A 230,686-nucleotide genomic window follows, 5' to 3' on the forward strand; every position below is an offset into this window, starting at 1 on the left:
GAAACCAGAAATCAATCACACGAAGGCCATGATTAACCTGGACAGTCTTGCCGCGGGAGATAGGAGATACGTCCATGGAAACGCTGGTAAAAAAGGATGGGTCAGAGAACTAGCGCTAGATATCAGTAATGAGTTAGACATCGATCTTCAAGTGAATCCCGGACTGAATCCGCATTATCCAAAGGGAACAACAGGAGATTGGAGCGATCATGCCGCTTTTAAAGAAGCGGGGATTCCGTTTGCTTATTTTGAATCAACGAATTGGGAAATTGGAGCCCTCGATGGATATACACAAACACGGGAACACGGCTCAATTTGGCATAATCCTTTGAAGGATAACATGTCCTTTATTCAATCAGAATTTCCAGGTCGTATGAAGGAACATTTGCAATCCTATTCTCATATTTTGACAGAACTTGTTCAGCGAATTCAGCCGAACAGTAAAGGACAGTATATGCCGCGGCCAAATGAGCATTAGTTTTCACATTAGATTAAGTTGTTTTACAAAAAGGAATTAAAAGAGCCTTTCCTCCAGTGCTTAAAGGCACGGAAAGAAAGGCTCTTTTAATTGATGTTTCCTAGCAAAAACTGATAGAAAGTCCTGGTTCCTTAATGGCTTCCTCGAAGGTCACGCTCAATGTCCTCCAGGCTTCTTCCTTTCGTTTCAGGTACGAATTTCTTTACGAATGTAAAGGCAAAAACACCAATAATCGCAAAGATTACGAATACCCATGCGGTGCCAATTGCACCTAGTAAAACAGGGAAGAAGAGAGAGACAACCAGGTTGGCCGCTGATAAAAGCAAGGTTGTAAACCCTGTTGCGGCACCTCTTGCCTTCAATGGGAAAAGCTCAGGGAGCATGACCCAAACGACCGGCCCCCACGTCGCAGAGAAAAACACGATAAACAGGCCAAGGAATAGAACGATCAGCCATGCAATGGTGGTCGTCATTTGGAACGTAAACAAAATGGCCGCCAAAATGGCTAAACTCAAGGTCATTCCCACATTTCCAATCAGCAGCAGCTTCTTTCTGCCCAATTTGTCAATCGTCGCAATCGCCACCAGCGTCATTAAAACGTTGACAATTCCAATCCCTAACGTACCAAGAATGGAAGCAGAATTTCCTAATCCTGCTTGCGTGAAAATGGTAGGGGCATAGTAGATGACTGCATTGATCCCGATCAATTGTTGAAACACCGCGATACCACTGCCAATCAGAAGCATCGGACGAACCCACTTCGACTTCAATACGTCCATGGTACTTTCCTCTACCTCTTCAATCTTTTTCATTTGCTCAATTTCATCGTCAATTTCATTTTGTTTTCTAGTTAACGCCATAATATCTCGGGCTTTTTTCTCTCGATTATGTTTAATTAAGAATCGAGGACTTTCAGGCATGAACAGGACACCAATCATAAGAATGATCGCCGGAACTGAGGCGAGGCCTAACATCCAACGCCAACCCTCCATAGAGGAGAAAGCGTAGTTAACCAGGTAGGCGAGTACAATCCCGATCGTAATCATCAATTGGTTGAGTGAGGCAAGTGCCCCTCTCGATTGAGTGGGAGCCATTTCAGATAAATACACGGGTACAATAGCTGTCGAACCCCCAACGGCAAGACCTAGAATAATTCTTCCTGTAATCAGAACCCAAGCGTTTGGGGAAAAGGCCAACACGAGGGAACCAATCAGGTAGATGAGAGCGATCACGAAGACCACACGTCTTCGGCCAAATTTATCGGCTACATAACCACTCATCCCGGCACCTACAATAGCACCACCCAGTAAGGAACTGACGACTAGTCCTTCGAGGAAATTAGAAAGAGGGATATCCTGGCCGATAAACAGCAGGGCACCAGAAATAACCCCCGTATCATATCCATAAAGGAGGCCGCCGAGAGCCCCGAAGAAAAAGATCCATCCTTTATGTAAATTTTTATTCATGATCATTCCCACCTTTGAAATTTAACGTCTGTCTAGTCATTTTCCCACTTCTTAGGGGAGCGCAAACATAAAAGTTTTCTCAGGCGAGAGGCTTTTGGATGCTTTGTTGTGGATTGGGGAGAGGATTGTTCCGTAACAGAAGGGGATTGTCGTCTAACGCTCAATGATTGTTTCCTAACTCATCGTGATTGTTCCCGTTCCAATCATGATTGTTCCCTAACGTTAAAGGATTGTTCTCTAACTAAAATCGAGCGTGTATGTTCGAATAGGGAGCTGGTCTTAGATTGTAAACCCCATGCAACTTAGCGGCATTATCAATTAATCTACAGATAAAGCCAGCAGAATCCCCACATTCTGCTGGCTTTCATGATCAATCTATTATTTTTCAATCAAACGACCATCTAAAGCATCAGCAGGAACAATCGTTTCACCATTAGCTTGCTTCTCACGCAAGTAATCAGCAAACAGCTCTCGCTGGAAAGCAGGCTGTGACGTCCATTCTACTTCACCAAAGGTTGTATATCCGTCACCTTCACCTGTAGATAGGAAGTTGTTCGTCACCACCGTAAACGTTTGATCAGAGAACTCGCCGTTTGTATAAACAGGTGTTCCATCTGTCAGCGTAATCGAAGTGACGCGTTCACCGTCTGGTTTAGCAGGATCATAGACAACGTTCATGCCGGAGAACTGAATCTTCATAAAGTTCCAATCGTCGGGTGCCGGCCCTTCTAGGATTTTCTTGATTTGCTGGCCAGTCATCTGGGCAGTTACGTTATAGTTATCAAAAGGAAGCACCTCGAATACTTCTCCATAAGTAATTTCACCAGTGTTAATGTCAGCACGAATCCCGCCGCTGTTTTGGAAAGCAATATCTGCATTCGCGCGTTCACGCATCGCGTCCGTGATCATATTTCCAAGCTGGCTGACACCAAGCTCGCCATATTTGCGATCACGAGTCAGCGGTCCTTCCGTCGTTGAAACGACCTCACTTTTTACTTCTTCAACTTGTTCCTTATAGTAATCTACAATCTCTTGAACACTCTCGTCCTTACCAGCGAGATGCTCATATGTTTCTAGCATATCGACTTCAGAATCATAGATTTCTTCTGTTTCGGGATCGACAAATAACTGAATGTGTCCCATGGCATTGGTATAACGGCTTGCTTCAACAACTGGGATATCGTTGACATGTCCTGCCACTCGCTCGTGGGAGTGCCCGCCGACAAGGGCATCAAGTCCACCTTCAGAGGATTTTGCTAACTGAGCAAGTTCACCCATAATTTTTTCTGTTTCTTCTTCATGCCATCCAGGAAGGTGGGAGGTAACCATGACCATGTCAGCGCCTTTTGCCTCAAGTTCTGCCGCCAGCTCTTCAGCAATTGGAGCAGGGGTAGGAAATTCTAAACCTTCTACATGGGTCGATAAGGTTGTTTGTGGTGTTTGCGGAGTCGCAAACCCGATAATTCCAATTTTATAACCGCCTTTTTCTACAATAGTATAAGGCTTGGCCCACTCAGGACGTTCTCCTGTAGCTTCCTCGAAAATGTTCGCGCCAAGTATAGGATAGGAGGCATCATCTAAGCGCTGCTCCAGCACATCGATTCCCCAGTCAAACTCATGGTTGCCAATTGCCCCTGCATCATATTGAATATCATTTAACGTTTCAATAGTAGATTTTCCGTCAAAAGAATTAGAGATCAGCGTTCCTTGCATTGTATCGCCGCCATCGACAACGACCGTTCCATCAGCATTAACGGAGCGGAAATCTTCAACAATACCGCCGATTATCGCCATACCGCCTTGCTGGTATTGCTGATTTTGAGTGATGTGACCATGAATGTCATTAGTAGAAAGAATATCAATCACATCAAAGACAAGTGGTTTGAATGTGTCGGCCACTTCTTCAAGGGTCATTGGTTCATTTGGATGGAATGCTTCCTCAAAAGTAATGTCGAATCCGCCAGCCAGAGTGGCATAGGCTACATATGGCTTCGCTTCTTCAGGAATGGAATCTCCATCCGTGAAATTATTTAATACTTCAAGATCTACTTCGGGAATCTCGCCATTATTCATGGCAAGCGTAAATACTTTCGCCATATCTATACGTGTAATTGGTTCCTTAGGACTAGCACCTTTAGACTTATTCGATGAATCGGAGAAAAATATATCTTTCGGATTTAATCCCTTCATCTCATCGGCACGCTTCAACATTTTCATCACTTCGAGGCGCGTCACATAAGGGTTATTATGTATTTGAGCCTGCTGTTTCTGCTTAATAATGTCTTGTTCGATCAAAAGCTCTGTGTCACTTAACTGGGTCATGTCGAAATTCGTCTCTGCTGATACCTCATCTGCCTGAAATAACGAGAACGCCATGACTGGAGCGGCTAAAACAGTTAACAACTGTCTTTTCTTCATCCGTCTTTTTCCCCCTTAAAATTGTAATAGAACCGTATACAATGTACCAAATTGGAAGAATATTTTAAATCATGCAATCTATCTATTTTTTTACTAATGATAGGAGGATTTTGATAGAAAAATGTTTAATTATGTATTTAATATGGTTTGGGAGTGAGAAAACGTGCCCGTATATCATAAACTCGTTCGTGATCGAATTCCAGAAATCATCAAAGGATCAGGGAAGTCGTTTTGCACACGTGTTCTAAGCGAAAGTGAATACATAGGTTCTTTGAAAGATAAGCTCGAAGAAGAGTTAAACGAATATTTAACCGCAGAAAGCGACCTCGAAGCGTTGGAGGAGTTAGCTGATTTACTAGAGTTAATTGTTGCTGCTTCGAAGACCCATGGATCTACGTTAAAACAAGTGGAAAGGATTCGTCGTGAAAAGCGTAAGCAGCGAGGAGGATTTGAAGGGCGAGTTTTTCTAGTCGAGGTTGAGGATTGAGATGTTGGGGAATGAGAAAGACGACAGTTTGAGTTTTAGAATCTTATAATAGGAGGAACTTTGATGAAACTTCAAGATAAAGTTGCAGTTGTAACCGGAGCAGCTTCCGGCATGGGGAAAGCCATTGCAGACTTATATGCAAAAGAAGGAGCAAAAGTTGTTGTAGCTGATCTTAATAGCGAAGGTGCTGAAACGGTTGCAAGAGATATCATTAGTCATGGTGGAGTGGCAAAGGCAGTAAAGGTGAATGTTGCAGAATTGGAAGATATCGAACATATGATTGATACGGCTGTTAAGGAGTTTGGAACGTTGGATATATTAGTTAATAACGCGGGAATTATGGATGGGATGGAGCCTGTCGGGGATATTGACGATGAAAAGTGGGACCTCATTTTTGATATTAATACAAAGGGTGTCATGCGTGCGACACGTAAAGCGTTGCCGATTTTCCTAGCGAAAGAAAATGGGATTATCGTGAATACAGCTTCTTCAGGCGGGCTAAACGGTGCTCATGCGGGGGCAACTTATACAGCATCAAAACATGCGGTCATTGGATTAACGAAAAATACCGGTTATATGTATGCCGAAAAAGGAATTCGCTGTAACGCAATTGCTCCAGGCGGCGTGGAAACAAATATTGCTTCATCGATAAAAAACTTCAATGAATTTGGAGCCAGTCGTACAGGGGCTGCCCAATCTGTCATGCCGCGCACGGGTAAACCAGAAGAGATTGCGAAGGCTGCCCTATTTTTAGCATCTGATGACTCAAGTTTTGTAAACGGCACAGTTTTAACAGCCGATGCGGGCTGGACTGCTGCCTTTTAACATTACTCATCCCTATTAGACAAAATTCGTTAGTCCCTTTGAAACCAATATGACTCATGTTCGTAGTTATATTGAGGTTTATTTGGGAGGAATGAATTTGATAGCAGAAATGTATAAACGTAGAGAAAAACTAGCCTATGTTCTTACAGGGATAGTTACTTTGGTCGTAGCAGGATATTTAGTATTGGAAAGGCCTGAAACTACTAGTGGTTGGCTGGAGGCATCCGCTTTCCTGGCCCCATTGGGATTTTTGGCAGCTATAGCCATTACGAGTCGCCAGAAGTATAACAAGGTTAAAGATGTATCGATCCCGTATTCCAATACATCTATTCTAGGGATCGATCATCTTGTCCTAAAGCAAGATGCTGCGCTAATACCACGATTGCTCAGTTTTGAGAAAAACGGACATTTTGTGGGTACATTTAAACCTGTACACATACCTTGGTATCTTTACCCTGTATTAATTTATAAAAGCTCCTTATTAACGATGCTCCCCGTAACTGTTGCATTCATTTCACATAAAGGGGAAACCATGTTTACGTTTAAGCGCCGGGGGCTCAGGAAGAGTGAAATATCCGTCTATGACGGCGAGGATCAATACTTGGGTAAATACGTCCAAGAAGAATTTAAAAACCTTTTACATATAAAAGGTGAGCTAATGAACAGCCATGATGAGGTGGTTCTACCTGTGAAGACCTCGGGGTTCTCGGGCGATTTTAGCTTGAAAGATACCAACGATCACCGTTGGGCTCACTTTTTTAACGGACGATTTCCACATGAGTATACGGGGATTTTCCGGGATATCGATAATGATATTGTAGAGCTATCTAATGATTTATCAAAAGAACACAAGATAATTTTGTTAGGAATGATTGGCTATTTGTTCATAGCTAGGAATAATAGGTGATCAATTATATGGCAGCTCAAACCTTCGATGGGCAGGGGGAGAATAATGATTCATGTGGTAAAAGCAGATCCGAATCACGTACAAGGAATAGCTGATGTGTGTATAAACGCTACGCGGGCAACATACAAAGACATATATACTCAGGAATATACCGATAGGGTCATAGTAGAGTTTTACAATTCAGAAAGAATTCAAGAGGAAGTTAACCATTCCAACAGAGAGTGGGGAGGGTATTTTGTAGCGTTGGAAAATAGTGAGGTAATTGGAGCGTGTGGAGGCGGAATGGTTAGCGAAACGGCTGGTGAGGTTTTTGTGCTGTATTTAGAACCCAACAGGCGTAATGAAGGAATTGGCTCAAAGCTACTAGAAGCGGTCACCACTCAGCAAAAAGAAAGCTTCCACGCCACTGAACAATGGGTTTCTGTTCAAAAAGGGAACTTAAAAGGTATTCCTTTTTATGAAGCTAAGGGATTTGTCTATAAACACGAACAAACAGGGTATGCAAATAAAGAGTCTGACGACTATAGATCATTAAGATATTATCGGAAATTATAAAACGTATCCTTCTCAATGTATAACTGATTCTAGTTGGTGAGGAAAAATATTCTTATAAGGCAGGCTTTCGATACATACCTTAATATGGAATATCAAAAAGGAGATGAACGGATGTATAACAGATATGTTCCTCACCCTTATGTTATTCCGACTGGAGTCCCTTATTCACCTGGAGTGGGATATCCTCATCTGCCCCAAGCACCCAATCCAAATTATAGACATACAAATCAAAATTCCATGAGTCCAAATGAAAGAAGTGGTCATACCCACGGACATGGCGGGGCAACTACATGTCGGGATGAACATGTACATTTGCACCCAGGAGTGACTGGTACGCCGATTGAGACAGAAGGGGGCCATGTCCATAAAATGTGGGGGAACACCACCTTTGATGACGGTCACATTCATTATTACGAAACTTATACCAGTACGCCAATCGCTTTACCTAATGGGTATCACACCCATTATGCAGAAGTGAAAACAACAGAGGATGATGGTCATATTCATATTATCAAAGGATTTGTGGATCCTTCTATGAGTTAAATATCCTTTCATATTTGTCGTACAATAATAACCACCATGGGGTGACATACGTACAGGTGGTTATTTTATGTAGGCTAGATTTTATATTGTGTCTAGGATGAGCTTAAAGAAGGGATGTGGAGTGTTGACATCTCGATTAGAACGCATTATTCCGTAACAGATCTTGCCTTTTTAATCTAGATAGTTGAAACTTGAATTAGCAACTACTCAGACAATATAAAAAAGGCTCACCTGCTATCCAATATATCTTCAATAATAGCAATGTGAAAAGAAGCCCACGCTTTTTCACGAAAATGAAGAATGACACTTAAAGTAAGGACAATGATATAAGCAACTGCGAACACAATACCCCATGTCATACCTTTAGTGAAAATGAATTCTTGCAGCTGATCCGAAAACAAGAATAGCAGCCACGGCCCCGTGGAGACAAAAATGGGAATCATTCCTGAGCCGTTCTTTTCTTTTATCATGCGGTATGAGATTTTTTCCAATGTATTTGAATCAAGATCTGAATAAAAGGACTGAACTTCTGTAACTTCACTAATTTCCTCCAATTCACCAAAAGGAATATCGGCTTCATGCGTCTTTTTTAATTTTAGGTATAATTTATGTGCATCACCACGAAACAAATTCATTGCCCCCTCCATTGGATTTCTTCTTCCCTGGAAATTTAAAATCTTTAAGGTGTACGGGTACGAAGCAGCTGCAATAGAACTCGTATAAAGATCATAAAAATAAGGACACTAAAAAATGTATGGATCCCTGTCCATGTACTATACTCAACTAGGCTAGTGTATCTCTCAATTGTTAATTCCATAGCGGTTAAAGCAGCTGTATATAAAGCAGCTTGTAACAAAATTCCGATACGAGAAGAGTGATAGGATGTTCGGTAAAAGAATAAGCACACGACTGGAAACAGCAGATACTCAAATAGCAGGCTAGAGTCAAAGTGATTTTGCAAAAACTTATCAGGGTAGTCAATCATTTTTTCTTCTACTACAAGTACTCCAATGACAATGGCAAAATAGGATGTTAGTAAATACCCGAAAAGAAACTCCATAAAGGGTAATTTTGTCATAATGAAAATCAATAAGATTACTCCAATGATTAATAAAAGCCATAATATAATGGATTCCATAGTCATGCCCCTTCACTAGCCTAATCTACTCCATACGTTTTCATTTGTGCAGCGTTTTTGCGTTATAAGCAGTACTCATATTTTTTGCAAGCTTGTCACATTTATTCAATGGATTAGTATTTAGTCATCGTTCGATTCGGCAGATGTTAAAGATAGCCGAAAAGTAACGGCCCGTTTAAACTAGTATCTGCTCGTGAGAAAACATACGGCGCGAGGTATTTATTGTGCTAAGCCAGACGTCTTTCTATTTAGAAGGGCGTCTTTTTCATTATGCTTTAGGGCTGTTTTCCATTTAGCATCCTGATTTTCCTCATAAATCTATGAATTTTAGCAAAAACTCAGCGGATTTCCTCTCCAAAGTTCGACCTTCCTGCATAGGATATCTTAATGGATATACAGGGAGGTGGGTTTTAATGGGATATGGACATAGAAACAATTTTGCATTGATCGTGGTGCTGTTTATTTTGCTCATTATTGTGGGAGCAAGCAGCTTCGGAAGACGCTACTAAGATTAGTTTATGGAGAGTACAAAATGAGTCAGGACAGCAGCTTTCGTCCTGGCTTGTTTAAGAGTCGCGCTTCTAAGAGGAGGAACTTTATGAGACAGACGTCCAAGGGGAATATACATTCTATTTTAACCGAAAAGGAATGGCGATCGATTGAGCAGTGGTTAGCCATAATGGAGAAATACGGACATTATAATGATGACAGAATTGCGAGAAAGGCAAAGAAGAAAATGGGGCTCAGCTATGACGTGCTTGGTTATGGAACCTTTCGAATTGTTTTTGATCTTAACAATGGATATGTGTTAAAAGTGGTCACGCGTAGAATGGGTTTCCTTTCCAATGAACTTGAAATTAATTTGTTTCGAGACTGTCCTAACCATTTACGGAACTACTTATGCCCTGTGAAAGAATTTGGACATGGCTGGTTAATCATGAGAAAAATGACTCGAAAAGTATCGATAGAGGAGCGAGACCATAGGAAAAAGTTAGTTAAGTTGGAGGATGACTTCTTGAAAGAAGGCATACATCCGGGGGATTTAAATGAAGAGAACCTGGCTTTATCGCGTGAAGGTGATCTCGTTGTCCTTGATTACGGTCATTTTAGCAGAGCTGATTTCTGGTGGTAGACTCATTAGTACTTCAATGTCATAACTTCAGCGTGAGGTAAAATGAGTTGCCAACAGCTTCATTAAATATGTACATACTTATTATTTGATTTAAGCGACTAAAAAAGATGACCGGCTCCATACTGCGGTCATCTTTCTCCTTTCCGTAGCACGCCTTACCCTAACGTTGCCTTTAGATTGCCGGCGGACCAAATTTCCCGTCATGGAAATCCTGGAAAGCCTGTTTGATTTCTTCCATTGTATTCATCACAAACGGACCATAAGGGACAATGTTTTCTTTTATTGGAGCACCTGAGTAAACGAGGATCTTGGTTCGGCGTTTGTTAGATTTTATGTTTAGCTCGCTGGAGTTTGCCTCCTCACCATCGTCATTAAACGACAATGTGGCCACCCCATGTTTCTTTAGATTGATATTATTTTTCCCGACGTCAAGATCTCCAGCTAATACATATAAAAATGCATTATGGTTTTCCGGTAACGAAAGCACGTACTCGGCTCCATCAGATAAGGTGATCTCAGTAAGGGTGATCGGGACGATGGATTCCAACGGACCCTGGACACCAGCAATTTTTCCGGAAAACACTTTAACAGATCCTCCTTCAATAGGAACGACTGGGGCTTCTTCTGAGTACACATTCTGATATATCGTTTCTGTGTTTCGTTTGTCTTTAGGAAGGTTCAGCCACAATTGGAGCGTGTGTGCAATATCATCCTCGACACCATCTTCTGCATGGCGAGCCGCCCATCCAGCATTCATATATTGGACATCTCCGGGCTCAAGGATATCGCGCCCGCCTCCATTATCGATATGTTCTAATCTTCCGTCCACCACATACGTCACGGTCTGAAACCCACGATGAGGATGGTCTGGAAAGGTTCCCTTCTTGAACCAATCTTCTGCCATTAATATGAAGGGATCAAATTCAGTCCAGCGATCAACTGGTAAAACCCATCCCTTCTGTATCGAAGGAAATCCCATTTCATTGTACGTTACATACCAGTGGTCTTTGACTTCTCTTTGTAAGGGTTGGTATTGATCTTCTTTTGCCATATGAACTCCTTGATTGACCATTATTTTTATGATGCAGCTTGCTTTTCACCAGTCTGTTACACATACGATTTTACACGCCTTAAGTATAGACAGTTGGCGAAATGAGTGTCAACAAAACTGCACTTATACTAAGCTTCGAACCTTTTCTGGAAACCGTCTTCAGTCAGGATGATTTTATTGTATGATGGAAATATTAACTAACTTATAAGTGGAGGTGGAAGTGTGACGATTAAGGGAATTAATCATTTCTTATTTTCGGCGTCTAATTTGGAGGATTCGATCGCTTTTTACCAGGAGGTGTTCGATGCGAATCTTTTAGTAAAAGGGAGGAGCACAGCCTATTTTGATGTAAATGGAATGTGGTTTGCTTTGAATGAAGAAAAAGAGATTCCGCGAAATGACATCTCGCAATCTTATACACATATCGCTTTTTCAATTGAGGAAAACGACTTTGATAAGATGTATGAAAAACTTAATAAGTTGAACGTAAATATCTTGTCTGGACGGCCAAGGGATAGGAAGGACAAACAATCGATTTATTTTACGGATCCAGATGGTCATAAATTTGAATTTCATACAGGCACACTGCAAGACAGGTTAAACTATTATAAAGAGGATAAGCCGCATATGACATTTTTTGACTGAAAGGACCGCGAAACTCCGATATTTAAGAATCCTAACTAGTTATTTAAGAATCCAGGCTGGTTATTTTAGAATCATAGGCCGTTATTTTAGAAAAATCCTTGTTATTTCAGAATCACTTAGGAAGCACGAGTAAATAGTCATCACGGACGCTGTCTTGAAAAAGGCAGCGTCCGTTTTTTTATGGATGCGCTCATTACAAGATGTAGGTGTGAATAGGAATAGAGTTGGTCTCATATATATGAGGTGATGCATTTATCAATGGGAAGGAGGGTGTTTATGTACACACAGTATAAATATTGGAGGCCCTATTACAGTCCGTTTGATCCGTGTCCGCCCATGAAAATAAAGAGTTACTCCACCCCGCCTCAGTTGTACATGGGATTTCAGCCATATGGATTAGCCCAGTACCAAACGCCTAAAGAGGCTCTGTTCAGTGGAACTTTATGGCCGCAGCTTTTTAGTCCGTATCCAAATCCACACAAGAGGGGGAGTGAAGAGAATGAGTAAGAAGATGCCTCCTGAATACTATCAGCAGCTTGAGGAAATTCAGGCCATTGACTTCGTCTTAGTCGAATTGAACCTTTACTTAGATACACACCCCAATGATTATGATGCCATTCATCAATTTAATGAATTTACCAGGAAATCGATGGAACTTAAGGCTCGCTTTGAGAGCAAGTTTGGCCCACTAATGCATTTTGGTAGAAGCTTCGTAAGCTATCCTTGGAACTGGGATGATACCCCCTGGCCGTGGCAGGTTTAAACAGAACGAACTGATGGGAGGAATAGTGAATGTGGTATTACGAGAAGAAACTTCAATATCCCGTAAAGGTGCGGGATTGCAATCCAATGTTAGCAAAATTCCTGATTGAACAATATGGCGGGGCCGACGGGGAATTAGCTGCGGCACTACGGTATTTGAATCAACGGTACACGATCCCTGACAAGGTTGTAGGTCTGCTAAATGACATTGGAACAGAGGAGTTCGCCCACCTCGAAATGATTGCGACGATGGTCTATAAACATACAATAACCATTATGCAACCTTTAGAAAAGCCTCTACATTCATGATACTTTCCTTATTATAAACCCTCAGTAAAGCATAAAAAAAGGACTACCTCCAAAAAGAAGGTAATCCCATAGCGACCTCTATAAATTTTTCAACATCTAATTCCCCTACATCTGTAGCTTTTCCTATTCCTTCTATAATAACAGTTTTATCATCTACAATAACAACATTATCCTCATTATGTTTAGTCATGCTGTTCACCGTCCTTAATCCAGCGTATGAATGTTAAGGGTTGTCCAATAACCCTTACAAACAGTTACTTGCAGTTTCACTGAGAAAAAGGACAAACTTTTTTTATTTATTTTCAAAACTACCTGTACCGCCCTATGTTTTTATGAACTATAAAGCAGACAGGTTAATAAGCCTGTTACGGTAAATAAAGACATATGGAAATTTCCTTTGATTAAGACGAGGCTTTAGACAGCCTTGTCTTTTTTATATCCTGTTAATGCAATTTTATTTCATATGGGTAGGTGAACAGAATGGAAAATAGGCGTGGTGCTTATAATCATGACTACAATTTAGATGAACGCTATCTAAGACAAGTACGGTTATTAAGAAACCTGACACTAAAGGACATGGCTAAGTATATGGAAATGAATGATACAATCATTTCTCGTTTAGAAAATGGACAGATAGATTTCACACCTTATTACCATGACCGATTAAAGCAGGCGTGTAAAAAATTGAAAGTAACCAATGACGAGTTACTAGCATGTAGAAATATAATCCAGCAACGTGAGAAACGAGGCTATAAGTAATGGCTACAATAGTTCTGTTGTTAGTCATTAAAGGGGTTATGGTGTTAAGGGAAGCTAACGAACTAAAACAAATTTAAAAAGGTGGTTATTTATAATGGCAGAATTTAACAAGGAACTGGTGAGAAAACTTGCCCACGGAGATAAAGAGGCACAAGAACAGATTAAGGATTTACCTTTAACAGTTCGTATGAGTTTAGGGGCTACTGTAGATCAGCTTAGACGTGATGAAAACATTGTTCCTATGTCCAGTGGATTTAGCCTCTACGAACAAAAGAAAGTATCACAGGCAGATCATGACGCACTAGGTCAGGCTTTAGCAGAACGCAATAAGCGTTTACGTGAGGCTGAGGAATTGAAAGAGAAGATCAGACAGGAACATGCAGAAAAGATTGCTAAGGAACAAGTAGAACGGGCTAGGCTAGGACTTGCTAGAAATGATCGTTAGATAATGTGATAAGGACGTGATTAAGTGACGTTTGGTAAGGCTTTTATGGAACTGGTTAAACAGTTAACGCCTGAACAGGCTTTACAGCTAGGTTTACTAGTTAAACAGTTAGAAGAACAAATGAAATAATTCCCCTATATGTCCACTGGCTTTATTTAGCTGGTGGATTTTTTATTTTACTTTGAAAGGTTGTTAAGAAGATGGAAAAGGAACTAAAGAAATTGATCACTAATAGCTGTGCTAACTATATAGACCGTAGCTGTATCTTATTTGATAGGGAATGTCCGTTAATTAGTGGTGGGGAATATCGAGGTAAGAAGATTCCTGCTAGTGACTGTTCATGTGCTTACTTTGAAAAAGCTGTACTACCAGCAGATAAGACACTAGAGGCTATGTATTATTGCAAAGAGACGGTTTTAAACAAGACATGTAAAGGTTGTGGCAAGGGATTTAATTCTGTTTCAAACAGGGCTGTTTATTGTTCTGATAGTTGCAGGAAATCAGCAAGGAAAAGCACCCATGTTAAATACAATCGTAAACGAGGCTAAATAACGACAATTAGGACTAAACAAAGCTAGTCACAGCAAGGTTTTCAAGCGTTAAGAATTAGGGGGCAAGGTGTTTATACCTGACCTGTTTCTAACTGTCGTTAAACACTATTAGAATAGGTGGTTATGTAATGGCTAATAAAAGGCAACGTAAGAAACAAATGAAAAAACAAATGGAGAAAATGAAGGCACTTGAGGCAAAGCAAAAGTTACAGGAAGAAGTTAAAGAAGCTGAACCAGTGGAATTAAATGACGAGGTTTTAAGTGACAATGAAAAGCCCTGGCTAAATCCTGTCCTTATTGAAACAGAACGTAATATAGAAAAGGCAGAACTATATCTAGGGAAGTATGAAGCGGAAAACAAAGAGTATCAAGCATTATTAGATAAACGCTATCCTGAGGGCAGAATAAAACCTGTTGAACGGTATGTAACTCAGGACGCTATTATCCTTCATCATTGTAGTAAATGTAATCAGGAATTTTACGGAAAACCTAAATGGATGTTAGGTGCTGATCATCAGAAACATATCTGTACTATGCCTTATGGCAATAGTTACGGTGAAAGGTTGGCTAGTGTCAGCACCATTAAGAATCGAAAAAAGAAGGGTACTCTAAACATAAATCAGTTCTATGAGATGGTATGGAATGATTACACCTATAAGGAGATAGCCCAAACATTAAAGATTAACCCTGACATAGTTGAGGATTACTTTAAATCAAATGGATTGATATAGGCTATGGCTGTAAAAGCTGTAGCCATTTTTTTATGTCCTGCGATAGTTCCCCGAATGGTTTCTGAAACTGGCAAAAAAAATTTTTATTAGCTGCTAAACCATTTCAAAGAGTGGAAAATCCCTAAGGACGGGTAGTGTTTTTAAGTATATTTCCTAGTAGCTGAGTAATTTCCCTGTTGTCGTGTTCCTTCTTTTCCGCAATTCTTTCCAGACGTGCATTAAGGTTACTTAATTCAGTATTTATGCCATTGAATCTTGTATTAACAGTGTCAAAGTGTTTATGAATCTCATTGAAACCTAACCTTGTTTCTGAACGGAACTCATTAAGGTTGGTATGAATAGACTTTACTTTGTTTAGTATCTCGTCAGTAATTGGATTATCATTATTCGTCTTATCAGTCATATATAGCCCTCCTATATTGCAATTATAAGGTAACTACCCATTGAAGGGAATTTAATTGCACTGTATGGATTACAAAATATGGTAACTACATTCCTGAGACAGTGTGTCTGTTTAGAACGACCCTGACAGACGGTATATACATAGCCCTGTCCCCTGTATATGGGGGTATTTACCAGTTGACAAAATAATTTTAATATGAAGTTAATAGCTGTCTTGCTTTACAATTACTTATTATTTCTTTTCTTGATTCGTTTCAGTTCCTTGTCATTGTCCTGCTGTTGTCCTAGTGTGCTTGCCTTGTCGATTGTTGTTTTTGTACCTTTTCCTTTTCTCTATGCCTTACCTGTTGTTGCCGTTATTGCTGTTGCTGTCCTTGCCCTGTGGCGTTGCCTTAGCCCTTCTATGGCTGTCACAGTGGCTATGTAGTCCTTATATTACATGTATATCTAACAGCGTGCATAGGGCTTATATGGTGCGGTGCGTTAGCCTTATTTGAGGTGTTCACAGTGACATATATACCTACACCCATACACGCTATTTAATGTTCTATAAATCCTTGCCTTTAGACCTATAGCCCTTTCTTTTTGCGTACTTCTCCAATTATTGATTGTTTTATCCATAACGATTGAATAAAAGAAATAATAGCACCAGCCGTAACAATGATAAGAATTTCTTTTAGCCTTTTTTTATCCGTATCCATTTATAATCCACCTTTAAAGTATAATTAGCTTAACTTAATATGCCTCACTTTAAATAAAGCTATTCCCAAAAAGCTAAGTCTACAAAGGTACACCATAATAGACGGTTAAGAAACTGTCCTATTAGCGTCTATTAAATAGATAAAATAAACCTTTATAAACGTATAAAAACTAATTGACCTTTATAGACGTTTGGTGTATATTAAGATTATCAACTAATAGAAACGGTGGTCATAATCATGTCAGGAATCAATTTTGGTTATATTCGTGTATCAACTAAAGACCAGAACTTAAATAGACAGTATGAGGCTTTAAAGGGCTATGTCAGTGACGAGAAATACATATACAGTGATAAAGCTAGTGGCAAGGATATGGAACGTGAAGGCTTTCAGAATATGCTTAAAGCCATGAGAAAGGGCGACACTCTCTATATCAAGTCTATTGATCGTTTAGGACGTAATAAGGCACAGATAAAGGATTATTTAGAACAGTTTAAGAAAGAGGGCATAAGGGTTAAGATCATAGACCTTCCTACTACAATGCAGGACGTCCCTGAGGGGCAAGAGTGGGTTATAGATATGATTAACAACATTATCATAGAGGTTTATACTTCTATAGCACAGCAGGAAAGAGAAACGATTCTACAGCGTCAAAGAGAGGGAATAGACGTTGCTAAGACTAAAGGTAAGCATTTAGGGCGACCAGTTTTAGAACTTCCTAAGGAATGGGCTAAATTATATAAACAGTGGAGGGCTGGAAAGATTAAAGCTGTAGAGTTTATGAATGAAGTGGAAATGAAAAAGGCAACATTCTATAAGAAGGTTAAAGAATATGAGGCTACACTTTAATAGTGCTAGTCTCTTTTTTATACAAAATTATTTCACTGATAGTGCTGTTTGAAAGATTATTGACCTTGTGCTTGGTGCATAATTATATCAAGATGAACACTTTATATAACCATTTACGATATGTCGTAAAAGTTGAGGCTGTAGGGTTGTGCGTAAAAAAAGTTTTGACACCCCTTGTCTATTCGAGGCAACCAAGCGTTTTCATTGCATAATCCTGCCTAAATCTAATAACTTCCATTTAATACAATTTTACATAGCTTAATCACAAAAACAATGATCTGTTAATCACAAATTCAGAAAAACAAAGTCACTACCGTAAGTGCTGTAATAATAATCACTTAATAATAATCAACTAATAATAATACAATAGCATGTCCTAAAACCCTTCTCTATTGCAAGTATATCTTTGTAGGTAACTTATTATAGAAAGGAGGGTAGAACAATGTATATTGATGAACTAGCTGTAACGGTGCAAGAACTAACAGGAAAGACTATAAACTTTATAGGTGAACCAGTGCCAAAAAATAATGAAAGAAAATCCGTACTACTTTTTAGTAAATGTTTTCCGTCTCAGGGTGTTTATTTCTTCTTTGACAGTGATCTAAACCTTATTTATATCGGTGCGTCTTGTCATTTAAAACATAGAATACGGGAACATTTTCAAAATAAGCATAACAACACTAGATGGATTAAAGATCAGTTCGCCTATGCTGGTTTTATCGAGTGTTACAGTAATGAGGTATTCAAGTATGAGAATAGCTTAATAAATGAATTTAACCCTAATGGGAACAGATCAGCCCTAAAATCTTTATAATCACAGTTGACAGTGATTAACCTACTAGTAATATCAAGGGTTCACAGCCTTTAATAATCCCAAATCCTTTATAATCACAGTTGATAGTGATTAACACTTATCAATTCAGTTTAAAATAAGTGGTTAACAAAAAGCCAACGCACAAAATCAGGCTTGTAACAAAAATGTAACAATCCTGTATCCCTTGGGGCTGTAGGGTTATAGCGTTTGGTGAAAATTTCTATTAAAAACTGCCTGTAATGCGTGAGAGTTGGCACACTATAGTATATAAATAACAAAAGATAACTAACAAGAAACAAAGATCAAAAGATAAAAACCAGTGGAAGAAAACCACTTCCACCATAACTAAAAACAACTACTAAGATATAACTAATGATAGCTATGATAATAATAAATTATAGATGGTTAAGAATTGGCGAAGTCCTGAAAGGACAAGCAAGGCATAAGCCTTAGATAACTTAATTAAAAGTAATGCCACTAATTATAGTGGTATAGTGGATATTCATAGATAAATGTTCTTTTCTTTAACAGCATAACCTAACAACCTTTTTAATCCCCTTAATGGCTTTTATAGCTGTTGGAGGGGTTTCTTTTTTTTGTCCAAAAGAAAAAGAGGAACTAGCTTACCTGTTCCCCTGACTGTCCTTTGTAATGGATTTTCATTTCAATCTCTGCTTTATGGTTTCCTACTCGTTTATACTCTATATGATCAATCATAGAAGTTAATAGGTGGTTTATTTCCTTTGTTTCTAATTCAGACGTTCCTTCCAACAGACTTTTCAACTTGTCTAATGTACTCTGTAATTCGTCAATTTTCTCATCTTTAGATTTAGTATCCAATTTGTTAATTTGTTGCTTTAAATAATCCTTATGTGCGTTTAGTTGTTTAATCTCTTTCTGTGCCTCGTCCTCTGTATAAATTTCAGCTACATAACCTTTCTGTACTTTCTTAATATTAGCCTCAATCTTTTTAATATTTGCTGTTAGGGTAGCTTTTTCATCAGCAGGGTTAGGCGTATTATCTTCTTTAATGTTTTGTTTTATTACTTCTAAATATGATTCCAATTTCTTTACAAACTGACTGAACTTTGCAAAGAAAACCTGTTCAAATAAGTCTAACCTAACGCCTTTATTTTTACAGACAGTATAATTTTCCCCATCCTTATCATAATACCTAGTTTGACAGGATGTAATCCTTAGTTCTTTTCCCTTTCTTCTTTGAAAGCTGTGAGTTCTTCCACATGAACTACATTTAATTAAGCCTGTAAAGATCACTTTTCCAATTCTTGCACTAGGAGGCTTAGTTAGTCTGCCTTCTCTAATATCTTTTACCATTTCCCATTTCTCAGGAGGGATAATAGGTTCATGTGCGTTTTCATATATGATCTGATCATTTTCCTCAGCCTTTAACTGTTTTGGAGAACCTGAGGGTTTTTTCTCAATTTTAGAAACCTTCGTCTTACCATAGATAGCAGTACCCTTATAAACAGGGTTCGACAATACCACGGATATTCTCGCCTTATTCCATTTTGAACCTGTAGGGGTTAATGTTCCTTCTAAGTCAAAAATTCTTTCAATATCTGTTGATGAGTTACCTGACAAATATAAATTATAAATTCTTTCGATTATTGGTGCATTTTCATTACGTACTAGCTTTTTAGTTTTATGGTCATAGTTGTAACCTATAGGGGTTTTTCCACCTACCCAATTACCTTTTTTGGCTGAGGTTCTTTTCCCCCTTATCAGCCTTCTTTTAGTATTCAAATACTCTTGTTTATCTATAACAGTCTGAAAGTCACTTTGTAATGAACCCTCAGGAGACGACAGGTCAAGTCCTTTAGTGTTGCTAGGTGTAACAAGTTTTACCCCATAATTGGTCAGTATTTCTTTAACTTGTTCAATAACTAGCCCATTTCTCCCAAGTCTGCTTTGTTCAGCCACTACTACAGCGTCATAGTGGAATGACTGTACCTTATCTAACATCTTGGTTAATTCAGTGTTAATGCCTTGAGAAGAACCATATTCTTTAAAAATTTCATATTCCCAACCATTCTTTATACATATATCTATAAGGACAGCTAACTGATTCTTTAAAGCCTCATCTGTCTCATCAGGTCTTGACTTCCTGATATAAATAGCTACTTTTTTGATTTTATTTATTAACACGGTACTATTCAATTTTTATCCACCTCTGAATATAATAAATGTAAGTATATCAATATCTTAACATGGTTGCATTTTAGTTTCAATCTATAAGCTCACGAAAGATGCCACAGCTGAGCAAATGAAAGAAGCGGGCCTTGGAGCTCATTACGCTGATCATGATAAAGCACTCTTCTACCATAATGCAGCGGGTGCACCATTTACAGCGACGTACATTCAAGCAAAAGGTGATCCAATCGCCGATCTCTATGAAGATATCGCAGCGGAAGAAAAGGCGCGGGCAACCTACCAATGGATCATTAATTTGTCGGATGACCCTGAATTGAATGACAGTTTGAAGTTCTTGCGGGAAAGGGAAGTCGTCCATTCGCAACGCTTCAGGGAAGCAGTAGAGATACTGAAAGACGACCGTGATCAGAAGAGGGTTTTTTAGTAAAGGTTTATAAAAAATGCTTTAAAGGCGCTGGTCCGAATTACCCCGGAAGGCGCCTTTTTGTATTCAATAAAAAGGGTTATAGAATAAGTTGGAGAAGTATTACAGTATAGAGATTGTAAAGGTAGGAGGAGAGACGCAATGCTGAAGACGATTTGTTTTTTCTGTAAAAAGAACTATACAATTGATCGCTCAGATACTCAGTATCAAAAGATTCTTAAAAGCCCTGAAACGCGTTATGTGTGTAAAAGCTGCAACCAATCCATGCAAAAAGAAGCCCAGGCAAGCAGCGGGTTAAATCCGGATGATATTGACAAATATGATAAGTATTTGCGCTAGAATATGAGAAATAGGTGATTAGGATGTTCAGTAGTAACAGAATAAACTTAAGGAAAGCAACTGAGAACGATGCGCCCATTTATCATAAATGGAGAAATAATCCGGTGGTAATGGAGAACACGAGTCCAAATTTAGATGTTTACACTCAAGAAGAGACGGAAGGTTTCATAAGGGAGATTACTAATTCCATCGATTCAAAATGTTACATGATTGAACTAAAGGATCAAGATCAATCAATAGGCATTGTCTCTTTAATTAATATCGATTATAAGAATCGAAACGCAGAGTGCATAATTGATATTGGAGAGAAAGATTATTGGAGTAAAGGATATGGCCGGGAAGCTATGGAGCTAGTGTTAAACTATAGCTTTACAGAAATGAATTTACATAAAGTGTATTTGAGATTCTTTTCGTTCAATCATAGAGCGATGAAGTTGTACGAGAAGTTAGGATTCGTGAAGGAAGGGGAGCAAAAAGAACATATATTCAGGAACGGACAGTGGCATGGGGTTACCTTGATGGCTATTTTCCAAGGAGATTATTTGAAAAGCTGAGGGTCAAAACAGAAAAGACATAGGAAGTATAACAGTCCTAACCTTTCTAAACATATATATCCCTATATCAGCTGCCTGCTTTAGCGAACCATAAACAAATAGAGTACTCTTAATAGGAATTGTTCTCTATTTTTGCAAGTGAGGGGGATTTTTATTAAAAAGAAATGGGTTGTAGCTGGGATGATTTTAACAGCCCTCCTATTTTCCCTGTATGGGACTTATAAGCTGATGAATTCAAGGACAGTTCAGTTATTTGGAGGGTTAACAAACAGAGTAGTAACAGATGAGAAAGTGGTGGCTCTAACGTTTGATGATGGCCCCACAAAGAATGTAGAAGACATTCTGCCCCTACTCGACAAATATCAGGTTAAAGCTACCTTTTTTGTAGTAGGAAAAGAATTGGAGAACAACCTTGATATAGGAAAACAACTAGTGGAAGCGGGTCACCAAATTGGAAATCATACCCATTCTCACGAACCCATGATCTTCAAAAGGTACTCCACGATAAAAGAGGAGGTTGAAAGGACTAACCAAGCCATACGGGCAACGGGTTTTAAAGGCGAGATTGATTTTCGTCCCCCGTATGGTAAAAAGCTTGTCACCCTGCCATATTATTTAAATCAACATCAGGTAGAAACGATTATGTGGGATCTTGAGCCGGATACTTATTTCTCTTCAGTGGAGGATAAAGTGAATTACGTAAATAAAAATGTCCAGCCAGGTTCAATTATTCTGCTGCATCCTATGTATGACCAGACCAGGAATGAATGGAGAACGATTGAAGGGATACTGCGTTTTTTGACTCAAAAAGGATATAAATTTGTTACGGTTAATGAATTGCAAGCTATGGGTGACGAATAAAAACCATAGATTTCCTGTTTCAAAAAGATTAAGGAAGAATCTATGGTTTTAACTGAATGGTAACGCCAACGAACTAATACTTATTTGGTTGTAACTTCCATTCGTTGCAGGACAGAAGGTCTGTGCTCACTTACTATAATTTATTAGCCTGTTTCAGCTCAAAAATCCGAAATTCATATCGTTGAAGTTCTATTTGTGATAAGTTAGCCTTCATTTTTTTATTAAGTGTCGATCCATCGGCTATCGTCCACTCTGTTATTTGCTCATAATTGGTAGAGAATACTTGTTTACTGGACAGTAGTTTAGTACTTTCACTATTGTTTATTATAAAAATAAGACTGTGTTCCGAATTGAATTTTTCATAAGCGATACAGTTCTGCTCATCATCTGAAAAGATAAACCGGAACTTACCGCCATTTCCAAACACGGGGTTATTTTTACGGAGATCGATAAGCATTTGTACATACTGAAACATTTCCCTGTCCTGATTCTGTTCATCCCATTCCATGCACCCTCTGCAGCCGGGATCATGTCCGCCAGCCATTCCAATTTCATCACCATAATAAATACAAGGTGTGCCGACAAAGGACATCTGGAACAAATAGAGAAGCTTCACCCGTTTTCGTTCCGCATTTGCGAGTGTCAAAATTCTTGGTGTGTCGTGACTATCAAGTAGATTAAATGAAACCTCATTCACATTGGCTGGATACATGTGGAGAACCTTAGTAATGGAACTCATAAACTCTGAAGCCTTAATTTCTTCTTTCGCAAAAAAATCAATAGCCCCATTTGTGAATGGGTAGTTCATAACGGCATCAAATTGATCTCCTTGAAGCCAAGGCATAGAGTCATGCCAAATTTCCCCGAGAATATAAGCTTCAGGCTTTACACTTTTTACCGCTTGTCTGAATTCCCGCCAAAACGCGTGATCCACCTCATTTGCAACATCTAAACGCCAACCATCTATATCAAATTCTTCGACCCAATACTTTGCCACCTTCAGCAAATAATCCTTTACCTGGGGGTTTTCTGTATTAAGTTTCGGCATTGAAGGGACAAATCCGAATGTGTCATAATTCGGTTGGCTCCCTTCAGGTGATATCGGGAAATCCCATAAATGGAACCAATTCTTGTATTCGGACTGCTCCTGTTTTTTCAATACATCTTGAAATGGTGGGAAATAATAGCCGCTATGGTTAAATACTGCATCCAGCATAATGCGAATCCCGCGTTTATGGCATTCTTGAACTAAACGCCGGAAAGTCTCCTTATCCCCAAACTGAGGATCGATTTCCATGTAATCAATCGTATCGTATTTGTGATTGGAATACGCTTTAAAAATAGGAGTAAAATAGATTCCGTTAATGCCAAGCTCCACTAAATAATCCAAGTGATCGATCACACCTTGGAAATCTCCTCCAAAAAAGTTTGTCGGGGTTGGTTGATGGCGTCCCCAAGGTAAAGTACCTTCAGGGTTCAGGGTGGCATCCCCGTTCTCAAAGCGTTCGGGAAATATTTGATACCATATTGTGTCTTTCACCCAGGAAGGGGCATGAAATACATCGATAGAGTTTACATACGGGAAACAGAAATAGTTTGCAATCTCCTTAGGCAGGGAGGAGAATATGCCGCCCTCTGTATAAAAACACGTTTCAGAACCATTGGTACACTTAAATCCATATCGAAGCCGGTGAAATTCTGGTGTAACGTCGATAAACCAATAGTCATGAAGACTGGTCGACCCGGATTTTATCATGTTTCTGCTCGCTGTCTGCCATTGTTCATTTTTCCAGTCATATGGATCTCCGAACACAAGTGACACAGCGTCCATATCATTTTTCTTTGTCTGTAGCGTAATGTGAAGGGTATTGGAGTCATACGCATAGGCGAAGTTATCTTTTGGACGATGGTAAATGGCTTCTTTTATCATGTGAAACTCTCCTTTCATAAGTACAAAAGCTTCTGAATGTTATAGTTGAATGTTGCTTCATCATATAGAAGATAGAAAAACACCCCGTTTTCCAGACAGGAAAACGGGGTTGTTGTTACAACAAAGCATTGCCCTCATATTAGATACTATTAACTTACTGAAAGCACTCTATCTTGTCAATGAACTTTATTGCCAATTTACGATGACTGTATCCGTTCCTGTTGCAGGTGTTGTATAGGTATGGTTTGAGCCGCTCTCCCAAACTACATTCCCAGAGCTATCTTTTTTAATAAATTTGTATTCTATTTCTTTACCGGCTGGGACACTAATATCGTAGTACCAAGTAGGATAGTTATAAGCTACTTGATTAAACATTGGTCCGATTGCGTTATCAGGATCCCAATTGCCTAGCTCGTTAACATTACCAACTATATAAACATTTTCTCCAGGCTCTGTAAAAGCATTATTTACACCAAATCTTACGGCTATTTGTTTACCTGTTAATACTTCAAATTCATCGTACTTGTTGCTGCGAATATCATTAGCACTTGTCACAGTAATAGGATACTTTCCTGCGGTTACATCTGGAACACTAACTTTAATTTCTGTATCCGACCAGGATAGGATGTCTGCATTTGTAGAACCAAATTGAACACTGCCTTCTGATGAGCCATAACCTTCTCCACTAACTGTAATTGTGTTTCCTGCTTTTCCTGTCATCGGCCCAACATGTCCAATGATTGGAGTGGCAGAGGGATCTTTAAATTGCCAAACGGCTACACTTTTTGGACTTAACTGAAACGAATCAACAGCACCATGTTGATTTATTGAAATAGCATTGCCGTCTAATATCTGGTCAAGTTCATCATTATAAGTACCCTCGGGTAAAGAGGTCTTTAAATTAATGATGTTTTGAGGGGAATTTCCACTGTTTACAGCCGTTAGTACAATGTTATTGCCAAACTGTCTTTCATAAATATAAACATTAGAATTGATCCAACGTTCTTCGGTATCCCCATAGCCAAGTGCAGGGTTTGATTGTCTCACCTGTGCTAATTGGCTGATGATTTCATAGGAACTTGTGGATCTTTCGAAATTCTTCATAGGCTTTCGATTATTAGGATCATGACTGCCTGTCAAGTACTGTTCAGTTCCATAATAAATGGTAGGTACGCCGCGGGATGTCAATAAGACTGCTAAAGCTATATCCGTGGATCGGTTTGAGGAATCTTCGTCAGAAAAACGACTCATGTCATGGTTATCAATAAACGTTACTTGGTCAATAACCTCATCATAATTTTCTGCTGTATTCTGAATCATTGAATTAAAATCATACCAATTGGCTGAACCATCTTTTAATACCTCTCTAATGGTTTGCCCATATCGAAAGTCAAGCAGGCTCATTCCGCTTTCATTAGCGAAATAATGATTTTTTTGAGAGACTTCTCCTTTACCTAAAAACCATTCACCGAAAGTGAATACAGGACGGTGGCTGTAGATTTCGCTCATCAACGATTCTTGCCAACCTTGTGACATGTGTTTAACTGCATCTACTCTAATGCCATCAATACCTCTGTCCAGCCACAGCTTAATAGATTCTTTTAAATATTGATCGACTTCTTCATTATTTAAATTATAATCTGCTAAGTCGTATAAGTTTCGATAAATACTGTCTTCATAAGAGGAAAAATCAGTTCCGCCATTATGATGAAAAAAATTCTCATTGTCGTTTGAATAGGCAGCCAATAAATTTCCGTTATCATAGACAGCACCATTTTCTGCATAAGCAGGGTCTGTCTCAAGAGCTGGAGAAGAGTGGTTCGGGGTGAAATCCATAATCACCTTAATTCCATTTGCGTGCGCTGTATCAACTAATCGATCAAAATCGGAAAGGCTTCCAAAATACGGGTTTGTTTTTTTGTAGTCCCTTGCCCAGTAGCCATGATAAGATGTATAGCCACTTGGGTGTAAGGCATAGACGTTTTCTACCGGCTGGGAGATCCAAATAGCTGTAATTCCCATATCTGTTAAATAACCATCGTTTATTTTTTCAATGATCCCTTGCCAGTCACCACCGCAATATTTATGAAGATTACTGCAATCTTCACTGTAAATATCCCCCGTAGGATTATTCTCTGGATTACCATCATAAAATCGATCCGTTACAATTTGATAGATTACATCATTAGAGTAGTCGACATCACTAGATGCTTCGGAAGGGATGGACGTAAACATAAGCGTGCTGAGGAATACAAAAGTCAGAGCAAGCGATTGCATAAAAATGCTGATTACTTTAGCCAACAGAATCTCCTCCTTAATTAGTGTATCCTTTTTCGCGTAACCCCCCTTTCCATAAAATAAACCCCGACTTTTAAGAAAAAGTCGGGGTTGTTTGCAGTGAACAAAAGCATGGCCCTCGGATTTTATTCATTAATGCTTCCTGCTGTGATAACTCTATTAATACGCGAGTGTAACGCTATTGTACATAGATAAATATACCTATTTATTAAATCCTCAAAAAGAAATCGCACAACACAGCGGATCTTTTCAAAAAAATCAGATATTTTACTGAAACCGCTTGCAACTAAATTGAATTAACTGTAAAATGATTTTCAAATTGGCAGGCAAGCGATTGCACAAAATTTTCGCAAGTTCTTGCTTAAGGTACAAATTTAATTTTAAAAGGAGAGATCGCATGGAAGGAAGAAGGTCATTTATTTCGTTTTTTGCATTTCTGTCATTACTGTTGTTGTTAGTGGCGTGTGCGCCAGATCGTGAAGAGGTAACAAGTGAGCAGGACACAAGTTCTGATGGGACTGCCGAAAAACCTGAGGAGCTGACAATTTGGGCAAACGATGAGGAGAAACAATTGGCAGCTATTGAAAAGATTGCGGCAGATTACGAAGAGCAGGAAGGAATTAAAGTAAATGTCGTACCAAAATCAATGCTGGATCAAGTACAGGAATTATCACTTGCTGGTCCAGAGGGAAATGGCCCTGATTTGTTCTTTCAGCCTCATGACCAAATTGGAAATATAGTAGCGCAGGGGCTTGCAGAACCTCTTGATTTATCAGAGGAAGCGTTGAGCGGATACACTGATGTGGCGGTTGAGGCTGTCAGTTATAAGTATGACGGTGAAACCGCTATTTATGGGGTTCCGGCTGTTCTTGAAACGTACGGTATTTTTTACAATAAAGACATTGTATCGGATGCACCTGAAACGATTGATGATTTAAAAACCATTCTTAAAGAGCATACCAATCCATCAAAAGACGAATATGGATTCTTAATGAAACCTAATGATTTATATTTTGCTTATCCTTTCTTTAAAAACTTTGGCGGTTATATATTTGGCGGCGAAACGGGTGAGTTTGATACGACAGACATTGGTTTAAACAATGAGGGGTCTGTAGAAGGCGGTAAACTGTTCCAGTCCTTTTTCGGTTCAGAAAAAATTCCACCAGGAACAACGACAGATGTTGTAGATGGTCTTTTCACGGCTGGAAAAGTAGGTGCAGTGATTAATGGGCCATGGAGTATCGCAGGATATAAAGAAGCTTTGGGTGACAGTCTTGGCTTTGCACCATTTCCAAAAATAAATGGGGAAACTGGTAAGACATTGGTAGGAGTGAAATCATGGATGGTTTCTTATTACTCTGAGAATAAAAATTGGGCTCAAGATCTGGCTCTATTTATGACAAACGAAGAAAATCTCCAATATTATTTTGAAACAGCTGGTGAATTGCCAACCAATACCAATGCTCTTGAATCGATTGAGGATCCAATCTATAACGTATTTGCGGAACAAGTGAAATACGGCGTACCTATGCCTAGTACACCGCAAATGTCTCAAGTGTGGGAACCGATGAATAATGCATTGCAGTTCATAGCTGAAGGAGAAGATGTACAAGCTGTTTTGGACGAAGCTGTGAATCAGATTAAAACAAAAATACAATCTAGCGGGGCAAGTCAATAAATCTATGTTGAAAAGAAGTGGCTGGGACAAAAGTGTTTTTATCAATTGAAAATCCGAACTAAGCAGAAATTACGATTGCGTATAAAACTCGCTACGAAAATATACTTCGCTTTCCACGGGGGGCCGTTGAGCCTCCTTGTGCTGGCGCACTGCGGGGTCTCACCTTGGCCTTTTCTCCCGTAGGAGTCTACGTATATTTTCTCCGCTAAACGAATACACCGTTCGTCTCTCGCTTAAAAAGTAAAGTTATGTCCCAGCTCCTTTTTTTCAATCATCATCAAAGTAGAAAGTAAATCCAGACGTATGAAAGGAGGCCTATTCATTGGCTATACCAGATCTGAAAGAGTACGAAGATAAATCAAAGAGAAAAAGTCCAAGGAAAAAACAACATAATCCCAAAGTGGCCATGATTTTGTCCATACTATTTGCAGGGCTGGGACAACTGTATAACCGCAGATTATTAAAAGGGTTTACTTTTATTATCGTTGAATTGGCTTTTATAGTAACGCTGCTAGAATCGATAAATTATGGACTATGGGGCTTACGTACCCTAGGAACCATTCCGGGGACTGATCATTCTATCCGGTTATTAGTTTTCGGTGTTCTTTCTTTAATTGGTGTTTTCTTTGCTTTATCTCTTTATATTTATAATGTGGTGGATGCAAGGAACCAGGCGCGTAAGATTCAGAATGGCTGGAAACCAATGGGCTTGAAAGAGAGTATGAGGACGTTTTATGATCATGCGTTTCCGTATTTAATGACATTCCCAGGGTTAGTTCTCATGATTTTTGTCGTGATTTTTCCGTTGCTATTTTCAGTGCTATTAGCGTTTACGAACTACAATCTATATAATTCTCCGCCTCGAAATCTAGTAGATTGGGTAGGCTTCGAAAACTTTGTAAATTTAGCCACCGTACCTATTTGGCAAGACACGTTCATCAGTGTATTTTCATGGACCGTTGTCTGGACGGTGGTAGCCACTACACTTCAAATTGGTCTTGGTCTATTTCTTGCTTTGCTTGTTAACGATCCGCGCATTAAATTTAAAAAATTAATTCGTACGATTCTAATTCTGCCATGGGCCGTACCTGCATTCGTTACGATTCTAATCTTCTCTGCTATGTTTAATGATGATTTCGGTGCCATAAACAGGGATATTATCATTCCCCTCCTTGGTGGTGACGGCCTGCCATGGTTGAGTGACCCGTTTTATGCCAGAATTGCGATCATTATGGTACAGACGTGGCTAGGATTTCCATTTATTTTTGCCTTATTTACAGGTGTGCTGCAAAGTATTTCGAAGGATTGGTATGAAGCAGCAGATGTAGATGGCGGTTCCCGTTTGCAGAAATTCAGACATATTACACTTCCGCATGTCATGTTTGCAACGGCCCCGCTACTCATTATGCAATATGCGCAGAACTTTAATAACTTCAACGTGATCTACCTGTTTAATGAAGGTGGACCTCCTGTGCGAGGGCAAAATGCCGGCGGGACAGACATTCTCATTTCCTGGGTGTATAAACTTACTTTTGACACCAATAATTACAGCATGGCAGCCGCAATTTCCATCATTATGGGCTTATTTGTCTCGGGATTTGCGTTTTATCAGTTTAGACGGACGAGATCATTTAAAGAGGAGGGGGAAATTTAATGAATCAAAAAAAGAAATCAGTTTGGGAAGTTACAGCCATTTATATCATACTCGCGATTGTGGCTATTATTATATTTTACCCTCTGGCATGGACAGTTGGGATGTCCTTTAACCAAGGAAGCAGTTTATATTCTTCCTCGATCATCCCGGAATCCTTCTCTTTAGACCATTATAAGTGGCTGTTTAGTGAAGAAAGTGATTATTTATTATGGTACAAAAACTCTCTGATTGTTTCTTTAGCAACTGCTATAGGCAGTGTGATTCTGACCTCACTGGTTGCTTATGCTTTTTCCCGCTATCAATTTGTGGGAAGAAAAAATGGGTTATATGTATTTTTGCTTTTACAAATGTTTCCGGTCATGATGGCGATGGTTGCTCTATACATTTTCTTAAATATGATTGGCTTGCTTGATACACTTACAGGCTTAATCCTTATCTATTTGGGCGGACAGATCCCTTTTAACGCTTGGCTTGTTAAAGGGTACTTTGATACGATTCCTCGCGAACTGGACCAAGCTGCCCGAATAGACGGTGCTGGTCATTTAAGAGTGTTCTGGAGTATTATGCTTCCGTTGGCCAAGCCAATTCTGGCGGTTGTTGCACTGTTCAATTTTATGATGCCTTTGTTTGATTTTCTGCTTCCAACCATCGTGCTTTCAAGCGCGGACAATTATACATTGGCGGTTGGACTGTATAATTTTATTAACGACCAGTTTGCTAACAACTTTACGAGATTTGCTGCAGGATCGATTCTAGTGGCGGTTCCTATCGCAGCTGTGTACCTTTACCTTCAACGATTCCTTATCTCCGGATTAACAGCCGGAGGGTCAAAGGGATAAACTTATACATGAGAAGCATGTCTAGGTTATTAGAAGGTCAGAATGGTATAATAAATCACACATATATAGAAAATTTTTAGTAGAGGGTGAGAATGTTGGTAACAATTAGTGACGTAGCAAAGGCAACGGGTGTATCATCCTCTACTGTGTCCAGAGTCATTTCAGATAATCCAAGGATTAGTTTGGCTACTAAGAAGAAGGTACGTAAGGCGATGAAGGATTTGGGGTATTATCCCAATATTAATGCGCGCAACCTAGTCGTGAAGTCAACAAAGGCCATTGGAGTAATCATGCCGGCATCGGCTGATAAAGCTCTGCAAAATCCATTTTTCCCGGAGATTCTGCGTGGAATCAGTTCTGTGACACATGACATGCAATATTCCCTTACCCTTTCAAGTGGGAAAACGGAAGATGAAATATTTACTGAAGTTCAGCGAATGGTATATGGAAGTTACGTAGATGGTGTCATTTTGTTGTACTCGCGAGTTAATGACCGGGTAATGAATTTTCTGCGGGAAAAGGACTTTCCTTTTGTTATGGTAGGAAAACCTTATGAACACAGTGCTGAAATTACACACGTTGATAATGATAATCTAACAGCAGGGAAAGAGATTACAGAACATTTGATTAAACAGGGCCATGAGCGGATTGCTTTTATTGGCGGCTCAAAGGATTTATTTGTAACGATGGATCGTGAAACAGGCTATGAGGAGGCCATGGCCAACCTCGATATTCCAAACTTAGAGGAATACAAAATTCATACTGAATTTCTGAAGTCAGGTGGACGCGAAGCTGTTGAACAATTATTGTCGCTTAAGGTGCGGCCAACTGCAGTTGTAGTTAGTGATGATTTAATCAGCCTAGGTGTTTTAAGTACACTGGAAGAATATGGTCTTCATGTTCCACGGGATATGTCGCTGGTTAGTTTTAACAATGTTTATTTATCTGAGATTACCCGGCCTGCTTTAACTACGGTTGATGTAAATATTTATGAACTCGGCGTCCAATCTGCTAAGGCATTAATCGAGAAAACAGTAAATAAACACGAGCCTGCGAAGCGGATTATAATTCCATACAAAGTTGTTTACAGAGATTCAGTAAGTAAACCTTTGTGAAAGGGAAGGTTTCGTCTGTTGTAAAAAAAGGAATGGTTGAACTAAAGAGGGGGAGAGGTCATTGCCTACTGTATATGACTATGATGTAAAACAAACGGATGGTGAGATGAAATCACTGCGAGATTTTGAAGGACGGCCGATGATTATTGTGAACACCGCGAGCAAATGCGGATTTACCCCACAATTCAAAGGACTTCAGGAACTGTATAACGCCCACAACAATGAAGGGTTGGAGGTTTTAGGGTTTCCTTCTGATCAATTTAATAATCAAGAGTTTGATACGATGGATGAAACGATGCAATTCTGTCAGAGGAACTATGGGGTCAGTTTTTGGATGTTTGATAAAATCAATGTAAAAGGGGATGAAGCTGATCCGTTATTTACATTTTTAACGAACCAGCAAAAGGGAATTATCTCTTCGGCCATCAAGTGGAATTTCACCAAATTCCTCGTTGACCGTAATGGACAGGTTGTGGAACGCTATGCTCCTACGACTGATCCGAAGAAAATTGAAAAGGATTTAAAGAAGATACTATAGATGAGTGAGAACCACACAAATGGAGTGTGGTTTTTTTATATTTTGAAGCATAGGGAAAAGGTGAACGAGGAATCTATTAGAAAAGTGACTGGCTGACTAAAAAATAGCGAAAAGGTGATGACTTTGGTCTATGAACTATTCAGCTTTTATAAGGAAAACATGTCTTTTTGGAATGTTTATTTTAAACATATGAAAAAATGGCTGGTTATTCTTTTATTTTCAGCGGTTGTCATAATCTCGTTAGGCATGCTATTCGTTTCCTATTGGATGGGGGTTGAGTGGTTCATACTGTTGAGCTTTATCCCAATTGGATTATTGATGCTTTACGTAAGGAAAGAAAAAATCAGGATTACAAAGGAAGTCTACCACCAGGAATCCCAGTTAGATGTTTTTTATAAAAAGAAAGAGCAGTTCGCAGAGTATCTTCAACAAAGCGGTATTGTGGAACCGTATCAGTTCGAGTATTTGATACAGTTAATCGATAAAAAAGCTCAAGACTTAAAGGTTCCTTTTCTAATCAATTGGGGAATTATGACAGCTATAGCAGCTCCTGTCTGGATCCAGTATATTCAGTATTTATTTTCGAATGAGATTACTAGCCTTCAGGAAGCTACGGGGACCTTGGGTGTTTTAATGTTGTTTATTATAGTGTTGCTGTATGCGGGTTCTCTCATCAGGTCTTTCGTTGTGGGTGAACTGCTCAATGGTGAATATAATCGGATGCGGCAAATGGGAAATCTGGTTAGAGATATTTATCTTGTTAAATTAAGTAGGGAGCATCAAGGCAAGTTTGGTTCAAAGCATAGGGGAGAGTAATTAAACCTATATGGTACTAAAAAAGCTGTCTCCTAAGAGCGGTGGTTATGCTATAATGGGAGAGATAGTTGTTAGAATTATACTGCTATTTAGCAGGTAGAATAGGGTGTCGGCTAGTCCCCATGTCACATCGTTGAAGGGGGTGATGCCTGTGAGCACTTATGAGTCACTCATGATTATGATCGCGTTTAGCACGCTAATCGTGTCGATCATTGCTTTAGTTGTGGCGATTATGCGCATAAAAAAATAGACCCCCTATTCTAGTCAGCGGGTGGGTCTATTTTTAAACTAGGCTGCACCTTATTCAAAAGAGCAACTATCAAGAGGGGATCACAGTCGCAAGCTGTGGTCCCTTTATTTATGTGTATCCTTTTTCTGTCTTTATCATACCACATTTTCAGAAAAAATTTAACTGTATTTACGAATTATGCGTGTGTTATTTCTTTTAATGCATCTTGAACGGGGACATAGTCATAACCGAGGTCGCGTGCAACGGCTTCATACGTAAGGTTTCCGTTTACGGTATTTAGTCCTTGTTCGATCGCTTTGTTTTCCTCAATGGCCTTGACAACACCTTTAGAGGCAATTTGTAACGCATAAGGAGCAGTTACGTTTGTTAATCCGATGGTAGCCGTGCGTGGAACAGCACCTGGAATGTTGGCAACCGCATAATGAAGGACGTCATGTTTTTCGTAAATTGGGTCATCGTGTGTTGTGATGTGATCAACCGTTTCAAAGTTACCGCCTTGGTCGATCGCAACGTCTACAATAACAGAGCCTGGTTTCATGGATTTGACCATATCTTCTGATACAAGTTTAGGTGCTTTAGCTCCTGGGATCAGGACGGCGCCTATAACAAGGTCGGAATCTTTGACTGATTCAGCAATGTTGAAAGGATTAGACATCAGTGTCTGCACGTCAGAGCCGAACAGATCATCCAATTCGCGTAAACGGTTCGGGTTTAAGTCGAGAATGGTGACATGTGCGCCCAGTCCAACAGCAATTTTGGCTGCGTTTGTGCCGACAATTCCGCCGCCGATAATCGTTACTTTTCCACGATTGACACCAGGGATGCCGCTTAAAAGAATTCCTTTTCCGCCATAAGATTTTTCAAGATATTGGGCTCCGATTTGTGAAGCCATACGGCCTGCCACTTCACTCATTGGTGTCAGCAATGGAAGGGTATTGTTAACGGTAACTGTCTCGTAAGCGATGGCAGTTACTTCGTTGTCCACTAAAGCTTTCGTTAATTCCGGCTCTGCTGCAAGGTGCAGATACGTAAATAAGATGAGGCCTTTACGGAAATAGCCATATTCAGAAGGAAGAGGTTCCTTTACCTTCATGACCATTTCTGCTTTTGTCCAAACGTCTGAAGCGCTTTCAATAATGGTGGCGCCAGATGCTTTATATTCTTCGTCTGTAAAATTACTGCCAACTCCTGCATTCTTTTCAACTAAAACTGTATGTCCAGCCTTCATGATGTTGACGACACCTGATGGGGTGATGGCTACGCGGTTTTCATTGTTCTTAATTTCCTTCGGGATGCCAATAATCATCTCTATTCCCTGCCTTTCTTAGTACGTGTTACAGCCAGTATATCTCGCGTTTCCGTTTTTTGATTTAGGAAGATTACACAAAATAAAAGAGATGGTTTGTGTAAAATCACAAATCATCTCCTTCCATTTCGTGAATAAGTAAATCTAAATATAAGGTGGTTTTCTGATTAGGGTCTTTTAAATCGATCGCACCGATTTCCTTGATCCTTTTCAGTCGATAATTCAATGTATTGGTATGAATGTGCATGTCTTCAGCAGCCTTATGAACATTGCTGTTGCAGTCCAGAAAAACTTTCAGGGTTCCGACAAGTTCAGACTTGTGCTTGCGGTCATAGTCATACAACTTTTCAAGAAAAGCATTTCGATACTGCTCACGGCTGCGGAGGGAGGCTAACTCATTGATAAATTGATAGATCCCAAGCTCCTGATAATTGGATACTTGCTGCAGGGCCCGAGGGAATTGTTCTTTCAGTTCGAGAACTTTCAAAGCTTGCTTGTAGCTGTCACTAACGTGTTCCGGCGAATCGTATATGATCCCAAATGATCCTTTCACGTCTTCAAATTGTAAGCGTTCCTTCATCTTTTGTGTAAAATCATGAATAAAGGTATCACAGATACGGGCAGCATCTTCTGTTACGTCAGATCGTACTAATAAGATCAACTGATTTTCGTCAAAAATTCGACTGACGATTCGGGTTTGTTGAAGGGTTTCCGTTAAGTAATAGGCGTGACGCTCGACGGATTGATTCATATTCTCATCGAATTCAAATACGGCCACACAAAGCTGCCCCGATAATCTTGTTCCAAACCGTTTAGCATGACGAATAATTTCCGGTTTGTAGCGAAGAGTGCCTGTCAGAAGCTGCCAGAAAAATTCCTTCTGGTTTTCTTCTGACTTTCTTTTTTTTACTTGATGATGGAGCAGGTGGCGGCTGACCAGCTTGGCAGCGTCCTTGATCAACTGTAAATGGTGGTCGGTAATCGTCACTTCATTCGCTTGTGCCCAAATAAACCCGAGCACATCTTTATTTTTCCGAACAGAAACAGCAATCCGGTTGCCGAGGCCAATTTCATCAATCGGGTCAACTACAATCGGTTCTCCGCTTGCGAATAACTGCGACATAATCCCATGCTTCCACAATCCATTAATGACACGTTCTGGAACCTTGCGCCTCATGATGGTAGCCGTTCTCGCTTCATCCACATTATGTTCATGCTTACTATAAGAAACGATCCGATGGTTAGGGTCTTCAATGGTGACAGGACAGCCAAGAATCTCTGCGATTCGATCGGCCAGACCGTCTGGTGACTCCGGTCCATCTGAAAATCCGGTTAATTGACTTGATGAATGGCTCATACCTGTGGCTCCTTCACTACCTGATTACTCTCATCTTACCATGGTTTTCGGGTGGGCAAAACATCTGCCTAAAGAACCAGTCTTGCGAATGTCCCGCTTTTTGAATTTAACGACTTATTATCTGACCGTGCTCATAGGGCTATCAAAGTAGTTAGAAAATTAGTATAATTACTGTTGGTAGATAAATATTTTTGGGGGGTTTTTTTTCATGATAAAAACAAGGTGGTTGTGGTTAGCGATGTTCTTAATGCTGACCATGATTCTGGGAGCATGCAGTAGTGGTGAAGGAGAGACGAGTTCAGGCAGCGGCGATGGCGAAGGTACCGATGGGTCTGCTGACAGTGAACAAGTTTTAAATATCATAGAAAGTGCAGAAATACCGACGATGGATTCATCTTTAGCTGCAGATGCTGTAACGATGCAGTGGCTGGCAACAACGACGGATGGACTGTATCGCTTGGGGGAAGGCGCCGAGCCTGAACCGGGAATTGCTACAGATCACACTGTGAGTGAAGATGGCCTGACTTGGACGTTCACATTGCGTGAGAATGCAAAATGGTCCAATGGAGATCCCGTTACTGCGCATGATTTCGTGTTTGCATGGCAGCGGGCGGTTAATCCAGATACGGGGTCTGAGTATGGACCTTACATGATGGGCGGCGTGATCAAGAATGCTGCTGAGATCTCTAAAGGCGAAATGTCAGTGGAAGAACTAGGGGTTAAGGCTTTAGATGATTTTACCTTGGAGGTTACGCTTGAAAAACCGACACCGTATTTTGAATCAATGACTACATTTGGGACGTTTCTTCCTTTAAACCAGGACTTTGTTGAAAAACATGGAGATGATCATGGTCTTGAAGCAGACACAGTCCTTTCTAACGGACCATTTAAGCTTACTGAATGGAAGCATGGACAGAAATTTGTACTCAAGAAAAATGAAGATTACTGGGATGCTGATCAAGTTAGATTGAAACAAATTAACGTCAGTATTGTAAAAGAAACAGCCTCTGCAGTTAATTTATATGAAACAGGCAAAGTGGACAGGGTGAATTTAACCTCGGAATTCGTGGATGAATACCGTACTTCTGAGGAATTTCGTATCATAGAAGAACCGACCGTCTTTTATCTTAAATTAAATCAAGAGCATGAAGTTCTTTCTAACGTCCATGCACGGAAAGCTCTGCAGCTCGCTATTGACCGTAAGAGTATGGTGGATGTTATTTTGAATAATGGTTCAATTCCAGCGGGCGGAGTAGTCCCAGCAAACTTTGCCAAGCATCCGGAAACAGGTGAAGATTTCCGGGAAATAAATGGCCCTCTAGTAGAAACAAATCTAGAAAAAGCACAAGAGCTGTGGGCTAAGGCTAAAGAAGAATTAGGAGTTGAAAAGGTAGAATTAGGTTATATTGGGGGAGACACGGAAGTATCCCAGAAGCTTGACGCTTATATTAAGAATCAACTCGAACAGCTGGAAGGGCTGACGATTGACGTTGAAAGTATTCCTTTCCAAGTAAAACTAGAACGTGACAAAACGATGGATTATGACATCCAAAGTACCGGATGGGCACCTGATTACATGGACCCGAATACGTTCTTAAATATATGGATGACGGGCGGCGGAAACAACAAAACCGGCTATGCTAGTGAAGAATATGATGCGTTAATAGAAAAAGCTGGCACTGAACTGGCTCAGAAACCTGTGAAGCGCTTTGAAACATTTCTTAAAGCAGAAAAAAAGCTAATTCAGGAAGACGCAGTTCTTGTACCTCTATACCAACGTGCTATGGCTCAGCTTAAAAAACCTTATGTAAAAAATGTTACAGCGAACCCAATGAGTCCGGATTATACGTACAAATATGCGTATATAGAAGGTAAATAGGAAATTGTCCAACTAAAAGGTCCCGGTTATGCCTTCATAGCCGGGATCTTTTTGTTTTATTGGCAATGGAGTAGAAGTTGAAACGCCACAAAAGCTTTTATACGGTGTTAATAGTACTTAACTGCTTAGCTTCAGTTTCTTTAATAACGCAACTCTGTTATATGGTATATTTATAGATAGGTAGTTGTTCAAAATTGAATAGGGTGTCGGCTAGCCCCATGTCAGAGGAAAAAGGGGGTGACGCCATGAGTGTATTTGAAGCCTTGACGGTAATGATCACTTTTAGTTCTCTAATTGTGAGCATAATTGCTGTTGTTGTAGCGATTATACACCAAAAAAAATAGACTCCCTATTCTTGGCAGAAACGGGGTGAGTCTATTTTTTCTTAGCTGATCCCTATTGGACACTATCTACATGGGGGCACAGTCGCAAGCTGTGGTCCCTTTTCTTATGTGTATCCTATTTCTAATCGTATTATACCATGATTTTAACAAAAGATAAATTAGTTAGAAATTACACAGCTTGGGAAACGATTTCAAACGTTCTTAGAATAATTGCCTATACATGAAGGCGCAGTCCTCATACTAATACAACAAAAAGTTCTCGGTTATGATTCTATAGCCGAGGTCTTTTTGTTAGCAATGGAGAAGAAGTTGAAACGTAATCGGCTGACAATCGTATAATGAGTAATAGGAGATTAACTGTTCGGAAAAGGGCTGCTATAAACAGCCTTAGGGAAGAATTAGGCGGAGTTAGGGTCGAATCCGATAGAGTTAGGGGACAATCACTAGTTGTTAAGGAACAATCCCGCCGAGTTAGGGAACAATCATTCAGAAATGTAGCTGAAAGAGGGGAGAATGATCATGCCGAATTGTCAAAATTGTGGTCGTAACTGGAGCTGGAGACAAACATTCAAGAGGTCTCTTTCATTCAGAATCTCAATGGATTGTCCACATTGTAAGGAAAAGCAATACATAACGTCTAAAGTAAGAAAAAGGAGTAGTCTCATCCCATTCCTTACTGCACCAATTATTATGCTCTCCGTTTATTTGGACTTTTCTACGGTTGCTTCATTTAGTATCCTAGCTGGAATGCTAATCTTGCTGATAGTTTTTTACCCATTTATGATCGAACTATCGAATGAAGAAGAACCAATCTGGTAGAAAAATAAGTTTAGTTTTACAGGAGTTAATTAGGGATTAAAAGATTTTCAGCGGATAATATGTGAAACAGAAACGTTATTCCCTGAGCAGGCAGGAGGAACATATGAATCATTCAAGTATAGTGCATGAACAAAGGGAGAAGCGGCCAAATATATTTTGGTGGATAAATATCATTGTAGATTATATACTAGGATTTATTTTAGCTGCCCTCCTAATCATTGGACCTTTTATTTTGTTAATACAATTAAAAAATTTTTCAGCTGCGCTGCTGCTGGTTACGGTACCAATTGGCTTATGGATACTGAAATGGTTCCTAAATAAATTAGGAAAAAGAGTGTGGCATGGCCGCCATAGGTCTTATTTTAAGCTTGAAAGAAATAAACTCACCTATGAAGAATCAAACATAGAAACTCGCTCATTAAAAAAAGATACGGTCTCATTTGAGTCGATCCAATATATTGTCTCATCTTTATTTATATTAGAAGATAATCATGTTTTTGCAGCATCAGAGACAGGTAGGATATCACCTTTGAACATAGGATCAATTCTCTATATTGTTTACCTGAAAGACGGTCATTATCAAATGACAAAGGTACCATTTTACCCTGATGAACGATCGATAAATATCTGGCTAGAGACCTTCCAAGAGCGTAGTATTCCTTTATACTATACTGATCTTTTGCTGTATAACGATAGTGAAAAAGAACGATTAGCCCTTTTTGAAGATGATGATATCCTTGTCCCGTACATGTATGAACAGTCTTGGGAAGAAGAAATCTACAGCTTAAAAAGTAAATGGGAAGATAGATTTGAACATGTACAATCATAAGGTTCGATTAAAGTTGGGGTGTAGCTCCCCAAAAATTAATTATTAAGATATGAAAAATTGTGCCTCACCCCACTAACTAATAAAGGAGGGCAGGGCACAGTTTGTCTTTTTATTGAGTTTGTGTCTCCTTACACCATTGCAAAATAAACGCCGCAATCGTTTTAGTCGTCGTTTTAAGGCTGGCTAAATCAACATATTCATTAGGTCCATGCATGTTAGCGCCGGATGGTCCATAACAAGTTGCCGGAATCCCGAACTCTTCAAAGGAACGAATATCGGTGGTGGCGGTAAAGGCAATAGATTCTAACTCTTGATTGGTCGTAAGTCTATGACCTTCCGCAAGACTGTTGAATAGATCGCTGTCTGGGGAGGTAGAGAATCCTGGTGCACTAAATCCGTAAAAAGATACGTCTGGCGGGGTTTTCTGCAGCCATTCTTCCTTTTCAGCAGCCGTCAAGATCCACTCTTTGACTTCCGCCTGGATATCAGCTGGATTCTGGTCGGGGTAGAAACCGACTCTAGCTTCAATGGTACATTCTGAAGGAACATTTGAAGCCCAGTCTCCCCCTTGGATGATGCCGGTATTTACGTTTAACGGGTGGGGATGATCGATGAAATCACGATGTTTAGGTCGAGCATTAATATACTCTCTGTATTCGTCAAGCGACTGGATTAAATAAGCAGCTTTGTTAATGGCGTTATGAGCTTTCTCAGCTCGCTCTACGTGGGCGCCTGCTCCTTGAACGGTGATTCTCACCCATAGCACGCCTACTTGTCCTTTAATGGCACGATGCGCTGTCGGTTCGGGAATGAGGGCACCATCAGCCGTGAATCCGGCGTCCAGCAATGCTAAAGCGCCATTACCTGTGCATTCTTCTTCAATGACCGTTTGAATTTGAAGGTCTGCTCCCAGTTGAATTCCAGCCTGCTGAAGCGCTTTAACAGCATAGATCATCGCAGCCACACCGCCTTTCATGTCCAGCACTCCACGACCATACATGCGGTCATCAACCGTTACCGGGGAATAAGGATCATGCTCCCATAGATGTTCAGGTTCAGCACTGACGACATCAATGTGCCCCTGAAGGATTAGGCTTTTACCGGTTTTAGGCTGATCCGTTTTCCATTCTCCAACCACAGAAGGCCGTCCATCATACGACCACTCTGGATGACCATAATTTTCATAGGAAGATAGTTTCTCAAGGTCTGGTTCAATAGAGGTCGTTTCTAAGTTCATTTCCTCTAAATGCTTCAGGATAAATGATTGAATCTCTTGCTCATTCCCTAACGTGCTCTTAAAGGAGCCGAGGGTTTTTAAAAAGAGCTGTGCCTCGTTCCATAACTCATCAATCGTTTCATGAACTCTTTTCACTGATTCTGCTTGTACTTGTGCGATTTCTTGTTCTTTCATGTAAAACTCCTCCCTTTCATCGGATTTATTTTCATGAATAATATGAAATTTCACACTATTATTCTACCTTACATGCGTTGACTATTAAACTAGAATCTTGCTTGTTTATTTCAGAAAGCCACTGTTTGCAGTACTTGTTGTGCACATGTTTCATAGGCAATTCACATACGCTGATTAAAAGGGAGACCGCCAAATGAGCACACAGTACGAATCAATTTGGACGAGTTTTCCCTGAAAACCTGTTATAGTAAAAGAAATAAGTTTGAGGTGAAAATATGGATGCAAAAACGATCCTAAACAAAGTACAACAACATACTCCAGCTATACTTGGCAGCCGAAATTTTACCAAGTTTTCTATCTTACTGCCCTTAATTCAAAAAGATAACGAAACACATGTCCTGTTTGAAGTTCGTTCCAGGCAGTTACGCAGACAGCCAGGTGATATTTGTTTTCCAGGAGGAAAAATTGACCGGCAGGATACCTCAGAGGAAGCTGCTGCCCTAAGGGAGACGAGAGAAGAATTGGGAATTGAGGAAGTGGATATTTCTGATATTTTCCCATTAGACTATATGGTTTCTCCGTTTGGAATGATTGTCTATCCTTATGCCGGATGTATTGATAATCTTGAATCGATTAAGTTGAATCTGGCAGAAGTGGAAGACTACTTCACAGTTCCTCTTTCTTTTTTCATGGAGAACGAGCCGCAAATTCACAAGGTGGACTTTGAAGCGAAACCGGGGGAAGATTTTCCGTTTGACCTCATTGTCGGGGGAGAGGACTACGATTGGCGTACAAGGCAAATCGATGAGTATTTCTATCTTTATGAAGATAAGGTAATTTGGGGGCTGACTGGAAAAATTCTTGCTCATTTTGTGGAAATGGTACGGTAAAAGAATCTTCCTTGCAGAGAAGCTTAAGAGAATGCTAAGACGGTATTCAATGCTTTGAATAGGTTGCGGAACAGAGAGAAGGTGACTTCAATGCAGTGTTGAAGTCACCTTTTCTAAGTTTGGAAAATGGTTTTCATGAATGGAGGGATGATGTACCGCTGAATTATTGATGGTTTGTCTCGAGAATCAATTGGAGATGTCCAATTGTACTGAAAGTTTTGATATAATCAGAGGACAGTGTAATAAGGCTAATTCATGGGTGGTGGCTCACTTCCCTTTTTAGAAAGGGGGTGATGCCTGATGACAGTATTTGAGACTTTGTTTCTTATGATCTCGTTTGCGACGTTAGTTGTTGCCATATTGACAAAAAATAACCACCCTAGCGCCTAGCAAGCATTTAGGGTGATTATTTTAACACTCCAATGTGAGCCGCCCCCTTGAAGGGCTATTACACTTAGGCTGAATGGTGTTGGTAGCACCGTTCAGTCTTTTTTATTGTATGATTCTCTACACTTAGTATACCTTATTTTGCAAAGTAATTAAACATGTAGTTTCAAAGCCTCAATTGTATTCAACTATGGTTTAGGCGGAGGACTTTTAACCATCCCCGAGTTAATTGCTTCCCACAAATAAAGGGAAACGATGGAGTTATAGGGCGTCCATTTTTCGTAAAAATAATCTAAATTCAAGGACTCATCCTTATCTAACTCATACAGCCATCTGATCGAATTCTGAATGCTGACATCTCCATACGATAGAACATTCAATCGTCCCAGTGTAAAAATGAGAAACATTTCGGCTGTCCATTTACCAATTCCTTTTATATTGGTGAGAATCGACACCACTTCCGCATCTTCGAGGGTGTGAATATGGGAGAAGTCTACTTCCTTCGCTAGATGTTTTTGAGTTAACTCCCTGATATAGCGTATCTTCGGCCTGGAAACCCCAGCACTTCGTATTTGATCGTCATTAAGGCTGTCTAATAACTCCGGCTGCAGATTGGGCCAGACGTATTCGAGTCGTGTGTTGATCGTGTGGGCTGCTTTTAGGGATAGCTGCTGACCAACGATTTGTTTCACAATGGATTGGTAATAATCGTGCTTTAATGGGATTTTAATCGAGTTTATTTTTTTCATCAAACGGTGTAATCTTGGATCGATTTGTGATAAGTGTTTGACTCTTTCATCCTCTGATGTAAAGTACAGTACATCGATCGTAACCATCCCCGTTCTATTTGACCTGCTCGTGCTTCTATTATCCATTATACATATTTCACGAGGGGCAAACCAGGTAGGTGGCTGTCATTTATGGTCAATCTGAATTAGTAAAATGGGATTGTTCGAAAATGAATTTGGGCTGCCTTGCATACATTGAGTATTAGCAGAGATATTGAAGACCAAAATTCAATGATAGAGGTGGGGGCTGCCTATGAAGTCAGGTTATCGTTATTGGAGGGAAGAGGAACAAGTCAAGGCCATTTTCGATCGAACCATGAATTACAGGTATTTGTTGGAATGTGTGTTTGATGATAGCAAGGACAGGATCATGTTTGTGATGCTCAATCCTAGCACCGCTGATTCAGATATCTGTGATACTACACTAAACAGGTGTGTTAATTTTACGAAGAGTTGGGGCTATGGAGGTATGTATATCGTCAATTTGTTTGCATTGGTTTCTAAAAGTCCAGAAATCCTACTCACCCATAGGGACCCTGTAGGTGTCGAGAATGATCGATACATTCTCGAGGCTGCTGAGAAATCGAAGACGATTATTTTGGCGTGGGGAGAAAAATTCACGTCGATTAGAAATCGGAAAGTCGAGGTTCTGCAGATGTTACAGGGATACAATCTCCACTGTATTAAAAAAACGAAAAACGGCAAACACCCACGTCATCCTCTGTTTCTTAAAAAAGACCTCACTCCCATTCCATTTTAAAAAGCAAAAGACCAGTTCCCAAGCATGGCTCGTTTAGGAGCTGGCCTTTTCGAATGTTTTTAAGCAGGCTATAGTCCTTCACAAACCAGGCCGTCTCCTTCACCGTCTAAACGGTGGGGATCAGCATCGGGCCCTCCGGCAGCTTCGAAAAAATTCTGTGCTTGCCGCTGGGTTGTAAAATCACCGCAATCGCGGTCAGGACCATTAGGATCGTAGTTCAATTCTGGGTTCGGATCTGCTTTTTCTGTTGATTCTTCATAGTGATATCCGTGATTATGATCAACATGCGCGTATCCAGGAATTGACCATACTCCGATCCCCGCCATTCTTGCCGGCTTCTGGGCTTCGTGAAACTCGTCGAGCATCGTAAGGTCATTGTACAGATAAGCTGTTCGTGCGAGCCCTTTCCGCAAAAGCTTCTCCTGAATTGTTTCCCCGTTGATAAATACGTAGGCGAGCAGCCGGCCGTAATGATCACGTTCTTCTTTACCGACTTCGATTCTAACCTTTTCTCCGGTAAGTTTTTCTTTTACAAACTGTGAGGCCTCGGGTCCGAACGGTTGGACAGGCTTTGAGGGATGAACGGTTTCGGGTGTGTCGATCAACAGTAGTCGGACATCTTCGGTTTTTCCATTCATAGAGACTTCAAGTGTATCTCCGTCTACCACCCGGGTAACGGTAGCGTTCGTTTGAGTAGACTGATTATTGTTGTTTTCTTCAGGGGTAGGAGTTTGTTTTTCTTTTTCCTCATCACTGGTTTGGACAGCTTGTTGAGCTTTCGCATCGCTTGAGGGCTCCTCCGATGTTGGTGTGCATCCAATGAGTGAGACAGATAATACAGCCATGATTGCAACGCTTTTTTTGCATGAAAGTGGAGTCGTCAAAACGGCAGCGCTTCCTACTATAAGGATGAGCAGTGAAATAAGTGAGATAAGAGACATGCTGATCCTCCTTGTCTTCCCAAATAATAATAGATCCGCAAAAGATATTCCTTTTATGTAAAATTGATAAGGAAGGGCAATGCATGAACTAGAATATCGTAAAAAGACACTGCGGTAAATGCTCCAGCGGAGTAAAATACTTTTGACGAAGAATGAAATGAAACATATGATATAGAATCAGATGGTTTCAAGACACCAAAGAGGGTGTCTTTTTCTGTATAATTGAAATGGAAACCGAAAAAATTTGCGGATAGAAGGTATTCACATTGAACAGTAGTAAATTTAAAAGCTTTCTAATCAAAATCGCTATTCTTCTAGGGATAGCTGGCTTCTTATTGCTTATAAATAAATTTTATTTCCATATCCAACCAAAAGATGTTAAAAGCTGGGCAGACGAGCTAGGGGCGTGGGGGCCCTTTGTATTCATGCTGCTTTTTCTCATTCGTCCGTTCACTTTGATTCCGTTATCCATTATTGCTGTCACATGCGGGGTAACGTTCGGTCCTGTTTGGGGAACGGTGTATATCCTAATGGGGACTACCCTGGGTGCTTTGGCCTCTTTTTATGTGTTAAGGCGGTTCGCCACGGAAATTGATATTGAAGGGCAAGGCAGGGAGAACTTGAGGCGGTTAAAGGAAGATGTAGAGAAACAGCAATTTAAAACGGGATTGATGCTTCGCCTCCTGCCCGCTATTAACTTTTACTTGCTGACTTACATTTTTGCAAAAACACGCCTAAAGGGATCTAAACATCTAATAGCGACAGCAGTAGGGATGTTGCCTAGTTCTATTATGTTAGGAGTATTCGGCTCAGGACTCCTGGCCTTTAAACCTGTAAATTTGCTTGTCCTAGCCGGGATTATAATTCTTTTGACTATTTTGGCCCTTCTGATGAAAAGGAATATTGGCGATCGCTATGACACGGAAGAGTTAAAAGCTGAAGTGAAAGAGCTAAGGAAAAGCTTTTAATGAAGGAGGGACGGGAGTACAGCCTCTTTCTTATTTACCCGGAACGTTTCCATGCGATTGAATTGATCATTAAGACGACCGGTTTCACGTAGGAGCCGGTCTTTTTTGTAGAAATAAAATTACATATTCTTTATAAGATGTTAAAATAAGGTAAATCACGTTTCGTTTCACTTCAAGCCTGGGAAACACTTTTTATAGAAGAGGGATAATTGATTTCTCTTCAAAAATTTACACGGAGGTGGAGTAAGATGGCTAACAATCAGACGTACAAGACAGGTGAAAAAGCACCAGAAAGCGGCAAGTACAAGGTGAAAAGTCTAGTCAGTGGCGGTTCTTCTAATCAAGATGACACGGAAGTCAAGGTAGAGGAAGGAGAGCAGCTTCCCCCTTCTCCGTCTAGTAATGAAGCCGCTCATTGGGTGAAAGTTTCTTAATCGTTTAAAAATGTGTACAAGTGCCTGGGTGAAGGGAAGAATCTTCAACCAGGCATTTTTTGAAAGAATCAAATCTTCCTATCATTATTACAAGAAAGGGTGATTAACAATGGCTATATTGAAAGAATATATGACTCCCACCGTTGAATGTAGTAAGTCTTCCGATGGTTCGAACACCATAGCAAAACAGATGGAAGAAGAGAATATAGGGTTTATTCCGGTTGTAGAAAACGAAAAATATGCTGGGGTTGTAACAGATCGCGATATTGTTGTGAAAGGATTAGCTAAAGGGTCGGCTGAAAATGTGAAAGCTGAAGACATTATGACAGAGAACGTAGTAACAGGCTATCCTGATATTGAGGTAGAAGAAGCAGCTCGGTTAATGCAGGATCATCAGATCAAGCGTCTCTTAGTAGTAAAAGATGAAGCGGTCCATGGGGTGGTTACACTAGGTGATCTAGGAGTTGAGAATGCAGGACAAGTTGCCGGGGATATTGTAAGTGAAGCCTCTAAAGGTCAAAGTAATAACTAATCTTGCTTAAATAAGAAGGAGTGGACATATGTCTGCCAATAAGAAAAAACAAAGCAAGGAAGATTCAGCTGAACAAGAGTTGAAAAAGAACGATCCTGAACGAGATCTCAGCCCACAGCGTGAAGATAATTCCAAGCCAAAAAGAAAGTAATGAGGATAGGGCGGAAGCTTCTGGGATAAAACTGGAACTTCCGCCCAAAATAATCTTATCTAAATATGGACACAAGGAGAAAAACAATGGATAAGAATATCGTAATGCACACCGAACATCGAGACTCCCCTTTACCTCAAGGTCCCTGGATTATGACACAGAAATGGGAGCACTTATTGTTCATGCATTTGCCAGTTTCAAAAGAAATCATGGCACAACATATCCCGCAAGGATTGGAATTAGACACTTTTGAGGGCAAGGCGTGGATCACGATTATTCCGTTTAAAGTAAGTGATATGCACATGAGGAAAATGCCGCCCATCCCCTTTTTGAAATCTTACTTAGAACTAAATGTGCGAACTTATGTAAAGCATAACGGGCTTTCCGGTATTTATTTTTTTAGTCTCGATGCTGATAAAATTCTTGCTGTATTAGGGGCCAGGTTAACTACACTTCCCTACTATTGTGCTAACATGACACTGAACGAAGAAAGGGTAGGAAACTTTCACTTTCAAAGTGCCCGTAAAGGTGAGTCTAATGTTGCTTTTAAAGGGAGCTATCGACCCAATTCGACGTCTTATTACCCGGGAAATAAAAGTTTGTCGTTTTGGCTGTTGGAAAGATACTATTTATGGACCGTGAAAAATGGGTCGCTTTTCAGAGGTGGCATTCATCATAAGCGGTGGAAGGTACACAACGCAGAGGCAGCTGTTGAGGAGTTTTATAACTTGATCTCCTTTCTGCCCAAAGGTGTTTTGAGTGAAAAACCTCTTTTTCATTATGCGCCCTCCCAGCGCGCGCTATTTTGGCCTGTTAAAAAGACCGAGTGAAGGAGCTCCCGTAATTCAAGGGTGTGGAAGCTCTTTTTTTTATTGGGAAATAAATGTGTGTTGAGTGGGTTCCGGTAAGGTGAGATCGCTCGCCGATACAGTGGGGCGCTCATCAAAGCAGAGGAATCGCTCGGCGAAACAAGAAGATGCTCCTCAATAGAGAGAAATCGCTCCTCGATACAAAGAAGAGCCGCACCCATACTTAGCGAATAGCACGGAGGCGGATCAAGCTTCAATGTCTTTATCTTAATTGCTGCTCGGCGAACTCACGGTACAAGTTATGAGATTGAACCAGTTCATGATGGGTCCCGATCCCCGTAACTTTTCCTTTTTCGATAAAAACGATTTGATCAGCGTTAACAATCGTTGATAAGCGGTGAGCAATAATGAAAGTTGTTCGTCCTTCCATGAGTCGTGTTAAAGCGTGTTGGACCATTCTTTCTGACTGACTGTCGAGGCTGGCCGTTGCTTCATCCATCATCAGGATTTTCGGATTTCTAAGAAAAGCGCGGGCGATGGCTATTCGTTGTCGCTGGCCGCCTGAGAGCATGATCCCTCGTTCGCCAACTTCGGTATTCAGCTTTTCCGGAAATTCATTAATAAATTGTTCAGCAAACGCCATCCGAGCCACTTCCCACAATTTCTCATCGGAAATCGCATCAGGATTTTCTAATCCGTAACAGAGGTTTTCACGTATCGTCCCTGCCATCATAGGGCTGTCCTGGGAAACATAACCGATCTGTCTCCTCCATGAATTCATTGATAGTTCCTTAATGGGGGTAGTGCCGATTGTGATATCGCCTGATGTTGGTTCGTAAAAACGTTCCAGTAAACCAAAGAGCGTCGTTTTGCCGCCGCCGCTTGGTCCGGCGAAGGCCACCATCATGCCTGGCTGTACATTGAAAGAGATGTCTTCTAATATTTGATCTCTGTCGTTATAGGAAAAGGAGAGGTCCTTAACATGAATGGGAAGGTTAGTGATGTCGATTGATTTACCCGTTTGGCCGACTTCCACATCCTCCTCCAGAATCTCAATGATTCTTTCAGTAGCGCCTGTCGCTTTTTGCAGCTGAGTGAAGAACATTGTGAACGACGTGATGGGAAAAATGATCTGAAACAGGTAGAGCAGGAAGGCTACCAAAGATCCGGTTGTCATCGTTCCGTCGGCCACCCGAATGCCGCCGTAACCGATGATTACAACCATTACGGCCATGATCACGAGGTACATGAGAGGGCCGATCAAGGCAAATATTTTTCCCTCTTTTAACCCGAAGGAAAGCAGTGTGTTGATGCCAGTTATTCCTTTTGTTTCATCGAATTTTTCCGCATTAGAGGCCTTCATTAATCGAATTTCACTAAGAGTTTGCTGAATGCTGCTTGTAAAACTAGCTGTTTCATCTTGCAGGCCGCGGGATATTTTCGCCATCTTGCGGCCAAGCGGGATCATAATCAGCGTTGTAACCGGAACCGAAATCAGCATAATTAAGGTCATTTTCCAGTCCATAACAAGGAGAATAGTAATGGCACCGATAATTGTAATGATGCCTGTAATAAACTGCGGGAAGTGCTGAGAAATTAAGTCTTTCACAATCCCTGTGTCATTCACAACTCGGCTGACCGATTCACCGCTTGTTTTTCTATCAAAATAACCCACAGGCAAGCGAATCAGCTTAAACCACATCTTCTCCCTTAATTTCGCCACGATCGTTTGCCCCACATAAGCTAGGGCATATGTAGAAAACCCATCGATCACCGCCTGAATTATGAAAACGGCGCCAATGAGGAGGATAAGGGTGATACTTAACGAATCTACGGAAAAGCCATCGACCATTTCACGGGTTAGAAGGGGGATAGTGAGGCCCACCACTGTCGTAAGAAGGCTTCCGATCAACCCCATCGTCAAGGCCAGTTTTGGAATTTTAGTTGAAAGAATGAGGGATATAAAAGGTTTAAGGCTGCTCGTCTTCTCTTGTTTCATAACATAAACTCCTTTAATCAAAAAATCGAGTATGGACTCTTTCTATACAATGTCCATTGTTGATCTTCATGTATACATCACTACTATACCATTCATAGCGATAAATGAAGATATAACATACCTCACCAGATATAATAGTGGGAATAGACCTAATGACCCAAAACACGAATATTAAATGTAAATTTATAAAAAATGTTCATGTTTTCGTTGATTACAGCTTTGGTATTTGCTATAGTAATACCGTATTCATCTTAAATATCATTACTCGTATATGCTCGGTAATAAGGTCTGAGCGTCTCTACCACGTTCCCATTGAAAGAACTGGACTACGAGTTAAAGTAGTTGGCAGCGCCCTCTTGCTGCCGCTGAACATTATGGTGTAATGGCCACTATGTTTATACATGCTTTGACTCTCAAAGGTCTGGAAGGTAGAAGTTATTTACCTTCCAGACCTTTTTTATCAGGGACGAAAACGTCGAGTAGATTAAACACCAAGAGGAGGAATAGTTTATGAACAACAACATGCTGTACAAGTACGTGAAAGGGGCACTTATCGCTGCCTTCCTATTGGCGGTTCTGGCAGGCTGCTCATCTTCTTCACAATCTACAGCGGCGCAGCAAGAAGAAACGCAAACGCAGCAGCCGATTTTAATTGAAGGGCCAATGCCGATCGAAATTGAGAAACTTCGCGAGAAACTGGACAATGTAGAAAAAGAAACATCTGGGACTTTTGAATTTTACAAAGGTACAATCGATGATTATCCTGTGATCCTTGCGAAAACGGGCAAAGGAATGGAGAATACAGCGGCCGCCACTGCTGTAGCCATTGAAAGATATAACCCAATTGCTATCATCAATCAAGGAACATCTGGTGGTCATGATCCAGCCTTACATGTGTTTGATATAGTGCTAGGAAAAAGAACGGTAAACATTGGCTCATTGAAGACAGGTCAAAGAGAAGATGGGGAAGGGATCGCTCCAAAGGAATGGAAGCCGATGGATTTAATGGCATCTGAAGGAAGTGCAGGGGAAGACCCTGATGCGGAGAATATCCGTTACTATGAGGGCAATCCGGATCTTCTGGCAGCGGCTAAGGCTGTGAAAGACCAATACACGAAAGGAAAAGTGGTCGAGGGGACGATCGGTTCCGCAGATGTCTGGAATAATGAAGTGGACCGCATTCAATGGTTCCATGAGAAATACGGAACATCTGTTGAAGAAATGGAAAGTGCTTCAGCTGCCCAAATTGCGAAAGCTTATGAGGTTCCGTTCCTGGCGATCCGAATTCTTTCCAATAATAAAACGAATGGCGGGGAATACAACCCGAATACAGCTGCGGCAAATCAAGGCTATGTTTTGGAAGTAGTGAAACAATATATTTCGACACGATCAAGTGGAAAATAGTGTGACGATTGCCTTTAGCTTTGCTTGGGTGTAAAAAACGTAATCATCATTATGAAATCAATGGGCTTTCCCAATAAGTTGGGAAAGCTCTTTTTAATTTTTTGTAACTTCTTCTGTTATAACCTCTTCCTAAGCGGGTAAACGATTTGGAGGCACCATGAAGGTAGAGAAACAACAGAGGAGGATTCGATGAATAGCAAGAAATTAATAGATTACAAAATATTTGTGCCTGCATTAATAATTATAATTGGAATCAGCATACCTTTTGCCTTATATGAGGAAGAGTCATTGGCCATGCTGAATTCTATTTTTGCCTATATAGTAGAAGTATTCAGCTGGGGATATCTTTGGTATGGAATTATTCTCGTTGGTGCAGGGTTGTATTTATCTTTTTCTAAATATGGTCAGGTCGTGCTCGGGGACCCGAACGAAAAACCTGAGTTTTCATTCTTTGAATACGCGTCAATCCTGATTGCGATGGGGCTCGGTTCGACGATAATGCGAACAGGAATGCTGCAATGGACGTCGGTTGCGAACGATCCTCCCATCGGAGTAGAACCGGGTTCTGCAGAAGCACTCCTGTGGGGGAACGCCTACAGCATGTTTCTATGGGGGTTCCAGGTTTTCGCTATTTTCGTAATGGCCGCTCCGGCAATGGGATATATTCTTCATGTTAAAAAACGACCGTTGATGAGAATATCTGAAGCTTGTCGAGTCATCTTCGGTGATCGTTTTACAGATGGATGGGGAGGAAAAGCGCTCGATATCCTATTTTTAATTAGTATTCTGGCAGGTGCAGCCGTAACGTTAGGGCTGGGTACGCCGATCATTACCCATAATTTATCTAACCTGCTAGGCATAGAAGTGAACTTTGGCATGACCATCATTGTCACAGTCATTTGGGTGTTATTATTCTCAATCAGTGCCTACTTAGGCATTGATAAAGGGATCAAACGGTTAAGTACACTTAATATGTATTTAGCAGGACTTTTCGCTTTATTTATTCTAGTAGCCGGCCCTGGTGTGTTTATATTAAGCTATTTTACGGACACTGTTTCATTTCTATTATCGAACTATGTAACTATTTCTTTAAACACAGAGTCTGTGCATCAAGGTCAAACTACTCACATGCAGAGCAATACCGTGTTCTGGTTTGCCTATAGTGCCACATGGGCCATGCTTCACAGTGTATTCGCTGCGAAAATTTCAAAAGGCAGAACGATCAAAGAAATGATCCTCACTTATCTGCTGGCGCCAACACTGCTTTCCTGGGTAGCTACAGGCGTACTCGGCGGCTTAGGAGTGCACAGGTATCTCACGGAAGATGCCTCAATCTTGCAATTTGTTCAGGAAGAAGCACGAATGGCAGCCATCCCAGAGATCTTGTCGACCCTGCCATTTGGGGCGGTCTCGATTGTTATCTTTATGATTGTTGCCCTTATTTTCTTAACGACTACACTTGATTCTACTACATTCACGGTAGCGGCTTATACCAGCACGCGGGATATGAGTAAGCAGGAACCCCCGAAAACGCTGCGTGTTGTGATTTCTGCCGTGATTACAGTTGTTGCTCTCGTTCTGATGCGGATTGGCGGATTAGCACCGTTAGAAGTTGTTTCAGGACTGATGGGACTGCCGATCATCTTTATTCAATTTCTCTTGATTTACGCGGCGAAGCGGATGATGGATGAAGATCAGGCCTGGAAATATAATATTAGAAAAAAAGAATAAGAAGCATAGCCTCTCATTAGTGCTGACTGGTGAGGGGCTTTATTTTTTTGAATAATCACGAAACTTTATCACCCCTCGAACGTATTACTAAAAAAGCTGTACGATCAACCGCTGCCAATTGTATAAAAAATCTTAGTCACATTGTGGGGAGAGGGAACTATGGAACATGTAATCACCGTTGAACATGTATCGAAGTCCTTTGGCCAGGTGCAGGCTGTGCAGGATATTTCGTTTTCGGTACAAAAAGGGGAAATCTTTGGGATTATTGGTCCGAACGGGGCAGGGAAAACGACAACGCTCGAAATGCTTGAAGGGATAAGTAAGCCGACACAGGGAAACATTGATGTACTTGGGCTTAACCCCAGCAAACATCTCAGGGAGTTAAACAAACGGATTGGCGTGCAATTTCAGTCGACGGCGATCCAGAAGAAGATGCAAGTAAAAGAAGCATTAAACCTGTTCTCATCTTTCTATGAAACACCCACCCAGAAAAATTACCTGATTGAAATATTAGGATTAGATGAAAAAATGGACGCCCGCTTTGAAGATCTATCTGGCGGCTGGCAGCAGCGTGTGACGCTTGCACTGGCGACCTTGCATAAGCCAGAGCTGCTATTTCTGGATGAGCCGAGTATGGGACTTGACCCTCATGCGCGCAGGGAAATGTGGTCGTTGATCCGATTGCTGAGAGAGCAAGGATCAACCATAGTGATGACGACTCATTATATGGAGGAAGCAGAGAAACTTTGTGATCGTGTCGCTATGATTTATCACGGCCAGCTGAAAGCACTGAATACACCTGAAGCGTTATTACAGCAAATCGCAGGGCAGTCCCTCGTTGTCGAAAGCGATAAGCTAGTCTATGACGATTTGCTTGCATTGTCTGGTGTTGTGCGGGTTGAACAAGAAGGCGAGCGGTATACTCTGTTTAGCGATAACCGGCAGCAGACAGCTTATCACTTGTTTCATTACTGCCAGGATAACGAAATCCCGCTTTCAGACTTCAAGTTTGAAAAAGGATCACTAGATGATTTGTTTATTCATTACTTGGAAAAGGGGCAATAAGATGAAAGCCATTATCAGACTTTCAGCCATAGAAACCAAAATGTTTTTCAGGGATCGCCTTAACGTGTTCTGGACGTTTTTATTCCCGGTCGCCATGATTTGGCTCTTCGGTTCTATGTTTGTGGGAGGTGAATTGAGCGGCCTGGCTTTTGCAGAAATGTTTGTTCCTTCATGGATTGGTGTTAACATCGTTACCACCTCGTTCTTTACCCTTGGCACCGTATTAGCAGGGTACCGTGAAACAGGTGTGCTGAGACGCTATCAGTCTACCCCGCTCCAGCCCTGGAAAATCCTTGCCGCCCATACGTTTCAGGGCACTGTAATTTTCTTTATATCGGCCTTGCTGCTCATGGTGTTCGGCATGCTCATGTATGATCTTACCCTTCCAGACTATATTTGGAGTACGATCCTTGGGTTGGTCATTAGTATTCTGGCCTTTTTCCCATTCGCATTGTTTGTGACCTCCCTTGCTAAAAACACACAGGCTGCTGCAGCCATCAGTGCCTTATTTCTGAACTTGATGCTATTTTTATCTGGAGCGACGTTTCCACTGGAATTCATGCCCACTGTCCTTCAATATGCCGCCAAGGCTTTGCCGCTTTACTATGTCATTCAATTATTGCGCGGAACATGGAATGAAGCTCCCATTATGGAATACGGCTTGGAAGTCAGCGTTCTGATTGGGATAGGGGTTGTTTCTACCATCCTGGCCTCACGTTTTTTCCGTTGGAGCGAAAAGTAATCAGGGATTCAAGATTACTAGTTATGAATATTTCGAAATTTTGAAACCTCCTATGGTCTAACTTCGTATGAAACAGTAGACATAGAAATAGGAGGCTATTGTTTTATGGAGCACTACGGACTGCCGCCCTGGTTTTGGCTGAAATTGATTACGATCCTTGGTGGCGTTGCGATGATTATCGGGGGAATTCCAGCCATCCTGCGATGGAAAATGGGCGCCGATAAAAAGAAGTGGTTTTCCTATAATCACCTTAACGAATTTCACAAAAAATGGGATTGGACATTACGAAATGGTTTTGTAATGTCCTTGATTGGATGCTTTATCATATTTCCGGGTCAGAACCTACTCTTGTTTCTAATTTCGATGTTGTTGATCATAAGTCAGTTTGGTTTGCAGGCCTATGTGGAGTGGAGGTTTATGAAGAATCGTGTCAATTACAAGGTGTCCCTTGTAGAGATTTGTTTAAGCAGTATGGTGGTTATTGGAGTATTGCTTTGGCTTGAATAGGAAGTACTTGGATATTGATGTTTGCTTCATGCTATACTAAATGTAGAACAGAATTTTCCAAATGGGGGTCGCGGCCATGGGTGCTTTCTCAGCTTTCTTACTTATTATAGTAGCTGTTGTAGTGGATTTCTTTTGGATTGATGTTGATCGAAAACGCTGGGGCTGGATGAAGAATTGGTCTAAGTTTAACAAGGTACTATTTTTCTCGGGGTTTATAGCAGTTTCCCTCATCATTTATGTTGGGGTAAGTCTCGAATACTTGTAACGAAGGTATTATCTTTGATAATGCCTTTTGTATTGTTGAGCTCAACCAGTACACTGGTATGGGGCGGGAGGGATTTTTTTGAGTTGGTTATTGTGGTTGACGATTGCTTTTGCAGGAATTGGAATTATTGTTCACTTGGCAACGAGAAAGGTTCAAAATAAGTCAAAAAAAGGTAAAGTGCAATCTTCCATATGGGCCACGGTAGGTGTGATTTTATTTGGTGTTTGGTTTTTTACCAAATAGTCTTTATAAAATATGAATGATGAAAGAGATGCATGATCAGCATTCAATTTCTACATAATATAGTTTCTAATCATGATTATTGCCCGGTTATCTGTTAAATTGGTAGAATAGTACGTGCTGTAAGTGGAGGTGGTAGCATGAACAGTGATATTGTATTTTATTCGACAACATTCATAGGACATCTAGTTGCTTTTAGTTTAGCATTAGTGATATTTTCTACGACATTCTTTCAAAGAAAAAAAAGAAGCTACTGGATATTATCTGCTATTATAGTGTTTAATCTATACACATTGATCATTGGTTTTGAATTTTCAGCTTTGATGGGAATCGGATTCTTAATTATTGATTTTTGCATAGCGGTCGTGACATACGGGGCAATGCGAATGAAAGTAGCGAAAGCCCGTCAAAGGAAAAGAGAGCGAACGGCTAATAAAGCACGTTCGTCAAAAAGGAGCTTGTAGATCAAGCTCTTTTCTTATGAGTTTTTTCAAAAATTCCTTTACCTTTACGCCGCGTCAACCTCTATAGTAGGAGAAGGAAGAGAGGATGATAGCTTTTGAAAATTACTGAAGCGGCCAAAACACTACATACTACACCACGAACCATTCGATTTTACGAAGAACAAGGATTAGTGAAGCCGCGAAAAGGTGAAAACGATTATCGGTATTATGAGGAAACAGATTTATGGAAACTGCAAACGATTTTGGCATTACGAGAAGTAGGGATGTCTACCGGTCAAATTAAAGAAGCGTTGGAGGGCGAGGTTAATCGTGAAGCCTACTTAAACCTGCAACGCTCGGCTTTGTATGAGGAATGGCTGCAAATCAAGGATATGATTACAACTATTGATGAAATGCTGTCTAAACAAAAGGAAACGACACTTACGACTGACGATGTCTTTACGTTGGCGCATCAGCTTAAAGTGACGAAACAAATGCTAAAAAACTGGAAGGATCAATGGAACTTTGATGAGCAGGCAAAAGAGTACGACCAAAGTATCAAAACGACTGGCTATCGTTTCAATGTCCACGAGCATTACCAGGAGGCCCTAACGAAGGTGAGTGAATTAATCGAGGCTGCTCCCGAAGAATGGGGAGTAGATATTGGTACGGGAACAGGTAATTTAGCCGCTAGATTCTTAGAAAATGGAGCAAATATGATTGGGGTGGATCAGTCTGAGGAAATGTTAAAAGTCTGTTCACAAAAGCATCCTAAGATGGATTTGCGTCACGGCCATTTTCTGTCATTGCCAGTCATGGATCATCAAGTTAATTTTGTGGTTTCCAGTTATGCCTTACACCATATTCCTGATCAGGAAAAGGAATTGGCGCTGGCCGAAATGGATCGTGTATTAGCGGAGAATGGCCGCATTGCCATTGCTGACTTGATGTTTGAAAATAAGAAAGAGAAGGATCGGACGCTGGCCTTGTATGAGCAGGAAGGGAATCAAGAAGCAGTTGAGGCGATTCAAGATGAATTTTATGCGGATCGTTCCATACTTATTGATTGGTTTGAGAAACAAGGATATGCTGTTGAAACCTTGCAATTAAATGCTATTTTGCATGTTTTGTATGCGGAAAAAAGAAACATATAATATGACAAAGGAATGATACTGCAAGAAAGGGGCGCGATTCTAAAATAGTAAATCGCGCCCCTTTCTTCAAAAAATTCTATTATTGTAACAAACACTTAACAAAATGGTAGCCTATTGTTATTTACTTCATGGCAATTCCCTGTTAGATTGTATAATTATTATCCAACTTTATAGCTGCATTAGGAGGTTAATTATGTTTAATCAACAACAAGAACTATTAAAAAAGGGTTGGTTTTTCTTTACAGTAGCTGCAGTTTTATTATGGGCAAAAACTTATTTCGCCCTTCATATAGCATTTACACTAGATATTGAGAATGCAATTCAACAATTTATTATAATCATTACGCCGTTCAGCTCTATCCTATTTTTCTTAGGGCTATCGCTCTTTTTCAAACCGAAGCGTCGAAATAAAGCGTTCATGACGATTTATTTCTTAATGTCCCTGGCTCTTTATGCAAACGTAGTGTATTACAGGTTCTTTAATGACTACATTACACTTCCTGTTCTTATGCAATATAAGAACTTCGGTGACTTGGGTGGAAGTACCAAGGCGTTGATTCATCCAATGGACTTGCTTTATTGGATTGATATTGTCATTTTAATTACATGGTTGGTCGCTAAGAAGGTTCGTCCAGCTATGGAATTCCGTAGAAAAACAATAGCCATGATTTTTGCTGCATCTCTAGGATTTGCCGTTGTAAACCTAGGTTTAGCTGAATTGGAACGACCACAATTGCTTGTAAGAACGTTCGACCGTGCAAAACTTGTTAAATTGCTAGGAATCTATAATTATCATATCTATGATACGGTCATGACTGCAAAAACGTCCTCCCACCGTGTCATGGCAGACAGTAATGAACTGTCTGAAGTCTTAAACTACGTGAACTCACAGCAAGGAAAAATGGGTGCCAAAGGGAAGTACTTTGGAAAAGCGGAAGGAAAAAATGTTGTGCTTATTTCCCTTGAATCTACCCAGAATTTTGTCATCGATCGTAAATTAAATGGACAAGAAATCACACCATTTTTAAATGACTTGAAAGAGGATAGCTTTTACTTTAGTAATTTCTATCATAATACAGGCCAAGGAAAAACATCCGACTCAGAGTTTATTATTGATAACTCCATGTACGGACTAGATCGAGGAGCCGTATTTACGACGAACGCAAATAACGAGTATAATGCGACTCCTGAGATTTTGAAAAATGAAGGGTACACACCTGTAAGCTTTCACGGTAACCATGCAAGTTTCTGGAACCGTGATGTGATGTATCAAAGCCTTGGATATGACCATTACTTCTCTAAAAAAGAGTATAATGTGACCGAAGAGAACTCCGTAAACTATGGTTTGAAGGATATTCCTTTCTTCGAACAATCCATGCCGATGCTGAAAGGGTTAGAAGAGCCCTATTACGCGAAGTTCATCACGATGACGAACCATTACCCATATATATTGGACAATGAAAATATGAAAATGATTGACCCTGCCAATACAGGTGATGGGTCTGTCGATCGCTATTTCCAGACCGTACGCTATATGGATGAATCGATTAAGAAATTCTTCCAGATGATGAAGGAACAAGGCGAATATAAAGATACCATTTTTGTCCTTTACGGAGATCACTATGGGATTTCTGAAAACCATAACCGTGCCATGAGCGAGATTCTTGGAAAAGAAATCCGTCCATTCGAACACATTCAATTACAGAAAGTGCCTTTGATCATTCATGTTCCAGGAATGGAAGGAAAAGAGATGGATACTGTTGGCGGACAGATAGATGTGAAGCCGACTATCTTAAATCTTCTAGGTGTTGAACAGAAAAATGATGTCCAGTTCGGTACAGATCTGTTAAATAAAAACCGTAAGAGTGAAACAATCCTTCGTGACGGAAGTGTTGTAACGGACAAGTATGTATATGCTGCACAACAAAACGTCTGTTACGAAAAAGAAACGGGAGAAGAAATCGCTTCTAAGACTTGTGCACCGTTAAAAGAAAAAGCCGAAACAGAACTTGGCTATTCTGACAAAGTTGTTTATGGTGACTTGTTGAGGTTCAAGGATAGTGAAAAAGAGGAAAGTAAGAAAAATAAAGATAATGAGGATGCGTCTTATTAACACAGTTGTGTAAACAAGGTCAGGGTATAGCTCTGACCTTGTTTTTTTGCCTGAATGTAAAAGGATGACTAAACCGATATATGGAGTTCCGTTCAATCTTACTGCTTATAGCGATGGAATTGTTCGCTATCGATTCTTTCGTAAGACCTTTTGGATTGCTTAGAAATTTGTTCAGTCAATTTCTTATAGTTCTCCTCATTTCCCGTGGTTTCCGCGATATTAAATAATCCGTCATAAAACTTCTTTTGATCCAGATGGTGCATATATTCATATTCGAACCCACTAGCCGTGTAGACGGCAAATTCCCATACATGCTGGTGGTCTCGTTGGCTGACTGCCTGGGCAATCGCATCCAATACCCTCAAAAGCTCCACTGTGATGACTACGTTGTTTCGTGCATAATGACGTATAGAAGCGAAACTAATATAGAGGTAGTCTTCAAAATCGAGATTTTGCAAAATTAGCCGCAGATTACAGTTTTCATCAGTTAAATAGGGGGTAAACTTGGCCTTTTGTGAAATGTTGATCAGTAAATCGCCAATTTCATAGATAGTTCCTGACGCTGTTTTCGGATCATCATTCCCGAGGGCACGGATGGCAATTTCTACAAATTTATTAATACTGAATTCAATATCCTGGATTTCTGTTTGGTTCTTTCCGATATGGAACATATCTCTATATTTATACTCATCGATCGTAGTAGCTTCATTTTTCTTCCAATAGGTTAAGATTGGGGTAGCAGCAAAGACGAAATTTCCAACTTTATATTCCAAGTGGATAATGAGATCGTCCTTACACGCTTCACTAATCAATGGAACGAAATCAATCGTTTGCAAATACCCCGAATTGTCAATTCCGATATTATGACCTTGATTTTTTGGGATTTGTCCGATAATTGAATTATTATCTTTTACTCTGTAAGGCTCCAGCTCACTGAGTAAAGAATTCTCAATAATATCAATCGATTCTCGTTTCATATCACCGGTCATATTGGAAACTTGAAGCCATGTGACAATATGGTTAATAAAAAAGGTAAACGCTCCTAGTGATAGGGTTGTCAGCAGTGTGGCAGTAAGCGGGATTAAGCAATATTGTGATGTAGTTTCTCCGTTTAAAAATAGTAAACAATACAATACGTATAGGAAGCTGCCTATAAAGATTCCAATCGTTCGCTGGGTTCCTCTCGTCATCATGAAATTTTTGAGTATTCTTGGTGAGAATTGACTGGAAAAAGTAGTAAGAGCTGTTAATACACCGTAAAAAGTGAAGGAGGTTAGTGATAATAGCCCCGCTGTTAAGGTGCTTAGAATAGTACTTGTTAATTGAAAACCTGCACTAAACACAGAGGGCATCATTTCTCCAAGGTCCATTTTCAGGTCGGCCCACACCGTTAGGACAAAAAGCAGCAGGGCGATACCTGCATAGATGATTGGTGTTACCCACAGATTAGAATAGACTTGATGCCATTTTTCTCTTTTGGACATATTTTGGTATTTTTTTATTATGGATTGAAGTTTATTCCTCTCCTTCATGTTGACACCCCTATATGATATTGTGGTATTCCCTCCTATCCCCGTCTTCTCCGTCTTCTAATCTTACTTAAAGTGTAAATTTTATATTATTATAGTCTGTTAACTTTCCCTTTAAAATGTAATGAAACTGTTAGGAGATAGACATGTTAATCACCTGCTTTTCATGTTACCATTCTAGTTGAAGCTGCTTAATCTGGAGGCGATAAATAATGAGAAAATATCAAGCAGGAGACTTGATACAGAAGCGGTGCAGACAATGCTTCCATGATGAAGCGAAAATTTTGAAAGTGGATCGTAAAGATTTTCATGACAAAAAGGCGGCTTATCTCTGGTGTCAATGTCCCGAGTGTGGGATGAATGACGGAGAACTTATTCCAGAAGAATACCAACATGAATCAGATGTACTTCAAGAGAAGTAATGTCCATATAAAAGAAACCAGAACAGCTCGTGCATGGCTGTTCTGGTTTTTTATTCTAAATATGTAATAGAAAAGGAAGGTCCAGGAATGATCTGGCCCTTCCTTTATTAATGCGATAAAGTGTCCTTTTCAACGGTTTTAATAGGAGAAAATGGGATAAGCTAGAGACAAGTATCGATTCAGGTTGCTGTACAGCAAAGCCTGTGAAGGGACGGTTGGAATGGAGTATTCAAATAGTCAAAAGGCGATGGTGGGGTTTTTTATAGGCATTATGCTGGCCATAGGGTTTCAAGCGGGATTATCTCTCACGGATCATGTTGTTATGAGTATTATCACGGCATTGGCCGCAGGTTTGATTGCACGGTTCGTATCTAGAGTGTTTATTCGGGCGTTGAATCATCGATAGCTATCCGTGAATAGGCTCATCATTCAAAAAGCTCTTCGCCAGGACCTGCCGAAGAGCTTTTGTTGAGGGAAAGCGTTAAACGCTATGACTTTACATAAGTACTTCTGACCCTTTAAACTTAAATTTAGAGAAGCTGCAGGAATTGGAGGAAGGCACTTGTGTTTGTAGTAGACTCAATGGTTACGGTTCCCGATCATAAAGCTGATGATTTAATTGCTATCTACCAGAATCGTTCCCGGTTGGTGGATCAGGCCGAGGGTTTCCGTTCTTTTCAACTTTTACAAAATGAGCGAAAACCTGGGGAAATCACTGTTCATATGGAATGGGAAGATAAGCAATCCTATTTAAATTGGGCACGCAGTGAAGAATTTAAGAAAATTCATGAACTTGAGAAGAAATACCCTGACGAGGAACTGCAAGGAATTGTTCCGAAAGTCTCGAAATATAAGGTTGTGGCGACATGAGAAAACAAGTAAGGGACGAAATAGTTTCCACCTCGGTGGAAGAAATCTATCAGGCGTATCCGAACTTGTGGGAGCGCTTTGGCGAGAATGGCCATAAGCGTACGGAAGAGGATAATTACCATCATCTCAATCACTTAACAACAGCCTATGAGATGAATTCTGTTTCCTTTTTCCTTGACTATACAGAGTGGTTGAACACTATTCTCACATCACGAAATGTAGGGACGGCGCTCATTATTGATAACTTTGAGCGGTTACATCGTTTAATTAAACAGGCAGAGATGGAGAGTCGTGAGGAGCAGGATGCCTACCTTTCTTATTTGCAGAAGGCGCTTGCTAAACTTTCTTCTATAGAGAGGTGATGACAATGGAACACTACCAACAACTGGCACACTTTTTCCTCGATGGGGATGAAGAGAGGGCCCTCCAGTATATTGATCAAGTAATTGAAGCTCATCCTAAGCTTTATTTATTTGAAGATTTGCTAACACCGGCCATGTACTATATCGGTAAACTTTGGGAACAAAATAAAATAACTGTCGCCGATGAACACTTGGCTACAGCCATTTGTGATTTTGTGCTGACAAAACTTGGGAGTTCCTTGGCATCTAAAGACCTTGGTGGAATGAAGGATAAAGTCTTGTTGTTTGGTGTTGAAGAGGAACAACACTATTTAGGGTTAAAAATGGTTGCAGATACATTCAAAGAGAAGGGGTGGCAAGTCCGTTATTTAGGTCCCAATCTGCCCGCAGCCCATGCGATGAAACACATAACCCGATACAAGCCACAAGTGATCGGAATTTCAGCAGCTCTGAGTTATCGACTGCCATCGTTGAAAAAACAATTACAAGATTATCTCGCGTTGGATTGGAAACCTACCATTTTGATTGGGGGAAGAATGACACGAAAACTCGGACTTGAGGAGTTTTTGTCAGAACAAGTTATCGTGATTAAAGATTTAAGTCAGTTGAATCATTGGCTTAGTGAAGGAAGGGAAGGCATATTTAATGAATCAAGTTGATCCAGCTTTTCCTTTGCCTCAACTCATAATCAATAAGAATTATAAGATTAAATCTTTTACAGAAGAAGCGAAAGAAATATTCGGACAACCATCTGATTTACTAGAGTTAGTAGATGAGGACAGTATCCTAAAGGTAAAGCAATGGGTGACTCCGGAACACGCAAAGGCTTCCTTAGAGGTGCTTGTACGCCCTCCGAGCTATTCCTCCACTCCTCTTACAGTTGACATGCATGTAGTATGGGAAGGAGAACTGTATGCTCATGTTCTCATTATTCTCAAAGACGAAAAACTGACGAAGATTACAAACACCTTAAGTCAGCTGCGTACGAGGTTGAATGATACCAATCTTGAACTATTGGAAGAGAAAGAAAAGCTTGAAGAAGCTATGCATCAGAATAATCGCTTATCTGCTCCTTTTATAAAATTAACAGAGGAGTCAGGGTTGGTCCCGTTATTTGGAGACCTCAACAACGATAAAATACGAGCTATTGAAGATAGTCTCCTATATACCGTTCGAACGAAAGATGTCGACCGTGTGCTTATTGACTTCACAGCTGTAGGCGATATGCAGCAAGAAGGAATTGCAGGGTTAAAACAGATTATGACATCGCTTTTCTACATGGGGACTGAATTAATTATTATTGGGATTCAACCACGTCAAGCGATGCTTCTTCATAGGATGGATGCTCCTCTTCAGGTTATTTACATGAATAGCCTGGAACAAGCTTTAGACAAATACGATATTTAATCATTAATTTACGAGAGAAGTTGCAATAGGGCAGCTTCTTTTTTGTGTTAAAAAAATTTTAACCTCATAGACACCTATTCTGCGCGGCACACGATTATAGGTATAGAAGGAGTTATTCACTCAGAATGAAAAAGAGTGCTGGCTGTCTTCAATACCATCTCAAGGAGGAATTAACAAATGAACTATCTAAAGGAAATCAATGCATTTTATAACCAACTCGAGGTTAACCCGCTGTCTGGCGCGGCAAATTCGTTATGGCATGCTCTTTTGCACATTAACAATAAAGCCGGATGGAAGAATGAATTTACAGTTGCTGCATCTGTATTAAGTTCGAAAGCCGGCTTGAGTGATGGTACCTTCAAACGGGCACGAAATGAGCTGAAACAAAAAGGCTACATCATCCATAAACCGAGAGGGTCAAACTTGAGTGCGGTCTATCAGATGATCTCCGTGCAGACAATAATAGACTACAGCAATTTCCATAAGGATTCCCCATTAATTAAACAGAAAAAGAAACAGAAAGAAGTAGTACTAGTAGTCGGTCCAATTCTTCATTCTTTTTACGGAATATCGAGAGAACACCCCTTATTTCAATGAGGGGATGAATGCCGAGGGTCTGTCTTTTAAAAAAACAGAAAATTAAATCTATTAATTAGAACATACGTTTGGTATAATAGGTATGGGAGGTGAAAACATGGCTACGAAAACGATTCTCGTAAAGCTAAAGCATGTAACGAAGAAAAAACATAAACAGTTCATGGAAGAACAGGCTGCCTATGCCTCATGCGTGAATCATTGTGTGGAACGCCTCCTAAACGGTGAAAAGCTTTCGTCTAAAGATGTATCTTTCCCTTTAAAATCAGCCATTAAGAACGAAGGCATCCGCCGAGCGAAGAAAGCTGTTTCCGATTTTAAAAAAGGCTTAGCGAAAACGATCCCTGTATTCCGAAATTCCCTTAATATCAAGATTAATAACCAAAATTGGAACACTGTCGAAAAAAACGGAAGGTGGTATATCGCCTTCACAAGCAACCAAGGTAAAAAGGCTCTTCCTGTGGTTGAAACAAAAGATGTCCAAAGCTATTTTCCGTTTTTAACAACCAAAACCCGAGAGTTCCGAGGAACCATAGAATTATTTCGTAAAGGAAGACGATGGTATGTAGCCATTCCCATCCAAGTAAGTTCTGACTTGGATTTAGGAAACAACGATCAATCCAAGAAACCATTAACGGATTACACATCTATTGGTGTTGATCTAGGGTTGAGACACCTTGTAGTTCTGTCTGAACCGTCAAGTGGCAAACGGCAATTCTTTTCAGGCAAAGAAGTCGGCTATAAACGACGTCACTTTCGTTCCCTTCGTCGTTCGTTAGGAAAGAAAAAGGCACAGCGTGCTATGGAACGCGTAGGTCAAAAAGAAAGCCGTTGGATGAAAGACTATAACCGAAAACTAGCCAAGGATATTGTGACGTTTGCGCAGCAATTCGAACAACCCATGATTAAACTGGAACAACTGGATCATATCCGAAAGACTTGTCGCAGCATGAAACGAGCAGATAGAACGATTCATTCATGGGCGTTTTATCAGTTGAAGCAATGTATCAAAGAACGAGCAGCTACATTCAACATTCCTGTGGTGGATATCGACCCGCATAAAACAAGCCAAACCTGTTTCGCATGTAAGCATGCGGAGCGATCCAATCGAAAGCGTGATTTATTCACATGTAAGAAATGCGGTCATAAAGCTCATGCCGATCTCAATGCCAGTCGAAACATCGCAACAAGCACGAACTTGGCGGCGTCCTAAAGAACAGTCGAGAGATGGGTCTTTAGGATCGTCCAAGCGCCCACTAGGTATAATCCTAGTTCCAACATGCAAGCCTGTTTTCCTTGCATGGGGAGTCCCGAGTGGCACGGGATATAGCGGTCATGTTGGAAGGTGGGTCAGAAATGGAACAACACGGAGGCTGTCGTGAGATCCCCTCTCCGCCGTAGTGAGCCGTAACCGCCTCTCTAGGAGAGGTCTTCACAGGAAGCTCGGTCCTTCTGGGCCGAGAGGATGTCACTTTGTAAGGACGGTTTTAAAAACTTCTCTAAACTTCTCCTTATCCTCCGAGGAAAATGGCTTTGGCCCCTTTGTACGCTTTCCGCTTTTTCGAGCCATCGCACTCAAATAACGTGTTTGTAATAACTGGTCCATGTTCTCGTTGGTATAGATAAATCCTTTATGGTGAAGGACCGTACAACCTTTTGCTAAGGCTAGGGAAGCAAGGCCATAATCTTGAGTAACAATGATGTCACCCATTTCTGCTAACTTCATAATTCGATAATCTGCGGCTTCTGGCCCAGAATCAACATAAATGGTTTCCACTCCTGATTGTTCTTGCGCATTGGAATAATGAGAAAAACTAGTAACAAGGATGACAGGAATATCCCCATTTTTACCTTCAGAGATAATAATATCTTTTACCGGACAAGCATCTGCATCAACATAAATTTTCATTTTCATCTTTATCTCCCCGTAATGAAGTTCGAATTGATAGTGATCATACTGGGCGATCAGGGGTTTGTCAAGGGAGGAAGCGACTTCACCAAAATTTTATTTGCTAAAATAGTGGCAATTTTGACTCCCGGAATCCCTTTTTCCACGTTGCAATGTCTCTCTTCAGTTCATCATCTATGATAATATGAACAGAAATAGAGGGCTCTTTCCCCGAAAAAGTACTTATACGGAATTTATAAATTTAGGAGGATGTTGAAATCTTTGAAACTATCGCTGCAAACTAAAATACTGGTTCTAGTTTTATCACTCGCTTTTTTGATTATCATTCTGTTGACCGCATCCTTTACTTATTTGGAAGCGAAAGAGATTGAAAAGCAAAAAGCCCAGTTGGCCTTAAAAATCTCTAAGACTATTTCGTTTATGCCTGAAGTGAGCAGCGCCATTCAAACAGATGACCCTGCTGAAATTGTTCAGCCTATAGCTGAAAGGATCAGAAAGGAAATCGGAGCAGAATTTATTGTGGTTGGCAGTAAAGAAGGCATTCGCTATTCCCACCCTATACCTGAGCGAATCGGGGAAAAAATGGTTGGTAAAGATAATTATCGGGCTCTTGTTGAGGGGAAGTACTACACTTCACGAGCTGTAGGTTCATTGGGGCCTTCACTGAGAGGCAAGTCGCCGATTTTTAATAACAATGGTCAAATTATTGGGATTGTGTCTGTTGGTTTTCTAATAAAGGATATCAAAGAGCAGATTTTTCAAAATGTACTTAGGGTTTCATTTAAATCACTAATCGTGCTCCTAATAGCTGCTGGCGGAAGTGTCTTGCTGGCCAAGAATATTCGTAAGGACACGATGGGATTAGAACCTTACCAGATCGCTACTTTGTACACGGAAAAAGATGCTATTTTACAATCAATTAGAGAAGGTTTGTTGTCATATGACGAAACGGGAAGAGTCATGATGATGAATCAGACCGCGCGAAAACTATTGAATATTAAGGGAGGTTTTCGTCACTTAAACATTGAAAACCTTATGCCTGACTCTCATCCTTATCAGATTTTCGAAACAGGGGAAGCTCAAATGGACCAAGAGCTGCTGCTGGAGGATAAGACAATCATTGTAAATCGGGCGCCAATTTTTCACCAGAATCAGGTGAAAGGGGTGGTCGCTTCGTTTCGTGATAAAACGGAAATCGAAGACATGCTCAATACCATTTCTGAAGTTCAACGTTATTCGGAAGATTTACGGGCTCAAACCCACGAATTTACGAATAAATTGTACGTGTTGTCAAGTTTGCTGCAGCTCGGTGAGTATGATGAAGCGTTTGAAATGATTCAGGATGAAACGACAAATGTTGAGGTGAAAAACCGTATTCTTTTTAACCAAATAGAAGATAGCAGGATACAGGCTATTTTACTTGGGAAAATTGGGAAGGCTTCGGAAAAGAAAATTACATTTGAAGTGGATGCAAATAGTTCCCTGCAGAAACTCCCTAGTCATATTAACTTGACACACCTCATTGTGATGATTGGCAATTTGGTAGACAATGCGTTTGAGGCTGTTGCGGATCGTGATAAAAACCCGACGGTAACATTCTTTGCAACGGACATAGGCCATGATATTATCTTTGAAATCCAAGATAATGGAAATGGTATTCCTATCGAAGACCATGCCTTTCTCTTTCATAGAGGATTCACAAATAAAAGCTCTCATGAGCCGAGAGGATATGGGCTGGCTAATGTGAAGGAAACCGTCAATCAACTCGGGGGGATGGTTGAATTTCATAGTGAACCAGGAAGAGGTACAGTGTTTACAGTATACCTTCCCAAAGAACATTCATAGGAGGACAAAGATGGAAACTGTCAAAGTGGCGATCGCAGAAGATGACTTTCGTGTAGCCGATATTCATGAAAAATTTCTTATGAAAATACCTGATGTTGAAGTGGTGGGAAAAGCATTAAATGCTGAAAAAACCTTGGAACTCCTCCGCACTCAACAAACTGATCTTTTATTGCTTGATATTTACTTGCCGGACCAGCTGGGGACTGATATTCTAACGACGATACGACAGGAATTTGAAGACCTGGATGTGATTATGATCACGGCGGCCACAGATAAAGCTTTTTTAGAAAAAGCGATGAGAAACGGTGTAGAAAATTATTTAATCAAACCTATTACCATGGAACGCTTTACAGACATGATTAACAAGTATATTCAAAGAAGGCATATATTACTGAACGAGGATGAGATCAATCAAGGCGTTGTGGACAGATTATTCAAGAATTCGGAAGAGGAGAAGGAAGAGGTCATTCAGGAGCTGCCGACAGGAATAGATGGAGACACCCTCGATAAAATTTTGGAGGTGCTCAAGCACAGCCAGGGGGTCTGTCCGCAGAGGAAATCGGAAAACGGATGGGAGCCTCCCGAACGACTGCAAGAAGGTACTTAGAATATTTAATTTCCATAGACAAGTGCCGTTCAGGAGTAGAATACGGATCAGTCGGACGCCCCGAACGTAAGTACCATAGTTAAGCGAAAAATAGCACTTACTTAATTTGCACAATGGATTCTGACCATTGTGCATTTTTTGGTGGCCAAAATTAACGAAATGGAAGTCAGAAATTTTTTAAAAAACAATAAACTTAAAACGGTTACAGAATAAGAACGATGATTTATGCTGTTTCTAAGCTTTGAAAACGGTACCAGTTATTCGGAAAAACTGCAGTTATTTAACTTTTCGAAAATGAAAGCGCTTAGAATAGGAGTGGAAACGATGCTAGCTTTACTTGGATTTTTAATGATTGCTGTGTTCATGTATTTAATCATGACGAAGCGGCTCTCTGCACTTATTGCCTTGATGGTTATACCAGTCATTTTCACATTAATTGGCGGTTTTGGAGGAGAAATTGGCAAAATGATGCTGGACGGTGTGAAGAGTGTGGCACCAACAGGCATTATGATCATGTTTGCGATTTTGTTTTTTGGGGTCATGATTGATGCTGGATTATTCGATCCAGTAGTTGAAAAAATTGTTAGAATTGTAAAAGGTGACCCGTTGAAAGTAGCAATGGGAACCGCTTGTCTCATTCTTTTCGTATCCCTGGACGGTGATGGAACAACAGCTTATATGATTACGGTTTCGGCTATGCTGCCATTATATAAACGAGTTGGCATGAATCCGCTTATCCTGGCCGGTATCGCTGTACTAGGATCTGGAGTTATGAATTTACTTCCATGGGGAGGACCAACTGCCAGAGCTATGAGTGCTTTAGGTGTTGGTGTGTCAGAATTGTATGTTCCTGTGATTCCAGCCCAGATCGGCGGTATCCTGGTTGTCTTATTTGTTGCCTTTCACTATGGACGGAAAGAGAGAAAAAGATTAGGTGTCATTCACATTAGTCAAGAGGCTATTGATGAGGTAGCAGCCGGTGAAATGGCAGCGGCCTCTGCAACGGTCGAACAAGATGAAAGTATAAAACGTCCGAAGTTAATATGGGTGAACTTTGCTTTGACGATTGCTCTTCTGGTCTCGTTAGTTGTCGGAGTACTGCCTACGCCCGTCTTATTTATGGTAGCCTTTGCGGTTGCTATTATGATCAACTATCCACACATGGATCAGCAGAAAGAAAGAATTTCAACATACGCAGGCAATGTGCTGTCAGTTGTGTCATTAATATTTGCCGCAGGTATTTTTACGGGGATCCTTACAGGGACGGAGATGGTCGATGCCATGGCCAATTCGTTAATTGCAGTCATTCCTGAAGAGTTAGGGCCATATTTTGCCGTAATTACAGCGATTGCAAGTGCACCGTTTACCTTCTTCATGTCAAATGATGCCTTTTATTTCGGAGTACTCCCTGTACTTGCAGAAACCGCTGCAACTTATGGGCTGGATCCAGTAGAAATCGGACGAGCCTCTCTGCTCGGTCTGCCGGTTCACTTACTAAGTCCGCTCGTACCTTCGACTTATCTGTTAGTCGGAATGGCCGGTGTGGAATTCGGTGATCTCCAGAAAATGATGTTAAAGTGGGCGAGTCTTGCCACTATCGTTATGACGGTTGTTGCCGTGCTGACAGGAGTTATTTCCATTGGATAATCATTCATTTTTAAATCTGTGATGGAAAATGTATCAGCACCTAAAGAGGAGGATATCTTTTGAGACAGCATGTAGAAGCGGTTTATAGTCCTTGTCATGGTAAAATTGAAGAAATCTTAATTCAGAAAAATGATTATGTGTATGAATGGGAGAAATTATTTTTTGTTAGAAATCATGACGGTCTATTGGAGGAAATAAGGATAGGTACCAGTGGTCTTATTGCTTCTTTGGAAGTGCTTGAGAATCAGGAAGTAAACACAAATACGATTTTAGCCACGGTGAAAGATGATCTCAACATAACTGGAAGTGATTGATTCATACACGGTATCACAAGTAACTGGATAAAGACTTATGTGAAATACAGGAAAAGCACCTCTTGAAACGCAAGTTTGCGGTTTTCAAGAGGTGCTTTCTCTAATAAGTCAGATGATTTCAGGGAGGTTAATTTTTTGTAAATAATGGAGGTTGGAGAAGGTATACTCATTTATTAGAACGAAGAAGTTGGGCAAAGGGTAATACCCATTCACGAAGAGATTTTGAATGTTCTAAGGAGGCATATCAATTGAAAAAACTTCACGTTCACACTATTTTTCTACTTCTGGTTTTGTTTATTTCAGCTTGTTCTCAACAGACAACCACGGATGAACAAACAGAACCTGCTGAAACAAAAGAAACGGATCAACAGGATGAACAATCTGAACAGGTACCAGAACCTAAACAAGTTCAGTGGTCATATGAAGGGGACAGTGCTCCTAAACATTGGGGAGACCTTGCGGAGAAATTTGCTGCGTGTGAAAAAGGTGATGAACAATCTCCGGTAAACATAAAATTCGCTGAGGTAGAGGAAGAAAAGCAACCACCCGAAATTCAATTTCATTATGAACCAGCCAAAGTCAGTGTAATCAATAATGGTCATACCATTCAAGTTAACCTTCCTGACGAAGTGAATAACTCTATGACGATTGATGAGACAAACTATAGGCTCATCCAATTTCATTTTCATACTCCAAGCGAGCACCAATTTAATGGGGAAAATTTGCCGATGGAAATGCATTTGGTTCATAAAAATGCAAATAATGAATTAGCTGTGGCAACCTTAATGATTGAAGAAGGGGCACAAAATAAAGAATTCTCTAGTATTTGGGAGGAACTTCCTTCTGAAAAGACGGAGAAGGAAGTCATGATGAACGAAATGATTAACTTAGCAGGCTTACTACCGAAGAAAAGCAGTACTGCCTTCCACTATAGCGGATCTTTAACTACCCCTCCCTGTTCCGAGGATGTAAAGTGGATTATATTTGAGGAAACGATTGAAATGTCTAAAGAACAAATTGAAGCTTTCAAACAGATTTTCCCAAACAATAACCGCCCTATTCAATTATTGAATGAACGAGAGATAACAAACTAAATTAACGAACATAGAAAAAGCTTGTAGAGCAGCCTTAGTGCTTCTCTACAAGCTAATCATAGTTATTTATTCAAAAATAGCGTTAGAAAGCAATCTGTACAAGTAATCCGTATGGTCACGGAAACCTGCTTCTAACCCAATTAAGGTCACATCTTTTTCATTCTCCTGAATGATAACGGCTTTACCGCGTGCGTCCTCTCGGTTTTTCCAAAAGCCGGCCTTGAAGAAGTTCTGCTGCTTAAAAGATGCAGCAACTGTCTGATTCGTAATGTTCGTGTACCATACCGGACTATATACAAAACCGATATCTGTATCCTTATAGCCTGCTGTTAACGGCGTGTTCTCGTAATTGACACGAACGATACCGTTGCTGTTTGACTGTCCTAGGTTGATGGTTACATCCGTCAGACCGAGTGTTTTCGTGGCTTTAGATGCTCCTGCTCCTACAGCAATATAGCTTCCGCCGTTCGTGGCAAATGCGTTAATATGACGTTTGAAGTTCTCAAATTGCTGTTCGTTTTTTAACCCAAACGGCTGGTTGGCTGCAGACAATTCATAAGAAATTAACCGGTCTGTTCCGCTGTACACGAAAACGTCATAGTCCGATAATCCTTGTTCAGCGACTTGACGAGGGTGGACTTCGTCAACCTCAAACCCGAGCCGCTCAAGAGCGATTTTAGTCCCTGAATGGGATTGTGATTTCCACATGCCGCCATCTTTCAAAATCGCTACCTTAAGATTATCGAGTGTTTGAGCCTCATTAGGAATTTCACTCGTTGTTAAAGTGAGTCCAGACTCCGCAACAGCTTTACGAAGGTCATTTCCCGGCTGGCTTTCCACATAGAAATTACCTTGGTTGTCTTGATGTACTGGAATACCGTTTTGGAGTAATTGGTTGACTAGCGCAACGGCTTGAACCGAACTGTTCGGAATCTGATAAGGTCCTTTCCCGTCTAATTCGCCTTTATGGTTGATTTTATTTACTTTGACAGCCTGGGCATCGAGTTTTTCATCGACTGCGATCGCTTCAAAACCCCATAGTTCAGGCAAGCTCCATGCTGAAATGTCATACATCGCTGGTGTGTCATAGCTAATGTCTTCACCATCCCAGAGCATGGTGTTAGCCAAACCAGCCTTAGCCTGATCCATTGGAACAATGAAGGTGCCCGCCTCGTACTGTTCGCCATTTACCGTAAACGGTTGTTTGGCTTTCTCGACATCAATGTCGTTAGCTTTCAAGTGCTTGACGGCTTTATGAGTGCCCGTTGGGTCCTTATCATCCACCGGAAGCACGTAAGCGTGAGGGAAGAAGCCTTCCTCGTGAGTAGGGTGGTGGAAGTTGATCCCCCGTTTAAACACTTCGATCTGATCTTTGATCATTTCGTTTTTATGGTTAGTGGCGAATTTCAATGCCCCCATAACAGCATTAATTTGCCATTCCACTCCGTCCCACGTATTGTTCGGAGCTTCGATGGTAGCCCCGTAAGCACCGTGGTACATCGCATACATGGGTGCAAAAATAGGCGGGTAATCGTCCCAGCCGTATTCGGCATCACGCCGAGGAATATGGACACCCTCTAAATTTTTATAGAGATCTGAAGTATAGTCTTCTTTATGAGTTACAATTTCCTTTTCCATGGCCTCTGCTTGGTCAAGCGCCCATTTTGAATATAAATCATACTCATAATTTGGGTTATGCGGCGGTGTAGTAGGCTCAATTAAACCTGGCTTTTCGCTGGAGTACTGAACATAGCCGTGTAAATCCAGAAACACCATAGGATTCCATTCTGTAATCATCTCAACAGAAGCTTGAGTTTCCGGCTGTGATTGCGTAATATAATCGCGATTCAGATCAATGCCTTCCCCATTAAAACGAGTAGCGTTAATTCGTCCATCTGGATTAACGACGACATTAAAGATCAAAATGTTCTTTTCAAGAATGTTCTTCGTTACTTCATCATCTTCGAACGCAAAGCGCTCGATCAGCTGCATGACAGCATCAGAACCGACAAATTCATTGCCGTGGATTGAACCATTAATCATGAACGGCACTTTGAAATCCGGATGCTTGTCCACCCATTCCTGTGCCTTGCCGGGGTTCTTGAACATCTTCTTTCTTAATGCCTGGATTTTCCCGTATTTTCCTTTTGCTTGCGGATCACTAACAATGACCGAATAAATGTTTTGGCCGTTCGTTGATTGACCGACGACCTCCAGTGTTACACGATTACTGTTCTTATCGAGGCTTTGCAATTTCTCCTCGATTTCCTGATAAGTCGTGTAATCGTATTGCTCTGAATTAAACGGACTTTGTTCTTGCTGCTGCTCATCCGCCGACACTTTGTCTGTTAGGAAAGTGAAGGGGAGAATACTTATGAAAGCTAAAAGAAGCAGTTGAATGACACGTTTCTTCATGTACCTTTCTCCTTTCATTTCTTCCTTATTTTTCAATCTTCTACATTTTTAGAAGAGTTACCTTTCTAAAGGAGTAAAGACCGATACATATGACTATGCAAGTACCTGTGCAATAGGAGATTAGTCAGTTGTCTTAACGCATCGATTTGACAAGGAGTAGGATAAAGGAACCCCACCTCAGGTCATCCTTTCATTTCCATTTTCATTTAGTTTTGTTACTTCTTATGCCAGAGTATTTTTTATAACACCTTAACGTGAGGCGATAACGTCCTGTCTCATAATTATAGTGACCGTCTCAAAACTTATAACGCCCCAACTCGGGGTGATAGCGACTTAACGGAGTAACATAGCGCCCTAACGTAATAAGGGTGGAATTTTTTCCGCTCTACATCACACTGATGAACTGACGATTTTAGGAAACCCTAGGAGATATGGAGGCGATAACATGGCTAGAAATAATAAAATATTGGTGCCAGGAGCCCGCAAAGATTTGGATTTATTAAAAGCGCGGGTCATGAAGGAAAAAGGATATAATACAGATCCTACTAACGTAAAATACGAGGTGGCAAAGGAACAGGGCATTCCATTGAAAAAAGGGTATAACGGTCAAATGACTTCTGAGCAAGCTGGAAAAGTAGGCGGACCGATTGGCGGAAACATGGTCAAGGAAATGGTCAAAATGGCTCAAGAAAATATGACGAAAAAATAAATGAGCTCCGCTGGTTTAAATTTACCAGCGGAGCTCACTATTATTTCTTATTTTGATTCTTACTTTTCACGTCTTCAATGTTGGTATCACTATATGCACTCGTACCATGGCCTCTTGTTCTTTCAGCCATAAATGCTTTGGCTTCATTGTAGGACAAGCCAGACTGCTCATTTTTCCTTTTGACCTCATCGATATTTGTGCCTGCAGTAGTAAAATTATCATTTTCTTTCATAAAATACATCTCCTTAATTGTTTCTCTTACTTTCTCCTGGTTAGAGATTTTCTAAACAGTAAACCTTATACCATTAGTAATAAAACTGTAGTCTGGGCATCCTAAGCTTATCAAGTATACGCATGAGGAGGGAGAAGTATTGTCCGATTTTTGTTCCACCCCATGGCCGGAAGATCCCACCCCGGATAACCAGATAAAATGCAAAGATTGCGCTCTTTATGAACATGGGTCGAGAATGATTTGGGGCGAAGGCAACCCTGAAGCTCCTATCATGATTATTCTCGATAATCCAGGAGCACGCGAAGACCGCGACGGAAATCCATTTGTGTGCGGCACGAGACAAACCCTACAAGAAGCCGCCCATGAAGTTGGCCTCTCCGTGAACGATTTGTACGTGACATTTATTTTAAAAAGAAAACCTGTGCGCAAATATGATAAAGAGGATGCTCGCCGCATCTGCATGCGTCATCTTTACCGGCAGCTTAAGGCAAAACAACCCGATCTGATTTTCTGCTTGGGAAATGTCTCCGTCCAATCTTTTTTTCAAGACACTGAGGTTGATGTAAAATCATTGCGTGGCAAAGTCCATGAAGTGAAAGGGTATCCGACTGCGGTGGCGTACCATCCACTGGCCGTGAGACGTCGTCCTAATTTAAGGTCGTTATTTATGGAAGATTGGAAGTTGCTTGTTGATCATTACCACAAATACAATAAGGAGTAATGGATTTCATCCGTTGTTGAAGTTTTCCGTTTCAAAAGAATAAATCTGGAAGTATTTCTTTATAAGCCAAATTTCTATATACTTAATGGTAATAAACTGGAAAGAGGTTTTACTTACATGAAAGTGTTGGACGTTTCGGATCTGCAGAAGGGTGGAGAAGAAACCATACATATGTTGGCTAACTTGAGAAACTCCATCCAGCACGTGAAGACCAGTATAAAAGCCATCGTTGACTTAGAGGAATCCCTTAACGGCCAGGGAGGCGAAGCGATTCGAACGTTTTACCAGGAAGTCCATCTTCCGTTCCTGACCTATTTGGAACAATTTATTTCGCAATATGAAGCGGCCATTCAAACTATGCTCGACTCCATGAATCAATTCGAACCTTCTCCGAACGGCGTGATTCAGGAAGGTTTCCTCGAGCAAGAGGTAGAGGCAGGATTACATAAGGTAAGTACCGTCACGACTGAACTGGTTCAGGAGGTTAACCAGGTCGTTAGTGGCGTACAAGATATTGTATCCTTATCACCCGTTGACGACAGCGCATTTTTGCAACAGATTCAGCAGGCAAGGAATAAAAAGGAGCAGACCGTACAGCAACTGCATGAATTTGATCAAACCCAATCAAATCAGTTGTCAGACCTGAAGCAAAGTCTCTCCACTATGCATCAATACATTGAATCGATTGCTTCTCAGTTTGAGGCTGAGGATATCAGTATAGACCACTATCAATCAGGACAGCTTCAATCAGTGGAAGAGTGGAAATCTATCAATCAGGACAGCTTCAATCAGTGGAAGAGTGGAAATCTATCAATCAAGCAACAGCAGAATCATTAGCGGCTCCAAATGAAGTGGATCGTTTTATTTTGGAACAGAAAAGTCTATCTCCTGTGTCCTTGGAGTATGAATTCACGTCTGGAGGGGTATGTACAAGGGAAGAAGTAACGGCATCATCGGAAGAAGAGGATGTCGTTTGGTGGAAAAAGACGCTCTCCTTTGGCCTTGATTTTATCCCGATTGTCGGAAACATTAAAGCAGCAATAGAAACGAAAACCGGGGAGAATCTGATTACGGGCGTGGAGTATGAGGGCTGGGAGCGGACGCTTCTGGCTGCCTCTATTATAGGTGGGGGATATGTTAAGCTGGCGGGGAAAGGTGCTAAGGGTGTTAAGAGTTTTGTTAAGGTTGATGATACTAAACTAACGATGCCTAAGAGTACTTATGAAGAACGCTTAGCTCAAACTCCTGTAAGTAATGGAAAATGGACAGACCAAAGAGGAGAGTCAACATTTATATCTTATGATGATGGCGCTCGCGATATTTTAAACGGAATTGGAAAAGATGGAATAGATTATGCGGATGCTATACCTGATTTCTCTGTAGTTTCAAGAGGGGATGTACAAATTTCTAAAATGTCTACTGACAGAAGAATAAACTTTAGAAAAGCGGATGAATTGCTAGCTGGAAAATTAGGAGTGACAAGGAAAGAAATTGTTAAAATAAGAAAAACAGAAAAGTTAACATGGCATGAATTAAATGATATGACATCTATGCAACTGGTTCCATCTACTATCAATAGTAAATTCGGGCATTTAGGTGGAGTAGCAGAGGTCAAAAAGTTATTAGATAAAAAAGGAGAATAGGATTGTGGAAAAAGAAATTAATCATTCTGTATTTGGTACATTATACTATAACTACGGCTGGGTAAAAAAAATTGAGTTGGAAATGTTCGGAGAAAATATAAACATTCAGGTTATAATCGACGCTGAAGAAGACGCTGAGTTTGAAGATGCACAAGTAGAAGCGTATAAAAAGTTTTTTGAAGATATTAACGTGAAAGTTAGAGAGGCCGAAGAGGCTACTTTTAATTATTATCAGGAGGTTATTCCTCAATATAGAGATCAATTTAGTGATGTAGAAAAGATTAAAAACGCTCCTCTAATCTCTGAAATTCCAGAATTAAACAAATTGGTTACTCCAAAGCAAATTTTGTTTCCGATGGTTTTTGATGAAGATGAAAGAGAGGTAGGTTTTATTTGTGATTGTACTTGGGAAATTGAGCATGGATTAGGAATAAAATTTGAAAACGAGAAATTAGTCGAAGTAGGTTTTCAAGACATTTTATTGTAATAACTTGAGTAGTAGTCGTAGGAAAACATTGGTGAAATGAAAACAAACTATGGATATAAGGATATTTCACAGCTTGATCCAGTTGAAAAACAGGAAAATTGGGAAGAAGAGTATTTAAGCTAAAAGGATTTTCTTTCTTTTTAAAAAAGTAACTTTAACTGGGCTAAAAAGTAATATGCTTCAAACACCTATCACTTATAAGCACTAGCGTTGCATTAATATAGTCCAAAAATTCAGTAATCTCATATTTAGCTGTTAAAGTAAAAAAAGAGAACATCCACCTAAACAGGCGATTCTATCCATTTGGTATTTTTATACAGTTAAACTTGAGACAACAGCCATCGCGTCTGTATCAGGGGACACTCCGGAGGGCTTCTTTCCATTCCTGACAAGACTGCCATATCAGGGCTTTCAACCTTCTAGCGACTTTTAATGGGCTTAACTTCGATTGAGTTTCCTGACTATGTAGAACTAGTAAACAGAACGTAATCAATGCGATATAAATCTGGTTTTGAGCGGCTTCCTCATCAAAGCTGAAAAAACGTTTGATTGTGACGTGTTGCTTGATCCATCGAAAGAAAAGTTCAATCTGCCAACGATTTCGATACATTTCAGCTAAGGTTTCAGCCGGTGTTTCCATATCATTGGTCGTAAGCCGAAGAAGATTATGCTTCGTATCCCAAACTTCGATGACTCTCATCTCGGCATCCATCATATTTTGAAAAGATCCCAGCCGCACGACACGGTCCGATTTAATACGAGGCGAGTCTTCGACTGGGCACGCTTCAACTTCTGTCACGACAGTGTTTTTCTTGATTCGGGTTAAGAATGTATACCCTTCCCGACAAAGCTCATCGAAGCGTTCAAAGTCCATGTAGCCGCGGTCAAACACATACATGACATCTTTCTCATCCATTAAGATGTCCAGTTGATTGTTATCGTGCTCAAGTGCTGGCGTGATGACCGCTTGATCAGGGAACTGGTGGTTATCATCCATAAAAACCAATCTCAAATGAAGTTTTACTCCAGACTTTGTGGTTCGAAAAGATGCCCAGGGAAATTGGTCCTTATTCAGTGTGATTGTCGAGGAATCTATCAAATAGAGAGGCTTTCCGAATTTAGTCGGACCAGATTTCCCTTTGATTCTCATAGATAGTTCAGCGAAAATCGCTGCCAGAATGTCTGAATCGATGGCTCGATGCTTTCGTGATAACTGCGAGACACTAAGCGTTTCAAAACCCAGCTGAGCTTGAAGATTCTTATTAATCAGCGCATCTTCTAACGCCCGAAGGCTGTCTATTTCGTTTAAATGAGCGTAAATCATGAAATGGAGATAGGATTCAAACGAATATTTTTTCGTATACCGGTCCATCTCTTGGATAGGGACAGCTAAATTTTCTAGATTCATTACGTTTACGTATTTACCAAATGACGTTTTTACGGTATTCTTGTCCATGTGAGAGTCCTTTATATTGGATTTGGACAGGAACCCCTGCGCCAACCATTATAAAGGATTTTTTTATGGATCTGAATAAGTTCTGAACATTCAGATATTATTTATGCAACACTAGTGACTTATAAGCTAACAAACAAAATTCTAAACCATTCCGAAAAACCGGAAAACCATTCCGAGATATCGGAATGGTTTATTTTTTTGCAATATAAGTAAGGGTTTACATGATTGACAGGGGACGATTTAACCCGTTTTTCCAGAAATCCGTACTCTCTCCACGAACAGAAGATAAGTGAACACCCCTTCATTGTTGCCCTTTTCTGAAAACGGAAAGTTGGCACGGTACTTGCAATATAACAGGGAGAAGGACTGAGCAGATTTAACTGGACAGAAAATTGAAAGCGGTTACTTATAAGGGGAGGTGCCACTCAAACATGAGCAACTAACAGTCCAGCAAAGAAAGACTTACGATTATATACATTTTTCAAGGAGAGGTGACAAGTAATGGTAGAGAATAAAGTTGTGTTCATTACAGGAGCTGCAAGTGGAATTGGCTACGAAATCGGCGTTGAGTTTGCGGAAAATGGAGCCAAAGTCGCGCTCAGTGATATCAATGAGGGGAAAGTAAACGAAGCGGCCGAGAAATTGAAACGAGAAGGTCTTGAATGCATCGGGCTAACGTGTGATGTGACAAAAGAAGAGGAGTTGCAGCAGGCCATTGATCATACAGTTGAGAAGTATGGCAGGTTGGATGTGTTGATTAATAATGCCGGTCTTCAGCATGTGGCGGCGATCGAGGAGTTTCCAACCGAGAAATTCGAGTTGATTACGAAAGTTATGCTCGTTGCCCCGTTTATGGCGACCAAGCATGCCTTCCCGATTATGAAAAAACAAGGATCAGGGCGCATCATCAATATGGCCTCGATCAACGGTTTAATCGGGTTTGCCGGGAAAGCCGCTTACAACAGCTCAAAGCACGGTGTCATCGGCTTAACGAAGGTGACGGCATTAGAAGGAGCGGAACACGGGATCACGGTAAACGCCGTCTGCCCGGGTTACGTCGATACGCCGCTCGTTCGCAATCAATTGGAAGATTTAGCGAAGAACCGTAATGTATCACTTGAAAAGGTACTAGAAGAAGTCATTTATCCATTGGTTCCACAAAAACGGCTGTTGTCTGTCCAGGAAGTCGCCGATTACACCCTATTCCTTGCTGATGATAAGGCAAAAGGAGTCACAGGCCAAGCTGTTGTTATTGATGGCGGTTATACGGCCCAATAACTAAGTAAGCAAGTAATCTATTAAACGATTGGAGGAAACATCATGTTTGGAATTTTACTAGGTCTTGTCGTGTTAATGGTGCTGGCCTATCTCGGTTGGTCGATCATCTGGGTAGCCCCAATCGCAGCAGGAGTGGTGGCACTTACAGGCGGTCTTGATTTATTGGAAGCCTATAAAGACTCCTATATGAGCGGGTTCGTCGGGTTTGCGAAGGACTGGTTCCCTGTCTTCATGCTCGGAGCGATATTTGGAAAGCTTATGGAAGATACCGGGATGGCCAGGTCGGTGGCTGTTGCTTTTACAAAAGTTATCGGCACAAGTCGAGCGATTCTCGGCGTACTCGTCTCCGCCGCTGTCCTTACTTATGGCGGGGTCAGCTTGTTCGTTGTTGTTTTCGCTGTGTATCCACTCGCCCTGTCCCTATTCCGGGAGGCGAACATCAGTCGAAAACTTATTCCAGCCACTGTCGCCTTAGGGGCTTTCACATTTACGATGACTGCCATTCCAGGCACACCACAGATTCAGAACCTGATCCCAATGGAATATTTCCATACGGATCCAATGGCCGCACCCGTGATGGGGATCATTGCCGCGATCATTATGGCAGTTGGAGGATATTTATATTTACGCTGGCAAGAGAAGAAACTCACGGCCAAAGGTGAAGTTTTTACAGAACCGAAAGATAAGAAAATCGTTGAAAAGGTCGAAGACGAAAAAGATCCACACTTTCTCTTGTCGATCCTGCCCTTATTAACCGTACTTATTACGCTGAATGTGTTCAGCTGGGATGTGATCACCGCACTTGTTGCCGGAATTATTTTGATCATGCTGTTGAACATCGACAAATTCAAACGCTTTATCAAATCCATTAACAGCGGTGCCAACGGCTCAGTTATCGCCATTATCAATACCAGTGCAGCCGTCGGTTTCGGTACCGTTGTAAAAGAACTCCCTGGCTTCCAGCGCCTGACTGAATTACTAATGGGAATCAAAGGAAACCCGCTGATCTCAGAAGCTATCGCTGTCAACATTCTTGCAGGGGCAACAGGCTCCGCTTCCGGCGGTATGGGCATCGCCCTCGAAGCACTAGGGGAGAAATATTATCAAATCGCACAAAACACCGGCATCAGCCCGGAGCCTTCCACCGTGTCGCTTCGCTGTCATCAGGTGGGCTGGACGCCTTGCCGCATAATGGTGCCGTGCTGACGTTGTTCGCCATTACCGGTATGACTCACAAAGACAGTTACAAAGATATCTTTGTTGTAGCTGTACTGATTCCAGTTATTTCTGTTGCTGTAGTAATTCTATTATCATCGATCGGAATTTTATAAAAAATAAAAGTCTCACAAGCGTCTCATGAAAAAGATGGCTTGTGAGGCCTTTTATATACGATACATAGAACTGCTGCCTATAAGTCCAGTGTTTAATAAAAAAAGAGCATTCCCCCAATGGAAATGCCCTCTTCATCATATCAAAACTGAATCGCCTTTAGTTTTATTTCACCCATTCACTAATCAATTTCTGATTCTCTTCTACCCATTTCTTAGCACCAGCAATAGGCTCCTCGCTATTTTCTACATACTCAATAAGCTTGCCGATTTGTTGATCATTCATCTTCCAATTTTTCAGCCATTGGCTCACTTCTGGATAATCTTCTGCAAATCCTTGTCTTGTCGCATGGTGAATTTTTTCTACACCACCGTATGTTTTCTTCGGATCTTCCAAGAATTTTAAGTCATATTTGGAGAAGACCCAGTGCGGGCTCCAAAGAGGCGCTACGATAGGTTCTTTGTTTTCTATGGCCTCGCCAATTTCAGCTAACATCGCAGGTTCAGAGCTTGATAGGAGTTCAAAATCCAGATTATAGTCTTTAATTAATTGCTGCGTCACTTCCATTGTACCTGCGCCAGGGTCAAACCCAACAATTTCGCTATCGAACATTTCTTTATGTTCGTTCAAGTCTTTCACACTATCCACTTCTTCTACATAGGTTGGCACAACAAGTCCTACTTTGGCATTGTCATACCAGGTAGCCTCTGAGAAATTAACGGTATCTTTAAATTCTTTTAAATAGTTAGCATCCTGAACGGGTAACCATATTTCTAAACTAGCATCCAAATCGCCGCTTTCTAGCGCTTGCATCGTGCTGCCCATGTTCAGATTTTTTAACGTCACTTCATATCCTTTATTTTCTAAAATGACTTTCCACATATTTGTTACCGCAATGTTTTCAGCCCAGTTGATTTGACCAATGCTGATTTCTTTATCGCTTTCCCCAGAACCTGCAGCTGCTTGTTCTTCCTCATTAGAACTTCCGCAAGCTGTCAGGACAGCAACCATAAGAATTACTAAAATAAATCCAAGTTTTCCTTTCCACTTGTTCATGTTGATAAACTCCCTTTATTTTATATTTATTCCAACACATCTAAATGAAATGTATTAAGAATATAGTTAACAAAAATTGCAAAATGAAGCCCGCTCTTTTATATGTAAGATGGGGCAGAGATGGATCCAAGCAGTCTTCAATAAACTACCTGATCAACCACTTGTTAAGCTTACTCTTTTGACCACTCCTTTACTAAAAAGTAAAACCTGTTAAATTTTTATCAAACGTTCTTTCTGAACTTTATGATAACGTGTTCAGATTTAATGTCAAATGCAAATCGTTCAAGGATTACATTTGTAAATTATTTCCTTTCTTGTTCCATCTGAGTTACTTTTCAAAATTTCTGCCCTTCATGCTTGAAATGACTTTGACATCCAGAATAAGGCATGCTAGTGTTAAAAACGTTAAATAAATTCTTAATAAAATTAACATACATCGAAAATGGAGTTGATAAAATTGGATCATAAACTTCAGCTGCAACATTATATTAATGGGAATTGGGTTGGCGCGGACGCTGAGAATACGCGTGAGATTATTAATCCATTTAATCAGGAAGTGATCGCTGTCGTTCCCGAAGGTGATGAATCGGATGCGAAAGCAGCAATCGCTGCGGCGAGAGAAGCTTTTGATAACGGGGAATGGGCTGCTACCCCAGCAACCGAGCGGGGAGCAGTCGTAAGGAAGATTGCTGAATTGATTGAACGAGATAAAGAAGAACTTGCCTACTTAGAATCATTGGATACCGGCAAGACAGTAGAAGAAAGCCGCGGTGACATGGATGATATCGCGGGAGTATTTCGTTATTTCGCAGAACTTGCGGACAAAAACGGCGGGGAGCTGATCGACTCTCCGATCTCAAACTCGATCAGTAAAGTGGTGCACGAACCCGTAGGTGTCTGCGGACAAATTACGCCGTGGAATTATCCTTTACTGCAAGCGTCATGGAAATTGGCTCCTGCGCTTGCAACGGGAAATACGTTAATCATGAAGCCAAGTGAAATTACACCGCTTACTACTATAAAAGTATTTGAATTGATGGAAGAGGCGGGGGTCCCTGCCGGTGTGGCCAACTTAGTTCTTGGTTCAGGCCATACAGTAGGTGCAGAGCTTTCCAGCAACGAAGACGTAGACCTTATTTCTTTCACAGGTGGCATTGCGACTGGGAAGAAGATTATGCAATCGGCAAGCTCCAACGTGAAGAATCTAGCACTTGAGCTGGGAGGGAAAAATCCGAATATCATCTTTGCTGATGCTGACTTTGAAATAGCTGTCGATCAAGCATTAAACGGAGTTTTCTTCCACGCAGGGCAGATCTGTTCCGCTGGTACAAGACTGATTGTAGAAGAAAGCATTCACGATCAATTCGTTCAAGCGCTTGTCGAACGAGTGAAAAAATTCAAGCTGGGAAGCGGATTTGAAGAAGATACTCAAATGGGACCGCTTATTTCAGCTGAACACCTTGCAAAAGTAGAAAAATATGTAGAAAAAGGAATCGAAGAAGGGGCGACAGTAGCCGTTGGCGGCGGACGCCCAGAAGACCCTGAACTGCAAAAAGGATTTTTCTACCTGCCTACAATCTTCACAGACTGCACAACAGACATGAGCGTCGTTCAAGATGAAGGATTTGGTCCCATTATTACGGTTGAAAAATTCACTGCCGAAAAAGAGGCCATAAAGCTTGCGAATGACTCGATCTATGGACTGGCTGGCGGTGTGTTCACAAATGATATTGCAAAAGCAGAACGCTGTGCAGCGAAGATGCGCATGGGGACGGTTTGGATTAATGAATTCAACCTTTATTTCCCGCACGCCCCTTGGGGTGGATTTAAGCAGTCTGGTATTGGCCGCGAGCTAGGCAGACTAGGTATGGAAGAATATACAGAAACAAAGCATATCTACCAAAATCTTAAACCTGAGCCTATCAACTGGTTCTAATAGATTCATTTCTATTGAATCAGGCTTTATCAGCTTTAAGAAATAGTTTTATAGATACACTGACTTGAATCAATACATGAAAGAAGGGCATTGCTGCTCCTATTGTCTGAATCCCTTCTTTCCATTCTCAACATCAAGGAGGAACAATAGATGACTGAAACCTATGACATTGTAATCGTAGGCGGCGGGAGTGCGGGTTCCGTACTCGGTGATCGTCTAAGTGAAGATGGAAAAAAAAGCGTTCTTGTATTAGAGGCTGGACGCAGTGATTATTCATGGGACCTGCTGATCCAAATGCCGGCAGCTTTGCCATTTCCAGCAGGCAAAAGCCTTTACGACTGGAAATACGAATCTGATCCTGAGCCATATATGAATGGCCGACGGATCAAGCATGCCCGAGGAAAAGTACTCGGAGGTTCCAGTTCCATCAACGGTATGATTTATCAACGCGGAAACCCAATGGACTATGAACGCTGGGGAGCCGATTCAGGTATGGAAACGTGGGATTTTGCGCATTGCCTTCCCTATTTCAAACGTTTGGAAAATGCGTTAGGATCACCAGATGATGACCTTCGCGGTCACGACGGGCCGATCAAATTGGAACGCGGTCCAGCTAAAAACCCTTTATTCCAAGCCTTTTTTGACTCAGGTGTAGAGGCTGGTTACTCAAGAACCCCTGATGTGAACGGTTTTCGTCAGGAAGGATTCGGGCCGTTTGATAAGCATGTGTACAAAGGCCAGCGATTATCCGCTTCACGTGCCTATCTTCACCCGGCCTTGAAACGTGAGAACCTGACAGTGAAGACTCGTGCTTTCGTGACAAGTATCGATTTTGATGGAAAAAGAGCTAAAGGATTGACCTATCAACGCAATGGACAGACTCATCAAGTTCAAGCAGGTGAAGTAATTCTCTCAGGCGGTGCCATCAATACGCCACAGCTGCTTCAATTGTCAGGTGTGGGAGATGCTGAACACCTAAGCTCTCTTGGCATTAAACCAGTTGTGAATCTTCCAGGTGTTGGGGAAAACCTTCAAGATCACCTTGAAGTCTATGTCCAGCACGCTTGTCCAGTTCCCGTTTCCGAACAGCCGAACTTAAGTAAAGCGCGCATGCCTTGGATCGGTTTGCAGTGGATGCTCGGACGTACCGGACCGGCAGCCACGAACCATTTCGAAGGCGGAGGTTTCGTCCGTTCAAACGAGGACGTCGACTACCCGAACTTGATGTTCCACTTCCTACCGGTAGCCGTACGGTATGATGGACAAAAAGCACCAACGGATCACGGATTCCAAGTACACATCGGACCAATGTACTCTGATGCCCGCGGTTCCTTAAAGATTCGCTCAAAAGATCCGAAAGAACATCCAAACATGGTCTATAACTATCTTTCTACTGAACAAGACAAACGCGAGTGGGTAGAAGCCATCCGAATTACTCGTAACATCATGTCTCAACCAGCTATGAAAAAGTACAATGCAGGAGAAATTTCCCCCGGTCCTACCGTTCAAACAGACGAAGAGATTTTAGAATGGGTGAAAGAAGATGCTGAGACTGCCCTGCACCCATCTTGTACGGCCAAAATGGGACCAGATTCAGACCCTATGGCAGTCGTAGATCCGCAAACCATGAAGGTTCACGGACTCGAAAATGTACGAGTGGTCGATGCATCTGCCATGCCTTACGTGACGAACGGCAATATCCATGCACCTGTATTAATGTTAGCTGAGAAGGCAGCAGATCTTATCCTTGGCCGTAAACCGCTCGATCCTGATCATGCTGATTACTATCGTCATAGAGTACATTCGGCTGATGAAGCAGGCACAGTATCTAAATAAAATAATTTTATAAAAAATAAGAGCCTCACAGCTGTCTTGAAAAGGATGGCTTGTGAGGCTTTTTTTATAACTTTTTCGGAAACGACTGCGTTTTGTACTTTGAACCCTGGACAGTCCTTGTGGTAGGAATAATAACCTGGCGGCCCGTTGCATCTTCGTTTTTAATAATTTTGAACAGATGTTTTGTTGCCGTTTCTCCAAGCTCGTCTGTTGGGTTTTCGATCTGGATGATAGATGGAAATAAGAAAGATGTAATCTCTGTATTACTGTAGCCTCCGATAAGAATATCCGATGGTGTCGAAATACCATGCTCATCTAAATTCTTATACAAGCTAAGCAGTTTCAGGTCATCTGTAGCAAAAATGGCAGTCGGAAGTCCTTGCCGATCGAAAAGCTGCTGGGAATTTTGATAAGCTTCGTTCATGGTAAAACCACAGTTGATCATAAGATCATCTCGAACTGGAAGATTGTTATCTTTGAGACATTGCACATAACCCTCTAATCGATCAATCGACACATGATAATCTTGTGGAGAATACAGGCAGGCAATATCTTTATGCCCTAAATCAATCATATATTGGACAAGGTTATAACTGTCTAAAAAGTTATTGGTATCAACAGAGTAGATGTTTTTATACTCTCCAACTACCTTCCCGATCACAATCGTTGGAATGTTAAATTTATCGATTTCTTTAAAATAATCTTCATCAGAAGGAGAGCTAAGCATAATGATGCCTTTTACAATTTTGGAAGCTGTTTTGGCTATACAGCGTTTGATTTCTTCCACATCATTCTGAGAGGTTTGGAGAATGACATCATAATCTTCCTCCTCAGAAAATCTCGATATGACGTGAAGGATCTCAGAGAAGAACGGGTTGTTCTTTGTTGTTGTCGTTGAACGAGAAACGACAAGAATAGCATCGAAGCCCGAAGAAAGCCCCCGTGCAATTTTGCTTGGCTGGTAGTTCAACTCTTCAATCGCCTTTTGTACTTTCTCTTTACTTTTAGCAGATATATTAGGATTATTATTTAAGACTCTGGATACAGTAGACTTTGATACATTCGCCGCTTTTGCTATATCGTAGATCGTCGGATTCATCGTGATTCACCTCACTTTTGGTACCGGTTCCATTTTATAGTACCAAATATATTAAAATATGTCATTCGATAAATTTTTTCTGAAATTTTTTGAAAAGGAAAAACACTTCGGATCAGGCAGGGATTATGATGGTTTAAGTTTGCATAAAATAAGGGTTTTGAATGAAAGGTTATGTTGACAGCAAAACAAAAGGTATATTATGATCTTCACAAATGGTAGCGCTGTCAAACTTTTTTGAAAACATTTGGGACCGCTCCCTAAAAGTTCGTTAAATGATAAAAACGACATGGATTCCTTATGGGTAAAGGAAACAAAAACTATTCGGGAGGCTGACACATGAATCGAAAATGGTTTGGAATAATGGCTTTCATTATAATGTCTATAGCTGTAGTCGGCTGCTCTAGCGAAACCCAGTCAAAGGGTGGGGAAGTAACCATTGAATTTATGCATACTTCTGTAGAGCAGGAACGCCTAAAGGTAGTAAATGGATTAATAGAAGAATTTGAGGAGGTCAATCCTAACATCAATATTGATCCCGTGGTCGTTGAGGAAGGCAGCATGTCGACCAAAATCATTACCTTAGCTCAGGCAAGCGAGTTACCAGAGGTTATTGAGGTGGGGCAGCAGCATGCAAAGATGCTGGATAGAAATGCTCTTGTCGATACGGAAGCTTTGAAAAGCGTCATTCGTGACATTGGGAAAGACGAGTATTTTGACGGGGCATTGCGACTCGTACGTACAGAGGATGGGGAAGGTTTTAGAGGCATCCCGATCAGCGGGTGGGTACAAGGCATATGGTACAACAAAGAAATGCTAGCTTCCAAAGGTTTTGATGAACCACAGAACTGGGAGGAGCTGCTTGAGGTTGCGAAGGCATTTACGGATAAGGCTAATCAGAAGTATGGGATTGCCATGCCGACTGCAGAGGCCGGAATGTCAGAGCAAGCCTTCTCACAGTTTGCCCTTTCCAATAAAGCCAACATCTTAAATGCTAATGGTGAAATCACGCTGAACACTCCCGAGATGAAAGAAGCGTTGAAGTATTATAAGAAACTATCGCAATATACGATGCCAGGCTCAAATGGTGTCACTGAGGTAAGAGATGCGTTCATGAATGGTACAGCCCCAATGGCGATCTATTCTACGTACATTATGCCCGCTGTTTACGCTCAAGGCGATCCTAGTAATCTAGGGTTTGCGATTCCGAAAAAAGAACAAGAAGCTGTCTTTGGAACAGTTAGTTCTTTAACAATTCCAACGGGGTTAAAAGAACAGCAGAAAGAAGCGGCGCAAAAGTTCATAAAATTCCTGTCCAAAACCGAAAATGCGACCGAGTGGATTCTCATGGCTCCAGGCGGGGCGCAGCCAGTCCATAAAAGTGTCGTAGCAAGTGAAACCTATCAATCTAATAAAGTCATTAATGCCTTTGGTGATTTATCTACCGAGATTGCCGAATCCTTTAATGAAATTCAAGTATTCGGTTTAGTAGGAGATAAGAACTTCGTGAAAATGGGCCAAATTTCAAGCTCCAATGCGATCCCTATCATGGTCAACCGCGTAACCGTTGGTGATGCTAGCGTTGAAGAAGGGATAAATGCAGCCCAGGAACAGTTGGAGAAGGTTATTGAATAAATACTATTGCAATAGCTAGCTGCGGGACATTGGTTTCTGCAGCCAGAATTAAACCTTGTTTAGAAAGGTGGTCCCTATATTGTTTAAGGTCAAACGAGAAACGTCAGATGGAAAGTTAGCCTTGATTTTATTGTTGCCAAGCTCGCTTTTAATTTTATTGCTAATTGGCTACCCTATGCTCTCTAACTTCTATATCAGTTTTTTTGAGCAGCCTATTAACCCTGAGTTTCCTGCAAAGTTTGTAGGGTTTGAAAACTACATAGAAACATTGACGAATATTGATTTTTATAAATCACTTGGCATTACTCTTCTTTACACCTTTTTGGTCGTTGTGGGGAGTACAGCCCTGGGTCTTTATGTAGCCATCATGTTTAATCGCCCATTTCGATTTAGGAAGGTTGCCCGTTCCCTGATCATTTTATCTTATGTCACTCCGTCCATTTCCCTGATCTTTGTATGGAAATATATGTTCAACAGTGGATACGGCATCATTAATTATATTGGCAGAGATATTTTGCATCTTTTTGATCGGGCACCTCTCTGGTTTGATGATCCTACCAGTGCTTTCATTCTTGTTGTGTTGTTTGCGATTTGGAGGTACTTTCCTTACGCCTTTATCGCGTTCTTGGCCATTCTGCAAACGATATCACCTACGTTATATGAAGCAGCCGAAATGGATGGCGCAAATATTTGGCAAAAGTTTAAAGCCGTTACGTTACCTGCCATTATGCCGGTCATGCTTACGGTGATCACGCTAAGAACGATTTGGATGTTCTATATGTTTGAGGACGTTTATCTATTAACAAATAAAGTGAATGTACTAGGAGTCTATTTATATGAAACCGCATTTGCCTTTAATGACTTAGGGAAAGCATCAGCGATTTCTGTCATCCTATTCTTAGTGATTAGTACATTAATTATTGCTATTAGGAAGAAGGTGAACTTAAATGCCAGCAGTTAAGACAAGATCATCGAAAATGGCCAGAAGAGCTTCCTTTTATTTCGGGGTAATCGCCCTGTTATGCATTTGCTTGTTTCCTTTCTTTATCATGCTGATGACGGCATTTAAAGGTTCCGAGGAAGCCATTTCAAGAAACCCGACTTTTTTCCCGAAGGATTGGACGCTCCAGCATTTTATTGACATCTTTAATCCAGCGATCTTTCCATACCTTCATTATTTACAGAACAGTTTTATTGTTTCCGTAACTGCATCTGTCATCTCTGTCGGGATTGCGATATTCGGAGCTTATGCCCTTTCAAGACTGAACTTCAGAGGGCGCCTGGCGATCAATGCCAGCTTCTACACCGTTTATATGTTCTCAGGCATTCTGTTAGTTGTTCCATTGTTTAAAGTGATTGCCGGCCTGGGTTTATACGATACAAAAACATCACTCATTATCGTGATGATTGTTCAGACTTTGCCGACAGCCATATTGATGCTGAACAGCTATTTTGAAACGATTCCTAAAGATTTAGAGGAAGCGGCCAAAATAGATGGATTAAATCGAATTAAGGTGATTTTCTATATCATCATTCCGCTCTCTTTTACAGGGATTGTTTCAGTGTTTGTTTATTGCTTTATGGTCGCTTGGAATGATTTCCTCTTCGCTTCGATTTTCTTCTCAGGCGCAGAGAATTTCACATTACCTGTAGGGTTATATGCCTTATTTAATACCCCTGATTACGTTTGGGGTAGAATGATGGCCGCGTCGATAATTACCGCACTGCCTGTCGTCATTATGTATGCGATATCAGAGAACTTAATTAAAGGAAACGTAACAGATGGAGGGGTTAAAGGATGATTCAAAATAAAGAACAAATTAAAACACTTGTCGCTACAAAACCACGAGAAGCAGCTTTACTGGATGTGGAGGCACCGCACCTAGGGGAAGAAGAAGTGAAAATTAAAGTTGAATTTTCAGCCCCGAAACACGGCACGGAGGTCGTCGACTTTCGAGGAATTACTCCGTTCATGGATGAAGAGTTTTCAGAGGAGTGGAGAAGCTTTGTTCCAAGAGAAGATACCTCGGAAAAAGGAATTGTGTTCGGTGAGTTCAAGCTAGGAAATATGATCGTCGGGGAAATCGTAGAAACAGGCCATAAGGTGACGGATGTTTCGGTAGGAGATCGTGTCTGTACGTATGGACCAATCTCTGAGTACGTCATTGTGAATGCTAGTAACAACCATAGACTATTAAAAATGCCGGAGCACGGGAAATGGCAAAATGCGGTGTGTTATGACCCTGCCCAGTTTGCACTTGGCGCAGTGAGAGATGCTCATATTAGACCAGGGGACTGTGTCGCTATTTCGGGCTTAGGAGCGATTGGTCAAATTGCGATTCAACTCGTGAAAAAAATGGGAGCCAGCTTAGTGATAGGTGTCGATCCGATTGAACATCGAAGAGAGATTGCTAGAGAAGGAGGGGCTGATGTCTGCCTTGATCCAACGAGCTGCGACGCCGGTTTTGAAGTAAAAAAACTGACGGATAAACAGGGTGTAGATGCCTGGGTCGAGACAAGCGGGATCAGTAGTGCCCTCCAGGATGCTTTGAAAGGAACTGGTTATGCTGGGACGATCTCCTATATCGCATTTGCTAAGCCTTTTCCAGAGGGGCTCAATTTTGGACGGGAAGCCCATTTCAACAATGCCAATCTTGTGTTCTCAAGGGTGGGAAGTGAACCAAATCGTGACTATCCGCGCTGGGATCGGAAGCGGATCGAACGAACGTGCTGGCAGTTACTCATGAACGGTCATCTGGACTGTGAAAAAATAATTGATCCGGTTGTAAGCTTTGAAGATAGTGCAGAGGCTTATATGAAATATGTCGATCAATCACCGAACCTTAGTATTAAGCTTGGAGTCCAACACGGATAAAGAAAGGATGAAGACTATGAAACTCGCAACGCAAAATCAGAGCTTTTTTCCTGAAGCGATCAGCGAGAAATTTCAGTACATTAAAGAGCTCGGCTTTGACGCGTTTGAGATAGACGGAAAGCTATTAGTGGATCATAAAGAGGAAATTAAAAAGGCCATCGATGAAACAGGCGTTGTCGTCAATGCCGCTTGCGGAGGATATGACGGCTGGATTGGTGATTTCTCAGAAGAGAAACGTCAAAATGGGTTAGAGGAAATCACGGAAATCTTAAAAGCTCTTCAATATGTAGGAGGAAAAGGAATTGTCGTTCCAGCAGCCTGGGGAATGTTTACGTACCGCTTACCGCCAATGGAGTCACCGCGAAGCCAGGAAGAGGACTGGAAGACAGTTAGTGATTCCCTGCTTTATTTAGAAAAAGCAGCAGAGGAAACAGGCACAACGATTTTTCTCGAACCACTAAACCGTTATCAAGATCATATGATCAATACGATTGCCGATGCTAGAGCCTATATTGAAGAGAATGGGTTGCAGCACACAAAGATCATTGGTGACTTTTATCATATGAACATTGAAGAGGACAGTCTCATCGGATCATTGCACGCCAATCGGGACTTAATCAAACATATTCATATCGCGGATAACCACCGCTACCAGCCAGGAACCGGCTCGATTGATTTCGAGGAATGCTATGCTCAGCTTCGTGACGACAACTATGCAGGCTATGTAACGATTGAGGGCCGGATCAGAGGCGAGCATCAGGAAGAAGCGTATAAGAAATCGATCGCTTATCTAAAGTCATTACTGAATAGCTGAAGGAGGGTATCCATTGAAAACAATGAGGGTCGCGATCATTGGTGGCGGGGATGTAGCCGAGAAGAAACACCTTCCGAATTACCGGAGTTATGAAGGTGTTGAAGTCGTTGCTGTACTGAACAGAAGGGAAGAGAAGGCTCGTTCATTCGCTGAGCGCAATCAAGTTGCCCATGGCTACACTGACCTGGAAGAAATGCTAAGTACGGAAAAGCCGGATATCGTCAGTGTTTGTACGCCAAATAAATATCATTACCAACATGTGATGGAAGCTCTGAAAGCAAATTGTCATGTGCTTTGTGAGAAACCTCCGAGTATCGCTGCTTCTGAGGCTAAAGAAATGAATGACCTAGCGAAAGAGAAAAACTTGGTGCTGGCTTATAACTTTCAACATCGTTTCTCAGAGGAAACAGCTATGCTGCGTAACAAAGTTCAAGAAGGAGTGCTTGGTGACATCTATTACGCCAAGCTCTCTGCTTTAAGAAGGTCCGGCGTACCAGGCTGGGGGAATTTTATTAGCAAAGACCTCCAGGGGGGCGGCCCATTAATCGATATAGGCATACATATGCTGGATAGCGCGTTTTTCATCATGGGATTTCCAGAAGTGAAGAAGGTATCCGCGAACATGTTTCAGAAGATTGGCCCGTATAAATCGGAAGGTTCTTTTGGAAAATGGAATCCTGAAAAATATGAGGTAGAAGACTCGCTGTTTGGCACGATTGAACTGAAGAATGGCGGCTTGATTCAAATTGACACTTCCTTTGCGCTTCATATGAAGCAAACGAAAAAGATGAATATCGAGTTTGCTGGAGATCAAGCGGGTGCCACCTTGTACCCTTTAGAAATTTATACAGATGAGAAGGGTGAACTCGTAACTTTGTTTGAAAAAGGCCCTGCCGATACAGATGACCGTGAACGACTTTCGATTCATTCTTTTATTCAAAAATGCTTAGGATCACAGGAAGAATGGATTACAAACGGTGCTGAAGGGTATGAAATTCAGAAACTTGTTGAGGCGTTATACAGATCTGCTGAAATAGGAGAGAGTATTTATTTATGAGGAATTTGAAGCTTTCCGAAGATCAATTTGATCTCAAAAAAATAAACAAATATGCGACGCTCATGACGCTAGGTAATGGATACATGGGAATTCGGGGTGCGCATGAAGAAGACTACCCGATTCAAAAGCGTGGGTTATTTGTCGCAGGCATTTATAACAATTCGAGCATAGAAGAACCCGAGGAAATAGTGAACCTTCCAGATGTCATGGGGATGGACCTAGAAATTGATGGAGAAGTCTTTTCTTCATTGAAGGGAAAAACAATTTCTTATGACCGAACCCTTCACATGGACAAAGGAGAACTTACAAAGGATGTGGTCTGGGAAAGAGAAGATGGATTACGTCTGCAATTTACGTTTCGCAGACTAGCAGCTAAACATGATATCCATGTATTAGCTTCAAAAGTGGGTATTGAAAGTTTGAATAGAGACGTCACCATTACGATCAGGACAGGCATTGATGCGCAGCAAACGAACTTTGGCCGCCAGCATTTGCTGGAAGATCATGTTCAAGTCCATGACGAAACCTATATGCAAGGTACGTACACAACAACACGATCCCATCAAACCATTGGCTTATTCTCGACATGCACCTATTCAAAGAGCTGTGATGTCCATTTTTTTGCAAAAAACCGCCAGCTGCTATGTGAATCTACAGCTGCATTAAAGAGAAACGAACCGTTTCATATGGAAAAACTCAATGCGGTGTACACGAGTATTGATCAAAAAGTTGATGAGTTAAATGATATCGGCTTAGCGAAGGTAAAACAGTTATCGAAAGAAGGCTATGAACAGATCCTACAACAATCAGAAGGTGCCTGGGAGGATTTCTGGAAAGAACGGCGAATTGAGATCCATTCCAGCAAACCTATGGATCAGCAGGCGATTGATTTTGCCCGGTATCACTTGGAGATTATGGCTCCGAAGCATAACCCTAATCTCAGTGTGGCGGCTAAAGGGTTAACAGGTGAAGGCTATAAAGGGCATGTTTTCTGGGATGCGGAAATTTTTGTCTTACCTTATCATCTTTACAATGATCCAAAGGCAGCTAAACAATTGCTGGAATACCGGTATAACAGGCTGCCAGAAGCCAGAGAGCGAGCGAAGGCAAATGGACATGAGGGGGCTCAGTTCCCGTGGGAGAGCGCACGGACAGGCAAGGAAGAAACACCTGCTTATGCTGCGATCAATATAAAAACCGGCGAAAGGCAAAAAGTAGCCTCAGCCTTAGCGGAGCATCATATTGTCGCTGATATCGCCTATGCTGTGCTTCGTTATTATCAAGCAACTGATGATCAGGAGTTCATGGCAGCGAAAGGGTTAACGATGCTTGAAGAAACGAGCAAGTTTTGGCTGAGCCGCACATCAGAACGTGACGGCCAACTGCACCTGTTAAACGTCATCGGGCCAGATGAATATACAGAGTTTATTGATAACAATGCTTATACGAATTACATGGCCCATTATATTGTAAAACAAACGCTGCACGTATTGGATAAGTTCAACGAGCTGGATATAGAATTTCAAAAGTCAGCGGAAGATTTTCTGAACCGGTTGTATTTACCGAAGGAGAATGCTGACCAACTGATTCCCCAGGATGATACATTTTTAGGAAAACCTGCAATTGACTTAACTAAATATAAAGAGAACCAAGGCAGCCAGTCGATCTTGCTTGATTACTCCAGAGGCGAAGTAAACGAGATGCAAATCTTGAAGCAAGCGGATGTCGTAATGCTGTTGTATCTTTTCCCAGATTTATTCTCTAAAGAGGTCGTCGAGAAGAATTTCAGCTATTATGAAGATAAAACGATCCATGATTCTTCCTTAAGTAAAGCGATTCATTCCATTTTGGCGATGAGATGTGATCAGGAGGAACTGGCTTACCAGCTCTTCCAGGAAGCGTGCTTAATTGATCTTGGACCGAACCCTCACTCTTCAGATGAAGGGATTCATGCGGCATCATTAGGTTCCATCTGGTTGGCCGTCTTTAGTTTCTTGAATCTATCGTTTGAACAGGAAGGAATTAAACTGAATCCTACACTTCCTGCAGCATGGTCTTCCTTTAAACTGCCCTTCCATTATAAAGGCAGAGAAATTACGGTGGAGATGGATCAGAATACGTTATGTATTGAGAAAGTTGGGGGAGACCCGATTGATATCGAAATCGGGAAGCAACATTATCGTTTTATCGATCATCTTGAAATTCCCTTGCATAAGGATAATAAATTTTACAAAGAAAGGACTTAATCGATGAACTCACAACACATAGAAGCCGTCGTTTTTGATCTGGATGGGGTGATAACCGATACTGCCCATTATCATTATTTAGCTTGGAAGCAGCTGGCCGATGAATTAGGGATTCCTTTTGACGAAAGCTTTAATGAAAACCTTAAAGGTGTAAGCCGGGTTGATTCACTGAAATTGATTCTAGCGCATGGAAATCAGTCAGACGCTTATACGGATTCAGAAATAGAAGATCTAGCTAGCCAGAAAAATGAGTTCTATAAACAGTTAATCCAACAGCTTACTCCAGAGGACATTTTACCCGGCATAAAAGAACTTATTGAAGAGATTAGAAGTGAATCCATCCCTGTTGGGTTAGCTTCAGTATCAAAAAATGCCAAAACCGTCCTGCATGCCTTGGAAATCGAGCACTTATTTGATTACTGTGCGGATGCAGCTAAAATTAAGCAATCGAAACCAGATCCGGAAATTTTCCTAACTGAATGTGAAGCACTGGGAGCAGACCCTAAGCACTCCATTGGGGTTGAAGATGCAAAGGTTGGGGTTCAGTCGATCCAAGCGAGCAGCATGTTTGCGGTAGGTGTGGGATCTTATCTGGACCAAGCGGATTTGATGGTAAACGATACAACAGAGCTTTCCTGGAAACAAATAAAGCGTGCTTATTTACATCAATAGTAAAGGGGGGGGACTTCTATGAAAGACGAACTCATCGATCAAATTGCCCATCATCTTGAAGACATTTATGGCAAGAGGGATGACGAGGTGATCAATACATTTCAAGAGCTGATGGAACAGTGGTCCAAAAAAGAGTGGACGACCCCAGCTGCGCCGACAGAACAGAATATTTATCTCATTACATATGGTGATAGCATATACGAAGAGGGGAAACCAACTCTCCCGACATTGCACCAATTTTTGAAGGAAGAAGTCGACGGCATCATTACGGATGTTCATCTCTTACCAATGTTCCCTTACACTTCGGATGATGGCTTTTCCGTAAGTGACTATAGAAAGATTCATCCAGAGTTAGGGGACTGGAGTGACATTCAGAACTTTTCCAAGTATTATCGGCTGATGTTTGATTTTGTAGCCAACCATATGTCGCAATCCAGCGAATGGTTTCAAAAGTATCTTGATGATGATCCGACGTATAAAGACTTCTTTATCCCTAAAGATCCAGAGTTTAATAGTGAGCATGTAGTCAGACCTAGAACCTCGCCACTCTATCATGAGTACGGCACGGAAGGGAAAACAGCCTGGACAACCTTTAGTAAGGATCAGGTAGACGTTAACTTTGCGAATCCTGATGTGCTAATGGAAATGACAGATATCCTGCTTTCTTATGCCCATCAAGGCGCAACCAGTATCCGGTTGGATGCGATCGGCTTTATATGGAAGGAATCAGGCACATCCTGCATTCACTTGCCACAGGCTCATGCCATTATTCAATTATGGAATACGGTCATGAATGCCTTTCAGCCGAATACCCAGATCATTACAGAGACGAACGTTCCCCATGAAGAAAATATAAGCTACTTTGGAAGCGGAACGAATGAAGCGAACATGGTGTACCAGTTTACGCTGCCTCCGCTCGTTCTTTATAGTTTTATGAAGCATGATGCATCAAAGCTAACCCAATGGGCTCAAACCATTGAACCCGTATCAGAAGAAGCAACTTACTTTAACTTCCTGGCCAGTCATGATGGCATAGGCATGCGCCCTACAGAAGGATTGTTGAATGAAGACGAAAAGCAAGAGCTCGTCGATCAAGTAAAAGCAAATGGCGGAGATGTTTCGTATAAAAGTAATCCAGATGGAAGCCAATCTGTCTATGAGCTAAACATCAACTATTCGGAAGCCTTAAAGAATAAGGAAGAAGACCTTACCGTAGAAGATGAAGTACAAAAGATGCTAGCAGCCCATTCCGTTCTACTATCCGTCATCGGCGTACCCGCTATTTACTATCATTCCTTATTAGGATCAAAAAATGATGAGGGAGGTATGACAGAGTCAGGCATTCCACGACGAATCAATAGAGAAAAGCTAAGTGTTGATACGATTCGTGAAGAACTCCAAACGGATCCGCGTCGGTCTGGCATTTTTAAAGGGCTTCAAGAAATGATAGAGATTCGTAAAAAAGAAGCAGCCTTTTCACCATATGCCGACCAAGAAGTACTCGATTTAGATCTGCGCCTTTTTGCCTTAAAGAGAATGGATCCTAATTCAGGGGAGGAAGTTTTCTTTGTTGTTAACACGTCAAAAGGAGAGGTCGAAGTAGCGATACCATTTAACGGAACGGACTTATTCCATGATAAGAAAGTAGAAGGTTCCGTTGTTCTTTCAGGTTATGGATATATGTGGGTTAAGAAAGAGGGAGACCATTAACAGTAAAGACGTTGCGACCCATCGTGCGGTCTAGATTCTCTGCACATAACGTCGTCTTTCTAAATGAAAGAACCAAGCGCTTGTTCAAAAATTGAACAAGCGTTTGGTTCTATATTTGTGGAGTCAATATGGTCTCCAGATTCAACTGATTATTTATGCATACTCAAGGTTCTGCTCATAAGACTGTTTTATCAAGTCCATTACTAATTCAGGATCGATATTAGGTGTTACTTTTATCTCTAGTTCGCCATTACCCCGATGTCCAATGTTGGATACATCTTTCGTTAAATGATTAGGATCATGTAAACTATTTGCCTTCACATTTAACCACAGCTTTAAATGAGCTTTCGCAGGCTCTAAATCAACAAAGTTGTGTCCGTCTGTTTTATAAGCAATATAATACTTTTTAAATTCTTCAGTTATACTGGTGTCTAAATTTAATATTTTCATTTTTAATTTTTCATAGATTGCAAGGGTATCTGAACTGAAGGTATCCTCATGGTACCTTAATGTGTATCCCTGGTCTGCTTCACTTGGGTCATTTACTCGGTATTTGGCTAATTCTTCTTCACTTAAGTTAGCATATGGCCATATTTGCAAAGCTCTCCCAGCTAGAATATCAGCTCTTTCTTTAATTGCTGACTCGTCCCACTTTCTACAATTAGCTAAACTACGATTCAGCCATAGTGGACTATCGTTGAATCCGCCTTTAAGCTTGGACTTTTCTTCAAAAGAACGGTCGCTTAACTCTGAATTATAACCGGTTAGGGTTAAGTTACCTAGAGTATGAAGGTATTCTTCCTTGATCTGCTTCCAATCCGGGCCAAGTTCATTTTGCCATGCATCGGACACATTCTTATTCTGGGGCACAATGTGTTCAATGGTATAATTTTCTACGTTAATTGGTTCTTTTCTGTTAAAGTTCTCAAGTTTTCGTAATAGGGTGTTACGACTCCTGAAATTATAAACATCCTTCATGACTAACTTGCGTTTAAATTCCTCGTCAGAAGGAAACCGTCGATAGCCTGTTCGTAACAGCAACGCAGCTTTAATACTCTTAGTATATTCCTCGGAATTAACTTCTCTGATTAATGAAGCAAACGTCTTGTTAAGAGAATTAGTAGGGATACCACATATTGCTCTACGGAAGACATAGCTGATTACGAGTTCTAATACTTCTGAAAATCCATCCCTATTAAGAAGGTTACATGTGTAATCCTCATACACTTTGAGAAGAAATGGATATGACACATCTACTTTCAGACTGCGGATCTCTTTAAAGTACCGTTCAAGTAAAGGATCATCGTCATGGAAAGTTAAATTAATATAGTAATTGCCATATTTAAATACGTCTTCGATGACTTCCTCAATTGAATCATGAGAATTTTGCTGGACATAACTTTTGAAAGCTTCGTAGACAACCCCTAATTTTGGTATGGTACCTGTTTTAAGGGTAAGATAATCACGTATAAACCGATCAAAGTAGCGAGTATCTTCTAAATGTCCAAATCTTTTCTCAAGTTTATACCAATAATTTTTGTATAGTCTCTTCTGGTCCTTTTCTTCTAACCCCATTAAAAAGTAATTTCGAATTAAATCGGCCTGGGAAAGGTCCAGCCCCGTAGAGTTTAAGCTTTCAAATATCAATTGAGGGTTATCCTTATCTCTGTCTAAAGAAATGTCTACCATAATTAATTTACTAATTCCCTCATAGATCTCGTCTAAGGATAAGTCACTCTTTTTCATGGTTTCTTTAAAGAATCCATGATTTTCTACGACTCTATTAGAATGGCCCTTGTCCAGATCTCTTCTTTCCAATATGTCAATATAAGTGTTTCTATCTTTTTGCGTCAAAAGAAGTTTATAATGGTCTTCATCTTCTTCATCAGAGTTTAACAAATAATAGTTTCTTGCTTTTTTAGCTGTGATCAAAGAAGATTCCTTTTCATTCTCCTCCATCAATTCCGAGAAAGCAGAAAGTATTAGACTGAGGGTAGTTAAACGCTGCTGCCCATCGATAACTAATAATCTTGGAACAGAAGTAACATGGTAAAGGCCTTTCTCTACATAAACTACAGATCCCATAAAGTGCCCTGATAAACTCTCGTCCTCTGCAGCTCGCACAATATCCTGCCAAAGTTGTTCGCACTGTTTCTTCGTCCAACTATATGTACGTTGATAAATAGGAATAACAAATTGCTTGGGTCCTTTTAGAAATTGTAACAAGTTCGTTTCTGTTGCTTTCATTTGAACCACTCCATAAGATTTATTATGCAGATCATATCATAATTTTCCTATCAAGGGTGTAATAGGAAATCTAAAGACACCATATAGATAGTGTATTATCGTGATGAAATATGAACTTAAGGGGTTTTTTAAGCAGAGACTTAATAACTTATCAGGCTAATAGAGGAGTATAGAAAGTATTGGTATCTTATATTGGAGATTATTCCTCTTTAGTTATGTTACGGTGAGCCTTATCATAAATTAAAAGAAGTATGATAGCTGCTCCTTTAATAAAATATATTCTTTTAAGTTACTACTACCTTCGAACAAACATCTCATTGGGTTTTATTATCGCCTATAACGATTATATAAGGGTAAATATATAATTTTAATTTTCAAATCAATAGTGATACACTAGGAGATAGTGAGTCAAAAAAGATATGTGTGATTAGGTTGCTCCCTGGATGATTGTGAAGCCTAAGTAGGAGCGCCTATATACTTTTGCTTTTACAAATCTTAGTGAATAAGGATGGGAAAAATGAGCAACAGCCAGAGTAAAACAGACGTTATTTTAATTGGTGCAGGAATTATGAGTGCAACGCTTGGAGCATTGTTGAAAGAACTAGTGCCGGACTGGAATATTCGCGTGTTTGAAAGGCTTGATAGTGGAGGGGAAGAAAGTTCAAACGTGTGGAATAATGCGGGTACGGGACATGCTGCTCTGTGTGAGCTGAACTACACGAAGGAACAGCCGGACGGTTCGATCGACATGTCTAAAGCTACAAAAGTGAATGAACAATTCCAGGTTTCAAAGCAATTTTGGACTTATCTTGTAAACAGTAATCTGATTCGTAATCCTCAAGAGTTCATTAAACCATTGCCTCATATGAGTTTGGTGCAAGGGGAACAGAATGTTAAATTTCTAAGAAAGCGTTTCAAAACAATGGTGGACAACCCTTTATTTGATGCGATGGAATTTTCCGATGATCCGGAAACACTGAAAGAATGGATTCCACTGATCATGAAAGACCGGGCCTCAAATGAAGCGATCGCAGCTACAAAAATCGATGCGGGAACAGATGTTAACTTTGGGGTGTTAACTCGTAAAATGTTTGACACCTTGGAAAGTACGGACATTGATGTTAATTACCAGCATAGTGTGAAGGATATTAAGCGGACCAGCGACGGTGCATGGGAAGTGAAGGTGCAGGACCTCGAGCACGATAAACTTGAGACCCATACGTCTGACTTCGTCTTTATCGGCGGTGGAGGCGGAAGCCTGCACTTGCTGCAAAAGACTGGCATTCCTGAAGCTAAACATATCGGAGGCTTCCCAGTTAGCGGACAATTTATGGTGTGTAACAATCCGGAAGTGATCGAACAGCATCATGCTAAAGTGTACGGTAAAGCCAAGGTGGGAGCTCCGCCAATGTCTGTGCCGCACTTAGATACACGTTATATCGACAGCAAAACATCGCTGCTATTCGGACCGTTTGCCGGCTTTTCACCGAAGTTTTTAAAAACGGGGTCCTTGCTTGATTTGATCACATCCGTACGTAAGGATAATCTCTTTACGATGATCGCGGCAGGCGTGAAAAACGCTTCGTTGACGAAATACTTGATTGAACAAGTGATTTTATCTAAAGAAAAACGTATGGAACAGTTACGTGAATTTATTCCAACCGCCAAGAGCGAGGATTGGGATTTAGTCACAGCGGGTCAACGTGTGCAAGTGATCAAAGATACGAAAGAAGGCGGCAAAGGAACCCTTCAATTTGGTACAGAACTTGTCCATTCTGCTGACGGCTCGATCGCGGCTTTACTCGGTGCCTCTCCAGGTGCTTCTACGGCCGTTTCTGTCATGCTTGAATTAATGGAAAAATGCTTTCCTCAGCATATCAAAGAATGGGAGCCGAAAATTAAAGAAATGATCCCTTCTTATGGCAAGAAGCTAGTGGAAAACCCTGAACTAATTAAAGAAATTCATACTTCCACAGCGGAAGCGTTGAACTTAGTTGATCAAAAAAAAAATGAATCTGCGGAAAGCGATTCGCGTGTCTTACAAGAAGCATAAATAGCCGTTTTGGCTGTTTATGCTTCTTTTTTAGGAAAAAAATAACCACCCATAGGCCTGGCAAGCATGTGGGTAGTTATTTCTAAAAACTCTATGTGAGCCGCCCCTTTGAAGGGCTATTGTACCTGACCGTTGGTGTTGACTGCACCACGGTCTTCTTTAGTATTGCATCTACATTATACCCTATTGTTGTGACATTGTGATCCGTTTTTTATTGACAGATAGTGTTTCTTGCAAATATGACTAATGGGACAGTAGAGATATTAACTTCGGCACATTAAAATAATCACGTTAACGAATATCTATATTGACTGCCGGGATGATCCTCAGGCAGTACACTTTCCCCATGTGGAAACAGCTTTTCCCTTAATGTACCTTCCTGATAATCCTTCTTATACAATCCGCGATCTTGCAATTCAGGTATCACCAGCTCCACAAAATCCTCAAGGTCTCCTGGAGTCACTAAATGGTTTAAGTTAAAGCCATCCACCCCTGACTCTTCAAACTGAAATTGAATCGCGTCGGCCACTTCTTTCGGATTTCCGACAATAATGCTATTACGGTCTGGTGATTCAAAGCGGTTCAGTACTTCACCGACGGTTAGTTTTTTAGGAGCATCCTTCGTTAGCGTGGCCGCTTTATAGTGACCGCCTTCCGTAGACTTCGTGTATTCAAAAGGAAGATCGGGATCCATTTCTTCATACTCGCCAATGTCGTACCCGCTTGCTCCGTACTGGGCTTTCGCGGCGTCCGGACTCCAGTGGCGTGCATATTCTTCAAACTTTTGCTCCGCTTCCTCAGTCGTTTCGCCAACAATCACACTAAGGAAGGAGAAGATTTTAATGTTGTCTGGATTACGGCCGTGGTTTTCCGCACGCTTGCGAATATCATCGGCATAGTAGCGAATTCGCTCGGGTGTCGGACCACCGACAAAGATGCACTCGGCGTGCTTAGAGGCGAATTCGCGTCCTCGTTCGGATGTGCCGGCTTGATAGATGACAGGTGTCCGCTGTAAGGAGGGTTCACTTAGGTGCGGTCCTTCTACGGAAAAGTATTTTCCTTGGTGATTAATTTCATGAACTTTTTCTGGATCAACGAGTGTGTTGTTTTCGGCATCTTCCACAAACGCGTCATCTTCCCAGCTCGTTTCCCAGAGTTTATAAGACACATCGAGATATTCATCGGCAATATCGTAGCGTTCATCGTGCTTGATCATATTCTCTAAGCCAAAATTGCGTGCCGCATTTGGCAGGTAAGAGGTCACTACGTTCCAAGCGACTCGCCCTTTTGTCAGGTGATCGAGAGTAGAGAAACGACGGGCATTTCCAAATGGCGCTTCATAAGTCGTACTGACCGTCATCGCAAAGGACAAATGCTTCGTCACGCTGGCCATCGCCGGGATCACGAGGGCAGGATCATTTAACGGCACCTGCAGCCCATCGCGGATCGAGGGATCTTTACTTTTTTTATACACGTCATAGATTCCCAGCACATCGGCGAGGAACACGGCATCAAATTTGCCTCTTTCTAATAGTTTTGCTAAGTCCATCCAATAATCTAAGTCTTTATAACGGCGGTGGCGCTGACTTCTTGGATGTTTCCACAATCCGTGGGAATTGTGCATCGCGCTATTCATTTCAAAGGCATTTAGGATAATTTGTTTCGTCATTGTGATTCCTCCTTAAGTTCTTGCGCTATGTAAATTTGCTTCAAGTACATGAAAAAGCCTCTTCTTTTAAAAGAAAAAGAAGAGGCTGATAACCGTACATGTATGAGAGCTCTTCCTTATCTTTCAAGCGTTCCCGCTTGCTGGAATTGGCACAGTACTTGATGCAGTCTGTTGCCGAGGTTTCAAAGGGCCAGTCCCTCCACCTCTCGGGATAAGAAATATCAATAACTATTAAGTTGATACAAAATATACAGCATAACGGAAAAGGTGTCAATAACGTTTTAGAAATATTCTGTACTTTACCTTACAGGCATGGGGATTATGGAAATTTTAAAAAATAAGTGATTGACAGGGAATTCTTACCTCTGCTATGATGCTGGTTATCAGATTATTTGAACTAATTTCATAACGAATTCACTCTTATCAAGAGTTGGCTGAGGGATTTGGCCCTATGACGCCCGGCAACCACCCTATTAGGGGAACGGTGCTACTTCCAACAGACAGATGGATGTCTGGAAGATAAGAGGTTGGAGCAGTCTACATATTTCAGCCTCTTTCTTTTGAAAGGGGCTTTTTTATTTGGTCCCGGAAAAAAAGATGTTGCGTAACAGATGAATTTTATGATCAGTGAAAAGGAGAGAAGAACATGTTTACCATCTATTGGATCGCCTTAGCAGCTTTCTGGGGAATTGGATTACTAATTTGGAATCGAAGCTACCAAAAATCTACGAAAGGGGGACATCACTAATGCAGCTCATTACGGGACCACTGTTCTGGACGCTTGTTAGTCTACTAGTCTTGTATTTCATTTTTGTCACATGGATTGGGAAAAAGGGGAATAAATTTAGTAAATCGATGAACGGGTTTGCTACAGCGAGAGGAAAGGTAAACCCGTGGCTGGTCGGGGCAAGCTATGCCGCGAGCTTTGCCAGTGCCAATTTGTTTATTGGAGTGCCTGGGCTTGCTTATGAGCATGGTGTGGCCGTGTTATGGTACACACTTGGCGGCTTTGGCGCTGGCTGGATCGCGCTGTTGCTTTTTGCCAAAAAGTTCTGGAGATATGGCAAGAAGTTCGGCGGAGTGTCGACACTTCCTGAATGGCTCGGAAGGAGATACAACAGCAAAACCTTGCAAGTTCTTGTTACGTTTCTAGTACTGTTTAATGTGTACTACATTGTCGGGCAGAATGTCGGGTTAGCGACGATCTTTGAAACGGTCCTCGGCATTCCGTACTTCTGGGGGATTCTCGCCGGGGTAACAATTACGATTCTCTATATTGGCCTTGGCGGCGCTTTTGCTCAAATCGTCACGGATGGGATTCAAGGGGCTCTGATGGTGATTACATCGCTTCTAATCTTTGCCTCATTATTCTGGACGATTGGCGGGGGACTGAATTTATTTGGCGAGCTTTCCTCCCAGTTGAAAGCGATCGATCCAGAACTCGTCGCTCCGTTAAATGGACCGTACAACAGTGTGCTGGCCATATTGTCGGTACAGTTTTTACATATCAGCTTTGTGGTTATGCCGCATTTGCTGAATAAGGTATTGTCCCTGGAAACGGAGGAGCAGCTGCGGCCGTTTACACTGTCGGCTGGGCTTGGCATGTTCTTCATTACCGTTTTGATGGTCTTAGGTGGTCTGGCGGCTCGCGTGATCGCACCCTCCCTTGGCAGTGCGGACTCGGCCATTCCGGCTTATGTATTAGAAGCGTTTCCGCCGATCATTGGTGCGATTATTATCGTTGGAATCATTTCTGCGATTTTATCGAGTACTGACAGCTTGTATTTAAGCATCACTTCAAGCATCGGCAACGATCTTTACAAGGTGCTTGCACCGATTTTGTCAAAAACAAAGCTATCTCAACATGCGCTCGATTTGCGTTCTGTCAAAGTGGCAAAAGGCTCGCTCGTGTTCGTTGGATTGGTCACCTTTTACCTCTCGCTCGATCGGCCGGATTCGCTTGCGATTCTGATACAGTTCAGTTTCTCAGCGATTATTAGCGGCTTGCTGGCACCGATCGTTCTCGGCTATCTTTGGGAAAAGTCGAACGGCTACGGTGCGATCGCCTCACTGCTTTCAGGGACGGGACTGTATGTAGTGTTCACAAGTTTGAACGTATTCGAAAATATTTATATTTCCTTGTTCCTGGCTGCAGCAGCTGGATTCGTGGTGATGATCGTAACTTGTCTGCTTACGACAGCTAAAGTGACTGAGGAACAACGAGATGTTTTCTTAAAAGATGTACTATAAGGCAGTAAACCAGACAAATTAGTTGAAGGAGGATGAGAGTTTTGACACAAACAGAAGTAAAGTCCATTCAGAATTATGTAGGTGGAAAATGGATTACACCGAAATCAGAGCAAACGGAAGAGGTGCTGAATCCCGCTGCAGGGGAAGTGATCGCCCGTGTCCCGATTTCGTCAGACGAGGACGTTGACAATGCTGTAGAAGCAGCAGCTGTAGCTTTTGAAACATGGAAGGAGGTAGCTATTCCAAAGCGGGCGCGTATTTTATTTAAATACCAGCAATTGCTCGTCGACCATTGGGATGAGCTGGCCGAGCTGATTACCATTGAAAACGGAAAAAGCTTTAAAGAGGCTTATGGAGAGGTTCAGCGCGGGATTGAATGTGTGGAGTTTGCGGCCGGGGCTCCGACATTAACGATGGGCTCCCAACTGCCATCGATTGCGTCAGGGCTGGAGTCCGGGGTTTACCGTTACCCTATTGGCGTGGTAGGCGGGATTACTCCGTTCAACTTTCCGATGATGGTTCCAGCCTGGATGTTCCCACTGGCGATTGTGACAGGAAATACGTTTGTGCTGAAGCCGTCGGAACGTACACCATTACTGGCCAATCGTCTGGCGGAACTTTTTGAAGAGGCTGGGCTGCCTGAAGGGGTGCTGAACATTGTTCACGGCGCTCATGATGTCGTCAATGGCTTATTAGATCATCCAAAAGTTGCGGCGATTTCCTTTGTTGGCTCGCAGCCTGTTGCTGAGTATGTGTATAAACGAGGAACACAAAATTTAAAGCGTGTGCAGGCATTGTCTGGCGCGAAAAACCATTCGATCGTGTTGCGAGATGCTAACATTGAAAATGCGGTCGACCAAATTATCGCAGCAGCCTTCGGGTCAGCAGGGGAACGCTGTATGGCCTGTTCTGTAGTAGCTGTGGAGCATTCCATCGCTGACCAAGTAGTAGAGGGGCTTGTCCGCAGAGCCAATGAACTTAAAATCGTCAATGGACTAGACGAAGACGTCTTCTTAGGGCCTGTGATTCGTGATCAGCATAAAGAACGCACACTGCAGTACATTGAAACAGGCGAAAATGAAGGAGCCAAATTGGTACGCGATGGTCGGGAAGATCAGAACATCCCGGATGCTGGCTATTTTGTAGGGCCGACGATTTTTGATAACGTAACGAGCGAAATGAAAATTTGGCAGGATGAAATTTTCGCGCCAGTACTGTCGATCAGTCGGGTGGAAAATCTGGAAGAAGCGGTAGAGCTGACGAATCAGTCTCAGTTTGCTAACGGGGCTTGTCTGTTTACGAATGAAGGCGGTCATGTCCGGACGTTCCGGGAAACAATTGATGCTGGGATGCTTGGTGTCAATATTGGTGTACCCGCGCCGATGGCTTTCTTTCCGTTCTCGGGCTGGAAGGATTCCTTCTACGGTGATCTTCATGTGAACGGCCAGGATGGGGTAGAGTTTTATACACGTAAGAAAGTGATCACTTCTCGTTGGGTATAAAGGGAGAGACCCCTGGCGCGTTATTAACGCGCCGGGGTTTTTTTAATGTGCGGGATCATTCCAACTATAGATATCTGGCAGAATTGCTCGATCAGTCCAGGTTAGGATATTCTTGCTTTTCACCGTTACTAAGATAGAGCCGATTCTATTATTCTCCTAGTATTTACTTAACTGTGATGGGGGATTTTAGAAATCTTTACATCGGTTTATCAGAGGTTTTACATGGCTTTGTTACCTTTTCTTTGTAATGAAAATACGGAGGAGGTCGTTCAAAGTGAGGAAAGTATGGAATGTTTTAATTTTACTGCCAGTTTTATTTATGATGGTCGGCAGCTTACTATCCAGTCCACTAGAGGCTTTTGCTTCTGAAAAAAGTAGTCAAGCTGCTGAAACAGAGTTAAGAGTGATGACGTTCAATTTAAGATATTTAAATGATAGTGATCCCTCTCCCCATACGTGGGAGGAAAGACGTTCAACAGTGCGCCAGGTCATCAGAATGGAACAACCTGGTATCATTGGGACACAAGAGGCTGTCTATCAACAGGTTCAACATGTTGGTTCTGATTTAGCGAACTATAAATGGATTGGGCTAGGCAGAGAGGGAGGCAGCAAGGGAGAATTTATGGCAGTATATTATAATGAGAACCGGTTTACGCCACTGGAATACGACCATTATTGGTTATCAGATACTCCACATATTGTTGGTTCTACTTCTTGGGGAAATACGATTCCACGGATGGTTACATGGGTGAAATTTCACGATACCAAAACAGATCAATCATTTTATTTTGTTAACACACACTTTGACCACATATCTGAGGAAGCGAGAGAGAAGAGTGCAGCATTAATCAATCAAAAAGTAAAAGAGTTCGACTCTGAGCTCCCTGTTATCTTAACGGGAGATTTTAATGCCAGTCCTAGTAGTAAGCCTTACGAAATCCTTACAAATGAGGGGCCATTTGTGGATACTTGGACTGCAGCAGATACGAGAATTAACGAACATCTAGGCACATTTAATGGATTTAATGATCCTACCGGCGGAGGACCGGACAAGCGGATTGACTGGATTCTATCAACTGAGAATGTAACAACCCAATCCAGTGAAATTGTGAACTTCCGAAAGAGCGGCCAATACCCTAGTGACCATTACCCTGTTATTTCAGATTTGACTCTACAATACTAGAAAAATTTTGGGCAGCTTTTTTACATTAAAAAAAGCTGCCCTTCGTTATTTTATTTTATAAAATTACTGCCCACGATAAATGTGGATCAGTTCACGATTATCTCCTCGCGCAAATACATCAGTCCGGTTTGGCCCCCAGGATACCGCTGCTGGCTCCGAATTCAGTGATCCGCCAAGGTTTTGCCAGTTCGACCACATCGAACCGTTCCATGTGCGCATATAAAGGTTTCGGTTCGTGCCACGGACGAAAACTTGCAGTTGATTTGGGCGTGTGGAGGAAACGGCAGGGCCTGATGTCAAGGTGCCGCCAAGGCTCTCCCAGTTACTCCAGTTGGAGCCGTTCCACCATTTGTGGATTAAATTTTGATTTTGGCCTCTGGCGAAGACGTCAATTCGGTTCGGTCCCCAAGATACGGCTGCTGGTGCTGATGATAGGGAGCCGCCAAGGTCTTCCCAATCTTCCCAGCGCGACCCGTTCCACGTTTTCTTGTACAGGCGATTGTTAGTTCCTCTGACAAACACATCTAGCTGGTTTGAACGACGAGAAGAAACAGCAGGGGCACTCGTTAACGTACCGCCGAGGCTTTCCCAATCGCTCCACTGACTGCCATTCCACCATTTGTGGTAGAGAGTATCATCGGTACCTCTTGCGAACACATCGATTCGGTTCGGTCCCCAGGACACGGCTGCTGGTGCTGATGTTAACGTGCCGCCAAGATTCTCCCAGTCGCTCCACTGACGGCCGTTCCACCATTTGTGATACAAACGATCGCTCGTTCCTCTGGCGAATACATCAAGTCGATTTGGCTGCCACGAAGCTGCCGCAGGTCCTGATGTCAGTGTTCCCCCTAAGCTTTCCCAGTTGGACCAGCCTTGGCCCGGGCCTGGCTGCGGCTGGCCTCCGCCGCCTCCAATCGCATCCAGAGTGATTTGAATGACGCGGGTCAAAATTCGCTGGGCGACATTTGGAGTAATCCCAAATTGTCTGAAGAACAGGTTCAGCCATGGAATTCTTGATTGAAATTGGCTGTAGATTTGGCTGGCGGATTGGTTGGTGTCAGCCTGGTTAAGTGTGAAACTGACTGCAAGTGAAAATACATAATCAATAATACCGCGGTTCATCCCGGCTTGCTCGAGCTGGGTATATAAGTTGTTGTGCTGCGTACGAAGCAGCTGCATCATTTCCTGTAAACTCGGTTGCTGGCGCGTATAGGTTTGAGGCGGGGCGTAGTAGTAAGCTGGCATGTATGGGGGCTGCTCATATGGATGTCTAAACATGGATCTACCTCCTTTATTCATACAAAATCAGTATATGCAGAAGTGGGCGGATGTGGGAATCAGCTGCCTGGCATTGTGCTCATATTGCGAATCAGCAGCGATTGTGATAAAATAAAGCTATAACATTTTCTATAATTCACCTATGTATATAAGGGGAGTAGCATTGGAGTTGGAAAGTTCAGCTCCAAAATAAAGTCGTCATGACATGGTTTGATCACCATCGGCTTTATTGACAAGCGATTGTTCAGCGAGACCTTTGCCCATCAGCGGCAAAGGTCTCGCTTTTTTTAACTAAAAAATGACTATAATGGAGAGATGCTACAGTGAAAGTGAATCAATTATCTCTAGAAAAAATGAAGCAGTTTGCTGCGATGTTGCAAAAGCAGGGAGTAAAAGTTGAACTTTGCAAGAAACCGAAATCTTTTACTGTTTTTCAAAAGGAGCAATTGACTGTCATGATAGATCCAAAGTCATAATAACTTATAACGATAGACAGTTTTTGTATATCACTTAATAAAGGAAGGATCCTATGAAACTTATCAAAACGGATATGCCGGGTTTCATCAATAAAGAATTGGAACAACTGCAGAAAACCGTAGCGCCTTTTATGAAGAAAATGTCTAAGTACACGTTGTTCTCGCTGCCGTTCATTGCCGTTTCACTCATAAATTTAGTTTATGTACTCTTTGTTGTGCCAAGCCACACGAGCTCGCTGTTTACGATCGGATTTTATGCACTGCTTGGAGCTATCGGCCTCGCACTATCAAAAGAGGCCAGGTTTCAGAAGAAAGAAATGGCCAAACGGAGCAAAGAATACATCATCGAGCGTATTCATAAAAGTGAAGTGATGTCTGAGCACAGCAAAAAGGAATATGTGTCGCTCATTAAAGGCCAGCCTTTTCATACCATGAATTATTTTATTAAATTCTTGGAAGAGGAGAATCGGGAAAGCAGATTACAAGCCTATTAGCAGGAGAAAAGGACCCAGAGAATGCTCTGGGTCCTTTTTTTTATGGCAGGAAATCCAATGTTCTACCTAGAAAGGGCAATTTTTTCAACTTAATGTATAAATATAAATAAAATTAAATTTTTATAAACTATTTGAATTTATCGAATTTTGCGGTAGAATGTAATACATGCTTCAAAATTACCGCGGAAATTCAAAAATGAATATATGCCAGGAAATGAGTCATACAAGCAATTTCATCCTATAGACAAGTCATTCTATTCAATTATGAATAATTCTGCTCGTGTAAGATTCATGGGAGGGAAATACGTGGGGACAGATACTTGGAATGAATATCAAGCCATTCTTCATTCATTGAAAGATGACATTATCGTCACGAAGCCGGACGGAACGATCATGATTGCAAGTGAGACTGCAGGAGAAATCTACGGGATGGAGGCCGATCATTTAGCTGGGCTGTCGGTGTTTGATTTAGAAAAAGAGGGAGTGTTTACACCGCTTGCGACGCCGATGGTATTACGGATGAAAAAGCGCGTCACCTTCATTCAAACAGCTGCAAGTGGAAAGAAGTTGATGGTCACGGCGCTTCCTGTACAGGGTCCTGATGGGGAGATCACACGTGTTGTGAGTTATTCGCATGACATCACCGAGCTGAAGGAATTGAAGTCTTACATTGCCGATATGGAAGATGAAATGAAGCATGTACAGAACGAACTCGACCGTGTGAAACAAAAACAGCTTTTCAAAGAAGGCATTGTGTCAAAGAGTCACAAAATGCAGCAGATCATTCAAACCGCCGATCAGGTTGCGGATGTTGATGTGAATGTGCTGCTGCTTGGAGAGTCGGGTGTCGGAAAATCATCGCTCGCCCAATTTATCCATAATCGAAGTTCGCGTAAGGCGGGGCCATTTGTTGAGATCAATGCAGGGGCGATTTCTGAATCGTTGTTTGAGGCTGAGCTGTTCGGATATGTAGATGGAGCATTTACAGGAGCTAAAAAAGGCGGCAGTAAAGGATTTGCTGAACTGGCTGAAGGAGGAACGTTGTTTATCGATGAAATCGGTGAACTATCCCAGCACAATCAGGTCAAACTATTAAAGCTGATTCAGGAGAAGCAATTTTACCGGGTTGGCGGGCGCGAGTTAAGGACAGCTGATTTCCGTTTAATTACCGCTACCAATAAAGATCTATCGGATTCGATTGCTAAACATGAGTTTCGTGAAGATCTCTATTTCCGTATCAACGTGGTTCCGATTCATATTCCGCCACTGCGGGAGCGCCCTGACGATATTCCTGCACTGATTGATCATATGATGGAGAGCGTTTCTGATAAATATCGGAAGAAGAAAGTCCTCGACGGGGTAGTGTGGCAGGAACTGCTGCTGAATCGATGGACAGGTAACGTTCGTGAGTTGATTAATGTCATCGAACGCCTTGTAGTTACGTCTATCGGGGAAGTGATTACGTTAGAGGATTTGCCGGCCGAGTATTGTAACAACACAGCGGTACGATTTGATAAACAGCCGGAGGAAGCATTGCCAGACACATTGGCTCGTGTTGAGAAGCAAATTTTATTAGAAGCGAAGCAGCGTTATAAATCAACCGTAAAGATGGCGGAGTACCTGGGGATTAGTCAACCATCTGTATTTAGAAAATTGCGAAAACATGGAATAAACTAAAAGGTTGGCACGATAATTGCACTATTATAGGGGGAGTACTTTTTATCAGACTGCTGAAGCAGGCGGCGATGATCGCACACACTGCTGTGGCAGGGCTGATCATGGTTTATTCAAAAGTGAATAGCCGGATTACAAAAATGGGGAGGGAGTTTGTTATGGAACCAAAAAGAAATACTTTGATGCCAGAAGAACCTGCCGTAAGAAGAGCAGATATGTGGAAGTTTATCATTCCATCACTGCTCGGGGTGCTGCTTTTTCTCATTCCGATTCCGTTTGGGGGGAAGATTACGATCGGGGTCGGCGTATTTGCTGAAACGTTTCAGGGCGCGTTTGAAAATTATCTCGTTGAAACGATGACCTTCGTACTAGTCCTGTCAGCGGTTGGGGCTTTGTTCGCGAAGCTTGCCCAGCCTGCCTTTATTGTGGCCAGGCCCTTTATGAAAGGATTGTTTGACATTGGCTGGGGCTGGGTGATCACACGGATTGTTGCTGCAATTTTTGCGATCTTAACTCTATTCCAACTTGGTCCGAGTGTGATTCATTCAGACTTAACCGGTGGTACGGTGTTGTACTCTTTAATTCCCGTATTGACGACCTGGTTCTTATTTGCAGGATTTCTCATGCCTTTACTCATGGATTTTGGTTTGATGGATTTTTTCGGAACGATGTGTAGGAAAGTCATGCGTCCGTTATTCAGAGTGCCGGGACGTTCATCGATTGATGCCCTTGCTTCGTGGATGGGCGCTGGTACTGTCGGTGTCTTGATTACCACACAGCAGTATGAAAGCGGCTATTACACGAAACGGGAAGCATCGATCATCGCCACGAACTTTTCGATCAACTCGATTGCCTTCAGTTTGGTTGTGATTAGTTTTATCGGACTGGAAGATATGTTCGTGCCCTTCTATCTGACGGTTGCGTTCTCAAGTATCATAGCGGCGATTATCTGCCCGCGTATCCCGCCTCTTTCGAGAAAAGAGGATACGTATTATGAGGGAACAGGCCAGCAGATTTCTGAAGATATGCCTGAGGATACTTCACACGTGAAGTGGGGTTTTCAAAAAGCTGTTGAGCAGGCTTCTAAGGTTAAAAGTGGTAGTGATGTTGTAAAAAGCGGTGTGAAGACAGTGGCCGATATTTACTTAGGATTGCTGCCGCTCGTTATGGCTCTTGGAACACTGGCTTTAATCATCGCGGAATTTACACCGATCTTTGATTATATTTCCTATCCGCTTATTCCAGTTCTCGAGTTCATGCAAATTCCTCAAGCGGCTGAGGCGGCACCAGCGATGCTCGTTGGATTTGCTGACATGTTCCTGCCGGCCGTTATTGGTGCAGGAATTGAAGCAGAATTGACGAAATTCGTTATCGCCTGTATTTCTTTAACCCAGCTGATTTATATGTCGGAAATCGGTATGCTGCTGATTAAATCAGAAATTCCGATTACCGTCGGCGAACTGTTCATCATTTTTCTACAGAGAACCGTTATTACACTGCCAATCATCGTAGCCATTGCTCATATAATTTTTTAAAAAGGATGGATGTTCAACATGTCTACTAAACTGAAAGAATTATTCCCGCAAATGTCCAACTTGCTTGCCCCAAGCATGGCAAAAGATCATCCGAATCTGCCGGTTGTTGAAGAAGAAGGCTGCTATTATTACGGAGAAGACGGCAAGGAGTATCTTGATTTCACATCAGGGATTGCCGTAACCAACGTCGGTCACCGTCATCCTAAAGTGGTCCAGGCGATTAAGGACGGTGCTGATCAGCTGACACATGGACCGTCTGGTGTGATTATGTATGAGTCGATTCTTGAGCTGTCCAAACGGCTGGGGGAGAGGCTGCCTGGTGAACTGGATTGTTTCTTTTATGGAAATAGCGGGGCTGAAGCTATTGAAGGAGCTCTTAAGTTGGCACGTCACGTAACAGAGCGTCCTTATGCGGTCTCATTTACCGGAGGATTCCACGGTCGTTCCATGGGGGCTCTCAGTGTCAGTACATCAAAAAGCAAATATCGCAAATTTCAGCAGCCGAACGGGCTGACTTATCAAATTCCGTATGCTGAGCCTAAGGATGGTACTGAATCAGAGTGTATCAAGCAGCTTGAAGCGGATTTCGAGCGTTTGTTTGATCATCAGGTGACCCCGGAGGAAGTGGCTTGTGTCATTGTCGAACCGGTACTCGGCGAAGGTGGTTATGTTGTCCCTCCGGCTGGCTGGTTGAAAAAAGTCCGCGAAATTTGTGATACACACGGTATTCTGTTGATTTTTGATGAGGTGCAGACAGGGTTTGGTCGTACCGGAGAATGGTTCGCGGCCCAGACCTTCGGGGTCACACCTGATATCATGGCGATTGCCAAAGGGATCGCAAGTGGGATGCCGCTCAGCGCTACCGTGGCCTCAAAGGAACTTATGTCTCAGTGGCCGCTCGGCAGCCATGCGACAACGTTTGGCGGTAATCCGATCGCCTGTGCGGCTGCGCTCGCTACGCTTGATGTTATTGAGGAAGAAGACCTGCTCGACAATGCCCGCACTCAGGGAGCCTACGCCATCGGAAAACTGCGTGAACTCAAGCAGAAGTATTCATGTATTGGCGGCGTTCGCGGTGTCGGTCTGATGATCGGCTTCGATATTGTCGATCCGGAAACAGGAAAGCCTGACAGTGACGGGATGATGAATATTCTTAATCTTGCGCTGGAAAAAGGGGTCTTGTTTTACCTTGGAGGAAAGTATGCGAACGTGATTCGGATGATTCCGCCGTTGATTGTGACGAGGGATCAGATTGATCAAGGGCTGCAGGCTTTGGAGGAAGCGGTTATTGCGCATGAGAAGGAGTTAGTAATGAATAAATAACGCATAACCATTAATTTTTCTAATTGAGATTTGGGGTGTTCAGTTGGTTAATCATCTTTCGGAAAATGATACTTCTTTGCTTGAAAATTCGTTTGAGGAATGGGAAGAGAATGCAGAAAAATGCCTAAGAAATGAAGCCTTTGATTATATTGCAAGAGGATCGGGAGCGGAGGTAACGATGAAGGCCAATGTTGAGGCGTTTCAAAAATGGAGAATTCGTCCTCGTGTATTGCGGGATGTGTCTGAAAGAGATTTATCCGTATCTTTATTTGGTCATACTTTTTCCTCCCCTCTTTTGTTCGCACCCATCGGTGTTCAGGCAATCGTTTATCCGCAAGGAGAGTTGGCTTCTGCAAAGGCTGCCTCAGAAATGGGGTCGTTATTCATTACGAGCAGTGCTTCTTCTTTTTCAATGGAGGAAATCGCCGCTGAGATGGAGGACAGCCCCAGGTGGTTTCAGCTGTATTGCTCCCTTGATGATAGCGTGACAAAAAGCTTGGTTCAACGGGCGGAAGCATGCGGGTATTCTGCGATTGTAATTACTGTTGATACACCGATGCTTGGGTTTCGCGAAGCGGATCTTAGAAATGGCTACTCTCCGCTTGAGGAAGCGAAAGGGATTGGCAACTATATAACGGATCCTGCCTTTTGCAAACTGTTAACGAAATTCCCCCAAGAGGATTTATCTGAAGCAATCCAAAAACAAGTCGACATCATCGACAAACCAGGGCTTACGTGGAAGGATATTGAGAAAGTAAGAACCTACACACGTCTGCCCATCTTACTAAAAGGCATTGTCCATCCCTACGATGCCAAATTGGCTTTGGACTATAATGTTGATGGTCTCATTGTTTCCAATCACGGTGGTCGCCAGCTTGACAGCGCTATTTCTTCACTGGATGCACTCGTTGAAATACAAAAGGTGATAGACGGCAGAATTCCTGTATTAGTGGATGGAGGAGTTCGACGGGGAACTGATGTAATTAAAGCACTTGCCTTAGGGGCCAAGGCCGTACTAGTAGGACGACCTTATGTTTATGGATTAACAAAAGGAAAAACGGGGGTTAAGCGAGTCATTCAGCATATTCTTGATGAAACAGATGTTACAATGGCGCTTTCGGGTACACGATCTGTGGAAGAAATAGATTCTTCTTTACTTGTAAAAGTGAATTAGAAGATGTAGGGGAAAAACGAGGCTGGGACCTAACTAAACTTCTTGAATGAAAAGATGAACGATATGCAATTTAGCGGAGAAAATATACGTAGACTCCTGCGGGAGGAAAGGCCTAGGTGAGACCCCGCAGTGCGTCAGCACAAGGAGACTCAACAGCTGCCTGCGGAAAGCGAAGTATATTTTCGTAGCGTGTTATATGCATGAATCATAGTTCGGATTTTTACTTGATATATTGTTCCAGCCTCGTTTTTTAAAAAGCTATTATAAACTGTTATTGACTGCCTTCTAGAGATTTCATAAACCCCTCTTTTTCTGATGGACTAACTTGTGAGGATTAAGGATTTCTTTCTCATCCAAAGCTGCTTTTATTTTTTCCATGACTCGTAACGCTTCGCCATGTTCTCTTTGCTGGTATTTCATTTTGCCAATACCTACTCCATGTTCACCCGTACAAGTGCCACCCCTTTGTAAAGCATAGTCAACGATTTGCTCATTTAACTGTTCAGCTTTTTTCACTTCATTTGGGTCATCCATATCCATCATAAGCAGAATATGATAGTTTCCATCACCGACATGACCAGTAATGCCTCCGTTAAGCTCAAGTTCATTCACTTTTTCTCTGGCGTGCTCAATCGCACCGGCAAGCTCAGAGATAGGAACACAAACATCTGTCACCATTAATTTTTTACCTGGGTTTCCATGTACATAAGCGTAGGCAAGATTGTGTCTTGCTTCCCATAAGCGATTCCTCGCTGCATTATCTTTTTCAAAAAGAATCTCTTCACACTGATGGTCTGCAACGATTTCTTTCGTAAATTCTACATCGTAATTAAGTCCTGCTTCATTTCCGTGGAATTCTAAAAATAAGGCAGGCTGCTCTTTATAATTCGTTTCACTAAACAGGTTTACCTGCTTCATGGATGGCTCATCGACCAACTCCACTCTCGCAATCGGCACACCAGCCTGCAAAATAGATACAACGGCTTCCACTGCATTATTTACACTTGGAAAGGAAGCTCTCGCTGCAACAATATGCTCGGGAATTCCGTACACCTTTAACGTTAGTTCTGTAATACAGCCTAACGTACCCTCTGAACCTACAAAGAGACTGTTTAAGTTGTAGCCTGATGAGGACTTTTGTGCCAAGCTGCCTGTATGAATGATTTCCCCATCAGCAAGAACGACTTCTGCATCACGCACTTGATCCCGCATCACCCCATATTTTACCGACGTCGTGCCACTGGCGTTGGTCGCAGCCATACCGCCTAACGTAGCATCCGCCCCTGGGTCAACAGAGAAGAAAAGCCCGTATTTTTTCAGCTCTTTATTCAATTGTGAACGCGTGACACCTGGCTGCACTTTCACGAGGAAGTCTTTCTCCCGGACCTCAAGGACTTTATTCATTTGCGAAAAATCGATCGTAATTCCGCGATCATAAGGAATGACATGACCCTCTAAACTCGTTCCCAGTCCATAAGGAATGATCGGGGTCTGATAAGCATTTGCGACCTTCACAACTGCGCTTACTTCGTCAGTACTCTCTGGAAACACAACCAAATCTGGTGCACTGGGTTTATGATAGGATTCGTCGTGACTATGCTGTTCGATTTGAGTTTCATTTGTTGATACTTGATGGTCTTGTAAAAATGCTCTTAATTCCTCGTATAAGTTACTCTCTGTTAGGTTCATATGGAAGTCCCCTTCTAAAAAATATGATAATCCATTCTGCAATAAGGTCTATTAGATGCAATTATACTAAATAGTCGAAAGATTACAATGAATGGGGGAGGCGGTGTGTTTGGAATTTTGTCACGCTGAGGTCCAATCCCCTTTTTCGATGAAATTCCACGAACAGCGATTTTTTTCGTCGATCTTAGGAAGGCTAATGAATAGTATCGTAACGAATAACGCAATATTACAGTCATAAAAAAGTTCTGAATTCTGAAAGGAGTATAACCATGGCGGAGTTCCTTGGGTTATTGAAAAAAGGAAATAGATCTGCTCTAATGGCGAGCATTATGAATGCGATTATTGCTGTCATCAAAGCTATAGCCTTTTTTATAACCGGCAATGTGGCCATGTTTGCTGAGATGATGCACAGTATTGGCGATACAGCTAACCAATCTTTCGTATTTATTGGATCTGCTTTAAGTAAAAAAGCTCCAACTGATCGTTTTCCGGGTGGCTTTGCGCGACTAGTGAACTTAGTATTACTTGGGGCAGTATTGATTGTCGGCATTTTAGCGTATGAAACAGTAAAAGAAGGAATCCACCATATTATCGATCCTCCTGAATCCGATTCATGGTTTTGGTTAAATATAGCTGTCCTGGGGGTCGCGGCTATCTTAGAATCTGTCGTTTTGGTTAAAGCGATGAAAGAAATAACCGCAGACATGGCAGGTGAAAAAATAAAGGGATTTAGAGTTGTCATAGAGAGTTTCAAAAATATTGGTGATGCAAAACCAGCCACTAAGCTTGTGTTTTTAGAAGATATGGTAGCTACAGGCGGTGCGCTCATCGCCATCCTATCAATTGTTATTGGAACCTATACACCCTTTCATGAAGCAGAAGGGTATGCGTCAGTCATTATTGGATTAATGTTGTTTTACGTCGTGGGACGAGTTTTTCTTGATAACGCTGCAGGTGTGTTAGGCGTTTCTGACCAAGAAATGGAGGAAAAAATAGGTGAGCTTGTATTTGCAGAAACTCATGTAAAAGATATACAAGAGTTAATGGTTATTAAAGAAGGGGAAGAATTGCATGTTGAACTAAAGATAGAATTCGATCCAGACATGTCAATCGCAAAGGCTGCCGATATTCTTGATAACATTGAGGAAAAGATTATGAATGAGAAGGGTGTAACAGAGGTAATCATTGAGTCTGATCAGGATGATAAGGTTCAGAGTTGGAATAATCGAGAAAAAGACACGTAATATCAGAGGGGGTTATGATGGAGATGTCGTTTCGAAGTTAAATGATAACAGCCGTTTGTTAGGCAGAAATAAAAAAACTGCTTAACATGAACATATTCAAAAATCTAATAAATACTGAATTTCCTAACTTTTCACACAAAAAACCTTTAACCTCTGTGAGCTTTCTGCTAAGATTATCAGAATAGAGAAGGCAGAAGTAATACTTTCAATAGTAACCTCCCCTGGAAACTTAATGGTATATAACTTCTCCTTCTCTATTCAATTCCCTATTTTAGCACCATACAGAAAAATACCTTTAACAATTTTGGTGCCGGCACCGCCTACGCCGGACACCCTAACAACCACTTATGTTGTTCAACCTTTTATCATCATAATTGAAAACGCTTACAAAATCAACCCGAAAATTCTTTTTACTTTAAAGTGTATATAAGATAGTTGAATATCATAGGTCGTTAGAATACAATCGTGTTAACAATTAAAACGAATCTGGAGGAAGGGATATCGATGAGCATTCAAACAGCAGATATTTGTGATACTCACCGTGAAAAAGTTGAAGTAGCAGATGGATTGTTTAATCACTTTGGGAAAGTAAAATCCTTTTCTGGACCTATTCATACCGTTAAAGTTTACGAAGATAATGTTCTTGTGAAAAAAGCGCTGCAAACCATACCTGAAGGAAGCGTATTAGTTGTTGACGGAGGCGGTTCCCGCAAGTGTGCACTACTAGGGGACAACTTGGCACAGATAGCCGTTACTCGAAAGCTTGCTGGTATTATCGTTTATGGGTGCATAAGGGACAGCGCTCAGATCAATGGAATGGACATAGGGATTTTTGCGCTAGGTACGAACCCATTGAAGAGCAACAAACAAGGTAAAGGTCAGGAAAATGTTCCTGTACAATTTGCCGGCGTAAACATAGAACCTGGTTTTCATCTTTATGGGGATGAAGATGGGATATTAATTTCTGAAGATCAATTATTTTGATGTTGGAAAGTGATTACTTTTCTGGCTGAAATAACGATATAAAAAGCCGAAATTCTCTTTATAAACAAAAGAGAATTTCGGCTTTTACTATATTTTTCTCTTTTGCAATTTTATGATGCCTATTGGTAATGGGTAGCTTCAATTATTGCACGTCTTCTTTAGCCGAATAACGATCATCAATATCATCAATGCGCAGCAGAACCTGATCGCGCCCATGATAAATATGCTCATGCATCGCTACACGCGCTCTCTCCGTATCCTGCTCCTCAATCGCTTTCAAAATAACTTTATGCACATCAAGCGAATGCCTTAACTGGTATTCATCAAACCAGTAGAAAGAGCGAAAAATTAACGGCACCACGACTACCTTTGATATGTGGGAATGGATGTGTTGATTTTGCGAAGCTTTTATTACAGCGTCATGAAATCCGTGGTTGATCTCTAAGATGTATTCAATGGTTGCTTCACCAGATTCGAGATAGCTATTGATTGCCTGCTCATACCTTTTATTGGCTGATTTCATTTCAGCAATGTCGTTATCAGTGCGATGGGTGGCGGCTTGAGCTGCAGCATACCCCTCTAACAATGTCCGTAAATCGTAAATTTGCTGAATGTCTTGCTTGGTAAAATGACGGACGCGAACGCCTCGTTTCATTGACACCGTAAGTCCTTCTGATTCCAGTTGTTTTAGAGCCTCACGGATCGGCGTACGGCTGATCTGTAATTTGTTTGCTAAAAATTCTTCAGTGAGCCGCATTTTTGGCGGGAATTCTCCGTGCAGGATTGCTTTTTTAATATATTCATATGCATTCATCGTCGCAACACCTCCTCTTTATTGTATACAAATGGAAAGAATGATTCAATGTGGATTGTCTCTTTGTATACAAATCCCTTATTATCAATGGTAAAATGTGCTGTTTTTTAGCTTTTTATGATTGTGGGTTGATTTACTGTATACAGAGTGCTACTATTAACGCAAGATTCAGAAATTTAAGCATACAACAAAAAGTGCTGAGGAAAATTGGCTGTTCGCTTTAGCACAAGGTGAGAAAAAAGTGCTTTTTATTAGTGTGAAAAAAGAAAGCGTTGTCAAACTGGATTGATTTCATCCTTCAGATTAAGGAAACTAGAATGATGGAAAAGCATTGATCTGCTTAACAAACTAGTACAAGAGGTGAAGTCGTATGGGTCAAAGCTTAGAAGGAGTTAAAGTTTTGGAGTTAGGAAGCTTAATTGCTGGTCCGTTTGCGGGGAGGCTGATGGCTGAATTTGGGGCAGATGTGATCAAAGTAGAGCCGCCGAAGAAAGGCGATCCGCTCCGCGATTGGCGTCATATTTACGAAGGAACGTCGCTCTGGTGGCGTCTTCAGTCCCGGAACAAAAAGTCTATTACCGTTGATTTAAAAAGTGAGGAAGGTCAGGAGATTATTAAATCACTGGTTCAAGAATGTGATATTCTCATCGAAAACTTCCGGCCGGGAACTTTAGAGAAATGGAACCTTGGTTATGAGGAATTATCTTCGATTAATCCGGGGCTTGTCATGGTAAGGGTGTCTGGCTACGGGCAAACCGGCCCTTACCGCGATAAGGCTGGATTTGGCAGCATCGGAGAATCGATGGGCGGGCTTCGTCATATCACAGGGAATCCCGAGCTCCCGCCAACGAGGGTCGGTGTCAGCCTTGGCGATTCGCTTGCGGCGATGTATTCGGTGATCGGGGCCATGATGGCGATCTATCATCGTGATGTAAAAGGTACTGGAAAAGGACAGGTTATTGATGTTGCCCTTTATGAAGCTGTCTTTAGTTTAATGGAAGGGTCGCTTCCTGAGTTTGATAAACTTGGAGCCGTGCGAGAGCGAACGGGATCTGCGCTGCCGGGAATTGCTCCATCTAACACCTATCAATGTCGTGATGGGAAATACGTAGTCATTGGCGGCAATGGCGATGCGATTTTCAAACGATTAATGAATGCAATTGGGCATCCGGAATTGGCAGAGGACGAACGGTTTCAGACGAACAGCGGTCGTGCCAATCATGCAGATTATTTGGATGAAACGATTGAGGACTGGACGAAAACGGTGGATTTTGAAACGGCTTTACAAACGCTTGATGAGGCACGCGTGCCGGCAGGTCCGATTTACAGTATTGAAGACATCGTTAAAGATCCGCATTACTTGAGCAGGGAAATGATCCAGAATTTCAAACTCAACGAAGAAGAATCACTTAAAATCCCGGGAGTAGTGCCGAAGATGAGTGAAACGCCAGGGGAGACGAAGTGGCTTGGACCAGAACTCGGACAGCATACTGATGAAGTGATGCGCAGCTGGTTGACGTATGACGATGAAAAGATTCAGCAGTTGAAAGAAAAAGGAATCATCTAGCCAGGCTTGAAAGGGAGGGAATGGTTGTGCAGCGAATTTATATTCAAGAAGTCGCGACGAGAGACGGATTTCAAATTGAAGAACAGTTCGTTCCGACAGAAAAGAAGATTGAGTTGATTAATAAGCTGGGTGCAGCCGGAGTCGATAAAATTGAAGTAACATCATTTGTGTCGCCAAAGGCGGTGCCTAACTTAAGGGATGCCGAGGAAGTCATGAACGGCATTGATCGCAAGCCGGGTGTCACCTATACAACCTTAATTCCCAATGCAAAAGGTGCCGAACGTGCAGCAGCTTGTGAGGCAGACGAAGTCAATTTGGTCGTATCCGTCAGTGAAACACACAACATGAAAAATGTTCGCCGGACGGTGGATCAATCGTTTGCTGATTTTAACAACATTGCAAACGTGCTATCTGGGACGGATATCCAGATAAACGGAACGCTGGCGACTACGTTTGGCTGTCCATTTGAAGGAAATATCGATGAAAACCGAGTGATGACCTTGATTGAACACTATCTTGACCTTGGCGCGAACGGAATTACACTTGCGGACACGACTGGCATGGCAACGCCTAAGCAAGTCTATCAATTGTGTGAGCAGGTACTTGTTCGCTGGCCGGACTTGCCAGTGACCTTACATTTTCATAACACAAGAGGTATGGGCCTCGCTAATGTGATGGAAGGGATCCGTGCAGGGGTCACGCGCTATGATGCCTCTTTAGGTGGGCTTGGCGGTTGTCCTTTTGCGCCAGGAGCAACCGGCAATATTTGTACTGAGGATCTCGTTCACATGCTGAGCTTTATGGATTACGAGATGAACGCAGATCTAGACCAGTTAATCGCAGCCTCCAAGGATCTTGAGACGATTTTACAACGAGAAGTGCCTGGGCAAATCATCAAAGCTGGCAAAATCACCGATCTGCATGCCGTATCCTCTTCATAGAAACGTGATCGTTTATTCGGAGGATCAATCGTGGACGTTTTTTTATTATTTTTTGTCTGAATATTGGGAATAGAAGGAGGTTGTAAGTATGAGTAAACCGAAGAAAGAACCGATCAAGAATGGTAAGCTATGGATCATTTTTGGAATTCTATTTGCATTAATTAATCCGTGGTATTTCCCGGAAGGTTCCTATCAGCCGCTGTTCTGGGGGATTCCGTACTGGGCGCTTATTATCATTGGTGCCTCGCTCTTGTTGTCGGCGTTTATCTCCTACGTAATCAAGTACCAATGGCAGCTGGAAGAAGAAGAGGAAGAAAAGAAGGAGGCGAAGTAACCCATGGAATTAGCATTTGCTGGCTGGTCTGGGATCTTAATTTTATTAATGTATGGTGTCATTATGCTCGGAGTCGGGGTCGCCACCTATTGGAAGAACAGGAATGTCCACGAAAGCCTTGATGAGTATTATCTTGGCGGCCGCGGACTCGGGGTCATGGTCCTGTTCTTTACGTTCTTCGCTACCCAATATAGTGGAAATACAGTCATCGGATATCCTCCAACAGCTTACCGGATGGGTTATGAGTATCTCGTATCTGTTCCTTATTTCATTTTGATTATTATGGTGTATTTATTGTTCGCACCAAGGATGTATTTGATGGGGAAAAAGTACAAACTGCTTACACCTGTCGATTGGATTGAGAAGCGATTTAAGTCGAAACCGGTATCGATACTGGCTGCCATTCTTATGCTGTATGCGTTAGGCAATTATTTATTAGAGCAGTTTGTAGCGATTGGTCAAGGCGTGGCTGGTTTAACCGGTGGGACGATTCCTTATCAAGTCGGTGTTGTATTCTTCATTGTCATTATGTTAATTTACGGCTGGCTTGGCGGGATGCGCTCCGTTGCCTACACGGATACTATGCAGGGGATCGCCTTATTGTTCGGTGTGTTCATGCTCCTCATTGGTTCCATCATCTACTTTGGCGGATTGCCGAATGCCGCTGATTATATGCAAGCCTACTCTCCTGAGAAATTAGGTGTGCCGGACGGACCTGGTGCCGTCAACTGGTTCAGTTTGTTAGTTCTGGTCGGCATTGGTGCTGCTGTTTATCCGCATGCGATTCAGAGAATTTTTTCAGCCAAAAGTGAAAAAACGTTAAAGAAGTCTTTTACACAGATGGCATGGATGCCTTTCCTTACAGCAGGGGTTGTCTTTATTGTCGGAATTATCGGGATTGCTGCTTTTCCGGATTTATCAACAGCCGAATCAGAGAAACTGGTTGGGATGTTAGCAAGTGCCATTGCTAATCAAAACGTCATTTTCTATTGGGCGATGGTTCTGTTGTTTGGCGGGGTAATCGCAGCGATTGTCTCAACTGCTGACTCCGTATTGCTGACATTCTCATCGATTGTTTCCAATGATCTATATGGGCGATACATTAACCCAGAAGCTTCCGAGAATAAAAAGATTTTAGTTGGTAAACTTGTCGGGGTAGCGGCTGTGGTGCTGCTGGTGATTATTGCCTGGTTCCCGCCGGCAACTTTATATCAAATTTTCGTACTAAAATTCGAACTGTTAATTCAAGTGGCTCCGGCCTTGATTCTTGGATTATATTGGAACCGTCTTCATCCGAAAGCTGTGTTTACAGGGATGCTTGTCGGTACGGTCTTTGCTTCATTTATGACGTTTGCCAATATCACTCCTTTAGGCATATTTAGCGGATTATGGGGGCTGCTTGTCAATCTCTTGATTTGTGTGATTGGCAGTCTGTTTATGAGTGTATCTGTTGCAGAAAAGGAAGAAGCAGATCAAGTTGTAGGGATGTAAGCCATAGTAACCAGTCAATCAGTGGATTGGCTGGTTTGTCTATGAGTTGTGGTAACATTATTTAGTGAATCCTGAAGTGAATTAGATAGTTTAGTAGTTGCTGGAAAAAAACAGGAGTCGTTAAGGTACTCACCCTTTGACTTTATTGCGGAGATCATCCGTATAGGTCTTCATTTTTGTAGAATACTAGTTTAGAAAAGAGATGTCATAATATGAGAACAGTTGCAGTAAGTCCTACATCGGCAAATATGGCAAGTCCGTGGAAAATGCTTCTATGGCTGCTGATGGCCCAAATTATGGTCGCCTTTATTGGACGCAGTCTTGGACCACTTGGCGTGTTAATCGAAGAAGACTTATCGTTGTCGAAGGCTCAAGTGGGACTGTTGCCATCAGCGCTATTTATGGGACAGGCACTGGCCTCTATTCCGGCCGGATTCATAACGGATCGAGTTGGCTCAAGACCCTTGTTGCTCGTGTTATCCCTATGCCTTGGCACAAGCTTCCTCATTATGACACTACAATCTGCTTTTGGGCTTGTGCTTCTCTTGGTGATGATTGGCGGACTGGGGTATGGCGGCATGCACCCTACCACCAATCGAGGAATTATCTATTGGTTTTCACAGAAACAGCGTGGAACCGCGATGGGGATTAAACAAATGGGGATCACGTTTGGTTCAGCTCTCTCAGCAATTTTGTTGTTGCCGCTGGCTGCTTCCTATGGCTGGAGACCTGTTGTTTTCATCGCCTGTTTAGGTTTAGTTATAATAGGTTTGATAGCATTTTTGCTCTATCGTGATCCGTCCCAGCAAGCTGTGCAAAAAGAGAAGCCGACGTTTCGATCGGTTTATTCATCCATTCTAAGTATGGTTAAAAATAAAGCTTTATTACTCATCAGCTTCAGTGCCATGGGGGTTAACGGCTCACAGATGTGCTTAAATACTTATCTTGTGCTGTTTGCCTATGAACAGTTGGGCCTTAGCATCTTATTAGCAGGAATGCTGCTCGTTGTGTCGGAAGTCGGCGGATCGCTAGGCAGAGTAGGGTGGGGAGTGATCAGTGACCGTCTATTTGATGGAAAACGACTGATTATTCTCGTTTTCATTGCTTGCATCACCCTGGTTGCAAGTGTCGTCGTAGCATTTATTCCGGCTGGAACACCATTTTGGCTGCTGGTTCCCATTTTTCTCGTGTTTGGCTTCTCGGTTTCCGGGTTTAATGGCATCTGGATGAATCTGGCCTCAGAACTCGTTCCTAAGGAGCAGGCAGGGTTATCAAGCGGGTTCAGTATTACCCTCGGTTCAATCGGAGTGATTCTCATCCCGCCCATGTTCGGTGTACTAGTTGATCAACAACAGAGTTACACATTCGGCTGGCTGTTGATTTCTGGGATTATGGTAGTCGTGCTATTGATTTTAGCAAGTTTGTATTTTGTGAAAAAAGAAAATGCACCTTCTAATTGATTTATTTTTGCAAAAAGGAGATAGAAGATATGAGGTTTGACCCTTCAGAACATGAGACGAAAAATATTTATAAATTGTTATCAGGATCTGTAGTTCCCCGGCCGATTGCCTGGGTTTCCACGATATCCGACAGCGGGATTCGCAACTTGGCACCATTTAGCTTTTTTACTGTTGCTTCAAGACAGCCGCCGATGCTCTGCATCTCAATAGGACCAGGGGTCGGACCTAGAAAAGGAACCGTTAAAGACACCCTTGAGAATATACGTACAGGGAAAGAGTTTGTCATAAATATCTCATCCACCCCGTTAGGCAATGAGATGCAAAAAACTTCTGAGAACCTGGCACGCGAGGTAGATGAGTTTGAGGAAGCGGGGCTTACCCCGATTTCAAGTGAAAAGGTCAGACCGATGAGAGTCAAAGAAGCTCCAATTCATATGGAGTGTAAACTGAACCAGATCGTTGAGCTCGGCAGTGACCATTTAATTATCGGTGAATTGGTGCTCTATCATATTCAGGAAGAGTACTATATGGAGGAATACAAGGTGAACTTTGAAAAGCTGCGACCGTTAGGAAGGCTGGCAGCGAGCTTTAGTGAAAGCCGGGACTTTTTCTCGTTACCGAAGAAAGACCTTAAATAAACCGTGTTGACATCCGCGTTAAAAGCTTATTTAAAAGCTTTTAACGCGGATGTTTTTTTATGCAATCACCTGCTTTTGTATGTTAATTATCATTTGAAATAATAAATTGACAGTAGACAATCAAAGTGTTATATTTCATGAAAGCGCTTTTCCATTTAGCTATTTGGAGTATGAACAGTAAGGAGATTCGTTATGAGCATTTTGGAACAACTCAACAAAAGATTAATTGTTTCCTGTCAGGCTTTAGAAGATGAACCGCTCCACGGTTCCTATATTATGAGCAAGATGGCCCTGGCTGCGAAACAGGGTGGAGCGTCTGGTATCCGGGCCAATACGGTAGTTGATATTCAGGCGATCAAAAAAGAAGTCGATCTTCCGATTATCGGAATTATTAAGAAGGATTTTCCGAACAGCAAGGTATACATCACACCAACGATTTCTGAGGTGGAGGCTCTCTATCAGGAGGGAGTGGATATCATTGCGTTTGATGCAACGAATCAGCAGCGTCCTGATGGAAAAAGCCTTCCGGAATTCTTTACAGAAGTGAAGGCTAACTACCCGGATCAGCTTTTTATGGCGGATGTTTCAACTCTTGAAGAAGGGGTGGAAGCAGAAAGAGCCGGGGTCGATATCGTTGCCCCAACTCTGGCCGGTTACACTTCTTACTCTCAAGGAGCTGTACCGCTTGAGTTAGTCAGGCAGCTGGTGGCGGGGCTATCGGTTCCTGTCATTGCTGAAGGTAATTTTGACACACCGGAAAAAGCGAAACAGGCACTAGAGTTAGGCGCACATGCCGTAGTCGTTGGCAGTGCGATTACCCGCCCGCAATTGATAACAGAAAAATTTGCCGGAGCGGTAAAAGAAAAAACTTATAAATAGAAAGGTGATCAGGATGAAAGGATTATATTCAGCACTTATGTGTTCGTTTGACGAACAGGGACAGGTGAACGAACAAGGATTGAGGGAGATAATTAGATACAATATCGACGTTTCCAAGGTTGATGGGCTTTATGTTAACGGCAGTACAGGCGAAAACTTCCTCATTTCTACAGATCAGAAGAAGCAGATTTTTAACATTGTAAAAGATGAGGCAGGAAATGACGTGAAGCTGATTGCGCAAATTGGCGCATTAAATATTGATGAAGCTGTGGACCTGGGTCAATTTGCAACAAAGCTCGGGTATGATGCGATCTCTGCAGTGACGCCGTTCTATTACAAGTTTGATTTTGAAGAGGTAAAGGATTACTATACGACGATTTTAGAACATGTAGAGAATGACTTAATTATCTATTCCATTCCTGCTTTAACAGGAGTGAATATAAATTTAGAACAATTCGGCGAACTGTTCAATCATGAAAAAGTTATCGGAGTGAAGTTCACAGCACCGGATTTCTTTCTTCTTGAGAGAATCAGACATGCTTATCCTGACAAACTGATTTATTCAGGTTTCGATGAAATGCTGCTTTCTGCGAGTGTGTTGAATGTTGATGGGGCGATTGGAAGTACGTTCAATGTTAATGGCCAGCGTGCCAAGCAGATTTTTCAATTAGCACAAAGTGGTCAGATTAAGGAAGCGCGCGAGGTGCAAAAAGTGACCAATGACTTAATTGGGGAAATTCTTGATAACGGTCTTTATCAAACGATTAAAGAAATCTTGAAACATAAAGGCGTAGATGCTGGAACTTGCAGGAAACCAATGAAATCGCTTACGGATGATGGCGTCTTAAGGGCTAAGCAGATGGCCGAGAAGTATCTGTAATTAATCAATAGGGGGATTGGTTGATATGACGGGAACTTTTGCAGTAATTGATTATATTATTTTATTCGCATACTTGTTATTCATCCTGTATGTCGGGATAGCTGTAGGAAAGAAAGGAATGAAAGGGAAAGAGTTCTTTAAAGGAGATGGAACGATCCCTTGGTGGGTGACATCTGTCAGTCTATTTGCCACATTGCTGAGTCCGATTTCATTCTTATCTTTAGCTGGGAATTCATACGCTGACTCCTGGCAGCTATGGGTAGCTCAATTAGGTCTTTTTATTGCAGTGCCTGTTGCTATTTTTATCTTCCTGCCAGTTTATCGGAATTTAAATCTCGATACAGCCTATGAGTACCTTGAGAGAAGATTTGATAAAAATCTCCGTATGCTGGGAAGTGTACTGTTTATTGTGTATCAAGTCGGCAGAATGTCGATCATCATGTACCTGCCGTCAATCGCTTTATCTGCTGTAACCGGAATCAATGCAGTGGCTATTATTATTTTTATGGGAGTTATTGCCACTATCTATTCCTCATTCGGTGGTATCAAATCAGTACTTTGGACAGATTTTATTCAAGGTGTTGTCTTAATTGGCGGCGGTGTGTTTGCTCTAATTATGCTAATTATCTCTATTGATGGAGGGGTAGGAGAAATCTTCCAAACCGGGATTGAGGATAATAAATTCTTCAGTAATGAAGTGATTTTTGACCCGAATATTCTTAACGACAGCTTATTCATTATTATTTTAGGTGCTGGGTTATCAACCGCCTTTTCTTATATTTCCAGTCAAGACATGGTTCAGCGCTATTTGACAACGAATGATTTGAAGCAAATGAACAAAATGACGATTGGAAATGGAGTGCTCTCCATTGGAACAGCTACTCTGTTCTTCTTTATCGGTACAGCCATGTATGTGTTTTATATGCAAAATTCTGGAGATAGTATTCCAAGCGGAAACTCGGATTTGATTTTTGCTAACTTTATTGTCAGCGAGCTGCCGGCAGGAATTTCCGGGTTGTTAATCGCTGGTTTATTTGCAGCGGGTCAATCTACGCTTTCTACGGGATTGAACAGTGTTGCGACAAGTTGGACATTGGATATCCAAAAAATCTTGAAGCCAGGTATGAGTGATGAAAAGAGTACTAAAACCGCTAGAAATGTATCGACGTTCGTTGGTATTCTGTCGATTGCCTTTGCCATTGCTCTCGTTTATTCAGACATAAGTTCAGCATATGAGTGGTTCAATGGATTGATGGGATTAGTGCTGGGTATCATTGGAGGAACCTTTACACTTGGTGTCTTAACGAAGAAAGCGAATGCGAAAGGTGCCATGGTTGGCTTTATCGCTACTTCGGCGGTTGCCATCTATGTGTCCTACTTCACAGACACTACCTTATGGGCTTACTCTCTCATTAATCTAGTTTGTTCGCTTGTATTTGGTTATCTGTTTAGCTTAGTTTTCAGCGGAAAAAGTAAGGCAGAGGATGCCGATTTAGAACTTACCTTATATGATCAGAAAAAAGAGCTGAATAACAAAAAAATCGTGTAATTCAGGTGGGTTGTGAACGTGAACATCAATAGAAAAATCACAACAGACGTATTGGTTGTCGGCAGTGGTTTGTCCGGGATTAAAGCCAGTCAGGAACTTGCTGCTGCCAGCCATGACGTGTTAATGGTTACGAAAACGAAATTGGCTTCGGGATCAAGTTTTTATCCGTTAAAAGCTTCCCTTGGGACACAGGTGACGAAGGATGAGGATGATAAGGGAGATTTTCTTAAAGATATAGAGGACCTGAGCCGCGGCATGCATAGACAGGATCTGGCAGAAGTGTACGTGAATGATATTCCCGAGCGAGTACAAGAATACGAGGATATCGGTGTTCATGCTAAGAAGTTAGAAGGTGAAAGAAAAGCTTGCTTTGCGAGTCATTCCCGGGACATCTACTTGCTCAGTGACTGGGATCAAATTCGGGAAAATGTCCGGGAGATTTTTAACACTTATGACAATCTGCAGCTGATGCAGAAGACAGTTGTCGTTTCTCTTATGAAAAAAGGCAGCCAGATAGTTGGGGCTCTGCTTCTAGATGAGGATAATGCATTTGTTTTTGTCGAATGCAAAGCGGTCGTGCTGGCTACAGGTGGTTTTGGCAGCATCTTTAAACACAATCTTAACCCGGCAGATGTAGACGGATCTGGACACGTTTTGGCGCTTGAAGCGGGGGCCAGCCTGGTTAATATGGAGTTTATTCAATTTATTCCCGGGATTACAACCCCTCGTTATAAAACATTGTTCGGGGAGCACACATTGATGTATTGCCGGGATATTGTGGATGACAACGGTGACAGCTTGCTGGATGCTCATTTGACTGAGGGTGTGTCCAAGAAGGAATGTCTGGAAATTCGCAGCACACACGGACCGTTCACCCATTCACTTGAATCAAAGTATTTTGATATTGCGATGATGAAGAACATTATAGCTTCTAAAGATGAACGTGGTTTTACGTTGTTATATGACGAAGAACTTTACGATAATAAAGAGGAATTCTACACGGTCTATTTGGATTGGCTAAAAGGAAAAAACGTTCACCTTACTGAAGATGAAGTAAAAATTGCTCCGTTTGCTCATGCAAGCAATGGCGGGGTGTTCATAGACACTTATGGTCGAACCGGTGTTGACGGGTTATATGCAATTGGTGAACTCTCGTCTAACATAGAAGGGGCCAACAGACTCGGCGGTAACTCAACAGGGGCTTGTCTTGTGTTCGGTAAACGTGCGGCAGCGGATTGTAACAAGTATGTGAGCAGCCGGACTCCTTGTCAAATCAGTGAGGAGGAAGCAAATCAGTTTTTGCAGACATTTTCGGTGGATGCGGGAGCTGGTGAAGAAAAAGATGTTCATGTCAATCAGATGATCAATCAAATTAAGGAGATCATGTGGTATAGTGGAAATGTCGTACGGTCTGAACAACAGTTACTGAATGCATTAAATGAGATAAAGGAAATGGAAACAGCGTATTCTTTTGCCACATTAATGGAACATCAACATTCGCGGAAGCTGGCCGTCAAAGCCAGAAACTTTATTAAACTATCACAAATTCTGCTGCAGGCTATGCTTGAGAGAAAAGAAAGCCGCGGAGCACATTATCGTGAGGATTATCCCGATGAAAATCAGAACTATAACGACCGGTTATTTGTTTCACAACGTAACGATCAATCGATAATCTTTGAATTTTATAATAAGTAATGTTGAGAGAAAAACCTTGAACAGGGGTTTTTCTCTTTTTTAAGAGAAAGGGGTTAACTAGGATGCAAATTGGTGCAATCGATATTGGGGGAACGTCAATTAAGTTTGGCGTAGTTAATGAGAAAGGTGAACTGTCTTTCCACAATGCTGTTCCCACCGACGCTCATTTAGGTGGACCCGAAGTGATAAGGAAGGTCAATCAACTGTGTGATCAACTTATGAATGCTTTTCAAATTGACGGAATTTCCATTAGTTCTGCTGGTCAAATTGACAGTGGGAATGGCAAAGTAGTGTTTGCCACCGATAACATTCCTAACTTTACGGGAGTACAGATTGAAGATATGGTAAGGAATCATACAGGTATGCCTGTTAAGGTAGAAAATGACGTGAACTGTACCGCACTCGGTGAATACTGGCAAGGAGCGGCTGTCGAGGTAGATGACTTTCTATGTGTTACGATTGGTACAGGTATTGGTGGTGCTTTGTTTTTAGATGGTAAACTATATACGGGTGCACGTTTTTCGGCAGGGGAACTTGGGCATATTCATCTTTATCCAGATGGGAAGCCGTGCACGTGCGGCAATCAAGGATGCTTTGAAAAGTATGCCTCAAGTTCAGCCTTAGAGGAGATGGTCACATCAGCATTTGGGCACGACGTTAATGTGAAATCATACTTCTCATTAGTGAAACAGGGGGACGCGGCAGCCTTAAAGATATTTGACCGCTGGATCAGCGACCTGACCATGGGGCTGTGCTCTCTTGTTCATATTTTTAACCCAGAGCTTATTGTGATAGGCGGCGGGATTACTGCTCAGGGAGAGTTTTTGCGAAGTGCTATTGAAGATTCACTTTTACCACAAATCATGCCGAATCACCGTCGTTCATTACAAGTGAAACTTGCTGAACATTATAACCAAGCGAATTTATTGGGAGCTGCCAAGCATTTCTTGATGACTCGATAAAGGAGAAAGGGGCAAGTAGCAAAGGTGGAGAATACACAACGAAACGGGATTAAACCTTCGATCATAATGGAACAAAATAAACAGACTTTCACGAAATCTGAACATAAAATCTATGACTATATTCAATCCAGCAAACAGCAGGTGATCTACCATTCATTAACGGAACTATCCGAAGCCTGCGGGGTAGCTGAAGCCACAGTTCTGCGTTTCTTCCGGAAGCTTGGCTTCAAAGGCTTCCAAGATTTCAAATTCTTGTTTGCTCAGGAAGTATCATTGGAATCTAGTCCTAATCATGACGAAACGTTTATTGAAAAGATTAGAAATAATATTGTCGGAGCCGTCGAAGACTCTTATGACATTGTAGACACGCAGGAATTGAATGCGGTTATTGATGCCATTGATGCAGCAGATGATGTTGTAGTATTCGGAATCGGTTCATCAGGAATCGCCGGACTGGATATGCAAAACCGACTGATGAGAATCGGCAAACAAGTCAGTGTTGTAACCGATCCGCACTTTCAGGTTATGCGTGCTTCCTCTATGGATGAAAACACAGTAGTGATAGCCATCAGTTTAACCGGAAGCACCAAGGACATTATCGACACCGTAAAAATTGCCAGGGAGAAAAAAGCTACCGTTATAGCATTAAGTAATTATACTAAATCACCATTAACCAAGTTTGCTGATCATGTGCTACTTTCATCAGCTAAGGAAAGTCCACTTGATAGTGGTTCACTGGTGTCTAAAATTACCCAGCTGTTTTTGATCGATTTGATTTGTACAGGTTTGACGATGAAGGATTATGATGGGGCTGAAAAGGTTAAAATGGATATTACTGAAAACATAGCCACTAAGTTATATTAAGAAAAAGGATTCTTCCAATTATTGTTCAGGTATGGAAGAGTCCTTTTTTGTATAGGAACTATGATGGTATATCGTTGAATTCGGTCGAATTTATGATTATAGTTAAGGTGGATAAGTAAACTTTATCTGGAAATATCTCCTTATAGTTATCCTAGTAAGGGAAGAATTTTGATATTTTTGTGGAGGGTTATATTCATTGACGATTGCCATAGGTACGCTTGTTATATTGATTATTTTAAACGGTTTTTTCGCTGCATCTGAAATTGCCTTGATCTCACTGAATGACAAGAAAGTGAAGCGCATGGCTGACAGTGGTGATAAAAAAGCGAAGAAATTGTACAATCTTATATCTGAACCAAGCCGTTTTTTATCAACCATTCAAATCGGCATTACACTGGCTGGGTTTCTAGCGAGTGCATTCGCCGCTGATTTTTTTGCCGGACCGTTAGCGGAAGCGCTATATAACGCAGGGGTTCCCTTGTCTCAGGCTCTGCTTGAAACGGTTTCAGTGGTCTTGATAACGATTGTGTTATCTTACTTCACCCTGGTGTTTGGAGAGCTAGTACCTAAGCAACTCGCATTGCAAAAGTACGAGTTGATCTCGAACATTGCCGTTACACCTCTTTCTTGGTTATTTAAAATCTGTTTACCAGTTGTTAAGCTGCTTACCTTTTCCACCGATAATACGGTCCGTTTATTTGGAGTGGATCCAAATGCTGAGAACCAAGAGGCCACAGAAGAAGATATTCGAATGATGGTCGATGAAGGGGAAGAAAAGGGTACGATTGAAAAAGCTGAACGATTTATGATCAATAATATCTTTGAATTTAATGATAAATCGGTTTCCGATATTATGACACACCGCACAGACATGTCCGTTCTAGATGTGGAGAGCAGTTTGCAGGAAACGGTGCAGTTAGTGAATGAAGAAAAGTATACACGATTCCCTGTATATGAAGAGGGAATCGATAATATTATTGGTGTGCTGCACACAAAAGATTTGATTCAATTTGTAGAGCGTAAGGATAATGACGGTTTTAATGTAAAAGAAATGATTCGCAAACCATACTACGTGCTGGAAACCCAGCGTGTGGATGTAGTATTTCGTGATATGCAAAAGAACAATATGCATATTGCCATCGTTCTTGATGAATTTGGAGGAACCGAGGGCATGATCACGATTGAGGATGTGATTGAGGAAATCGTTGGAGAGATTTTCAGCGAAAATATAGGACCTGAAATTAATGATGAAGAAATCACTATGATTGAGCCAGGTAAGTATTCTGTTGCCGGGATTGCTCGGCTGTATCAGCTTCAGGATGTGCTAAGCATTGACTTCCCTGAGGAAGAGTTTGATACGTTAAATGGTTTTCTAATTGATCAAATTGGTTACGTACCTTCTGTGGGCGAAAAGCCTGTGATTCGATTTAAGCAGATCCTCTTTGAAGTGACCGAAGTAACAGAATACCGAATCGAAAAAGTTATCGTAACGATTGATGTGGGGGAGGAAACAAGTGAACAACCCTCGCAGGAAAATAGTTAATTCTGCTGGTGTTTTTGCCACAGAAGATGAGGTTAGGTATAATTGGACCAGCCCCGAAGAGAGCAGAACAACTTAGGGGTGAACAAGGAGGAGATATACGTGTCAACAGAAAAAGACTATGATAAGAAATTAGACAACTTTGATTCTTCAGAAGCCATTAAAGGGAAAGAAAAGCATTTCTCTGAAAATAAATACTTAGCCAAACTGCTTAAGTATGCTAAGAAAATGGGAGTGAAAATCTCCTATTACAGCTTGCTGTTATTCTATACGTTCAAAAGCCCGGAAACTCCTAAATCAGTGAAGGTGACAATTGCAGGTGCCTTAGGATATTTGATTCTTCCGCTTGATATTGTGCCTGACTTTATCCCGGTTCTAGGGTTCGCCGACGATTTGATGGTTGTCCTATATGCTCTGAACAAAGTCAAAGGGCATATTACGGATTCGATTAAGGAGCAGGCCCATGAACGTATGAAGCGCATTTTTGGTGTGAATTATGATGGCAAGAACGAAATAGACGCTAATCTGAAACCTCAGCAAGAGGACTAATTCCTGCCTGCGAAATAAAAAGAAGCCTGATTTCCCTGTGTATTCAGGGGAAATCAGGCTTCTTTTCTGTAGGAATGGAGTTTTACTTAAGAATCATGAGTGTTGAAAAAAGAAACGAACTTAGAGACTGATTCGTATGGTATATAGACTTCTGTTCGGATATGGCTTAGTTCGTGCTTTGTAACTCTTCTTTTGTAATTTCATGCCAACCGTTATCTGCAAGCTTTTTTAAATAGGTTTCTATCTTAATTTCCTCGTTTTCTATCGCCAGGGGTGCAAGAGAAACCCAGCATTCATCAGAAGCATAATTGATTGTAACTTTTACCACTTCATATCCATTGTGGAAGCCTGGATGAAATCCTGGGTCATCTATTATATCCCCTTGGACAGGTCGGAATGTAGATTCAAATGTTTTAATCAACGCTGCATGTTCGTCTGGATCATTTGCAGAGGATATAAACAGCAATAAATTTATTTTCATGCGACTCTCCTTTTTATATAAGTATAGCTCATAGGGGAAAATTAAAGCAATTCATTACAAGCCATAAAGGAGGGGATTAAGAATGAAGATTAATGAAAAAGAGTTTCACAAGAGCAATTTATCTTACATTGTTAGACCGGCCATAGACGAGGATGCGGAAACCCTGTCCAAAGTTAGAGTGGAGATAGACGGTGAGACAGAAAATCTTGATCGAGAGAAGGGCGAAGATTACATAGATGATTCAAGTTTTAGAAAAATTATTAAAGAGGATACAGATGGTAATCATAACTTGTTTTTAGTTGCTGAAGTTAATGGGAAAATTGTAGGTTTCTCAAGGTGTGAAGGAAGCAACTTGAAAAGACTTTCTCATAAAGTAGAGTTTGGAGTCTGTGTCTTAAAAGAATATTGGGGATATGGGATAGGAAAGAATCTTTTGCAGGAATCAGTTTGTTGGGCAGATTCAACTGAAATAAAGAAAATAGCCCTGACTGTACTCGAAACCAATGTTAAAGCTATAGAACTTTATAAAAAATTCGGTTTTGAAGTAGAAGGTATTTTAAAAAAGGACAAATTCCTTTCAGACGGGAATTATTATAATACAGTATTGATGGCGCGGTTAAACCATTAGCGTCTAATGGAGTATGTACATATTATAGAAACATTAAAGGTTAATTTCATAAGCGTATAGAAGGATTAATTAGACGATCACAATAACAGGGGAGGTAAAAGATGAGTATTGAAAATGAAGTAGCGACTCGAGTGTATCGAATGCGAGAATTGCACGAAGATTTTTCAAAAGGCAGATTCGATGAAATGAATGAATACTATTCTAAGGAATTTCAGGGATATCTTTATATGCCTGATCAGGATCAAGTAGAATTATTCAACTGGGAACAGATTAAGGAGGGAAATGAAAGTGCAGCAGCACATTATAAAGGAAAAGATATTAGATTTATCTATTCTGGATTAACGATTCTCCCTCAGTCTGATACCCAGGCCGCTGTTTCCTACGAAATCACCCATAAATATAAAGAAAAGATGGTTCGAGCTTTATCGCTTGAAGTATGGCGGAAAGAGTCCGATGGAAAGTGGAGAATGCTCAGGTGGTACGAAGAAAAGGGATCAGTATCTTGAATATGTATTGATGCAGTGCCTGGAGAATAGCAAGGTTGGAGGGTGAAATAGTGGTCAAAACAATGTTTCTATTTTTACTGTCTTTCATAATGATAAGCGGTTTACTTTTGGTGGTTGGCTATACGTTTGATTTCAAATTATTGATGTTTCGCTTTTACAAGGAGACTTCAAACGGATTTGAGGCGAGTAGTTCAGTAATCCCTTTTATAATTGGGATATTTTGTAGTTATGTTATCGGGAAATACTATTATCATAAGAGAATAGTTAGAGAGTAAAAGAAACGTATTTTTATAAAACAGTGAGTATATGTAGAAGGGAGGGGAGGCTGGGTGGAGTTAGTTTTTGTTAGACATGGTCAAGCGGAACATACCTTAAATGTACCTGAAAGCTTGCATCTTTTAGATCCGGCTTTAACGGAGAATGGAATTATTCAAGCTGAATCTTTAAGAAACCAATGGCCTTTATCAGATACAGATATAATTGTGATTAGTCCTATAAGAAGAGCTTTGCAAACAGCTGAAATTTGGAGTGAGAAGATAAAGTGTCAAACGTTAGTTAGTCCATTAGTTTCTCCCAGGATGTTCCCTCAAAAGCAAGCATCACAGACATTACCTTGCGATAAAATTTTGACAAAAGAGCAAATAATGAATGAATTTTCTAGTTTTACTATAGATGATCAGGTGCCGCATAGGATATGGGTAGAGGGAATAAATACTTTACCTGATCATGAGTTCAGGTTCTTGGCCATCGTCTTTCTGAACTGGTGCCGACAGCAGAGGTATAACAGAATATACATTGTTTCACATGATGGAACGATTACTTCTTATAGACAATTATGTAGTAGACAGAAACTTACACGGAATGACTTTCCTAAAGAGACTGGGTGGTGCAAATTAGATTGTTAGGCAACAGTTTGCAGTGATTACAGTATAATATGAAACAAATGGAAGGTGTAAATCGTATAGTTACTAATACTTCTTGTAAAGGAGCGATTTATGTATGTCAGGTATATTGACCATTCTGGGAATTATCGTGCTGCTGGCATCTCCAAGTTTAGTAGGAATGTTTCGCAAACGTTCCTCACGCTCTAGGTCTAAGTATAGCAATGATTTTGGAGACAGGTTAAGGAATGCGAAAACAGGATCTCGCGCCCAATCAGAAGCTAGAATAAAAATTAGTGCGGAAGCAAACAGGAATTCTGGCGGCGGTCCTGGCTTCTAGAAGAAAGGTTAATTAATGAAACCTTCTGGCCTTCTTTTAATGGAAAGAGACGCGCTGGATTCTAAAGAATCCAAACACGTCTCTGAATAGTAGAGTCTTCTGTTTGCTATTAAACTAGGAGACTCTCTCTTTTAATGGAAGGAGTTTTAATCTAGTACCAAAAATCCCATCCACGACGTCGATGATGTTTACAACAACATCTATGATTACGATCTTCTGCACCGCCAACCATATCGTCTCGTAGACATCGGTTTACGGCACGACAGAAATCCTCGCCGTCAATATAAGATCTTACTGGAACTTTAAAATCTGAAGCACCAGCTACGTTGTTACCACAGTGCCTTCTATTAGAAGCACCGCCTACATTATTATTACCACAGCATCCCATAGTAATTTCATCTCCTTTCCTACTGAATTGGTCTTACACGGTATCTTATGTAAGATAGAGGTAGTTGTTCAGACAACCCCCCACCTAGTCAGTAAAATGTGTTATAGCTTACTAGATACGTTCACTAGGATTATGGAGTAGGAGTAATTGTTATAGCGAATTTATTGTAGGTTTTAGCGAGGTCGCTTAAATAGTTTTTACAAAAAATAAAAGGGGAAATTGTATGGTTGTCATAAGGAGGGCATCTTCCGAGCATGTTGAGGGAATTTCCAGGGTTTGTTCAGAAGGGTGTATGGATACTTACAAAGGGATTAGAAGTAAGGAAAACATAATGAGAAATAATAAGATTTTCTACAACTATGATCGTATCGATCGTGAATTAGAGGAAGCAGAAGGTTGGGACGGTTATATTGTGGCGCTTGAGGATGAGGAAGTGGTGGGCGCTATCGGTGGAGGGATGATCGATCGTGATGAAAGTGAGATATACGTTTTATATCTGGCCCCTAAACGTCGAGGAGAAGGAATAGGTACTCAACTGTTAGATTACATAACCAGTGTGCAAATTGAAAAAGGATCAAAAGAACAATGGGTATCTGTACAAAAGGGAAACCATAAAGGAATTCCGTTCTATGAAGCCAGAGGATTTACTAAGAACTCTGAGAAATTAGCTCATTCAAATGCTTCTGATGAGGAGTATATCTCCTTGAGAATGGTGAGGGGGATTTAATTTTATCTATGAAAGCAGGCTATTCTATAAAGAGAGGAGAAGAATGGTGACGTTGCTAAGAAAAGTGAACCTGATAATTTCTACTGTAGTACTTGGATATATAGGATGGCTTATCTTGGGAGGTGGTTTCGATCTGCCTACTGACCTAGTCTTTTCTCTTTTGGCTTTGATGTATTTGCTGATGGGCATAGAAGATGTTAGGGACAGAAAAGAGAAGTTTGGGTATCTTTATCTGCTAACTTCTTTAGTAATCTTCTTAATGTTATTTGGCGACTGGTTGAACATAATTTGAAGTACGATTCTAAGCTAAAAATTTTTTTAATCACGAAAAAATGATTATCAAGGAATTTACAGGTAGTTTTAGGCAAAAAGAATTATACATAAATGGCCAGCTGGTATATCAGCTGGCCTAATCTTGTTGGTCTTGTATATCTTTGGTTAATCCTTTCCAAAAAAAGTCAACGATTGATCTGGCAGCTTCTCGTGCAGAAGAGAAAATCGTGTGGTCATCGGCATTCTTATAATTACCTGTATTTAACAAAGAAATATATCCGTGCACAGCAAAGGTGGGGTTGATGGGGGAGATGAGACCTTGATCGATCGCTTCTCGAAAGGATTCCTCCATCGACGTATACATCTCTTCTTCTGCTTGTTGAATCGATATCAATTGCTCCTTCGAAAGCATGTTCTTGGCACCATGAATAAAACGCTCTGTATCTAAATCAACCGACACAGATAAATAAGCCTCCGCTACATTCAGCAGTCTCGTTCGAAAAGGCTTGTCTTCACTCAAGAGTTGAAGCGTCAGGTTTCGAATCCGGTGCATCAGCCTAATCATCGTCTCTGTATAAAGCTCAGATTTGGTTTTGTAATAATAGTACACCGATGCTTTCGTCACATCACAAGCCTTAGCTACATCATCCATCGATACATCTTGATAGCTATTCTCGAGGAAAAGCTGTGATGCCTTGCTTAGGATGAGTTCATTTGTTGGCCGTTTGTCTTTATGGTGGGGAGGACGTCCTGGGGAACGATTCGTTTGTTTCTCCATCTTTAATCTCCTTATACGGAAGGTCAGGTTTAGTATAACACACGAGGTTCGTTGAAAAGAACTAGCAAACTTTTGATAATTAACTGTCTAGTATATATAATTTAGGGTACACATATATAATTTAAAAATACATTTGGATATGGTAAAAAGAGAGGAAGATTCTTTTGAAAAAATCACTTATCACCCAGTGGGGTCAAATCGTGGCTGGTTCGAAAACTCGTTGGCTGACGATCATGATTTGGCTGCTGCTGGTTGTTGTTTTATCGTTTGTCTGGCCGCAAGTTAATCAGGAAGAAACCAATTCAAGCCAATTGCTGCCTGATGATGCCATGTCGGTTGTGGCTTCTGGTATTTCATCTGAACAGTTTTCTAATGATTCTGGTGTGCCCCTGTTAGTCGTTTGGCACCGGGATGGGGGACTTGAGAAAAAGGATTATGAAACGATTCAGAACATATATGCAAGTCTGGAAGACGATCCGGTAAGCGAACAGAAGCTGATCCCGCCGTTTGCGAAGGCCCCTCCGCAAGCGCTGATGGGAGCAAGTTCTGAAGACGGGGCAGCGCTGACAACTCCGGTCTTTTTTGAAAAAGGGGCGTCGACGGAATCCTTACAGCATGCTCTGGATCAATTACAAGAGAGAATTATCGATCAAACCGGGAAGGCGGCTTTTCAAGAGGATCTCTCGGAAGATGGCCTCCACGTACGTTTTACAGGGCCAGTGGGCATTCAGACTGATGCTACAGAGTTATTTAGTAATGCTGATGTGACGCTGTTAATTGCCACTGTCGGATTAGTTTTAGGGCTGTTGATTATTTTATATCGCTCCCCGATCCTTGCACTGGTTCCTCTTGTTGCTGTAGGGGCAGCTTATGGTTTAATCAGTCCATTACTAGGATTTATGGCTGATCAGGGATGGATTGTTGTAGATTCCCAGGCCATTTCGATTATGACTGTCCTATTATTTGGGGCGGGGACAGACTACTGCTTGTTTCTGATCTCCCGTTATCGTGATGAATTACGTATTGAAGCAGATAAAAATATTGCCTTGCAAAAAGCGGTTAGCGGGTCAGGAGGCGCGATTATGGTCAGTGCCTTAACAACGCTCACTGGACTGTTAACGTTAGGGTTAGCTTACTATGCTTCTTATGATCGCTTTGCCGTGCCATTTAGTTTATCGATCCTGGTGATTGGTATTGCAGCCTTAACATTGCTGCCGGCAATTTTAGCTATTTTAGGCAGGGTGGCCTTTGTACCGTTTATCCCTCGTACGGAAGAAATGATTCAGAAGCGGGAACGCAAGAAAGGGAAGTCCCTGCGCCGCCCTCAATCAACTGGTCCTATTAACCGGGCAATTGGGCGCTGGGCCACAGATAAACCATGGATCATTATCATTTCATGTACGGTTTTGTTAGGGGGGCTGGCGCTGTTTGTACCTAAAATCGATTATACGTATGGCTTGCTGGATTCTTTCCCGGAGGATATGCCTTCACGTGAAGGATTCTCCATCATTGCCGATCATTATTCACCTGGGGAGGTGGCCCCTGCCGAAGTGATTGTTGAGACAGAAGGGGAAGGGGCAAATGTGAAAGAGACATTGAGCTCGCTTTCTGTTGTGGGTTCGGTTAGTGACCCGGTGGAAGGATCGGAGAATTCATCCTTACTGAAATACGAAGTCACCTTATCCACTGATCCCTACTCGGAAACAGCTATTGAGGCGATTCCGGATATGAAGAGCGAGGTAGCAGCTGCTCTTGAGGAAGCAGGGGTAGAGAATGCCGCCAATAACGTGTGGATTGGAGGGGAAACGGCTGGACTTTATGATACGAAACAAATAACGAAGCGAGACCAATCCGTAATCATCCCGGCTGTGTTGATCATCATAGCATTGCTGCTGCTCGTTTATCTGCGCTCGATTGTAGCCATGATCTATTTACTAGCAACCGTAGTGTTATCATATCTCGGTGCTTTAGGATTAGGATGGCTGATTATCGATTACGTTTACGGAGCAGATGGGATGTCAGGATTAATCCCACTTTATGCATTCGTATTTCTAGTGGCCCTGGGCGAAGACTATAACATATTTATGGTCTCAAGCATTTGGAAAAAACGCCGTCACATGCCGCTTAAACGGGCTATACGTGAAGGGGTAAGTGAGACGAGCGGCGTTATAGGTTCAGCAGGACTCATTTTGGCAGGCACATTTTCGGTGCTTGCTGTACTGCCGCTTCAAGTTTTGGTTCAATTTGGGACAGTGACGGCTATTGGCGTTCTCCTGGATACGTTTATTGTCAGACCATTACTGGTTCCTTCTCTCACCGCTGTATTAGGAAGGTTCTCATTCTGGCCGGGTAAACTGTGGAAGTTGAAGGATCATAAAGATAACCTGGTTCAAAAAGAGGGAGAAGTTAAGGAGTAAAAAGACGTCAGAATGCTTAATCCTTACAGGCTGGGACATAAGTAAAGCAATGATTCCAAAAAAAGAACATTAAAAAATAAATCGTATAAACGCCGAAAATTAGCGCAGTCAAAATGTGTAGACTCCTGCGGGAACAGCGCGAGCCGAAGATCCCACAGGAAAGCGAAGCATTTTGACGGAGCGATGGTAGAATCCTTTCTTGGTATGCAAATAATCCGGACAAATTCAAATAAAATTGTCCGGATTATTTTATGCATTATTTAGTTTTGTCCCGGACTTATTATTTTGCAACAGCTAAAAATGTCAAAAGTTGTCGTACACACACGATAGTATTCTGAATTTTCTGCATTAATTGTAGTTAATTATAATAATTTGTGATAAAATGAGAAAGTAAATATTGATTAGGAAATACTGAAAGGCAGTTGAAACGACTTTTCCATCCTCCATTTTATAGAGATGACTCAGCTTTTCTGATTCCAATAAGGGAGGGAACTTACAATGAGTTTCAGAGTGATCGCATGGTATAATGAAAGAACAGAAATAACCTTTCTGCAAAGCTCTGGTGAGTATAGGAATGAAGTACGTTTTGAAACTAAGGAAGATGCTGAGGTATTCATCCAGCTCATAAAAAACAATGGATTTTCCCGTGAAAATTTCCGCTTTAAAATCAAACCATATGAGCAGAACTTTTTTATAAAAAAAGGCGAAAAGTATCGGGAAAAGTTTAAGCCATTGCTGTAAAGTCTCGTAAGAAGAAAAATCTCAAGGGTTTAAGTATGCAGAAGGAAATAGGTATCTTCCATGCCTTTAAATGTGTAGACAAGCTTACGATGACTAGGATGGTAATATACAATCATATAATCTCCATCATAAGGATCCACTATCTTTTTACCTTTAGGTAAGTGTGACAGTTCAGTGATTGCTACCTCATGAACATTAATGAAGTCTTTGAGGGCATGTGACATTTGTTGTGTTAAGTTCAAGATTATCACCTTTTACTAATAAGTTAATCAATCATTCATCATGTTCCCGGCGTATCGTCTTTGCGTGATGTGCCATCTTTCTTCAAATCTGTCGTATTCATAGGTAACATTGATGACCTCCTCTTTCCTCCGTTTTAGAACCGCGATTTCAACAGTAGTGTAACGCCAGCATGAAAGCTATTTACTGTATTCCCGTTCCATTTTGTTATAAACCCATTACAAGAGAGAGGACATTAACATCTCATTGAGTTTCTATAGAAGCCAACGAAGCCGCAGGTCAATAACCTTACGTAATGATCAGGGAGGTGATATGTTGACATTTCGATCTGAAATAGATTCGTTGTTTGCAGCGATCACAACGGTAGTCCTTCTTATCATTGGAATTATCTTTTTGGTTCCATATGTCTTCGATGAATCCACGCATACCTTTACTTTTACCTTAGTATGGTTATCATTATTTTTTCTTACCATGGCGTTTATTTTATGGGTCTCTTTTTCTATAAAATATATATTTCATGATGATTATTTGTATGTGAAAGGCGGGCCATTCTTTAGCAAAATTCCTTATGGCGAGATTACCAGAGCAGCCCCTACGAAAGATATATACACAGGGTATCGAATATTGTCTTCCAGTAATGGGCTTGAAGTCCATTATAAATCTGGAGTCCTCGGGAGTGTGAAGATTTCTCCGAGAGATAGACATAGGTTTCTTTCTGAGCTCAGGAAGCATTGTCCCGAGGCTGATATTTATGATTAATAAAACCGGATTTGCAGTCAATGAGACTAATCTATTGTATTGGATATCCGCCTTTGCTAAAATAAATGAATTCGAATGAAAATAGGTATTTATAGATCTTAGAAACAGATCGCCAGGAAAGGTGTTTGAGGATTCATGCTGCATAATCCAACAGGAAAAGAACGCATAGGGTTGGCCTTGCTTCTCGGTATGCTTGGGATATTAGGTCCCCTTAATATTGATATGTATTTACCAAGCTTCCCGGCGATTGCTGAAGACTTTGGGGCTAGCGCTTCACTTGTTCAGCTCAGTTTAACTGCCTGTTTGATCGGGCTTGCAGTCGGTCAGTTGGTCGTTGGTCCTATAAGTGATGCACAGGGCCGAAGGAAACCGCTCATGATTTTCATTTTCTTATTTGCGTTAGCATCTCTTTTCTGTGCGTTGGCACCGAATATTATTACGTTAGTGGCAGCCCGCTTCCTGCAGGGCTTCACGGCTTCAGCAGGGGTGGTTCTTTCTCGTGCTGTCGTTCGCGATGTGTTTAGCGGAAGAGAGCTTACGAAGTTCTTTGCACTGTTAATGGTGATCAATGCAACGGCTCCAATGATTGCCCCCATGACCGGTGGAGCCATCTTGCTTTTACCATTCGCTACATGGAATACGATTTTTTACTTTTTATGCATTCTTGGATTGATCATTGTTTCAGTCATTGCTTTAAAATTACCCGAAACCTTACCATCTGAGAAGAGAATTCCAAGCTCGATTGGTCATTCTTTCCGTACTATTGGCAGTTTACTAAAAGATCGTTCGTTTATCGGCTACGCCTTGACGATTGGCTTTATTCACGGCGGCAGCTTTGCTTATGTTTCAGGAACGCCTTTTGTCTACCAGGGGATATATGACGTGTCGCCCCAAGTATTTAGTATTCTATTTGGTATTAATGGCCTGGCGATCATTAGCGGGAGTTTTATCATCGGACGCATGGGAGGAATCATTCATGAGCGCAGTTTGCTAAGGACAGCTGTCATTATAGCTGTGAGTGCTACCTTCTTCCTGCTTATTATGACGATCATTGAAGGACCGTTAGCCATGCTTGTGATTCCGATTTTCATTTACATGACGTCTATGGGAATGATTCTTACAAGTACCTTCACACTTGCCATGGAAAAACAGGGATATAGGGCAGGAAGTGCAAGTGCTGTTTTAGGGATGCTTCCGTTACTATTTGGGTCGATGGTTTCTCCACTTGTCGGCATCGATGAAACGACAGCTGTACCGATGGGAGCCGCTTTATTTATTACGGCATCCATAGGTTCTGTAGCCTTTTTTACGTTGACAACAAAGAGTCAACAGGCAGAAGCATAGGGAGATTAAAAGAGGGGGAGATCTATCCTGCTTAGTGTACTCAGCGTTCTTCTAACAGAAAACTGTGATAAGAGAACTGAGGCGGGTCAAATGTTTTCACTCTCTTCCTCCCCTTGAAAATCAAGTTATACGCTTTGATAATCATTATCTAAAGTGGCTACACCAAGAGCAAGGTTATCCCATAGTATTTCCTCGACCATTTCAATTTTTTCTTCATCGCAATAAATGATGAGAATGAGCTCAGACGTTTTTCCCCTTAATTTCCGTTGTTTTTTACGTTTCTTTGTGTTGAACCATAAACTAATTAAAACTCCTATAACAAACCCAACTATTGCTGCAATGATCCCCCAGACAATCGGTCCCCAATCCAGACGAAATCCTATACTAGCTCCAATTACCGAAAAGCCAGTCCCAAGAGCCGCTCCGAGATCAAATAAACTGATCCCGTCTGAATGGTGAATTGTGTCAAGCAGCCTTCTATTTTCTGTTCTGTTATTCAGAGGAATAGCCAGGATACTCTCTTTTGGAATCTTTTTCATTTCAAGTGCCGAAATTGCTAATTCTAAATATGTCGAATGTTCAAAGGTAGACATCAGATACATCTCAATCACCTGTCTCTTTTTTAAAAGGTAAGTCAAAATTGGGTTTTTGATAACGCTGCTTCAAGAAGTTTCTCTGCTCATTATCAAACAGCTTGTTATTTTCAACAGTATTGACGTAGGAATCATACATGGCAAAGAAATAAACGGAAGGAATAAACAGCAGCCATTCCATATTCAGGACTTCGGTTGCTTGATAAAAATTTCCTAGCGTAAGAAAATGAACCGACTCAAGAAAATGGGATAAATAAACGATGGTCACGACCCAGATCATTAGAAAAAAAGCTGTCACGATTCTATGAATATAAAGCTGTCCTGCACCTGGCATAAAAAACGACCACATCACAGCAATCCATGGTTTCCTTTTATCAAGGTAGTTAATTTCCAAAGCTGTAATTTGGAAATTAATAAAACGGGCGTTTTCCCGGTCAGCCAAGATATAAACTTTATTCATATCAACTGAAGTTCTGTAGCTGTCCCATATGCCGTAAATGTAGACAGGTATATAAAGCAGTATCCATCTTGGTTCAAGGATCATTGTAGCCTTATCAAATTCCCTGTTAAATGAGTAAAGCATGGCCAAATTGACGTTGGCATTGATGTTTATAATGATCTCCCATAGAACCAGTACATAACCGCGAAGGTACTTAGATAAGAGTAGGTGTCCAAACCCAGGGAAGGCCGCTGACCACCAGGCGATGATCATTGGGTTTCTCAAATGAATTTGGGTGGTACCAAGTGCACTGACATATGCTTTGTAGCGTCGTGCTCGATTAGTGTTTTGGTAAGTTTGCAAAAAAATCTTCCCCTCGTCACTTACAGTTATTCCCTATTTTGCGCTTTTAGTTTTTAATTATTCTTTTTTATAAATAGGGGAGCCAAAAGCGTGGATGAAAAAGGTTGTTGAGATTTTCTCAACAACCTGGTCAGCCTTTTTTTAAAAGGTAATTTATAATAAATAGTGCCAAAACAGGACGACAGAACATCCAATGATGATCAGCCACATTAGGGCAGAAGGCAGGCCGATTTTAAGTAAATCCCGATCTGTAAAATATCCGTAGGAGTAGCTGATTAAGTTTACGGGTGATTGGGTGATTAGGAAAAATCCAGGAATTCCAGTTAAGAACACAGCCATCGCTACAACGAGTGGTGAGAATCCTGCCAGGTTTTCACCGATTTGAATAGAGAGCGGAATCATGATTGTCAGGAAACCAAGAATGTTCACAAAAATAATCCGAATCAGGGCTGTACATAGAACGAGAGTCAACACAACAAGCATTGCTGATTGTGTGACCATGGACTCAATGAGGAAGTCAGCGATCCATTTAATCGTCCCGGTTTTCACGAGCATCCCTGAGACCATCAGGGTACTGGCGAAAAACAACATCATATCCCAATTGACGGAAGTTCTGGCTTGCTCCCATTTCCATACCCCTATACCGGGTAGAACAGTTAAGACAGCTCCTAGCAACCCGATTAGAGGGATGGAAAAGCCATGCAAACTTTGTGTGGCCCATAAAACGAGCGTCAGACTCATGATGGCTATAACCTTTTTCTCAGGCATACTTAGGCGTCCTAACTCTGCTAAGCGGTTGTTCAACAACTGCAGCAAATGTTGCTTCTTAATGTTTTCGGGTGGAAAGTAATATAAAAACAGCCCCCATAATAAGACGACATATACGAGAATCGGTGGAGCAAAATACAACATCCATGTTATGTAATTCAGATCAGTGGAAAGGTCTGAAAAAAGTCCGAACGTGTAGATAGTAGAGCTTGCACCTGTGGCAACAAAAGCTCCGGAGATGGCAGCTAAGTAGCTGATGCCAATAAATAAAGCTGCCCCTAAATTTTTCACCTCACTGAATTCTTTTAAATTTTTTAACAGGCGATCAAGTACTGAAGTGACAAGATTGGCTTTACCTACGTTGGAAGGAATTAGGATCGACAGCACAAGCATTAGAATAAAGGAGATCAGGACCAGCGCACGTCCGGAGCCACGAGAAATTTTCAGCAATTGAAGGGAAATGCGGCTTGCCAGACCCGTTTCGATAAAAGCATGCGAAATAATGAAGGTCGAAAACAGCAGCCATACGACCTCCGAACTAAAGTAGGCAAGGGTTTCCGAATACGTGAAAAAATGAAATGAAAGCAGCAGAATGAGTAAGAGCGAGCTAAACGCTAATGGAAACACCCGGCCGATCCAGAGTATTTGAATCATCACCAGGGCGGCTGCAGCCTGAAGTTTGATGTCCATGTGGAAAAACGGCAGGAAAAATAGTAAGTATAACAAGATAGAAAGCGTTATTAACCATGTCTTTTTATGCATATATGATGCTCCTATAGAAGTGAAAAACCACCATATGAATCCGGTGGTTTTTCATCTGCTTATGAAGTGGTGTTCGTTGTTTTATTTTCTACATATCGCGCTGCAGAAGCACCGGCTGTTTTGCCAAAAACAGCTCCTGACATTAATCCGGATCCTCCTGGATAGTTTCCGTAGAAAATCCCGCCTACCATTTCTCCGGCAGCAAAGAGGCCGGAAATTGGCTCATTCTCTTTATTCAAAACTTCGCCTTCTGTATTTACGTGGACGCCTCCGAATGAGAAGGTTATTCCACAAGTAACAGGGAAGGCGTAGAAGGGACCTTGCTCGATCGGCAGTGCCCAATTGGTCTTAGCTGGAGTGACCCCAGTTGTTGCTTTGCCGTCTTTAACGGTGGGATTGTAGTAGCCATCTTCTATCGCGTTATTATAATCAGCAATGGTTGTTAAAAACTGTTCACGATTCACATCCAGTTTCGCGACTAATTCTTCAAGCGTGTCAGCTTGATAATAGGTGGCTTCTTCTAGATTGTATTCTTTACGCAGCATGGGCCGAACTTGCTGATCATAAATTTGGTAAGCGATGTGATCTGGCTGCTTTAGAATTTCCCGGCCGTATTTTGCATACGTATAGTTTCTGAAATCTGCTCCTTCATCGACAAATCGTTCGCCTGCTTTATTCAGCATGATACTTAATGGATAGGAGTGCTTTTTGAAAATGTCGCCAGGTTTCGTAAAATCACCTGTCTTTGGAGCATTGTAATCGGTGCCGATGGAGTGGCAGCCCGACCATTCGCCATATTTCTGCGCCCCGATATTAAGGGCCATTGTCAATCCGTCACCTGTATTGTACTCCGTACCGCGCACAATCGCTGCTTCCCATTCTTCGCCAATATGCTCAGAACGCATTTGTTTATTAGCCTCAAAGCTGCCACAGGCTAATACAACGCTTGATGTTTCTATATTCGTTTTGTCACTATGTTGTTCAACTATCACCGAAGAGATCTGGCCATTTGTTGTCCGCAATTCAACGGCTCGGGAGTCGTACCAAATATTGATTCCAAGCTCTACAGCTCGGGAAAATAATGTGCTCATCAAACCCATTCCGATATTTTTCGTTTTCACAGGAAGGCCGCCCCAGAAATGGTACCGTCCTTCTTTTTCAAAAGATTGATTGCTGTAATTGAGTTCGAATTCAACGCCTTGCTCTCTCATCCAGGAAATGGTTTGATAAGACTGATTAACGAGGTGGCTGGCTAATTCGGGTGTGCTTTTGTCACTTGTAACGCGCATGATGTCACCGTAGTAATCTTGCGTGCTATATTCGGGCATTACAATCTTATCAGCTTCTTCGTCTGTCAGGTCAGGCATCAGTTTTCTTATATCACTTAATTCATTGTAGGCAAAGCGAATCGCTCCATCAGTGAAATACGAGTTGCCTCCCCGCTTATGTTCGGGCCCCCGTTCAAGGACGAGAACCTTGGCTCCTGCTTCGCGTGCTGAAATGGCTGCACATAAAGCAGCATTTCCAGCACCTACTACAACTAAATCGTAATGAATATCATTGGACATAATCGTTCCTCCTTAGGATGATTTATAGACGTCATCGCCCTGAATCTGTTGGTTATTTCTTTTCTTAATTAATTTGAGAATCAATGGATAAAACAGGGACAATAATGTTAGGACAATTAAAGCAATGCTAACTCCGGATGAGAAGAAAATTCCTAGATTCCCGTTTGACGACAGCACGGCCATACGGAAATTCTGTTCCATATCTGCTCCGACAATTAAGGCAAGGACTAGTGGCGCAATCGGGAAGTCCATCACTTTCATCATTAAGCCAAACAGTCCAAATACAAGCAGTAAGAAAAAGTCGACTGTTGAATAGCTCAGCGTGTATGTTCCGATAAACGCTAACATGACGATGAGCGGGTAAAGCACTTTAGCCGGAGTATCAAGAATTTTGACAAGCAAACCGACAAGCAGGATATTGATGATAATTAAAGCAATATTTCCAATAAACATGCTGTTAACAAGGGCCCACACCGTATCGGGCTGCTGTTCGAATAAAAGCGGTCCAGGTCTTAACCCAAGCATAATAAGGGCGCCCAGCATGACAGCTGTGGTTCCGGATCCTGGTATTCCCATGGTAAGCAGTGGAATCATGGCCCCCACAGATGCAGCGTTGTTGGCCGATTCCGGGGCGGCTAACCCTTCGACTGCACCTTTTCCAAATTCATCTGGATTTTTTGAAGTTTGCTTCGCTGTTGTGTACCCGATCATTGAGGCGATTGTTCCGCCTGCTCCTGGAAGAACTCCAACGATGAAGCCTATGGGACCGCTCCGTAAGATCGGCATTCTTGAGCGTTTCCATTGTTCCTTGGTAAACCAGACTTTGCCGACTTTCTTCTTTTCTTTCTTTTGCTGGTCAATGTTTAAAAAGTTGTAAAGGACTTCACCGATGGCGTACACGCCAATAATCACGATAAGAAATTCAATCCCATCACTGAAATGGGGAATGCCCATTGTGAATCGATAGACACCAGTTTGTGTATCAATCCCCACCGTACTCAGAGCAAGTCCGATCATCATAGCTAGAAAACCTTTGACCATTTTCCCAATAGAGAGGGCTATAATGGCGGAAAGGGTGAGAAGCATGAGCAGAAAATACTCCGCTGGACCAAATTTTAAGGCGAAATCTGCCAGCGGTACAGCCAGGAAAATAAATCCGACAACAGCAATAATTCCTCCAATAAAAGAAGCGACAGCGGAGATAGCTAATGCCGGGCCTGCCTGACCATTCTTTGCCATAGGATAACCGTCAAATGTTGCCGCAATGGCTGAGCCGTCGCCAGGTGTATTGAGAAGAATCGAGCTCCGAGATCCTCCATACATAGCCCCGTAATAAATAGCAGCCATTAAGATAATCGCACTGACAGGATTCATACTAAATGTAATCGGGATCAGAACCGCTACAGCAGTTGCAGGTCCTAAACCAGGAAGCATGCCGACAACTGTTCCTAAAAATCCGCCAATGATAATCCACATAATATTCATAGGTTCGAGGGCAATCGAAAGACCCTCCATAAAGCTGCTGACATCCATGTTGAATCACCTCCTAAGGTAAGCTGACTCCTAGTAATTCGCTGAAGGCATACCAGGATATAAATGAGAAGCTAATGGTGACGATGATATTGACCAACCATTTTTTGTATCCGTTTAAGTAAAAAAGCAGGGCACCTAAATAGATGATAGTCGAAATTAGATAGCCAAGGGGGTTGAACATAAAGGCATAAATGATACCAAAAGCCAGGGTGAATCCAATCAGCTTAGGTGTCCTGCCTGATAGAATTTGTTTGATTTCCTCGTTTTCAACGTGCAGGTTTCTTAGCTCTTGAATGAAATAAATGATACTAAAAATGAGCATGATAACGCTTATGCCTACAGGAAAATACATGGGAGCATCCGGGTTTCCCAGGTTCGCTTTAGGTAAATTGAGGGATGCGATTAAAAAGATAATACTAAACAGAGTGAAAAAAGCGGGCACGCTTATTTTTATTAGTTTCATATCGTTCTCACCTCTTTTGCTAGAATTAATGCCCGCTGCCATAAGCTCTGACAACAGGCATTATAGTTAGTTAATTAACGAGTCCAGAATCCTCAACGAGTTGTTTGTATAGATCGTGCTGTTCTTGTAAAAAGGCTTTAGTTTCTTCACTATTCTTATAGAAACCTTCCCAGTCGTTGTTTTCGAGAATTTTCTTCCATTCATCTGTTTTAACCATTTTGCTTAATTTTTCATCCCAATAAGCGATTTCTTCTTCTGTCATGTCTGGAGGTCCCATGATGCCTCTCCAATGAGGGAAGACCATGTCAACTCCCGCTTCCTTCCAAGTTGGAACATCTTCAATTCCTTTTACAGGCTTTTCAGAGGAGACGGCTAAAATTTTCAGTTTGCCGGCAAGATGCTGGTCTTTAACTTCTGAAAGGGAAGTGGTAACAGCATCGACGTGTCCGCCAAGCAAGGCTGTTACTACATCTCCGCCGCCTTCATACACCAGAAAGTTCAGCTGAGAAGGATTTATGCCAAACTCACTTGCTGCCTGTACGAGTGAGAGATGATCGTCATTACCAAGACCAGGTCCTACACCAATCTTTATAGAAGCAGGATCAGCCTTGGTGGCTTTTAGGAACTCGGATGCTGTGCTGAATTTAGAATCTGCTGGGACAGCAAGTGCCTGCCATTCAGTTGCTAGTGTAGCGATAGGGGTGAAGTCTTTGTATGTTAGCTCACTTTGACCTAGCAGGTTGTTTGTCAGAACGAGGCTTGAGTTGACAGCCAGAGAATGCGAATCCTGCGACTTTAAGTATTTCCAGCCAACTTCACCACCGCCGCCAGGTTTATTGACGACATTAATGTTCTCTTTAACTAGTTCTTGTCCTGATAATACTTTTTCAAGAGAACGTGCGGTTAAATCCCAGCCGCCACCTGGTGAAGCAGGTGCGACGATTTCAATATTTTGAGTTGGGTAGTCTCCATTTCCTGAAGCACTGCCTGAACAGGCTGTCATGAAGAGGAGAAGTAAGAGAATGGGAATCATAGCTAACTTTCGCAATACAAACACTCCTTTAATAGTTTAGTCCCTGTGTACCTGCGCTGCAGCAAATAGGCGATGTGAAGGACTGATTACCATCATCGTACCGCTACAGCTGATTTAGTGTAAACGTTTCCAAAATAATGTTTTTTAAAAATTTAAAAAACATTTTGTGCGTTTTGTTCACAAAATGTTCATATGAACCAGTATGTTAATTGTGCCAATAATAACGCCGTTCAGGACGGCCAACGATGCCGTATACTTGTTCTACCGAGGCTTCATGAATCCCAACTAAATACTCCAGGTACCTTCTTGCAGTTGTACGGGAAGCTCCAATGCGTTCTCCGGCTTTTTCTGATGTAATGCCTTCACTCTCTTGCTGGAGGATCTGCTTTATTTTATCTAATGTCCGATAATCAATGCCAGTGGGGAGAGAGGGGGCCTTCTGCCTTTTTGGTCCCGGATCTGAACCAAATACCTCTCGCAGCATGTCTTTATTTACTTCATTCGTTGACTGAAGGATTTCTTTCTTTTTCTGATAGCGTTCCAGTGAGTCTTGAAATTGTTCGATGGTTACGGGTTTGATTAAGTAGTCTTGCACCCCGTAATTGATCGCTTTTTCTAAAAACGCCTTATCTGTTGCAGCCGTGATCATAATGATATCAACGTGAGGGTGTTGTTCTCTAATTTTGTGGAGAAGTTCTGTCCCAAGCTCATCTGGCATATACACATCCAGCAGAAGCAGGTCTACTGGATGGTCCTCCAACAATTGCAGTGTTTCCCCGGCGTCACCAGCTTTTCCTATCAACTCCATATTCCCTTTCTTAGCCAAAAACTCTTCATGAATTTGTGCTACTCGAAAGTCATCCTCAGCTATCACTACGCGAAACATGAAACATCCTCTCCTTTTTAGGTGTTTTTCTTTATATGCTTAGGAAGTATGATGGTAAAAATGGTTCCTTCCTGTGCTTGGCTGCTAATTTCGATGGAGCCTTCTAACATGTCCACTTCCTCTTTTACATTGGCAAGTCCGTATCCTCGATCGTTCCCTTTTAGAGAAAATCCTTTTTCAAATATGCGTTCTCCAACACCGTCTCCTAATCCCTGACCACCATCTGCTATTTCAAAGATAATGTCGTTCCCAAGGTCTGTAACAAAGAATGAGACATTCTTAGCTGGTTGTGCAGCCACTGCCTCAAAAGCATTGTTGATCAGATTTCCTATAATTACAATCAGAGGTGATAGTTGAATGTGGGAGGGTAAAGGGTCCAGCGAACTTCCGTCCTCGATTGAGAAGTTGATTTTCTTCTCAGAGGCTTTGGCAAATTTACCTAGCAGGATCGCCTGTACTTTCTCGTCACGGATATCCCTAAAGAACATAGACGTGACTTGCTCCTGAGTATGAGCTTCTTCCTGAATCAATTGAATCGCTTGTTCATATTTTCCGAGTTGGATCATTCCTAAAATTACATAGAGTTTACTAGTGAATTCGTGCGCTTGGGCCCTAAGATCTTCAGAATACTGTCTGACTTCAGAGATCGCATCGATCATTTTTTTAATTTCAGTCTTATCCCTGAAACTAACTACTGTTCCTGTTCTATTATGCTCCGCAAAAATAGGGCGGCTGTTAACGATAACTGTTTTATCTTTATATTGAAGTTCTTTATTGACGATCCCTTTCTCAGAATGGACTAAATCAAGCAGCTGAGGTGAAGTAATCACATCATGGATGTTGTGATGCTCAATCTGGTCTGGCAGTTCGAGGAGTTCACGAGCAGACAAATTAATCATTGTAATTGTCCCATTATGATCAAAGGCAATCATCCCTTCTTTCACGGATTGCAATACAGCATTCCTCTCTCGATAAAGGGCAGATATTTCAAAAGGTTCAAGTCCGAGAGTGTCTTTGCGAATACTTCTGGCCAGGAAGATACTGCCGGCAATTCCAAGGAGAAAAACGGTCCCTGAAGCCATAATGATTTTTTTAATATCAGAGGCAATTTCACTATGTATCGATTGCATTTGAAACGCTACGGCCACTGTACCTTCTACTTTTTTATAATCCCCGTAGTCGATGATGATAGGGGAAATCCCCTTGAGCAGTTGTTCTTCACCATCGTTAGTCTGCAGAACATAATTACTTCCGTACACTAATGCCCGGTAGTGATCTTTAATGGGAACAGATTCGGGCTTTTCTGCCCCGGCGTATCCGTAGATGTCTCCTTCCCGATTTACAATTTTTATTGCTGAAGCTTCCACTTCTTCTTTAATTTGATCAGCCAGTTGATCCATTTCATCTGTTGGTCTGTCAGACAGGAAGGACTGCTGGATAACCGGCATATAAGAGAGCGTTATCGCTGTCTGGATAGCCAGATTCTCTGCATTTTCGACATCTTCGTTTGATTCCATGTAGGCCACCATAAAAGTAACCAGGCTCAGGACTAACAACAGCAGAAAAATAACTAATCCTAAAATCTTAACTTGAAGGGAAACTCTTAGAAGTTTTTCCATAAAGACCTCCATATTGTAAGTCTGAAGTTGAGCTTTTCTAGTATTCTAGCATAATCAAGGGTTGATAGTGAGCCATGTTTTAATGGCCCGTGCTAAATAGTCGCTAAGTTTGAGCAATCGCAATAGCGGATACAGTAAATTAAACTCTTCGAAAAGGAAGTGAGATAGATGAAAGCTGTCACATTTCAAGGAAAAGAGCAAATGGTTACGAAGGAAGTGGAAACACCTTCTATTCAGAAAAATGACGACATGATTGTCAGAATAACGGCTAGTGGAATATGCGGATCAGACCTTCACTTATATAAAGGTGGGATCAAACCTGAACAAGATTATGTGGTAGGCCATGAACCGATGGGCATCGTGGAAGAAGTAGGACCCGATGTAAAGCACCTTAAGAAAGGTGACCGGGTCGTGATTCCTTTTAATATTGGATGCGGAGAATGCTATTACTGTAAAAATCAAATGGAAAGTCAATGTGATGAATCCAATCCCCACGGCGAGATTGGCGGTTTATTTGGGTTTACAGAAATGTTCGGGAATTACCCGGGCGGCCAGGCTGAATATCTTCGTGTGCCTTATGCAGACTTTACTTCATTTAAAGTGCCGGAATCCAGCAGCTTAGATGATGAAAGTGTTATGTTCTTGTCCGATGTGATTCCAACAGCGTACTGGAGTGTAGAGCACAGTGGTGTGAGTGAAGGGGACACGGTAATTGTCCTCGGAAGCGGTCCAATCGGATTGATGGCACAAAAATTCGCCAAATTAAAAGGAGCGGAGCGTGTGATTGCTGTAGACCAGGTTGATCACCGCCTTGACCATGCTGGACGTACGAATAACGTCGAGACGTACAATTTCAGAACGAATGAGGAAATTGGCTCTCTTTTACACGAAGAAACGAAAGGCGGAGCTGATGTTGTGATTGATTGTGTCGGAATGGACGGAACAGTTCCGCCAAACGAGGAGTTTGGTTCAGAATTCGACAATCAGTTCGGTACAATCAGCCCAATTAAGACGGCTTCACAGTCCGTTCGTAAATTTGGAACCGTACAGCTGACGGGTGTATATGGAACGGAAGCAAACGGTTTTCCAATCGGAGACTTCTTCAGCCGCAATATTTCGCTGAAGATGGGACAGGCACCGGTCATTCACCTGATGCCTAAACTCTATGATATGATTGAAAATAATGAGTTTGATCCGACCGATATTATTACGCATCGCATGTCACTCGATGAAGCCCCTAAAGGGTACGACATTTTTGATAAAAAAGAAGACGGAAACATTAAAGTCATTTTAAAACCTTAGATATAGAAGCTAACCGCACCTTTTTAGTTACAACTGAAGGTGCGGTTTTTATAGTTTTATAGATGGAAATTTTCCTAAGAGTACGGAAAGGGTTAAAAATGGACTCATAAGAAATGGTAAATGTCATATAATTTAGATAGAGTACAAATAATTTAGAACCTTCAGAAATCCATTGACACCCATTTTACATCATTGATAATATGTTTTTAAGCGAATCATTAACTGTCAAATCTAACAGACTCTATTTATGAAGTAGAGCAATCCTTAGATTAGAGCCAGTTATATAGACGGGGAGTTCTATGTGTATTTCTCTGTCCATATAACTGGCTCTTTATTTTCTATCCATAAGTTTTCAACGTATGAGCAGTGGTTTTATGAAGGTTTGAAAGCGGTTTCTATACTAATTTTACGAGGGAGAGATGAAGATGAAAGATTTATTCGAGTTGGACAAAAAACATTTTATTCACCCGACATCATCTATTAAGCAGCAGCAAGAGAAAGGTGCCAAATCTATCATGAAAGAAGGAAACGGCGTCTATTTAACAGATACAGAAGGGAAAACGTATATCGATGCGATGTCGTCGCTATGGAATGTCAATATTGGTCATGGGAGAAAAGAACTGGCTGAAGCAGCTAAACAGCAAATGGAGTCACTGGCTTTTAGTTCGGCGTTTTCCACGTTCAGTAATGAACCAGCCATTCTGCTGGCGGAAAAGATTGCCCAACTCGCACCAGATGGTTTAAATGCGGTGTTCTTCACGTCTGGCGGTTCGGAGTCCAACGATTCAGCTTTCAAATTAATTCGTCATTACTGGAAGATAAAAGGAGAACCTGAGCGTGACAAAATTATTGCCCTTAAAAAGGGATATCACGGTGTAGCCACTGCTTCTACAAGTGCGACGGGTATCCCTCAGTTTTGGGAAATGGCCGGTCTTACGGTTCCCGGTTTTATCCATGCAGAATCTCCTTATGAACGAGGTACGAAACCATCGATCGATTCCATCCGAGAAGTCATTGAACGGGAAGGCCGGGAAAATATTGCTGCCTTTATTGCGGAGCCGGTTCAAGGTGCCGGCGGTGTTTTGGTTCCTCCTGAAGATTACTTTCAAGAGATCCGGCAGCTGTGTGATGATTATGGCATTTTGTTTGTGGCCGATGAGGTGATTACAGGATTTGGCCGGACCGGAAAGATGTTTGGACTCGAACATTCTGGGGTCATTCCAGACATGATGACGTTTGCTAAAGGAGTGACGAGCGGCTATATTCCGCTCGGCGGTGTTGTGGTATCAGACGCGATTCATAATGTCTTAAAGGAAAAATCAACTGGAACGCTTTTTCACGGATTTACGTACAGCGGTCATCCAACAGCAGCGGCGGTAGCATTGAAAAATATCGACATCATTGAACGAGAAGGTCTTGTGGCTAACTCAAAAGCGATGGGGGACGAATTGTTAAAGGGGTTCAGGCAAATTAAGAACAAGTTAAACATCGTAGGTGATGTACGTATGGTCGGCTTACTTGGGGCGATGGAACTCGTGGAGGACCCTGCGACGAACAAACGCTTTTCGCCAGAGCTGCAGGTAGCCTCTAAAGTGATTGAAGCCCTGCATGAACGAGGGGTTATTTGTCGGGCGGTCACTTATGACAGCACGGATATTATTTGTTTTGCGCCGCCATTAATTTTGAACAAGGAACAAGCTCAAACAATCGTGACAAAATTACATGATGCGGTATTATCCGTACAAAAACAGCTTGGTGATCGAGTGTCGTCATAAGTCATTGCTTCACTGCAAATTCCAAACTGGGGGGTCATTATCATGCATGATCAAAAACTAGTAAAGGTGCTTGGGAATAAAGATGTTCTCGCTCTTGCTTTTGGGGCAATGATTGGATGGGGCTGGGTCGTGACTGCGGGACTGTGGATTACCGAGGCAGGTTCGCTTGGAGCGATCCTTGCCTTCGCTTTAGGAGGTCTTCTCGTTACCTTTGTCGGTCTGACGTACGCCGAACTTGCCTCTGCCCTCCCTCTGACTGGAGGGGAGCATGTGTACAGTTTTAAGGCGATGGGCAGAGTGGCTTCATTTGTTACCACGTGGTCGATCATCCTCGGCTATGTATCCGTCGTTGCTTTTGAGGCAGTGGCCCTGCCGACGGTTTTTGAGTATTTAATTCCAGGTTACAGCCAGGGGCATCTTTACACCATTGCCGGCTGGGACGTGACAGCGACGTGGGCGGGAGTCGGCATTATTGGATCGGTTTTAATCACATGGATTAATTACCGTGGCATTAAATTAACGACTTCGATTACGTTCATTTTAACACTGCTAATTATCATTGCCGGAATTTTATTAATAACGGGTGGTACAGCGGCAGGTAATGTACAAAATATGCAGCCGCTGTTTGATAAAGGGATGGCTGGATTATTGACCGTCATTATTATGACACCTTTTATGTTTGTAGGATTCGATGTGATTCCGCAGGCTGCTGAGGAGATCAATCTCCCGCGTAAGAAAATTGGCCAGCTATTAATCTTCTCTGTTCTGCTCGCTGTTACCTGGTATATTCTCGTTATTTTTGGAGTGTCTCGGATCATGCCTCCATCGGCCATTCAAGAATCAGCATTGGTGACAGCCGATGCAATGGCAGCGGCATTTGGAGGCAGCACGCTTATGGGGAACATTCTTGTACTAGGTGGAATTGGCGGGATTTTAACAAGCTGGATCGGTTTCTATGTTGGAGGCAGCCGTGCTATTTACGCACTTGCGAAGGCGGGAATGCTGCCTAAATCACTGGGGGAACTTCATCCAAAGTACAACACACCATATAAAGCGATTTTAGCGATCGGCGTTTTATCCACGATCGCACCATTGTTCGGCCGGCCCGCTCTCGTATGGTTAGTTGATGCGGGCGGGTTAGGACTAGTCGTGGCCTGGTTGATGGTGGCGGTCTCCTTTATCATCCTTCGGAAAAAGAGCCCTGACATGCATCGCCCTTTCCGTTTGCGGGGAGGAACTACGATCGGCTGGATAGCTGTGCTCATGTCGCTCGGCATATGTGTGCTCTACATGCCAGGTATGCCTTCAGCCCTCATTTGGCCTTATGAATGGATTATCGTTCTCTCTTGGATGGTGCTCGGAGCGGTTCTCTATAACATTTCAATCGCGAAATATGGAACAGAGAACTCTGATCACCATATGAATCAGGAGATAGATCGGGTCCTGAATGAGGACGATCCACACTCTGACATCTCTCACACAAGTTAACAAAAAGTAGTCTTCAATCGTAATTTTGGCACCATAACATGATCAGTTTTTTATAAGAAAAAATACTATGAGGCTGGGACATAACTAAATCTCTTGAGTGAAAAGACGAACGAATTGCTGTTTTAGCGAAGTATATTTTCGTAGCGTTTTATATGCAACAATTATAGTTTTTAATTAGTTCGGATTTTCATTTGATAAAAACTTTTGTCCCAGCCTTCTTCAATTAGGAGTGTCTCGTAATGAAGCAACCATTGGAAGGAATCAAAGTTCTCGACTTGTCACGTGTATTGGCCGGCCCGTTAGGATCCATGCAGCTGGCAGATCTCGGCGCTGAAGTGATCCGTGTCGAAGCTCCCGGAGGCAAAGATGATATTCGCCACTGGTGGCCGTTTGTTAAAGAAGAAAGCACGTACTATCTATCAGCTAATCGCAATAAAAAATCGATGACTATTAATCTGAAGCAGGAAGAAGGAAAAGACCTTTTTAAAAAAATGACAGCCCAGGCTGATGTGGTGATCGAAAATTTTAAAACAGGAACGTTAGATCGGCTTGGGTTAGGATTCGACAAACTGAAACAGCAGAAGGAAGATATTATTCTTTGCTCGGTGACCGGTTACGGACAGACTGGTCCTTATAAGCATCTTCCTGGTTATGATCCTGTTATTCAAGCAGTTGGAGGGTTGATGGATATTACCGGAAACCCAGAGGGTGAAGCGACACGGGTAGGGACACCTGTCGTCGATATTATGACCTCTCATTATGTGGCCATCAGTGTGCTGGCAGCTTTAAGAAAGCGTGATTTAACAGGGGAGGGAGAGCATATTGACTTATCACTTCTTGATATTCAGGTGGCTTCCCTCGGCAATATATCCAGCAGTTACCTGTTAAAAGGTCATGTTTCTGAACGAATGGGCAACGCCCACGGCAACATCACACCATACGAGACGTTTCATTGCGCCGACAAGCCGATTATGGTCGCTGCGGGAAATGATCGGATGTTTTATCAGCTGGCAGAGGTAATGGGCCATCCGGAATGGAAAGAAGAAGTAAGATTTAAGACGAATGCCAATCGTATTGAAAATAGGCAGGAATTAAGAGGTCTATTGGAGAAGGAGTTTTTGAAAAGGGGCGCAGATGAATGGGAACAGCAATTATCTTCTCGTAATATCCCATGTGGACCTGTGAACAATGTGCAGCAAGTTTTTGACCATCCGCAAGTCAAAGCGCGAGATATGGTAGAGGTCAATGACCATCCTAAACTCGGGAAGGTACGCACCGTACGTAATCCCATCAAATTTAAGCATACGAACATATCTGCAAGGTCCCACCCTCCTATGTTAGGGGAGCATACAGCTGATTTATTAAAAGAATTTGGTTTATCAGAAGAGGAGGTTGCTGAACTTAAAAACAAGGGGTCTATATAAATGTTTGTTCATGGTCTTTATTTCATCCGTTGAGGTGCCGAAATTCTGGCATTAAAGTGACGAATATTGAGCGCATTTTTTAAGGTAACGGGGGTATGGAGATGGCGAATGCGAAAGAAATGCTCCAGGCGATTTTAAGTACCATTGATGAAGGCATTCATGCAGTAGATGCAAATGGAGTGACGATTTTCTATAACCATATCGCATCAAAGCTCGATGGCTTAGAGACCAAGGAAGTGTTAGGAAAGCACTTATTAAGTAATTTTCCTTCCTTATCTACGGAAACAAGTACGTTAATGAAGGTCTGTCAGACGGGAGAGCCTATTTTCAACCAACATCAATCGTACCGTAACCTTCGCGGCGTACTCGTGGATACTGTGAACACTTCGCTGCCCATCAAGGTGAATGGCAAGCTAGTTGGAGCAGTGGAAATTGCCAAAGACTTAACGAGAATTAAGCAATTATCGGAAAAGCTAATCGATTTACAGGCGAAAATGGATACAACAAGTAGTCTGAAGAAATCAGCAGACAACAGTACGGGGGCCACTTTTCACATGACTGATATCATTACAAAAGACCCCAGTTTTCTTAAATTGAAATCCAGGGCTGAAAAGGTTGCTTCCACTACATCACCGGTTTTAATTTATGGTGAAACAGGGACAGGGAAAGAACTGCTCGTGCAATCGATTCATAATGCCTCACCGCGTCACAAACAGCCATTTATTGCCCAAAACTGTGCCGCTATCCCGTCTTCGCTGCTGGAAAGTATTTTATTTGGAACCGCTAAAGGCAGCTATACAGGGGCCACAGACCGCCCAGGATTATTTGAATTGGCGGATGGGGGTACACTGTTTCTGGATGAACTGAGCAGCATGCCGATCGATATTCAGGCCAAGCTGCTCAGGGTGTTGCAGAACGGTGTGATCCGAAGAGTCGGCGGGACGAAGGAAAGGGCTTTGAACCTCCGAATTATCGCTGCATTAAATGAACCGCCTGAAGTCTGTGTCCGGGAGAAGAGGCTGCGATCCGATCTATATTTTCGACTTAACGTAGTGCCGCTCCACATTCCAAAGCTAAAAGACAGACGTTGTGATATTCCGTTGTTAGTAGATCACTTTGTGCAAAAGTACAATTTCCAATTTGGAAAGCTTGTGACAAAAGTGGATAAAAGTGTAAAGGAGATGTTTCACCATTATGAATGGCCGGGAAATGTTCGCGAGTTAGAACATGCGATTGAATCAGCTATGAACATGGTGGAGGGGGATCGAATCTTAACGGAGCACTTACCACCGCATATTACTGAAAATTGTGCTGCGATGCCCCGTCCTCCTTTGCAGCCTCTTAGACAAGTGCTAATGGAAACAGAAGAACGATTGATCACACAGGCGTTGCAGCAAACGAACGGCAACATTCAGCAAGCCGCTAAATTGCTGCAAATTCCCCGTCAAACCTTACAATATAAATCGAATAAATTGAAGCTGTCGTAAGTAACCGCCGGAAATTCGGCGGTTTTTTTATGTCCTCCAGCAAAATCACCCCTTGAATGAAATGCGAATAGATTACAGTAAGTTAATTTTTCTTGTGTTATCAAGGTTTTTAACTATAGATCTATGTTTTGGCACGTAACTTGCTTTAGTAATAAGTGAGATTTAACTTCTTGCGCCAAAAACATTTAGAAAACAGCCTTTCAATTAACAAGTGTGCCGGAACTTCGAAAGTGAAAGGAGAGGGTGAAATGGTGTTAAAAGCTTCAACACATCATGAAGAATCACATTCATCAATGGATCATACAGCGGCTCCGCTTTATGAGGCGCTTTGCTCGTATGAAAAGAGTCAACGAACGTCTTTACACGTTCCAGGCCATAAAGATGGGCGTGTATTTGACGAAGAAGCTCTAGGTCGGTTTGCGAACATATTAAAAATTGATGCGACGGAATCAGTAGGGATTGATGGGCTGCATCATCCCACTAATTTCATCGCAGATGCCCAAGCGCTGGCTGCTGATGCCTTTGGAGCTGATCATACATTTTTTCTGATTGGCGGGAGTACAGTTGGAAATATCGGGGCTGCCTTAACTTTATGCAGTCCAGGTGATCAAATTATCGTTCAGCGCAATATGCATAAATCTGTTTTCCACGGGCTGATGGTTGCCGGGGCACATCCTATTTTTATTGCTCCGTCCATTGAACCAACCACTAAAGTGGCCAAGGTTTCTGATCTTTCGTATATCGAAAAGGCATTGAAAGATCATCCTGATGCGAAGGGAGTATGGATTACCAACCCGAATTATTACGGCATGAGTCAGGACATTTCCTCATTAGCTAAAGCTTGCCATCAGGCAGGGGTGCCTCTTGTCGTAGATGAAGCACATGGCCCCCATTTTGGGCAGGCGGCAGAGCTCCCGCCTTCAGCGCTTTCGCAAGGAGCAGATCTTGTTGTGCAGTCCACTCATAAAATGTTAACAGCGATGACGATGGCTTCCATGCTTCATGTGAAAGAGGATCTTGTGTCTCGTGAGCGGCTGGGGCAGGTGCTCGGAATGATTCAATCGACAAGTCCTTCCTACCCGCTGCTAGCTTCCCTTGATTTAGCGAGACGGTTTTTAGTCATAAAAGGACGTTCACAAATTAAAAAAACAGTGGAGCGTCTGGAAAAAAGAAGACGGTCGCTTGATTTGGAATTGCAGGCGCTTACTATCTGGGGCGGGAGTCAGGCGGTTAATCACAGGGATCCATTGAAATGGATTATATCAAGTAAGGATCAGACGATTTCCGGATTTCAATTGCTCGATGAATTTTATGATCTAGACTGTACCGCAGAGATTTGTGATCCCAGAAATGTCGGATTTTTATTTTCAATCGATGAACGTGATGAAGATATCGAGGTCGTGGTCGCTAAGATTAAAGAGATGGATAAGAAGCTGCAAGCTAGGAAGGCTGGCATCCCAGCTGATAAATCTGATATGGTCCTTTTTGAAAAAGAAGGGACACTACAAAAGCCGGCTTTATCGTTGCATGAAGCCTTTCACAAACCACGAAAGCGAGCTGGCTTACAGGAAGCTGTTGGATGTATATGTGGCGAAATGGTTCTTCCTTATCCACCAGGCATCCCTCTGCTGACACCTGGCGAAAAAATCACCGCCGACCATGTTAGTACAATTCGTCGATTAAAGGATATGGGAGCATATTTCCAAAGCCCCTCTGATGATAGTATGAGAACTTTATATGTACTCTGCTAGCTCAGACATTGGCGCTTTGTAAAGTGAGATTTTGGAGTAAAGATACTAGATAATCAGGAGGTTTTATTCATGACAGATCAATTATATACAGCAAAACAGTCAGAGTTAGAAGAGTTAGATAAACGGCATTACCTGCATCCGACTACGATTCCAAAAGCTCATGCCGAGCAAGGTCCGAAACTCACTTTTTCAGAGGGCGAAGGCATTTACGTACGGGATTTAAATGGTGAAACCTATATTGACGGGCTTTCCATGTTGTGGAATGTCAACCTGGGTCACGGACAGCAAGAGCTTGCCGAAGTGGCGAAAGAACAAATGACGAAACTGGCTTTCAGTTCGTCCTTTGCCGGTTATTCCAATGAACCGGCTGTCAGACTGGCTGAGAAATTAGCAGCACTTGCACCAGGTGATCTGAATTCGGTTTTCTACACGTCGGGTGGTTCGGAATCGAATGATACGGCCTTTAAATTATCTCGTTTCTACTGGTCCTTGAAAGGTAAACCTGAGAAAAAGAAAATCATCAGTATTAAGAACGGCTATCATGGAGTTACGATTGCCGCGCAGACCGCGACGGCGATCCCGCTCTTCCATGATTTCGCAGGATCAAACATTTCAGATGTATTCCACGCCAACCCGCATCTTGTCAATTGTGAACGAGGCGATAAAAGTGATCCTCATTATGAGGGCTCTATCCGGCATATTGTGGAAAAGGAGGGGGCTGACACAATCGCTGCCGTCATTCTGGAACCTGTTCAGGGGTCTGGTGGTGTTCACGTTCCTCCGGAAGGATATTTGGAAGCGGTACGAGAATTATGTAATGAATACGGAATTTTAATGATCGCGGATGAAGTGATTTGTGGATTCGGACGAACGGGTAAAATGTTCGGCGTGCAGAACTGGGGTGTTGTGCCTGATTTAATGAGTGTAGCCAAAGGGATTTCAAGCGGCTACTCCCAGCTGGGGGCTGTGTTGATTAAAGAAACTATTCGGGATGTGCTCGTCCAGTATGATCAAGTGCTGGCTCATGGTTTTACTTACAGCGGTCATCCAACAGCGTGTGCCGTGGCTATGAAAAACATTGAAATTATCGAGCGGGACCAAATTGTAGCCAACACGAAGAACATGGAGTTTGAACTTCAGGCTGGATTTGAATTTTTGAAGGATAAACATCCTACCGTCACCAAAACAAGAGCAGCGGGATTGTTAGCAGGAATTGAACTGTACGCCGATCGCGACCGCGGCCTGCCATTCCATCCATCGGTTCTTCCATCGGCAGAAGTGGTAGAAGAATGCTTCTCACGCAAATTAATCTTGCGAGCCCTTTCGTCAAATGTGGGAAGGAATATCGTCGCCATCGCACCGCCGTTGATCATTAATAAACAACAAATCGAAGATATTATCACGATTTTAGACGATTCGATCTCCGTATTTGAAAAAAAGTTTTGTTAAAAAGGCATCACAGGAAAGGAGCCGGAATGGATCATGAGGAAGCTGGTACTCCAAGGTACGCCAAAAGAAATAGGCAGGCAGCATGGAAGTCAGGGAAAAGCGGAAGTGCTGAAAAGTTTGCAAACCTACGAAAAACTCTTTCACGGATATAAAGGCATCAGCTGGGAGGAGGCTAAGACACTTGCTCGTGAGCATTTGCCGGCAATTGAACGATATGACCGGGAGCTGATCGAAGAAATGGAAGGTGTCGCTGAAGGTGCGGGGGTAGAATTCGATGATATTCTCACTCTGAACGCCCGCAGTGAAATTGCTTTAGCCAATTATAAAGGGGCCAACTTCTCCGATGGCTGCACCGCCATTGCAGTAACGGCTCCACTCACCACAGAGACGATAATTGGGCAGAATTGGGATTGGAAACCCGACCAAAAACAAAGTCTTCTGCTGCTCGAAATCCATAACCAGCCAAATCCGGTCATAACAATGGTAACGGAAGGCGGCATTATTGGAAAAATCGGCTTTAATTCTGCCGGGATCGGGCTTTGCTTTAATGCCCTGCTGACAGATAAAAAATCGAATGAAATCCCGATCCATCTCGGATTGCGGGGGGTGTTAAATTCAAGTTCTCTCCATGAAGCCATCTCGAAAATTAAAGGCGGCCAAATTGCTGCCGCTGCCAGTTTAATTATCGGAATCGATGAAGGAAATGGGAAAGGGATGGCACTGAATGTGGAAGTCTCTCCACTTGGCATTGATATGGTGGGAGGGGATGAAGGGAAATTGGTTCACACCAATCACTTAGTCTCCCCCATTCTGAAACAGAAGCTTACAGACACAAGTGAATTTGTCTTCGATGATTCGATGATCCGCAAGAAAAGGGCAGAACAGTTGATCAATTCCAGAATTGCCAGGCAGCAGCCTATCGACGAAGCGGTATTCAGGGAATGGTTCTCCGATTCCTTTAATGCGCCGAATTCTATCGACCATTTTGAAAATATCCGCGCCCCGGAACATCGTCGCATGGAAACTATATTCTCTATCATTATGAATCTATCACAGCGTAAGGTTTGGCTTTGCGAAGGTCATCCTTCAGAGAACAAGTTCGAGGAAATTCAGTAAGGAAACAGCTTTTGTCGTTTATCGGAGAGAGAATGAAAAACGATCTTTCTCCTCCTTAAATAAGAGACGTCTCGATCCATACTTGTTCAAACTCATTGTGAAAAAGGAGAGAAATTTATGGACCATACTCATCAAAAGCATTCTGATAAACAGATCATTATCCGCAACACCGAACTTGCGGATCTGGATGACGTAGCAGCTTTATCTCAACAAAGCTTTGGTTCAGAGGTAGCCTTTACCCAGGAACACTTTACCAGCCAAATTACGCTTTTTCCACAGGGACAAATACTAGCAGAAGTCGAGGGTCGAATCGTTGGAACGTCTTCATGCCTGATTGTTAATTTTGACGATTACAAAGGCAGGCACTCTTATGAGGAAATCTCGGATCACGGTTATATCCGCAACCATAATCCGAATGGGGTTAACCTCTATGGCGTCGAAGTTTGTGTCCACCCTGATTATCGGCAGTTGAAACTGGGGCGGCGCCTATATGAAGCTAGAAAAAAGCTTTGTCAGGATTTGAATTTAAAAAGTATCGTGATTGGCGGCCGGATTCCTCATTACCACAAATACGCTGTTCAAATGTCTGTAGAGGAATACGCGGATCAGGTCATTCAGGGGAATATCTATGACCCTGTCATGACCTTTCAATTAAAAAACGGTTTTGTGCTCAATGAGATTATTCCCGGATACTTACAAGGAGATGAAGAATCTTTAGAATATGCGACTTCGATGGAATGGCATAACGAAGACTATAAGCCTCGGGGATGAGGGCATATAGCCTGTGCCGCTATTTTCTGTTAGGGAAGAATCTTTGTCGTTAAGGCAGAACTTATGATCTGAAGGGACGAATCGATGGCTGCTAGGGCCGAATCTTCGAACCCCAAGGTCGAACCTTTGATGATAAAGGTAGAGTTACTTCAATTTAGGGTCGAACCATTAACGATAAGGGTAGAATTACTTCAATTCAGGGTCGAATCTATCAAGCTTCAGGCAGAATACCGCTCCGCCCTGTAGATAAAAAAGCCCTGATCAATGATTTATCCATTGATCAGGGCTTTCCCATGCATTACTTGAAGTTTTCACTAATATACTTGATGATTTTCCCAATCTCCTTCGGGTGTGGGCGGCCGAATGGACTTGTCTGCCGCTGCTGGTAAAGGAGATTTCCATTTTCATCTGTTAAAAAGTATGCCGGTTCACCATGTGTGCCATGGTCTTCATATGGATCTTCAGTACCGTGATAGTAGACATCATATTGGGCTAATACTGTCAGATCGCTATCCGATAATACGGGAAACGTAAACTCATGCTTATCGACCATCTTTTTCAGACTCTCAAGATTATCTGTGGAAATCGTGGTTAATTTTACTTTTTTATCTTCAAAGTGGCTTTTGCTTTCTTCAAATTCTTTTAATTCTTCCATACAAGCAGGGCACCACGATCCTCTGAAGTAGATAAGTAAATGCCAGTTTCCTTCATTAGCCTGGCGATAGTCTTCAAAGGTATAGTCCTCGCCTGACACAGCCGTCAACGTAAAGTTAGGGACTTTCTCTCCTAATTTAAACACGCTCATAAGGAGCCTCCTTCATTATATAGGTTATATAACCTATATACCCGTTTTGCCAACTTTTAATAGTGAAAGAATATTAATTTCCAAAAAATCGGATCGTGTTTTGATAGAGCTGGTGGTAAACCTCATCTAATGCTATCCTTTTCACCTTACTTATAGTAACCATTGATTTATGAATCATTTTCGGATGAGTCAACTCATCTTTGAAAATTCCTTCAAAAGGCCAGGGTCCATCAGTCTCGACCATCATCAATCTTAGCGGATACTGCTCGATAAGCTGTTGGATTTCGGATTCATACAAACAGTCAGGAGTGACAGAAATAAAATACTGATTGTGTATCATTCGCTGGATCGTTGCAGACGATCCTTTAAACCAGTGGAAGTGAGCTTTATGGAACGCATATTTTTCTAGTAGATCACAAGCGAGATCAGCATCCTCATAAATAGCATGAAGGATGACAGGTTTGTTAAGCTTAACGGCTAACTTGATGAATCGTTCAAGCAGGTCTACATAAGGCTGCAGTTTTAGTGAAGGATTGTCTTTTCGTAAATAGTAAGGGAGGCCGACCTCTCCAACCGCTGCGATATCTTTTTTGTGTCGTTCAATGAGTGAGAATAGCTGCTGCAGTTCTTCTTCGTCAGGCAGCTTCTGCTCCGGGTGGAAACCGATGGCTGGTTTAATTCGTTGATCCTGATGAGCCAACTTCAAATTCGCCCGAGCCGATGGTGCATGGTTAGAAACTGAAATTAAATGATCGATATGAAATGTTTCCAGCTCTTTCAAAATTTGCTCTCGCGCTTCATCACTATACATATCGAGATGAACATGGGCATCAATGATCCGCTGCGTCATGAGAATTCCCTCAATTCATTGTAGATTGTTTTTTTCCATTCTAAGAATTCTTGAGTGAGCATTAATGATTCTTCCCTTGGTCGTGTGAAAGGAATCGTAAACTCTCTTTGTACATGTGCAGGTTTACTTGATAATACGATTATTCGGTCTGATAAAAACAGAGCTTCCTCGATATTGTGGGTTACAAATAAAATCGAGCGTTTATAGTGTTCCCAAATTGACAGCAGCCATTTTTGCATTTCCAGTCTGGTAAATTCATCGAGAGCAGAAAAGGGTTCATCCAAACAAATGAGCGATTGTGGGCTGAGCAAACTTCTTATAAAAGAGGCGCGTTGTTTCATACCGCCTGACAGCTGGCTTGGATAGGCAGCTTCATATCCTCCAAGTCCGGCTTTATCCAACATCCCCCTGGCTGTTTCCTTGTCCCGCTTCCCTGCAACTTCAGCCCCTAACAGCACGTTATCAAGGATCGTACGCCACGGCAGAAGGGAGGGGCTTTGCGGCATATAGCTGATGGATCCTCTTCTTCCTGTAATTCGTTGTTCATCAAGATAAATATCACCTTTTTCGGGCGGATAGAGACCTCCAATTAAATGAAAGAGCGTACTTTTCCCACTTCCTGAAGGTCCAAGTATGGAAACAAATTCAGCATCATCAACGTGGAAAGAGAGGTTGTCAATAATGGGAGTGGAACCAAATGATTTGGATAATCGCTCAATCGATAACTTAGTCATGCTGTTGACCACCGCCTTTTGACTGCCACTTCGTAAGGGCTTTCTCTGCCTGTGAAATTACTCCAAAGAATAGCAAACTTAACATCATAATGAAGAAAATGGCTACAAATACACGGTCTGTACGAAAGGAAGAAGATGCCAATGTCATGTATACTCCGATTCCCTCATTCGCTCCCAGCCACTCGGAAATAACGGCTCCCATCACACTATAAGTTGCTGAAATTTTTAACCCGGAGAACATGGAAGGGATGGCATGAGGCCATTGTAATTTACGGAAAATCTGCCCGTTTGAGGCGCCAGCCATTTTCATGTAGTGGATGAGCTCCTGATTGGTTTGCCTTAGACCATCCATCGTTGCAATGGCAATAGGAAAAAAGCAAACGAGTACGATCACGATGACTTTCGGAAGCCAGCCAAATCCGAACCAAATAACGAGCAGCGGCGCGAGCACGATGATCGGAATGTTTTGCGACAAAATGATCAACGGATAAAAGGCTTTCCGTAAACTCGGAATCATGTGCAGGATGATGGCTACAAACATTCCGAAGCTTGATCCAATGACAAATCCCAGCAATGACAATTGAATTGTCGAAAACAGATGATGAGAGTACTGGGGCCAGCCTTTGATGACTTCCTGCCAAATCAAAGAGGGAGCAGGCAGCAGCCAGTCGGGCACCTCAAATAGGTGACTGCCCGCCTCCCATAGGATTAGCAAAAGGATGAGGACCAATCCTGGTCTCCATCCTTTATGAATCAGCTTGTTCATTAACGATACTTCTCCGTCAGAGAATCCATGGACGCTCCGTCTGGCTGGTAAAGCACTTTGATTTGAGAGATGACGTTATGGGCACCTTTCTCCACCATGGAGTTATTCATCTTTTCAATCAAAGGTAAAATTTCTGACAGGTTGCCTTCAATTGTTGTTTCGAGAGGGTGAACCTCATAGTTCAATCCGGATGCATCGATGATCGAAATAGCGTGATCAACATAGGGGATGACGTCTTCTCCGTCTTTCGTTTTCGGCAGGATCTGAATACTTACAAGTGAATTAGCCATGTTATTGGCCTCCCTTTTAAATTTATTTATTTTTTCGGTAAAAACTCATTGGTGAAAGCTTCTTTAGCCTTTAACTTCTTATCAAGTAAATCATGGTTGTACATCCATTCCGCATAGTTCTTCCAAACCTTTATATCCTGCTGCCCCCAGCGTTCTGCATCCGCCTGATATTTAGGAGACAACCATTCTTGGCTGGCACGAACGAGTTCGGGGTCGAGGTTAGGAACAGCTTCGATTAAAATGTCGGCTGCCTTGTCTGGGTGATCAATTGCAAACTGATATCCTTTTGATACAGCAGCCATAAAGGCTTCAACAGTCTCAGGATTTTCGTTCATCATCTTTTCACTCGTCGTTAATACGGGAGTATAGTAATCTAGTTTTTTAGAGTAATCTGTTAAGTACATCATGTTCAATTCTTGACCGCGAAGCTCAGCTTCAATACCTGTCCAGCCATAGTAAATCCAGGCGAAGTCCACGTCTCGTTTAACAGCTGTGAAGAAATCAGTATTCCCCATATTAATGATGTTCACTTTTTCAACGTCGGCATTATCCTTTTCCATTAATGAAGAGAGTACTGCCTTTTCAACGGGAGCGCCCCAGCCGCCGTATGTTTTCCCTTCGAAATCCTCAGGTGAGGTGATGCCTTTATTCTTAGGTGAAGCGAACCCTGAAGTGTTGTGCTGGATGATAGCTCCAATTGACACAACCGGGACGCCCTGAATGCGGGCTTCAGTTAACGTTTCCTGTGCACTAATCCCGAAGTCTGCTTTACCTGAGGCAACGAGCTGGTCTGCCCCAGCTTCTCCGGGCAGCATGATTTCAACATTTAAGCCTTGTTCTGCAAAGTATCCCTCAGCTTGAGCCACATAAAGTCCAGTATGGTTCGTGTTGGGCGTCCAATCTAGTACAAGTTTTACTTCCTGTTTTTCACCTGTGTTAGAGGCCGTGTTATTTTCTTCACCACTTGAACAAGCGGCTAATACAAGGAATGTACTAAAAAGTAATAAAAGCTTTTTCATTCGGTTTCCTCCTTAAAAAAAGATGGTATGTTAACACGAAATGTTATTGGAATCAGGGGTCTAAGAGCATCAAAAAAGCACCCTGGTACCATACCTAGGGTGCATATCTACTAATAAACGAAGGTTCGTTTCATATGTTTCCTACGCTGGTTTAAACCAGATCAGGTTCCAAGGGTCAGTATCTATTACGGATACAATCTCAACCAGCTGCACTGGTCCCCCTACATTCAATCTATTCATTTTTGTTAACACGTTGTCTTTTAAACTGTGCCATAGATGCAGGTAATTATCAAGGGGAAGTGAAGTTTATAGGACGAATAGAGAGTTTACTAAAATTCTTTTTCAAAAAAGTTTATCGAATTCTAATATCGTTTATATATAGTTGCAAGGAGGCGATAGAACATGAGTAAAGGAAAAGGATATTCAGATAAAGTTAAAGGAGCCGTCAGCAAGGCAAAAGGTGAAGTAAAGGATCAAGTTGGAAATGCTTCAGATAACAAGAGAATGCAAAATGAAGGGAAGAAGGATAAGTTGAAAGGAAACGCTCAGAACGCAACGGGTAATCGTAAGAAAAGCGAACGATAGCGTGTTTTATTGACCGGACCTTCCCAGCTTCGTCAATGATCCTGGCTTATGACTACGTTAGACTCTAATGTGAAATTCGTCACCAGGCATAATTATACTGCCTCTGTTTAAGTTATTTTTAAACCGGGTAACCACCTTTTCAAGGAGGCGATTAGATTGACTACACCAAAATTTAAAGTATTTCACGACGATGATCAGTTGAGCGCATCCATTGATAAACTTAGAAATAATGGAATCAGAGATGAAGACATCTTTATTCTGGATCATGATAATGATCATGACAGGCGAAATAGAAAAGAAACAGATGCCAATAAGATGGGTGTGAAAGTTACGGGTGTTGGGACAGCCCTTAAAAACGTGTTCCGGGGTAAAGGTGATAAATTAAGATCTAAGATGAAAGAAATTGGATTTGATGCTTCCAAGGCTGAACAATTGGAAGAGGAATTAGATAAAGGCAAAACATTATTAGTTGTGACAAATCAGGATGAAGTTGAGTTTTAAAAAACACCCCCCCTCTCAAACCGCTCGAGTAATCGGGCGGTTTTTTTTGTGGAAAAAGGTTTTCAGGAACAATTCGCAGCCAATCCGGCTGTCAAAGCAGTCAAATAATCAGAAATGTAACCCAATTGTTATGTTTGTATTATTACTAAATCCGAACCTTCAAATAAGCTGATTTTATAGCTTTTATCATATTACAACCATAAGGCTATACATAATAATTTGAGAAATACATGGAAATATTTGTAATTTATGAAGCGGTCAAGGTTTTAAGTGTAGAAAAAGGTGTTATTGTCCACTAAAGCAAATGAAGAAGTCGTTTTGAGTGATTAACTTTTGAAAGGAGAATCACAAATGAGTATCCAAAAAAGTGCAGACAGTTCAAGTCTTGCGGAAGTCATTGACAGAATTCTCGACAAAGGAATTGTGATTGATGCCTATGCGAGAGTTTCCCTGGTAGGTATTGAAATTCTCACTGTTGAGGCAAGGGTCGTGATCGCGAGTGTAGATACATGGTTACGATATGCCAACGCTGTTGGTTTACTGCGTGATGAGGCGCAAGAGGAAGGCATGATGGAACCACAGGGCGAACGTGATACTCAATTCAGTTTCTAAACATCTAAATCAATGTTTACCTAGCAAAAGTTGAAAGAAGGTGAAGCTAATGGCGAGTCAAGAAAAAAGCGAATCTGGTCAACATGATGAGAAGCAGCAAGAAACCCAAAATAAAAACTCACAAGATCAGCAGGAGCAATCTGCTGAGTCTGCAAACTCTATGAATCTGGCGTTGGTTGGCGGAGTTGTCGGAGCCAGCATGGGGCTATTGGCAAGTCCCGAAACAGGCAAAAAAGTAGCAGGTCGCATTGGGCAATCTGAGGTGCTCAAAGGTGCTGGCAGGGAACTTCGAAGAACCGCACAGGAAATCATAACCGAGCAGGCTATGATCACCTTAAGGCAGACAGCTGCAGGATACTGGGGTAAATATGAAGGGAAACTGCTCGGTCAAGGCCAGGAAAAAGAGGAATCAGAAGAAGACAAAACGTCAAGCGAAGACACAAATGAACAGGACTATTCAGAACAATACAAGGAATTGAAAGAGGAAAATAAACACCTAAATGAAAATCTCGAACGGATTGAAGAAAAATTAAATGCATTGCTTGAAGCCAAGAAGTAATCATGAGCCACCCTTGGAAGGGAGGGATTTAATGAGCGCTAAACCTGTGAAGAAGGCCGTAGGGAAGGCGGCTAAGAAAGCCATCGATAAAGCTCCTTCCGAATGGAAGCAGAAAGCTAAAGATGAGCTTCAAAATAAAGCAACTGACAAAGTGGAAGAAAAGGTGCAATCAAAAGTAAATCAAGCTTCAGAGAAATTAGCTGAAGTAAAAGAGAACAATGCCCACAATGTTCACGGAAAAGCTGACGATGCGAAAGAAAAGGTTCAGGATGTTTTACTTTCTGTCCGAGACAAACTTGGAAACGTAAAGGAAGCAGGGGAAGAATTTCAAAAGAAAATCTCCTCAAGTAATAAGAGTGACAGAGTAAAAGGTGCTGAGAACCTTAAAAGCGTCTCGGATATAAAAAGTGCAACAAATATCAAGGGACCAGCCGAAGTAAAAAAATCAACGGATTTGAAATCTGTAAATGATATTAAAAAAATAGGTTGATTACTGAAAGGAGAATGTAAAGTGGCTGTACAAAAGACTGCTGATAGTTCAAGTTTAGCTGAGGTTATTGACCGTATTCTGGACAAAGGTATTGTAATCGATGCGTACGCAAGAGTCTCTGTAGTAGGGATTGAAATCTTGACGGTTGAAGCCAGAGTCGTAATTGCCAGTGTGGATACGTGGTTACGATATGCTGAAGCCGTTGGTCTGCTTCGGGACGATGTTGAGGAAGAAGGACTTCCTGCTCAGCCGAACGAAAGAAATGCACAGTTTAGTATTTAAAAAAGTGAATAAGGGAGTCCATACAATACGGTGGGCTCCTCCACTTTTACTATGAATCTTGTGGAGGCAGACTATGGAAATTAAAGAAATCATGCAGAATGTGAATGAATTTTTTGCTGAACATGTAGCCCCGCCTCATAAAATTACCTCCGTTGAGAAGGCAGAGGAAGAGGGGTGGAGAGTTACGGTAGAAGTGATTGAAGAAAAGGAATATATGAAGAAGTATGCAAAGGACGAAATGCTTGGAACATACGATGTTCTGATCAATCAAGATAAAGAGGTCACCTCCTTTAAACGTGTTGATATTCGTTATCGGAGTAAGATTGAAAGTTGACAGAGGTGACTGGAGGGAAATCCTAAATGACTGTCCTAAAGGAAAACAAGAATCACGATTCAAAAGCCCTGATACAGGACGATAAGACGAAGGATCTGTTATCCCGCTCGTTGAGATATTTAAAGGCAGGTTACCCAATTCATTTTACTGGCCCTGCTGGAGCCGGAAAAACTTCCCTGGCTCTGGCCCTTGCTAAGAAACGCAAGCGCCCGGTCATGTTAATGCACGGGAACCATGAATTGAATAACCAAGATTTGATCGGCGATTTTACCGGTTACACGAGTCAAAAGGTCGTTGACCAATACGTACGCTCTGTTTATAAAAAGGATGAACAGGTGACGGAATCGTGGAGGGACGGCCGGCTGCTTGAGGCGGCTAAGAACGGTTATACCCTGGTGTATGACGAGTTTACTCGCTCCCGTCCAACGACAAATAATATCTTTCTTTCTATTTTAGAAGAAGGTGTGATTCCTTTATATGGATCGAAATTAACGGAGCCTTTCGTTCGCGTGCACCCGGATTTTTCAGTTATTTTCACAAGTAACCCGGCTGAATATGCTGGGGTTTATGAGACACAGGACGCCTTATTGGATCGCTTGATCACGATTTCGGTGAACGATCAGGATCCTGCTCGGGAAGCAGATATTGTTTCTGGAAAAATAGGAATTGAGAAAAGGGAAGCAAAAGCGATTACGACACTTGTATCGAGCTTACGTCAGCAGTGCACGAAAGCTGACAGTAATGGACCAAGTCTGAGATCTTCTCTCATGATTGCCAGGCTCGCTTCAAGAGAGGATATCCCGATAGATGGCGAGAACGAGGAGTTCCAGCAATTGTGTATGGATTTATTAAGTCACACAGTAAGCCGTTGTCTGGAAACGGACCGCCCGTTGGAAGAGGCTGAAAAATTGATTCTGGATCAGTGTAGTTCAGTATAAAGGTCGATGGCAGAAGGAGAGAGAACAATGGATGAACAAAATGAAACAGGAATTTATATTTTCTGTGGAATTCAAACCAATCATGACGAGAAGTTTGAAGCAATTGAACTAGAAGGAGAACAACGGGAAACCTTTACAATTCCTTATAAAGATGCCGCCATGGTTGCGGCTGAAGTCCCAATGAAAATTTACCATCCGAACCGTGAGAACTTGATGATGCATCAAAACGTGATCTCAAATGTGATGGCTCATAATGATACGGTCATCCCGATTAGCTTCGGCAACGTTTTTCAAACAAAAGAAGATGTCGCTGTGCTGCTCGAGAACTTGTATCCACAATTTGAAAAGCTGTTCCCCGAAATCAAAGGGAAAATTGAACTTGGCCTGAAAGTCATTGGAAAAAAAGAGTGGCTTGAATCCAGGGTGAATGATAATCCTGAGGTGGAGGAAATGGCCCAGACGGTTCGCGGCAAATCTGAAGCGGCTGGTTATTATGATCGCATTAAGCTCGGTGGTGCTGCCCAAAAAATATTTGCAACTATGCAGGATGAAGTGAAATCAAGCATTTATACACCACTAGAAGAAACAGCTGAAGCAGCCAAGTCCAATGATCCAATCGGAGAAAAAATGCTTCTCAATGCGTCTTTTTTAGTCGACCGCGATAAAGAAGAAGCCTTTGACGAAAAGGTCAATGAAGCTCATGAAGAATGGAAGGACAAAGTTGAGTTCAACTACACAGGTCCATGGCCCGCTTACAATTTCATCGATATACGTTTAACCGTTGAGGAAACGTGATGCTTCACAAATTGGTGACCGGGCCAATGAATGTAGTTAAGAAAGTCGGTGAAAAGGTAAAAGAAGAAGCCGACAAGGAACTCTATGACCTTCCAACCATTCAACAGAAGCTGGTTCAGCTGCAGATGATGTATGAACTAGAGGAAATTCCTGAAGACGCTTATAAAGAGAAAGAAGCGGAACTTCTACAAAGGTATGAAGTGGCGAAACGTAAAGAAATGGAACAATGGGAAGAGTTGACGAAGCAAAAGGAAGAGTGAATGTAAAATGGATAAGAAGATCTATTTATACGGTTTAATACCAGCAGCAGAAGCAGAACAACAACCGCTTCCATCGGTTGAAGGTTTTGACGGGGAAGGGGAACTATACACCTTGCCTATAGATGATATTACCGCGGTCGTTTGTGACCTTGATCCAAACGAATATGCCGAAGAATCAATTGAACAAAAGATCAATAATGATTTGGAATGGCTGCAGAAGAAAGCATTTCATCATCATGAAGCCTTAACGTTACTTTATAAAAACTATACCGTTATTCCCTTGAAATTCTGTACGATTTACAACAGTGAAGAGAGCTTGCAGCAATCCATTAAGTCTAACGGTGATAAGGTTGAAAATTCATTCCAATTGCTCAAGGGCAATGAAGAATGGAACTTGAAAATTTACTGTGATGAAGATCAGTTAAAGCAGCAAGTAAGTCAGAACAACACTGCTATTGAAGAAAAACGTAAAGAAATCAAAGAATTACCTCCAGGACGTCAATTTTTTGAGAGGAAAAAGATTGATAATCTCATTGAAAAAGAGCTCGATAAGGAAAGGAACCGGTTATGTGATCACGTTCATGAACAGTTAAAAGCTTATGCTGTGCATGCAGACGTGAAAAAGAACTGGGGGAAGGACGTCACAGGACTGAAGGAGAATATGAGCTGGAATAGTGTGTACCTGCTTCCTGTAGCAAAAGTAGAAGCCTTCTTAGCAGAGGTTGAATCCGAGGAGAAAGGATTAGATGGTTCGGGCTTGCGGCTAGAGGCTTCAGGACCATGGCCAGCTTACCATTTTTCCAGTTTTTCTTGAAATGAGGGGAATGGTTAGATGTCATCATTAAGAGAAACCGTCGAAAATAAAGAGGTAGGACTCATAGATATATTAGATGTCATTCTTGATAAAGGGGTAGCCATCAAAGGTGATCTGATTATTTCAATCGCCGGGGTTGACCTTGTCTATTTAGACTTACGTGTTTTAATTGCTTCAGTTGAAACGCTCGTGCAATCTTACGAAAATGATCAAAGTGGTGTAACATCAGACAACTTTGATGAGCAGAGGAGGGAATTAGTCGATGCAACCGGCCAGCCAAACAAATGGACGGATTAATCTTGATCCGGATAATGCAGAAGATGGCCTTGCTCAGCTAGTCATGACGGTGATTGAGCTATTAAGGCAAATCGTTGAACGACACGCGATGAGACGTGTGGAAGGCGGAACGTTAACAGAAGAACAGGTAGAAGACCTCGGTGTCGCCTTAATGAATTTAGAGGAAAAAATGGAAGAGTTGAAAGAGGTATTTGGCCTTGAAGCTGAAGATTTAAATATAGATCTTGGTCCATTAGGAAACCTGCTGTAGCACGACTTCGAAGAGGTATCAAAATAGGGAGGAGGCACTTAAGTTATGGCAGTTGAACAACCGATGCAATCCAGCACGATCGTCGATGTTTTGGAAAAAGTATTAGATAAAGGTGTCGTGATTGCAGGTGATATACGCGTCGGAATTGCAGATGTTGAGCTTTTGACAATTAAAATCCGCCTGATCGTTGCCTCGGTTGATAAGGCCAAGGAAATAGGCATGGATTGGTGGGAAACAGACCCTTACTTGAGCTCAAAGGCTACGGAAAATAACCAGGCACTAGAAGAGGAAAACAAAAAATTAAAAGAACGACTTGATGCTCTGGAAAGCCAAATGAGGAATAACCGCTGGAATACAGCTGATCAAGAATAATATAGGAGGGATCGATCATGGCTGAAAAAACAAAAGAAACCAATAATTCAAACAGCACAAATAAAGGCGGCCCAATTAGACGCGCCGCAACGGGTGGAATTGTCGGCGCAACTGTCGGATATTTATCAACACCTAAAAACAGAAGTAAACTCAAAGCTAAAGTTAGCAAAGAAGTCTTGAAGGGGCAGGGTTCGAAGCTTGGAAATATGGCCAAAGACACGTTTACGAGTGTGAAAGATTCAGGAATGGAAAAATCAAACCAAGCCTTTCAAAACATGAAATCCTCCACGTCGAACTTGCTGAAGAAAAACCGTGATCCTGAAGGTTCTGAGGATGAGGAAGAAGAGGAACTGGACACTATGGAAGATGAGGATACTGAACTTGAAATGAGTGAAACAGGGAAAGAAGATCATGAAGAAGAAGGGGATTATGAGCAGCTAAAAGAAGAAAATGAAATGCTTCAGGAACGGCTGCACAGTTTAGAAGAGAAAATGGACAAGTTCCTTGAAATGGGCAATACCGCTGCTGCTACCTCTGAGGAAGACGAGGAGGAGCAAGAAGAGGATTACGAGGATCAAAGTGAGGAGGAAGAAGAAGAGCAGGGAGAAGAAGTCTCTGAACAAAATAAGCGTTCATCAAGCAAAAGTAAGAAAAAGGAAAAGGATGAGGAAGTAGAAGAAGGAAAGGACTCCAAAGCGAAAAGCAATAAAAAGAATAGTGCGAAAAAGTCCGGTGGTACTAAAAAAACAAAAGTAAAGCAAAAAAATAAAGATTCAGATGATGCAGAGGAAGAGACAGCATTAGCAAGTAATGATGACACGTCTGCATAGGTAATCGAAAGATAAGGGAGAGATGACCAATGAGTGAAGCGACGAAAGATAATATACTAGAATTCTTTGTAAAGGCTTCAAATAAGCATGGATTTGAACTGGATATTTCCTTACTTGTTAACGGTGCGATTGTTTCCGGGACGATGGTTGCTGCTAAAGAGTATTTCGAAAATTTAAGTGAATCATTCGAGGACGGCAGCGACCTTTCGCAGGAATTGAGTAATCAGCTTGCTCAAGCAGGTGAATCTGCCGAATCCAATAATGACGGGGAAACTCATTTTATTCATTTGAAAAATACACGCGTTTACTGTGGGGACAGCAAACCGACACCTTCAAAAGGAAAAATTCTCTGGAGAGGGAAATTAAGTGAAGTAGACAGTTTCTTTCTAGGTAAAATCTCTGAACCTAAGAACACTAACAAAAAGTGATGATATTTTTTGAAGTCCGGAGTATGTTTGACTCTCTATAAAAACGTACCGAATCCAATTTGGTGCGTTTTTTGGATTTATTATGTATTATTTTAGGCGAATGTAGCTTTGACCCTGGGGACACGAATTCGGCCTTAGCGTCCGGGTGTTTGGTCTTACCTGGAGATCTGTCAATATAGTGGACATTCATGGACCGGTATTTGGACTATTCTGTTTCTTCCGCGCGTCCTCTTTCGAGACGCTTGGACGCCTCCGCCTAAAGGAAAGAATCAAAAACCAATTCATTCCTTTAGACAGAGGATATTTGGTTCTTTTTGAGCTTTTTATCATGGTTCATTTTATAGCTCTTTTCTTTTTCTAATGGTGTTAAATAGCCTAATGTAGAATGGATTCGTTTTTGGTTATAAAACTTGATGTAAAACTGAATGGCTAGTTTGGCTTCTGCTTTTGTCTCATAGACATGTTTGTATAGGTATTCTTTTTTCAGAGAGGCGAAGAAACTCTCTGCGCACGCATTGTCGTAGGGGTTTCCCTTCCGACTCATACTTATGGTCGCTTCTGCCTCCTTAAGCGTATCTAAATAGGCCTTGGAACAGTATTGAGAGCCACGATCTGAATGGTGAATCCAACCCGACTTAGGGTTGCGAATGGCCAAAGCCTTTTCCAAAGCTTTCAAACACAGGGTATGATTCATATGGTCATCTACTTGGTAGCTAATCACTCGACGGGAAGATAAATCCATGACAGGGTTCAGATATAAAAAACCTTCTCCTGTATGAATATAAGTAATATCGGTAGCCCAAACCTGGTCTGGACCCTCTGGAAGAAAGTCACGGTTTAAATGGTTGGAGTGAATGGTTTTATCGTGATCAGAGTCTGTTGTATGGATGAACTTCTTAGGTGGTGTGGCATAAAGGTCCAGTTCCCTCATTCGATTCGTCACTTTCTTTTGAGAAACCTCAATCTGATCCACTTCTCGAAGCATAAAGTGAATGCGAGGGCTGCCGTAACACCCATAATTATCATGATAATGGAAGAGGATCCGTTCATCGATATAACGGTTCCAAGCCTCTCTTTCCGTTTCTTCTCTGTCCAGACGATTCAAATAATCATAATAACCAGATTTAGACACACCAAGAACTTGGCACATCCTCGAAATGGTGTGTTCGTGTCGGTGTTCATGAATGAACTTGAACCTCACTTCTTTTCCTGATTGAAGATGTGCATGGCCTTTTTTAAAATGTCGACTTCCTCCTGAAGTTCTACGTTACTTTTTTTCTCTTTTTCATACATTTCTTTGTATTCAGAGGCGGTCAACAGTTGATTCTGCGCTTCTTTTTCTTCCTTCTTTTTTTGATCACGATATTCTCTCATCCATCTTTTAAGGTTGCCGTAGGGAATATCGAGTTTCTGACTAATATCCTTCATTTTGTGGCCGTCCAATTCGATTAACTTCAAAACATAAAGCTTAAACTCGGGATCATAACTTTTGTACTTTTTGGTCAATGTGAACACGTCCTTTAAAGGGTTGTAATGATTAAAACATGGCTCAATACGTGTGTCCACTTTTTATACTAACTTTATACCGCGCGGGAGTTCGGCCCCAACGCGCGGGAGTTCGACCCTGTCGCCCGAGAACTCGGCCCAACGCGCGGGAGTTCGACTCTATCGCCCGAGAGCTCGGCCCTGTCCCGGGGTTCGGTCTTACCGCTCGAGAGTTCAGCCCTACCGCGCGAGAGTTCGACCCTATCGCTCGAGAGCTCGGCCCCAACGCGCGAGAGTTCGACTCTATCGCCCGAGAGTTCCGCCCTAGCGCACGGGAGTTCGACCCTACCGCGCGAGAGCTCGGCCCTAGCGCGCGAGAGTTCGACCCTATCGCCCGAGAGCTCGGCCCCAACGCGCGGTAGTTCGGCCCTATCGCCCGAGAACTCGGCCCCAACGCTCAAGGGTTCTTCCCTAGCGCCAAAAACCCGAACCAGGAGGGGAGAATCTCCTAGTTCGGGTTTAACGCTCACAACGTCAACAGCGATTATTTTCCTTCAATAAATGAGTATTTATAAATATAACCAGATCCCATCGGGTTACGATAAGTTCCTTTAACATAAGGCTTCTGCAGTTTAGCGGAGCCTTTCTGATAGATTGGTGCGATGACGGCATCCTCTTTAATTAATAATTTTTCAGCTTTTAAGAAAGCTTTGAAACGTTCCACAGGCTTTTGAGATAATTCATTATTGGCTCGTTCAATGAGCTGATCATATTCCTCACTTGCATAGCCCGTTTTGTTATTGGCGCCATCCGTCACCCACAGGTTCATAAATGTATTGGCATCAAGGTAGTCAGGCAGCCATACATAGTTTTGCAGTTCGTATTCCATTTCCGAATTACGTCATAAGCGTTCCTTGAATGGAACAGATTGAACATTAATGGTTAATCCGTCAAGCTGTTCAAGCTGATCTTTGAAATAGGCTGTCATTTTTTTGGCTACTCCCATATCATCACCAAGCAGATTTAGCTCCACTTCCTCAACGCCCAGCTCTTCTTTAGCTTTTTGCCAAAATTCTTTAGCCTTCTCAGGATTATATGGGGCGAGATTACCATTAATCTCCCGGAAGTCTTTACCGGACTCAGGGTGTGATACGAATTCAGCAGGCATAGTTCCGCCTATCGGGGTAGCCCCGTTATTTAAAATAACGTTGGCGACATTTTCTTTGTTAATAATACGCTGAATAGCTTTTCTGGCATTTTTATTACTCAAAATTTCATTTTCCTGATTCATTTTAATGTACAACAGACTAGGCTTTCTGATCGTAGAAAATTCCGGGGATGTACTATATTTATCTACAAATTCAGCTGTTAATCCAGTTCGGTCTAAAGCACCTGATTCATACAAGTTAACAGAAGTAGACACTTCTTTTACAACTTTTACATTGATTTTATCGAGCTTGACATTCTCTTTATCCCAGTAATCTTCATTCTTCTCAAGTACCCAGCCTTCGCCGGGGCTCCATTTAGTCATCTTGAACGGACCATTAGCGAGAAGGGCATCTGATGACAAAGCAAACTCCTCTCCGTGTTTCTCGACAAATTTTTGATTCAATGGCAGAAACGTTGTAAAAGTCGTCAGTTCTTTAAAGTAAGGAATAGGTTTCTCCAATTGTACTTCTAAGGTTGTGTCATCTATGGCTTTTACCCCAAGTTTCTCAACTGGCATTTCTCCTGTAGAGACAGCTTCTGCATTTTTTACAACTCCGTTAAACATGTAAGGTCCGTATTCCGAACCGACTTCCGGGTCTACGGCACGACGCCAGGAATAAACAAAGTCATGAGCCGTCACAGGATCACCATTCGTCCATTTAGCGTCTCGCAGTTTAAATGTCCACGTTTTTCCATCTTCGCTTACCTTATGGCTTTTCGCAATCCCAGGTTCAATTTCAGCATTTTTACCAAATCGATATAAGCCATCCGTTGTTGCAGCAAGCCATTGGAAGGCAACAACATCAGTAGCCATGGATGGGTCCATGGTAGGTATTTCACTTGATTCAGAGATATTCAGAACCTGTTTATTTTCGGACTTTTCATTTCCCTCGGAACTCGTTTCAGAGCTCGAAGACGATGATTCTCCTGAACAAGCTGCCAGAAATGTACTCAACATCAGCAGACTGAATAACAACAACCTAGACGTTTTCACTTTTCAATCAACCCCCAATTTATGTAATTTATAAAGACAAGTTTTATGGTAGCAGATTTATCTGTAAATTCAAAATTTTAGGAATCTGCAGGGGGTTAAAGCTTTAAAGTCTGTCTGAATAACAATAAAAGGTGTGTTAGAGCAGTTGGATCAAGCGTTTATTAAAGATCGGCAAGAGACAAACATGTGTGAAGAGATAACAATTACAAAAAATAATTTAATAGGTCATTTGTACTCTTTTTGGAATGATTAGGAAGTTAATAAATACTGTATGCCTGTGAAAGAAAGGTAAAGGAATATAAATACCTATTGTCATTGCAAGGTATTTATATCCATTTTTATTGCGAGGGAATTTTAAGACAAAAAACTAACTACCGCCACATTCTCGGGGTAGTTAGTTTTGAAAATTATCTGCTTTCTTAGAAAAAAGGTGGGTAAGCAGCTTGCATTAGTGGCGTTTGCTCAACCAAAGCACGCCTGACTTTGCTAAACGAGGTAAGCGTCCCGTTACAGGCTGCTGCATCATATTTCCGAAGCCATCGGATTTTCCAAGTGATCCCAATGTACCTTTTAACTTAATCTCGGCTGGTTTCCTCGGTTCTTCTCCTTTGAGTACAGATCCGAGGACGTCAGCAATTTGCTCACCTTGCTGCCCGGCCAGTTGAGCACTTGGTGACTGATAAGATGAAGCACAGTCCCCCACAACATAAACGTGGGGATGTGTGGGCACTTGATAATAATCATTTAAGATAACTTTTTCTTGTTCATCTTTTTCAAAGGAAAGTTCCCGAACTAAGTAATTAGGACGAACGCCGGCTGTCCAAATGGTTACATCATTCAAGTAACAGACACCATTGTTGCAAACTCCGTCTCGTTCTACGTATTCAACATTGGAATGGTGAATAACATCGACGTCATTTTTGGCAAACCATTCTTCTACATATCCTTGAATTTTAGAATCAAATGCTTTAAGGACTGATGCCCCGCGGTCGAGCAGTCTAATGTTAAGGTCTGGTCTGCTTTCTCTGACTTCTGAGGCGACCTCGATGCCGCTTAATCCAGCACCGACGATCGTTACTTTTCCATAAGCTTGTAAATTACCGATTGCCAGTCCGGCACTTCTTGCTTTGCCGAATGTTTGCACACTTTCGGTGAATTCTTGCGCTCCTTCAACGCCATGGTAGTTATCCTCACATCCAAGACCAAGCACTAAATAATCAAAGTCAATGGCTTCACTCGACTGTTTCATTAAAATTTGCTGATTGTCGATATCAATTTTCTCAATTTCCCCATATTCATAACTTACCTGGTCATCAGTCGGGAATTCCATACGTACATCGCGATCGGCAATCGTACCGGCAGCAATTGTGTAGAATTCCGTCTTTAAGGAGTGATAAGGATTCCGATCGACGACCGTGATATGTACATCATCAGGAAGGTTATTAGAAATTAAGTTCATTAATATTTTCAGGCCGCCGTATCCCCCGCCTAATATAACTAATCTTTTCATTGTAAACACCCACTTTTTAGAAATAGATCATATTTTTTCTGTCAATTCATCGTAACCGCTTTCGAATATTTCTATCTCAACATTACCAAAAATAATAGAAGAAAACTACAGCAAAAGCAGTTTACTTTGTTATAACGATCGCTTGGCTGCCTAATTGCTTCCAGCCTTTAATGAATTGCTCCTTGTTTACTTTCTGATTCTTTAAACCATATGGATTGTTAATATAGAAATTATTTTTATCATAGCCTGTTAGGACCACACTATGTAAGTCAAAAGTAACTTCGATTTTTCCACTTGGAGTCTCCCATGTGCGAAAACTGTTGACTGGCCCAAACGTTGACGTCACAATCACCCATACTGGAAGTCCCTGATCCAGGTAGTGGAACAACTTGTCGGGAGCGCTTCCTGTGAAATCAATTAGACGATCTCCGACATAGCTTCTGGTGGCGTCAGCAAGCGGCCCATGGTAGATCGATAAACCCGGTCCATCTTCCATATCCCCTACAAATCCTTTATTAGGGTTTCCTCTAAGTCCATTTGAATAAACCAGTGGCACGCGGTTCACTTTTTCAGCTAGTTCATTTTTCGTAACGGCTATGTCAAAATAATTAAGAATCATGGCCATACTCGTTACTTCGCATCCATTATAAAGTCTTGGCGGGTCCATTTGGTTGAGAAGGGGAACGTCAAGCGGAAAGTCGGGTATGGACGTGACTTCATTCTGTGCTGTTGATGGATCAGATGTCATGGGTTCTGGCTTGACAGTTTCTTTAGTATCAGCGGCAGGGGCGGGTGCCTCGTTTTTCTTAGATTCTGTTTCAGGATGATTTTCAGGAGTGGCCGTGTTTGATTTCTCCTCGGTGTGTTCTTCCCATTGTGCAAAAACAATTCCGTAAATACTGAGCATACTAATGAGAAGCAGGACCATAATTAAATATTTAGCACGCACAATACCTCTCCTTCACTTATTACAGTATTTATTTATTCCAAATAACACATTATCAAATTTATTAGAGAAACACTAGAAAAACTAACAAGCACAGGGATAGTTTTTACAAAATTCACTTCGAACATTCTTTTGTTTTAGAATGAATTAAAAGGGAATAGACATAGGAGAAATGACCTGTATTATTTAGAAGGAGGATTTTTTTTGATGAGTGAGAAAATAAACGTAATCGAACAATCGTTAAAAGCGCTGCTGGAAGATAAGGACTTTCTTCCCGACTTGAAAGATAAAACGAGAGATCAGGCTTTTAAGTCTTTAGTATCGATCCTTTCGACACCGAACAAGATACATAAGTCGTTCCTAAGGATTGCCCTGGAAAATGGAACGATCGTACGCATCCCTTCCTTCCGTATTCAGCACAACAATACACTTGGTCCTTATAAAGGCGGGATCCGTTTCCACCCGTCTGTGAGTGAAGATGAAGTCTCCAACCTCGCTAAGCTGATGACGCTGAAGAACGCGCTTCACGAGGTTCCTTTTGGAGGAGGAAAAGGTGGTGTAGTCATTAACCCGAAAGACTACACCCCAAAAGAATTGAATTTAATTTGTAAGAAATTTGTGCAATATAATAATGATATCCTCGGACCTGATAAAGACATTCCAGCTCCTGATGTGGGTACGGGGGATCGTGAGATGGATTGGATGATGGCAGAGTATAAGAATACTCACCCAGGCGAGCCCTATAGAGGGAGTTTTACCGGCAAGAGCATTATAAACGGAGGTTCATTAGGACGCCGGGAAGCAACGGGCAAGGGTGTTTATTTTACGTTTCGTTACATGATGCACAATTTCCTAAATGACAACAAGCAATGGCTTGAGAAAACAGACAATATATTTGCCAAAACTGCCTTAGACCATGCAGACCGCAAACTGACTATGGCTGTTCAAGGCTTTGGGAACCTTGGATCTGTCGGTGCTCTTGAGGCTTACCAGTGTAATTATTTGCAAAATCAGGTTGTGGCAGTCAGTGATCATAACGTTATGCTCTATAACTCAGACGGACTTGATATTCCCGCGTTAAACAGTTATGCCAAAGAGCATGAAGGGGAACTGCCTACGACAGAGAAAGAGCTCGCTGCTAATGATATTAAAGCGACAATCCAAAACCGGGATGATTTATTAGAACTTGATGTCGATGTGCTCATGCTCGCAGCCCTGGAGGATCAGATCCACGAACGTAATATGGATCTGATCAAGGCACGAATGATTATCGAAGGGGCGAATGCTCCTATTACAGAAGAGGCAGATGAACACCTAAGCAGCAAGGGTGTATTAATCGTGCCGGATATTCTGGCGAATGCCGGCGGGGGAATTGTTTCTTATTTAGAATGGATTCAAGGCCGTGAGACGCAATTTTATAAGGAAGAAGAAATTTACGAGCTTCTTTTTGATAAGATGCAGAAAACGATGGACACCATCCTGCCCCAGTTCTTTGGTGACCCGTTCGCGCTAAGACAGAATTGTTATATCCATTCTGTTATGAAGCTATCTACGGTGATGTATCGACAAGGCAAATTGTATTAAAATCAGCACAAACCTCTTGGATTCTGAATATAGAAATTCAAGAGGTTTTATTATGATTAATCTTTTTCCGAAGTCTGATTATACTAATGAGCGAGCTCTATTGTTGACGAAGCATGGTTCACCTTGTATGATCTTATAGGTAACTAATCCGACTTTAATAATAGGGATTGAATATTAATAGGAGGGAAATGAATGAAGAAATACGGCGCGTTACTAATAATGTCCTTATTTATACTTATTCTAGCTGCTTGCGGATCAGGCGAGTCTGACAATAGTGGAGACGAAGCAGCAAGTGATCAATCTGTACTCGATCAAATTAAAGAAAAAGGGGTCCTGACGATAGGAACAGAAGGAACCTATGCTCCATATACATTTCATAATGACCAGGGAGAACTTACTGGCTACGATGTTGAGGTGGCCCGTGAAGTTGCGAAACGGATGGGCGTTGAAGCGGAATTTAAAGAAACAAAGTGGGATGCGATGTTTGCTGGGTTAAATAGTGAACGCTTTGATATGATCGCAAACCAGGTGGGTATTAAGCCAGACCGTGAAGAGAAATACAATTTTTCAATTCCTTATACGTACACGTCCGCTGTGCTCGTAACCAATAAAAATAATGAAGAGATTAAAAGCTTTGAAGACCTTGAAGGTAAGACCTCAGCACAGTCTTTGACAAGTAATTACTCAACGATTGCTGAAAGTCATGGTGCTGAGATCGAAAGTGTAGAAGGGTTTAACCCAGCTATGCAGCTGCTTGCGAATGGGCGCGTAGATGCAACAGTAAACGATCGTCTGTCAGTGCTTGATTATTTGAATGAACAAGGGGAAAGCGCACCAGTTCAAATCGTCGATAAAAAGGAAGAGGCCTCTGAAACGGCGATGATGTTCCGTGAAAATAACCCTGAGCTTGTAAAAGCTGTTAACGAAGCGTTGAAGAGTATGAAAGAAGACGGAACCCTGACAGAAATCTCAAAAAAATGGTTTAACGAAGATGTTTCAGTTAAGTAGTATATTGCTGAGCCCGGAATCCATTGAAATCCTTAAGAACTCCTTTCTGCCCTTGTTGAAAGGAGTTCTTGCTTACACGATTCCGCTGTCCTTGCTCTCTTTTTTCATTGGACTGGTTTTAGCCGTAACTACTGCGATTTTTCGGATATCAGGAATTAAAGTGTTAAGCGGAATTGCGCGAGTATATGTCTCCATAATTCGTGGAACCCCGCTTCTTGTGCAATTATTTATCGTATTTTTCGGCCTGGGATCCTTAGGTATCGAATTCTTGAAGTTCGATCCTTTTGTAGGTGCTTTAATCGCGTTTTCCTTAAACACTGGGGCATACGCATCTGAGACGATTCGAGCTTCAATTCTATCGATTGATAAAGGCCAATGGGAGGCTTCTTCTTCGATTGGAATGTCCAATTTCCAGTCACTAAGACGCGTTATCCTCCCACAGGCTACCCGTGTTTCGATCCCGCCGTTGTCCAACTCGTTCATCGGCCTGGTGAAAGAGACATCGCTTGCTTCGACGATTTTAGTAAGTGAGATGTTTAGAAAAGCCCAGGAAATTGTGGCCACCACCTATGAACCATTGCTCGTTTATACGGAAGCAGCCGTGATTTACTGGGTGATTTGTTTCATTCTTTCACTTGTTCAAGATCAAATCGAAATACGATTAAATCGCTATGTGAAAACGTAAGGAGATTTATCTATGCTAACCATGGACCATATTTATAAACAGTTTGGAGACCTCGTTGTATTAAAGGACATCAGTCTCAATGTTGAGCAGGGTAAGGTGGTTGTCATTATCGGACCCTCGGGCTCCGGAAAAACCACGCTGCTGCGGTGCTTAAACGTGTTGGAACAACCTGAAAGCGGCTCTGTAACCATCGACCAGCAAACCCTGAACTTTACGAAGAAGCTTACGAAAAAACAAATCCGTGATTTCCGCAAGCAGTCAGGCATGGTTTTTCAAACGTATAATCTTTTTCCACACTTAAGTGTGATTCAGAACGTGATGGAAGGGCCTGTGACTGTGCAAAAAGTAGATAAAACGAAGGCGCGTGACAAGGCTGCAGAGTTGTTGACCAAAGTAGGTCTTCAGGAAAAAATGTATGAATACCCATACAAACTTTCAGGAGGACAGCAGCAGCGTGTCGGCATTGCACGGGCGATGGCAATCGATCCTAAGGTCATGCTGTTTGACGAACCAACTTCAGCCCTTGACCCTGAACTCGTCGGTGAGGTTTTGAGAGTTATGAAAGGACTTGCTAACGAAGGAAGAACAATGGTCGTTGTCACCCACGAAATGAAATTTGCGAAAGAAGTGGCCGATGAAGTGATCTTTATGGACGACGGGGTCATTGTCGAACGGGGGGCTCCTTCTGTACTGTTTGAACATCCAAAAGAACAGCGAACCCGGCAATTTCTCAATATGATCAATCAGTAGAGGCAGCTAATTTTTGGCTGCCTTTTTTAAAACACATTTCATAGGATTCGCTCATGAATTAGATAATAAGCTCACAAAAGGTGAAATCTCGCTCATGATTTTAAATAAACGCTCAGGATTGTAAACCAAGCGCTCACTTTTGCGCCTAAACGCTCACACTAATTTTTTGGAGAGAGTTCAAATCGCTTTACCGCCTAAAGCCATTAACTTAAAATAAATGGAATAAGACATACAACAAAAGAGGGATTGTACATTGAAGCCTATACATAGCGATATTTTACAATTTAGAGGGACACATTATGACTTTGGCTGCCTGCAAGGTGAGCAGCTGAAAGACTCGTTGACGGTCAGAAACCGTGAGAAGCAGTGGAACGTAAGAAAGCCCAGGTTTATGGTGGAGGAAGCAGAAGTCAAAGAGGCAATCACACGCTTTGCTCCGGGCCTCTGGGAGGAGCTCATTGGTTTAAGCGATGCCCTGGAATGGCCGATGGAGCGGGTGATGATGGAGTTCGGCGGCTACCGGGTCGATTACAAACGCTCTGGCTGCTCCATTTTGACAGGGAACGGATACATGATTCGAAATTATGATTATATGCCAAAAACCTACGAAGGCCGTTATAGTTTCTTTCAGCCAACAGACACGGGTTATGCGATTGCCGGACCTACTCAGCGCATTACGGGTCGAATGGACGGAATGAATGAAAAGGGGCTGGCGCTTGGCTACAATTTCATGCACAGAAAAAAACCCGGAGATGGATTTATCTGCTGTGCAATCGGCCGTCTCGTGTTAGAATCTTGCGCAACGGTTGAGGAAGCGGTGAACATGCTGCAGGAGATTCCCCATCGCCATTCGTTCAGCTACACCGTTTTTGACAAGAGTGATCAAACCTTTGTTGTGGAGGCTTCTCCTCGAGGCGTTAAGGTCCGTCAGGCTAACGTCTGCACGAACCACTTTGAAATCATGACGAAAGAAAACCGTAACCATCTAGTCGATTCTATGAAGCGGATGGACGCGATGAACAGCCAGCGCGATCATCTAGCCGGGGCTTATGATGCATTCCGGTTAATGAATGATACAGATAAAGGCGTATTCTCAAAACAATACAGGAATTGGGCAGGAACCATTCATACATCAGGTTACTTGCCTAAAGAAATGAAAACCTGGTTCGCGCTTGGTGGAGACGCGGAGCCGATGGAATTTGATTTCGCCAAGTGGCTTGATGGGGAAGATCTTCAGTTAGAACGGATTCATGGTGAAGTGGATACCGATATTCCGTTTGCTCATCTTGATGAAGGGGCGTATTGGACAGGAAGAAAATAACCGAGTTAATTTTATAAAAAAGAAGGGGGCACGTTCATAAGCCAATGAACGTGCCTCCTGCTTTGAGGTGCTTATAACATTAGCGGAACTTGTTTTTGAATAATTTGAAGAAAGTAAACGAGCTGTTTCTTCAAGCGTTGTTCACAATCGATATCGGTGATCGGATGGGAAGGTCTGGATTTATCAATCTGATCGTCCAGTAAATACACACCTTTTAGATTTTGTCCCTTCAACGTAGCCAGCAAAGGTTTAAGTGCATATTCTATGGCGAGTAAATGGGATTTGCTGCCGCCGCTCATAATGGGAAGAACGGGTGTATCCTTTAACACATCCTGTGGCAATAGATCGATGAGTGCTTTAAGAATGCCAGAGTAGGAGGCCTTATACACGGGTGAAGCAACGATGATTCCTTTTGCTTGCTGGATCGTTTCCGTAATTTCCTCAATCGCTTCACTGTCAAAACGGGCATAAAATAGATCCTCAGGCGAAACATTGCGGACTGAAATTTTAGTGGTAGATAACCCTTCCTCAACGACCAATCTGTCTAGATAATCTAAAACTTTTTCTGATCTTGACTGTTCTGAAGGACTTCCTGACAACAATACGATATCACTCATATAACAACTTCCTTTCCGTTAAAATCATTTAATGCACTTCGTCCAAATGTAAAAAATCTTAATCACACATATAAAAACCCTCTTTTCTGTTAATGAGAAAAGAGGGTTTGACGGTTAAATCCGCTCTTATCTCCCAAGATCTTAAATCTTGCTGGACGGAGCACCTTTCTGACAGTTGTCAGAGGTTGCTGAAGCTTCACAGGGCCAGATCCCTCAGCTTCTCTGGATAAGAATTTTTAATTTGAGTTTAATCGTAATATGAAAACACAGCTATTGTCAATGAATAATCGGAAAAAATAATAAATTCAGACATTGGTACGACTCTTCGAAGGGTTTAGAAAAGGTTCTAAATAATCATTGAATTCTGAAAAATAACCTTGTAAACTAAACTGGACCATCCACTTAGTCTGTTCAATAATTTTTTCGAAAGGGTAGAGAAGATGAAGGAGTCTCCTATCAGAAAAAAACGCGTCTATCATATGATCGTAGAACAAATTAAAAAGTGTATTAAAAGGGGGGAAGTTGTACCTGGGGAGAAAATGCCTTCAGAGAGGACGCTGGCTGCAAAGTTGTCTGTATCCAGAACATCTGTGAAAGAAGCATTTAGTGTGCTGGAGTCGTCTGGCATCGTTGAAATCAAGCAGGGCAGTGGTGTTTATCTCTTAGAAAATACGATCGAAGATATTATGAATAAACTCCGGGCTCTTATTCGTGGACAGTCGGCTAATATGGTTGAGCTTATGGAATTGCGACAGGCTGTAGAAGTGGATATTGCTTATTACGCGGCACATAGAAGAAATCAGCAGGATATTGTAGGATTGGAACAATTCTATCTTCAGCTCGAACAGGCCGTGCTAGCTAATAGTTTGGCTGCCGAAGAGGATTTAGCTTTTCACATGTACATTGCCAGGATCGCAAGAAATCAATTACTGGCTCAAGTCATGAACATGGTATCTGATCAGGTGTTAATTGGGCTAGAGGACAGCCGAGCCCGATCCCTGGATATACCGGGGCAAAGCGAACAGATATTGCAGGAACATAGGGCGATCTTTCAGTCTATCCAAGAGGGTGAACCAAGTTCTGCAAGTGCAGCGATGAGAGAACATCTTAAAAATGTAAAACAACGGTACTTATAATTTATTTTTTTGAAAACGATTACAATGGAGGGATGATTGTGAGTTCTGAAGCACATTCTCATGAGCAAATGCATACAGAGGTTCCTAAAGCTCCGACGACGATCGGGGGAAAGTTAAAAACAGTAGGACCAGGGATTGTTACCGCTGCGACAGGGGTAGGGACTGGTGATTTGGTCGCAGCTCTTGTCGCTGGAGTTTCTTTCGGGACAACTTTAATTTGGGCAATCACCATCGGAGCGATCCTCAAATTCTTTTTAACAGAAGGAATGGGGCGCTGGCAATTAGCAACAGGAAAGACAATTTTAGAAGGCTGGCGGTCGATGGGGAAATGGGCTACAGGATATTTTGGTGTTTATTCGATTCTCTGGGGATTCAGTTATGGGGCGGCAGCGATGACGACGTCCGCCTTAATGATGGTCACCATGTTTCCAATCATGCCATTATGGGCATGGGCCATCATACATGGAATTGCTGGCCTTCTCATTGTTTTGACTGGCCGGTATGACATATTTGAACGAGTGATGACGGTGTTGGTAGGAGTCATGTTCGTAACGGTAGTGGGATCAGCAGTCATGATCGCGCCAGACCTTGGAAATATACTAAGTGGAACGATCCCGCGTTTCGACAGTGGATCCTTCCTGCTTGTACTGGGATTGCTTGGCGGTGTTGGCGGTACAATCACGATGGCAGCTTATGGCTATTGGATTCGTGAGAAAAACTGGCAAGGGAAATCGTGGATTTCTATGATGAGGCTTGATACGTCAGTTGCTTATATTATAACGGCGATTTTTACTACATCACTGCTCGTGATCGGTGCCGAATTTTTATACGGGACGGGTGTTGAAATCAACGGAGAAGAAGGGCTTGTAACGTTAGGCTCGATCTTTAGTTCTGAGTTTGGGAGTGTTGCCCGCTGGTTATTTTTAATCGGTGCATGGTCGGCTGCCTTTTCCTCCTTATTGGGTGTATGGAATGGGGTTCCTTATTTATTCGCTGATTTTATGAGGCTTGTCCGTAAACAGAATCTCGATACCCCGGTATCAGAAAAAGAACCGGCTTACCGCTTTTATTTATTATGGCTGACGTTCCCTCCAATGCTGTTGCTCTTTTTTGACAAACCTGTAGGAATTGTCATTGCATATGGAGCGCTTGGGGCATTGTTTATGCCATTTTTAGCTATTTCACTATTAACGTTGTTAAATTCTAAACGTGTAGACAAAGTCTATCAGAATGGCTGGATCACCAATGCTGTATTAGTTGGGAGCTTGTTGTTGTTTGGGTATCTGGGGGCAGTGGAACTTATCAATTTGTTTTAGTAGAGGAGAGGCAGATAGATGATATATGACTATACGATAATCGGTGCTGGAATCGTCGGTTTGTCTGTAGGAGTGGAGCTGACAAAACGCTATCCGAATGCCCGGATTTTAATTGTCGAAAAAGAGGCAGCCATTTCGGTCCATCAAACGGGAAGGAATAGCGGGGTGATTCATTCGGGAATTTACTACAAACCGGGCAGTTTGAAGGCGAAACTGGCCCGTACAGGCAACCGGCAGATGGTTGGTTTTTGTAAACAGCACGGGATAGAGCATGACATGTGCGGCAAAGTGATTGTGGCTACGAATCAGGATGAGCTGCCACTGCTTGACAATCTTTATGCACGCGGTTTGGTAAATCAGTTGGATGTAGAAAAAATATCAGCTGATGAACTTAGAGAAATAGAACCATATGTCAACGGAATCGCAGCCATTCGAGTTCCTAGTACGGGAATTGTTAATTACCAGCAGGTTGCTCAAGTTTTTGCCGAACAAATTCAGCAAAATGGCGGGGAAATCATGTTGAATACAGAGGTTCAAGATATAACTGATGGTGCAGATGGAGTTGAGCTTCATACAAACCGTGGAATCTATCAAACCAAGTTCCTCGTTAACTGTGGCGGTTTATTCAGTGACAGAATCGCACAAATGGCTGGAATTAAAACGGACATGAGAATTATCCCATTTCGTGGAGAATACTTTGAGTTGAATCCAGAAAAGCGCCACCTTGTTCAAAACCTGGTGTATCCCGTTCCTAACCCAGACTTTCCTTTCCTTGGTGTTCATTTTACGAGAATGATGGATGGGCGGGTTCTGATCGGTCCTAATGCAGTTCTTAGTTTTAAACGAGAAGGGTACAGCAAAACGGATTTTGAAGTGAAAGATTTCATTGAATCGGCTACTTACCCGGGATTGCTTAAGCTGGCCAGCAAAAATGCTGCCGAAGGGTTAAAAGAAATCTATCGCTCTTATAGTAAAAAGGCATTAGTTAAGGAGATTCAGCGATTTATTCCGGAAATCGATGAAGAGGATATTGTCCCGGGGAAAGCTGGAGTTCGTGCTCAAGCACTTGATTCTGACGGGCATTTGATTGATGACTTTATGATGATTCAGGACAGGCGGATGGTCCATGTGTGTAATGCACCTTCCCCGGCTGCCACGGCATCGATCGAAATTGGCCGGGAGATTGTGTCTCGTGTGGCAAAGAAATATCAAGGAACGGCAAGTTATTAATTTGAAGCTTTGAAAGGCTATTTAAATAGAATTCTTATCCAGACTGCGCTCAGTTGTTGAAGTTTATCGAAAATTGACAAATCTGATAAACTAAATAGTAGACTGAGAAGTGAAAGGCCTTTCAAAGGAGAGAACATCTACATGAAGAACACACTAAGAATCGCCGGCGCTTATGTCGGTATCATTATTGGAGCAGGATTTGCTTCAGGACAGGAAATTGTCCAATTCTTCACAAGTTTTGGATTGTGGGGGATAGTCGGGGCTGTTATAACGATTGCCTTGTTTGCGTTTATTGGAATGCAGCTCATACAGCTTGGAGCGCACTTACAAGTCTCCTCCCATAAAAAAGTCATTCGCCATATTTGCGGAAAATACTTAGGTCCAGTGGTCGATATTACGCTGACATTCTTTTTGTTTGGGGTGGCTACCATTATGGTCGCAGGAAGCGGTTCGATCTTCGAACAGCAATTTGGCATGTCCCCCCTAGTGGGTAATATCTTAATGGTCATTTTATCCACTCTGACTCTTTGTCTAAATACAGACAAGGTGATTTCAGTAATTAGTTTAATCAGTCCATATATGCTGACTCTTATTATTATCATCACGATTTATTCATTCTTTACCAGTAACGCCGAACTATCGGAACTGGAAAGCATTGCATTGGCACAGCCATCAGCAGCTTCGCATTGGCTGCTTAGTGCTCTGTTGTATGTCGCCTTTAATATTGCTGTAGGGTTTTCGATGATGACACTGATCGGCTCTACATCTAAAGATAGTAAAGTGGCTGGACGAGGGGCAGTACTAGGCGGAATTTGCCTTGGCGTTTTAGTTGTGCTGATTAATTTAGGAATCTATGCAAATATCAATCGGCTGCAAGGGGTCGATATGCCGACATTGGCGTTAGCTTCTGATATATCACCTGTAGTAGGAATCCTGATGTCAATTGCACTGCTTTCTATGATTTTCAATACAGCTGTTGGCATGTTGTATTCGTTTACCGCTCGATTTGTTGAAGCAGATACACCGAAATTCAGAGGGGCGGTAGTTGTCGTTGGGATTCTTTCCTTCGCAGCAAGTTTAGTAGGATTTACTGACCTGGTCAGCACCGTATATCCGCTGATGGGCTATTTAGGATTCATCTTGATAGGCGGGGTAACAATTACCTGGATACGGTCTAAAAAGCAATCAGCTCCAGTGACTGCTGAAGAATAATAAGTTCTTGCACGTTGTCACAAGAGAATTATTTTGCAAGAGTATGATATGAAAATTCAAAAATGCATTCAGGAGAGGAATGCTCGGTAAGCCGAAGTAATGGATCACCATTTCTTCGGTTTTCCTTTTTTTCCTTACAAAGGGGTGATTGTATGGAACTATCAGAACAACTCGGAATAGAAATTATTTCAATGCTTTCTGCCTATATTGATGTGCCCATTAACTTGATGGATCCCAGCGGCAAAATTGTCGCAAGTACAGATCAGGGTCGTGTATCACAATTACATGGTGGGGCAAAAAAAGTCATTGAAACCAAGCAGGAACAGATCATACTTGAAAGTGATATAGGAGATTTCTCAAATGTAAGACCAGGAGTGAATCTGCCTATTTTTCATCGTGGTGATCTGGCGGGTGTAGTTGGACTGACAGGCTGTCCTGAAGATGTTATGCAGGCAGCTGGTATGACTCGGGGGTCTGTCGAGATTGCTCTTGAGCAAATCCATCAGCAGCGTCAGGCTTTTTATCAAGAAAGACAGTGGAATAATTGGGTTCAACAGCTGCTTCATCCTATCAAAATGGATGAAGAGTTTTTAATCCAAGAAGCCACTTATACATTGAATGTGGATGTGAAGCAGAATTGGCAAGTGCTCGTTCTGTGTATATCGAACCATTTTGAGTGGTGTGAAAGAATTCGCCAACTTTTCACCTCACAAGGACAATATCCATTATTTGTTGTACCGCATCAAGAGAATGAGGTAATTGTCGCATTACCTGATCAGAACGATTCTATTACTATTGAAAATATCTTGAAAGAATTATATACAGTAGATGCTTCTATAGGAATCGGAGGCACTGAATATGGCACAGCCGGGCTGCGTCGCTCATACTTCCAGGCTGTAGATGCCATTCATTTAACCGATAAGAAATTTTCGTATAGTAAAGATGTTCAAATGGAACGGTTGCTGTCTCACATTGATCCTGAAATTTTAGACGAGGTAACAAAAGGCTATCAGAACCGGTTAAACCAACTTGAAAAAGTATATAAGGAGACACTGATCTGTTATTTTGTATCCAATTTAAGGGTGAATAGGACAGCCGCTGACATGCATATACATCGAAACACACTCGTTTACCGTTTAGAACAAATTCATAAAAAAACTGGCCTTAACCCTAAAGTGTTTAAAGAAGCGATCATCCTTCAAGCTTTGTTGCTTTGATCTTGTGCATTTGCATAAGAAAACGATTACAATAATCAGGAAATTTAGTGGATGCAGCTAATTGTTTTTCAGCTGTTTTTTCGGTTGAATAGAAGTAACTAAGAATGAAGGAGAGTTCTATGAAGATTGTACTTGCACCTGACTCATTTAAAGGAAGTATGACAGCTTCTCAGGCTGCTGAAGCTATGGCGAAAGCCATTCATTCCATTTCCTATGACGTAGAAACGATTCTGAAACCGATGGCCGATGGTGGAGAGGGAACGCTTGATGCCTTGTTAAAAGCTACAAATGGTGAAAGAGTTTCTTTTTTATGTCACGGTCCTTTAGGTGAGCTCTTTGAAAGTCATTATGTAGAGGTTGGTGAAAAAACTGCTGTAATTGAATGCGCAGCTATTTCAGGACTGCCGATTGTTCCACGTGAAAAAAGAAATCCGGATTTTACAACGACCTATGGTTTAGGAGAAGCCATTCTTTATGCACTTGACCGAGGAGCTCAAGAATTAATCATCGGCCTAGGCGGAAGTTCGACGAATGATGGAGGCCTTGGAATGCTTCAGGCTTTAGGAATGAAAGCGTCAAACGCAAATGGTGAGCGGACGGGAATCTTTGGCAAGGATTTGTTTGAGGTGGATTCTATTAATTTGTCTTCTCTTGATTCCAGGTTGCAAGAAGTTTCGATTAAAGTCGCCTGTGACGTTGACAACCCTTTAACAGGAAACCGAGGAGCTACCTATGTATACGGTCCGCAAAAAGGTGCCAACCCTGAGCAAGTTGAAGCTTATGATCATGCGCTTGAAAAATGGGGGCAGCTTATCGAGCGAGGCAAGGGACGGTCTTTCGTGAATCAAGCAGGGGCAGGAGCTGCGGGAGGACTCGGATTCGCCTTGCTGGCTATAGGAGCCGAACTGCATTCAGGGGCAAAGCTTGTTTCAGAAGCCATTGGTTTGGAAAAATCCATTGCACAGTCAGATCTGGTCATCACCGGAGAAGGACAAAGTGATGTGCAAACATTGTATGGAAAAGCGCCAGGATATGTAGGAAAACTAGCTGATAAATATAGTAAAACCGCTATTCTCTTATCTGGAAGCCTTGACGGTGAATTGGACAAAATGAATGGAACCTTTTCCGGCTGTTTCTCGATTGTTCCTGGTCCGAGGTCACTTGATGAGTGTATGGAAGAAGGAGAGACCTACCTGTATGAAGCTTGCAGACAATTGGTCTCTTTTTATAAAAGATTAATGGAGGAGTGAGAACATGGAAGGATTCGGGCTTGTGCTGGTCATCGTCTTAGGCGTGGTATTTGTTATCTTAGCGACTGCTAAATTTAATCTTCACCCGTTTTTATCTTTACTTTTTGGTGCGTTTTTTATCGGAATCCTGGCAGGAATGCCTCTAGCTAATGTCGTCGAAGCGATTAATGGTGGTTTCGGCGGACTTATGGGCGGCATCGGGCTGGTCATTGTATTTGGAACAATTATTGGTGTTATTTTAGAAAAATCAGGAGCTGCTTTAAGAATGGCGGAAGTTGTGCTTCGTTTTGTTGGCGAAAAAAGACCGCAGCTTGCGATGAGTTTAATCGGCAGTATTGTCAGTGTCCCGGTATTTTGTGACTCTGGATATGTTATTTTATCTTCCCTTAAGAAAGCACTCGCGAAAAAGACAGGGGTTACGGTCGCCTCCATGGCCATCGCTCTATCTACCGGGTTATTTGCAACACACACTCTCGTACCGCCCACCCCCGGTCCCATTGCAGCAGCGGGAAACATTGGGGCAGAAGACTATTTAGGGACAGTAATTTTGTTCGGCTTAATTGTGTCGATTCCAGCAATCATTACTGGTTATATATGGGCCATGAAAGCCGGTACGAAAATTGAAATTGAGGATAACGAAGAAGAAGACTATGATTACGATGAAATTATTAAAGGTTTTGGTGAGATGCCATCCACCTTTAAGTCGTTTGCTCCAATTATTGTGCCGATTCTATTAATCGGTTTTAGTTCCGTTATTACTTTTGCCGGATGGTCAGGAAATCTGTTTGATTTCTTCCTGTTTCTCGGGTCTCCGGTCGTAGCGTTACTTGTCGGAGTGCTGTTTGCCTTTCTGCTGCTGCCAAAGTTTGACCAGGAAACACTGACGGACTGGGTAGGAGTAGGGTTGAAAGATGCTGCACCGATTTTATTAATTACGGGTGCCGGTGGGGCGTTCGGTTCGGTAATCAGTTCTACTAGCATTGCTGATTTAATTAAAGGTCTGGCAGGAAGTGAACTATTTACAGGGGCTCTATTTATCTTCATCCCATTTATCATTGCCGCAGCCCTAAAGAGTGCTCAAGGTTCGTCGACGGCTGCTATTGTCATCACATCCACCTTGATTGCTCCACTGCTGCCACAGCTGGGAGTCGAAGGGGCTGTTCCGTTGTCCCTCGTCGTTATGGCGATCGGGGCAGGGGCAATGTGTGTTTCCCATGTCAATGACAGTTACTTCTGGGTCGTGAAGGAGTTTAGCGGCATGTCGATTACACAGGCATATAGAGCACAGACTATGGGGACCCTTCTCCAAGGAATTGTTACCATTGTGGTCACCTCTATCTTATGGTTTGTTTTTGTGTAAAACATAAGGCGATTATGAAATGGAAGAGGTCGGGACAAATGTGTTTTTATCGAATGAAAATTCGAATTAGATAGAAACTGTTACGTATAACTCGCTACGAAAATATATTTCGCTTAAACAGCAATCGTTCGTTTTTATACCTAAGAGTTATGTTCCAACTTTTTCTTTTTATGTTTACGGGATATCGGCAGAAAGCCCTTTATTTCAATGAGGGGATGAATGCCGATGGTCTGTCCTTTAAAAAACAGAAAATTAAATCTATTAATTCGAACGTATGTTTGGTATGATAGATAGGGGAGGTGAAAACATGGCCACGAAAACGATTCTCGTAAAGCTAAAACATGTAACGAAGAAAAAACATAAACAGTTCATGGATGAACAGGCTGTATATGCCTCATGCGTGAATCATTGTGTGGAACGCCTCCTAAACGGCGAAAAGCTTTCGTCTAAAAATATATCCTTTCCTTTAAAATCAGCCATTAAGAACGAAGGCATCCGTCGAGCGAGGAAAGCTGTTTCCGATTTTAAGAAAGGCTTAGCGAAAACAATTCCTGTATTCCGAAATTCTCTTACCATCAAGATTAATAACCAAAATTGGAATACTGTCGATAAAAACGGAAGGTGGTATATCGCCTTCACAAGCAACCAAGGTAAAAAGGCTCTTCCCGTGGTCGAAACAAAAGATGTTCAAAGCTATTTTCCATTTCTAACAATTCACACCCGAGAGTTCCGAGGAACCCTAGAATTATTTCGTAAAGGGAGACGATGGTATGTCGCCATTCCCATCCAAGTAAGTTCTGACCTGGATCTAGGAAACACCTATCCATCCAAGAAACCATTAACGGATTACACATCTATCGGTGTTGATCTAGGGTTGAGACACCTTGTGGTTCTCTCTGAACCGACAAGTGGCAAACGACAATTCTTTTCAGGCAAAGAAGTCGGTTACAAACGACGTCACTTTCGTTCCCTTCGTCGTTCATTAGGAAAGAAAAAGGCACAGCGTGCTATGGAACGCGCAGGTCAAAAAGAAAGCCGTTGGATGAAAGACTATAACCGAAAACTAGCCAAGGATATTGTGACGTTTGCACAGCAATTCGAACGACCCATGATTAAACTCGAACAACTGGACAATATCCGAAAGACTTGTCGCAGCATGAAACGGGCAGATAAAACGATTCATTCATGGGCGTTTTATCAGTTGAAGCAATGCATCAAAGAACGAGCAGCTACATTCAACATTCCTGTGGTGGATATTGACCCGCATAAAACAAGCCAAACCTGCTTCGCATGTAAGCATGCGGAACGATCCAATCGAAAGCGCGAGGCATTCCACTGTAAGAAATGCGGTCATAAAGCTCATGCCGATCTCAATGCCAGTCAAAACATCGCAACAAGCACGAACTTGGCGGCGTCCTAAAGAACAACCGAGAGATGGGTCTTTAGGATCGTCCAAGCGCCCACTAGGTATAATCCTAGTTCCAACATGCAAGCCTGTTTTTCTTCGCATGGGGAGTCCCGAGTGGCACGGGATATAGCGGTCATGTTTAAAGGCGGGCCAGAAATGGAACAACACGGAGGCTGTCGCGAGATCCCCTCCCCGCCGTAGTGAGCCGTTACCGCCTCTCTAAGAGAGGTCTTCACAGGAAGCTCGGTCCTTCAGTGCCGAGAGGATGTCACATGAAATTTGTCTGTAGGCTCAACTTTCGGATATACTGACCTAGCGTTTCCAAATAAAGTGTTAAGAAAAGGCCAGAGAGAGGAATTTCACATCCTGTCTCTGGCCTTATTGCTTACAAAATGGATGTGTCAGCATCTTCTCCTCAAACAGATAAAGAGAATATCGTGCTTGGAAATGAATACAGTTTGTACAAGAGGATTAATTTGAGGGGATTATGATGACACGATATAACACAGGTTTTATTAAGGAGTTAATCGATCGTTCTATCCACGATAAAGTATTTGATATGGCTGCACAACTCGCCTATTATTTACTGCTTGCCCTGTTTCCATTTTTAATTTTAATGTTCAGTCTGCTAAGCTTTCTGCCCATTTCCGTTCAATCCGTCTTAAACTTGGTCAGGCCGTTTGCACCACAAGGTTCAATGCAGCTGATTGAGAATAACCTTTATCATGTGCTTGAAGTAACAAGAGGTGACTTATTATCACTGAGTATGGTGATGACTGTATGGTTATCTGCTTTAGGGACCAACGCCCTGATCCGTACATTAAACAGTGCGTATCGTGTAGAAGAAAACAGATCTGTTATCAAGTCATTAATAGTAGCCATTATGCTTACAGTCGGAATGATTGTCGGTGTAATTATTTCTTTATTGTTATCTGTGTTTGGGAGAGCGATTGGGTTATATATTTTTAACCATGCTGGACTGTCGACTATCTTTTTACCGGACTGGGATGTGTTGCGGTGGACATTAAGCTTTTTTATTTTAATCGTATTATTTGCCTGCTTATATTTTGTTGCCCCAAATGAGAAATTGCGGCTGAGAGATATTATTCCGGGGACGCTATTCGCCGCGATTGGATGGCAGCTATCATCACTTGGTTTTTCCTATTATGTAGGGGTCAGCAATTATTCACTCATCTATGGAAACCTTGGAACCATCGTCGTTCTGATGGTTTGGTTTTATTTATCTTCGTTGATGATTCTTCTCGGCGGTGAAATCAATGCTATAGTCAAAAGCAGCAAGGTGAGAACGAAGTAGTGCAATTGCTAAGGGATTTCGTGCAAATAAGTAAAATTTCGTTCCGTGCAATTAAGAATTTTTTTGTGCATATATTCAAACTTTCATGCAATTATCGTCAAAAATTATGTAATTCATCTTGCCTGGGACCCTTAACTTGTAACCGAAGCCTGATTAACAGATTCTTTAAGAAACAAAGACCGTGCGAATGAAGCTGCACGGTCTTTGTTGATTAGGATATATTTTGTTTAACTTCTTTCATTTGATCCAGGTGGCGCAGTTCGTGCCAGCCAATAAATTCAACCCATTGAACCAGGTTCATATCACCGAATATAGGATGAGGGAAAGCACGGTTTTTCAAAATCTCTTCCTCTTTATTGTGGACCAAAAACATTGTGGCTTCCCTGCTTTTTTCTAATCCTTCCTTGGCATCCTCAAGTGTATTAAATTCTCCTTTTGGCTGAACAGCTTCAGGCGCAGGGACCTTTTGGCCGCGATTTGTCGTTTGTTGGACAGGTTTCTCGCTGACTTGCTGTTCGTCACCTTCTTTTAAAGACTTTCCTATTTGATAAACAACAAGCTGTTCCATTAAGTATAGATGTTCCAATACTTCAAGGATCGACCAGGACTCTTCGTTTGGTTTTCTGGATGCTTGTTCATTGGAAATGCTCTCTACGAATTCAAGGACTTCTTGTCTCTTTTCATCTAATCCGTACATTCTATACGCCCTTTCTAACATGAGGATGCATTCATTTTATCATATAAAGGGCAGTAGTTTCTCTTAATAAGCCACACTGCTAGATTTACCTTGGAAATATTCCGGGGCTGATTATTAAACTAGCAGGAGGGGAAAGCCGCCATTCAAATTGCTGAAAAGCGGACTGGTTTACTATGAAACAGAAGAAATAGACTCCTCATCCTGACTGGGATCCTTCTCATGTTTTTCCTGTTGCTTTCTAAAAATCGTAGCAATGATAGGGCCGGAAATATTATGCCAAACACTGAAGATTGCACTGGGAACTGCAGCTAATGGGCTGAAGTGGACAGAGGCAAGGGAGGCCCCAAGTCCGGAGTTCTGCATCCCCACTTCAATGGAGACCGCGCGCTGTTTAGCAGCAGGCATTTTAAATAATTTGCCGATGCCATAGCCAATGAGATATCCGAGTACATTGTGGAGTACAACGATCGCGAATATGGTCATCCCTGTCTCAGCTAGTTGACTTTGGCTGTCACTGATCACAGCAGCTACAATCGCTACAATGGCTGTGACAGAGACGAGGGGTAAGGCTTTTACTCCAGTTTGTACTTTTTTTCCTAGAAGTGCTTTTACCCCAAGGCCGAGTAAAATTGGGACTAGGACAATTTTTACGATGGACATAAACAATGCACCTGCTGAGACTGGAAGCCACTGACTGGCAAACAACAGGACGAGCACCGGTGTGAGAACGGGGGCAAGCAAGGTGGAAACCGATGTGATGGATACAGACAAAGCTGTGTCGCCTTTAGATAAATATGTCATCACGTTTGATGATGTTCCCCCGGGACAGCACCCTACTAAAATAACACCAACCGCTACCTCAGGAGATACGGGCAGGACTGTAACGAGTAAGAAAGCGAGCAAAGGCATGACCGTGAATTGGGCCGCTACGCCAATAGCTACGTCCTTGGGCCGACGAAATACTTCCTGAAAGTCTTGTTTGGATAATGTCAGCCCCATGCCGAACATGATAATTCCTAATAAGGGTACGATGTAGGGAACGATCCACGTAAAACCCGAAGGAAAAACGAAGGATAAAACCGCAAATAACAACACCCAAATGGCAAATGTACTCCCCACAAAACTGCTGATTTTCTCTAATGTTTTCATACTGTTCCTCCTTTTCAAATGAATTATTTTCAGATTATACTATATCTTCAGTTATTTAACTTAGGAAAAATAAGAAAAAAATACAACTAAAAAATAATTATGGAGCATAAGGAGGGGAATAAAGAATAGCAACAGCAGAAAGGAGGCGCGGATACCATCGACTTTTGATACTAGGAATGATCATACTTTCGTTCGATAAACGTTGAGAGTGCTTTGTCCCAGTTAAATTCGAGCTGATGACGCACCGCATATAACATGTCATGGAACACAGGCTGTACCCCGTAAAAGTCGCGTACTCGTTTATAAATGTGATTCTTATTTTCATATGTATCGTAATAGGATAGTATCTTTTTAGTAAAATGCCCTCCATATGTCCAGTAAAATCCGCCAAAATCAAAAGCCGGATCACCCCACATAGTGTCAGTGAAATCGATGACCCCAGTCATGATGTGTTTTTCCTGATCAATTAGCAGGTTGGAGGTTGTTAAATCCCCGTGCAGGAAGGTTTTAGGGTGAACGGAAGGTGACTGAATAAACTGGCTAAACGTAGCGATGATCTCCGCTCTATAAAGATCATTAAAGTACGGAAAGAGTTTCTCTTCTATGGAGGAAAAAAGCTTTGTCCAGTTATCTGTGGTAAGGGGGTTCCTGAACTTTTTGATCAAACTGGGTTGATGTTGCGGGAGGCGATGTAGTTTTGTTAAAAAGTCAGCGATAAGCTTTGCATTTGCTGGTGTGCAAACGTGCGAGGATTTTATACCTGCTAGAGGCTGGCCAGGAATTTTACGATAGGATACTCCTATTAATTCTTGATTTTCATTATAAAGTGAGGAATACTTTGGGATTTCCAACATAGGATTCGTGTTGTGGAGTGCCTGCAGAAGCTCAGCCTCGAGAATTACCTTAGAAGCTACTTCAAGTGTTTTCGGGAAGCGAAATACCGTTTGTTCATTGACTATATAGAGATCGTTATCCCATCCGTCAGTATTCTTTTGCAGACTGGTGATAGTTTGCCCGCTTAAATGAGACTGGATAAAGCGGCGTTGCTCTCTAGTGTCCATCGATATTTTCCCCCTTTTAAAAAGAGCAGACCATTATGGTCTGCTCTGAAGATGTGTATATATTTAGTTGCTTACGTGACTAATGTCTGACTCCACGGGCTCTTCTGGAAGGCCGTGTTTCTTCTCTGTTTCCGTTACAACCACAGCACAAGCTGCATCACCAGTAATATTGATAGCTGTACGGGTCATGTCAAGAAGTCGGTCGATCCCGATAATCAGTGCAATACCTTCTACTGGAAGGCTTACCTGGTTAAGAACCATGGCCAGCATGATCAGTCCAACACCCGGAACTCCTGCTGTTCCGATACTAGCGAGCACGGCAGTGAGAACGACCATAACTAGTTGAGTAAATCCTAGGTCTGTTCCATAAACCTGTGCAATAAAGATCGTTGCTACCCCTTGCATGATAGCCGTACCATCCATGTTTATCGTTGCGCCTAATGGCTGCACAAAGCCGCTAATCGGTTTAGGGACACCTAAGTTTTCCTGAGCCGTTTTCATAGAAACCGGCAGTGTTGAACTACTGCTTGACGTACTAAATCCTACCGTTGCTGCAGGAAAGAAGCCTTTAAAGAAACGGATTGGATTCATTTTACCGAGTAAGGAGACAGCTCCGCCATACACAACAAATGCGTGTATAAATAATGCGAGTATGACGACAAGCATATAGGCTGCCATCGCTTTAGCACCATCAAGCCCCATTTCACCGATGGCAGAAGCTAGTAACCCGAAGGCGCCATATGGAGCAAATCGCATAATTAAGTTAACAAGAAACATCATAATTTCATTACCTTGTTCAATGACCTTCGTTACACCTTCAACCTTTTTGCCAAGCATGGTTAGCGCAAAGCCAACAAAAATGGAGAAAGCAATGATTTGCAGCATATTTCCTTCGGCCATCGCCTGAATAGGGTTAGTAGGGATAATTCCTGTAAATGTTTCAACGACACTTGGAGCTTTTTCACTTTCGTATTGTGCTCCAGACGTATCAATTCCTGAATTTCCAGGTTCAAACAAGTAAGCTAGCCCAATAGCAATTGAAATGGCGATCGTTGTAGTGACAAGGAAAAAAGCAATTGTTTTCGTTCCAATTCGCCCTAGTTTCTTAGGGTCTCCTAATGAAGCTACTCCTAGAGTAATCGAGAAAAACACGATAGGAACGACTAACATCTTAATTAAGTTTAGAAAGATCGTTCCTAGTGGACTAAATATATAAGCATCTAAAGTATCAAATAAATCCGGTGCTAAAAAGTGTAAAACTAGACCGACGACAGCACCTAGAGCAAGTCCGATTAAAATCTTTGCTGTTAATTTCATACATTTACCCCCTTAGGTATATTATTGAGAGCGTTTACTTAATCAATTATAGTGTCTCTCAGCTGGTGGTATGCGTCATGGAGTTAAGTTAAATCGATTGTTTTAAAGAAGCTTATATGTCGGTGACACCTAACAGGAATAACCGTAAGCGTGTTTGCAAAGGCTTGGCAGCTTCTGCGGAGAGGAGAAGCTGCCAAGTTATAAAAAGGATTTATCACGGCAGGAATATTGTATATATGGTGGTGATCATGCTTTGTGTAAATAATAATAAAACATCTTCAAATTAACTCACTCAGCCGCTTGGCAAGCTACTAATAGAACAAACATGCTCGCTTAAACGGCTCGACGACACTTTCCCTTAATTATAAACTATCACAATTATGTGTTTACATAAAGACAAAAAATTTTCCAAAATCACATAACTCCTATTAAATCAGCATTTTTCGATAGATTTTCCGAAAAAACGATAGAATTTGCCCCCTTAAATAGATAAAACTGGTTTTTTTCTGATTAATTATAGAATCGTTTGCTTGAAAGTGAGAAAATTACAGGATAGAACGGGAAGGAGATTTGGTACATATGAATAACGACTGTCCATTTTGTCACATTGATCAAGATCCAGAGCAACAGGTTATTTTTGAAAATGCCACCTGCTACTTTATTCAAAAGTCTTCTGAACAGGAAATTCTAGAGGGGAGTGGAGTGATTGTCCCTAAAACTCATACTAAAACCGTGTTCGATTTATCTTCGGAACAGTGGAAAGACTCGCAAGAATTGTTGAATAAAACAAAGGATTATCTGGATCGCATCTATTCTCCAGATGGATACAGTGTCGGATGGAACACCGGGGAGGTCGGCGGTCAGTCGATTCCTCATGCTCATTTGCACGTGATTCCAAGGTATAAGGATGAACCATATGCGGGTAAAGGGATCCGGTACTGGATTAAACAACCCAGTAATTCACGCCAATACACAAAGCAGATGAGATCGGAATAAAAATTGAGCAGTCATGAAGAATGACCTTGTGAGAGAGGGGCGAAAGCTTGGGTGTAAAGGGGAAATTCTACTTATACCTCTGCTTTTGTAAGGTAGTCAAATAGCCTCGTGTTTCTCAATCTTATCTTCCAAGAAAGGAATAAAATAGTGTCTTGTCGTCTAAAGCTGATAAAAAATCGGAAGATTATGAAATAGATTGCAAGATTCGCTTTTTTTCTACAAGTGATCTTTTGTAAAATATAATAGTGTTTTATAAAATAGGTTTTCTATATGAATGAATACTCACTCACAGGAAGGGATGAATGATGTTCGATATTAAAACGATCTATAAATGAAGGTGGAATCAGAAAGGTTTATGTAAATTGAGGTGACAGGTTGAAATACAAGGTGAAATTAGAAATGGAGCGAAACAGTAAGTTTCAGGAGTACCTTCATCATAAGATTATGGAGTACAACGAAGATTTTTCTTTGCATCATAGTCTTACTAGACGCCGAAGCTCAGCCCAGCCAATCAATATGATCGTAACAAATATAGACAACAGATGGGTAGGTGGAATGTCTGCGGAACTATATTCAAGCTGGCTTGAAATCATAGATTTGTGGTTTAGCAGAACATTTCGAGGAATAGGTATTGGAACAGAGTTACTTCATAAGGCAGAGTCTATGGCTAGAAAAAGAGGAGCTGAATACTCCATGTTAACTACATTCGATTTTCAAGCGAAATCTTTTTATGAAGCAAAGGGGTACAAAGTTGTTGGTGAATTAAAAGATCATCCCCCGGGGTCAAGTTTTTATACGTTGACTAAAAGTCTATAAGAATGTATAACCGCACCATATCTTTTATAAACGTTGGGAGACTGGATTATGGGGTATGTGGAAGATTTAAGAAAAATTGTTGGGCACCGGCCGCTCATTTTGACAGGGGCTGTTGTGATCATCGTAAATCCGGACGGCAAAGTCCTCCTGCAACAGCGGAAATTTCCTAAAGATGTATGGGGCCTGCCCGGAGGCTTGATGGAGCTCGGGGAATCTACGGAGGAGGCAGCGAAAAGAGAAGTGTTTGAAGAAACTCGGCTTCAGGTGTGTAATTTAGAGTTAATGGATGTATATTCGGGGTCTGATTTTTACGTTGTGGCCCAAAATGGTGATGAATATTATTCGGTAACTACGGTCTATACAACTTCCTCTTATACAGGCTGCTTAAGGGCCGATCCTGAAGAGTCAATACAGTGTTCTTTCGCAGATCCTGTTAATTTGCCGGAAAATATGGTTGGAAGTCATCGATTCATGATTGAAGAATACGTGAAGAGGAAAACTTAAAATGATCTGAGTGGGTACAGCTAAAGAAAAGGACAAGAACTGAAAAAGTTCTTGTCCTTTTATAATTTTAAGCCGCTTCTGCTTTTAAACCGGCGCAGCAGTGTATGGCTTTCGACTCTCGTGATCCCTTCGAGAGCATAGAGCTCATTATTTATAAACGACTCCAGTTCTTTAAAATCTTTTACCAGCACATGCATATGAAGCGTGCTCGGTCCAGTCATTTGGTAGCAGCTGGCTACATAAGGATTGTTTGCTAAATTCTCGGCTACCTCTACAAGTGAACGCGGCTCACAATCCACTTCGAAAAAAGCAGAAACTTTTTTTCCTACCTTTTCACTGTTCACGACCGCTGTGAATCTTTCAATCACTCCATGTTCAATCAGCTGATTTACCCTCGAACGGACCGCTACGCGTGAGAGCCCGAGAGTTTTCCCTATATCGGCATAAGACTGCCGGCCATCTTCTATCAACAGTTCAAGGATACGTTTGTCTGTGTCATCAATTTTTATTTTTAACTCATCTTCCATAGACACCCACCTAACAGGAGTAGTAAATCGTTTTGACTAGATTGATTGTATTTTTTTCCATTATGACAACTTTACGTAAAAATCGTAGCACGAAGCATCTTTTCTTTCAAATGATAATTGAAATATGGGAAAAAATAAAAAAATCTGAATTTTTAACAAAAAGGGGTTTTAAAATTTTGAAAATTACCTTATAATCAACAACAATATATACGATTGTTAATTATATTAACTAATTGATTAACGATTGTAAATTAGAAGTAGGTGATTTAATTTGAAAGTAAAATAAACATGTTATGATCCTTTCGGGGTAACTTTACTTAAAAAGGAGGGGGAAGATGGTTGGTTTAATAGTAAAACGGTTCTTGCAGTTGTTACTTTTGCTCTTTGGCATTTCTTTTCTCGTTTTCATGAGCATGCACATCGCACCTGGTGATCCAGCAACAGTCATAGGCGGTCCGACGGCAACAGAGTCAGATCTCGAAGCCATTCGAGAAGAATTAGGACTGAATCGTCCGGTACTTGTACAATATGTCGATTACATAAAAGGTGTTGTACAAGGGGATCTAGGTTACTCATTCCAAAACAATCAATCAGTGACAGAAGCGATCATGACACGTTTTCCGCAAACGTTAAACCTGGCTGTGGCCAGTATGATTGTAGCCATATTAATCGGTGTGCCGGCAGGGATTATTTCAGCTATCAAACAGAATTCCTGGTTTGACTTTTCAAGTACTACCATTGCACTTGCGGGTATTTCCATTCCAAACTTCTGGCTGGGCGCCATGCTTATCCTGATCTTCTCTGTACAGTTGCAATGGCTGCCCGTTGGAGGCTTGAGTGCACCCTTTTGGACGATTGAAGGGCTCAAGCAGCTTATCCTTCCTGCGATAACATTGGGAACAGCTTCAGCTGCTATGATTGCAAGGATGAGCAGGTCAGCCATGCTTGAAGTGATTCGCGCAGACTACATCCGAACAGCAAAAGCCAAAGGAGTAAAATCCTGGGGTGTGATCTGGGTGCACGCTTTGAGAAACGCTATGATCCCTGTCATCACTGTAATCGGGTTGAATTTCGGATTTCTACTTGGCGGGACAATCATCACGGAACAAGTATTTGCGATTAATGGTGTAGGCAGGTTAATGATTGATGCGATCGCCGCTCGTGACTTTCCAGTTGTGCAAGGCACTGTGTTATTAGTGGCAACACTATTCGTGGTTGTCAATTTGATTGTAGATATTATTTACGCCTTTATTGATCCTAGGATCAGCTACGACTAAACGGAAGGAGGTCATGTAATGGCAAGTTCAGAATTAATTGGCAACAGAGAAGTGAAAATAGAGACTAAGAAACAAAAGAAAGAACGAATGTTAGTCAAGACGATTAAGCGTTTGTTGAAAAACAAATTGGCTGTTTTTGGACTTATTATCATTGCTATCCAAGTAATTATGGCTGTTTTTGCGCCTCTGTTCGCGGGATATGATCCAGTGGAACAAGATCTTCCGAACGCCCAGCTTGGCATCGGGGCTGAAGGACATTGGCTCGGCACGGATAATTACGGCAGAGATGTGTGGTCACGGCTTGTGTTCGGAGCACGAATCTCGCTTATTGTCGGTGTGACGTCGGTTTCACTCGGTTTAATTGGAGGCGTTATTCTAGGGCTGCTTTCGGGATATTTTAAGAAACTCGACGGACCAATTATGCGAGTTGTTGATTTATTGTTTGCTTTCCCAGGAATCCTGCTCGCCATGCTTATTATTGCCATGTTAGGTACTAGCTTAGTAAACGTTGTCATTGCTATCAGTATTTGGTCAGTTCCAACGTGTGCCAGAATCGTTCGAGGAAGTGTGCTATCTGTTAAAAAACAGGAATATATCCTGGCTATGAGATCGCTTGGAGCCAGTAATAAAAGAATTTTATTTAAGCACATTCTCCCTAACTGTATGGCGCCGATTATTGTATTCGCTACGATGCGAATGGCAACAGCAATATTGTCCACTGCAGCTTTGAGTTTCTTAGGTTTAGGTGCTCAGCCGCCTACTCCTGAGTGGGGAGCCATGATTGCAACGGGACAGGATTTTATGTTTACGTCCCCGCATTTAACGATTATCCCGGGAATAGCAATTATGCTGGTTGTATTTGCGTTTAATGTGGTAGGGGATGGCTTGAGGGATGCGCTTGATCCTAATATGGAGCTAGATACTTAAAATGGGAGGTTTTTAATGTGAGGGAACAGAGTGTTCAATGGTTTGTATTTATTTTGCTAGCAATTGTTACTTTAGCAGGTTGTAGCAATGATGCTTCAGAGAATGGAAGTGACAGTGGATCAGATGTAAGCCAGGAGCTTACCTATGCCACTACTTCAGATGTTGTAGGTTTATCACCTATTGATACGAATGATTCAGTATCTTCAGCTGTCATTGAACAAGTGTACGAAACCTTGTTTGTTAGAGACCCAAAAACCATGGAAATCAAGCCGCGTTTGGCAGAATCCTATGAAACACCTGATGAAACAACCTGGGTGATTAAATTAAAGGAAGGTATCACGTTTCATGATGGAACACCATTTAACGCCGAGGCAGTAAAATACACATTTGATCAGTTTATGAGTGAAGAGAGAGCAGCACCAAGAGCTTCTTTGCTTGAACCTGTTGAATCAGTGGAGGTTCGGGATGAATATACGGTTGTGATTAAGACGAAAGAGCCTTATGGTCCATTACTGGCAGCCCTGTCCCATACGAATGCATCTATAGTAAGTCCGAAGGCCGATAAAGGCGGCGACTTGAACCAAAATCCAGTAGGAACCGGACCGTTCGTTTTTGAAGAGTGGGTGCAAGGCAGCCATGTGACACTTTCTAAAAATGAAGATTATTGGCAAGGGGCCCCTCAGCTTGAGAAGGTGACGATGAAGGTAGTTCCTGAGTACTCCACAGCAGTTTCGATGATGCAGACAGGAGAAGTTCAATTCATTGACGCGATTCCAACTGAACAACTCCCTCGTATCGAGTCACTTAAAGATGTCGAGGTACAAAAGAGAGAAGGAACACCCGTTTACTACTTAGGTTTTAATATGAATAAAGAGCCTTTTAATGACATTAATTTCAGAAAAGCTGTCTCCCACGCGATCGATCGTGAGGCTTATGTGAAACAATTAAACGGGTTGGGAACTAAGAATGAAAGTATTATTGGTCCAAAGGTGTTTGGTTATGATAAAGGTGCATCAGACGCCGGATACAGTTATGACCCTGAAAAGGCTAAACAAATAATTGAAGAAAATGGATTTGAAGGTCAGCAAATAACCTTGTTAGCTGCAAATCGTGAATCTTATATGAAGATGGCTGAAATCGTTCAGGCTCAGTTATCGGAAGTAGGATTAAACGTTGAAATTGAAACAATGGAATGGGGAACGTTCCTAGATACAACAGCAGAAGGAAACTTCCAAATGACTTTCCTTGGCTGGTCTAACAGCACCGCAGATGGAAGTGAACTTCTTTATCCAAACCTGCACTCGGATAACATTGGTTCCTCTAACCGTATGGGCTATAACAACAGTGAGTTTGATAAACTTGTAGATCAGTCACGAGTAACAGTAGACCAGGAAGTAAGAAAACAAAAGTTGATGGAGGCTAATTTAATGGCAATTAAGGATGCTGTCTGGATTCCTATGCATCATGGAGTTGTCACAGCAGCTTACAACAAATCCGTTAAAGGGTTACAGATTGATCCAACAGGACAGTGGTCCCTTTATAATGTCCACATAGAGTAGGGGTGAGACAATGGAACAATTATTAGAAGTAAAGAATTTAGTTACCTCCTTTCGAACAGCTGGGCAAAACGTCCCTGCTGTTCGAGGGGTCTCTTTTTCGGTTGATCGAGGAGAGACGTTGTGCATTGTCGGGGAATCCGGCTGTGGGAAAAGTATTACCACACTATCTGTTATGGGACTGCTCCCGAACAATGGGGAGATCTCGACAGGATCAGTTAAGTTTAATGGAGAAGAGTTGACTGTTAAAAAGAAAGAGGAAATGAGAAGGCTGCGCGGGAATGAGATTTCTATGATATTCCAGGAACCCATGACAGCTTTAAACCCAGTATTCACTGTAGGCTATCAGCTCATGGAACCGCTGAAAATACACACTAAGCTATCAAAGGCAGAGGTGAAGCATAAGGCCATTGACTTATTAAACCAGGTAGGGATTCCGCATCCTGAGAAAAAGTTAAAGCAATACTCTCATGAGCTAAGCGGGGGAATGCGACAGCGAGTCATGATCGCTATTGCCCTTGCCTGCAACCCTTCACTTTTGATTGCAGATGAACCTACAACCGCACTCGATGTAACGATTCAGGCGCAGATTCTGGATTTGATTGATGATCTTAAGGAAGATCTGGGCATGGGGGTTGTGATGGTTACCCATGATATGGGCGTTGTGGCTGAAGTTGCTGATCACGTAATGGTAATGTATGCAGGAAATGTTGTAGAAACGGGAAGCGTCGAAGAAATTTTTACAAATCCTAGTCATCCTTATACGAAAGGGTTGCTTGCGTCTGTGCCAAATGTTGACGATGCCAATCATTCATTAGAAGCGATCCCTGGTTCTTTACCTAACATCAATGAAAAGATTACTGGGTGCAGATTTCATCCCAGGTGTCCATTTGCTACAGACAAGTGCAAGGAAGAAGATCCTCCTCATTTCTCCTTATCAGCGAGTCATCAATCTAAGTGCTGGCTGCAAGAGGAGGTGACCCAGCATGAGTCTCGAAACAAAGCCTTTTCTTGAAGTGAATCAAGTAAAAAAATATTTTCCTATTAAAAGCAGCTTGCTTAAAAAAACAAAGGCCAACGTTCAGGCAGTCGAAAACGTATCCATCGATGTGTTCGAAGGGGAGACTCTCGGAATTGTAGGAGAGTCTGGCTGTGGTAAATCAACTTTAGGTCGTACCATACTTGGCCTGGAGGAACTTACCGGCGGATCGATAAAGCTTCGAGGAGAAGAAATTGGCGGTCTTTCGGAAAAGAAACTGAAGAAGTATAAAAAAGAAATGCAAATGATTTTCCAGGACCCGTATGCTTCTCTTAACCCCCGTCAGCGCATTGGGGATGCCCTTGAAGAAGCCTTTATTATCCACACGGAACTGGGGAAGAAGGACCGTGAACAGAGAGTTCGTGAGCTATTAGTTGAGGTTGGCCTTAAAGAAGAACACGCAGATCGCTATCCTCATGAATTCAGCGGGGGACAAAGGCAGAGAATTGGTATCGCACGAGCCATCTCCTTGAACCCTTCATTGATTGTATGTGATGAAGCGGTGTCTGCCCTTGACGTTTCCGTGCAAGCGCAAGTGATTCAACTGTTAAAAAAGCTGCAAGACAGCCACCAGCTAACTTATTTGTTTATTTCACATGATCTGGGTGTAGTCAGGCATATGTGTGATCGCGTTCTGGTGATGTATTTAGGAGCTACTGCAGAACTGGCATCAGCGGATGAACTTTATGCTAATCCGCTCCATCCCTATACAAAAGCTCTTCTTTCTGCGATTCCAAGGCCAATACCAGGGAAGAAAAAAGACAGGGTTCGTTTAGAAGGGGATCTTCCTAATCCTGCTAATTACCCGACGGGCTGCCCTTTTCATACGCGATGTCCGCTAGCTCATGACCGCTGTCGCGAGGAAAGACCAGAGTGGAGAGAGGTTGAACCAGATCATTTTGTTGCCTGCCACGAAGTGTAAGGCACCAGCATATAGAGCAATTACTGTATATGATATTTTGACAGGAACATAGAGAGGGGCGCGAGAATGGATCAAATGGATTATCTTTATCAACCTTATACAGCAAATCGAGTAGCGACTGTCGCAAGTAAAGGGATGGTCGCTACCTCCCAGCCTTTAGCATCCCAGGCCGGATTGGAAATGTTGAAACAAGGCGGAAATGCCATTGATGCAGCAATTGCTACGGCAGCCACACTAACGGTTGTTGAGCCTACATCGAATGGTATTGGAGGGGATGCTTTTGCACTCGTCTGGACAAAGAATAAATTGCACGGGTTAAATGGGAGTGGTCATGCCCCAGCCGCATTATCTATAGAGGAGCTTAAAAAACGAGGCTATAACGAAATCCCTAAGTTCGGATTTGTGCCTGTAACCGTACCAGGAGTGCCGGGAGCTTGGGCGGAGCTGTCCAAGCGATTCGGTAAGCTGCCTTTTAAAGACGTGCTAGCGCCCGCTATTCAATATGCAGAACAAGGATTTCCGATTTCACCTGTATTAGGGAAGTTTTGGAGAACAGCAGCAGAGAAGTTCAAGGAAACCCTTCAAGGAGAAGAGTTTCAACACTGGTTTGATACGTTTGCCCCTAACGGTCGAGCACCGGAAATTGGTGAGCAGTGGAGTTCCCAGGGGCATGCCAATACACTGAGGAAAATTGCTGAAACGAATGCGGAAGATTTTTACCATGGAGAGCTGGCGGCTAAAATTGACGAGTTTTCCAAAAAGCATGATGGATTCATACGCAAAGAAGACTTGCAAAACTATCAGCCGGAGTGGGTAGAGCCCGTCTCTGTGAATTATCGAGGATATGACGTTTGGGAGATTCCTCCTAATGGTCAGGGAATCGTAGCTTTGTCAGCACTCAATCTTCTGAAAGGCTTTAAAATGGAAGATAAAGAGACAGTCGATACGTATCATAAACAGATTGAAGCGATGAAATTAGCTTTTGCTGATGGGCAAAAGTTTGTAGCTGATCCGCGGCATATGGAATTGGATTATACCGATCTTCTGGATGAAGGGTATGCTAATGAACGCAGAAAGCTTATTACCGAGCAGGCTCTTACTCCTGAGCCGGGGCAGCCACCTAAAGGCGGAACGGTGTATTTAGCAGCCGCAGATGATGAAGGTAACATGGTTAGTTTTATTCAAAGTAATTATATGGGATTTGGTTCAGGTTTAGTCGTGCCGGGTACTGGCATAGCCTTGCAAAACCGTGGTCATAACTTTTCATTAGATGAAAACCATGCGAATGCACTAGCTGGAAACAAACGATCCTATCACACGATCATTCCTGGTTTTATTACAAAAGGAAACAATCCTGTTGGACCTTTCGGAGTAATGGGAGGATTTATGCAGCCACAAGGCCATGTACAAGTGGCGATGAATACAATTGACTTTCACTTGAATCCGCAGGCTGCCTTGGATGCCCCCCGCTGGCAATGGATGAAAGATAAGACCGTATGGGTAGAGCCGAATTTTCCTGGACATATAGCTGAGGCCTTAGCGAGAAGAGGACATCATATTGAAGTGCAGCTTGAAAAAGGAGCTTTCGGGCGCGGTCAGATTATTTGGCGTGACCTGAAAAATGGTACGTTATTTGGAGGCACCGAATCACGAACAGATGGCACGATATCTGCTTATTAAGGCAATGAAAGGATAGGATATGGTGAGAGGGGATGAGAGTATTGAAACAGCATTGGAATCTCTTCCTTGCTTTTTTTCGAGTAGGTATGCTCGGATATGGCGGCGGTCCCTCCTCAATACCGCTTGTGCATAAAGAGGTTGTAGAAAAGTATAAATGGCTCTCTGATGATGATTTTGCTGACATTTTAGCACTGGCAAACTCACTTCCCGGACCGATTGCGACAAAAATGGCGGGCTATATAGGATTTCGGGTATCAGGTGTTTTAGGTATGTTAAACGCTGTCCTGGCTACGATTATACCGACGATTACCATAATGATCGTGCTGATTACTTCATTAAATAGTTTTAAAGATCAAGCCTGGGTTAGTGGGATGACCAAAGCCGTTGTCCCTGTGGTTGGGGTCATGCTTGCCAAGCTCACCTATGATTTCTTTAAAAAGGCAAAAGTAAATCTGGGGTGGTTGTACACCATTTTGTTAGCGACAGGTTCCCTCATTTTAATAGAGTGGGTTGGAATACATCCTGGAATTCTCATTTTAGTGCTTCTTATATCAGCCTTAGTGCGGCCGATGGGTAAGAATGAAACGCAAACTGCATTACGTAAGGAGCAATCCTCATGATTTATTGGAAGATTTTTATAGCTTTTTTTATTCCAGGAGTTTTAGGATATGGAGGCGGTCCAGCTTCGATTCCTTTAGTAGAGAACGAGGTAGTGGAGCGCTTTAACTGGATGACCGTCAGCGATTTCAGTGAAATGCTGGCGATGGCGAATGCTTTACCTGGTCCGATTGCAACGAAGATGGCAGGGTTTATCGGCTATCAGCAAGCCGGAATGCTTGGCTCTTTCGTAGGGGTTTTTGCAACGGTGGCTCCTTCCTTAATCTTAATGATTGCGCTGCTGAGTCTCTTGTATAAGTTTAAAGACTCGCCCCGGGTGAAAACCATGACAGCCCTTATTCGGCCAACCATTGCCGTTTTGCTCGGAGTAATAGCGTTTCAGTTCTTCCGTGATTCCTATTTTTCGGCAGGGGCCGTGCAAACTGTTCTCCTGATTGTAGCCAGCTTTCTTTTATTGGAAAAAGTAAAAGTCCATCCCGCCTTTGTTATTTTAGGATCGTTAATTTATGGAGGCATTTTTCTAGGGTGATCCAGAAACATACCATACGATGAAAAAATGAATAGTATAAACGCTGATCATTAGCGTAGTCAAAATGCGTAGACTCCAGCGGGAACAGCACGAGCCAAAGATCCCACAGGAAAGCGCCCTTTGCTTTCCGAGGAAGCTGAGTCCGTGCCCGCGGAAAGCGAAGTGTTTTGACGGAGCGATGGTAGAATTCCTTTCTTGGCACACAAATAATCCGAACTGATTTGGTCGATTATTTTATACTTTATTCGGTTTTGTCCCAACCTCGGGTTTAAACTCAGCAATAGCTTCTTCTCCGTAAACTGAAACTTATCTGTTCTTGATTCGTACCTTAAACAGTACGAAAGAGGAGGACCTTGCATATGAGCAATTATTCACTACAGCAATTCGTTCAGCAAACGAAGCAGGATGAGACAGAGAATGATTATTTTGAGCTGGAAACCCCCCGGATCTTGGAAGTGAATCTAACGGATGAAGTATGGGCGAAGACAGGTTCTATGATTTCTTATAATGGAGCCATTAAATTTACGCGGGAAGGAATCCTTGAACATGGTGTCGGCAAAATGTTCAAGAAGGCCATTTCTGGTGAAGGAAGTTCACTCATGAAGGCGCAAGGGCAAGGACGTTTATATTTAGCTGACCAGGGGAAGAAGATAACGATTTTTGACCTAGCTAACGAGTCAATTACAGTGAATGGCAACGACCTGCTAGCATTCGAACCGAGTATTCAGTGGGATGTTAAATTAATGAAGAAAGTGGCAGGAATGATGTCAGGCGGGTTGTTTAATATTACGATGCAAGGAAGCGGAAGAGTGGCGGTAACTTCACACTACGAACCGCTTACGTTACTCGTCCGGCCTGGAGAATCTGTTATAACTGACCCTAATGCTACGGTAGCCTGGTCGGGACACCTGCAGCCAGAGTTCCGGACAGATATCAGTTTTAAAACATTTCTTGGGCGGGGCAGCGGCGAATCCATCCAGATGGAATTTAAAGGGGAAGGATTTGTCATCGTTCAGCCTTTCGAGGAAGTTTACACAACCGGAAGCAGCTGATGAAGGAATATTATTGATAAATGAACAGAGTTCGTCATGTTCAGCAAGTCTTACACATATATTAAAAAGTAGGAAAAAGTTAAGCCTTCACCCTTTACTTCATTGGTGAATCATTGTATGATGAATAATATCAAAAAAATAATAACGGAAACTTCTTATCCAGAGAGGCGGAGGGACTGGCCCTTTGATGCCCGGCAACCATCGAATCAATCCAATAAGGATTGACGAGAACGGTGCCAATTCCTGTAGGATGGTAACATTCTAAGAGATGAGAGGATCGTACGGAATATTACGACCCCTTTTCTTATACTGGATAAGAAAAGGGGTCTTTTGGTGTATAAACCGTCATACTCTCTTTATAAAGAAGTTCCGAATTAACAGAAAGGGAAGATGAGTTATGGCTACAGCTATTTTTGGTGCAGGATGCTTCTGGGGGGTAGAACCCTTCTTTGAACGATTTGACGGAGTTATCTCAACACGTGTGGGATATACGGGTGGGAATGTCGAGCACCCGACTTATGAGCAGGTAAAAACGGGCACAACAGGTCATGCCGAAGCTGTAAAGATAGAGTATGACCCGGGCGTCCTAACATATGAAGAGCTGGTCAATATCTTTTTTGAAGCTCATGACCCAACAACGGTTAATCAACAAGGGATTGATGTTGGGCATCAGTATCGCTCAGCTATTTTTTACAGCAGCGATCCTGAAAAGAAGATTGCCGATGAGAAAATTCAGCAATGGAATGGGAAGGGAATTTTCAAGCGGCCGATTGTAACAGAAGTTACCCAAGCGGCTGAATTTTATGAGGCTGAAGAGCATCATCAGAAATATTCACAAAAAAATGGATCAGCCGCCTGCAGTATTGGATAATATAGCAAGCGGGAGGGCCTTTCTTTTATAAGGAAGGTTCTTTTTTTTTGGAGTATTAGAAGATACTTCCCGTTATCTGCAAAATATGAAAGAATGGAGTGGCGATAGAGGAAGATCATTTCATATCTTCATTCAATTTTCTGAACGAAAAGGAGGAAGGACAGCCGTGTGGTTTAATGATGGGCTACTCCTGATCATGACCATCTTTATGGTGATTGGAGCATTAGATTGCTATATTTTACATAACCGCTGGGGTCTCGGACAAAGGTTCTATGAAGCTTTTATGATGATGGGACCACTGGCACTCGCGATGGTAGGGATCATTTCATTGGCGCCTGTCCTTTCAGCGTGGCTGGCTCCGATCATTACACCAGTATACCAATGGCTTGGGGTCGATCCTTCAATGTTTGCTTCAACTATTTTGGCAATTGATATGGGGGCTTATCAGCTTGCTGAATCGCTTGCGGAAAGTGAGGAAGCTGCTGTCTTTTCCTGGGCTTTCCTCGGGACGATGATGGGACCTACATTGGTTTTTACGATTCCGATTGCTTTAACGATGATCAGCAAGCAGGATTATCCTTATTTTGCAAAAGGAATTTTAATTGGCTTGATGACGATTCCTATCGGCTGTCTTGCTGGAGGAGCGGTAGCAGGCTATGACTTGTGGTGGATGGTACGAAACTTGACCCCTACAGTCGTCCTGGCAGTTTGTATTGGATTTGGATTGTGGAAGTTTACACGTGTAACAATTCGATTGTTTGCTAAATTCGGCAGAGCAGTCGAGCTGCTGATTATTAGTGGGCTAGTGCTGATCATTATAGAGACGTTAACAGGCATTTCCATTGTGTCAGGTATGGCACCAATAGAGGAAGGGATAGGGATTGTAGGCCGAATTACAATCATGCTGGCAGGTGCGTATCCGATGGTAACGTTTATTAATCAGCGTGGACAGCGATTGTGGAGAAAATTTAGCCGAAAGCTTGGGATTAATTCTTTGGCTATGACGGGGTTTATTGCATCCCTTGCTCATCACATTCCGATGCTTGCGACGATGAAGGAAATGGACACGCGGGGAAAAGTGATGAACGCAGCGTTTGCAGTCAGCGGGGCGTTTGTGCTTGGCGGCCATATAGGGTTTGTCGCCAGTGTTAATAAAGAGATGATTTTATCTGTGGTTATTGGAAAATTAGTGGCAGGTGTGCTGGCGGGCTGGATTGCCTGGCTGGCAACCAGCCCTGCCGAAGAGATAGAGGATACCTTTTTAAAAAATGAAGATGGCCATAAGGATGATAGCAATCAAAAAAGTTATCCCGTAAATAATAGTTAGAAGGCGGAAGCTCGTGCTTTTTCCATGAGACTGGAGGCTCGCAGCTTCTTCCGCTGAAGAATACCCTTCCGACTCGTACTTAGCAATTGTTTGGTTGACGTTTCTTCCCACGTACAGTGTTCCAACGAGTGCTATGATACTCACTAAAATGATGACAGCCATTAAGATCGAGAACATGATGACCACCACTCCTTTGTTTATTATACTTCTATTATACCTTATCTTCGGGATTTGTAATCCAGTCATATATTTAAGTTTAGTGAACTTTTGTTGAGCAATTTAGTTTAAAGAGTGAGGGGGCAGAGTTATAATTTAGGAGCTTTAAATTTTGTACGGTAAGCACCTTTTTCATAGTCGTGAAAGGGGTGTAATTTTTTTCTGCTGAGAGGGGTGTGGGAAGTTGAAATTATATAGTGCTTTAATTGGACTCAGTTTAATATGGGGTATGTCCTTTGTTTTTATAAAATGGCTGCTTGAACCTGCAGGACCATGGGGAACTGTGTTTCTGAGATGTTCTGCAGCTGTGGTCATCTTGTTTCCCTTTCTTTGGATGAAAAGAAAGAAAATAGTAAAACCAATACCATGGAAGCCGATGCTTGTTGTCGGTGTCTTTAATGCAGGCCTTCCTTGGGGACTGATTGCTTTAAGTGAAACACAGATTAATAGCAGTACAGCAGCTGTATTAAATGCCTTAACGCCAATTTTTACCGGACTAGTTGGATTTCTTTTTTTCTCGATTGTGTTAAAAAAGCGCCAATGGCTGGGAATTGGATTAGGGTTTGCGGGTATTCTTGTACTAATGGAGTTTAATGTCGGACAGTTGTTTCATGAGAGTTTCGTGGGGATAGGAACTATGGTATTGACCACTATTTCTTATGGGTTTGCCACACAATACACAAAAAAACACTTGCAAGCCACTAGTGTTTTGCTGTTAACCACATGTTCACTAGCTGCTGGCGCTCTCGTAGGCCTCATCGGCACGATATTTACTGGGACTACAGCTAATTTAAAGCCGGCCATATTAGCAGATCCTCTTATTTTGTTCGCCATTATTGGTCTGGGGTGCTTCGGATCCGGGATTGCCCATCTTATCTTTTACTACATTGTTAAAAACAGCAGTGCGGAATTCGCAGCATCGGTCACTTATCTTGTACCTATTACTGCCATGATCTGGGGATACGTGCTGCTTGATGAACCGATTACGAAGAATTTAGCAATCGGACTGCTGATTATTTTCGCCGGAGTTTATTTGGCTACTCGAAAGCCGAAAAAGAAACACGAGACTAGTAATCAGCAAATGGCAGAGGAAGCATGAGGCACACTTTGCTTAAATAGGTCATTGAATCCCCTGCTTGTCTAAAGTCCTCTTATTGTAATCACAAATCCTGTAGGATGGTAACTCTTCTGTTGGTATCATGCTGTTCTAAATCGGACCTTCAATGATTACTTAGTAAATTTGTTTGCATAGCTGCTGGCTACCATGGAGTCCGGTTTTATTTTTGGTTCGAGCCCTAAAGATTGGATCCGTGCCATCATCTCATTGACATACACACGGGTTTTATTTCGCTCCCCAGCACCGATGTCAATATGGCCTTCTACCATAAAACTTGCTCCTTTATAAATGTGTGGGAGCACGATCTGAATAAGGGCATCAATGTACTCTTTCGTAAAGAGGGAGGCAACTTCTTCCGTTAAAGTTGTTTCATAGGAAATTCGTTCGTGCAGTACAGTCATACACCTGGGGACAGTTACTTTGCGAAAGCATGCCCAGGCCCCTTTGCCAATTCGTTGAATGACAATTCCCGTAATAAATAACGTGTGACTCTCATGAATTTGAGAATCTGTTCCGAGCATAAGTTTGTAATTCCCTCTAGGATCGTGCTTCATAAACGAATAAATATGGGAAAACACTTCACTGTACGGCATCTGATTTTCTACAGAATTCTGAAACAGTATGGTTTTCAACCTAACCAGCTCTTTCTATGTGGATTATGAATCACAGGTGTAGAATATCCATTTCTTATAGTCTATTCATTTCCTTTTTCTACATGTAAAAAAAGACAAACTCCTGAGAAGTGAGTTTCTCAGCTTGTAGATAAAAACCAGGTTTTCTACAAGTTTTATTATCTTCCCATCGCGGGAGAATATATCACTCGCTTTCCGCAGGAGTCTCGCGATATTTACTTCTACGGTATTCCGTATAATCGAAAAAGATTCTCCTCCACCTAGTTAAACCTTGCTAGTGTGGAGGAGAATCTTTTTTATGTATCATTATCATTTCTATTTCATCTTGCGGTTCCTTTCTAGATTGAAACTAGATAAATGTGGTGTAGTAGAGTGAAAAAAAGGTGGCTGGCGATAGTTTCCCGCCAGCCAGAAAAACTCCCTAGTATAGAGTTTGTTTTTGTTAAAAATCAATCTTTGCAACCTATCTAGACATAACCTATGAAAGGATTAAATTTGCTGATGGGCCACATCGTCCGGCTTCGCCCGTTTAACGAAAAGAGTAAGTATAAACCCGGCTAAAGCCAGCGCAAACGCAATTGAGTATACAAGCTCAACCCCCGCTACCATCGATTGGGACTGTGCAGCCGGGGAATCAGGTGAAGCTGCATTTGCTAAAAAGCCTTCACGTCTTGCTGTCATGATACTGATAAAGACAGAAACACCAATTGCTCCGGAGACGGGCTGCAGCGTATTCATAATGGCTGTGCCGTGCGGGTAAAGTTGTTTCGGCAGCTGATTCAAACCGTTTGTTTGGGCTGGCATCATCATTGCTGAAACTGACAGCATCAACAGCATGTAGCTGATAATGATCACGTAAATTGGTGTGTTGGTTCCAACCTGGCTGAGCGAGAACATGGTGGCGGTCAAGATTGCTGCAGCCGGAATCATTAATTTTCTAGGTCCGTATTTATCAAAAAGTTTCCCCATCACAGGCGACATCAGTCCGTTCAACAAGCTGCCTGGCAAGAGTACGAGTCCTGCAGCCGCTGCCGTTAACGCAAGCGGGCCTTGCATAAACATCGGCAGGATAATTTCAGATGAGAACATCGCCATGATGATGATGATAAACAAAAGAACAGCTTGCGTGAACATCGGATATTTAAAGACTCGAACATCGAGAAGAGGTTCTTCTATCTTTAATTGCCTGATTGTGAACAGGATTAAAGCTGCCACCGCAACAATAATAAGGGTAAGGACCACGGGATCTAAAAAACCGGCTCCATCTTCTCCGGCAAGACTAAACCCGAGGACAATTCCGCCAAACCCGAGAGTCGAAAGCAGAATGGATAGAATATCAACTTTAGGTTTCGTGACTTCACCGACATTTTTCAAAAACTTATAGGCAAAGGCCATGGAGAAAAGCGCAAATGGTATAACCGTTATAAAGAGAAATCTCCAGCCCAAATGTTCCACAATAATTCCTGAGAGGGTCGGACCGATCGCGGGCGCAAACATAATGACAAGGCCGACCATTCCCATCACACCTCCGCGTCGTTCGGGTGGGAAGATTAACAAGAATGTGTTAAAAATAATCGGAATTAATAACCCTGTACCAACGGCCTGTATGAGGCGGCCCGCTAATAATACAGGGAATGTTGGTGCTAAGGCACAAATGACAGTTCCGATCGTGAAGACGGTCATAGTACCCATAAACATTTGCCTCGTCGTGAACGATTGCAGCATCAATGCAGAAATAGGGATTAGAATTCCCATCACAAGCATGAATCCTGTTACCATCCATTGGACAGTTGTTGCAGAGAGGCCAAATTCAGCCATCAGCGTTGTTAAGGCAATATTAAGCAGTGTCTCATTTAAAATGGCAAAAAACGCACCAATAATAAGCGAGATCATGACGGGTTTTACACTGAAATTTGGATCATCAGCGAGAAATTCGTAATTTGTTTTGTTCGTTCCT

The 230,686-nt window shown here is 41.9% G+C and carries 229 protein-coding genes, 4 pseudogenes and 6 riboswitches (2 of these 239 only partly in view); of the genes and pseudogenes, 171 read left to right on the top strand and 62 right to left on the bottom strand.

Annotated elements, in window-relative coordinates:
- Positions 1–478, top strand: partial view of a M28 family peptidase gene (locus tag G6R08_RS14260; protein ID WP_163528793.1) — the final stretch only. It extends 509 nt beyond the left edge of the window; the window shows 478 of its 987 coding nt (coding positions 510–987); its start codon lies beyond the left edge, outside the window; the stop codon is at positions 476–478.
- A 131-nt stretch (positions 479–609) separates the two neighbouring features.
- On the opposite strand, the gene G6R08_RS14265 is transcribed toward G6R08_RS14260, so the two are convergent.
- Positions 610–1,944, bottom strand: coding sequence for a sugar porter family MFS transporter (locus G6R08_RS14265; RefSeq protein ID WP_163528794.1), 1,335 nt, complete (start codon positions 1,942–1,944; stop codon positions 610–612).
- A gap of 378 nt (positions 1,945–2,322) precedes the next feature.
- On the bottom strand, positions 2,323–4,362 hold the full coding sequence (locus G6R08_RS14270; RefSeq protein ID WP_163528795.1) for a bifunctional metallophosphatase/5'-nucleotidase: 2,040 nt from the start codon (positions 4,360–4,362) through the stop codon (positions 2,323–2,325).
- A 163-nt stretch (positions 4,363–4,525) separates the two neighbouring features.
- On the opposite strand from G6R08_RS14270, the gene G6R08_RS14275 reads away from it, so the two are divergent.
- The 5 genes from G6R08_RS14275 to G6R08_RS14295 all read left to right on the top strand — a co-directional run bounded on the left by G6R08_RS14275 (position 4,526) and on the right by G6R08_RS14295 (position 7,679).
- Positions 4,526–4,849: a nucleoside triphosphate pyrophosphohydrolase gene (locus G6R08_RS14275; RefSeq protein ID WP_163528796.1), complete on the top strand. Its 324-nt coding sequence runs from the start codon at positions 4,526–4,528 to the stop codon at positions 4,847–4,849.
- 63 nt (positions 4,850–4,912) lie between these two features.
- Complete coding sequence (locus tag G6R08_RS14280) at positions 4,913–5,674, top strand: SDR family oxidoreductase (protein ID WP_163528797.1); 762 nt, start codon at positions 4,913–4,915, stop codon at positions 5,672–5,674.
- A 97-nt stretch (positions 5,675–5,771) separates the two neighbouring features.
- Positions 5,772–6,581: a hypothetical protein gene (locus G6R08_RS14285; RefSeq protein ID WP_163528798.1), complete on the top strand. Its 810-nt coding sequence runs from the start codon at positions 5,772–5,774 to the stop codon at positions 6,579–6,581.
- Between the two features lie 45 nt (positions 6,582–6,626).
- Positions 6,627–7,136 (top strand): GNAT family N-acetyltransferase, encoded by a 510-nt coding sequence (locus G6R08_RS14290; RefSeq protein ID WP_163528799.1) that lies wholly within the window; start codon positions 6,627–6,629, stop codon positions 7,134–7,136.
- A gap of 111 nt (positions 7,137–7,247) precedes the next feature.
- Entirely contained in the window at positions 7,248–7,679 is a 432-nt protein-coding gene (locus G6R08_RS14295) for a YmaF family protein (RefSeq protein WP_163528800.1), read from the top strand.
- Positions 7,680–7,906: 227 nt separating this feature from the next.
- Here G6R08_RS14295 and G6R08_RS14300 read toward each other — a convergent pair whose 3' ends face one another.
- Both G6R08_RS14300 and G6R08_RS14305 read right to left on the bottom strand, forming a co-directional pair.
- The gene (locus tag G6R08_RS14300; protein WP_163528801.1) at positions 7,907–8,314 is read right to left on the bottom strand and encodes a hypothetical protein; all 408 of its coding nucleotides are present in this window, start codon (positions 8,312–8,314) and stop codon (positions 7,907–7,909) included.
- A gap of 44 nt (positions 8,315–8,358) precedes the next feature.
- Entirely contained in the window at positions 8,359–8,817 is a 459-nt protein-coding gene (locus G6R08_RS14305) for a CBO0543 family protein (protein WP_163528802.1), read from the bottom strand.
- Between the two features lie 413 nt (positions 8,818–9,230).
- Between G6R08_RS14305 and G6R08_RS14310 the strand changes: the two genes are divergently transcribed.
- Positions 9,231–9,326, top strand: coding sequence for a YjcZ family sporulation protein (locus G6R08_RS14310; RefSeq protein ID WP_079526043.1), 96 nt, complete (start codon positions 9,231–9,233; stop codon positions 9,324–9,326).
- 89 nt (positions 9,327–9,415) lie between these two features.
- A complete protein-coding gene (locus tag G6R08_RS14315) occupies positions 9,416–9,949 on the top strand; it encodes a hypothetical protein (RefSeq protein ID WP_163528803.1) in 534 nt (177 codons plus the stop codon).
- A gap of 172 nt (positions 9,950–10,121) precedes the next feature.
- Here G6R08_RS14315 and G6R08_RS14320 read toward each other — a convergent pair whose 3' ends face one another.
- Positions 10,122–11,000 (bottom strand): pirin family protein, encoded by an 879-nt coding sequence (locus G6R08_RS14320; RefSeq protein WP_163528804.1) that lies wholly within the window; start codon positions 10,998–11,000, stop codon positions 10,122–10,124.
- Between the two features lie 222 nt (positions 11,001–11,222).
- On the opposite strand from G6R08_RS14320, the gene fosM reads away from it, so the two are divergent.
- From fosM to G6R08_RS14340, 4 genes and pseudogenes are all read left to right on the top strand, one after another.
- A complete protein-coding gene (gene fosM, locus G6R08_RS14325) occupies positions 11,223–11,645 on the top strand; it encodes a FosM family fosfomycin resistance protein (protein WP_163528805.1) in 423 nt (140 codons plus the stop codon).
- Positions 11,646–11,921: 276 nt separating this feature from the next.
- Positions 11,922–12,152 (top strand): spore coat associated protein CotJA, encoded by a 231-nt coding sequence (locus tag G6R08_RS14330; RefSeq protein ID WP_079526051.1) that lies wholly within the window; start codon positions 11,922–11,924, stop codon positions 12,150–12,152.
- Positions 12,145–12,408, top strand: a complete 264-nt coding sequence (locus G6R08_RS14335) for a spore coat protein CotJB (protein WP_079526053.1) — start codon at positions 12,145–12,147, stop codon at positions 12,406–12,408. Before G6R08_RS14330 ends, G6R08_RS14335 begins: the two co-directional genes overlap by 8 nt.
- Before the next feature lie 29 nt (positions 12,409–12,437).
- Positions 12,438–12,674: pseudogene (locus tag G6R08_RS14340) on the top strand (manganese catalase family protein); the annotation flags it as partial.
- Positions 12,675–12,759: 85 nt separating this feature from the next.
- On the opposite strand, the gene G6R08_RS14345 reads toward G6R08_RS14340, so the two are convergent.
- On the bottom strand, positions 12,760–12,906 hold the full coding sequence (locus G6R08_RS14345) for a hypothetical protein (protein ID WP_163528806.1): 147 nt from the start codon (positions 12,904–12,906) through the stop codon (positions 12,760–12,762).
- Positions 12,907–13,196: 290 nt separating this feature from the next.
- On the opposite strand from G6R08_RS14345, the gene G6R08_RS14350 reads away from it, so the two are divergent.
- From G6R08_RS14350 to G6R08_RS14365, 4 genes are all read left to right on the top strand, one after another.
- Positions 13,197–13,475: a helix-turn-helix domain-containing protein gene (locus G6R08_RS14350; RefSeq protein ID WP_163528807.1), complete on the top strand. Its 279-nt coding sequence runs from the start codon at positions 13,197–13,199 to the stop codon at positions 13,473–13,475.
- A 94-nt stretch (positions 13,476–13,569) separates the two neighbouring features.
- Entirely contained in the window at positions 13,570–13,920 is a 351-nt protein-coding gene (locus G6R08_RS14355) for a hypothetical protein (RefSeq protein WP_163528808.1), read from the top strand.
- A 200-nt stretch (positions 13,921–14,120) separates the two neighbouring features.
- Positions 14,121–14,468: a cysteine-rich VLP protein gene (locus G6R08_RS22490; protein WP_163528809.1), complete on the top strand. Its 348-nt coding sequence runs from the start codon at positions 14,121–14,123 to the stop codon at positions 14,466–14,468.
- A 131-nt stretch (positions 14,469–14,599) separates the two neighbouring features.
- The gene (locus G6R08_RS14365; RefSeq protein WP_163528810.1) at positions 14,600–15,202 is read left to right on the top strand and encodes a hypothetical protein; all 603 of its coding nucleotides are present in this window, start codon (positions 14,600–14,602) and stop codon (positions 15,200–15,202) included.
- 121 nt (positions 15,203–15,323) lie between these two features.
- On the opposite strand, the gene G6R08_RS14370 is transcribed toward G6R08_RS14365, so the two are convergent.
- Complete coding sequence (locus tag G6R08_RS14370) at positions 15,324–15,605, bottom strand: hypothetical protein (RefSeq protein WP_163528811.1); 282 nt, start codon at positions 15,603–15,605, stop codon at positions 15,324–15,326.
- Positions 15,606–16,173: 568 nt separating this feature from the next.
- Positions 16,174–16,305 carry a hypothetical protein gene (locus G6R08_RS22295; protein WP_275897936.1) on the bottom strand — a complete coding sequence of 44 codons (132 nt, stop codon included), beginning with the start codon at positions 16,303–16,305 and terminating at the stop codon, positions 16,174–16,176.
- A 237-nt stretch (positions 16,306–16,542) separates the two neighbouring features.
- Here G6R08_RS22295 and G6R08_RS14375 point away from each other — a divergent pair, with 237 nt between their 5' ends.
- Entirely contained in the window at positions 16,543–17,151 is a 609-nt protein-coding gene (locus tag G6R08_RS14375; RefSeq protein ID WP_163528812.1) for a recombinase family protein, read from the top strand.
- Positions 17,152–17,593: 442 nt separating this feature from the next.
- Entirely contained in the window at positions 17,594–17,965 is a 372-nt protein-coding gene (locus G6R08_RS14380) for a GIY-YIG nuclease family protein (protein WP_163528813.1), read from the top strand.
- A gap of 618 nt (positions 17,966–18,583) precedes the next feature.
- On the opposite strand, the gene G6R08_RS14385 is transcribed toward G6R08_RS14380, so the two are convergent.
- Positions 18,584–20,143, bottom strand: a complete 1,560-nt coding sequence (locus G6R08_RS14385) for a recombinase family protein (RefSeq protein ID WP_163528814.1) — start codon at positions 20,141–20,143, stop codon at positions 18,584–18,586.
- 58 nt (positions 20,144–20,201) lie between these two features.
- On the opposite strand from G6R08_RS14385, the pseudogene G6R08_RS14390 reads away from it, so the two are divergent.
- The 4 genes and pseudogenes from G6R08_RS14390 to G6R08_RS14405 all read left to right on the top strand — a co-directional run.
- Positions 20,202–20,561: pseudogene (locus G6R08_RS14390) on the top strand (manganese catalase family protein); the annotation flags it as partial.
- Between the two features lie 141 nt (positions 20,562–20,702).
- Positions 20,703–20,900 carry a DUF2197 domain-containing protein gene (locus G6R08_RS14395; RefSeq protein ID WP_163528815.1) on the top strand — a complete coding sequence of 66 codons (198 nt, stop codon included), beginning with the start codon at positions 20,703–20,705 and terminating at the stop codon, positions 20,898–20,900.
- A 23-nt stretch (positions 20,901–20,923) separates the two neighbouring features.
- Positions 20,924–21,454 (top strand): GNAT family N-acetyltransferase, encoded by a 531-nt coding sequence (locus tag G6R08_RS14400; protein ID WP_163528816.1) that lies wholly within the window; start codon positions 20,924–20,926, stop codon positions 21,452–21,454.
- Between the two features lie 153 nt (positions 21,455–21,607).
- Positions 21,608–22,315, top strand: coding sequence for a polysaccharide deacetylase family protein (locus tag G6R08_RS14405; protein ID WP_163531330.1), 708 nt, complete (start codon positions 21,608–21,610; stop codon positions 22,313–22,315).
- A gap of 133 nt (positions 22,316–22,448) precedes the next feature.
- Here the strand turns inward: G6R08_RS14405 and G6R08_RS14410 are convergent, their stop codons facing one another.
- Positions 22,449–24,245, bottom strand: a complete 1,797-nt coding sequence (locus tag G6R08_RS14410; RefSeq protein WP_163528817.1) for a glycoside hydrolase family 13 protein — start codon at positions 24,243–24,245, stop codon at positions 22,449–22,451.
- A gap of 186 nt (positions 24,246–24,431) precedes the next feature.
- Positions 24,432–26,522, bottom strand: coding sequence for an alpha-amylase family glycosyl hydrolase (locus G6R08_RS14415; protein ID WP_163531331.1), 2,091 nt, complete (start codon positions 26,520–26,522; stop codon positions 24,432–24,434).
- A gap of 418 nt (positions 26,523–26,940) precedes the next feature.
- Here G6R08_RS14415 and G6R08_RS14420 point away from each other — a divergent pair, with 418 nt between their 5' ends.
- The 7 genes from G6R08_RS14420 (at position 26,941) to G6R08_RS22145 (ending at position 33,433) form a co-directional block, all read left to right on the top strand.
- Entirely contained in the window at positions 26,941–28,221 is a 1,281-nt protein-coding gene (locus G6R08_RS14420) for a sugar ABC transporter substrate-binding protein (protein ID WP_163528818.1), read from the top strand.
- A gap of 406 nt (positions 28,222–28,627) precedes the next feature.
- A complete protein-coding gene (locus tag G6R08_RS14425; RefSeq protein WP_163531332.1) occupies positions 28,628–29,875 on the top strand; it encodes a carbohydrate ABC transporter permease in 1,248 nt (415 codons plus the stop codon).
- Complete coding sequence (locus tag G6R08_RS14430; RefSeq protein ID WP_163528819.1) at positions 29,875–30,714, top strand: sugar ABC transporter permease; 840 nt, start codon at positions 29,875–29,877, stop codon at positions 30,712–30,714. Before G6R08_RS14425 ends, G6R08_RS14430 begins: the two co-directional genes overlap by 1 nt.
- Positions 30,715–30,806: 92 nt before the next feature.
- A complete protein-coding gene (locus G6R08_RS14435) occupies positions 30,807–31,829 on the top strand; it encodes a LacI family DNA-binding transcriptional regulator (RefSeq protein ID WP_163528820.1) in 1,023 nt (340 codons plus the stop codon).
- Between the two features lie 61 nt (positions 31,830–31,890).
- A complete protein-coding gene (locus G6R08_RS14440; protein ID WP_163528821.1) occupies positions 31,891–32,367 on the top strand; it encodes a glutathione peroxidase in 477 nt (158 codons plus the stop codon).
- 123 nt (positions 32,368–32,490) lie between these two features.
- Positions 32,491–33,183, top strand: coding sequence for a hypothetical protein (locus G6R08_RS14445; RefSeq protein WP_163528822.1), 693 nt, complete (start codon positions 32,491–32,493; stop codon positions 33,181–33,183).
- Positions 33,184–33,334: 151 nt separating this feature from the next.
- Complete coding sequence (locus G6R08_RS22145) at positions 33,335–33,433, top strand: putative holin-like toxin (RefSeq protein WP_240339729.1); 99 nt, start codon at positions 33,335–33,337, stop codon at positions 33,431–33,433.
- A gap of 175 nt (positions 33,434–33,608) precedes the next feature.
- On the opposite strand, the gene ald is transcribed toward G6R08_RS22145, so the two are convergent.
- Together ald and G6R08_RS14455 are read right to left on the bottom strand one after the other, a co-directional pair.
- Entirely contained in the window at positions 33,609–34,739 is a 1,131-nt protein-coding gene (gene ald / locus G6R08_RS14450) for an alanine dehydrogenase (RefSeq protein ID WP_163528823.1), read from the bottom strand.
- Positions 34,740–34,845: 106 nt separating this feature from the next.
- Complete coding sequence (locus tag G6R08_RS14455; protein ID WP_163528824.1) at positions 34,846–36,096, bottom strand: PucR family transcriptional regulator; 1,251 nt, start codon at positions 36,094–36,096, stop codon at positions 34,846–34,848.
- 208 nt (positions 36,097–36,304) lie between these two features.
- Between G6R08_RS14455 and G6R08_RS14460 the strand changes: the two genes are divergently transcribed.
- The 4 genes from G6R08_RS14460 (at position 36,305) to G6R08_RS14475 (ending at position 39,967) form a co-directional block, all read left to right on the top strand.
- The gene (locus G6R08_RS14460) at positions 36,305–37,975 is read left to right on the top strand and encodes a peptide ABC transporter substrate-binding protein (RefSeq protein WP_163528825.1); all 1,671 of its coding nucleotides are present in this window, start codon (positions 36,305–36,307) and stop codon (positions 37,973–37,975) included.
- Positions 37,976–38,220: 245 nt separating this feature from the next.
- Positions 38,221–38,319: a putative holin-like toxin gene (locus tag G6R08_RS22495; RefSeq protein ID WP_163528826.1), complete on the top strand. Its 99-nt coding sequence runs from the start codon at positions 38,221–38,223 to the stop codon at positions 38,317–38,319.
- A gap of 519 nt (positions 38,320–38,838) precedes the next feature.
- On the top strand, positions 38,839–39,138 hold the full coding sequence (locus tag G6R08_RS14470) for a TIGR04104 family putative zinc finger protein (protein WP_163528827.1): 300 nt from the start codon (positions 38,839–38,841) through the stop codon (positions 39,136–39,138).
- 103 nt (positions 39,139–39,241) lie between these two features.
- On the top strand, positions 39,242–39,967 hold the full coding sequence (locus G6R08_RS14475) for a 6TM ABC transporter family protein (RefSeq protein WP_163528828.1): 726 nt from the start codon (positions 39,242–39,244) through the stop codon (positions 39,965–39,967).
- A 109-nt stretch (positions 39,968–40,076) separates the two neighbouring features.
- Here the strand turns inward: G6R08_RS14475 and G6R08_RS14480 are convergent, their stop codons facing one another.
- A complete protein-coding gene (locus G6R08_RS14480; RefSeq protein WP_163528829.1) occupies positions 40,077–41,378 on the bottom strand; it encodes an ArgE/DapE family deacylase in 1,302 nt (433 codons plus the stop codon).
- Positions 41,379–41,653: 275 nt separating this feature from the next.
- Here G6R08_RS14480 and G6R08_RS14485 point away from each other — a divergent pair, with 275 nt between their 5' ends.
- Positions 41,654–42,268, top strand: a complete 615-nt coding sequence (locus G6R08_RS14485) for an NUDIX hydrolase (protein ID WP_163528830.1) — start codon at positions 41,654–41,656, stop codon at positions 42,266–42,268.
- Between the two features lie 300 nt (positions 42,269–42,568).
- Positions 42,569–42,658 carry a putative holin-like toxin gene (locus G6R08_RS22500; protein WP_420810404.1) on the top strand — a complete coding sequence of 30 codons (90 nt, stop codon included), beginning with the start codon at positions 42,569–42,571 and terminating at the stop codon, positions 42,656–42,658.
- 185 nt (positions 42,659–42,843) lie between these two features.
- Here the strand turns inward: G6R08_RS22500 and G6R08_RS14490 are convergent, their stop codons facing one another.
- Positions 42,844–43,530 (bottom strand): DNA-3-methyladenine glycosylase family protein, encoded by a 687-nt coding sequence (locus tag G6R08_RS14490; protein WP_163528831.1) that lies wholly within the window; start codon positions 43,528–43,530, stop codon positions 42,844–42,846.
- 166 nt (positions 43,531–43,696) lie between these two features.
- Here G6R08_RS14490 and G6R08_RS14495 point away from each other — a divergent pair, with 166 nt between their 5' ends.
- Entirely contained in the window at positions 43,697–44,203 is a 507-nt protein-coding gene (locus G6R08_RS14495; RefSeq protein ID WP_163528832.1) for a DUF1643 domain-containing protein, read from the top strand.
- Between the two features lie 68 nt (positions 44,204–44,271).
- Here G6R08_RS14495 and G6R08_RS14500 read toward each other — a convergent pair whose 3' ends face one another.
- Positions 44,272–45,144 carry a thermonuclease family protein gene (locus G6R08_RS14500; RefSeq protein WP_240339730.1) on the bottom strand — a complete coding sequence of 291 codons (873 nt, stop codon included), beginning with the start codon at positions 45,142–45,144 and terminating at the stop codon, positions 44,272–44,274.
- Between the two features lie 266 nt (positions 45,145–45,410).
- On the opposite strand from G6R08_RS14500, the gene G6R08_RS14505 reads away from it, so the two are divergent.
- From G6R08_RS14505 to G6R08_RS14520, 5 genes are all read left to right on the top strand, one after another.
- On the top strand, positions 45,411–46,112 hold the full coding sequence (locus G6R08_RS14505) for a TVP38/TMEM64 family protein (protein WP_163528833.1): 702 nt from the start codon (positions 45,411–45,413) through the stop codon (positions 46,110–46,112).
- 248 nt (positions 46,113–46,360) lie between these two features.
- Positions 46,361–46,546, top strand: a complete 186-nt coding sequence (locus G6R08_RS14510; protein ID WP_163528834.1) for a YjzC family protein — start codon at positions 46,361–46,363, stop codon at positions 46,544–46,546.
- Between the two features lie 109 nt (positions 46,547–46,655).
- Positions 46,656–47,078: a CBS domain-containing protein gene (locus G6R08_RS14515; protein ID WP_163528835.1), complete on the top strand. Its 423-nt coding sequence runs from the start codon at positions 46,656–46,658 to the stop codon at positions 47,076–47,078.
- Positions 47,079–47,106: 28 nt separating this feature from the next.
- Complete coding sequence (locus tag G6R08_RS22300; protein ID WP_275897937.1) at positions 47,107–47,229, top strand: hypothetical protein; 123 nt, start codon at positions 47,107–47,109, stop codon at positions 47,227–47,229.
- An 86-nt stretch (positions 47,230–47,315) separates the two neighbouring features.
- The gene (locus tag G6R08_RS14520) at positions 47,316–48,059 is read left to right on the top strand and encodes a YqjF family protein (RefSeq protein ID WP_163528836.1); all 744 of its coding nucleotides are present in this window, start codon (positions 47,316–47,318) and stop codon (positions 48,057–48,059) included.
- 241 nt (positions 48,060–48,300) lie between these two features.
- Here G6R08_RS14520 and G6R08_RS14525 read toward each other — a convergent pair whose 3' ends face one another.
- Positions 48,301–50,037 (bottom strand): ABC transporter ATP-binding protein, encoded by a 1,737-nt coding sequence (locus tag G6R08_RS14525; protein ID WP_079526091.1) that lies wholly within the window; start codon positions 50,035–50,037, stop codon positions 48,301–48,303.
- A 245-nt stretch (positions 50,038–50,282) separates the two neighbouring features.
- A riboswitch (purine riboswitch) is annotated at positions 50,283–50,386 on the top strand.
- Positions 50,387–50,547: 161 nt separating this feature from the next.
- On the opposite strand from G6R08_RS14525, the gene G6R08_RS14530 reads away from it, so the two are divergent.
- From G6R08_RS14530 to G6R08_RS14575, 10 genes are all read left to right on the top strand, one after another.
- On the top strand, positions 50,548–51,441 hold the full coding sequence (locus tag G6R08_RS14530) for a 5'-methylthioadenosine/S-adenosylhomocysteine nucleosidase (protein WP_163528837.1): 894 nt from the start codon (positions 50,548–50,550) through the stop codon (positions 51,439–51,441).
- A 189-nt stretch (positions 51,442–51,630) separates the two neighbouring features.
- Positions 51,631–53,172, top strand: coding sequence for a BCCT family transporter (locus tag G6R08_RS14535; RefSeq protein ID WP_163528838.1), 1,542 nt, complete (start codon positions 51,631–51,633; stop codon positions 53,170–53,172).
- A gap of 159 nt (positions 53,173–53,331) precedes the next feature.
- Positions 53,332–54,237 (top strand): ABC transporter ATP-binding protein, encoded by a 906-nt coding sequence (locus tag G6R08_RS14540; RefSeq protein WP_163528839.1) that lies wholly within the window; start codon positions 53,332–53,334, stop codon positions 54,235–54,237.
- A gap of 1 nt (position 54,238) precedes the next feature.
- Entirely contained in the window at positions 54,239–54,979 is a 741-nt protein-coding gene (locus G6R08_RS14545; protein WP_163528840.1) for an ABC transporter permease, read from the top strand.
- A gap of 105 nt (positions 54,980–55,084) precedes the next feature.
- A complete protein-coding gene (locus tag G6R08_RS14550; protein ID WP_163528841.1) occupies positions 55,085–55,486 on the top strand; it encodes a DUF4181 domain-containing protein in 402 nt (133 codons plus the stop codon).
- A gap of 76 nt (positions 55,487–55,562) precedes the next feature.
- Positions 55,563–55,751 carry a hypothetical protein gene (locus G6R08_RS14555; protein ID WP_163528842.1) on the top strand — a complete coding sequence of 63 codons (189 nt, stop codon included), beginning with the start codon at positions 55,563–55,565 and terminating at the stop codon, positions 55,749–55,751.
- 78 nt (positions 55,752–55,829) lie between these two features.
- Positions 55,830–55,994, top strand: a complete 165-nt coding sequence (locus G6R08_RS14560; RefSeq protein WP_163528843.1) for a hypothetical protein — start codon at positions 55,830–55,832, stop codon at positions 55,992–55,994.
- Between the two features lie 137 nt (positions 55,995–56,131).
- Positions 56,132–56,455, top strand: a complete 324-nt coding sequence (locus tag G6R08_RS14565; protein ID WP_163528844.1) for a hypothetical protein — start codon at positions 56,132–56,134, stop codon at positions 56,453–56,455.
- Between the two features lie 95 nt (positions 56,456–56,550).
- A complete protein-coding gene (locus G6R08_RS14570; protein WP_163528845.1) occupies positions 56,551–57,588 on the top strand; it encodes a MerR family transcriptional regulator in 1,038 nt (345 codons plus the stop codon).
- Between the two features lie 193 nt (positions 57,589–57,781).
- Positions 57,782–59,701 (top strand): LTA synthase family protein, encoded by a 1,920-nt coding sequence (locus tag G6R08_RS14575; protein WP_163528846.1) that lies wholly within the window; start codon positions 57,782–57,784, stop codon positions 59,699–59,701.
- Between the two features lie 98 nt (positions 59,702–59,799).
- Here the strand turns inward: G6R08_RS14575 and G6R08_RS14580 are convergent, their stop codons facing one another.
- Positions 59,800–61,233, bottom strand: a complete 1,434-nt coding sequence (locus tag G6R08_RS14580; protein ID WP_163528847.1) for a DUF2254 domain-containing protein — start codon at positions 61,231–61,233, stop codon at positions 59,800–59,802.
- A 209-nt stretch (positions 61,234–61,442) separates the two neighbouring features.
- Here G6R08_RS14580 and G6R08_RS14585 point away from each other — a divergent pair, with 209 nt between their 5' ends.
- The 8 genes from G6R08_RS14585 (at position 61,443) to G6R08_RS14620 (ending at position 66,098) form a co-directional block, all read left to right on the top strand.
- Positions 61,443–61,652 (top strand): hypothetical protein, encoded by a 210-nt coding sequence (locus G6R08_RS14585; protein WP_163528848.1) that lies wholly within the window; start codon positions 61,443–61,445, stop codon positions 61,650–61,652.
- 220 nt (positions 61,653–61,872) lie between these two features.
- A complete protein-coding gene (locus tag G6R08_RS14590) occupies positions 61,873–62,058 on the top strand; it encodes a hypothetical protein (protein ID WP_163528849.1) in 186 nt (61 codons plus the stop codon).
- Positions 62,059–62,216: 158 nt separating this feature from the next.
- The gene (locus G6R08_RS14595; protein ID WP_163528850.1) at positions 62,217–62,522 is read left to right on the top strand and encodes an antibiotic biosynthesis monooxygenase family protein; all 306 of its coding nucleotides are present in this window, start codon (positions 62,217–62,219) and stop codon (positions 62,520–62,522) included.
- Entirely contained in the window at positions 62,519–62,884 is a 366-nt protein-coding gene (locus G6R08_RS14600) for a hypothetical protein (protein WP_163528851.1), read from the top strand. Before G6R08_RS14595 ends, G6R08_RS14600 begins: the two co-directional genes overlap by 4 nt.
- A gap of 5 nt (positions 62,885–62,889) precedes the next feature.
- The gene (locus G6R08_RS14605; RefSeq protein ID WP_163528852.1) at positions 62,890–63,543 is read left to right on the top strand and encodes a cobalamin B12-binding domain-containing protein; all 654 of its coding nucleotides are present in this window, start codon (positions 62,890–62,892) and stop codon (positions 63,541–63,543) included.
- On the top strand, positions 63,530–64,291 hold the full coding sequence (locus tag G6R08_RS14610) for an STAS domain-containing protein (RefSeq protein WP_163528853.1): 762 nt from the start codon (positions 63,530–63,532) through the stop codon (positions 64,289–64,291). Before G6R08_RS14605 ends, G6R08_RS14610 begins: the two co-directional genes overlap by 14 nt.
- Positions 64,292–64,468: 177 nt before the next feature.
- Entirely contained in the window at positions 64,469–64,888 is a 420-nt protein-coding gene (locus G6R08_RS14615; RefSeq protein ID WP_163528855.1) for a hypothetical protein, read from the top strand.
- Positions 64,889–64,985: 97 nt separating this feature from the next.
- Positions 64,986–66,098, top strand: a complete 1,113-nt coding sequence (locus tag G6R08_RS14620) for an RNA-guided endonuclease TnpB family protein (RefSeq protein WP_163528856.1) — start codon at positions 64,986–64,988, stop codon at positions 66,096–66,098.
- Between the two features lie 255 nt (positions 66,099–66,353).
- Here G6R08_RS14620 and G6R08_RS14625 read toward each other — a convergent pair whose 3' ends face one another.
- The gene (locus tag G6R08_RS14625) at positions 66,354–66,794 is read right to left on the bottom strand and encodes a YaiI/YqxD family protein (RefSeq protein WP_163531334.1); all 441 of its coding nucleotides are present in this window, start codon (positions 66,792–66,794) and stop codon (positions 66,354–66,356) included.
- A gap of 249 nt (positions 66,795–67,043) precedes the next feature.
- On the opposite strand from G6R08_RS14625, the gene G6R08_RS14630 reads away from it, so the two are divergent.
- The 5 genes and pseudogenes from G6R08_RS14630 (at position 67,044) to G6R08_RS14650 (ending at position 72,301) form a co-directional block, all read left to right on the top strand.
- Positions 67,044–68,639 (top strand): ATP-binding protein, encoded by a 1,596-nt coding sequence (locus G6R08_RS14630; RefSeq protein WP_240339731.1) that lies wholly within the window; start codon positions 67,044–67,046, stop codon positions 68,637–68,639.
- Between the two features lie 10 nt (positions 68,640–68,649).
- Positions 68,650–69,329, top strand: a pseudogene (locus G6R08_RS14635) (response regulator).
- 211 nt (positions 69,330–69,540) lie between these two features.
- Positions 69,541–70,893, top strand: a complete 1,353-nt coding sequence (locus G6R08_RS14640; protein ID WP_163531336.1) for a CitMHS family transporter — start codon at positions 69,541–69,543, stop codon at positions 70,891–70,893.
- A gap of 59 nt (positions 70,894–70,952) precedes the next feature.
- A complete protein-coding gene (locus G6R08_RS14645; RefSeq protein WP_163528858.1) occupies positions 70,953–71,207 on the top strand; it encodes a biotin/lipoyl attachment domain-containing protein in 255 nt (84 codons plus the stop codon).
- Between the two features lie 248 nt (positions 71,208–71,455).
- The gene (locus G6R08_RS14650; RefSeq protein ID WP_163528860.1) at positions 71,456–72,301 is read left to right on the top strand and encodes a carbonic anhydrase; all 846 of its coding nucleotides are present in this window, start codon (positions 71,456–71,458) and stop codon (positions 72,299–72,301) included.
- A 66-nt stretch (positions 72,302–72,367) separates the two neighbouring features.
- On the opposite strand, the gene G6R08_RS14655 is transcribed toward G6R08_RS14650, so the two are convergent.
- A complete protein-coding gene (locus G6R08_RS14655; protein ID WP_163528862.1) occupies positions 72,368–74,716 on the bottom strand; it encodes a M14 family zinc carboxypeptidase in 2,349 nt (782 codons plus the stop codon).
- Between the two features lie 445 nt (positions 74,717–75,161).
- Here G6R08_RS14655 and G6R08_RS14660 point away from each other — a divergent pair, with 445 nt between their 5' ends.
- On the top strand, positions 75,162–75,425 hold the full coding sequence (locus G6R08_RS14660; RefSeq protein ID WP_163528864.1) for an alpha/beta-type small acid-soluble spore protein: 264 nt from the start codon (positions 75,162–75,164) through the stop codon (positions 75,423–75,425).
- Positions 75,426–75,465: 40 nt separating this feature from the next.
- On the opposite strand, the gene G6R08_RS14665 is transcribed toward G6R08_RS14660, so the two are convergent.
- Positions 75,466–75,657: a gamma-type small acid-soluble spore protein gene (locus G6R08_RS14665; protein WP_163528866.1), complete on the bottom strand. Its 192-nt coding sequence runs from the start codon at positions 75,655–75,657 to the stop codon at positions 75,466–75,468.
- 139 nt (positions 75,658–75,796) lie between these two features.
- Between G6R08_RS14665 and G6R08_RS14670 the strand changes: the two genes are divergently transcribed.
- From G6R08_RS14670 to G6R08_RS14685, 4 genes are all read left to right on the top strand, one after another.
- Positions 75,797–76,378: a uracil-DNA glycosylase gene (locus tag G6R08_RS14670; protein ID WP_163528868.1), complete on the top strand. Its 582-nt coding sequence runs from the start codon at positions 75,797–75,799 to the stop codon at positions 76,376–76,378.
- 117 nt (positions 76,379–76,495) lie between these two features.
- On the top strand, positions 76,496–77,215 hold the full coding sequence (locus G6R08_RS14675) for a ribonuclease YeeF family protein (protein WP_163528870.1): 720 nt from the start codon (positions 76,496–76,498) through the stop codon (positions 77,213–77,215).
- Positions 77,137–78,021 (top strand): pre-toxin TG domain-containing protein, encoded by an 885-nt coding sequence (locus tag G6R08_RS14680; RefSeq protein WP_163528872.1) that lies wholly within the window; start codon positions 77,137–77,139, stop codon positions 78,019–78,021. The genes G6R08_RS14675 and G6R08_RS14680 overlap by 79 nt, the downstream gene beginning before the upstream one ends.
- Before the next feature lie 4 nt (positions 78,022–78,025).
- The gene (locus tag G6R08_RS14685) at positions 78,026–78,508 is read left to right on the top strand and encodes a DUF6985 domain-containing protein (protein ID WP_163528874.1); all 483 of its coding nucleotides are present in this window, start codon (positions 78,026–78,028) and stop codon (positions 78,506–78,508) included.
- A 352-nt stretch (positions 78,509–78,860) separates the two neighbouring features.
- On the opposite strand, the gene G6R08_RS14690 is transcribed toward G6R08_RS14685, so the two are convergent.
- Positions 78,861–79,964 (bottom strand): IS4 family transposase, encoded by a 1,104-nt coding sequence (locus G6R08_RS14690; protein WP_163528707.1) that lies wholly within the window; start codon positions 79,962–79,964, stop codon positions 78,861–78,863.
- Positions 79,965–80,465: 501 nt separating this feature from the next.
- On the opposite strand from G6R08_RS14690, the gene G6R08_RS14695 reads away from it, so the two are divergent.
- Together G6R08_RS14695 and G6R08_RS14700 are read left to right on the top strand one after the other, a co-directional pair.
- Positions 80,466–81,242 (top strand): 3-hydroxybutyrate dehydrogenase, encoded by a 777-nt coding sequence (locus G6R08_RS14695; protein ID WP_163528876.1) that lies wholly within the window; start codon positions 80,466–80,468, stop codon positions 81,240–81,242.
- A 42-nt stretch (positions 81,243–81,284) separates the two neighbouring features.
- Positions 81,285–82,573, top strand: a pseudogene (locus G6R08_RS14700) (GntP family permease).
- A 163-nt stretch (positions 82,574–82,736) separates the two neighbouring features.
- On the opposite strand, the gene G6R08_RS14705 reads toward G6R08_RS14700, so the two are convergent.
- A complete protein-coding gene (locus G6R08_RS14705; protein WP_163528878.1) occupies positions 82,737–83,627 on the bottom strand; it encodes a glycine betaine ABC transporter substrate-binding protein in 891 nt (296 codons plus the stop codon).
- Between the two features lie 442 nt (positions 83,628–84,069).
- On the opposite strand from G6R08_RS14705, the gene betB reads away from it, so the two are divergent.
- Positions 84,070–85,563, top strand: a complete 1,494-nt coding sequence (gene betB / locus G6R08_RS14710; RefSeq protein ID WP_163528880.1) for a betaine-aldehyde dehydrogenase — start codon at positions 84,070–84,072, stop codon at positions 85,561–85,563.
- A gap of 150 nt (positions 85,564–85,713) precedes the next feature.
- A complete protein-coding gene (gene betA, locus G6R08_RS14715; protein WP_163528881.1) occupies positions 85,714–87,399 on the top strand; it encodes a choline dehydrogenase in 1,686 nt (561 codons plus the stop codon).
- Between the two features lie 64 nt (positions 87,400–87,463).
- On the opposite strand, the gene G6R08_RS14720 is transcribed toward betA, so the two are convergent.
- Positions 87,464–88,498, bottom strand: coding sequence for a LacI family DNA-binding transcriptional regulator (locus G6R08_RS14720; protein WP_163528883.1), 1,035 nt, complete (start codon positions 88,496–88,498; stop codon positions 87,464–87,466).
- 336 nt (positions 88,499–88,834) lie between these two features.
- On the opposite strand from G6R08_RS14720, the gene G6R08_RS14725 reads away from it, so the two are divergent.
- The 9 genes from G6R08_RS14725 (at position 88,835) to G6R08_RS14765 (ending at position 99,504) form a co-directional block, all read left to right on the top strand.
- Positions 88,835–90,130: an ABC transporter substrate-binding protein gene (locus tag G6R08_RS14725; RefSeq protein ID WP_163528885.1), complete on the top strand. Its 1,296-nt coding sequence runs from the start codon at positions 88,835–88,837 to the stop codon at positions 90,128–90,130.
- Between the two features lie 79 nt (positions 90,131–90,209).
- Positions 90,210–91,091 (top strand): carbohydrate ABC transporter permease, encoded by an 882-nt coding sequence (locus G6R08_RS14730; RefSeq protein WP_240339733.1) that lies wholly within the window; start codon positions 90,210–90,212, stop codon positions 91,089–91,091.
- Positions 91,092–91,107: 16 nt separating this feature from the next.
- Entirely contained in the window at positions 91,108–91,932 is an 825-nt protein-coding gene (locus G6R08_RS14735; RefSeq protein WP_420810422.1) for a carbohydrate ABC transporter permease, read from the top strand.
- A gap of 17 nt (positions 91,933–91,949) precedes the next feature.
- Positions 91,950–93,005 (top strand): zinc-dependent alcohol dehydrogenase, encoded by a 1,056-nt coding sequence (locus G6R08_RS14740; protein ID WP_163531338.1) that lies wholly within the window; start codon positions 91,950–91,952, stop codon positions 93,003–93,005.
- Positions 93,006–93,021: 16 nt separating this feature from the next.
- Positions 93,022–93,819, top strand: coding sequence for a sugar phosphate isomerase/epimerase family protein (locus tag G6R08_RS14745; protein WP_205439428.1), 798 nt, complete (start codon positions 93,022–93,024; stop codon positions 93,817–93,819).
- A 22-nt stretch (positions 93,820–93,841) separates the two neighbouring features.
- Positions 93,842–94,876 (top strand): Gfo/Idh/MocA family protein, encoded by a 1,035-nt coding sequence (locus tag G6R08_RS14750; protein WP_163531339.1) that lies wholly within the window; start codon positions 93,842–93,844, stop codon positions 94,874–94,876.
- On the top strand, positions 94,873–97,122 hold the full coding sequence (locus tag G6R08_RS14755) for a glycoside hydrolase family 65 protein (RefSeq protein ID WP_163528889.1): 2,250 nt from the start codon (positions 94,873–94,875) through the stop codon (positions 97,120–97,122). The genes G6R08_RS14750 and G6R08_RS14755 overlap by 4 nt, the downstream gene beginning before the upstream one ends.
- A 3-nt stretch (positions 97,123–97,125) precedes the next feature.
- The gene (gene pgmB / locus G6R08_RS14760; RefSeq protein WP_163528891.1) at positions 97,126–97,794 is read left to right on the top strand and encodes a beta-phosphoglucomutase; all 669 of its coding nucleotides are present in this window, start codon (positions 97,126–97,128) and stop codon (positions 97,792–97,794) included.
- Between the two features lie 18 nt (positions 97,795–97,812).
- Entirely contained in the window at positions 97,813–99,504 is a 1,692-nt protein-coding gene (locus tag G6R08_RS14765; protein WP_163528893.1) for a sugar phosphorylase, read from the top strand.
- 153 nt (positions 99,505–99,657) lie between these two features.
- On the opposite strand, the gene G6R08_RS14770 is transcribed toward G6R08_RS14765, so the two are convergent.
- Positions 99,658–101,751 (bottom strand): DUF262 and DUF1524 domain-containing protein, encoded by a 2,094-nt coding sequence (locus tag G6R08_RS14770; protein WP_163528895.1) that lies wholly within the window; start codon positions 101,749–101,751, stop codon positions 99,658–99,660.
- A 517-nt stretch (positions 101,752–102,268) separates the two neighbouring features.
- On the opposite strand from G6R08_RS14770, the gene G6R08_RS14775 reads away from it, so the two are divergent.
- Complete coding sequence (locus tag G6R08_RS14775; RefSeq protein WP_163528897.1) at positions 102,269–103,804, top strand: malate:quinone oxidoreductase; 1,536 nt, start codon at positions 102,269–102,271, stop codon at positions 103,802–103,804.
- A gap of 286 nt (positions 103,805–104,090) precedes the next feature.
- Here the strand turns inward: G6R08_RS14775 and G6R08_RS14780 are convergent, their stop codons facing one another.
- Complete coding sequence (locus tag G6R08_RS14780) at positions 104,091–105,473, bottom strand: LLM class flavin-dependent oxidoreductase (protein ID WP_163528899.1); 1,383 nt, start codon at positions 105,471–105,473, stop codon at positions 104,091–104,093.
- Between the two features lie 113 nt (positions 105,474–105,586).
- Positions 105,587–105,691: riboswitch (SAM riboswitch) on the bottom strand.
- Positions 105,692–105,890: 199 nt separating this feature from the next.
- Positions 105,891–105,999, top strand: a riboswitch (SAM riboswitch).
- Positions 106,000–106,220: 221 nt separating this feature from the next.
- Between G6R08_RS14780 and G6R08_RS14785 the strand changes: the two genes are divergently transcribed.
- The 3 genes from G6R08_RS14785 (at position 106,221) to G6R08_RS14795 (ending at position 110,408) form a co-directional block, all read left to right on the top strand.
- Positions 106,221–107,723: a sodium:solute symporter family protein gene (locus G6R08_RS14785; RefSeq protein ID WP_163528901.1), complete on the top strand. Its 1,503-nt coding sequence runs from the start codon at positions 106,221–106,223 to the stop codon at positions 107,721–107,723.
- 41 nt (positions 107,724–107,764) lie between these two features.
- Positions 107,765–109,225 (top strand): CoA-acylating methylmalonate-semialdehyde dehydrogenase, encoded by a 1,461-nt coding sequence (locus G6R08_RS14790; protein ID WP_163528903.1) that lies wholly within the window; start codon positions 107,765–107,767, stop codon positions 109,223–109,225.
- A 274-nt stretch (positions 109,226–109,499) separates the two neighbouring features.
- A complete protein-coding gene (locus tag G6R08_RS14795) occupies positions 109,500–110,408 on the top strand; it encodes an endonuclease/exonuclease/phosphatase family protein (protein ID WP_240339734.1) in 909 nt (302 codons plus the stop codon).
- Positions 110,409–110,471: 63 nt separating this feature from the next.
- Here G6R08_RS14795 and G6R08_RS14800 read toward each other — a convergent pair whose 3' ends face one another.
- On the bottom strand, positions 110,472–111,686 hold the full coding sequence (locus tag G6R08_RS14800; protein WP_163528905.1) for a PLL family lectin: 1,215 nt from the start codon (positions 111,684–111,686) through the stop codon (positions 110,472–110,474).
- 323 nt (positions 111,687–112,009) lie between these two features.
- Here G6R08_RS14800 and G6R08_RS14805 point away from each other — a divergent pair, with 323 nt between their 5' ends.
- The 6 genes from G6R08_RS14805 to G6R08_RS14830 all read left to right on the top strand — a co-directional run bounded on the left by G6R08_RS14805 (position 112,010) and on the right by G6R08_RS14830 (position 118,362).
- Positions 112,010–112,162: a hypothetical protein gene (locus G6R08_RS14805; RefSeq protein ID WP_163528907.1), complete on the top strand. Its 153-nt coding sequence runs from the start codon at positions 112,010–112,012 to the stop codon at positions 112,160–112,162.
- A 53-nt stretch (positions 112,163–112,215) separates the two neighbouring features.
- On the top strand, positions 112,216–112,656 hold the full coding sequence (locus G6R08_RS14810; RefSeq protein WP_163528909.1) for a DUF5392 family protein: 441 nt from the start codon (positions 112,216–112,218) through the stop codon (positions 112,654–112,656).
- Positions 112,657–112,962: 306 nt separating this feature from the next.
- Complete coding sequence (locus G6R08_RS14815) at positions 112,963–114,333, top strand: sigma-54 interaction domain-containing protein (RefSeq protein ID WP_338035435.1); 1,371 nt, start codon at positions 112,963–112,965, stop codon at positions 114,331–114,333.
- A 155-nt stretch (positions 114,334–114,488) separates the two neighbouring features.
- Positions 114,489–115,865, top strand: coding sequence for a YjiH family protein (locus G6R08_RS14820; protein WP_163528914.1), 1,377 nt, complete (start codon positions 114,489–114,491; stop codon positions 115,863–115,865).
- 18 nt (positions 115,866–115,883) lie between these two features.
- The gene (locus G6R08_RS14825; RefSeq protein ID WP_163528916.1) at positions 115,884–117,188 is read left to right on the top strand and encodes an aspartate aminotransferase family protein; all 1,305 of its coding nucleotides are present in this window, start codon (positions 115,884–115,886) and stop codon (positions 117,186–117,188) included.
- Between the two features lie 43 nt (positions 117,189–117,231).
- Positions 117,232–118,362, top strand: a complete 1,131-nt coding sequence (locus G6R08_RS14830) for an alpha-hydroxy acid oxidase (RefSeq protein ID WP_163528918.1) — start codon at positions 117,232–117,234, stop codon at positions 118,360–118,362.
- A gap of 294 nt (positions 118,363–118,656) precedes the next feature.
- On the opposite strand, the gene G6R08_RS14835 is transcribed toward G6R08_RS14830, so the two are convergent.
- Positions 118,657–120,051: an FAD-binding oxidoreductase gene (locus tag G6R08_RS14835; RefSeq protein ID WP_163528920.1), complete on the bottom strand. Its 1,395-nt coding sequence runs from the start codon at positions 120,049–120,051 to the stop codon at positions 118,657–118,659.
- A 269-nt stretch (positions 120,052–120,320) separates the two neighbouring features.
- Between G6R08_RS14835 and G6R08_RS14840 the strand changes: the two genes are divergently transcribed.
- Positions 120,321–121,295, top strand: coding sequence for a cation diffusion facilitator family transporter (locus G6R08_RS14840; protein ID WP_163528922.1), 975 nt, complete (start codon positions 120,321–120,323; stop codon positions 121,293–121,295).
- Between the two features lie 504 nt (positions 121,296–121,799).
- On the top strand, positions 121,800–122,279 hold the full coding sequence (gene rraA / locus G6R08_RS14845; RefSeq protein ID WP_163528923.1) for a ribonuclease E activity regulator RraA: 480 nt from the start codon (positions 121,800–121,802) through the stop codon (positions 122,277–122,279).
- 142 nt (positions 122,280–122,421) lie between these two features.
- On the opposite strand, the gene G6R08_RS14850 is transcribed toward rraA, so the two are convergent.
- Positions 122,422–123,093 (bottom strand): GntR family transcriptional regulator, encoded by a 672-nt coding sequence (locus tag G6R08_RS14850; protein ID WP_163528925.1) that lies wholly within the window; start codon positions 123,091–123,093, stop codon positions 122,422–122,424.
- Positions 123,094–123,463: 370 nt separating this feature from the next.
- Here G6R08_RS14850 and G6R08_RS14855 point away from each other — a divergent pair, with 370 nt between their 5' ends.
- The 14 genes from G6R08_RS14855 to G6R08_RS14920 all read left to right on the top strand — a co-directional run bounded on the left by G6R08_RS14855 (position 123,464) and on the right by G6R08_RS14920 (position 138,442).
- On the top strand, positions 123,464–124,660 hold the full coding sequence (locus G6R08_RS14855; protein WP_163528928.1) for a CaiB/BaiF CoA transferase family protein: 1,197 nt from the start codon (positions 123,464–123,466) through the stop codon (positions 124,658–124,660).
- A gap of 26 nt (positions 124,661–124,686) precedes the next feature.
- Positions 124,687–125,601, top strand: coding sequence for a hydroxymethylglutaryl-CoA lyase (locus G6R08_RS14860; RefSeq protein WP_205439429.1), 915 nt, complete (start codon positions 124,687–124,689; stop codon positions 125,599–125,601).
- 88 nt (positions 125,602–125,689) lie between these two features.
- On the top strand, positions 125,690–125,935 hold the full coding sequence (locus G6R08_RS14865; RefSeq protein ID WP_163528931.1) for a hypothetical protein: 246 nt from the start codon (positions 125,690–125,692) through the stop codon (positions 125,933–125,935).
- Between the two features lie 3 nt (positions 125,936–125,938).
- Positions 125,939–127,426 (top strand): sodium:solute symporter family protein, encoded by a 1,488-nt coding sequence (locus tag G6R08_RS14870; protein ID WP_163528933.1) that lies wholly within the window; start codon positions 125,939–125,941, stop codon positions 127,424–127,426.
- Positions 127,427–127,638: 212 nt separating this feature from the next.
- On the top strand, positions 127,639–128,886 hold the full coding sequence (locus G6R08_RS14875; RefSeq protein WP_163528935.1) for an MFS transporter: 1,248 nt from the start codon (positions 127,639–127,641) through the stop codon (positions 128,884–128,886).
- Positions 128,887–128,915: 29 nt separating this feature from the next.
- On the top strand, positions 128,916–129,524 hold the full coding sequence (locus G6R08_RS14880) for a flavin reductase family protein (RefSeq protein ID WP_163528937.1): 609 nt from the start codon (positions 128,916–128,918) through the stop codon (positions 129,522–129,524).
- A 192-nt stretch (positions 129,525–129,716) separates the two neighbouring features.
- Positions 129,717–130,403 (top strand): N-acetylmannosamine-6-phosphate 2-epimerase, encoded by a 687-nt coding sequence (locus G6R08_RS14885; RefSeq protein ID WP_163528938.1) that lies wholly within the window; start codon positions 129,717–129,719, stop codon positions 130,401–130,403.
- A gap of 13 nt (positions 130,404–130,416) precedes the next feature.
- The gene (locus G6R08_RS14890; RefSeq protein ID WP_163528940.1) at positions 130,417–131,283 is read left to right on the top strand and encodes an N-acetylneuraminate lyase; all 867 of its coding nucleotides are present in this window, start codon (positions 130,417–130,419) and stop codon (positions 131,281–131,283) included.
- Between the two features lie 25 nt (positions 131,284–131,308).
- Entirely contained in the window at positions 131,309–132,832 is a 1,524-nt protein-coding gene (locus G6R08_RS14895) for a sodium:solute symporter family protein (protein WP_163528942.1), read from the top strand.
- 18 nt (positions 132,833–132,850) lie between these two features.
- Complete coding sequence (locus G6R08_RS14900; protein WP_163528944.1) at positions 132,851–134,527, top strand: FAD-binding protein; 1,677 nt, start codon at positions 132,851–132,853, stop codon at positions 134,525–134,527.
- Between the two features lie 62 nt (positions 134,528–134,589).
- Entirely contained in the window at positions 134,590–135,489 is a 900-nt protein-coding gene (locus G6R08_RS14905) for an ROK family protein (protein WP_163528946.1), read from the top strand.
- Between the two features lie 24 nt (positions 135,490–135,513).
- The gene (locus tag G6R08_RS14910; RefSeq protein ID WP_240339735.1) at positions 135,514–136,353 is read left to right on the top strand and encodes a MurR/RpiR family transcriptional regulator; all 840 of its coding nucleotides are present in this window, start codon (positions 135,514–135,516) and stop codon (positions 136,351–136,353) included.
- A 196-nt stretch (positions 136,354–136,549) separates the two neighbouring features.
- Entirely contained in the window at positions 136,550–137,896 is a 1,347-nt protein-coding gene (locus G6R08_RS14915; protein ID WP_163528948.1) for a hemolysin family protein, read from the top strand.
- A 99-nt stretch (positions 137,897–137,995) separates the two neighbouring features.
- The gene (locus G6R08_RS14920) at positions 137,996–138,442 is read left to right on the top strand and encodes a YkvA family protein (protein ID WP_240339736.1); all 447 of its coding nucleotides are present in this window, start codon (positions 137,996–137,998) and stop codon (positions 138,440–138,442) included.
- 166 nt (positions 138,443–138,608) lie between these two features.
- On the opposite strand, the gene G6R08_RS14925 is transcribed toward G6R08_RS14920, so the two are convergent.
- Complete coding sequence (locus G6R08_RS14925; protein WP_163528950.1) at positions 138,609–138,923, bottom strand: hypothetical protein; 315 nt, start codon at positions 138,921–138,923, stop codon at positions 138,609–138,611.
- 82 nt (positions 138,924–139,005) lie between these two features.
- Here G6R08_RS14925 and G6R08_RS14930 point away from each other — a divergent pair, with 82 nt between their 5' ends.
- From G6R08_RS14930 to G6R08_RS14950, 5 genes are all read left to right on the top strand, one after another.
- Positions 139,006–139,551: a GNAT family N-acetyltransferase gene (locus G6R08_RS14930; RefSeq protein WP_163528952.1), complete on the top strand. Its 546-nt coding sequence runs from the start codon at positions 139,006–139,008 to the stop codon at positions 139,549–139,551.
- A 101-nt stretch (positions 139,552–139,652) separates the two neighbouring features.
- Positions 139,653–140,057, top strand: a complete 405-nt coding sequence (locus G6R08_RS14935) for a DUF4440 domain-containing protein (protein ID WP_163528953.1) — start codon at positions 139,653–139,655, stop codon at positions 140,055–140,057.
- Between the two features lie 329 nt (positions 140,058–140,386).
- Positions 140,387–140,962, top strand: a complete 576-nt coding sequence (locus tag G6R08_RS14940; protein ID WP_163528955.1) for a histidine phosphatase family protein — start codon at positions 140,387–140,389, stop codon at positions 140,960–140,962.
- Positions 140,963–141,056: 94 nt separating this feature from the next.
- A complete protein-coding gene (locus G6R08_RS14945; RefSeq protein ID WP_163528957.1) occupies positions 141,057–141,278 on the top strand; it encodes a hypothetical protein in 222 nt (73 codons plus the stop codon).
- 719 nt (positions 141,279–141,997) lie between these two features.
- Positions 141,998–142,393, top strand: a complete 396-nt coding sequence (locus G6R08_RS14950) for a GNAT family N-acetyltransferase (RefSeq protein WP_338035436.1) — start codon at positions 141,998–142,000, stop codon at positions 142,391–142,393.
- A gap of 409 nt (positions 142,394–142,802) precedes the next feature.
- On the opposite strand, the gene G6R08_RS14955 is transcribed toward G6R08_RS14950, so the two are convergent.
- The gene (locus tag G6R08_RS14955) at positions 142,803–143,444 is read right to left on the bottom strand and encodes a TetR/AcrR family transcriptional regulator (RefSeq protein ID WP_163528961.1); all 642 of its coding nucleotides are present in this window, start codon (positions 143,442–143,444) and stop codon (positions 142,803–142,805) included.
- Between the two features lie 164 nt (positions 143,445–143,608).
- Here G6R08_RS14955 and G6R08_RS14960 point away from each other — a divergent pair, with 164 nt between their 5' ends.
- Positions 143,609–145,861: an MMPL family transporter gene (locus tag G6R08_RS14960; RefSeq protein ID WP_420810405.1), complete on the top strand. Its 2,253-nt coding sequence runs from the start codon at positions 143,609–143,611 to the stop codon at positions 145,859–145,861.
- Between the two features lie 498 nt (positions 145,862–146,359).
- Positions 146,360–146,602, top strand: coding sequence for a hypothetical protein (locus G6R08_RS14965; RefSeq protein WP_163528963.1), 243 nt, complete (start codon positions 146,360–146,362; stop codon positions 146,600–146,602).
- Between the two features lie 29 nt (positions 146,603–146,631).
- Here the strand turns inward: G6R08_RS14965 and G6R08_RS14970 are convergent, their stop codons facing one another.
- The gene (locus G6R08_RS14970; RefSeq protein ID WP_163528965.1) at positions 146,632–146,844 is read right to left on the bottom strand and encodes a hypothetical protein; all 213 of its coding nucleotides are present in this window, start codon (positions 146,842–146,844) and stop codon (positions 146,632–146,634) included.
- A 310-nt stretch (positions 146,845–147,154) separates the two neighbouring features.
- On the opposite strand from G6R08_RS14970, the gene G6R08_RS14975 reads away from it, so the two are divergent.
- Entirely contained in the window at positions 147,155–147,601 is a 447-nt protein-coding gene (locus G6R08_RS14975; RefSeq protein ID WP_240339737.1) for a PH domain-containing protein, read from the top strand.
- A gap of 135 nt (positions 147,602–147,736) precedes the next feature.
- On the top strand, positions 147,737–148,945 hold the full coding sequence (locus tag G6R08_RS14980) for a Bcr/CflA family efflux MFS transporter (RefSeq protein ID WP_163528967.1): 1,209 nt from the start codon (positions 147,737–147,739) through the stop codon (positions 148,943–148,945).
- Between the two features lie 125 nt (positions 148,946–149,070).
- Here the strand turns inward: G6R08_RS14980 and G6R08_RS14985 are convergent, their stop codons facing one another.
- From G6R08_RS14985 to G6R08_RS15025, 9 genes are all read right to left on the bottom strand, one after another.
- Positions 149,071–149,547, bottom strand: coding sequence for a lipopolysaccharide assembly protein LapA domain-containing protein (locus G6R08_RS14985; RefSeq protein WP_163528969.1), 477 nt, complete (start codon positions 149,545–149,547; stop codon positions 149,071–149,073).
- Position 149,548: 1 nt separating this feature from the next.
- Positions 149,549–150,340, bottom strand: coding sequence for a hypothetical protein (locus G6R08_RS14990; RefSeq protein WP_163528971.1), 792 nt, complete (start codon positions 150,338–150,340; stop codon positions 149,549–149,551).
- 153 nt (positions 150,341–150,493) lie between these two features.
- Entirely contained in the window at positions 150,494–151,870 is a 1,377-nt protein-coding gene (locus tag G6R08_RS14995) for an SLC13 family permease (protein ID WP_163528973.1), read from the bottom strand.
- Positions 151,871–151,929: 59 nt separating this feature from the next.
- Complete coding sequence (gene tcuA, locus G6R08_RS15000) at positions 151,930–153,438, bottom strand: FAD-dependent tricarballylate dehydrogenase TcuA (RefSeq protein ID WP_163528975.1); 1,509 nt, start codon at positions 153,436–153,438, stop codon at positions 151,930–151,932.
- A gap of 12 nt (positions 153,439–153,450) precedes the next feature.
- Positions 153,451–154,971, bottom strand: coding sequence for a tripartite tricarboxylate transporter permease (locus G6R08_RS15005; RefSeq protein ID WP_163528977.1), 1,521 nt, complete (start codon positions 154,969–154,971; stop codon positions 153,451–153,453).
- 13 nt (positions 154,972–154,984) lie between these two features.
- The gene (locus tag G6R08_RS15010; RefSeq protein WP_163528979.1) at positions 154,985–155,434 is read right to left on the bottom strand and encodes a tripartite tricarboxylate transporter TctB family protein; all 450 of its coding nucleotides are present in this window, start codon (positions 155,432–155,434) and stop codon (positions 154,985–154,987) included.
- Positions 155,435–155,504: 70 nt separating this feature from the next.
- A complete protein-coding gene (locus tag G6R08_RS15015; protein ID WP_163528981.1) occupies positions 155,505–156,482 on the bottom strand; it encodes a tripartite tricarboxylate transporter substrate binding protein in 978 nt (325 codons plus the stop codon).
- A 190-nt stretch (positions 156,483–156,672) separates the two neighbouring features.
- Positions 156,673–157,353: a response regulator gene (locus G6R08_RS15020; protein ID WP_163528982.1), complete on the bottom strand. Its 681-nt coding sequence runs from the start codon at positions 157,351–157,353 to the stop codon at positions 156,673–156,675.
- A gap of 17 nt (positions 157,354–157,370) precedes the next feature.
- Positions 157,371–158,972 (bottom strand): sensor histidine kinase, encoded by a 1,602-nt coding sequence (locus tag G6R08_RS15025; RefSeq protein WP_163528984.1) that lies wholly within the window; start codon positions 158,970–158,972, stop codon positions 157,371–157,373.
- Between the two features lie 168 nt (positions 158,973–159,140).
- On the opposite strand from G6R08_RS15025, the gene G6R08_RS15030 reads away from it, so the two are divergent.
- From G6R08_RS15030 to G6R08_RS15070, 9 genes are all read left to right on the top strand, one after another.
- Positions 159,141–160,274: a zinc-dependent alcohol dehydrogenase gene (locus G6R08_RS15030; protein ID WP_163528986.1), complete on the top strand. Its 1,134-nt coding sequence runs from the start codon at positions 159,141–159,143 to the stop codon at positions 160,272–160,274.
- A gap of 425 nt (positions 160,275–160,699) precedes the next feature.
- The gene (locus G6R08_RS15035; RefSeq protein WP_163528989.1) at positions 160,700–162,049 is read left to right on the top strand and encodes an aminotransferase family protein; all 1,350 of its coding nucleotides are present in this window, start codon (positions 160,700–160,702) and stop codon (positions 162,047–162,049) included.
- A 42-nt stretch (positions 162,050–162,091) separates the two neighbouring features.
- Positions 162,092–163,537 carry an APC family permease gene (locus tag G6R08_RS15040; protein ID WP_163528990.1) on the top strand — a complete coding sequence of 482 codons (1,446 nt, stop codon included), beginning with the start codon at positions 162,092–162,094 and terminating at the stop codon, positions 163,535–163,537.
- Positions 163,538–163,776: 239 nt separating this feature from the next.
- Complete coding sequence (locus G6R08_RS15045; protein ID WP_163528992.1) at positions 163,777–164,961, top strand: CaiB/BaiF CoA transferase family protein; 1,185 nt, start codon at positions 163,777–163,779, stop codon at positions 164,959–164,961.
- Between the two features lie 95 nt (positions 164,962–165,056).
- On the top strand, positions 165,057–166,448 hold the full coding sequence (locus G6R08_RS15050; protein WP_163528994.1) for a sigma-54 interaction domain-containing protein: 1,392 nt from the start codon (positions 165,057–165,059) through the stop codon (positions 166,446–166,448).
- Positions 166,449–166,696: 248 nt separating this feature from the next.
- Positions 166,697–168,199: an aminotransferase class I/II-fold pyridoxal phosphate-dependent enzyme gene (locus G6R08_RS15055; protein WP_163528996.1), complete on the top strand. Its 1,503-nt coding sequence runs from the start codon at positions 166,697–166,699 to the stop codon at positions 168,197–168,199.
- A gap of 69 nt (positions 168,200–168,268) precedes the next feature.
- Complete coding sequence (locus G6R08_RS15060) at positions 168,269–169,648, top strand: aminotransferase family protein (protein WP_163528997.1); 1,380 nt, start codon at positions 168,269–168,271, stop codon at positions 169,646–169,648.
- Positions 169,649–169,681: 33 nt separating this feature from the next.
- Entirely contained in the window at positions 169,682–170,764 is a 1,083-nt protein-coding gene (locus tag G6R08_RS15065; RefSeq protein ID WP_240339738.1) for a C45 family autoproteolytic acyltransferase/hydrolase, read from the top strand.
- Between the two features lie 117 nt (positions 170,765–170,881).
- A complete protein-coding gene (locus G6R08_RS15070) occupies positions 170,882–171,535 on the top strand; it encodes a GNAT family N-acetyltransferase (RefSeq protein WP_163528999.1) in 654 nt (217 codons plus the stop codon).
- Positions 171,536–171,833: 298 nt separating this feature from the next.
- On the opposite strand, the gene G6R08_RS15075 is transcribed toward G6R08_RS15070, so the two are convergent.
- The 6 genes from G6R08_RS15075 to G6R08_RS15100 all read right to left on the bottom strand — a co-directional run bounded on the left by G6R08_RS15075 (position 171,834) and on the right by G6R08_RS15100 (position 175,999).
- Complete coding sequence (locus G6R08_RS15075; protein ID WP_163529001.1) at positions 171,834–172,340, bottom strand: peroxiredoxin family protein; 507 nt, start codon at positions 172,338–172,340, stop codon at positions 171,834–171,836.
- A 73-nt stretch (positions 172,341–172,413) separates the two neighbouring features.
- The gene (locus tag G6R08_RS15080; RefSeq protein WP_163529003.1) at positions 172,414–173,190 is read right to left on the bottom strand and encodes a TatD family hydrolase; all 777 of its coding nucleotides are present in this window, start codon (positions 173,188–173,190) and stop codon (positions 172,414–172,416) included.
- A complete protein-coding gene (locus G6R08_RS15085; protein WP_163529005.1) occupies positions 173,187–173,924 on the bottom strand; it encodes an ABC transporter ATP-binding protein in 738 nt (245 codons plus the stop codon). The genes G6R08_RS15080 and G6R08_RS15085 overlap by 4 nt, the downstream gene beginning before the upstream one ends.
- Positions 173,917–174,690, bottom strand: coding sequence for an ABC transporter permease (locus G6R08_RS15090; protein WP_163529007.1), 774 nt, complete (start codon positions 174,688–174,690; stop codon positions 173,917–173,919). The genes G6R08_RS15085 and G6R08_RS15090 overlap by 8 nt, the downstream gene beginning before the upstream one ends.
- Positions 174,690–174,980 carry a thiamine-binding protein gene (locus tag G6R08_RS15095; protein WP_163529008.1) on the bottom strand — a complete coding sequence of 97 codons (291 nt, stop codon included), beginning with the start codon at positions 174,978–174,980 and terminating at the stop codon, positions 174,690–174,692. The genes G6R08_RS15090 and G6R08_RS15095 overlap by 1 nt, the downstream gene beginning before the upstream one ends.
- Before the next feature lie 26 nt (positions 174,981–175,006).
- Entirely contained in the window at positions 175,007–175,999 is a 993-nt protein-coding gene (locus G6R08_RS15100) for an ABC transporter substrate-binding protein (protein ID WP_163529009.1), read from the bottom strand.
- Positions 176,000–176,120: 121 nt separating this feature from the next.
- A riboswitch (TPP riboswitch) is annotated at positions 176,121–176,232 on the bottom strand.
- A 169-nt stretch (positions 176,233–176,401) separates the two neighbouring features.
- On the opposite strand from G6R08_RS15100, the gene G6R08_RS15105 reads away from it, so the two are divergent.
- From G6R08_RS15105 to gvpU, 16 genes are all read left to right on the top strand, one after another.
- Complete coding sequence (locus tag G6R08_RS15105) at positions 176,402–176,584, top strand: CsbD family protein (RefSeq protein WP_163529011.1); 183 nt, start codon at positions 176,402–176,404, stop codon at positions 176,582–176,584.
- Between the two features lie 156 nt (positions 176,585–176,740).
- Positions 176,741–177,085 (top strand): YflT domain-containing protein, encoded by a 345-nt coding sequence (locus G6R08_RS15110; RefSeq protein WP_163529013.1) that lies wholly within the window; start codon positions 176,741–176,743, stop codon positions 177,083–177,085.
- A 351-nt stretch (positions 177,086–177,436) separates the two neighbouring features.
- Entirely contained in the window at positions 177,437–177,697 is a 261-nt protein-coding gene (gvpA, locus tag G6R08_RS15115; RefSeq protein ID WP_163529014.1) for a gas vesicle structural protein GvpA, read from the top strand.
- Between the two features lie 49 nt (positions 177,698–177,746).
- The gene (gene gvpT, locus G6R08_RS15120; protein WP_163529016.1) at positions 177,747–178,256 is read left to right on the top strand and encodes a YtxH domain-containing protein; all 510 of its coding nucleotides are present in this window, start codon (positions 177,747–177,749) and stop codon (positions 178,254–178,256) included.
- Positions 178,257–178,287: 31 nt separating this feature from the next.
- The gene (gvpQ, locus tag G6R08_RS15125; protein ID WP_163529018.1) at positions 178,288–178,746 is read left to right on the top strand and encodes a gas vesicle protein GvpQ; all 459 of its coding nucleotides are present in this window, start codon (positions 178,288–178,290) and stop codon (positions 178,744–178,746) included.
- A 21-nt stretch (positions 178,747–178,767) separates the two neighbouring features.
- Positions 178,768–179,028, top strand: coding sequence for a gas vesicle protein GvpJ (gene gvpJ / locus G6R08_RS15130; protein WP_079526327.1), 261 nt, complete (start codon positions 178,768–178,770; stop codon positions 179,026–179,028).
- Between the two features lie 73 nt (positions 179,029–179,101).
- The gene (gene gvpO / locus G6R08_RS15135) at positions 179,102–179,362 is read left to right on the top strand and encodes a gas vesicle protein GvpO (protein ID WP_163529020.1); all 261 of its coding nucleotides are present in this window, start codon (positions 179,102–179,104) and stop codon (positions 179,360–179,362) included.
- 26 nt (positions 179,363–179,388) lie between these two features.
- Positions 179,389–180,300, top strand: coding sequence for a gas vesicle protein GvpN (gene gvpN, locus G6R08_RS15140; protein WP_163529022.1), 912 nt, complete (start codon positions 179,389–179,391; stop codon positions 180,298–180,300).
- Positions 180,301–180,327: 27 nt separating this feature from the next.
- Positions 180,328–181,095, top strand: a complete 768-nt coding sequence (locus tag G6R08_RS15145) for a GvpL/GvpF family gas vesicle protein (RefSeq protein WP_163529024.1) — start codon at positions 180,328–180,330, stop codon at positions 181,093–181,095.
- Positions 181,095–181,355 (top strand): gas vesicle protein GvpG, encoded by a 261-nt coding sequence (locus G6R08_RS15150; protein WP_163529026.1) that lies wholly within the window; start codon positions 181,095–181,097, stop codon positions 181,353–181,355. The genes G6R08_RS15145 and G6R08_RS15150 overlap by 1 nt, the downstream gene beginning before the upstream one ends.
- Positions 181,356–181,362: 7 nt before the next feature.
- Positions 181,363–182,169: a GvpL/GvpF family gas vesicle protein gene (locus tag G6R08_RS15155; protein WP_163529027.1), complete on the top strand. Its 807-nt coding sequence runs from the start codon at positions 181,363–181,365 to the stop codon at positions 182,167–182,169.
- 18 nt (positions 182,170–182,187) lie between these two features.
- A complete protein-coding gene (locus G6R08_RS15160) occupies positions 182,188–182,466 on the top strand; it encodes a gas vesicle protein (RefSeq protein WP_079526338.1) in 279 nt (92 codons plus the stop codon).
- Entirely contained in the window at positions 182,432–182,716 is a 285-nt protein-coding gene (locus G6R08_RS15165; RefSeq protein WP_163529029.1) for a gas vesicle protein K, read from the top strand. The genes G6R08_RS15160 and G6R08_RS15165 overlap by 35 nt, the downstream gene beginning before the upstream one ends.
- A 45-nt stretch (positions 182,717–182,761) precedes the next feature.
- On the top strand, positions 182,762–183,088 hold the full coding sequence (locus G6R08_RS15170; RefSeq protein WP_163529031.1) for a gas vesicle protein: 327 nt from the start codon (positions 182,762–182,764) through the stop codon (positions 183,086–183,088).
- Between the two features lie 17 nt (positions 183,089–183,105).
- Positions 183,106–183,918, top strand: a complete 813-nt coding sequence (gene gvpT, locus G6R08_RS15175) for a YtxH domain-containing protein (protein ID WP_163529033.1) — start codon at positions 183,106–183,108, stop codon at positions 183,916–183,918.
- A gap of 29 nt (positions 183,919–183,947) precedes the next feature.
- Positions 183,948–184,346, top strand: coding sequence for a gas vesicle accessory protein GvpU (gene gvpU, locus G6R08_RS15180; protein WP_163529035.1), 399 nt, complete (start codon positions 183,948–183,950; stop codon positions 184,344–184,346).
- A 289-nt stretch (positions 184,347–184,635) separates the two neighbouring features.
- Here the strand turns inward: gvpU and G6R08_RS15185 are convergent, their stop codons facing one another.
- The 7 genes from G6R08_RS15185 to G6R08_RS15205 form a co-directional block, all read right to left on the bottom strand.
- Positions 184,636–185,547 (bottom strand): IS3 family transposase, encoded by a 912-nt coding sequence (locus tag G6R08_RS15185; protein WP_163529037.1) that lies wholly within the window; start codon positions 185,545–185,547, stop codon positions 184,636–184,638.
- Positions 185,544–185,852: a transposase gene (locus tag G6R08_RS15190; RefSeq protein WP_163527174.1), complete on the bottom strand. Its 309-nt coding sequence runs from the start codon at positions 185,850–185,852 to the stop codon at positions 185,544–185,546. Before G6R08_RS15190 ends, G6R08_RS15185 begins: the two co-directional genes overlap by 4 nt.
- A 43-nt stretch (positions 185,853–185,895) precedes the next feature.
- Positions 185,896–186,285 (bottom strand): hypothetical protein, encoded by a 390-nt coding sequence (locus tag G6R08_RS22505; RefSeq protein ID WP_420810406.1) that lies wholly within the window; start codon positions 186,283–186,285, stop codon positions 185,896–185,898.
- Positions 186,286–186,375: 90 nt separating this feature from the next.
- Positions 186,376–186,720, bottom strand: coding sequence for a hypothetical protein (locus G6R08_RS22380; protein WP_338035437.1), 345 nt, complete (start codon positions 186,718–186,720; stop codon positions 186,376–186,378).
- A 12-nt stretch (positions 186,721–186,732) separates the two neighbouring features.
- On the bottom strand, positions 186,733–188,034 hold the full coding sequence (locus G6R08_RS15195; protein WP_338035438.1) for a peptide ABC transporter substrate-binding protein: 1,302 nt from the start codon (positions 188,032–188,034) through the stop codon (positions 186,733–186,735).
- 448 nt (positions 188,035–188,482) lie between these two features.
- Positions 188,483–189,544, bottom strand: coding sequence for an NAD(P)/FAD-dependent oxidoreductase (locus G6R08_RS15200; RefSeq protein WP_163529038.1), 1,062 nt, complete (start codon positions 189,542–189,544; stop codon positions 188,483–188,485).
- Positions 189,545–189,665: 121 nt separating this feature from the next.
- Positions 189,666–190,493 carry a C39 family peptidase gene (locus G6R08_RS15205; protein WP_240339739.1) on the bottom strand — a complete coding sequence of 276 codons (828 nt, stop codon included), beginning with the start codon at positions 190,491–190,493 and terminating at the stop codon, positions 189,666–189,668.
- Positions 190,494–190,697: 204 nt separating this feature from the next.
- Here G6R08_RS15205 and G6R08_RS15210 point away from each other — a divergent pair, with 204 nt between their 5' ends.
- The 5 genes from G6R08_RS15210 (at position 190,698) to G6R08_RS15230 (ending at position 195,838) form a co-directional block, all read left to right on the top strand.
- Positions 190,698–192,074: a Glu/Leu/Phe/Val family dehydrogenase gene (locus tag G6R08_RS15210; RefSeq protein ID WP_163529040.1), complete on the top strand. Its 1,377-nt coding sequence runs from the start codon at positions 190,698–190,700 to the stop codon at positions 192,072–192,074.
- A gap of 192 nt (positions 192,075–192,266) precedes the next feature.
- On the top strand, positions 192,267–193,082 hold the full coding sequence (locus tag G6R08_RS15215) for an amino acid ABC transporter substrate-binding protein (protein ID WP_163529042.1): 816 nt from the start codon (positions 192,267–192,269) through the stop codon (positions 193,080–193,082).
- A complete protein-coding gene (locus tag G6R08_RS15220) occupies positions 193,066–193,767 on the top strand; it encodes an amino acid ABC transporter permease (RefSeq protein WP_163529044.1) in 702 nt (233 codons plus the stop codon). The genes G6R08_RS15215 and G6R08_RS15220 overlap by 17 nt, the downstream gene beginning before the upstream one ends.
- Positions 193,768–193,779: 12 nt before the next feature.
- The gene (locus tag G6R08_RS15225; protein ID WP_163529046.1) at positions 193,780–194,517 is read left to right on the top strand and encodes an amino acid ABC transporter ATP-binding protein; all 738 of its coding nucleotides are present in this window, start codon (positions 193,780–193,782) and stop codon (positions 194,515–194,517) included.
- A gap of 253 nt (positions 194,518–194,770) precedes the next feature.
- The gene (locus G6R08_RS15230; protein ID WP_163529047.1) at positions 194,771–195,838 is read left to right on the top strand and encodes a C45 family autoproteolytic acyltransferase/hydrolase; all 1,068 of its coding nucleotides are present in this window, start codon (positions 194,771–194,773) and stop codon (positions 195,836–195,838) included.
- 71 nt (positions 195,839–195,909) lie between these two features.
- On the opposite strand, the gene ssuE is transcribed toward G6R08_RS15230, so the two are convergent.
- Complete coding sequence (ssuE, locus tag G6R08_RS15235) at positions 195,910–196,455, bottom strand: NADPH-dependent FMN reductase (protein WP_163529049.1); 546 nt, start codon at positions 196,453–196,455, stop codon at positions 195,910–195,912.
- 123 nt (positions 196,456–196,578) lie between these two features.
- Positions 196,579–196,688: riboswitch (SAM riboswitch) on the bottom strand.
- 207 nt (positions 196,689–196,895) lie between these two features.
- Here ssuE and G6R08_RS15240 point away from each other — a divergent pair.
- The 9 genes from G6R08_RS15240 to G6R08_RS15280 all read left to right on the top strand — a co-directional run bounded on the left by G6R08_RS15240 (position 196,896) and on the right by G6R08_RS15280 (position 207,899).
- Positions 196,896–197,591, top strand: coding sequence for a FadR/GntR family transcriptional regulator (locus G6R08_RS15240; protein WP_163529050.1), 696 nt, complete (start codon positions 196,896–196,898; stop codon positions 197,589–197,591).
- A 38-nt stretch (positions 197,592–197,629) separates the two neighbouring features.
- Positions 197,630–198,907, top strand: a complete 1,278-nt coding sequence (locus G6R08_RS15245) for an Nramp family divalent metal transporter (protein ID WP_338035439.1) — start codon at positions 197,630–197,632, stop codon at positions 198,905–198,907.
- Positions 198,908–198,928: 21 nt separating this feature from the next.
- On the top strand, positions 198,929–200,137 hold the full coding sequence (lhgO, locus tag G6R08_RS15250; RefSeq protein ID WP_163531348.1) for an L-2-hydroxyglutarate oxidase: 1,209 nt from the start codon (positions 198,929–198,931) through the stop codon (positions 200,135–200,137).
- 141 nt (positions 200,138–200,278) lie between these two features.
- Complete coding sequence (locus G6R08_RS15255; protein ID WP_163529052.1) at positions 200,279–201,349, top strand: YkvI family membrane protein; 1,071 nt, start codon at positions 200,279–200,281, stop codon at positions 201,347–201,349.
- 152 nt (positions 201,350–201,501) lie between these two features.
- Positions 201,502–202,566 carry a CdaR family transcriptional regulator gene (locus G6R08_RS15260; RefSeq protein ID WP_163529054.1) on the top strand — a complete coding sequence of 355 codons (1,065 nt, stop codon included), beginning with the start codon at positions 201,502–201,504 and terminating at the stop codon, positions 202,564–202,566.
- 119 nt (positions 202,567–202,685) lie between these two features.
- Positions 202,686–203,816: a glycerate kinase gene (locus G6R08_RS15265; protein ID WP_163529056.1), complete on the top strand. Its 1,131-nt coding sequence runs from the start codon at positions 202,686–202,688 to the stop codon at positions 203,814–203,816.
- A gap of 4 nt (positions 203,817–203,820) precedes the next feature.
- Entirely contained in the window at positions 203,821–205,176 is a 1,356-nt protein-coding gene (locus G6R08_RS15270; RefSeq protein ID WP_163529058.1) for a GntP family permease, read from the top strand.
- A 307-nt stretch (positions 205,177–205,483) separates the two neighbouring features.
- On the top strand, positions 205,484–206,596 hold the full coding sequence (locus G6R08_RS15275) for an RNA-guided endonuclease TnpB family protein (RefSeq protein ID WP_163529060.1): 1,113 nt from the start codon (positions 205,484–205,486) through the stop codon (positions 206,594–206,596).
- Positions 206,597–207,074: 478 nt separating this feature from the next.
- Positions 207,075–207,899, top strand: coding sequence for a YihY/virulence factor BrkB family protein (locus G6R08_RS15280; RefSeq protein WP_240339740.1), 825 nt, complete (start codon positions 207,075–207,077; stop codon positions 207,897–207,899).
- 211 nt (positions 207,900–208,110) lie between these two features.
- Here the strand turns inward: G6R08_RS15280 and G6R08_RS15285 are convergent, their stop codons facing one another.
- The 4 genes from G6R08_RS15285 to G6R08_RS15300 form a co-directional block, all read right to left on the bottom strand.
- On the bottom strand, positions 208,111–208,596 hold the full coding sequence (locus G6R08_RS15285) for a DinB family protein (RefSeq protein WP_163529064.1): 486 nt from the start codon (positions 208,594–208,596) through the stop codon (positions 208,111–208,113).
- Positions 208,597–208,767: 171 nt separating this feature from the next.
- A complete protein-coding gene (locus tag G6R08_RS15290; protein ID WP_163529065.1) occupies positions 208,768–209,745 on the bottom strand; it encodes a bile acid:sodium symporter family protein in 978 nt (325 codons plus the stop codon).
- A 170-nt stretch (positions 209,746–209,915) separates the two neighbouring features.
- The gene (locus tag G6R08_RS15295; protein WP_163529067.1) at positions 209,916–210,806 is read right to left on the bottom strand and encodes a phosphotransferase family protein; all 891 of its coding nucleotides are present in this window, start codon (positions 210,804–210,806) and stop codon (positions 209,916–209,918) included.
- 63 nt (positions 210,807–210,869) lie between these two features.
- The gene (locus tag G6R08_RS15300; RefSeq protein ID WP_163529069.1) at positions 210,870–212,123 is read right to left on the bottom strand and encodes a dicarboxylate/amino acid:cation symporter; all 1,254 of its coding nucleotides are present in this window, start codon (positions 212,121–212,123) and stop codon (positions 210,870–210,872) included.
- A 579-nt stretch (positions 212,124–212,702) separates the two neighbouring features.
- On the opposite strand from G6R08_RS15300, the gene G6R08_RS15305 reads away from it, so the two are divergent.
- From G6R08_RS15305 to G6R08_RS15315, 3 genes are all read left to right on the top strand, one after another.
- Positions 212,703–213,119: an HIT family protein gene (locus tag G6R08_RS15305; RefSeq protein ID WP_163529071.1), complete on the top strand. Its 417-nt coding sequence runs from the start codon at positions 212,703–212,705 to the stop codon at positions 213,117–213,119.
- A gap of 399 nt (positions 213,120–213,518) precedes the next feature.
- Positions 213,519–213,935, top strand: coding sequence for a GNAT family N-acetyltransferase (locus G6R08_RS15310; RefSeq protein WP_240339741.1), 417 nt, complete (start codon positions 213,519–213,521; stop codon positions 213,933–213,935).
- Between the two features lie 48 nt (positions 213,936–213,983).
- Complete coding sequence (locus G6R08_RS15315; protein ID WP_163529073.1) at positions 213,984–214,439, top strand: NUDIX hydrolase; 456 nt, start codon at positions 213,984–213,986, stop codon at positions 214,437–214,439.
- A gap of 59 nt (positions 214,440–214,498) precedes the next feature.
- Here the strand turns inward: G6R08_RS15315 and G6R08_RS15320 are convergent, their stop codons facing one another.
- Positions 214,499–214,948 carry an Lrp/AsnC family transcriptional regulator gene (locus tag G6R08_RS15320; protein ID WP_079526793.1) on the bottom strand — a complete coding sequence of 150 codons (450 nt, stop codon included), beginning with the start codon at positions 214,946–214,948 and terminating at the stop codon, positions 214,499–214,501.
- Between the two features lie 353 nt (positions 214,949–215,301).
- Between G6R08_RS15320 and nikB the strand changes: the two genes are divergently transcribed.
- From nikB to G6R08_RS15380, 12 genes are all read left to right on the top strand, one after another.
- Entirely contained in the window at positions 215,302–216,243 is a 942-nt protein-coding gene (gene nikB, locus G6R08_RS15325; RefSeq protein ID WP_163529075.1) for a nickel ABC transporter permease, read from the top strand.
- 18 nt (positions 216,244–216,261) lie between these two features.
- On the top strand, positions 216,262–217,170 hold the full coding sequence (locus tag G6R08_RS15330; RefSeq protein ID WP_163529077.1) for an ABC transporter permease: 909 nt from the start codon (positions 216,262–216,264) through the stop codon (positions 217,168–217,170).
- Positions 217,171–217,187: 17 nt separating this feature from the next.
- Positions 217,188–218,729, top strand: a complete 1,542-nt coding sequence (locus tag G6R08_RS15335; protein WP_163529079.1) for a glutathione ABC transporter substrate-binding protein — start codon at positions 217,188–217,190, stop codon at positions 218,727–218,729.
- A 10-nt stretch (positions 218,730–218,739) separates the two neighbouring features.
- A complete protein-coding gene (locus G6R08_RS15340) occupies positions 218,740–219,741 on the top strand; it encodes an ABC transporter ATP-binding protein (protein WP_079526389.1) in 1,002 nt (333 codons plus the stop codon).
- Entirely contained in the window at positions 219,713–220,687 is a 975-nt protein-coding gene (locus tag G6R08_RS15345; protein ID WP_079526390.1) for an ABC transporter ATP-binding protein, read from the top strand. Before G6R08_RS15340 ends, G6R08_RS15345 begins: the two co-directional genes overlap by 29 nt.
- A gap of 75 nt (positions 220,688–220,762) precedes the next feature.
- A complete protein-coding gene (locus tag G6R08_RS15350) occupies positions 220,763–222,367 on the top strand; it encodes a gamma-glutamyltransferase family protein (RefSeq protein ID WP_163531350.1) in 1,605 nt (534 codons plus the stop codon).
- A gap of 41 nt (positions 222,368–222,408) precedes the next feature.
- Positions 222,409–222,987 (top strand): chromate transporter, encoded by a 579-nt coding sequence (locus G6R08_RS15355; protein WP_240339742.1) that lies wholly within the window; start codon positions 222,409–222,411, stop codon positions 222,985–222,987.
- Complete coding sequence (locus G6R08_RS15360; RefSeq protein WP_079526394.1) at positions 222,984–223,514, top strand: chromate transporter; 531 nt, start codon at positions 222,984–222,986, stop codon at positions 223,512–223,514. Before G6R08_RS15355 ends, G6R08_RS15360 begins: the two co-directional genes overlap by 4 nt.
- A gap of 359 nt (positions 223,515–223,873) precedes the next feature.
- Positions 223,874–224,566, top strand: coding sequence for an AIM24 family protein (locus tag G6R08_RS15365; RefSeq protein WP_163529084.1), 693 nt, complete (start codon positions 223,874–223,876; stop codon positions 224,564–224,566).
- A 152-nt stretch (positions 224,567–224,718) separates the two neighbouring features.
- Positions 224,719–224,841, top strand: a riboswitch (SAM riboswitch).
- Between the two features lie 122 nt (positions 224,842–224,963).
- Positions 224,964–225,437, top strand: coding sequence for a peptide-methionine (S)-S-oxide reductase MsrA (gene msrA, locus G6R08_RS15370; RefSeq protein WP_079526398.1), 474 nt, complete (start codon positions 224,964–224,966; stop codon positions 225,435–225,437).
- A 166-nt stretch (positions 225,438–225,603) separates the two neighbouring features.
- Complete coding sequence (gene eutH, locus G6R08_RS15375) at positions 225,604–226,764, top strand: ethanolamine utilization protein EutH (RefSeq protein WP_163529086.1); 1,161 nt, start codon at positions 225,604–225,606, stop codon at positions 226,762–226,764.
- Positions 226,765–227,164: 400 nt separating this feature from the next.
- A complete protein-coding gene (locus G6R08_RS15380) occupies positions 227,165–228,079 on the top strand; it encodes a DMT family transporter (RefSeq protein WP_079526401.1) in 915 nt (304 codons plus the stop codon).
- Positions 228,080–228,207: 128 nt separating this feature from the next.
- On the opposite strand, the gene G6R08_RS15385 is transcribed toward G6R08_RS15380, so the two are convergent.
- Complete coding sequence (locus G6R08_RS15385; RefSeq protein WP_079526797.1) at positions 228,208–228,690, bottom strand: ribonuclease H-like YkuK family protein; 483 nt, start codon at positions 228,688–228,690, stop codon at positions 228,208–228,210.
- Between the two features lie 528 nt (positions 228,691–229,218).
- On the bottom strand, positions 229,219–230,686 hold the 3' portion of the coding sequence (locus G6R08_RS15390) for a DHA2 family efflux MFS transporter permease subunit (RefSeq protein WP_420810423.1). Its footprint extends 11 nt past the window's final position; the window shows 1,468 of its 1,479 coding nt (coding positions 12–1,479); its start codon lies beyond the right edge, outside the window — the gene reads right to left on this strand; it ends in the stop codon at positions 229,219–229,221.

It is taken from the genome of Halobacillus ihumii, assembly GCF_902726645.1.
Classification (GTDB): Bacteria; Bacillota; Bacilli; order Bacillales; family Halobacillaceae; genus Halobacillus_A; species Halobacillus_A ihumii.

Bases quoted from the DNA above. Each gene is read 5' to 3' on its own strand.
- G6R08_RS14375 (WP_163528812.1), top strand. From the start codon at position 16,543: ATGTCAGGAATCAATTTTGGTTATATTCGTGTATCAACTAAAGACCAG.
- G6R08_RS15090 (WP_163529007.1), bottom strand. From the start codon at position 174,690: ATGAACAAGCTGATTCATAAAGGATGGAGACCAGGATTGGTCCTCATC.
- G6R08_RS14305 (WP_163528802.1), bottom strand. From the start codon at position 8,817: ATGGAATCCATTATATTATGGCTTTTATTAATCATTGGAGTAATCTTA.
- G6R08_RS15165 (WP_163529029.1), top strand. From the start codon at position 182,432: ATGCAACCGGCCAGCCAAACAAATGGACGGATTAATCTTGATCCGGAT.
- G6R08_RS15155 (WP_163529027.1), top strand. From the start codon at position 181,363: ATGGATAAGAAGATCTATTTATACGGTTTAATACCAGCAGCAGAAGCA.
- gvpQ (WP_163529018.1), top strand. From the start codon at position 178,288: ATGAGCGCTAAACCTGTGAAGAAGGCCGTAGGGAAGGCGGCTAAGAAA.
- G6R08_RS14295 (WP_163528800.1), top strand. From the start codon at position 7,248: ATGTATAACAGATATGTTCCTCACCCTTATGTTATTCCGACTGGAGTC.
- G6R08_RS15210 (WP_163529040.1), top strand. From the start codon at position 190,698: ATGAGTGAGAAAATAAACGTAATCGAACAATCGTTAAAAGCGCTGCTG.
- G6R08_RS14810 (WP_163528909.1), top strand. From the start codon at position 112,216: ATGAAACTTATCAAAACGGATATGCCGGGTTTCATCAATAAAGAATTG.
- betB (WP_163528880.1), top strand. From the start codon at position 84,070: ATGGAGTTGATAAAATTGGATCATAAACTTCAGCTGCAACATTATATT.
- G6R08_RS14435 (WP_163528820.1), top strand. From the start codon at position 30,807: ATGTTGGTAACAATTAGTGACGTAGCAAAGGCAACGGGTGTATCATCC.
- G6R08_RS14640 (WP_163531336.1), top strand. From the start codon at position 69,541: ATGAAAGCGCTTAGAATAGGAGTGGAAACGATGCTAGCTTTACTTGGA.
- G6R08_RS14840 (WP_163528922.1), top strand. From the start codon at position 120,321: ATGGCGGAGTTCCTTGGGTTATTGAAAAAAGGAAATAGATCTGCTCTA.
- G6R08_RS14995 (WP_163528973.1), bottom strand. From the start codon at position 151,870: ATGCATAAAAAGACATGGTTAATAACGCTTTCTATCTTGTTATACTTA.
- tcuA (WP_163528975.1), bottom strand. From the start codon at position 153,438: ATGTCCAATGATATTCATTACGATTTAGTTGTAGTAGGTGCTGGAAAT.
- G6R08_RS14485 (WP_163528830.1), top strand. From the start codon at position 41,654: ATGGATGCAAAAACGATCCTAAACAAAGTACAACAACATACTCCAGCT.
- G6R08_RS14510 (WP_163528834.1), top strand. From the start codon at position 46,361: ATGGCTAACAATCAGACGTACAAGACAGGTGAAAAAGCACCAGAAAGC.
- G6R08_RS14610 (WP_163528853.1), top strand. From the start codon at position 63,530: ATGAATCAAGTTGATCCAGCTTTTCCTTTGCCTCAACTCATAATCAAT.
- G6R08_RS15270 (WP_163529058.1), top strand. From the start codon at position 203,821: ATGGAAGGATTCGGGCTTGTGCTGGTCATCGTCTTAGGCGTGGTATTT.
- G6R08_RS14540 (WP_163528839.1), top strand. From the start codon at position 53,332: ATGGAACATGTAATCACCGTTGAACATGTATCGAAGTCCTTTGGCCAG.
- G6R08_RS14345 (WP_163528806.1), bottom strand. From the start codon at position 12,906: ATGACTAAACATAATGAGGATAATGTTGTTATTGTAGATGATAAAACT.
- G6R08_RS14725 (WP_163528885.1), top strand. From the start codon at position 88,835: ATGAATCGAAAATGGTTTGGAATAATGGCTTTCATTATAATGTCTATA.
- ssuE (WP_163529049.1), bottom strand. From the start codon at position 196,455: ATGAGTGATATCGTATTGTTGTCAGGAAGTCCTTCAGAACAGTCAAGA.
- G6R08_RS14265 (WP_163528794.1), bottom strand. From the start codon at position 1,944: ATGAATAAAAATTTACATAAAGGATGGATCTTTTTCTTCGGGGCTCTC.
- G6R08_RS14300 (WP_163528801.1), bottom strand. From the start codon at position 8,314: ATGAATTTGTTTCGTGGTGATGCACATAAATTATACCTAAAATTAAAA.
- G6R08_RS15065 (WP_240339738.1), top strand. From the start codon at position 169,682: ATGAGGAAGCTGGTACTCCAAGGTACGCCAAAAGAAATAGGCAGGCAG.
- G6R08_RS15200 (WP_163529038.1), bottom strand. From the start codon at position 189,544: ATGAAAAGATTAGTTATATTAGGCGGGGGATACGGCGGCCTGAAAATA.
- G6R08_RS15145 (WP_163529024.1), top strand. From the start codon at position 180,328: ATGGATGAACAAAATGAAACAGGAATTTATATTTTCTGTGGAATTCAA.
- G6R08_RS15345 (WP_079526390.1), top strand. From the start codon at position 219,713: ATGAGTCTCGAAACAAAGCCTTTTCTTGAAGTGAATCAAGTAAAAAAA.
- G6R08_RS14800 (WP_163528905.1), bottom strand. From the start codon at position 111,686: ATGTTTAGACATCCATATGAGCAGCCCCCATACATGCCAGCTTACTAC.
- G6R08_RS14855 (WP_163528928.1), top strand. From the start codon at position 123,464: ATGGGTCAAAGCTTAGAAGGAGTTAAAGTTTTGGAGTTAGGAAGCTTA.
- G6R08_RS14545 (WP_163528840.1), top strand. From the start codon at position 54,239: ATGAAAGCCATTATCAGACTTTCAGCCATAGAAACCAAAATGTTTTTC.
- G6R08_RS14905 (WP_163528946.1), top strand. From the start codon at position 134,590: ATGCAAATTGGTGCAATCGATATTGGGGGAACGTCAATTAAGTTTGGC.
- G6R08_RS14850 (WP_163528925.1), bottom strand. From the start codon at position 123,093: ATGAATGCATATGAATATATTAAAAAAGCAATCCTGCACGGAGAATTC.
- G6R08_RS14475 (WP_163528828.1), top strand. From the start codon at position 39,242: ATGAATCATTCAAGTATAGTGCATGAACAAAGGGAGAAGCGGCCAAAT.
- G6R08_RS14575 (WP_163528846.1), top strand. From the start codon at position 57,782: ATGTTTAATCAACAACAAGAACTATTAAAAAAGGGTTGGTTTTTCTTT.
- G6R08_RS22500 (WP_420810404.1), top strand. From the start codon at position 42,569: ATGACAGTATTTGAGACTTTGTTTCTTATGATCTCGTTTGCGACGTTA.
- G6R08_RS14665 (WP_163528866.1), bottom strand. From the start codon at position 75,657: ATGAAAGAAAATGATAATTTTACTACTGCAGGCACAAATATCGATGAG.
- G6R08_RS14290 (WP_163528799.1), top strand. From the start codon at position 6,627: ATGATTCATGTGGTAAAAGCAGATCCGAATCACGTACAAGGAATAGCT.
- G6R08_RS15020 (WP_163528982.1), bottom strand. From the start codon at position 157,353: ATGTTTCGCGTAGTGATAGCTGAGGATGACTTTCGAGTAGCACAAATT.
- G6R08_RS15295 (WP_163529067.1), bottom strand. From the start codon at position 210,806: ATGGACACTAGAGAGCAACGCCGCTTTATCCAGTCTCATTTAAGCGGG.
- G6R08_RS14945 (WP_163528957.1), top strand. From the start codon at position 141,057: ATGTCAGGTATATTGACCATTCTGGGAATTATCGTGCTGCTGGCATCT.
- G6R08_RS14335 (WP_079526053.1), top strand. From the start codon at position 12,145: ATGAGTAAGAAGATGCCTCCTGAATACTATCAGCAGCTTGAGGAAATT.
- G6R08_RS15045 (WP_163528992.1), top strand. From the start codon at position 163,777: ATGAAGCAACCATTGGAAGGAATCAAAGTTCTCGACTTGTCACGTGTA.
- G6R08_RS14280 (WP_163528797.1), top strand. From the start codon at position 4,913: ATGAAACTTCAAGATAAAGTTGCAGTTGTAACCGGAGCAGCTTCCGGC.
- G6R08_RS14600 (WP_163528851.1), top strand. From the start codon at position 62,519: ATGAGAAAACAAGTAAGGGACGAAATAGTTTCCACCTCGGTGGAAGAA.
- G6R08_RS14890 (WP_163528940.1), top strand. From the start codon at position 130,417: ATGAAAGGATTATATTCAGCACTTATGTGTTCGTTTGACGAACAGGGA.
- G6R08_RS14745 (WP_205439428.1), top strand. From the start codon at position 93,022: ATGAAACTCGCAACGCAAAATCAGAGCTTTTTTCCTGAAGCGATCAGC.
- G6R08_RS14690 (WP_163528707.1), bottom strand. From the start codon at position 79,964: ATGGACAAGAATACCGTAAAAACGTCATTTGGTAAATACGTAAACGTA.
- G6R08_RS14585 (WP_163528848.1), top strand. From the start codon at position 61,443: ATGAGAAAATATCAAGCAGGAGACTTGATACAGAAGCGGTGCAGACAA.
- G6R08_RS14955 (WP_163528961.1), bottom strand. From the start codon at position 143,444: ATGGAGAAACAAACGAATCGTTCCCCAGGACGTCCTCCCCACCATAAA.
- G6R08_RS15050 (WP_163528994.1), top strand. From the start codon at position 165,057: ATGGAGATGGCGAATGCGAAAGAAATGCTCCAGGCGATTTTAAGTACC.
- G6R08_RS14525 (WP_079526091.1), bottom strand. From the start codon at position 50,037: ATGAAACAAGAGAAGACGAGCAGCCTTAAACCTTTTATATCCCTCATT.
- G6R08_RS14755 (WP_163528889.1), top strand. From the start codon at position 94,873: ATGAGGAATTTGAAGCTTTCCGAAGATCAATTTGATCTCAAAAAAATA.
- G6R08_RS15095 (WP_163529008.1), bottom strand. From the start codon at position 174,980: ATGGCTAATTCACTTGTAAGTATTCAGATCCTGCCGAAAACGAAAGAC.
- gvpN (WP_163529022.1), top strand. From the start codon at position 179,389: ATGACTGTCCTAAAGGAAAACAAGAATCACGATTCAAAAGCCCTGATA.
- G6R08_RS15290 (WP_163529065.1), bottom strand. From the start codon at position 209,745: ATGAAAACATTAGAGAAAATCAGCAGTTTTGTGGGGAGTACATTTGCC.
- G6R08_RS15085 (WP_163529005.1), bottom strand. From the start codon at position 173,924: ATGACTAAGTTATCGATTGAGCGATTATCCAAATCATTTGGTTCCACT.
- G6R08_RS14615 (WP_163528855.1), top strand. From the start codon at position 64,469: ATGAACTATCTAAAGGAAATCAATGCATTTTATAACCAACTCGAGGTT.
- G6R08_RS15365 (WP_163529084.1), top strand. From the start codon at position 223,874: ATGAGCAATTATTCACTACAGCAATTCGTTCAGCAAACGAAGCAGGAT.
- G6R08_RS14925 (WP_163528950.1), bottom strand. From the start codon at position 138,923: ATGAAAATAAATTTATTGCTGTTTATATCCTCTGCAAATGATCCAGAC.
- G6R08_RS14605 (WP_163528852.1), top strand. From the start codon at position 62,890: ATGGAACACTACCAACAACTGGCACACTTTTTCCTCGATGGGGATGAA.
- G6R08_RS22300 (WP_275897937.1), top strand. From the start codon at position 47,107: ATGTCTGCCAATAAGAAAAAACAAAGCAAGGAAGATTCAGCTGAACAA.
- G6R08_RS14835 (WP_163528920.1), bottom strand. From the start codon at position 120,051: ATGAACCTAACAGAGAGTAACTTATACGAGGAATTAAGAGCATTTTTA.
- G6R08_RS14655 (WP_163528862.1), bottom strand. From the start codon at position 74,716: ATGAAGAAACGTGTCATTCAACTGCTTCTTTTAGCTTTCATAAGTATT.
- G6R08_RS14765 (WP_163528893.1), top strand. From the start codon at position 97,813: ATGAAAGACGAACTCATCGATCAAATTGCCCATCATCTTGAAGACATT.
- G6R08_RS15340 (WP_079526389.1), top strand. From the start codon at position 218,740: ATGGAACAATTATTAGAAGTAAAGAATTTAGTTACCTCCTTTCGAACA.
- G6R08_RS14310 (WP_079526043.1), top strand. From the start codon at position 9,231: ATGGGATATGGACATAGAAACAATTTTGCATTGATCGTGGTGCTGTTT.
- G6R08_RS14865 (WP_163528931.1), top strand. From the start codon at position 125,690: ATGAGTAAACCGAAGAAAGAACCGATCAAGAATGGTAAGCTATGGATC.
- G6R08_RS22380 (WP_338035437.1), bottom strand. From the start codon at position 186,720: ATGGAATACGAACTGCAAAACTATGTATGGCTGCCTGACTACCTTGAT.
- G6R08_RS14270 (WP_163528795.1), bottom strand. From the start codon at position 4,362: ATGAAGAAAAGACAGTTGTTAACTGTTTTAGCCGCTCCAGTCATGGCG.
- G6R08_RS14430 (WP_163528819.1), top strand. From the start codon at position 29,875: ATGAATCAAAAAAAGAAATCAGTTTGGGAAGTTACAGCCATTTATATC.
- G6R08_RS14495 (WP_163528832.1), top strand. From the start codon at position 43,697: ATGAAGTCAGGTTATCGTTATTGGAGGGAAGAGGAACAAGTCAAGGCC.
- G6R08_RS14720 (WP_163528883.1), bottom strand. From the start codon at position 88,498: ATGAATCCGACGATCTACGATATAGCAAAAGCGGCGAATGTATCAAAG.
- G6R08_RS14770 (WP_163528895.1), bottom strand. From the start codon at position 101,751: ATGAAAGCAACAGAAACGAACTTGTTACAATTTCTAAAAGGACCCAAG.
- G6R08_RS14355 (WP_163528808.1), top strand. From the start codon at position 13,570: ATGGCAGAATTTAACAAGGAACTGGTGAGAAAACTTGCCCACGGAGAT.
- G6R08_RS14950 (WP_338035436.1), top strand. From the start codon at position 141,998: ATGAGAAATAATAAGATTTTCTACAACTATGATCGTATCGATCGTGAA.
- G6R08_RS14550 (WP_163528841.1), top strand. From the start codon at position 55,085: ATGGAGCACTACGGACTGCCGCCCTGGTTTTGGCTGAAATTGATTACG.
- G6R08_RS15025 (WP_163528984.1), bottom strand. From the start codon at position 158,972: ATGGAAAAACTTCTAAGAGTTTCCCTTCAAGTTAAGATTTTAGGATTA.
- G6R08_RS15285 (WP_163529064.1), bottom strand. From the start codon at position 208,596: ATGTACGGATTAGATGAAAAGAGACAAGAAGTCCTTGAATTCGTAGAG.
- G6R08_RS14410 (WP_163528817.1), bottom strand. From the start codon at position 24,245: ATGATAAAAGAAGCCATTTACCATCGTCCAAAAGATAACTTCGCCTAT.
- G6R08_RS14780 (WP_163528899.1), bottom strand. From the start codon at position 105,473: ATGACGAAACAAATTATCCTAAATGCCTTTGAAATGAATAGCGCGATG.
- G6R08_RS14880 (WP_163528937.1), top strand. From the start codon at position 128,916: ATGAGGTTTGACCCTTCAGAACATGAGACGAAAAATATTTATAAATTG.
- rraA (WP_163528923.1), top strand. From the start codon at position 121,800: ATGAGCATTCAAACAGCAGATATTTGTGATACTCACCGTGAAAAAGTT.
- G6R08_RS15350 (WP_163531350.1), top strand. From the start codon at position 220,763: ATGGATTATCTTTATCAACCTTATACAGCAAATCGAGTAGCGACTGTC.
- G6R08_RS14935 (WP_163528953.1), top strand. From the start codon at position 139,653: ATGAGTATTGAAAATGAAGTAGCGACTCGAGTGTATCGAATGCGAGAA.
- G6R08_RS14565 (WP_163528844.1), top strand. From the start codon at position 56,132: ATGAACAGTGATATTGTATTTTATTCGACAACATTCATAGGACATCTA.
- G6R08_RS14315 (WP_163528803.1), top strand. From the start codon at position 9,416: ATGAGACAGACGTCCAAGGGGAATATACATTCTATTTTAACCGAAAAG.
- betA (WP_163528881.1), top strand. From the start codon at position 85,714: ATGACTGAAACCTATGACATTGTAATCGTAGGCGGCGGGAGTGCGGGT.
- G6R08_RS15035 (WP_163528989.1), top strand. From the start codon at position 160,700: ATGAAAGATTTATTCGAGTTGGACAAAAAACATTTTATTCACCCGACA.
- G6R08_RS15260 (WP_163529054.1), top strand. From the start codon at position 201,502: ATGGAACTATCAGAACAACTCGGAATAGAAATTATTTCAATGCTTTCT.
- gvpT (WP_163529016.1), top strand. From the start codon at position 177,747: ATGGCGAGTCAAGAAAAAAGCGAATCTGGTCAACATGATGAGAAGCAG.
- G6R08_RS14675 (WP_163528870.1), top strand. From the start codon at position 76,496: ATGAAAGTGTTGGACGTTTCGGATCTGCAGAAGGGTGGAGAAGAAACC.
- G6R08_RS15220 (WP_163529044.1), top strand. From the start codon at position 193,066: ATGTTTCAGTTAAGTAGTATATTGCTGAGCCCGGAATCCATTGAAATC.
- G6R08_RS15005 (WP_163528977.1), bottom strand. From the start codon at position 154,971: ATGGATGTCAGCAGCTTTATGGAGGGTCTTTCGATTGCCCTCGAACCT.
- G6R08_RS15040 (WP_163528990.1), top strand. From the start codon at position 162,092: ATGCATGATCAAAAACTAGTAAAGGTGCTTGGGAATAAAGATGTTCTC.
- gvpT (WP_163529033.1), top strand. From the start codon at position 183,106: ATGGCTGAAAAAACAAAAGAAACCAATAATTCAAACAGCACAAATAAA.
- G6R08_RS14395 (WP_163528815.1), top strand. From the start codon at position 20,703: ATGCTGAAGACGATTTGTTTTTTCTGTAAAAAGAACTATACAATTGAT.
- G6R08_RS14555 (WP_163528842.1), top strand. From the start codon at position 55,563: ATGGGTGCTTTCTCAGCTTTCTTACTTATTATAGTAGCTGTTGTAGTG.
- G6R08_RS14500 (WP_240339730.1), bottom strand. From the start codon at position 45,144: ATGTCTCTTATCTCACTTATTTCACTGCTCATCCTTATAGTAGGAAGC.
- G6R08_RS15300 (WP_163529069.1), bottom strand. From the start codon at position 212,123: ATGAAATTAACAGCAAAGATTTTAATCGGACTTGCTCTAGGTGCTGTC.
- G6R08_RS14930 (WP_163528952.1), top strand. From the start codon at position 139,006: ATGAAGATTAATGAAAAAGAGTTTCACAAGAGCAATTTATCTTACATT.
- G6R08_RS14535 (WP_163528838.1), top strand. From the start codon at position 51,631: ATGAATAGCAAGAAATTAATAGATTACAAAATATTTGTGCCTGCATTA.
- G6R08_RS15150 (WP_163529026.1), top strand. From the start codon at position 181,095: ATGCTTCACAAATTGGTGACCGGGCCAATGAATGTAGTTAAGAAAGTC.
- G6R08_RS14820 (WP_163528914.1), top strand. From the start codon at position 114,489: ATGGAACCAAAAAGAAATACTTTGATGCCAGAAGAACCTGCCGTAAGA.
- G6R08_RS15100 (WP_163529009.1), bottom strand. From the start codon at position 175,999: ATGAAAAAGCTTTTATTACTTTTTAGTACATTCCTTGTATTAGCCGCT.
- G6R08_RS14420 (WP_163528818.1), top strand. From the start codon at position 26,941: ATGGAAGGAAGAAGGTCATTTATTTCGTTTTTTGCATTTCTGTCATTA.
- G6R08_RS15030 (WP_163528986.1), top strand. From the start codon at position 159,141: ATGAAAGCTGTCACATTTCAAGGAAAAGAGCAAATGGTTACGAAGGAA.
- G6R08_RS15280 (WP_240339740.1), top strand. From the start codon at position 207,075: ATGACACGATATAACACAGGTTTTATTAAGGAGTTAATCGATCGTTCT.
- pgmB (WP_163528891.1), top strand. From the start codon at position 97,126: ATGAACTCACAACACATAGAAGCCGTCGTTTTTGATCTGGATGGGGTG.
- G6R08_RS14480 (WP_163528829.1), bottom strand. From the start codon at position 41,378: ATGAAAGAACAAGAAATCGCACAAGTACAAGCAGAATCAGTGAAAAGA.
- gvpU (WP_163529035.1), top strand. From the start codon at position 183,948: ATGAGTGAAGCGACGAAAGATAATATACTAGAATTCTTTGTAAAGGCT.
- G6R08_RS14415 (WP_163531331.1), bottom strand. From the start codon at position 26,522: ATGCAATCGCTTGCTCTGACTTTTGTATTCCTCAGCACGCTTATGTTT.
- G6R08_RS14320 (WP_163528804.1), bottom strand. From the start codon at position 11,000: ATGGCAAAAGAAGATCAATACCAACCCTTACAAAGAGAAGTCAAAGAC.
- G6R08_RS14425 (WP_163531332.1), top strand. From the start codon at position 28,628: ATGATTTTGTCCATACTATTTGCAGGGCTGGGACAACTGTATAACCGC.
- G6R08_RS15385 (WP_079526797.1), bottom strand. From the start codon at position 228,690: ATGCCGTACAGTGAAGTGTTTTCCCATATTTATTCGTTTATGAAGCAC.
- G6R08_RS14365 (WP_163528810.1), top strand. From the start codon at position 14,600: ATGGCTAATAAAAGGCAACGTAAGAAACAAATGAAAAAACAAATGGAG.
- G6R08_RS14775 (WP_163528897.1), top strand. From the start codon at position 102,269: ATGAGCAACAGCCAGAGTAAAACAGACGTTATTTTAATTGGTGCAGGA.
- G6R08_RS15240 (WP_163529050.1), top strand. From the start codon at position 196,896: ATGAAGGAGTCTCCTATCAGAAAAAAACGCGTCTATCATATGATCGTA.
- G6R08_RS14380 (WP_163528813.1), top strand. From the start codon at position 17,594: ATGTATATTGATGAACTAGCTGTAACGGTGCAAGAACTAACAGGAAAG.
- G6R08_RS15305 (WP_163529071.1), top strand. From the start codon at position 212,703: ATGAATAACGACTGTCCATTTTGTCACATTGATCAAGATCCAGAGCAA.
- G6R08_RS14490 (WP_163528831.1), bottom strand. From the start codon at position 43,530: ATGGATAATAGAAGCACGAGCAGGTCAAATAGAACGGGGATGGTTACG.
- G6R08_RS22295 (WP_275897936.1), bottom strand. From the start codon at position 16,305: ATGGATACGGATAAAAAAAGGCTAAAAGAAATTCTTATCATTGTTACG.
- G6R08_RS15010 (WP_163528979.1), bottom strand. From the start codon at position 155,434: ATGAAACTAATAAAAATAAGCGTGCCCGCTTTTTTCACTCTGTTTAGT.
- G6R08_RS15080 (WP_163529003.1), bottom strand. From the start codon at position 173,190: ATGACGCAGCGGATCATTGATGCCCATGTTCATCTCGATATGTATAGT.
- G6R08_RS15360 (WP_079526394.1), top strand. From the start codon at position 222,984: ATGATTTATTGGAAGATTTTTATAGCTTTTTTTATTCCAGGAGTTTTA.
- G6R08_RS14620 (WP_163528856.1), top strand. From the start codon at position 64,986: ATGGCTACGAAAACGATTCTCGTAAAGCTAAAGCATGTAACGAAGAAA.
- G6R08_RS14785 (WP_163528901.1), top strand. From the start codon at position 106,221: ATGCAGCTCATTACGGGACCACTGTTCTGGACGCTTGTTAGTCTACTA.
- G6R08_RS15060 (WP_163528997.1), top strand. From the start codon at position 168,269: ATGACAGATCAATTATATACAGCAAAACAGTCAGAGTTAGAAGAGTTA.
- G6R08_RS14350 (WP_163528807.1), top strand. From the start codon at position 13,197: ATGGAAAATAGGCGTGGTGCTTATAATCATGACTACAATTTAGATGAA.
- G6R08_RS15265 (WP_163529056.1), top strand. From the start codon at position 202,686: ATGAAGATTGTACTTGCACCTGACTCATTTAAAGGAAGTATGACAGCT.
- G6R08_RS15170 (WP_163529031.1), top strand. From the start codon at position 182,762: ATGGCAGTTGAACAACCGATGCAATCCAGCACGATCGTCGATGTTTTG.
- G6R08_RS14825 (WP_163528916.1), top strand. From the start codon at position 115,884: ATGTCTACTAAACTGAAAGAATTATTCCCGCAAATGTCCAACTTGCTT.
- G6R08_RS15160 (WP_079526338.1), top strand. From the start codon at position 182,188: ATGTCATCATTAAGAGAAACCGTCGAAAATAAAGAGGTAGGACTCATA.
- G6R08_RS14530 (WP_163528837.1), top strand. From the start codon at position 50,548: ATGAACAACAACATGCTGTACAAGTACGTGAAAGGGGCACTTATCGCT.
- gvpO (WP_163529020.1), top strand. From the start codon at position 179,102: ATGGAAATTAAAGAAATCATGCAGAATGTGAATGAATTTTTTGCTGAA.
- G6R08_RS14975 (WP_240339737.1), top strand. From the start codon at position 147,155: ATGTTGACATTTCGATCTGAAATAGATTCGTTGTTTGCAGCGATCACA.
- G6R08_RS15225 (WP_163529046.1), top strand. From the start codon at position 193,780: ATGCTAACCATGGACCATATTTATAAACAGTTTGGAGACCTCGTTGTA.
- ald (WP_163528823.1), bottom strand. From the start codon at position 34,739: ATGATTATTGGCATCCCGAAGGAAATTAAGAACAATGAAAACCGCGTA.
- G6R08_RS14400 (WP_163528816.1), top strand. From the start codon at position 20,924: ATGTTCAGTAGTAACAGAATAAACTTAAGGAAAGCAACTGAGAACGAT.
- G6R08_RS22495 (WP_163528826.1), top strand. From the start codon at position 38,221: ATGAGTGTATTTGAAGCCTTGACGGTAATGATCACTTTTAGTTCTCTA.
- G6R08_RS14875 (WP_163528935.1), top strand. From the start codon at position 127,639: ATGAGAACAGTTGCAGTAAGTCCTACATCGGCAAATATGGCAAGTCCG.
- G6R08_RS14330 (WP_079526051.1), top strand. From the start codon at position 11,922: ATGTACACACAGTATAAATATTGGAGGCCCTATTACAGTCCGTTTGAT.
- G6R08_RS14980 (WP_163528967.1), top strand. From the start codon at position 147,737: ATGCTGCATAATCCAACAGGAAAAGAACGCATAGGGTTGGCCTTGCTT.
- G6R08_RS14660 (WP_163528864.1), top strand. From the start codon at position 75,162: ATGGCTAGAAATAATAAAATATTGGTGCCAGGAGCCCGCAAAGATTTG.
- G6R08_RS14965 (WP_163528963.1), top strand. From the start codon at position 146,360: ATGAGTTTCAGAGTGATCGCATGGTATAATGAAAGAACAGAAATAACC.
- G6R08_RS14985 (WP_163528969.1), bottom strand. From the start codon at position 149,547: ATGTATCTGATGTCTACCTTTGAACATTCGACATATTTAGAATTAGCA.
- G6R08_RS15310 (WP_240339741.1), top strand. From the start codon at position 213,519: ATGGAGCGAAACAGTAAGTTTCAGGAGTACCTTCATCATAAGATTATG.
- G6R08_RS14370 (WP_163528811.1), bottom strand. From the start codon at position 15,605: ATGACTGATAAGACGAATAATGATAATCCAATTACTGACGAGATACTA.
- gvpA (WP_163529014.1), top strand. From the start codon at position 177,437: ATGAGTATCCAAAAAAGTGCAGACAGTTCAAGTCTTGCGGAAGTCATT.
- msrA (WP_079526398.1), top strand. From the start codon at position 224,964: ATGGCTACAGCTATTTTTGGTGCAGGATGCTTCTGGGGGGTAGAACCC.
- G6R08_RS14580 (WP_163528847.1), bottom strand. From the start codon at position 61,233: ATGAAGGAGAGGAATAAACTTCAATCCATAATAAAAAAATACCAAAAT.
- G6R08_RS15070 (WP_163528999.1), top strand. From the start codon at position 170,882: ATGGACCATACTCATCAAAAGCATTCTGATAAACAGATCATTATCCGC.
- G6R08_RS14895 (WP_163528942.1), top strand. From the start codon at position 131,309: ATGACGGGAACTTTTGCAGTAATTGATTATATTATTTTATTCGCATAC.
- G6R08_RS15275 (WP_163529060.1), top strand. From the start codon at position 205,484: ATGGCCACGAAAACGATTCTCGTAAAGCTAAAACATGTAACGAAGAAA.
- G6R08_RS15075 (WP_163529001.1), bottom strand. From the start codon at position 172,340: ATGAGCGTGTTTAAATTAGGAGAGAAAGTCCCTAACTTTACGTTGACG.
- G6R08_RS22490 (WP_163528809.1), top strand. From the start codon at position 14,121: ATGGAAAAGGAACTAAAGAAATTGATCACTAATAGCTGTGCTAACTAT.
- G6R08_RS14695 (WP_163528876.1), top strand. From the start codon at position 80,466: ATGGTAGAGAATAAAGTTGTGTTCATTACAGGAGCTGCAAGTGGAATT.
- nikB (WP_163529075.1), top strand. From the start codon at position 215,302: ATGGTTGGTTTAATAGTAAAACGGTTCTTGCAGTTGTTACTTTTGCTC.
- G6R08_RS14455 (WP_163528824.1), bottom strand. From the start codon at position 36,096: ATGAGCCATTCATCAAGTCAATTAACCGGATTTTCAGATGGACCGGAG.
- G6R08_RS14625 (WP_163531334.1), bottom strand. From the start codon at position 66,794: ATGAAAATTTATGTTGATGCAGATGCTTGTCCGGTAAAAGATATTATT.
- G6R08_RS14705 (WP_163528878.1), bottom strand. From the start codon at position 83,627: ATGAACAAGTGGAAAGGAAAACTTGGATTTATTTTAGTAATTCTTATG.
- G6R08_RS15330 (WP_163529077.1), top strand. From the start codon at position 216,262: ATGGCAAGTTCAGAATTAATTGGCAACAGAGAAGTGAAAATAGAGACT.
- G6R08_RS14885 (WP_163528938.1), top strand. From the start codon at position 129,717: ATGAGCATTTTGGAACAACTCAACAAAAGATTAATTGTTTCCTGTCAG.
- G6R08_RS14515 (WP_163528835.1), top strand. From the start codon at position 46,656: ATGGCTATATTGAAAGAATATATGACTCCCACCGTTGAATGTAGTAAG.
- G6R08_RS14630 (WP_240339731.1), top strand. From the start codon at position 67,044: ATGTTGAAATCTTTGAAACTATCGCTGCAAACTAAAATACTGGTTCTA.
- G6R08_RS14870 (WP_163528933.1), top strand. From the start codon at position 125,939: ATGGAATTAGCATTTGCTGGCTGGTCTGGGATCTTAATTTTATTAATG.
- G6R08_RS15055 (WP_163528996.1), top strand. From the start codon at position 166,697: ATGGTGTTAAAAGCTTCAACACATCATGAAGAATCACATTCATCAATG.
- G6R08_RS14750 (WP_163531339.1), top strand. From the start codon at position 93,842: ATGAGGGTCGCGATCATTGGTGGCGGGGATGTAGCCGAGAAGAAACAC.
- G6R08_RS15215 (WP_163529042.1), top strand. From the start codon at position 192,267: ATGAAGAAATACGGCGCGTTACTAATAATGTCCTTATTTATACTTATT.
- G6R08_RS14470 (WP_163528827.1), top strand. From the start codon at position 38,839: ATGCCGAATTGTCAAAATTGTGGTCGTAACTGGAGCTGGAGACAAACA.
- G6R08_RS14590 (WP_163528849.1), top strand. From the start codon at position 61,873: ATGGAGTATTCAAATAGTCAAAAGGCGATGGTGGGGTTTTTTATAGGC.
- G6R08_RS14520 (WP_163528836.1), top strand. From the start codon at position 47,316: ATGGATAAGAATATCGTAATGCACACCGAACATCGAGACTCCCCTTTA.
- G6R08_RS15255 (WP_163529052.1), top strand. From the start codon at position 200,279: ATGAAGAACACACTAAGAATCGCCGGCGCTTATGTCGGTATCATTATT.
- G6R08_RS14460 (WP_163528825.1), top strand. From the start codon at position 36,305: ATGATAAAAACAAGGTGGTTGTGGTTAGCGATGTTCTTAATGCTGACC.
- G6R08_RS15315 (WP_163529073.1), top strand. From the start codon at position 213,984: ATGGGGTATGTGGAAGATTTAAGAAAAATTGTTGGGCACCGGCCGCTC.
- G6R08_RS15105 (WP_163529011.1), top strand. From the start codon at position 176,402: ATGAGTAAAGGAAAAGGATATTCAGATAAAGTTAAAGGAGCCGTCAGC.
- G6R08_RS14735 (WP_420810422.1), top strand. From the start codon at position 91,108: ATGGCCAGAAGAGCTTCCTTTTATTTCGGGGTAATCGCCCTGTTATGC.